Source organism: Erythrobacter ramosus (genome assembly GCF_009828055.1).
Lineage (GTDB): Bacteria > Pseudomonadota > Alphaproteobacteria > Sphingomonadales > Sphingomonadaceae > Erythrobacter > Erythrobacter ramosus.
Map to the genome: position 1 here is coordinate 588,589 of NZ_WTYB01000001.1, position 220,687 is coordinate 809,275.

The window sequence follows — 220,687 nt, forward strand, 5'->3', positions numbered from 1 at the left end:
CAATCAGACCCATGACGGGCACCGGGTTGAAGAAGTGCAACCCGATGAAGCGCGCCGGATCGGGCGAGTGGTTGGCCATGCGGGTGATCGGGATTGACGAGGTGTTCGACGCCATGATCGCGCCCGCCGCCAGCACCTTGCCGGCGTTTGCGAAGATTGCGTTCTTGATCTCCTCACGCTCGGTCGCGGCTTCGATGATGAGGTCGGCCTCTGCGAAAGGGGCGTAATCGGCGACGGGGGTGATGCGGGCGAGCAGGCTTTCGGCCTCCGCTGCCTCGATCTTGCCGCGGCCCATTAGCTTGACCAGCGCCTTTTCGACATTGGCCTTGCCGGCCTCGGCGCGGGCGAGGTCAACATCGGTCAGCATCACGTTCATGCCGTTGGCGGCAATCGTCTGGGCGATGCCGGTGCCCATTTGTCCGGCCCCGATGACGGCGATGGTGCGCATGATGTGTCCTTCGCAAGTGCAGCAATTGGCCGCGCTGTTAGCGACGGCCTCAGGCAAAAGCTAGCGATTAGCGCCGGGGACCCACTTCACGTCGCGCTTGCCGTTATCGTTCACCACACGGGCGAGCACGAACAGATAATCCGACAGCCGGTTGATATAGGCCAGCGCCGCCGGGTTAACGGGCAATTCAGCGGCTAGCATCACCATTGCCCGCTCTGCCGCGCGGGTGGTGGCGCGGGCGACGTGCAGACGTGCGGCAAGTTCGGTTCCGCCGGGCAGGATAAAGCTCGTCAGCGGCTGAAGCTTTTCGTTCAAGGCATCGATCCGCGCTTCGAGCCATTCGGCCTGCGACGGCACCATGCGCAGCACCATCTCCGACGGAGCGAAATCATCGCCCGGCGTCGCCAGATCGGCGCCCAGATCGAACATGTCGTTCTGGATACGGGTGATGTCAGCGCCCGGAGCTCCGGACATCAGCACTGCCGCCAGCCCGATGGCACTGTTCGCCTCGTCCACCAGCCCCATCGCATTGATGCGCGCGGAGTGCTTCGGGCAACGCGAGCCATCAACAAGGCCCGTGGTGCCATCATCCCCGGTGCGGGTGTAAATGCGGTTCAGCTTGACCATGGCGCGAAGGGCTTAGCGCGATGCTGCCATGATGATCGCCACCACCACGATCGCCAGCGCCTGATATTTGATCCGGGCGAACATCGCCTTGTTCTGGGCGAGCTGCATATCGGTCGCGGTCGAGCCCTCGCCGGTTTCAAGGTCGATCTTGGTCGTCTTGAGGAAGGCGACGATCCCCTTGATCAGCGAAAAGGCCACCAGTCCCATGAGGACGAGCAATACGGGCACGAGGACATAGTTCATGCGTGTCTAAATGGACGCTTGGGCGCTAGGTTCCAAGTGACAAATGTTGCAACCTGAGTTGCTCGGCAAGCATCCGCCCATCCTCGCCCGCCGCGCGCCGCTCGGCCAAGGCCGGTGACCCCCGGCGCTTGGCGAGTTTTTCGCCATCTGCGCCGAGCAATAACGGGTGGTGATGCCAGCGCGGCACCGGGAGCCCGAGCAGGGCTTGCAGCGTGCGGTGCACGTGGCTCGCTGCAAACAGATCGGCCCCGCGTGTGACCAACGTCACCCCATCCGCCGCGTCGTCGAGCGTCACGGCGAGGTGGTAGCTGGCGGGCAAATCCTTGCGCACCAGCACGACATCGCCAAGGCCGGAGAAGTCGACCACTTGCGGCCCCGCGAGCGCGTCGTCCCAGGTCAGCGGGCCGGTCTCCGCCATCGCCTTGGCCGCGTCGAGCCGCCAAGCTGCTGGGCATGAAGAGTCAGGTGGTTGGCGCTTGCAGGTGCCGGTGTAGATGAGGCCATCCGAGCCTTCCATCGCCCCGGCTTCCTGGATTTCCTTGCGGGTGCAGGTGCAGGGATAGATGAGCCCCCGCGCTTTCAGCGCCTCGGCGGCGGCGGCATAGCTGGCGAGCCGCGTCGATTGTGCGGGCACTTCGTCCCATGCCAGCCCGAGCCATTCCAGATCGCGGCGGAATTCATCGGCCAGTTCGGGGCGAGAGCGCGGGCCGTCGATATCTTCGATCCGCAGCAGAAACCGCCCGCCGCTTTCTCCCGCCAGATCATGCGCGATAATGGCGCTCAAGGCATGGCCGAGATGCAGCCGCCCGTTGGGGCTGGGCGCAAAACGGGTCACATGCGGCACACGGTCGGGCATCGCCGCCCCATGCCACAGGACATATTCTTTCGCTATCCACAGGTCGTCCACAGGGTCCGAAACGCTCGGCCCTGTGGATACCCACCCTGTAACGGGTTTGACTCTTTGCCATGCCACGTCAGGATGCACGTCAATCAGGGAGGAACGCAAACCGTGTTCAATGCCGAACTGATCGAAAGAGTTGCCCGGTTCCGCGGGGTTGATGAAGACCCGACGCGTAACCTGTCTGCGTGCCCGGCGCTGGTGCTCAACGCCGATTACACCCCTTTGTCCTATTACCCGCTGAGCCTGTGGCCGTGGCAGACCGCGATCAAGGCGGTGTTCCTCGACCGGGTGGACATCGTCGCCAGCTATGACCGCGAGGTGCACTCGCCCAACTTCGACATGAAAATCCCGAGCGTGATCGCGCTCAGGCAATATGTGAAGCACTCCGAATTTCCGGCCTTCACCCGCTTCAACGTGTTCCTGCGCGACCGCTTCCAGTGCCAGTATTGCGGCAGCACCGAGCATCTGACCTTCGACCACGTGACCCCGCGCCGACTCGGGGGACGCACCACGTGGGAGAACATCATCACCGCCTGCGCACCGTGCAACATGAAGAAGGGCGGGCGGACGCCCAAGCAGGCCGCGATGCCCGTTCACCAGACGCCGATTCGCCCGACCAGCTGGCAATTGCAGCAGCACGGCAAGCTGTTCCCGCCCAATTTCCTCCACGAAACCTGGCGCGACTGGCTGTATTGGGACGTCGAGCTCGAGGCTTAATCGCGCTGACGCGGGCCTGTTTCAACGCGCCCAGAGCGCCTCGCGCCGGCTGCGACTGATACGCAGCGTGGCGCGGTTGTCGCCGAGCCGACGCTCATAGGTGAAGCCGTCAGTGGCCGGATCGTCCCACAGGGCAGGCGTCATCGGCTCGCCTTCGGATGACAGCCACGCGCCACCCTCGGCAAAGCCAGTATAGGCAGCGAGGTGACGCGTGCGCTGGGCGGCCAGCGCGGCGACATGATCCTCAAGCGCAACGTCGCGCCGTTCCCACACCACCGGCATATCCTGACAATAGGCGTTGTTGTTGCCGTGCTGGGTGCGGCCGAATTCATCGCCCGCGGTGAGCATGATCGTGCCGGTCGAGGCAAACAATGTGCCGAGCAGCGCGCGCAGATCGGCGGCGCGGCGGGCAAGCACTTGCGGGTCGTCAGTCGGCCCTTCGATACCGCAATTCCACGAGTGGTTCTCCCCATGACCGTCGCGATTATCCTCGCCATTGGCGTGGTTATGGCGCTGTTCGTAGGCGACCGTGTCAGCAAGGGTGAAACCGTCATGCGCGGCGAGGAAATTGATGCTGCGGCAGTCGGCACCGAACAGATCGGACGAACCCGCTATGCGGGTGGCGAGCGCCCCCACTCCCCCGGTCCCGCGCCAGAACCGGCGGACATCGTCGCGGAAGGTGTCGTTCCATTCGAACCAGTTGGCCGGGAAGCGCCCTAGCTGGTAGCCGCCGGGGCCGATGTCCCACGGCTCGGCGATCATCACCCGGTCGGCGAGGCGCGGGTGGGCGGCGAGCTCGGCGAAGATCGGGGCGTGGGGGTCGAACCCCGGCCCGCGGGCGATCACGGGGGCGAGGTCGAAGCGGAAGCCATCGATGCCGCAGTGACGCACGAAATGGTCGAGCGTGTCGATCATCAGCCGCCGGACCGCCGGGTTCGCAAAATCGAGCGTGTTGCCGCATCCGGTGTCATTGATCAGCGTGCCATCCGCGTTGCGGGCATAGGCGGCGGGGTCCAGCCCGCGCAGGGACAGCGTGCCGCCGTGAATGTCGCTCTCGCCCGAATGGTTGAACACGAGGTCGAGGATCACGCCGATCCCGGCTTGGTGCAGCGCCGCTACCGTGTCGCGTAGCTCAGCCACCCCGCCCGGACACAGTCCCGGATCGAGCGCCATCATCGCGACCGGGTTGTAGCCCCAGTGGTTCGTCAGGCCGAGTGGCGGCAGGTGACGCTCGTCGATCCAGGCGATGATCGGCATCAGCTCGATGGCACTGACATGGAGCTTTTTGAGGTGCGCAACAACCGCCGGATGGGCGAGTGCGGCGATGGTGCCGCGCTGCGCCTCGGGCACATCGGGATGGAGCGCCGTGAACCCCGCGACATTCAATTCGTAGATCAGCCCGCCGCGCTGGAACCGGGGAGGAGCCAGCGGCACCTCCGGCAGCGGCCCTGTCACGATGGCGCGCGGGACGATGTTGGCGGTGTCTTCGCCAAATTGCGCGAGGCGGGGGTGCTGAGTGAAGCGGCGGTCGAGTTCCAGCGCATAGGGATCGACCAGCAGCTTGGCCGGATCAAACCACAGATTGTGGTGCGGCTCATAGGCTCCGTGTGCGCGGTAGCCATAACGGGTGCCGGTCAGGTCGCCGGGCAGTTCAAGGGTCCACGCCTCATGCGCGCGGGTCATCGGGTGGCGGGTCTCAGCCTCGCCATCGAACAGGCACAGGTCAACGGCTTCGGCGAGCGGTGCGCGCACGGTAAAGCGGGTCACGCCGCCCGCGATATGCGCGCCCAGTGCCTGGGTCACGTCACCACATCAGGCGCGGTGCGGCCGGTGTGCGCCGCGATCCCGGCAATCGCCTCTGCCGCGGCGATCAGATCGGCGAGCATCGCGGGGGTTTCCTCGGCCAGCCTTCCGTCGGGCGCCTCATAGCGTTCGAGATAGACCCGCAAGGTCGCGCCTTCCGTCCCCGTTCCCGACAAGCGGAATACGATCCGCGATCCGCAGGCGAACATCACCCGCACGCCCTGATTGCGGCTTTCCGAGCCATCGACCGGATCGACATAGGCGAATTGATCGGCGGCAGCGACGGTCAGCGATCCGAAGCTCTGCCCCGGTAGGCCCGGCAGTGAAGCCTCCAGCGCCGCCATCAGCACGTTGGCCTTGGCCGTGTCGATCGCCTCGTAATCGTGGCGGGCATAGTAATTGCGCCCGAACCGCGCCCAGTGCTCGGTGGCGATCTGCATCACCGGCTTGCCCGTTACCGCGAGGATATTGAGCCACAGCAGCACCGCCCACAGCCCGTCTTTCTCGCGCACATGATCGCTGCCGGTCCCAGCGCTTTCCTCGCCGCAGATCGTGGCCTTGCCAGCGTCGAGCAGCGTGCCGAAGAACTTCCACCCCGTTGGCGTCTCCCACGCCGGAATGCCCAGCGCCTCGGCCACCTTGTCCGCCGCCGTGCTGGTCGGCATTGAGCGGGCAATGCCCTTCAGCCCGCCCGCATAGGCCGGCGCGAGGTGTGCGTTCGCCGCCAGCATCGCCAGCGAGTCCGAAGGCGTGATGAAAACGCCCCTGCCGATGATGAGGTTGCGATCCCCGTCCCCGTCCGACGCCGCGCCTATGGTCGGGGCGGCGGGGGACATCATCAGGCCATAAAGCTCAGCCGCGTGGACAAGGTTCGGGTCGGGGTGATGCCCGCCGAAATCCTCCAGCGGGACGCCATTGCGGACAGTGCCTGCGGGGAAGCCCAAGCGACCTTCGAGAATCTCCCTCGCATAGGGCCCGGTCACCGCATGCATCGCATCGAAGGCCATGGTCAGCGCGCCGCTGGCCACGGCGGCGCGGATCGCGGGGAAATCGAACAGCTCTTCCATCAGCGCGGCATAATCGGCCACCGCGTCGATCACCTCGACAACCATCCCGCCGACATGGCTGGTGCCGATGCGATCGAGATCGACCGCGTCGCCGCCTTCGACCATCAGCCAACGGTCGATGGTCTGGGTCCGGGCGTAGATCGCCTCGGTCACGGCCTCGGGCGCGGGGCCGCCGTTGGCGATGTTGTACTTGATGCCGAAATCCTCGTCCGGCCCGCCGGGGTTGTGGCTGGCCGAGAGGATCAGCCCGCCGCTCGCGCCATATTTGCGGATCACGTGGCTTGCCGCAGGGGTCGAGAGGATGCCGCCCTGCCCCACCAAGACGCGGGCATAGCCGTTGGCCGCCGCCATTTGGATCGCGCGCGCAATCACCGTGCGGTTGTAGAACCGCCCGTCGCCGCCGATCACCAGCGTGGAGCCTGCCGGTCGTTCCGCCACATCGAACACAGACTGGATGAAGTTTTCGGCATAATCCGGCTGCTGAAATACCCGCACCTTCTTGCGCAGGCCCGATGTGCCGGGCATCTGGCCGTCGAACGGCGTGGTCGCGACGGTGGTGGTCATCCCTGTTCCTCAAGCAACTGGCGGTAGAGCCCGGCATAGGCAGCGCCGCTCGCTCCCCACGAAAAGTCCGCCCGCATCCCGTTTTTCTGGAGCCGCTTCCACTGCGCTGGTTGCGCGTAAAGTGCGACCGCACGGCTCACCGCCATGGCGAGCGCGCCGTGGCTGACTGTGTTCATCTGGATGCCGGTCGCTACCCCTGCGGCCAGCGCGGCGGGGTTGGCGTCAATCACCGTATCGGCGAGGCCCCCGGTGCGCGAGACGACCGGCACACAGCCATAGGCGAGGCCGTAAAGCTGGGTCAGCCCGCAGGGTTCGAACCGGCTCGGGATCAGGATCGCATCCCCGCCGCCCTGCAAGCGGTGCGAGAGGCCCTCGTCATAGCCGAGCTTCACGCCGATCCGCCCCGGATGGCGCGCGGCGGCGGCGAGGAAGGCATCGGCAATCTCCGCATCGCCCGAACCGAGCAGCGCCAGCCGCCCGCCGATCCCGACGAGGTGGTCGAGCACGGTTTCGAGCACATCCATACCCTTCTGCCAGGTGAGCCGGCTGACCACCACGAACAGCGGACCATCGTCCCGGTCGAGCCCGAATTCCTGCTCCACAGCGCGCTTGTTCTTCGCCCGCGCGGCCAGCTTTACGGCGGTGTAATTGGACGCAAGATGCGGATCGCTCGCCGGGTTCCATTCCGCCGTGTCGATGCCGTTCAATATGCCGTGAACGCGGTTCGAGCGCGCCAGCACCAGCCCCTCCAGCCCCATCCCGAATTCGACCGAGCGGATCTCGCCCGCATAGGTCGGGCTGACAGTGGTGATCGCATCGGCGAGCTGCATCCCGGCCTTGAGGAACCCGACCCCGCCATAGCTTTCGACGCCGTCAACCGTCCATGCCTCGGCCGGCAGGGCGAGCTGCGGGAAAATGTCGGCGGGGTAGTAGCCCTGAAACGCCATGTTGTGGATGGTGATGACGCTCGGCACCGCCCGCCCGCCCTTCAGCGGCGCGAGGCGCAGATAGGCGGGCACCAGCCCGGTCTGCCAGTCATGCGCATGGACAAGATCGAAGCTGCGGCCCTTCACCGCCCCGCCCGCAATATCGGCGGCGGCGCGGGCGAAGGCGGCGAAGCGGCGCCAGTTGTCGTCCCAATCCCGGCCCGCAGCGTCCGAATATGGCCCGCCCTCGCGCGCGAACAGCGCAGGCGCATCGAGCACCAGCAGCGGATAGCCGCCGATTTTGCCCACCAGCAGCCGCGCTTTCTCGCCCAGCAGCGCGTCCCACGTATGCACCGCTTTCGCCTTGCCGAGCGCCTTCAGCACGGCGGGATAACCGGGGATGAAAGTCGTCACCTCCACGCCTTGCGCCGCCAAGGCGGCTGGCAGCGCGCCCGCCACGTCGGCAAGCCCGCCGGTCTTGACCAGCGGCACCGCCTCAGACGCGACCGACAGGACTTTCATCGCCATGCTTACCGCCCCCTGTTGCTACAGCTTTGCCATCATGTCGCGTGTGACGAGCACCACGCCTTTCTCCGACACGCGGAAACGCTGCGCATCCAGCACCGGGTCTTCGCCGATCACCATGCCTTCGGGGATGCGAACGCCGGAATCGATGATCACCTTGCTGAGTTTCGCCCCGCGCCCAATGTTGCAATAGGGCAGGATCACCGCTTCGCTCACGTTGGAAAAGCTGCCGATCTTGACCCCGGTGAACAACAGGCTGCGGCGCACTTCCGAGCCGGAAATGATGCAATCGCCCGACACCAGCGAGGATACGGCAAAGCCGCGCCGTCCGTCCTCGTCATGCACGAACTTGGCAGGCGCGGCCACGACCGCATCGGTCCAGATCGGCCAGTCGCGGTCATAGAGGTTCAATTTGGGCACGGTGTCGGTGAGGTCGAGGTTCGCCTCGAAATAGGCATCCAGCGTGCCGACATCGCGCCAATATTCCTCAATCTCCTCAGCCGCACGGATGCAGCTGTTGGTGAAGCGGTGGGCGACCGCTTTGCCGTGCTTGACGATGTAGGGAATGATGTCCCCGCCAAAGTCGCGGCTGGAGGCCGGATCGTCGGCATCGCGGCGAAGCTGCTCAAACAGGAACTCGGTGTTGAAGACGTAAATCCCCATCGAAGCGAGCGCCATGCCCTCGTCCCCCGGAATGCCCGGCGGGTCTTTGGGCTTTTCGATGAAGGCGGTGATGTTGTCCGCGCCGTCGACGTGCATCACGCCGAAGCCGGTCGCCTCCATGCGCGGCACCACCAGACAGCCGACCGTGACATTCGCGCCCGAATTGACGTGCTGTTGCAGCATCAATTCGTAGTCCATCTTGTAGATGTGATCGCCCGCGAGGATCACCATGTACTTGGGCGCGTGGGCGGCGATGATGTCGATGTTCTGGTACACGGCATCGGCGGTGCCTTCGTACCACTGGTTTTCCGACACGCGCTGACTGGCGGGGAGGATGTCGAAGCTTTCGTTGCGTTCGGGCCGCATGAAGTTCCAGCCGCGTTGCATATGGCGGATCAGCGAGTGCGCTTTGTACTGGGTTGCGACCCCGATGCGGCGGATGCCCGAGTTGATCGCGTTCGACAGCGCAAAGTCGATGATCCGCGACTTGCCGCCAAAATAGACCGCCGGCTTGGCGCGCCGGTCGGTCAGCTCCATCAACCGGCTGCCGCGTCCGCCTGCCAGCACATAGGCCATCGCATCACGCGCAAGCGGTCTGCCCGAAGTCCTCTCAATCATCTTTTTCTCTCCCCGTGGATCTGGCTTTTGCGCCTTCTTATCCTGTGAATTGCAGCATTATCGTGGCGAGCGGCGGCAGCACGATATGTGCCGCGCCGTCTGCGGCTGTTACTTGCCCCATGTTGCCCTTGCCGCTGCCGCCGTAGATTTCGGCATCGCTGTTGAGCACTTCGGCCCAGGTGCCGTCATGTGGCAGCGGCAGGCGGTAAGCCGTGTGGAGCGCGGGCGTCATATTGGCGATCACCGCCACCGGCGCCTCGCCCGGAGCCATCCGCAGCCATGCGAAGACCGAATTGTCGGCATCGTCTGAGATCAGCCATTGGAACCCCTCACCCTCGCAATCGCGGGCGTGGAGCGCGGGGGTGGTGCGGTAGAGGCGGTTGAGGTCGCAGATCAGGTCCGAAACCCCGCGATGTGCAGGCGCGTCCAGCAGCTCCCAGTCAAGGCTGCGCTCCTCGCTCCATTCGCGGCGCTGGGCGAATTCCTGCCCCATGAACAACAGCTTCTTGCCGGGATAGCCCCACATCATCGCATAGTAAGCGCGCAGGTTGGCGAATTGCTGCCAGTCATCGCCGCTCATCTTGCCGAGGATCGTGCCCTTGCCGTGCACCACCTCGTCATGGCTGAGCGGCAGGACGAAGTTCTCGGAGAAGGCATAGACCAGCCCGAAGGTGATCTCGTGATGGTGGTATTTGCGGTGGATCGGATCACGCGCCATATATTGCAGCGTGTCGTGCATGAAGCCCATGTTCCACTTGAACCCGAAGCCCAATGCGGTGCGCGGGCCTTCGTCGAAGGCAGGGTGGGAGACGCCGGGCCATGAGGTCGATTCCTCGGCAATGGTCATTACGCCTGCGTGGGAGCCATAAAGCGCGCGGTTGGTGGCGCGCATGAAGTCCACCGCCTCCCAATTCTCCCGCCCGCCTTCGGCATTGGGGATCCATTCGTCCGCTTTGCGCGAGTAATCGCGGTACAGCATCGAGGCGACCGCATCCACGCGCAGCCCGTCGACATGATATTGCTCGGCCCAGAACAGCGCATTGTTGACGAGAAACGACCGCACTTCCTTGCGCCCGAAATTGTAAATCGCGGTGTTCCAGTCGGGGTGGAACCCAAGGCGCGGGTCTTCGTGTTCGTAGAGAGCCGTGCCGTCGAACCGGGCGAGGCCGTGTTCGTCGACCGGGAAGTGCGCTGGCACCCAGTCGATCAGCACGCCCACCCCTGCGCGGTGCGCGCCATCCACAAAGCGTGCGAAGCCTTCCACATCCCCGAACCGGGCCGAAGGGGCATAGAGCCCGGTGGTCTGGTAGCCCCAGCTCGGATCATAGGGATGCTCGGAGACCGGCAGAAACTCAATATGGGTGAAGCCCATTGCGGTCACGTAAGGGATCAGGCGCGCGGCCATCTCATCCCAGGTCAGGAACCAGCCATTATCGTCGCGCTGCCACGAACCGGGGTGGACTTCGTAGATCGATATGGCCTCGCGCCGGGGATCGACGCTGGCCCAGTGCGCGCGGTGGGCATCGTCCCCCCACTCGCGCTTGCCGGGGGTGGCGACGATGCTGGCAGTCTTGGGGCGCAACTCGCTGGCGAAGGCGAAGGGATCGGCCTTCAAGGGCTGCACGGTGCCATCCGGGCCCGTGATGCGATATTTGTAGGCGGTGCCTGCGCCGATGTCGGGGATGAAGATCTCCCACACGCCGATATCGACGCGGCGGCGCATCATGTGCGCCGCGCCGTTCCAGCCGTTGAAATCGCCGACGAGGTTCACGCAGCGCGCGTTGGGCGCCCAGACCGCGAAGTGGACGCCGTCTGCGCCCTGATGGTGGATCACATGCGCGCCGAGCTTGTCGAACAAGCGCAGGTGCGTGCCCTCGGCAATCAGGAAGTCATCCATCGGGCCGAGCACCGGGCCGAAGCTGTAGGGGTCCGTCACCCACCATTCGTTGCCATACCCCCGGCAGCGATAGCGGATTGGCTTGGGCTTGCCGCGCACCTTGCCTTCGAACACCGCGCTCTCCACGCGGGTCATTGTGCCGAGCTTGCCGCCCTTGAGCGAATACGCCTCGGCTTCTTCCGCCCCGTGCAGGATCGCGCGGGCGAAGGTGCCTTCCGGCCCTTCGTGCGGGCCAAGCAGCGCAAACGGGTCGGCATGAGTGCCGTCCAGCAGCGCAGCAATGGCCTCTGGCGGGGGCTTCACAGCACGCCCCAGATCTCGCGCGCATATTCGCCAATCGTGCGATCGGACGAGAACCAGCCGACATTGGCGATGTTCATGATCGCCGACTTGCGCCACGCCGCCCGGTCACGCCACCGGCCATCGACCTCGCGCTGTGCGGCGGCATAGGCATCGAAATCGGCCGCGACCATGAACCAGTCGGAGCTGTAATGCGCGTCCATCAGCCCCTTGTAGCGGTCTGGCTCGTCCGGGCTGAACACGCCATTGGCGATGGAGTTGACCGCCTGCGCCAATTCGCGCGAGCCTTCGATCACGGCGCGCGGGTTGTAGCCATCGGCCCGCTGAGCGGCGACTTCCTCCGCCGTCATCCCGAAGATAACGATGTTCTCGCGGCCGACCCGATCCATGATCTCGATATTCGCGCCATCCAGCGTGCCGATGGTGAGCGCGCCGTTGAAGGCAAACTTCATGTTGCCGGTGCCCGACGCTTCCATCCCGGCGGTCGAGATTTGTTCGGAAAGGTCTGCCGCCGGAATGATCCGTTCGGCCAGACTGACGTTGTAATTGGGGACGAACACCACCTTCAGCAATTCACCCACGCTGGGGTCGCAATTGATCCGCTTGGCGATGTCATTGGCGAGTTTGATGATCAGCTTGGCGTTGTGATAGGTCGGCGCGGCCTTCCCGCCGAAGATCTTCACCCGCGGTACCCAGTCACGTTCGGGATGGCTGCGGATCTGGTCATAGAGCGCGACCGTTTCGATCAGATTGAGCAGCTGGCGCTTGTATTCGTGGATGCGCTTGATCTGCACATCGAACAGCGCGTCTGGATCGAGCCGGATACCGGTCAGTTCGCGCAGGTGGTTCGACAGATCGACCTTGTTGGCGCGCTTGATCTCGTCAACCCGCTCCCCAAAAGCGGCATCGCCCGCAAATTTCGACAGGCTGGCAAGCTGCTCGGCCTCGGCCATGAAGCCACTGCCGATGCCTTCGCGGATCAGGCTGGTGAGGCGCGGGTTCGACTGGTGCAGCCAGCGGCGCGGGGTCACCCCGTTGGTCTTGTTGTTGATCCGGTCGGGGTAGAGCTGGTGGAGATTGGCGAACACCGTCTGCTTCATCAGATCGGTGTGCAGCGCGGCGACCCCATTGACCGAATGCGCGCCAACAAAGGCGAGGTTCGCCATCCGCACGCGCCGCTCACCATGTTCGTCGATCAGCGATATCGCGGAGATGGCCGCATCATCGAGCCCAGCCTTGCGCGCCTCGCGCAGCACCTTGGCGTTGATCGCATAGACGATCTGCATGTGGCGCGGCAGCAGCCGTTCGAACAGGGGCAGCGGCCAGCTTTCCAGCGCTTCGGGCAGCAGGGTATGGTTGGTGTAGCCGATCGTGGCGCGGGTGATGTCCCATGCTTCGTCGAAGTCCAGCCCATGCTCGTCCTTCAGCAGCCGCATCAGCTCGGCCACCGCGACGGAGGGGTGCGTGTCGTTCAGCTGGATCGCCGCCTTGTCGGGCAGGGTGCGGATGTCGCCGTAATATTGCACGTGGCGGCGGACGATGTCCTGAATGCTGGCCGACGAGAAGAAGAACTCCTGCCGCAGCCGCAATTCCTGCCCCGCCGGGGTCGAATCCGCCGGGTAGAGCACCCGCACCAGACTATCGGCGCGCACCTGCCCGGCGAGCGCTCCGGCGTGGTCGCCCGCATTGAAAGCGTCGAGCTGGATCGGGTCCATCGCATTGGCGGTCCACAGCCGCAGCGTGTTGACCCGCTTGCCCTGCCAGCCGACCACCGGGGTATCGACCGCGGTCGCTTCGATCTTTTCGCCCGGGGTCCAGCGGATCTTGCCCGCATCGCTCGTCACCTCGCCGCCAAAGCCGACGAGGTAGGAGCTTTCGCGCCGCTCGAACTCCCACGGATTGCCATGGGCGAGCCAGGTTTCGGGCAGTTCGACCTGCCAGCCTTCGTCGATCCGCTGGCGGAACATGCCGTTGATGTAGCGGATGCCGTAGCCGAAGGCAGGGATGTCGAGACTGGCGAGGCTTTCCATGAAGCACGCCGCCAGCCGCCCCAGTCCGCCATTGCCGAGCGCGGCGTCAGGCTCCAGCTCCTCGAGCGCCGCCAAGTCGAGGCCATGTTCGCGCAGCGCCTGCTCCATCTCGCGCGTCACACCGAGGTTCGACAGCGCATCGCGCAACAGCCGCCCGATCAGGAATTCGAGGCTGAGATAATAGACCCGCTTGGCCCCTGCTTCATGCGCGCGGGAGGTGGAGGCGAACCAATTGTCGATGATGTCATCACGCAAGGCGAGCACGGCGGCATTGTACCAGTCATGCGGCTTGGCCGCGCGTTCGTTCTTGCCGACGCGGTGGCGCAGGGCGCCGACGATGCGGGCTTCGAGTTCCTGAACCTTGCCGTTCGGGCCAATTGTCACGCGGCGCATACTCCTTATGGTGCCCACAGGGGCTGGGGTTGGCGGTGTGCCTGCACGATGACGCCAGCACTTAGACGGTTGCCCGCTTGCCCCCCGGCTGTGGGTACCACACTAATCAGGTGCGCCGGTGTGCAGCAATCGCAGAAGTGACGCCACAATCGTATTCATGCGCATGAGATGGCCGCGTCCGGCTTGCCAAACGGCCGATGCGGCCCGATGCGAGGGCTAAGCACAGACCCAATCGGACGGAGGCGGCGATGGAGCAATTGCACGCGCTGGCACAAGCCGCAGGTGTGGCGCGCGAATGGACCGACGTCGATGGCCGCCAGCAGCTCGTCGCCGATGACGCGCTGGCGGCGGTGCTGGCGGCGCTGGGCCATGCGGCGGGCAGCGAGCGCCAGATCGCCCGCAGCCTCGCCGCAGTCGAGGAACGCCGCGCTGCACTCCCGCCAATGCTGGTCGCTGATTGCGGGGCGAGTATACCCCTGCCCTTCGCCGCCTCACGCGCCGAGGCAACCGGTGAGGACGGCATCACCCGCCCGCTGGCCGTGGACGGTGACAGGCTGACGGTCCCTGACGCGCCGGGCTATTACGACCTCGTGCTGGATGGTCGGGCGCTGAAGCTGGCGGTCGCTCCGGCCAAATGTCCTTTGCCGAACGCAGCAGGTCGCCGACCGTGGGGCGTGTCACTGCAAATCCCCGCATTGCGAGGCGCGCAACCTTCGCCCTTCGGCACCTTCGGCGAGTTGGCCGAGGCCGCGCGGCAGTTCGGCGCGGCGGGGGCGGACGCGCTGGCGATCAATCCGGTGCACGCGCTGTTTCCGGGGCACGGGGTGGGATACAGCCCCTATTCGCCCTCCAGCCGCCTGTTCCTCAACGGCGCGATGGGCGATCCCGCGCTGGTGGGCCTGCCACCGTTGGTGCCTTCGACCGAGGCCGGACCGCTGATCGACTGGGCGGGCGCATTGCCGCTCCGCTTGGCCGAATTGCGCAAGGTCTTCGCCGCGCTCACCCCGGCACAGCGTGCGGGAATCACTTCCCCCGAAGATGCGATGCTGCACCGCCATGCTCTGTTCGATGCGCTTGATTGCCATTTCCGCCCCCTCGGTGCGCATGGCTGGCGCGATTGGCCTGCCGCGTTCCACGATCCTGAAGGCGCAGCCGCGACGCACTTTGCCGCCGAGCACCCGGACGAGATCGGCTTCCACCTGTTCGTGCAATGGCTCGCGCGGCAGGGGCTTGAGGCAGCGCAGACTGCGGCCAAAGGCGCGGGCATGGGCGTCGGCCTGATCGCCGACCTTGCCGTGGGCGTCGATCCTTCCGGCAGTGATGCGTGGTCGCTGCGCCATACGATGCTGGACGGGCTGACCATCGGCGCGCCGCCTGATCCGCTCGGGCCGCTGGGGCAGAACTGGTCAATCACCGGCTTCTCGCCCGAGGGCTTGCGCGCCTCGGCCTATGAGCCATGGATCGCGATGATCCGCGCAGGCCTCGCCGCAGACGGGGGGCTAAGGATCGACCATGCTTTCGGCCTCGCACGGCTCTGGGTCATCCCCGAAGGCGGCGCGACGCGGGACGGCGCTTATCTCAGCTACCCCTTCGACGATCTCATCCGCCTCGCCACCTTGGAAGCGCACCGCGCCAATGCCTTTATCATCGCCGAAGATCTCGGCACCGCACCTTACGGCTTCACCCAGGCCGTGACCGAGCGCCAGATGCTGGGGATGCGCGTGCTGTGGTTCGAACGCGCCGCCGATAACGGCTTCATCGGTGCCGCCGACTACGAACCCCTCAGCGCCGCGATGAGCGGGACGCATGATACTGTCACTGTCGCGGGATGGTGGCGCGGGCGCGATCTGGACTGGGCGGAAAAACTCGGCCGTCTGCCCGAAGGCACCTCCCGCGCCGAGGCCGAGGCGATCCGCGACTGGGACCGCGGGCTCTTATGGTCGACCCTCGACCACACCGCCTGCCGCCCCGCACCCGACAACCCCGCGCCGGTGGTCGATGCCGCCATGGCGCACATCGCCCGCACGCCTGCGGCCATCGCGCTCGTCTCGCTGGAGGATCTGCTGGGACTGGAGGAGCAGCCGAACCTGCCCGGCACCATAACCGAGCATCCCAACTGGCGCCGTCGGCTCGATGCGCCGACCGGGGATCTGATCGCCGACGCGCATGTCCGGCAGCGATGCGCGATTCTTGGCGGGCCAGACGCAGGATAATCGCAGCTTTCGGGCCACCCCAACAAAATTGACGATACGCCCCGTCCCTTAGCTCGGCTATCCCCTTGGGCCACAACCGCGACCAGGGAGAGGTGCGCTATGGATCTGGGACTCAAGGGCAAGAAAGTCATCATGAACGGCGGGGCGCATGGCCTCGGCCTGCAGGCGCTCAAGCTGTTCGCGGCCGAAGGCGCGGATGTCGCGTTCTTTTCGCGCAAGGAAGACAAGATCGCCGCTGCTGTCGCCGAAATCGACGCGGCAGGGCCGGGCAAGGTGTTTGCCGAAGTGTTCGACATGGCGACCGGCACCGACGCCTATCAGGCGTGGCTGGAAAAGGCCGCGCAGGAACTCGGCGGCTGCGATATCTTCGTCCATACCGCGAGCGCCTCGGGCACCGGCGGGGCTGGCGACTGGCAGGCTTGCCTCGACATGGACATCAAGGGCGCGGCCTATGCGGTCGAGACTTTGACGCCCTATCTCGAAGCCTCGGGCACCGGGTCGATCGTAATGCTGTCGAGCACCGCTGCGCTCGAAACCTTCATCGCGCCGAACCCGTTCAACGCGCTGAAGGCAGCGCTGATCACCTATGCCTCGCAGCTTAGCCAGGCCTATGCGTCCAAGGGTATCCGTGTGAACACCGTCAGCCCCGGCGCGGTCTATTACAAGGGCGGCAATTGGGAGGTCATCGAAGAGCACATGAAGCCGCTTTATGATGCGACTCTCGCCAAGATGCCCACGGGCCGCTTTGGTGAGCCGGTGGAAGTGGCGAAAGCGATCGTCTTCGTCGCCAGCCCGGCGGTGCCTTACATGACCGGCGCGAACATCGTGGTAGACGGCGGGTTCACCCAGCGGGTCCAGTTCTGATTTGAATATCCCCCTCCGTTCGCCCTGAGCCTGTCGAAGGGCTGCACTTTCTTCATTCCCCACGCGGGCCGCAAGAAGGACAGTGCTTCGACAAGCTCAGCACGAACGGGAATTATGAGGTAGAGAATATGGCGCAGATCGACCGCGACAAGCTGCTCGACATCTACACCCGCACGATGAAGGTGAACCGCACCGACGAGAAGTTCCGCGAGCTGCTGATGGGCGGCAAGGTCGCGGTGATGTATTACTGCGTGCGCGGGCAGGAGCTGGTCTCGGCCGCGGCAATGGCGGCTCTGGAGAAGGAAGACTACGTCGTCTGCACCTATCGCGGGCAAGGCGAGCAGACCGCCAAGGGCATCCCGATGGAGAAGTGGTGGGGCGAATGCCTCGGCAAGGCGACCGGCACCTGCAAGGGCAAAGGCGGCACCATGCACATCACCGATCCCGAGACGGGGATCATGGTGACAACCGGGGTGGTCGGCTCGGGCCTCCCCATCGCCAACGGCCTTGCGATGGCGAGCCAGAACAACGGCGATGGGCGCGTGACGTTGGTCAGCTTCGGTGACGGCGCGGCCAATATCGGCGGTTTCCACGAAGCGATGAACATGGCCCAGCTCTACAAGCTGCCGGTCATCTTCCTGTGCCAGAACAACCGCTATGGCGAACACACGTCTTACGCCGACCACACTGACAGCCCGAACATCGCCAGCCGCGCTGCTGGTTACGGGATGAAGGGCGTGACGGTTGACGGCAATGACGTCCACCAGATCTACCCCGCGATGCAGGAAGCCGTCGCCCGCGCCCGTGCTGGTGAAGGACCGACGCTGGTCGAGGCGATGTGCTACCGCATGATGGGCCACTTCTTCGGCTCGGACTTCAGCTATATGCCGCCTGAGCATATCGCCGAGATGAAGGCCGAAGACCCGCTGCCCAAGCTGCGGCAGGTGATGCTCGACTACCAGTTCACCGAAGAGGAGCTGGACGCCATCGTCGCCGATATCAACGCGCAGATCGACGCAGCCGTGCAGCACGCGCTCGATGCGCCGCTGCCCGATACCGACGAAATCTACAAAGACGTGCTGGAGGAGACCGCCTGATGGCCCAGATCACCATGACCCAGGCGCTGAACCTCGCCATCGACGAGGCGATGGCCGACGATCCGGGCGTGTTCTGCCTTGGCGAGGACGTGTCCGCCAAGCAGGGCGGCGGGGTGTTCAAGGTCACCTCGGGCCTCACCGAAAAGTATGGCGAACACCGCATCCGCGCGACGCCGATTTCGGAAACCGCGATCATCGGGGCGGCCGTCGGTGCGGCTCTGGCAGGCCAGCGCCCGATTGCCGAGATCATGCTAATGAATTTCGTCGGCGTGTGCATGGATCAGATCGTCAACCACGCGGCCAAGCTGCGCTTCATGTCGGGCGGGCAGACGCCGTGTCCGATCGTGATCCGCACCACCACTGGCGTGGGCGTCGGCTTCGGCGGGCAGCACTCGGACATGCTCGAAGCGTGGTTCGCCCACGTTGCGGGTATTCATGTGGTGACTCCCAGCAACCCCGCCGATGCGCGCGGGCTGATGCGCGCTTCGATTGACGCGAATGACCCGGTGATCTTCATCGAGAACATCCTGTGCTACGGCCTCAAGGCGGAAGATCCCGGTCCGGGCTACCGCGTTCCGCTCGGCAAGGCAGCGATTGCGCGCGAGGGCACCGATATCAGCCTCATCACCTATGGCCGCACGGTTCTGGATGCGCTGGCGGTGGCGGATGATCTCGCCAAGGAAGGCATCTCGGTCGAGGTGATCGACCTCAGAACCATCGCCCCCTATGACGAGGCCACAGTGCTCGCATCGGTGCGCAAGACCGGCCGCGCGATCACCCTGCACGAAGCCGTGCGCCCGTTCGGCACCGGCGCGGAAATTGCCGCCAACATTCAGGAAAAGTGCTGGGACAGCCTCAAGGGCCCGGTGCGGCGCATCGGCGGAACCTTCTCTGCGGTGCCCTTCGCCAGTCACCTCGAACAGGCATGGATTCCGCAGAAGTCGGACCTCATCGCACAAATCAAAGCAAGTGTGGGCAAACTCTAAATGGCATCAGAAATCCGCATCCCCAAGCTCGGCATGAGCGCTGTTGAGATGACCCTCGTCGAATGGATGTTCGGCGATGGCGAGCGCGTCGAGAAGGGCGACATCATCTACACCGTCGAGACCGACAAGAGCACGACCGAGATCGAAGCCCAGGCCAGCGGGGTGATCCACCCCACCGGTGAGGAAGGCGCGGTCTACAAGGTCGGCGACTTGATTGGCACCATCGAAGAGTGAGCACGCCAAGGGAGATGTTAGCGGCGGTCTATGCCACCGCTGGCACGCGCGACTGGGATGCGGTCGGGCGTCTCATCCACCCCGATTTCGTGCTCTACGAGGCCAATTCGCTCCCCTTCGCAGGCGAGTGGCGTGGCAAGGACGCGCTGCAACGCTGTGCGGCAGCGATGTATGGCACCTGGGCCGATACCAAGCTGGAAATGCTCGATTGCACCGGGGGTGACACCTGGGCGGTGATGGTGATCCGCCTCACCATGCACCCGAAGGACGGCAGCGAACCCTTCACCCAGACGATCTGCGAGGCCGGGTGCTTCGAGAACGGGCTGCTGCGCGAATTGCGAATCCACTACTTCGACTCTGCCGAAGTCGCCGCGCGGGCGTGAGGGGGCTTCTGCTAATACTTCAGCCGTCGCCCCGTGCCTGACACGGGGTTTGGCTTTTCTTCTTCAGCCGCCGTGCCAAGTTAGCCAAGCCCCGTGTCAGGCACGGGGCGACGAGATATCAAGGTCTCGAACGGGTTCGCTTGCCGAACATCTCTGTCCCCCTCGACCCCTTACGCAGAATGGCGTATTCTCCCCGCCCGGGGCGTCGCCATAGAGCGGCGATGATCAACATGGGGCCGATCCGGTGAAACAGTCGCTTATCAACCTGCTTCCGCCCGCCACCGTCGCGGCGATCTGGGCTTTCTGGGGCGTGGCGCCCGCCGCATGGACCCAAGGGCCGTGGGCAATCATCGCGGTGGGCCTTGGCACCCTCGCCTTCGTCCAGCTGCTCGAGCTGGTGTTCGAACGGCACGAAGGCTGGCGCATCAATGGGCGCGAGCTTTTGACCGACGTCTTCTATGTCGCCTTCGGCTACGGCGTGATCGGGTTCCTCAGCGATACGCTGGTCAACGGGCCGCTGGGCGAATTGAAAGAGGCTTGGGGCATCGGAACCCCGTGGCTCGCAGCCAGCCCGTTTCTGGTGCAGGTGCTGGTGGTGATGTTCGTGTTCGAATTCGGGCAGTACTGGATGCACCGCGCGATGCACAACTGGACGCCCCTGTGGCTGACCCACGCGCCGCATCATCACATCACGCAATTGAATGCGATGAAGGGCTTCATCGGCAATCCGATCGAACTGTTCCTGATCAGCCTCGGCATAACGGCGCTGCTGGATGTGAACCTCAACGCCCTGTTCGCCGCCATCACCGCAGGCGGCGCGATCGCGACCTACGCCCACGCCAATGTCCGCGCCGATCCGCCGATCTGGTACGGGTACTTCTTCACCACGATCCGCAATCACAGCCTGCACCACACGGCGCTGAGCTACGAGGACACCCGCTGCAACTACGGCAATTCGGTGATCTTCTGGGACCGCGTGTTCGGCACCTACAAGGAAGGCGAGAGCGAGGTGGTCGGGCAGGATGATCGCAAGCGGCTGTCAATCAAGGAACAATGGCTGTTCCCGCTGCGCCCGTGGCTGGAGAAGCGCAAGACCGCGGCCTGACTTCAACCGGTCGCATAGCGACCGCAAGCGCAACCGCCCTCAAGTAGCGCAGCGATAGGACGCACAAATACGCGCGCCCGCAGGTGCCCGGAACGTACCCCGGACTTGATCCGGGGGAAGTGGAGGAATAGCACCGAGGACGTCGGCCCGGATGGGCCGGCGAAACGCCAAGGGCTCATTTCCGCCCCGCATGGGCGGAAATGGTGCTGCTGGGGAGGATTGAACTCCCGACCTCACCCTTACCAAGGGTGCGCTCTACCACTGAGCTACAGCAGCGCCGGTATGGGCGGGCGCTATTGTCGCGCGGCCTCGTATTGTCAACGCCCTTATTGCGCTAAGCTCGACTAGCCGTGCGCAGGCTTGAAGCTGCGAGGCACTAAGGCCAAAGGGTTTCGCATGGGTGAAGAGTCCCGCAAGAATATGTCGCGCGAGGAACGGCTCGCGGCCAAGCTGCGCGAGAACCTGCGGCGCAGGAAGGCGCAGGCGCGTGCCGCTGGCAGCCTTGCGCGCGATTCGGATGCGGCAAATGCAACGGAATCGCTTCCCAATCCCGTCCGCGAAAGCTAACCCCGCGCGCTCTGATGTATTGAGAGGACCGGGCCGCCCGCGGCGCGGTGACACGGAGTAAGAATGCCCAAGCTCATCCTCGTCCGCCACGGCCAGAGCCAGTGGAACCTCGAAAACCGCTTCACCGGCTGGTGGGATGTCGATTTGACGCCGCAGGGCGTGGCCGAGGCAACCGCGGCGGGCGCGCTGCTGCGCGAGAAGGGCGTGCTACCGAGCTACGCCTTCACCTCGCTTCAGACCCGCGCGATCAAGACGCTGCATCTGGCGCTGGAAGCGGCCGGACGCTTGTGGATTCCCGAAACAAAGGACTGGCGCCTCAACGAGCGCCACTATGGCGGGATGACCGGCCTCGACAAGCAGGAAACCCGCGACAAGCACGGTGACGAACAGGTGCTGATCTGGCGCCGCAGCTTTGACGTGCCGCCGCCCGTGCTGGAAGCGGACAGCGCTTACGATCTCGCCAGCGACCCGCGCTATGCCGGGATCGCCATTCCGAACACCGAAAGCCTCAAGCTGACCATCGAGCGTGTGCTGCCCTATTGGGAGGAAGCGATCCTGCCGGTGCTGGCGCGCGGTGAGACGGTGATCATTGCGGCGCACGGCAACAGCTTGCGCGCGCTGGTCAAGCACCTCTCGGGCATTTCCGATGCGGACATCACCGATCTCGAGATTCCCACCGGCCAGCCGATCATCTACGACTTTGACGCCGATATGGTGCCCGGCGCGCGGTACTATCTGAAGGACGCATGATGGAAGCCACCGGGGGGAAGGTCGCGATCGTGATGGGGAGCCAGTCCGACTGGCCGACCATGAAAGCCGCCGCCGACGTGCTGAGCGAGCTGGAAGTGGCTTACGAGGCGCGAATCACCTCAGCCCACCGCACGCCGGACCGAATGGTCGCCTTTGCCAAGGGCGCGGAGGGCGAAGGCTTCAGCGTCATTATCGCAGGCGCAGGCGGCGCAGCGCATTTGCCGGGCATGATCGCCAGCATGACGCATCTGCCGGTGCTGGGCGTGCCGGTGCAGTCGAAAGCCTTGAGCGGCATGGATAGCCTGCTCTCGATCGTGCAGATGCCGGGAGGCATCCCGGTCGGCACGCTGGCGATTGGTGAGGCAGGCGCGAAGAACGCCGGGCTCCTCGCCGCCGCGATCCTCGCGCTGAACGACGAAGACCTGTCCGAACGCCTACAAGACTGGCGCGCCGCCAAAAGCGCTGGCGTCGCCGAGGTGCCGGAGGACTAATGCTTCCCCCCGGTTCCACCATCGGCATTCTGGGCGGCGGGCAGCTGGGCCGGATGATGGCCGTCGCCGCCTTGCAGCTCGGCTACAAGGTGATCGGCTTCGCGCCTGAAGGTGACAATGTCGCGGCCGATGCCTCGTCCGATTTCATCACCGCCGATTGGGACGACGCCGCAGCGCTCGCCGAATTCACAGGGCGCTGCGATGTCGTGACCTGGGAGTTCGAGAACGTGCCGCTCAGCACGGTCGCAGCCATCCCCCAGCACCTGCTCGCCTGCCCTGCGCGCGCTTTGGAGGTGGCTCAGGACCGGCTGAGCGAGAAGGCGTTTGCCGCCAGCCTCGGCGGCACGCCAGCGCCCTACGCACGGGTCGAGACCGAGGATGACTTCGCCGCCGCGCTGGTCCGGGTTGGCACCCCGGGCATCCTCAAGACCGCGCGCGATGGTTATGACGGCAAGGGCCAATGGCGCGTGCGATCAGCGCTGGAAGCCAGCGGCGTGCGCTTTCCGGGCGTGACCTGCATCTACGAAGTCTTCGTGATCTACGAGACCGAGTTTTCGGTGATCCTCGTGCGGGGCAAGGATGGCAGCGTGAAGTTCTGGGATTCGACGGCCAACCTGCATGATGGCGGGATGCTGGCGCAGTCGATCCTGCCCGCGGGCGCGCTGGTCGAAGCGCAGGTGCCCGCCGCGCGCCAGCTTGCCGCCAAGGTCGCCGATGCGTTGGGCTATGTCGGGGTGCTGACGCTGGAGTTCTTTGCCACCCGGGAAGGCCCGATGTTCAACGAGATGGCGCCCCGCGTGCACAATTCCGGCCACTGGACCATCGAAGGCGCGGCCACCAGCCAGTTCGAAAACCACATCCGCGCGATCTGCGGCTTGCCGCTGGGCGTGACCAAGACCCGCTTCGAAGCCATCGAAATGCGCAACATCGTCGGCGATGACGCCCTGCGCGCTCACGCCATCCTGGCCGAACCGGGCGAGCCGCATCTCCACCTCTATGGCAAGCGCGAAGTGCGCGAGGGCCGCAAGATGGGCCACGTCACGCGCGTGGGACATGCGATCAGATGAGCTTGGGCCGATGACTCCCGAAATCGTGCTGATTTACGCCCGTGCCGCCAATGGCGCGATCGGCAATGAAGGCGATCTGCCGTGGCGGCTGCCCGCTGACCTCAAGCGCTTCAAGGCGCTGACGATGGGCAAACCCATGATCATGGGCCGCAAGACCTTCGAGAGCCTGCCCGGCCTGCTCCCCGGTCGCCGCCACATCGTGCTCTCTCGGCGGGACAGCTTCGCTGCTGAGGGCGTTCAGATGGCCGGATCGGTCACAGAGGCGCTGGCGCTGGCGGAGCATGGCAACGAGGCCGGCGAAGTCGCGATCATCGGCGGGGCGGCGATCTATGATGTGTTCCTGCCGCTCGCCCACCGGATCGAGCTGACCCAGATCCACGCGAGCTACCCCGGCGACACCTTCATGGCCGAACCGGGGCGCGACTGGGTGCTGACGGGGCGTGAGGATCACGCCGCGAACGATCCGCACCCGGCGTTCTCGTTTCTGACCTTCCGGCGTGCGGGCACGGTTTGATGCGCTGGCTCGATCACCGCGATTCCATGCCCGAGGCCCTGCGTGGTGCGGTCATTGCGCTCGGCAATTTCGACGGGTTTCACTCGGGCCATCAGGCGGTGGCGGGCGAGGCGATCCGCTGGGCGCAGGCGGAAGGCCGCCCCTCGATCATCGCCACCTTCGATCCGCACCCGGTGCGCTTCTTCAAGCCTGATGTGCCGCCGTTCCGGCTGACGACCTTGGAGCAACGGCAGGAATTGTATCTGGCCGCTGGCGCGACCGCGATGCTGGTGTTCCACTTCGATGCCGAGCTGGCGGGGACGAGCGCGGAGGATTTCATCCGCGCCATCCTGCTGGAACGCTTCGGAGCGCATGGGGTGGTTACCGGCGGCGATTTCACCTTCGGCAAGGGCGCCAAGGGCAATGTCGAGCTGCTGCGCACCCTTGGCAGCGAATTGGGCCTGCAATCGCGCGTGGTTGAAGCGGTGAGCGAGGGAGACGAGGTCGTCTCCTCCAGCCGCATCCGCACCGCCTTACGCGACGGCGACCCACAGCTGGCCGCGCGCCTGCTCACCCGGCCGTTCGCGATCCGGGGCATCGTCGAGCACGGCGACAAGCGCGGGCGCACCATCGGCTACCCCACCGCCAACGTGACGATCGACAACTACCTGCGCCCCAAATACGGCATCTATGCCGTGACGGGCCGCTTGCTCGCCACCGGACAGGTGCTCCACGGCGCGGCCAATATCGGCATCCGCCCGCAGTTCGAACCGCCCAAGGAGCTGCTGGAGCCCTACTTCTTCGACTTCTCCGGCGATCTGTATGGGCAGGAAATCGAGGTGGCCTTCCACCACTTCCTGCGCGGCGAGGCGAAGTTTGACAGCCTCGAGGCGCTGATCGAACAGATGGACAAGGATTGCGCCGAGGCGCGGCGGTTGCTCGGGTAATTGGTTCACGCAGAGACGCAGAGAAGAAGTGGAGACGCAGAGAGGAACCTTCCCGGCGCAGCCGGTATCCGATCCATGCGAGGAGGCGAAAGGCCTGCGGCGCATTGCAACACCTCTGCGTCTCCCTGATCTTCTCCGCGGCTCTGCGTGAACTCCCTTCTTCCAAGACAAATTGCGCAATCCCTGCCCGCCCGCTAAGGCCCCGCCCACCATGACCGACGACAGTGCAAAGCGCGATTACCGGGACACCGTCTTCCTGCCGAAGACCGATTTCCCCATGAAGGCCGGCCTCCCCCAGAAGGAGCCAGGCATTGCCGCGCGCTGGGAGCAGATCGGGCTCTACAACGCCTTGCGTGATGCGCGCCGGGGCCGCGAGAAGTTCATCCTTCACGATGGCCCGCCCTATGCCAATGGCGACATGCATATCGGCCATGCGCTCAACCATATCCTGAAAGACATGGTCTGCCGCACCCAGAACCTCTTGGGCCGCGATGCGCCTTATGTACCGGGCTGGGACTGCCACGGCCTCCCCATCGAATGGAAGGTCGAGGAAGCCTACCGCAAGGCCAAGAAGAACAAGGACGAGGTTCCCCCGAAGGAATTCCGCGCCGAATGCCGCGCCTACGCCCAGAACTGGGTGAACGTGCAGCGCGAGCAGCTGAAGCGGCTCGGCATCATGGGCGATTGGGATCATCCCTATCTCACCATGGATTTCCAGGCCGAAGCGACGATTGTCGCCGAGCTGATGAAGTTCGCCGAGGCCGGAAACGTCTATCGCGGGGCCAAGCCGGTGATGTGGTCGCCGGTCGAAAAGACCGCGCTGGCCGAGGCGGAGGTCGAATACGAGGACATCACCTCGACCCAGATCGATGTGGCCTTCGAGATTGTTGAGTGCCCAAATGAGCCGAGCCTTGTCGGCGCATTCGTGATCATCTGGACGACGACGCCTTGGACGATCCCGGTCAATCAAGCGATCTCATACGGGCCAGAGATCGAATACGTCGCTTCTGAGATCAATGGTCGCCGGTATGTTTACGCGCTTCAGCGCGAGAGCGATTTGCTTTCACGCCTCGGTATTCCGACCGTAGACAAAGGTCTTGGTGTCCTAAAGCCTGGCGCCCTCGATTCTGCTAAAGCCCGCCACCCGATGCACGCATTGGGCGGGTTCTACGCGACCCCGCGCCCGCTGCTCCCCGGCGACTTCGTCACCACCGACTCTGGCACCGGCCTCGTCCACATGGCGCCCGATCACGGCGAGGACGATTTTGACCTCTGCAAAGCGAACGGCATCAACCCCGTCTTCGCGGTGATGGACGACGGGCGTTACCGCGATGACTGGCAATGGCTGGGTGCTCACGACGAACGCCGCATGAGCGTCATCAACCCCAAGTTCAACGCGCCTGATGGCCCGATCTGTTCGGACCTGCGCGAAACCGGCGCGCTGCTCGCCGCGAGCGCGGATTACGCGCACTCCTACCCGCATTCGTGGCGCTCCAAGGCCAAGGTGATCTTCCGCTGCACCCCGCAATGGTTCGTGCCGATGGACAAGGTCCTAGGCGAAGGCGGGACGTTGCGCGAACGCGCCGTGGCCGAAATCGCCCGCGTGGAATTCATTCCCGAAAAGGGCCGCAACCGCATCGGCGCGATGGTGGAAGGACGGCCCGACTGGGTACTCTCCCGCCAGCGCGCATGGGGCGTGCCGATCACGTTGTTCGTGCGGCCCGATGGCACCTACCTGCAAGACCCCGAAGTCAACGCCCGCATCGTTGCCGCCGTGCGCGAGGAAGGCGTCGATGCGTGGGAGGAAGCACGCAAGGCGGAATATCTCGGCGCGGGCTACAACCCAGACGACTTCGAGATGGTCACCGACATTCTCGACGTCTGGTTCGATTCGGGCTGCACCCACGCCTTCGTGCTCGAGAGCGGGCGCTGGCCGGACCTGCAATGGCCCGCCAACCTCTACCTCGAGGGCTCGGACCAGCATCGCGGCTGGTTCCAGTCGTCCCTGCTGCAATCCTGCGCCACGCGGGGCCGCGCGCCTTACGACCAAGTGCTGACCCACGGCTTCACGATGGACGCCAAGGGCCGCAAGATGTCCAAGAGCGAAGGCAACACCATCAGCCCGATCAAGGTGATGGAGGAATATGGCGCCGACATCATCCGGTTGTGGGCGCTCTCGGTCGATTTCACCGAGGATCACCGCATCGGCGATGAAATCCTGAAAGGTGTCGGCGACCAGTACCGCAAGCTGCGCAACACCTTCCGTTACCTGCTCGGCGCGCTCGACGGGTTTGTCGGCGACATGAGCGACGGCGGGACCCTGCCGGAGCTTGAGGTCTATGTCCTCGCGCTGCTTTCGGAGCTGGACGGCAAGCTGAAAGCGGCGGCGGAAGCCTACGACTTCAACCTCTACACCCGCCTTTTGGTCGATTTCTGCAACGAGGATCTGTCCGCGTTCTACTTCGATATCCGCAAGGACTCGCTGTACTGCGACGGGCCGGACAGCGTCACGCGCAATGCCTATCGCACTGTGCTCGACCTGCTGTTCCACGCGCTGATCCGCTATGCCGCGCCGGTGCTGGTGTTCACGGCAGAAGAGGTATGGCTGAGCCGCTATCCCGAAGACGGCGAGGAAGACGACAACGGCCAGCGCGGGTCTGTCCACCTGCTCGAATGGCCCGCCGTGCCGGGCGTCGTGGTCGACAATGCCCGCTGGGCCATGCTGCGCGCGCTGCGGGATCAGGTCAACGAAGCGATTGAGCCGCTGCGGCGCGACAAGACGATTCGTTCCAGCCTCGAAGCCGAGGTGGTCGTCCCCGACAGCGCGGTGCCCGAAGGCGTTTCGGATGAACAACTCGCCGAGCTGTTCATCACCGCGACAGTCGCCCGCGGGCAGGGCGAAACCGTGACCGTCACCAAGACCGCCCACCACAAGTGTTCGCGCTGCTGGCGCCTGCTGCCCGACGTGGCGGAAGACGGCGCTCTGTGCGGACGCTGCGATGATGTGGTGAGCCATATGGACGCGGCAGCATGAACGGGTTGTTCACCCGCAACCGGCTGATCGGCCTCGCGCTCGCGGCGCTGGTCGCCATCATCGATCAGGTGGTGAAGTGGTACGTGATCGGCCCGCTAAAGCTGCGTCAGGTGCTGCATATCGACCTGCTGCCGTTCTTCGACCTCACCTATACCGAGAACAAGGGCATCTCGCTCGGGATGTTCCAGGCCAATGACATGGAAACCCGCTGGCTGCTGGTGCTGCTCACCGGGGTGATCGCGCTGGTGGTGCTGGTGTGGATGCTGCGCGAGCGCAAGCTGGGCGAGATTCTCGGCCTGTCGCTGATCCTTGGTGGAGCGCTGGGGAATATCCGCGATCGCTATGAACTGGGCTATGTCATCGACTATGCCGATTTCCACATCGGGACCTTCCGCCCGTTCCTGATCTTCAACATTGCCGACGCCGCCATCACCATCGGCGTCGTCATAATCCTTGCCCGCAGCCTGCTGGTGCGCGACAAGGACGACACCGAAATCGGGGAAGCGCCCCGTGGAGAGACCCAAGATGCGTAAGTTTGCACCCCTGATCCTGCTGACCGGCGCTTCGGCGATGCTGGCGGCCTGTGGCGGCGGCGGCGGGGTGTTCAACCGCGAACGGCCCGACGAATTCGCTGTGCAGCGTCAGGCGCCGCTGGTAGTTCCGCCCGATTTCACGCTCACTCCCCCCGCCCCCGGCGCACCGCGTCCGTCCGAAGGCACCGCGTCCGAGCAGGCTCTGGAAGCGCTGTTCGGCGGGCCTGCGCCGCGCAGCCGCGTGGAAGCGAGCGTGATCGACCGCGCCGGCGCCGCCGCGCCGAGCATCCGCAGCCAAGTGGGCGATACCGAAACCAACACGGTCGCCAAGGGCCGCGTGACCCGCGACATCATCGCCGCGCCCGAAGGTGACGGGCAGGCAGCGACGACGGTGATCCCGAGCGCCTGACGCCGCGCCGCGCGCGGGTGTGATGGGCACAGGAACGGCGCGAGCGCTGGTTTCCTACAGCGGCGCAGCGCGGTACCATCGCCGCCGCTCTTTCCTATCGTCAGCCCTGTGGCGCAGGCTCGCCCCTGTCTGCGCTCAGCAACCGGACCGGGCACCGGGGGGGGCGGAACCGGCGAAGTGTCAACTTTGTATTTCAGGTTTAACAACCTGAAATTATTGAAAATTTAGCGCGAACAGCCGCTTGACACCCTGTCAACTTTGTCACCTTCGCAAGATTGTTGCGCGGCGCTCAAAAGCTAGAAAAAGCAAGGCTTTGGAGCACGCCCACGGCCTCTCCCCCGATACGTCTCAGTCGGCAGAGATAACCCGGCTCACCAGCAGCTTGTCGATCCGGCGACCATCCATGTCGACCACTTCGAAGCGCCAGCCCTGATCGGTGAAATGCTCACCTTCGCCCGGCAGCTTTTTCATCACGGACAGCGCATAGCCTGCCGCCGTGCCGAATTCCCGGTCCTCGCCATATTCGATGCCCAGCCGGTCCGCCAGCGCATCGGCCGATAGCGAGCCCGAGACCAGCAGCGACCCATCCTCACGCTCCACCACCGAAGGCAGATCGCCATCATCGCTGTCGCTGGCGAAATTGCCGACAATCGCGGTGAGCAGGTCGACCGGCGTGACGATCCCTTCGAAATGCCCGTATTCGTCGTGCACCACCGCCATCGCCACTTCGGCCGATTGCAGCACGCGCAGCGCGTCCATCGCGTCGAGCTGATCAGGCACGACCTCGACCTTGCGCATCATCGCGCGGATCGAGACCGTCTCGCCGCTGACCATCGCCGCCAGCACATCGCGCACCTTGACCACGCCGAGGATCGTGTCGGGCGAGCCTTCGGCGACCGGCAGCAGCGAGTGCGAGCTTTCCTCGATCGTCTCGCGGATTTCGGCGACATCGGCATCGGCCTCGATCCAGTCGATATCCGTGCGCGGCGTCATCATCTCGCGCACCGGCCGCTCAGCCAGACGGACCACGCCGGTGAGGATCTGGCGCTGTTCGGCCTCGATCACGCCCGAGCGGGTCGCCTCGGCAAAGATCATCCGCAATTCCTCGGCGGTTACCGTGGCCTCGTCGGTGCGGCGCAGCCCGAACAGGTTGAAGATGACGGCCGAACTCGAATCGAGCAGCCACACCAGCGGCGCGCCGATCCGTGAGAGCATCGCCATCGGCAAAGCCATCACCAAGGCCAGCGGCACCGCGCTGCGCAGCGCCAACTGCTTGGGCACCAGCTCACCCACGACGACGCTGAGATAGGTGGTCAGCGCGATCACGACGGCAAACCCGGCCTCGTCGGCATATTCGGGCGGCAGGCCCAGCGCTTCCATCCGCTCACCCACCGGCCCGCCAAGGCTCGCCCCGGAATAAGCGCCCGCGACAATCCCGATCAGCGTGATACCGATTTGCACGGTCGAGAGGAACTTGCCCGGATGCGCGGCCAGCGCAATCGCCGTTCGTGCCGCTTTGGACCCGGCTTCGGCCTTGGCTTCGAGCGTGCTGGTCTTGGCCGACACAATCGCCAGCTCGGACATCGCAAACACGCCGTTGATCACAACGAGCACCACGATGGTGGCAAGATCGGTCCAGGGAAACGGGGTCACGCCGTCTGCGCTAGCACAAACGGGCGATGTTGCCAGCCTTGCAACATCATCGCTTGGCGGCATTCTGTTCAACATGGGTCAATGCGCGAGGGGTCAAGGGCCCTATTGTCTCAGTGGGCTGAACCCTTGCTGCCGTTCCGGTTGCATGGCACGTTTGGCGTCACACAAGAGGGAGGAATTTCTTATGACTATCTCGCGTATCCTGCTGTCGGGCACAGCTGCACTTGCCTTGCTGGGCACCAGCGCCTGCGTCACCGACCCCAACACCGGTGAAAAGAAGATCTCGCGCACGGCGATCGGCACCGGCCTTGGCGGCACGCTCGGCTACTTGCTCGGTGGCGCCATCGGCGGCGATACGGGCCGCATCATCGGCGCAGGCATCGGCGGCTCGGCCGGCGCAGTGCTCGGCAAGCAGTACGATGACCAGATCAAGGAATTGAAGGAACAGACCGCTGGCAGCGGTGTGGACGTGGAAGAAGTCGGCAATCAGGACGCGATTCTCGTGCGTCTGCCTGACGGCGTGACCTTCGCCACCGGTTCGGCGGCGATCAATCCGGGCTTCCTCGATACGCTCAACAGCGTCGCTGAAACGCTGATCAAGTATCCGAACAGCCTGATCGACGTCTACGGCTTCACCGACACGACCGGGTCGCCCGCCACCAATCAGCGCCTGTCCGAACAGCGCGCGCAGGCGGTTGCCGATTACCTCGCCGCGCGCGGCGTGGCACGTTCGCGGATGGCGACGCAGGGCTTTGGCGAGCAGTATGACTATCTGCGCGTCAAGACCGGCGACAACATCAGCGAAGCGCTCAACCGTCGGGTCGAAATCAAGATCATCCCGGTCAGTCAGGCCGACGTGAGCGCCGCTCGCGGGAATTGATGGTCTAACACAGGCATAGCGGCGGGCCGTCCCTCGGGGCGGCCCGCTCGCGTTTCAGCGCAGCGCTGCAGCCCGCTTCGCCAACCGCTCGACTGCCGCGGCGTGAATGGCCGGGGAGCACACCAGCACCCCGAAATCGCGTGGATCGTGCTTGTTATAGGCGAGCGGACCGCCGAAAGCGTCCGTCACCTCCGCCCCCGCTTCGCGCGCTATGAGGGTGGCAGCCGCGATGTCCCACTCGTAACCCCAGCGCAATGTCGCCACCAGATCGGCCTGATCGGCGGCAACCATGGCAATCCTGAGCGCAATCGAATTAGGCTGATCGACCATCACCAGATCGCTGTCGTCCTTGGGCAGGCTGACAGTCGGCACGCGCGCGCCGGAGAATTCGGTGCGCTGGCTCGCCCGGATCGTGACGCCGTTCAATGTCGCGCCCTGTCCCGCGACCGCCACCCATTCCTCGCGTCTTGCGGGAGCAGCCAGCATCCCGATCAGCGGGCGGCCCGAACTCACCAGCGCCACTGAAACTGCCCAGCCCGGCCGCCCGCCCACGAAATCGCGCGTGCCGTCAATCGGATCGACCAGCCAGATGAGCCCGCTCTGCGTGCGCGCCTTGTCATCGGCGGTTTCCTCAGACAGCCACGCCGCCGATGGCAGCAAGCGGTGCAGTTCGCGCTTGAGGAAGCGGTCGACTTCAAGGTCAGCCTCGCTCACCGGGTTGCCGGGGGTCTTGTCCCAGCTGTGCAGGTCATGCCCCGCCCCCGGCCAACGCGAGTGGGCGATGCGGCCCGCCTCGCGGACGATGGCCAGAAGGTGATCCCTGTCAATCATGAGAGGCATCCGTGTTGGCCGTGCCGCAAGCACTTTTCAAGAGGGTCGATCCGTGCTTAGGCCCCCGCCAGACGACCTCTCGTCAGGATACGCCCAGAATACGCATTAAAGGGATCGATACGCCATGAACGTCCATGAATATCAGGCCAAGGAACTGCTCGCCCAGCACGGGCTTGCCATCCCGGCCGGCCACGCCGCGCTCACCGTCGAAGAAGCGGTGGAAGCTGCCAAGAAGCTGCCCGGGCCGCTTTATGTCGTGAAGGCGCAGATCCATGCGGGCGGCCGCGGCAAGGGCAAGTTCAAGGAACTCGGCCCCGATGCCAAGGGCGGCGTGCGCCTCGCCAAGAGCCTTGAGGAAGTGGAAGCCCACGCCAAGGAAATGCTCGGCAACACGCTGGTCACCATCCAGACGGGGGATGCGGGCAAGCAGGTGAACCGCCTCTACATCACCGACGGCGTCGACATCGCCAAGGAATACTACCTCTCGTTGCTGGTCGACCGCGCGACGGGCCGCGTTGCCTTCGTCGTTTCGACGGAAGGGGGCATGGACATCGAGACCGTGGCGCATGACACGCCCGAGCTGATCACAACCTTCAGCGTTGACCCGGCGCAGGGCTTCCAGCCGCACCACGGCCGCGCCGTGGCCTTCGCGCTGAAGCTGACTGGTGATCTCAACAAGCAGGCGCAGAAGCTGGCCAAGCAGCTGTACGACGCCTTCCTCGCCACCGATTGCGAGATGCTGGAAATCAACCCGCTGGTCGAAAGCGAAGACGGCAAGCTGCTGGTGCTAGACGCCAAGATGAGCTTCGACGGCAACGCGCTCTACCGCCACCCCGACATCGAAGCCCTGCGCGACGAGACCGAGGAAGACCCGGCCGAAGTCGAAGCCAGCGAATATGATCTCGCCTACATCAAGCTAGACGGCAACATCGGCTGCATGGTCAACGGCGCAGGCCTCGCCATGGCAACGATGGACATCATCAAGCTGAACGGCGCCTTCCCGGCCAACTTCCTCGACGTGGGCGGCGGCGCCACCACCGAGAAGGTGACGGCGGCCTTCAAGATCATCCTCAAGGACCCGGCGGTGGAAGGCATCCTCGTCAACATCTTCGGCGGGATCATGAAGTGCGACGTGATCGCCAACGGGATCGTGCAGGCAGCCAAGGACGTGAACCTCCAGGTTCCGCTCGTGGTGCGCCTCGAAGGCACCAATGTGGCCGAAGGCAAGGCGATCCTCGAGAACTCGGGCCTCGCCATCGTTAGCGCCGACAATCTGGGCGATGCCGCGCAGAAGATCGTCGCTGAGGTGAAGAAGGCCGCCTAAGCCTCCGCTCCGATAGGGATCAGCAGCCCCCGCCGGTTCGCGCTGGCGGGGGCTTTGCTTTGTGGCTCAGCGCGACGGGCCGGGTTCCGGCAGCATCGGCGGCGTGGTGTCGGCATAGGTCAGCCAATTCTGCCAGATCGTGCGGGTGCGCTCATCGACCAGCGCGATTGCGCAGCCAAGGTAGACGTAGTTGCGAATGGTGCCCTCCTTGTTGTCCTCATAAAGTGCATAACATTCCTGCTTTCGGTACGCTTCGGAAGCGGCATCACTTTGCCGGATCATCTTCGCTACATCCGGACTGTCATCATGCCGGGCGAGTGCAGCGGCAAGGTATTGATCCTTGCGCTCGGTCGAGCGGGCCAGAATCTCGCTCATGCATTCGTTCATCTCGATTGTGGTGCCGTCGCAACCAAAGACACTCTGGGGCCGCGCCGCCCGGTTGAAGCGGAACAACAGTTCCTTGGGTTCGGCAGCGTCGCTCTTCATCCGCACCCCCACGACCAGCTTGTCATTGCCGTCGCAGCGAATGGTGAGGCCGCTGAAATAGGCCGCGCAGAAATCGAGGCTGAGCAGCTGGAAGGTGACCATGCCCGCCTTGTCTTCCCAGCCGGTGAGATCGGCGTTGAAGTGCTTGAGCTTGAGGACCAGGCTGCCATCCTCCTCCACCAGATACATGTGCTCCGAGAACAGAATGTCGCCTTCGGGGGTCTGCTGCACGAAGGTGCCGACCATGGTGTGGCCCGTCGAAGGGAGCCAGCTTTCGGTCGCAGGCGCCCCATCGATCCCCTCGCCCTGCCACAAGCCTTCGAGCCACCACATCTGATAAATGGTAGCGGGCGGCGATACGAACCCCTCTGCCCCGACCCGGGTTTCCTGCGCTGCGAGCGTGCTGCCCCATGCTGCAATGATTGCACCGGCCATTGCCCAAAATGCGCGCATTCCGCTCTCCTTTGCCCGCTGAAGCGTAGCGCCGGACATCAAAATTACCTAGCGACTCTGGCGCAGACGCAGGCTAGCGCTTTCGCGTGAATCCCGGCCCCGACCGCACTTGACGTTTACGTAAACGCAATCTAGGCGGGCGCCCAGTGTATCGTTCAAGATTCTGTGAGAGGAAGGAACACCCATGAAAATCCTCGTCCCCGTCAAGCGGGTGATCGATTACAACGTCAAGCCGCGGGTCAAGGCCGATGGCACGGGCGTTGACCTTGCCAACGTCAAGATGAGCATGAACCCGTTCGACGAGATCGCGGTCGAGGAAGCCATCCGCCTCAAGGAAAAGGGCGCGGCCACCGAGATCGTCGCTGTCAGCGTCGGCCCGGCCAAGGCGCAGGAAACGCTCCGCACCGCGCTCGCGATGGGCGCCGACCGTGCGATCCTGATCGAGACCGATGAAGAGGTCGAGCCCTTGGCTGTCGCCAAGATCCTCAAGGCGATTGCCGATGAAGAGGCCCCTGGCCTTGTCATCCTCGGCAAGCAGTCGATTTCGGACGATTCGAACCAGACCGGCCAGATGCTGGCAGCCCTGATGGGCCGTCCGCAGGGCACCTTCGCCAACACCGTCGAGGTGGATGGTGACAGCGTGATCGTGAAGCGCGAAGTCGATGGCGGCCTTCAGACCGTGAAGCTCGCCATGCCCGCGATCGTCACCACCGATCTTCGCCTGAACGAGCCGCGCTATGCCTCGCTGCCGAACATCATGAAGGCCAAGCAGAAGCCGCTCGCGGTCAAGACTGCGGCCGATTACGGCGTCGATCTGACCCCGCGCCTCAAGACCCTCAAGGTCGCTGAGCCGCCGGTGCGTCAGGCGGGCGAAAAGGTCGCCGACGTCGCCGCGCTGGTCGAAAAGGTCAAGGCGCTCGGCATCGCGTAAGCGCGCCAGCCCTCAGAATAAGGAATATTCGAGATGAAGACTCTGGTTCTCGTCGAACATGACAACACCAAGGTGCACGATGCGACCCTCGCGGTCGTCACCGCTGCATCCAAGCTGGGCGAAGTGCACCTGCTGGTCGCCGGTCACAACTGCGGTTCGGTGGCCGAAGCTGCGGCCAAGATCGCCGGCGTGGGCAAGGTCCACGTCGCCGATGACGCCGCCTATGCCAATGGCCTGGCCGAAAACGTCGCTCCGCTGGCCGCGGCGCTGATGGGCCACCATGACGCGTTCCTCGCCGCTGCCACCACACAGGGCAAGAACGTGGCGCCGCGCGTCGCGGCGCATCTCGATGTGATGCAGGTCAGCGAGATCCTGTCAGTTGAAGGCCCCAAGACCTTCACCCGTCCGATCTACGCGGGCAACGCCATCGCCACCGTCGAATCGACCGATGCCAAGCTGGTCATCACCGTACGCGGTACCGCGTTCGAAAAGGCCGCGACCGAGGGCGGTTCGGGCACCATCGAAGCCGTCGGCGGCGCAGGCGATGCAGGTGTCTCCACCTTCATCAGCTCGGAAATCGCCAAGAGTGAACGTCCGGAACTGACCAGCGCTAAGATCATCGTGTCCGGCGGCCGCGCGCTGAAGGACGCCGAAACCTTTGAAGCGACCATCACCCCGCTCGCCGACAAGCTCGGCGCGGCCATCGGCGCGAGCCGTGCGGCGGTCGACGCGGGCTATGTCCCCAACGACTATCAGGTCGGCCAGACCGGCAAGATCGTCGCCCCGGAATTCTACTTCGCCATCGGCATTTCCGGCGCGATCCAGCACCTTGCCGGCATGAAGGATTCGAAGGTGATCATCGCCATCAACAAGGACGACGACGCGCCGATCTTCCAGGTCGCCGACATCGGGCTGGTTGCTGATCTGTTTACGGCAGTGCCGGAGCTGACTGGGGCGCTGTAAGGCACTCGCGAAAAAAGACTTTATCCTGTTACGAACCTCCGGCAGCTTACGCGTCTGCCGGAGGTTTTTTCATGCGTCGCACAGCTCTTGCCTTCGCCGCGCTTGCGGTAGCCCTCCAGCCTTCGCCAGCCATGGCCGAACCGGTCGTGGTTGAGCCCGGTAGCCAGTGGAGTGTCGATTTCGACAAGAACAAGTGCCGCATGATCCGCCTGTTCGGGCCGGAAAGCGATCGCAATGTGCTGATCCTCGAGCAATATACTCCGGGAGCGACTTTCAGCATGACAGTCGGCGGGTCGGCCGTCGGGTCGATCACAGCGGATAGGGCAAGCACCATCCGCTTTTGGCCCGATGCGGCCCCGGCAAAGCACGAGCCGCTGGTCGGCCCGTTGGAGGGTTATGGCCGCTCGCTGTTCTTCCTGAGCGTCGGGCTGATCGCCCCTGACAAGGCCAAGCCGGACCCCAAGGCACCCGCCCCCTCTGCGCCGATGCTCGATGCATCACTGGCCGCGCACGTGCGCTTCGTCGAAATCGGCGATGCCGACGGGCAGGTGCGCCTGATGACAGGCCCGCTTGATCGCCCGGTCAGGGTCATGAACGAATGTCTGCTTGATCTGATCGGTTCGTGGGGCCTCGATCCCGAACAGCACCGCACTGCAACCCGCAATGCGCGCCTGCTCAATGAACAAGCGGCGATGCAGAAGCTCTACAGCTATCTTCCGTGGAGCCGGATCGGCAAGAATAACGAGATGGCTGTGATGCGCATCCGCCTGATCACCAGCGCGGATGGCAAGGTGGAGAGCTGCGCGCTGGTCGAGAACACCGACCCCAAGCTGGAAGCCGCTACCTGTAAAGGGCTGAAACAGGCGCGGCTGGAGCCTGCACTTGACGCTGCGGGCGAGCCGATGCGGTCCCATCTGGCGATCACCATGTATTTCGGGCCGGTGGTGACGGTGATGCAGTCAATCCCGGGCTAAAGCACCGTCGTAATGAAGTGCAGCGTCATCCCCACCAGCCCGCCGACTAGCGTGCCGTTGATGCGGATGAACTGGAGGTCGCGGCCGACGGCGCCTTCGACGCGGTCTGTGATGGTCGTCGCGTCCCAGCGCTTGACCGTTTCTGACACCAACCGGACGATCTGGTCGCCATAGCGGGTGGCGACGCCGACCATCGTGCGGCGGGCAAAGCGGTTGATCTGGAGTTGCAACCGCTCGTCCTTTTGCAACGCCGTGCCCAGTTCGGCGAGCATGTTGCGCATTTCCTCGCCCATCCCGCTTTCGGGATCGCGCGCGCGGGTGATGAGCGAGCGGCGGATGCGTTCCCACACGCCCGTCCACCACACCGCGACGGCAGGATTGGCGATCAGATCGCGCTTCATCTCTTCAACCTTGGCGCGGGTTTCGGGATCGTGCTGCAAATCCTGCCCCAGCTTGGCGAGGCCTTCCTCGATCTTGCCGCGCAGGGGGTGGTCGGGGTTCACCAGCACCTCGGCCAGCAGCTTGTACAGCCCGTCGAGCACGCTGGAGGAGATGGTCTTGTCGATCCCCGCCCAGCGCAGCACGCCCGCCACCCGCTGGTGGATGATGTCGCGCAAGGTCTCCTCATTGTCCTCGATGGTGAGGCCCGCCCAGCGCACGAAGCCGTCGATCAGCGGCTGGTGACGCTTGTCGGCCATCGTCGTCTCGATCATGCGGCCCGCAAGCGGGGCAATGTCGAGCTTTGCCAGCTGGCCCGCGAGGCCCGATCGCACCTGATTGCCGAGCCGGTCAGGATCGAGGCTTTCCAGCACCTCGGCCAGCAATTCCGCCGCGCCCGAGGTGATCCGCGAGCGTTCGTCCACCATCTCGCCTTTGGGGCCCCGTTCGGGCGAGGCCGCAAGGAACTCGCCCGCTGCCTTGGCGACGTTCATCCCCGCCATCCGCCGCGCGACCACGGCGGGGGTGAGGAAGTTCTCCCGCAGGAACTGCGCCATGGTGTCGGCGATGCGGTCCTTGTTTTCGGGAATGATCGCGGTGTGCGGGATCGGCAGGCCAAGCGGGTGGCGGAACAGTGCCGTCACCGCGAACCAGTCCGCCAGCCCGCCCACCATCGCCGCTTCGGCAAAGGCGTTGAGATAGGCCCAGGCGGGGTGGCCGGTCGCAGCCAGGCCGTGGGTGGCGATGAAGATCAGCGCCATCGCCGCCAACATGCCGGTCGCCGTCCAGCGCATCCGTCGGGCACGATCGACCGTGAGCGGTTGGCCGCCGAGCGTCAGAGGCCTCAGAGAACGCGTTGCCATTCTGTGGCCTTAGCCCGCTTCGGGGTCGTTCGTCACGCCCTTACGATCACTCGGCCGGTTCACCGCCCGGTGGCGTCAGCTTGGCGAGGCCGGGGAACGGCCGATCCGGCATTGTCGGGGCCACAGCGTTTTCGTCGCCCGGCTTATAGGTCAGCATCCGTGCGCGCAGCACCGGGCCAACGCGCTTTTCGAAACTGTCCGCCAGACTAAAGCCCGCCGGCACGATCAGAAGGGTCAGCAGCGTCGAGAGCACCAGCCCGCCGATCACCACGATGCCCATCGGCTGGCGCCACGCCCCGTCGCCAGACAGCGACAGTGCCACCGGCACCATACCCGCCGTCATCGCGACGGTGGTCATCACGATCGGCTGCGCGCGCTTGTGCCCGGCGTCCATGATCGCATCGATCTGGCCGACGCCCTTGTTCATCTCCTCGATCGCGAAGTCGATCAGCAGGATCGAGTTCTTCGAAACGATGCCGAGCAGCAGCAGAATGCCGATATAGACCGGCATGGACTGCGGCTGACCCAAGAGCCAGATCAGCAAGATGCCGCCGAGCGGCGCCAATGCGAGCGAAGTCATGTTCACCAGCGGGCTCATGAGCCGCTTGTAGAGCAGCACCAGCACCGCAAACACCAGCATGACGCCCGCGATGATCGCGATGATGAGGTTAGTGACCAGTTCGGCCTGCCATTCCTCTTCGCCCACCACGTCGCGAATCACGCCGACTGGCAGCTCCTGCAACACCGGCAACGCATCGATCTGCGCCTGCGCTTCGCCCTTCAGCACGCCTGCGGCCAAGTCGGCTCCCACCAGCACGCGGCGGTTCTGGTTGTAGCGCTGGATCGCGGTCGGGCCGGAACCGAAGGTGATGTCGGCGACGCGGCTCAGCGGCACGGAACCGCCATTGGAAAGCGGCACAGGCAGGTTCTCGATTGTGCGGAAATCGGCGCGTGCGGCTTCCGACAGGCGCACCACGATCGGGATCTGGCGATCCGAGAGCGAGAAGCGCGCGGCGTTCTGTTCGATCTCACCCAGCGTCGCGATGCGGATCGTCTGCGACAGGGCCACCGTGGTGATGCCGAGCTCAGCTGCGATCTTGTCACGCGGGGTGATGATGATTTCAGGACGGTTGAGGTCAGCACTGATGCGCGGGGCGACCAGCGACTTGAGCCCGCGCATCTCCTCCACCAGCTGCGCGGCGGTCTGATCGAGCAGCACCGGATCGGAACCCGCCAGCATCACGGTCATATCACGGCCCGAGCCGAACCCACCGGACTGTGACTGGAACCGCACGCGGGCATCGGGGAACTTGGCGAGATCGGGCGCAAGCTCACGCTCGAACTCGACCGAGGTGCGCTGGCGATCTTCCTTCAATTTGACGAAGATCGACGAGCTGTCACCCAGCCGGATGCGTTCCAGCAGGCGTTCGACTTCCGGCTCCTTGCGCAGGCGATCGGCGACGGTGTTCACCACCCGCTTGGTTTCGGCGAGCGTGGTGCCGGGCACCATCTCGATTTCAACGCGGCTGTTTTCGTCATCGATGGTGGGCTGGAACTGGCCGGGGATCTGGCCGAACAGCAGGATCGTCACCAGCAGCGAGAACCAGCCGATGCCGAGCATCCAAATGCGGTGATCGTAAAACCGCGCCGTCATCCAGCGCGTGCCGCGGGCAAATTTGCTGTCGCCGCCCGCCGGAGCCTCGATCGCCTTGAACGCGGCGAAGGCGGCAAAGAAGGACAGCAGCGAGACCAGCAGCACGATCACCACTTCGAACACCTTGGCGACAATTGTGTGCGCGGTGGTGTTGGGATCGGCTGAGACGACCGTGGCGATCTGCTTATGCACGTCGAGCCCGATCAGGCCCTTCCACGGCGGCGCGGCGCCCATGCCTTCTGCAACCATGGCCGAGATCGAACCGCTTGCCAGTTCGAACATCGCCAGCGCCGGGACGATCAGCAGCACGATCACCGCCAACAGCAGCGTCAGCACATAGACCGCGCGGTGGCGCGGGCCGTCGAGCCCGGCGCGGCGCGCGGCCATGCGGCCGGTGTCGAGCGTCCAGGCCAGCACCCGCATATAGGCGTCGATCATCGGCCCCTCGCCATGTTCGGCGTGGCCCTTGGACTTCAGGAAATAGGCCGCCATCAGCGGCGTGACCATCCGCGCGACGGCCAGCGACATGAGCACCGCGATCACCACGGTGATGCCGAAGTTCTGGAAAAACTGGCCCGACACGCCCGGCATCAGGCCCACGGGCAGGAACACTGCGACGATGCAGAAGCTGGTGGCAACCACCGGCAGGCCGATTTCGTCAGCCGCGTCGATACTCGCCTGATAGGCCGATTTGCCCATGCGCATATGGCGCACGATATTCTCGATCTCCACGATCGCATCGTCGACCAGCACCCCTGCCACCAGCGCCAGCGCCAGCAGCGACAGGAAGTTGAGGTTGAAGCCCAGCAGATCCATGAACCAGAAGGTCGGGATCGCCGACAGCGGGATTGCGACCGCCGAGATAAAGGTTGCGCGCCAATCACGCAGGAACAGGAACACCACGACCACCGCGAGCACCGCGCCTTCAACCAGCGCCCACATTGAGGACTTGTACTGGCCGCGCGTATAAGTCGTGCTGGTCGACAGCTTGATGAACTTCACGCCTTCGTTCTCGGCCTCGATCTTGTCCATCTCGGCCAACGCAGCGTCATAGACCGCAAGGTCCGATGCGCCGCGCGCGCGGTTCATCATGAAGTTCACGACTTCCTTGCTGTTGACCTCGGAAATCGAGGTGCGTTCGGAAAAACCGTCCCGCACCTTGGCGATATCGGCGAGCCGCACGGTGCGCCCGCCGCCAAGCTGGATCTGGGTCTGCGACAGGGCGAACGCCGTGTCCGAGTTGCCGAGCACGCGGAGCGACTGGCGGGTGCCGCCAATCTCAGCAAGGCCGCCTGCGGCATCGAGATTGCCCTGACGCAGCGCCGCATTGATCTGCGAGGCGGTGACGCCGAAAGATTGCATCCGCGCTGGATCGAGGATCACTTCGATCTGCCGGTCGACCCCGCCGAAGCGCTGGACTTCGGCCATGCCTTCGATCTTCAACAGCCGTTTGGCGACGGTATCGTCGATGAACCAGCTCAGCTGTTCCAGCGTCATGTCATTGGCTTCGACCGCGACATAGCCGATCGGCTCGCCCACCACGTCGACCTTTGAGACCTGTGGTTCCAGAATGCCGTCGGGCAAGCTGCCGCGCACCGAATCGATCGCGGTTTCGACCTCGTTCACCGCTTCGATCAGGTTGGTGCCGATCTCGAATTCAACGAAGGTTTGCGACGAGCCCTCGCGCGCGGTCGACTGGATCGAATTGACCCCGCTGATCGAACGCAGCGCGCTTTCCACGCGCTGGGTGATCTGGTTCTCGATCTCGGTCGGGGACGCGCCCGGCTGGGAGATGTTGACCCGCACCGCCGGGAAATCGACATCCGGATTGTTGGTCACGTCCATTTGCAGGAAGCTGACGATCCCCGCAAACAGCAGGCCGGTGAAGAACACCAGAGGGATCACCGGATTGCGGATCGACCAGGCCGAGATGTCGCGTAGAGCCATGATATTCCTGCCTGTGTTTCGCCGGTGCTGCGCCCGCTCCCCGTCAGTTACGCGGAAAACCGCCGCGGGGATGGACGCGATTACTTCTTGAGGGGCTGGGGGTTGACGGTTTCGCCGGGGTTGAGGAACCCGCCGGCGCGCAGCACCACCTGCTCATTGCCGGTGAGGCCTTCGGTGATGGCGAGGCCGTTGGCCGTCACCGCACCGGTCTTGACCGGGCGGCGCACCGCTTTCTTGTCCTTGCCGATGACATAGACAAAGCTGCCTTGGCTATCGGCGAGCACGGCGCTTTCGGGAAGAACCGTTGCGCTGAAGCTGCCCGAATTGATCCGCGCCGTGGCAAAGCCGCCGGGCCGCAGTTCGGGCGCAAAGGGCAGCGCGATCCGCGCCGTGCCCTGCCGGGTCGTCGCATCGATGACCGGGGCAACCTGCCAGATCTGGCCCGAGAAGCTCTTTTCCGATCCGGTTGGGGTGATGGTCGCCATCGTGCCGACCGAAAGCTTCGCCAGCTGTTCTTCGGAAAGCTGGGCGAGCATTTCCATCTCGCCGCCGCTGGCGATGGTGAACAGCGCCGGAGAGCCTGCACCGACCGTCTGACCGGGCTCGACATTGCGGGCGAGAACATAGCCAGTGGCGGGCGCATAGATATTGAGCCGCTCGTTCCGCGCGCGCTGTTCGCCGAACTGCGCCTGCGCGACCTTCACGCGGGCAACGGCGGAATCGCGCACGGCGGTCAGCCGGTCAATATCGGCCTTGGAAACAAACCCGCGCGCCACCAGCTGGGCGGCGCGATCAAGGTTGGCCTGGGCCAGATTGGCGTCAGCCTTGGCGACATCGATCTGCGCGGATTGTGCGGCGGCCTGCTGGACCTGCACCGAACGGTCGATCACTGCCAGCACCTGACCCTGCTGCACCCAATCGCCCGCATCGACAGTGACGCGCAGCACTTGCCCGCCTTCGCCCACAACGCCAACCGGCATCGGGCGGCGTGCCGCCAGAGTGCCGGGCGCCTCAATCTCGCCTGCGACCGTCGTCATACCGGGCGTGACAACGGTAACCGAAGGGGCCTGCGAATTGTCATCATCAACCGCCACCGGCTCGCCGCCGGCCAGCGCAAACCACGCCGCGACCGCCAACAGCAGCCCGAACACGCCAAGCCCGCCGACAATCAGCCAACGCGGGAGCGCGGGCGCGGCAAGCGTGCGCGCACCGGAAAACTCGGTGGTCACCCCGTCGGCGGCCTCGGCCCTGATCGTCGTCTCGTAATTCATCGCCATTCCCTCACTCGGACCGGTCCCGCGCAGCGGACACTCCGGCCACGAAGTGTATTACTCGCATAAGTCACCAACTGCAACGCCTCATAGATTGTCGGGCGTTGGGCCGCAATGACTGCATCGACCGATGACTTTCAGCCTAGACGAAAGGCACGCGTCAGCGGTTCGGGGTGAGGAAAGGGCTATCGCATCAGCGCACTCGGCCGCGCTGGATCAGATTGACGATCCCGAGCAACACCACCGCGCCGATGACGGCAACGATCAGTCCGCGGATCGAGAATTCCTGCACGCTGCCACTGATGCCGAGCAAGGGGCCGGCAATCAAATTGCCAATCACCGAGCCGACGCAGCCGACGACGATGTTGAGGACGACGCCCATCGATGCATCGCGATTCATCAGAAGGCTGGCCAGCCAGCCCGCCAAACCGCCAACAATCAACGCGATAATCCATCCCATAAAGTGTCTCCCATGCCGGCAGCTGGTGCGCGAGATGTGCGCGCTGCCGTGCAAGGGGAGTGCCGCCAAACGACGACAGCCCGCAACGCCTTACGGGCAGAGCGGGCTTCCGGCGGGACGAATCGAAGCTGGAGTCAGTACTTGAGCTGGCGCTCGTAGAGGTCGCGGTAGTGCTGAATCTTCGTGACACGCAGCCCGTGCATCCCCGAACGATCGACCGCACGCTGCCACGAAGCGAACTCCTCCAGCGTCAGGCCATAGCGCGCGAGCGCTTCGTCAAGCGTCAGCAGCCCGCCATTGACGGCAGCCACCACCTCGGCCTTGCGCCGCACCACCCAACGCTTGGTCTGGGGAGAAGGCAGGTCGGCAAGCGTCAGCGGCTCGCCAAGCGGGCCGATAACCTGTGCGGGGCGGATGTCCTGGTTCTCAATCATTGCTTGTCTCTCGCATCGCCGCAGGGTGCGTCGGAGGGTAATCCTTTCGCGTCGCCCGGGCGGTTGGCTTCGTTGAAGCCAACCTTTGCACCCAAGGCTTTAGATTGCCCTAAAGTATCAAGGTTAACACCCGGTTCGCTATCGTCGAGAAGCGCAAAGTAACTTGCAGCCGCATCGCCGAAGCTGGCTGCTGTCTGCTCGATCGGGGCGTGCGATTCGGTCCGCAGCAGCAGCCGCAGGTCGCGCGCCGCGTTGAGCCGCGCGGTTAGCTCACTCCATTCGAGCGCGCGCAGAGCTTCCCCCGCGCGCCGTGCCGGACGCAGTGCGAATCGCTCCTCACCGCCACTGGAGGACGTGGTTCGCACGCGGGTGCGCTCCTCGGCGGGACGACCACCGGAAAGCGCGCCGCTGTGCGCATTGAAAGGCTTGGCTTTCTCAAACATCATCGCCCTTCCTAACCCGAGTACGTCAAAATCCGGTAAAACCGGTGTTTACCTGAGCTTAGGAATAGCGCGGGCGGACCGGGCAAGATTATCTTGCTGAAATCGCGCACCGAATTGGTGCCACTGGCGAAGCGGGCAAAGGCTCGCTATATCGCGGCCCGCTCATGGAAACCCCTGCCCTTCTCGACACCGGCCTAATGGCCAAAAGCGAGGCCGCCGCGCTGTTCGATCTGCCGCGCGCCGCCGCCGATTGCCGGATCGTCGTGGCGATGAGCGGCGGAGTCGATTCCTCGGTGGTCGCCGCACTTGCCCATGCCAGCGGCGCGGAAGTGATCGGCATCACACTCCAGCTTTACGATTATGGCGCTGCGACGGGCCGCAAGGGTGCGTGCTGCGCGGGCGACGACATTCGCGATGCGCGCGCCGTGGCTGACCGGCTCGGCATCGCGCATTATGTCTTCGACCATGAAAGCGCCTTCCGCGAAGAGGTGGTCGAACAGTTCGCGGACGAATACCTCGCGGGGCGCACCCCGGTGCCCTGCATTCGCTGCAATATGGGCCCGAAGTTCACCGATCTGTTCCGCATGGCGCGCGAATTGGGCGCGGACTGTCTGGCGACCGGGCATTATGTCCGGCGGGTGATGACGGAGGGCGGCCCGCAATTGCACCGCGCCTTCGATCCGGCGCGCGATCAGTCCTACTTTCTTTACGGCACCACCGAAGCGCAGCTCGCTTACCTGCGCTTTCCGCTGGGCGGGATGCCCAAGCCGCAGGTGCGCGAGCTGGCCGAAGCGGCGGGCCTGCGCAACGCGGCCAAGCCGGATTCGCAGGACATCTGCTTCGTGCCCGATGGCAATTACGCCAAGATCGTCACCAAGGTGCGCCCCGAAGGCGCGGCCCCTGGCGCGATCGTCCACGCTGCCACCGGCGAGACGCTTGGGACACACAAGGGCATCGTCCATTTCACCGTGGGCCAGCGCAAGGGTCTGGAGATCGGCGGCCAGCCTGAGCCGCTCTACGTGATCGGTCTCGATGCGGCATCGCGCGAAGTCCGGGTCGGGCCAAAGCGGATGCTGGCGGTGAACGCCGCGCGCGTGACCGAAACCAACCGCATCGGGCCGATGGGTGACGAACCGCTGACGGCCAAGGTCCGCAGCCTCGCCAAGCCCGTGCCGGTGACGCTCGAAGGCGCAATCGGCGGGGGCTCTGCGGTCACGATCCGCTTTGCCACGCCAGAATTCGGCGTCGCACCCGGGCAGGCAGCAGTGATCTATGCGGGCGAACGCGTAATCGGCGGCGGGTGGATCGATTCGACCGAAAAGGTCGAGGCCTGAACCTTTTTCCCGTTCGTCCTGAGCTTGTCGAAGGACTGCACTTCTTTGCTGCCTGGGCCTCGGTCCGCGAAGGAAAGACAACCCTTCGACAAGCTCAGGGTGAACGGGAGCGGGCGTTTCACCCCTCCCACGTCTCCAGCACGCAGCCATAGCCTTCGCGATAGGTCGCGGTTGCTTCGGCCACCAGCGGGAAGCGGGCGGTGACGCTCTTCGCCTCGGGATTGTCGCGCAGGGTCACGGCTTCCATCCCGGCGAGCTTGTCCTTGCGGCAGTCTTCAAGACTGCGGCCCGCGACAAAGCGGCACGAACAGGCGACCCGCGCCGAATAGGCCGACGCGATGCTGCCATAGCCATTGATCGGCTCGCGAAACGCCCAGGCAGCTCCGCCCACGCCCAGCGCGATGATCGCCAGCAGCCACAGCCCGTAGCGCGGACGGCGGATCGCTGTGCGGGGGGGTGATTTCGCCATTGCCAAGCCTTCGCGCATCGGGAATTGGGGCCGCATGACCCTTGGATCGCCTGCCCATAATCGCGCGGCCCTGCTAGCGCCAGCCCTGCTGATGCTCGCTGCCTGCGGATCGACGCCGCCGGGGCAAGCCCCCCTCTCCGAAGCCGCGCTCGCCGCGGTGACCGCGGATGGCGGGGCGCCGAAGGACCAGCTTGCCCGGTCGATCGACGATCTGTTTGCGATGCCGGGCCTCGGCGAAACCCGCGCCGTGGTGGTGATGGCAAACGGGAAACTCGCCGCTGAACGCTATGGCCCCGGCTACAGCAAGGACACGCGCTTCGTCAGCTGGTCGATGGCCAAGACGGTCACCGGCGTGTTGATCGGGATGCTGGTCGCTGACGGCAAGCTCAGCCTCGATGCCCCCGCCCCCGTCCCGCTATGGCAGCGCCCCGGCGATCCGCGCGCCGAGATCACCTTGCGCCAGCTGCTTCAGATGCGCAGCGGGCTGCGCCACACCGAAGCGGGCGATCCGCCCTACGAATCGAGCGAGGTCAGAATGCTGTTCCTCGATGGGCGCGACAATATGGCGAAGTGGGCGGAGGAGCAGCCGCTCGAAGCTGAGCCGGGTAAGCAGTTCGAATATTCTTCGAACACCAGCGTGATCCTCGCCGATATCGCCGCGCGCGCGCTGACGGCCAGCACCTCGCCCGATGCGAGGCGCAAGGCAGTGGCGGGATATTTGCAGGAACGGTTGTTCGGCCCGCTCGGCATGACGTCGATGGTACCCGAGTTCGATGCGAGCGGCACGCTGATCGGTGGCAGCCTGATGCACGCCAGTGCGCGCGACTGGGCGAAACTGGGCGAATTCCTGCGGCTGAAAGGCCGCGCGCCCGGCGGCGAGCAATTGGTGCCGCAGCGCTGGGTCGAGGCGATGGTCACCCCCTCGCCCCGCAGCCCGCATTACGGGTTCCAGACCTGGCTCAACCGCCCGATCCCCGGCACACCGGCGAGCGAACACCCGCTATTCCCCGACCGCGCGCCGCAAAGCCTGTTCTCGCTGATCGGGCATATGGGGCAGTATGTGCTGGTCTCGCCCAGTCAGCGCGTGACGCTGGTGCGGCTCGGCCATTCGGACAGCACCCAGCGCCCGCCGATGTTGCAGCAGGCGGCGGATATTCTCGAACTGTATCCGGTGCGTTAGTTTTCCGCACGCCATCCGGCGTACGGTCCTCGCTAGACGCGCAGCAAGCTGCGCCCGACTAGAGGTAGAAGCTACCCTCGACGACAGTGACGCACGGCCCGCCGAGCCATGCCTTATCGCCGTCAAGCCGCAGCGTCAGATCGCCGCCGCGTGTGCTCGCCTGATGGGCGGTGAAGCTGTCACGTCCCAGCCGCTTGGCCCAATAGGGCGTCAGAACAGCGTGGGCCGAGCCGGTGACGCTGTCCTCGTCCACCCCGCCGCCGGGGACGAACACCCGGCTGACGATGTCGGTGCGCTCTCCCGGCGCGGTGCATATGAACTGGTCAATGCCCAAAGCACCCAGCCCGCGAATATCGGGATCGAGCGCACGGATCGCCGCTTCGTCTTCGAACAGGAAGATGTTGTAGCGGGTGTCGTTGCGCCAGACCTCGATCGGCTCGGCGCCGAGCAGCGCCATAGCCTCGGGATAGGCGCGCGGCGCGGTAGGAATCGCGGGCAGCGCCAATTCATACCCTGCGCCGTCATGCCGCACTTCAAGAATGCCCGATTTGCGCGTGCGGAACGTGACGCGATCTAGCGCCTGACCTTCGGCATCGCGGGTCAGCAGCACATGCCCGCTCGCCAGCGTCGCATGGCCGCACAGCGCGATTTCATAGGTCGGCGTGCACCAGCGCAGCTCCCAATCGGCCTCGCCCGTGGCGTCACGCACCACGAAGGCGGTCTCGGCGAAGAGATTCTCGCCCCCGATCTTCACCAACACATCATCGGGTAGCCACTCATCGAGCACCATCACCGCCGCTTGGTTCCCGCCAAACGGCCGCGCGGCGAAGGCATCGACGTGCCAATAGGGGATTTTCTGCGTCATCAGGACAATCCTTAGGGGTAAAGCAGCGTGTCGGACCACGGCGCATCAGCGGCATCGCGGATGAATTCGCGCCGGTCATGCAGCCGGTTGTCGCGGTCGATCCAGAACTCGATCCGGCGCGGGCTCAGGGTGAAGCCCGTCCAATGCGCAGGGCGCGGCACCTTGCCTTCGGCTTCGTGCGCAGCCCACAGCTCCTGCGCCCGGTCGAGATAGGTTTGGCGCTCGGGCAACGGACGCGACTGGTCACTCGCTGCGCTGCCAACCTGGCTCTTGTAGGGGCGCGAGTGGAAATAGGCGTCGGCGCGGGCAGGCGAGACCTCGATTAGCGGGCCTTCAATGCGGATCTGGCGGCGCAGGCTTTTCCAATGGAATAGCAACGCGGCCTGCATATTGGCGCGGATCTGCCCGCCCTTGCGGCTTTCGGCATTGGTGAAGAAGGTGAAGCCTCCGCCGCCCATGCCTTCGGGGTTCTCGTCCTTGCCGTGGCCCTTCAGCAGCACCATCCGCACCGACGGCGCCGCATCAGCGGTCGCGGTGGCCAGTGCCATGGCGTTGGGATCGTTGATCTCTCCCACTTGCGCGGCGGCAAACCACTCCTCGAACAGATCAAATGGATCGCCGCCCGCTGGCAGCACGCTATCCGCCAATTGGGCATCGTCGAGAGGGGTTGCATCGGACATGGGCGCTGAGTTCCTTGGTGGCTGGGGCAGCACATAGTTACGCGCGCGCAGCGGGAAAAGGCGCGTATCGTAAATTTCCCGTTGCCTCGGCATCACCCGCAAGCTTGCACACCGCGACTGTCTCACCTAGCTAATACGCCATGCGCGACCCCTACAGCACTCTTGGCATTGCCCGCACGGCGTCCGAGGCGGACATCAAGAGCGCCTATCGCAAGCTCGCCAAGGAGCTGCACCCCGACCGGAACAAGGACAATCCCCAGGCGTCGGAGAAGTTTTCCGATGCCACCCGCGCCTATGATCTGCTGTCGGACAAGGCGAAGCGCGCGCAATATGACCGCGGCGAGATCGACGGTGAGGGCAATCCCGCCAATCCCTTTGCCGGGATGGGCGCGCGGCCGGGCTATGGCCGGGGCGGCACCTATGGCGCCGGTGGGCCAGGAGCAGCCGACTTTGCGGGTTTCGGTGCGGATGATGTCGATCTCGGCGACCTGTTCGAAGGCCTGTTCGGCGGACGCGCTCGCCAGCAGCAGCCTCCGCCCAAGCGCGGCTTTGGCCGCCAGCCCCCGCCCCCCCCGCCCAAGCGCGGCGCGGACATCCATTACCGGCTCGCCGTTCCGTTCATCGAAGCCGCCGCCGGACGCGACCAGCGCATCACGCTGGCCGATGGCAAGGCGATCAACCTGAAGCTGCCCGCCGGCGTCGAAGACGGCACGATGATGCGTCTCAAGGACAAGGGCCAACCCGGCACCGGCGGCCATGGCGACGGGATCGTCATGGTCGAAGTCGGCAGCCACCCGTTCTTCCGGCGCGAAGGCGACAATATCCGCATGGACCTGCCGATCACCCTCGATGAAGCGGTGCGCGGGGCCAAGGTCAAATGCCCCACAGTCGATGGCGCGGTGATGCTGACGGTCAAGCCGGGCTCTTCGTCCGGAACCGTGCTGCGGCTGGCCGGCAAGGGCTGGACGCGGAAGAACGGCAAGACGGTCGACGGCAAGCCCGAACGCGGCGACCAGTTGGTGACGATTGAGATCCAGTTGCCCGCCGATCTGGAGGCACTGGAACAACGGCTTGATGGCTGGGTAGACACGGCCCGCCCGCGCGAGAAGTTCGGCCTGTAGGCCGGGCGCGCAAGGAGCCCGATATGAGCGCAGACCACCGCGCTGAGCCCAAAGATCAAGAAGTGCGTTCGCTTTCCCCCGAAGCGCGCAAACAGCGCGCCCGCCATGGCGAACATGAAGCGCGCAGCGGGGTGATGGCGCAGCTCAGACGAATACTCGGCCCGGGGAGCCGGGTGTTTGAAGTGGCAGGCCGCGTGCTCGCCGGCACCTATAACGAAGGCTTCATCCACGCCGGAAACCTCGCCTATCTGTCGATGGTGGCGATCTTCCCGTTCTTTGTGCTGGGCGCGGCACTGTTTGAACTGATCGGCGGGCGCGAGAGCGCGCAGGGCATGATCGCAGCAATCGGCCTCGCCTTGCCGCCCACCGTTGCCGAGGTCATCGCCCCGGTCGCCGAAACCGTGATGGGCGCGCGGTCGGGCTGGCTGCTGGGCCTCGGCGCATTGGTCGCGCTGTGGACGGTATCGAGCCTGATCGAGACGATCCGCGACATCCTGCGCCGCGCCTATGGCACCAAGGCGCGGCTGGCGTTCTGGCGGTATCGCCTGCTGTCGGCAGGCCTGATCCTGGGCGCGGTGGTGCTGTTGATGATCTCGCTGTTTTCGCAGGTGGTGATCGGCGCAGCCCAGCAGGTGATTGAAGCGCGCCTGCCGCAACTGGGCGAGCTGATCGCGTGGCTGCGGGTGTCGCGGATCGTGCCCGCGTTAGGCCTTGGCGGGTCGCTATGGGTGCTGTTCGTGACGCTGACCCCCCGTTCCTATCGCGGCAAGGCCTTTCCGAAATGGCCCGGCGCGCTGTTCACGACGGCGTGGTGGGTTTCGGTCACTGCCGCGCTGCCGGTCGTGCTGCGCGATGTTTTCAGCTATGACGTTACTTATGGAAGCCTGGCTGGCACGATGGTGACGCTGTTCTTTTTCTGGCTCGTCGGCCTTGGCCTCGTTATCGGAGCGCAATTGAACGCGGCGCTAGCCGAGCCTGAAAAGCTGGCGGCCAGGCCCGCAGAGGAGACAACAGGATGAATGGTAACGCTGGATCCGGGCTGATGGCGGGCAAGCGCGGGCTGATCATGGGGCTGGCCAATGACAAGTCGCTGGCGTGGGGCATCGCCAAGAAGCTGGCCGAGCACGGCGCGGAACTGGCGTTCTCCTATCAGGGCGATGCGCTGGCCAAGCGGGTGAAGCCGCTCGCCGCCGAGCTGGGCAGCGATTTCACCTTTGAATGCGATGTGTCAAAGATGGAGTCATTGGACGCCGCCTTCGCAACCCTGAAGGAGCGCTGGGACAGCCTCGACTTCGTGGTTCACGCGATCGGCTATTCCGACAAGAACGAGCTGCGCGGCCACTATGTCGATACCAGCCTCGACAATTTCCTGATGACCATGAACATCTCGGCCTATTCGCTGGTCGCCATCACGCAGCGCGCCGCCGCGATCATGCCCGAAACCGGCGGCGCGATCCTGACGCTGAGCTATTACGGCGCAGAAAAGGTCGTGCCGCATTACAACGTCATGGGCGTGGCCAAGGCGGCGCTGGAGACCAGCGTCAAGTATCTCGCCAACGACCTCGGCCCGCGCAATATCCGCGTCAACGCGATCAGCGCCGGGCCGATTAAGACCCTCGCTGCGAGCGGGATCGGCGATTTCCGCTACATCCTCAAGTGGAACGAGTTGAACGCGCCGCTGCGCCGCAATGTCACCATCGACGATGTCGGCGGGGCGGGTCTGTATCTATTGTCTGACCTGTCCTCGGGCGTCACGGGCGAGACGCATCACGTCGATGCAGGCTACCACGTGGTCGGCATGAAGCAGGAAGACGCGCCGGATATCGCCCTTTCTTAAGGGCTTCGGCGTAAGGCGCCCTCATGCGCACCGTTCTTGTCACTGGCTCTGCCGGGTTCATCGGTTTCCACCTCTCGCAATTGCTGCTGGAGGAGGGTTTCCGCGTCGTCGGCTTTGACGGGATGACCGACTACTACGATGTGCGCATTAAGCAGCGGCGGCACCAGATGTTGCTGCAACATCCGCATTTCTCCTGCCTTGAGGGGATGCTGGAGGATTTCGAGACGCTCCACGCGCTCGCTCTGGCGGAAAAGCCCGATGTGATCGTGCACCTCGCCGCGCAAGCCGGGGTGCGGTATTCGCTCGAAAACCCGCGCGCCTATATCGACGCGAACCTCATCGGCACCTTTAACGTGATGGAATGCGCCCGAGAGCTGGGCGTGGATCATCTGCTGATGGCGTCCACCTCATCGGTCTATGGCGCGAATACCGAGATGCCCTTCGGTGAAGACCAGAAGTGCGACACCCCCCTCACCCTCTACGCCGCGACCAAGAAGGCGAACGAGGCGATGGCGCATTCCTATGCCCATCTGTGGAACCTGCCGACCACCATGTTCCGGTTCTTCACGGTCTACGGCCCGTGGGGGCGGCCCGACATGGCGCTGTTCAAGTTCACCCGCGGGATCCTCGAAGGCACCCCGATCGACATCTACAATGATGGCGAGATGTACCGCGACTTCACTTACGTCGCCGATCTGGTGCGCGGCATCCGCCTGCTGATCGACGCGGCACCGGTACGGCCCGACACGCCTGAGGACATCGCGGAAGGCGACAGCCTCTCCCCCGTTGCACCGTTCCGCGTGGTCAACATCGGCAATGGCGGCAAGGTGCGGCTGATGGATTTCATCACCGCGATCGAAGCGGAATGCGGGCGCGAGGCGGTGAAGAATTTCATGCCGATGCAGCAGGGCGATGTGCCGGCCACCTGGGCGGATGCGTCCTTGCTCAAATCCCTGACAGGCTACGCCCCGCAAACCTCGTTCCGCGAAGGCGTGGCTCGGTTTGTGGCGTGGTACCGGGATTACTACCGGGTTTAGCGTTTACTTGGGCGGCGGAGGTGGCGCATTTTCGCCCGGCAAATCGCCCTGCCGTTCGCGTTCGAGCCGCTGCATATATTCGCGCTCGATCATTTCGACCCGCTCCTGCTCGGCAGCGGCATCGGCGTCGATGGTGGAGAGACGCTCGGCCCTCGCTTCCTCGATCAGCCTGCCGAAGCGGACGCCATCCTCCTCGGCCTTGTCCTTGTAGGCGGCTTCGATGAACTTCTGGGTGCAGCCGGTGAACCCGCCCGCGCCGGCCGGGCTACAGCTCATCGCGCCGAAATCGCCGACATACTTGATCTGGTCGACCTGCCGCGCGAGCGACTGATTGGCGGGATTGTCGCTGTAGCGCAGGTTGGAGGGGATACGGTACCGCTCCTCCTCGACCAGAATCTCGCACACCACCACTTCGCCGGGCTGCGCGACCGGGCATTCGGCCTCGCTATAGGCGATCACCATGTTGATCTTCTCATCCGCGCTCTGGGCAGCGGCGGGGGCCGATGCGGCGGCGAAGGCGGCGAGAACGGCGGCGGGGGCGAGCAGATGCTTCATGGCGCGTGATCCTTTGTCGGTGCGCGGGGTATCGAAGGCTAGCAATGCCCGCGACCGGGCCTGCTTGTCTAGTCCGGCGGGACTGAACGCGCGGTGAAGCCGCAAGGCCTGCGTGGTTAGCGAAAAATTGAAATCTCTCGCGCTATGCGGGCGTATGGACGGGAAAATCGCAGTCGTGGGCTTGGGCTATGTCGGCCTGCCAGTCGCCGTGGCGCTGGCCGAGCGGCTCGGCGCGCGCGGCGTTGAGGTCACCGGCTTCGACATCGCCGCCCAGCGCATCGCCCAATTGCGCGCGGGGCATGATGCAACCCGCGAGATTGACGACGCACGGCTGGCGTCATGCGGCCTTGCCGTCAGCGATGACCCGGCGGTGCTGGAAGGCGCGAGCCTGATCATCGTCACCGTGCCGACCCCCATTACCGAAGAACGCCGCCCCGACCTCACCCCTTTGGAGCGTGCCTGCGAAACGATCGGCCCGCGTCTCCAGAAGGGCGCGCTGGTGGTGTTCGAATCGACGGTGTTCCCAGGCGTGACCGAAGATATCTGCGGCCCCTGGCTGGCCGCGCATTCGGGCCTCGAGCAGGGCGAGGACTTCGCGCTCGGGTACAGCCCTGAACGGATCAACCCCGGCGATACCGTGCACCGGCTTGAAACCATCACCAAGATCATCGCCGCCGACAGCCCCGAGGCGCTCGCGCGGATGCGGGCGGTTTACGGCGCGGTGGTCGATGCGGGCCTGCACGAAGCGCCCTCGATCAAGGTGGCCGAGGCCGCCAAGGTGATTGAGAACACACAGCGCGACCTCAACATTGCGCTGATGAACGAAATTGCGCTGATCTTCGACCGCATGGGCCTTGCCACGCGCGATGTGCTGGCGGCGGCGGGGACCAAGTGGAACTTCCTGCCCTTCACCCCCGGCCTGGTCGGCGGGCACTGCATCGGGGTCGATCCCTTCTACCTCACGGCAGCGGCGGAAAAGCTCGGCTACCGGCCCGAGGTGATTCTGGCCGGGCGGCGGATAAATGATGCGATGGGGCAGGCGATCGCGCAGAAGGTCGTGAAGCTGCTGATCGCGGGAGGTGTCTCCCCCTGCCGCGCGCGGGTGGGCGTCATGGGGCTGACCTTCAAGCAGGACGTGCCCGATATCCGCAATTCCAAGGTGCCCGATATCCTCGCCGAACTGCGCGAATATGGGATCGAAGCGCTGGTGAGCGATCCGCTGGCGGACCCGGCGGCGGCGGCGCGGGAATATGGCATCACGCTCAGCCCGGCGGACGACATGGTGCAGCTGGACGCGCTGGTGCTGGCGGTGAACCACGCCGACTACATCGCCAACCCGGCAGACCTGATCGCCCGCGTGCGTAGCGGCGGCGTGCTGGTGGATGTGAAGAGCGCGTTGGACCGTGAAGGGCTGCCAAACCAATTGGTTTATTGGAGTCTTTGATTATGCACCCGCCTCCGCGGGTGCGTCCTCGGCGCTAATCCTTCGCTTCGCTGCGGGCGCCTGCGGGCGGGCGGTCGCCCTTGCGGTCGCTGCGCGACCGTTACAGCGCTCCCCCTCTACCGCTCACCTAGATCCTCTCACTCACCTTGATCGCAAACCGGCATCCGAGCCGGATCGCCCCCGCTAGCAACGGATAGGCGGGTGCACGCTCTGCGCCGTTGGCCATGGCCGCGTCGAGGTGATCGCGTTCGTCGGCGCGGAAGGCTTCGATCATTTCGGCAAGTTCCGGGTCAGCCCCGGAGGCTTCGAGTTTTTCGAGCTGTTCGGTGTAATGCTTGTCGATCTCGGTCTCGACCGCCGCCGTGCAGGCCATCGCCGCTTCCGGGCCGAGCAGCGCGGTGAACGCACCCAGCCCGTATCCCGCCGCCGACCAGAACGGATGCAGCATCGTCGGACGCACGCCGCGCCGGGTCAGCAGCGCGTCAAACTTGGCGCGGTGCTCGGCCTCCTGCGCGGCCATGTGGCGGATTTCGGCCGAATGCGGCCCGCGATCGCCCATCACGGCAAGCTGACCTTCATAGATGCGGGTCGCGCCGAATTCGCCGGCCTGATCGACCCGGATCATGCGGTGGAGTTCATCGCCCTGCATTGTCGGCTCCTTCGTTTGCATTCCTACTTCCTATACGCCGCGAGCGCCACAATGGCCGCACCGCTGACGCTGGAAATCAGGAAATTGAACCCGGCGAGCGAGATGCCCCCCAGGGTCCACGGGGCCACATCGCAGCGGATCAATGGTGCGGCATTGAAGTCCAGCACGTCGGCCCCCGCCATCGGCGCGGTGCAGGCGGTGATCCCCTCCCACCAGCCATATTCGACCCCGGCATGAAAGCCGCCGATCAGCCCGGAGGTCAGGATCGCGAGGCCCGCCAGCGCGGTCCACACCTGCGGCGGCTTCATCAGGTAAGCGAGGAGCCCAATGCCGACTGCGGCAAAATGGGGATAGCGCTGCCACCAGCACATCTCGCACGGCGGCAGGCTGAAACCATATTGCGACACATAGGCCCCGCCCAGCAATGCCGCCGGGACCAGCACGGCAAGCGCGCGGGCCTTACCCAGATTGTCCATCACGCGTCGCCCTTACGGTTTGGCCGGTCGGGGCGCCGGACGAAGCGCGACAGTGCTCTTGGTGGTGCGGCGCAGGGTTTCCATCGCATAATGCAGCTGGAAGTCCTTCACGCCCTGCTGTTCAAGCTGTGCGGCGGTGAGCTGGAAGCGCGGATCGGCGATCTTGTCCGCCTCCATCTCCTCGTCCTTGACCGCGAGTTCGTTGATCAGATGGCCGCGCAAATCGCTCTCGCGGGTCTGGTACTTCATCCGCAGCACGTAATCCGGGTCAGAGATCTGAGGCACGGCGATGTCGGGGCGGATACCGCCCTCCTGCACCGATTTGCCCGCCGGGGTGAAGTACCGCGCCGTGGTGAGCTTGAGCGCGGCATCGGGGCCGAGCGGGAGGAGCGATTGCACGCTCCCCTTGCCGAAACTGCGCTCACCCATGACAAGCGCCCGGCGGTGATCCTGCAACGCCCCCGCAACGATCTCGCTCGCCGAAGCAGAACCGGCGTTGATCAGCACGATCATCGGCACGCCTTCGGCCATGTCGCCGCGATAGACGGTTTCGGCATCGTAGAGCATCGTTTCGCCCCGCGCCCGGCCGCGCTGGCTGACGATGCGGCCATCGCTGAGGAACAGGTCCGACAGCGCCACCGACTCATCCAGGCTCCCGCCCGGATTGTTGCGCAGGTCGAGCACCAGCCCGCTGACGCGCCCGCCCGGCGCCTTCTTCTTGATGTCCTGCCATGCGGCATAGACGTCGGCGCCGACATTGGCGGAGAATTCGTTGACCGTGATGATGCCGATATTACCAGCCGCGACTTCGTGCGTGACCGGCTCAAGCTCGATCACACCGCGGGTCACATTGACTTCGAGCGGTTCTTCGCGGCCCGGACGGAAAATCGTCAGCTGGATCGAAGTCCCCTTCGGCCCGCGCATCTGCGCGACCGCATCGTCAAGCTTGGTGTCGACGATCAGCTTGCCGTTCAGGTGCGTGATGAAATCGCCTGCCTTGACCCCGGCGGTTTCGGCCGGGCTGCCGCGGAACGGCGAGACGACCTTCACCGCGCCATCCTCCATCACCACCGATAGGCCGAGGCCCGAATACTGCCCGTCGATCATCGTCTCCAGTCGTTGGAGATCGCCGCCATCGAGATAGGCCGAATGCGGATCGAGCGCCGCCAGCATCCCATCAATCGCGCCGCGGATCAGCACGTCATCCTCGACCGGCTCGACATAGCTGGACTTCACCCGCTGGAACACCGCGAACAGCTTGGCGAATTCGGGGCCGGCGCGGCCATCGACCTGGGCCATGGTGGCGGTGGTGGCGGGGATCAGCGCGACAGCGGTGACAAGCGCGGCGCTGCGCAGGAGAGCGGCGATTTTCATGGACGTGGCAAGGCTCCTTTGAAGTGGCAAGGTATAGGATTGCCGGTGTGAACGCCAGATGAGAGCGATTGCAGTGCGTCGAGCGTGCCCACGCGGGACAGGGCCAAGCGTTGCCTGTGCGAGATTTCGGCAATTATCTTAAATATTGCAGAGGGTTGACCGGCTTACCCTCGCGCCGCAATTCAATCGTCACCGGCTCCGCCCCACCGCTCGCCCGGCCCATCGGGCTGCCGCCGATCACCAGATCACCTACCGCGACCTCGACCTGCTCAAGCCCGGTGACGAGGCTGGTCCAACCGCCGTCATGTTCGATGATGACGATTCGTCCGAACCCGCGATAGGCCCCGGCAAAGGCAATCCGCCCGCGGGCAGGGGCCACCACCTGTGCATCCTTGGCCGGGGCCAGGCTCAATCCGGTGCTGGCGATGCCGCTGGCGCGTTTGGCTCCGAAGCCTGTCAGCGTGCGGCCCTGCACGGGAAGCTGGAAATCTCGCGGCGGCGGGGTGCTTGCACTCGGCGCGGGCGCGGGTGCAGCGGGGAGCGCAGCGGCCAGATCGGGAGGGCGCAGCACCGGGCCGGGCAGCGCGGCGAGTTCCTGACGGAGCGCCGCCACTTCGCCCAATTTGTCCACCAAACCATCGAGATCGCGCGCTTCCTCGGCCAGAGCGAGTGCGCGCTCGCCTTCACGCTGGGCTGCCCCGCGCGCATTGCGGGAGGCGAGGCGCTGCTGGTTTTCGAGCGTGGCGAGTTCAATACGGCGCTGGCGCAGGGCGCTTTCGCCGCTGCGCATCTGATCAAGCGCACGTGCCGCCTGGGCTTCGAGCGCGCGGCCGCGGTCAAGCTCGCTGCGCAGCGCGGTGGTGCGGGCGCGGATTTGCGGCACGGCACTGTCCAGCACGGCGCGGACATGAACCACGTCCTTGAGCGAGCCCGGTTGCAACGCGGCGAGCGCCAGCGGGCGGCGGGCAGCGGTCTGGAGCGCGGCGGCGAGGCGGGCAGTCGGCTCCTGCTTCTTGGACAGCCGGGCGGTCAACGTGGCGCGGGCTTGCCGCGCGATGGTGAGCCGCGCGCGGGCGACTTCGATGTCAGCTTCCGCCTGCTGGATGCGGGCGGCGAGTGCGGCAGCCTCACTCGCGGTGCGGGTGGCGGCTTCGGTCGCGGCCTCGGCCTCGCGGGTCAGGCGTGCCGCGCGCCCCTCGGCCAAGCGGCTTTCACGGGTGGCACGGGCGAGCGCGGCTTCGGCCTCGTCTGGCGCGAGTAGGGCGATCGACGGAGCGGCCTGTGTTTCAGGCAAAGCCAGCGCCAGCGCTCCGCCGAAGCCAAACATGGCAAGCAAGGTGAGGATGATCGGCCGCGACATGGCGGTGTCATGCCCGATGATAGGGATGCCCTGCAAGGATCGTGGTGGCGCGGTAGAGCTGTTCGATCAGCATCGCCCGGGCGAGCATATGCGGCCAGGTTGCCGGGCCAAAGGCGAGCAGCAGATCCGCTGAGGCACGCTCGGCGTCAGAATGCCCATCAGCCGCGCCTAGCATGAAACGCGTCTCGCGCACGCCCTCGTCCCGCCAGCGGCCGAGAAGATGGGCGAAATCCTCCGACGTCATCGCCTTCCCGCGCTCATCAAGCAGCACCGTGCGGCATGGGGTGAGCGCATCAGCCACCTTGCCCGCGCCGGTATCGGGCCACTCGGTGAGCTTGAACGGCCAGGTCATGCGCTTGGCATAGCGATCCACCAGCTCACCTTCGGGCGAGCGCCCAATCTTCCCACGCGCGATGATGTGAAGCAGGATGGAACGAACCCCTGAGTGCCAGAGACAAACGGTCGCGAAGCGACCGCAAGGGCGACCGCCCGCCCGCAGGTGCTCAAGCCCGCAGGGCTTGAAACAGCACCGAGGACGTGCCCGCGGAGGCGGGCACGCTCACAAAAAGCCTACGCTCTTCCCTGCGTCGGCTCACCACCCTCGAATGACCACATGCGTTCAAGGTTGTAGAAGGTGCGCACTTCGGGGCGGAACAGGTGGACGACCACATCGCCCGCGTCGATCAGCACCCAGTCGGCAGCCGGCAGGCCTTCGATGCGCGCATGGCCGAAGCCGGCTTTCTTGATCTCTTCGGCCAGCTTTTGCGCCATTGATGCCACCTGACGGGTCGAGCGGCCGCTGGCGATCACCATGTGATCGGCAATCGAGCTTTTGCCCTCAAGCGGGATGGTGACAATCTCCTGCGCCTGATCATCATCAAGCTGCGCGAGCACCAGCTGGTGCAGGGCATCGGTAGCCATCTCAGGCTTGCCCAGCGACGTGGCTGTGGTGGCGGCGGCTTGCACCGCGCCAAGCGGAAGGGAAGCGACAAAGGCCTCGGTCATCGGCAATCGGGTATCTCCAGAGTTTGAGGTCAATGCAGGCCACATGACGCAAGCGGGCAGAACACTGGGCCGAAACGCTGACGCGCCTCATGCCTTGTCCTCTTGCCTGAGCTTACGGAATGTCAGCCGGTCACGCACCTTTGCCCCTCGTTCCTGACTATCCAATCCCTTGCCAAGCAAAGCATCGGCCCACCCGGCATGGGCACGGCGAATGGCCGTGGCCGAGCGGTAGTCCGGATCGAAACGCAATAACACCAGGGCTGGTGCGCTCCATTGCCCCCGTTTCCGAATGCTGGCGGCGGGCACACGATAGCGCCTGAGCCAGGCCATGGCGGGGCTCGTCATGGCATCTGCATCATAGCCCGGACGGGCGATCACCGCAATCGGCATTGTCCGGGCGATCCGGCGCCAGTCTTTCCAGCGGTGCAACTGGGCGAGATTATCGCTCCCCATCAGCCAGATGAAGCGCCGTTTGGGGTAACGCCGGGTGAGCTTGGCGAGCGTATCGACCGTGTAGCGCGTGCCGAGTCTTTGCTCGATCGCGGTCGGCACAATGGGCGCGCGCCGCGCCTGATTCCGCGCCGATTTCAGCCGCGCAGCCAGCGGCGCCATGCCCGCCTGCGGTTTCAGCGGGTTGCCGGGGGAGACAAGCCACCAGGTCTCGTCCAGCCCCAGCGCGTCCATTGCGAACAGCGTGATCCGCCGATGCCCGCCATGCGCGGGATTGAAGCTGCCACCGAGCAGTCCAGTGAGTTGAGGGCGCGAACGCAAGGGGTGTCAGGCCTTGATTCTCACGGACGCGTTTGCCCGCTCCCGCGCACTTGCCACTTGTAGGTCGTCAGCCCCTCCAGCGCGACCGGGCCGCGCGCGTGCAGGCGTCCGGTGGCAATCCCGATTTCAGCGCCCAGTCCGAACTCACCCCCGTCAGCATATTGCGAGGAGGCATTGTGCATCACGATGGCGCTGTCGACTTCGGCGAGAAAGCGTTCCGCCGCCGCCTCGTCCGCCGTCACGATCACATCGGTGTGGGCCGACGAATGGCGGGCGATATGGGCGAGCGCATCCTCCAGCCCGTCAACCACCGCGACTGACGCAATGGCGTCGAGATATTCGGTGTCCCAGTCATTCGCGCTGGCCGGGATCACCCGGCGGTCGAGCGCCTGCGCCCGCCCGTCACCGCGCACTTCGCACCCCGCGTCAATCAACGCAGCGACCAGCGCAGCGGCTTTGGGATAGGCCGAATCGATCAGCAGCGTCTCCATCGACCCGCAGATACCGGTGCGGCGCAGCTTGGCGTTCACGGCGATGGCTTCGGCCATGGCCGGGTCGGCGGCGTGGTGGATATAGGTGTGGTTGATACCATCAAGATGCGCGAGCACCGGCACCCTCGCATCGGCCTGCACGCGCGCCACAAGGCTCTTGCCCCCGCGCGGCACGATCATGTCGATCAGCCCGCTCGCGGTCAGCATCGCACCCACACAGGCGCGGTCCTGCGAGGGGATAAGCGGCACGGCTTCGGCGGGCACCCCACCTTGGATCAGCCCTTCCACCAGTGCGGCATGGATCGCGCGGTTGGAATGCACCGCCTCGCTCCCCCCGCGCAGCAGCGCCGCATTGCCCGCCCGCACGCACAGCGCGGTAGCATCGGCGGTGACGTTGGGACGGCTTTCGTAGATGATCCCGATCACCCCGATCGGCACGCGGATACGCTGGAATTTCAGGCCGTTGGGCTGCTCGGACTGGTCGATGACCTGCCCCACCGGATCGGGCAGATCGGCGACGGCTGCGACCGCGTCGGCAATTCCGGCAATGCGCGCGTCATCCAGCGCCAGCCGGTCGAGCATCGCGCCTGACAAACCATTGGCCTTGCCCGCTGCAAGGTCCTTGGCGTTTGCTTCCAGAACCGCCGGAGTGGCCGCCCGCAGCGCATCTGCCGCAAGGTGCAGCGCGGCTGCGCGCGCAGCGCTCGGCATCGCCGCAAGCGTGCGCTGCGCAAGGCGCGCGGCCTCAGCGAGGCGCGTCACCAGCGCGGCGGGATCGGCGGCTTCAGCGCCCGGCGAGATTGCGGTCATACGATTCATGGGGTGCGGTCTAGCACTGCGGAGCCCACCTGTCAGGCCCATCGCCAGAGGGGCGAATCGCCTAACGCTCAGATGATTCGCGGATGCCAGGACACGGTATTAACGCCGCGAAACTATGGCGCGTTCACTTCGTCGTGATTCCCGTTCGATTCATCTGGGAGCGCCACATAGGATTCGACCACAGGTTAACGCGCTGATAGCGGCGAAATCGTGGGGCATAGATAACAAAATCGGGGCCGCAGTTTGTCAGACAGAATTGCCGCGAAATCGTGGGGGAAACGGCTGCGCCAGTGGTTCCCTGATCGCGAATTCTTCATGCGCGCCGACGGGCAAGTGCGCTTCATCAAACTTTCATCGAAACTCCAGATTCGCGTCGCCGCTGGCGTTGTCGCGATGGCGCTGCTGTGGCTGGTCGCTCTCGCCGTCATGGCTTGGGGCCAATACCGTGCCGAAGCTGATCTCGCCTCGTTCGCCGAGGAAAAGGCGCGTGTCGCCACCACGGATGAGCGGATCAAGGCCTATGGCGGCAATCTCGACAAGGTGGTCGATGATCTCAAGCAGCGGCAGGAATTCCTCGACGAGATGGCGCGGATGCTGCCAGAGGATATCGTAGCCGAAGGTGCAGCAAGCGGCACTGTCTCAGATTCGTCGACCGAGGCGGCCAAGACCGTGCAAAAGGTCGGCGCGATGATCCCGCAGGCGCGCGGCCTGGCCGAAATCGAAGCCCGCCAGCTTGCCTTCGTGGAACGCCTGACCCGCTTCGCCGATGCCCGCGCCCGCCGCGCCGAGAGCGCGATGCGCAAACTGGACCTCGATCCCAAAGCCATGAGCCGCGACACGCAGCAGGCGATGGGTGGTCCCTTCGAAGCGATCACCAGCGGAGACGATATCGACCCGCGGTTCGAACGCCTGGGCCTCAGCCTCGCGCGCATGGCGGTGCTTGAACGCGCGCTCGACGGCATCCCGCAGGTCGTCCCCGCCAGTGTCGAGAATATCACCTCGGGCTTCGGCTACCGCCGCGACCCCTTCAACGGCCACGGCGCCATGCACGCCGGGATCGACTTCAAGGGCGCGATGGGTTCGCCGATCTTTGCCGCTGCTGAAGGCCGCGTGACCTTTGCCGGATGGAAATCGGGCTATGGTCAGGCAATCGAGATTACCCATGGTAACGGGATGTTGACCCGCTATGCCCACTTGTCGCGGATCGACGTGACTGTCGGCCAGGCGGTCGCCGCCGGGGCCACCATCGGCGGGCTCGGCAGCACCGGGCGCTCGACGGGGCCGCACCTGCATTTCGAAGTCCGCATCAATGACCGCGCGGTCAATCCGCGCCCGTTTCTGGAGGCTGCCCCCGATGTTCTCAAGGAAGTCCGCAGCGGCCGACCTGACCGCCCCGCCGCCCCCGCGGCCCGCAAATAGGAGCAGCAGCATGGCCTCGGGTTCGACCTTTTCCGTGATCGGCGCGGATGTGACCATCACCGGCAATATCAGCGCCTCGGCCGATCTGCATATCGACGGCACGGTCGAAGGCGACATCACCTGCGCCAGCCTCGTGCAGGGCGAAAAGAGCAGCATCCACGGCGCCGTCGTTGCCGAAAGCGCGCGGCTGGCGGGCAAGGTGTCAGGCTCGATCACCGCGCGCGAGCTGGTGATTCTCAAGACCGCCCATATCGAGGGCGACGTGCATTACGACGCGCTGACGATCGAGCAGGGCGCGCAGGTGGACGGGCGGTTTGCACCCAACGCACGGACGGCAGTGAAGGCCGTGCCCAGCAGCGTCGAGGCTGCGGAATAGGGCTTACAGCACCTCGGCCCGCAGCGTCTTGCGGTCCAGCTTGCCGATGATCGTCTTGGGCAGACTTTCACGCACCACCACCTGATCGACGCGTTCATGCTTGCCGATCTTGGCATTGAGCCAGCCCGCCAGCTCCTCGCCGGTGGCTGCAACGCCTTCGTTCAGTGTCACATAAGCGCGTGGCACTTCGCCGCGATATTCCTCGGGAACACCGATCACCAACGCCTCTTTGACCGCCGGGTGTTCGAGAATCACGTCCTCGACCACGCTGGGGAATACCTTGAAGCCGCCCACCGCGATCATGTCCTTGATGCGGTCGACGATCTCGAGGAACCCATCCTCGTCGATCCGCGCGACATCGCCGGTGCGCAGGTACCGCTTGCCGTCCCGCTCCACGAAAGTTTCAGCGTCGGTTTCGGGCCGGTTCCAGTAACCGCGCATCACCTGCGGGCCGTGGACGGCGAGTTCGCCCGGCTCGCCTTCGGGAGCGAGGTTTTCGGGGTGCTCCTTGTCGAGCAGGATTACTTCCGTCCCCGGCACCAGCTGGCCGATGGTGCCGCGCTTGCGGGTGCCATCATAGGGATTGGCTGAGACGACGCCCGCGCTTTCGGTAAGGCCGTAGCCTTCAACCAGCCGCACGCCGGTCGCTTCCTCGAAGCGCACATGCACCGGACCGGGCATAGGCGCGCCGCCCGAAATGCAGATCTTCAGGCTGGAGAGGTCGGTCTTGGCCAAATCTGGGTGATCGAGCATCGCCTGAAACATCGTCGGCACGCCGGGAAAACCGGTGCAACGATATTTCTGGATCGTCTGTAAAACCTGCTTGGTCTCAAACCGCGGTACCATCGCAATCGAGGCACCGGTGACGCAGGCGTGATTGAGCAGCGCGGTGTTGGCGAAGACGTGGAAGAACGGCAGCGCCCCCATGAACACCTCGTCCCGCGCATTGCCGAAGGGATTGATCGCGGCGACCTGCTGGGCGTTCACGCTCAGCTGGTCATGCCCCAGCATCGCCCCCTTGGGCCGTCCGGTGGTGCCGCCGGTGTATTGCAACAAGGCAAGGTCTTGCGCGGTGACTTCGACGGGAGGGGGCGGGCCGTTCGGCGTCATATCCGTCCAGCGACGCACCTTCGGGCCATAGGCGACATCCGCGATCTGGCTGCGCTTGAGCAGCTTCAGCGCCAGCCCCTTGTACCACGGCAGCATTGCGGAGAGTGAGCCCACCACCAGCGTCTCCAGCGCTGTTCCGTCGAGCACCTTCTTGGCCGTTTTGTAGAGTTCCGGCACGTCCAGCGTCACCAGCACCCGCGTGCCGCTGTCGCCGACCTGCCAGCTCAATTCCTCAACCGAATAGAGCGGCGAGAAGTTCACCACCACGGCGCCCGCCATCATCGCCCCGTAATAGGCGGCGGCATAGATCGGGACATTGGGCAGGAACAGGCCGACACGGTCGCCCTTGGCGATCCCCATTTCGGTCAGCCCCAACGCAAAGGCCTGCGCCTGCGCGAAGATCTCCTGGTAGCTGTAGGTCCGCCCCAGGAAATGCAGAAACGGCGCGTCCGGATTGGCGCGAACGCTGCGTTCCAGCATCGCGGGCAAGCTCACCGGCTCGAACCGGGTGTTGAGGGGAGTGGGGTGGTGATAGGCAGCGTTACTGACAGGCATGTCAGTAATATTGGCTGACAATCACATGGCGCACAAGCGAAACTCGCGGGCGCTATGCCGCTTTTTGGCAAGCGGCGTGGAGGGGTTGCCGGGGCGGCTCAAACGCGCCCCGGCACCATATCTCAGTTGGAGATAAACCCGCTTTCCGGGTCGATCTTCTGTTCGGCGGCTTCGGCAGCGCGGCGCGCGGCGAGCCAGGCTTCGGCCTCGGCTTCCTGCGCGGCTTGCCCGGCGGCCTTGACGTTGGCGTCGCGTTCGGCGCGCAGTTCCGCGATCAGGTTCTCGCGATCATTGCGATCGGACTTGACCGGGGCATCGACGTCTTCGGTGATTCCGGCGCGCTTGGCAGCCTTGGCGACCATCGCGTCAAGCTCACGCTGCGAACACAGGCCCAACGTCACCGGATCCTTCGGCGTGATGTTCTGGATGTTCCAGTGCGTCCGGTCGCGCAGAGCGCCGATAGTGTTGCGGGTCGTGCCAATCAGCTTGCCGATCTGCGCGTCCGACACTTCGGGATGATTACGCAGGATCCAGGCGATGCCATCCGGCTTGTCCTGACGCTTCGACACAGGGGTGTAACGCGGCCCCTTGGTGCGAGTCACTTCGACCGGGGCCTTGTGCATCCGCAGCGAATAGGTCGCGTCGGCCTGTCCCTTCTCGATCTCGCCCTGCGTCAGCTCGCCCGAGTGGACCGGATCGCGCCCGGTGTACTTGCTGCCTGCAAGGTCATCGGCCATTGCCTGCACTTCGAGGATATGAAGTCCGCAGAACTCGGCAATCTGCTCGAACGAGAGCGCGGTGTTGTCCACTAGCCAGGTCGCGGTGGCATGCGGCATCAGCGGCTTGGGCTGATCCTTGATCGCCATGGTGGGAATCTCCGTTGAAAATGAAAGGGCCGCCCCTTTCGGAGCGGCCGCCTTGGATTCCTAAATAGGCGAATGCCGCGAAAACGGCAAGGAATGGATTCAGAAAGCGGGCATCGCTTGCAGCGAAACCGCTTCCTCCTCTTCCAGCGCGACCAGACCGGCGAGGAACTGGCGTGTGGCCGCTTCCCACGAATAGCTGGCGGCATAGGCGGCGCAGGCTGCGCGGTCGCAATAGCGAGCGGCGTCGATCGCGCGGGTGAGGTCTTCGGACATGGCACCCACCGCATCGGTGACGATATCGAGCGGGCCTGCCACGGGGAAAGCGGCAACGGGCGTCCCGCAGGCGAGCGCTTCGATCATGACGAGGCCGAAGGTGTCGGTGCGACTGGGGAAGACGAACACATCCGCCCCAGCATAGCAGCCCGCCAGCTCAACCCCCGACCGCTTGCCGAGGAACAACGCTTGCGGAAACTTCGCCGCCAGCGCCGCGCGGGCCGGGCCATCGCCCACCACCACCTTGGTGCCGGGATAGGGGCAGGCGAGGAAGGCTTCGATGTTCTTCTCGACCGCGACCCGACCGACATAGAGCAGGATTGGTCCCGCGATCTCGGCATATTCGGGCGGCGGCGGGGCTTTGGGCGAAAAGCAGACGAGATCGACCCCGCGGCTCCAATGGGTGAGCTGGGTCAGGCCCTGTTCGCGCAAGCACGCGCGGATCGTCTCGGTTGCGACCATGATGCGCTGCGCCGGGCGGTGGAACCAGCGGATATAGGGCCAGAAGGTGCTAGCCGGCAGGCCGGTGCGCCGCGCGAAATAATCGGGGAACTGGGTGTGGTAGGCGGTGGTGAAAGGCACCTTGCGCCTCAGGCAATAGCGCCGCGCCGCCAGCCCAAGCGGGCCTTCGGTGGCGATGTGCACCGCGTCAGGCGCGATTCGCGCCAATTGGCGCCCGACCGCGCCGGGGGCCGTCAGCGCTAGTCGGATTTCGGGATAGGTCGGCGCCGGGATTGAGGGATAACCCTCGGGCGAAATCACCGTGACCTGATGACCCCAGCCGCGCAGCACCTCGCAAGTGGTCGAAAGCGTGCGCACCACGCCATTGGTTTGCGGATGCCAGGCATCGGTAATGATGGCGATCGAAGCTGGCGTCACGCCGCCACACGCTCGGGGGTATCGGCGGGGGTATCCATCGGCGCATCGGCACGCTCCCGCCGCTTCATCTCTTCGGGCCAGTGGAGAATCTCCATCCGCCCGTCGTGATGTTCGACCAGCGCGTTGCAGCCCTCGACCCAATCGCCGTCGTTCCAGTATTCGACCGGCTTGCCGTGGTGCTCGAACATCCGGAATTCGGCGGTGTGGATGTGCCCGCACACCACGCCGTCAACCCCGCGCTCGCCAGCCGCGCGGGCGACGACCTCTTCATACTTGCCGATGAATTCGACCGCGTTCTTGACCTTGTGCTTGGCCGCCTTGGACAACGACCAATAGGGCTTGCCCAGCCAGCGCCTCACGGTGTTCACCGCGATGTTGCACTTCATCATCAGATGATAGGCATGGTCACCCACGAAGGCGAGCCAGCGGTGCGAGAGCATCACGGCATCGAATTCGTCGCCATGCAGCACCATCAACCGGCGGCCATCGGCAGTGTCATGGAAGGCTGCGCGGCGGATTTCGATGCCGCCGAAGTTCAATCCGGTGAATTGGCGGAACATCTCGTCATGGTTGCCCGGGATATAGACGATCCGGGTGCCGCGATGCGCGCGCTTCAGGATGCGCCAGACGATGTCGTTATGCGCGGCGGGCCAGTAGAACTTTTTCTTCAACCGCCAGCCATCGATGATGTCGCCGACCAGGTACATCGTCTCGCTGTCAGTATGGTCGAGGAAGTCGATCAACAGCTCGGCATTGCAGCCCTTGGTACCGAGGTGGACATCGCTGATCCAGATCGTGCGATAGGAGCGACGTTCCGTCCCCACAGGCTCGGGGATGCGGGGTGGGTTGAGCGGCAGGCTCGTGATGTTGTCGGTGATGATGTCGGTCAGGTCGGCAGCCGTCATGGGAAATCCCCGGATGTCATGTCGCTGGCCCACCCTGTGGCAGCGAAATGTTACAGGGGACTCACAGCCAAGTGACGGTTCCGGGTCAGTTTTCGGTCAGGGCCGGGTCAATCCCCCGGATCAGTCCATCGCGATGAACCCGGGGAGAGCCTGCACCCGCGCGATCCAGCTGAGGATGTGCGGGTAATCGCGCAGGCCGAAGCCGCCCTCCTCCGCTACGTGCGTGTACGGGAACAAGGCAATGTCCGCGAGCGTCACGGCCTCGCCACAGAAAAATGCGTGGTTCGCCAGATGCTTGTTCATTAAATCGAGCGCCGCGCAGCCCGCCATGCGTTTAGCCATGATCTGCGCGCGCTGCTGCTCCGAAAGGTTCGCCTCGCCCACGAAGTGCAGCCAGAAGCGGAGCGTGGCGATATTGGGTTCGTGGTTGTATTGTTCGAAGAACATCCAGCGCAGCATGTCGGCCTGCGCGAAGCGGTCCGCCGAGATCAGCGTAGAACCATGGGCAAGATACCAGCAGGCCGCATTGCTTTCGGGCAGGAAGCGCGCAGCAGCCCCTTCTCCGATCTGAAGCACGGGGATGCGGCCATTGGCATTCACGCACGCGAGAAACTCCGGCGTCCGGGTCTCGCCCTTCATGATGTCATAGGCGCGGGTCGCCAGCGGCAACCCGAGCAGCGCGGCGGTCAGCTTGATCTTGTAGCAATTGCCGCTGCGGGGATCCTCGTGGAGAGTCAGCGCGTCAGCCACCGGCCACTTCCAGCACGATCTTGCCGATGTGATCGCCCGCTTCCATGCGTTCATGAGCGGCGGCGGCTTCGGCGAGGGGGAAGGTCATATCCATCACCGGCGACAGCTCGCCATCGGCGAACAACGGCCAGGCGTTGTCCGCGATCTCGTCAGCGAGCGCGGATTTGAAGCTGTCGGAGCGCGGGCGCAGGGTCGATCCGGTCAGGGTCAGGCGGCGCATCATCACCACCGCCATATTGATGTCGGCCTTCGCACCGCCCAGCACCGCGATGGTGACGTGGCGGCCATCTTCGGCCAGACACTTGAGGTTGCGCGCGACATAGTCGCCCGAGACCATGTCGAGCACCACGTGCACGCCCTTGCCCTCGGTATGAGCCATGACCGCCTCGACATAGTCGGTCTCGCGGTAATTGATCGCGAGATCTGCGCCGATCCGGGTCGCGGCGGCGCATTTGGCGGTGTCGCCGCAGGTCACGATCGCCTCAAGCCCGAAAGCTTTGGCGAGCATGATCGCCATTGTGCCGATGCCGGACGTGCCGCCGTGGATCAGCACCCGCTCGCCATCACGGGCTAGGCCGCGCTCGAACAGGTTGTGCCACACGGTGAACAAGGTTTCGGGCAGTGCGGCGGCTTCGGCCAGCAGCATTCCTTCAGGCACCGGCAGGCAGTGCTGCCAGTGCGCAGCGCAATATTCGGCGTAGCCGCCGCCCGGCGTGAGGGCTGCGACATATTGCCCGATCATCTCGCGCGGGACTTCGGTACCGACCGCGACAATCTCGCCCGACACTTCCAGACCCAGCAAAGGCGAGGCCCCCGGCGGCGGCGGGTAGGCGCCCGCGCGTTGCAGGCAATCAGGGCGGTTGACCCCGGCATAGGCGACACGGATCAACACATCGTCAGGCCGCAGGCGCGGAAGCGGGCTGGTCTGGAGCTGCAGCACGTCCGGCACGCCCGGCGCGTCGAAGCCAATCGATTGCATGGTCTCCGGCAAGTCGACCCCGCTGCTTGAAACCATTATAATCTGCCCCCAATCCACCGCAGTTAACTATGTCTCATGTGCGAATAACCGTCTCGCCGATTGACAGCAAGCCGCTTGGGCCTGATGCTGCGGCGGAATGGAAGAACCCGATCGCCCACGGCCCAGCGGAGACGCGGCAAGTCGCCTCGGACACGAGGACCTCGCCCCCTATTCGCAGGCCGAACTGGACGAACGGATCGCCCTGCTCGAAAACGAGATTGCCCGGGTGACGGCCCACCGCGACAAGGCGGCCGCCCACCGCACAGCTGCCGATGCGCTGTTTGGGAAGGGCGGCGGATGATCCGCGCGGTATTGTTCAGCGTATCACCCTTAGGGGATTCGCAATTTGCGCAGCCCATCCCATATTGTCGGAAACTGGCTTCCCCCGCTCCTTCGCCACGAGCATCCTCCCGCAGATAGAGGCCTCTCCCATGCCCAGCTTCGCCCAGAACCTCGAACGCACGCTGCACAACGCACTCGGCAATGCGTCCGAGCGGCGGCATGAATATGCCACGCTCGAACACCTGCTCTTGGCGCTGATCGACGATGAGGACGCCGCCGCTGTCATGGCAGCCTGCGGTGTCGATCTGGCTGAGCTTGGCGAGGTCGTGAAGCAGTATCTCGATCAGGAATACCAATCCCTCAAGACCGAAGACGGCGCCGATCCGCAGCCGACCGCTGGTTTCCAGCGGGTGATCCAGCGCGCGATCCTGCACGTCCAATCCTCGGGCAAGGACACCGTCACAGGCGCCAATGTGCTGGTCGCGCTGTTCTCGGAACGCGATAGCTACGCGGTCTATTTCCTCCAGCAGCAGGACATGAGCCGGCTCGATGCGGTGAGCTTTATCAGCCACGGCATCGGCAAGGGTGGCCGCCAGATGGAGCCCAAGACTCCGCAGGGCACCGACAAGGCGGATGAGCCTGCGCAGACCAAGGAAGCGGGCGGCGGCAACAAGAAGGAAACGGCGCTCGACCAGTTCACCGTCAACCTCAACGCCAAGGCCGAAAGCGGCAAGATCGATCCGCTGATCGGGCGCGGGCCGGAGGTTGACCGGACGATCCAGATCCTCTGCCGCCGTTCCAAGAACAACCCGCTTTACGTCGGCGATCCCGGCGTCGGGAAAACCGCGATTGCCGAAGGTCTGGCGCGCAAGATCATCGAAGGCGATGTGCCCGAAGTGCTGCTGCCCGCGGTGATCTACTCGCTCGACATGGGCGCGCTACTCGCGGGCACGCGCTATCGCGGCGACTTTGAAGAGCGCTTGAAGCAGGTCGTGACTGAGCTTGAAGCCATGCCCAATGCGGTGCTGTTCATCGACGAGATTCACACTGTCATCGGCGCTGGCGCGACCAGCGGCGGGGCGATGGATGCGTCGAATCTGCTCAAGCCCGCCCTTTCGAGCGGCGCGATCCGTTGCATCGGATCGACCACCTACAAGGAATTCCGCAACCACTTCGAAAAGGACCGCGCCCTGCTGCGCCGGTTCCAGAAGATCGATGTGAACGAGCCGACCATCGAAGACACGATCAAGATCCTCAAGGGTCTGCGTTCGGCCTTCGAAGAACACCACAAGGTCAAGTACACGCCCGATGCGATCAAGACCGCGGTGGAGCTGTCGGCACGTTACATCAATGACCGCAAGCTGCCCGACAAGGCGATCGACGTGATCGACGAAGTCGGCGCGATGCAGATGCTCGTCCCGCCAAGCCGGCGCAAAAAGACCATCACCGCGCGTGAGATCGAATTGGTCATCGCGACGATGGCGCGTATCCCGCCCAAATCGGTAAGCAAAGACGACAAGAAAGCGCTCGAAAACCTCGAACGCGATCTGAAGCACGTGGTGTTCGGGCAAGACGAGGCGATCACCCGCCTTGCCACCGCCATGAAGCTGAGCCGCGCAGGCCTGCGCGATCCGGACAAGCCGATCGGCTCGTTCCTGTTCAGCGGCCCCACCGGCGTCGGCAAGACCGAAGTCGCGCGCCAGCTCGCCACGATCATGGGGATCGAACTGAAGCGCTTCGACATGTCGGAATATATGGAGCGCCACTCGGTCTCCCGCCTGATCGGCGCGCCTCCGGGCTATGTCGGTTATGATCAGGGCGGCCTCCTCACCGATGCCGTCGATCAGAACCCGCATTGCGTGCTGCTGCTTGACGAGATCGAGAAGGCCCACCCTGACCTGTTCAACATCCTGTTGCAGGTGATGGATAATGGCCGCCTGACCGATCACCACGGCAAGACGGTCGATTTCCGCAATGTCGTGCTGATCATGACTACCAACGCCGGTGCGTCCGACATGGCGCGAAGCGGGATCGGGTTTGGCGATGTGTCGAAGGCCGACGCCGGGACTGAGGCGGTGAACAAGATGTTCACCCCCGAATTCCGCAACCGGTTGGATGCGATCGTGCCCTTCGCCTATCTCGGCAAGAGCATCGTTGCCCGCGTGGTCGACAAGTTCATTCTCCAGCTGGAATTGCAGCTGGCCGAACAGAACGTCCACATCCAGTTCGACAGCGACGCGCGCACGTGGCTGGGGGACAAGGGTTACGACAAGCTCTACGGCGCCCGCCCGATGTCTCGCCTGATCCAGGACAAGATCAAGCAGCCGCTCGCCGAGGAACTGTTGTTCGGCAAGCTGGCCGATGGCGGCGAGGTGCATGTCAGCATCAAGGACAACAAGCCGTCCTTCGAAATGACCCCGGCCCCGCCCAAGGTGAAGCCGGTGAAGAAGGTCTCGACGAAGAAGAAGGCGCCCGCAAAGAAGCCCGCGACCGAGACGGACGAGGGATGAGGCCAACCAAAACGCAAAACGGGGCGCGAGAGAGGAACATCTCTCGCGCCCTTTTTGTTTAGTGCACAATGACCGCCCCATTCTCCTGGATCCGGCCTGAGCCGCACGGCATCCATGTCGTCCCGGCCGACATCTGGGTCGATCCCTCGCGCGCGGTGCCGCGGGCGTTGGTGACGCATGGCCATGCCGACCATGCGCGTGGCGGGCATGGGGAAACCATCGCGACCCCGGCAACGCTGGCGATCATGAAGTTGCGCTACGCAACTTCGGACGGCGCGGTGCGGGTGGAGTATGGTGAGAGCATCAGCCTCGGCAGCGGTGTATCGGCGACCTTCCTGCCCGCAGGCCATGTGCTCGGCTCGGCGCAAATCCTGCTGGAACACGCGGGCGAGCGGGTGATCATCACCGGTGACTACAAGCGCGCGCCCGATCCGACCTGCGCACCTTTCGAAGTCACCCCCTGCGATATCTTCATCACCGAGGCGACCTTCGGCCTACCGGTCTTCACCCACCCGCCCATCACCGAGGAAATCGGCAAGCTGCTCGACGCGCGGACGGAAAACCCCGACGCCTGCATCCTCGTCGGCGCCTATGCGCTGGGCAAGGCGCAGCGGGTGATCGCGGAATTGCGCGCGGCGGGCCACACGGACACGATCTGGCTCCACGGCGCGATGGAAGCGATGTGTCGGCTGTACGAAGAACATGGCGTGATGCTGGGCGATCTGCGCCTCGTCAGCGATGCGACCAAGGATCAGATGCGCGGCGCGATCGTGGTCGCCCCGCCCTCAGCGTTGAACGACCGCTGGAGCCGCCGCCTGCCCGATCCCATCACTGCGATGGCGAGCGGCTGGATGCGGGTCCGCGCCCGTGCCCGGCAGCGGGGGGTCGAATTGCCGCTGGTGATCTCCGACCATGCCGACTGGAACGAGCTCACCCGCACCATCACGGAGGTGAACCCACAGGAAACCTGGATCACCCACGGCCGCGAGGAAGCGCTGCTGCGCTGGTGCGAACTCAGCCAACGCCGCGCGCGGGCGCTGGCGCTGGTGGGTTACGAGGACGAGGATGACTGAACTCCCCGTCCCCGTTTTTTCAGGCTTACTTGATCTCGGCCAGATCGGCGCTGATCTTGGTCAGCATGTCTTCGGTAATCATCCCCTGCGAGAAGGGCGCGACCGACTTGAGGCTCAGCGACTTGAACTGTTCGTAGGCCGGGTGCTGCGTCAGGTCCATCCCGTTGAAATGCTTGGCGACGATGGCCTTGGCGCGCTCGTCTGCCATCAGCGCTTCGATCGGCGTATCAATGGTGAAGGCCGCTGCGGTCGCGGCAGTGGGCGCGCTGTCGTCAGCGAAAGCCGGGGTCGTGAGGGCAGCGACGGCAAGGCCCAGAGCAGCAAGCGGAGCAAACTTCATAGCGGCAAATCCTTGTTTAAGACGCGCACCCATGCGGCGTCGGCGACGCCCTTTAGCCGATCCATATGGCGCTGCAATGAACGGATCGATGAACGGTTGGATCAGGGCTGATGGAGGAATTCGCCGCCCTTCTCGACGCGCTAGTCTACACCACAAGCCGCAACCGCAAACTGGCGCTGATCGCGGCCTATCTGCGCAGCGCGCCTGATCCCGATCGCGGCTGGGCGTTGGCGGGCTTGACCGACGGGTTGGATTTTCCGGCGGTCAAATCCTCGACCGTCCGCAATCTGATGATGGAGCGGGTCGATCCGGTCCTGTGGGCGCTGAGCCGCGATTTCGTCGGCGATACGGCCGAGACCGCGAGCCTGCTGTGGCCCGAACCCGAGGATGCCGCGCCGCAAGCTCCTCTCACCCTCGCCGAGGTGGTGGAGCGGCTATCCGCCCTCACCCGCGCGACGGCCCCGAAGAAACTGCCGCTGCTGTTCGACCGGATGGACGCCAAGGGCCGCTATGCCCTGATCAAGCTCGCCACCGGCGGGATGCGCGTCGGGGTCTCGGCCCGCCTGGCCAAGACCGCCTTTGCTCTGGCCTTCGGTGTCGCGGTGGAAGAGGTCGAGGAATACTGGCACGCGCTGACCCCGCCTTACACCGAACTCTTTGCCTGGGGCGCAGATGGCGGGCCTGCGCCCGATCTTCCCGGGGTGCCACGCTTCCGCCCCTTCATGCTCGCACATCCGCTGGAGGATGGCGAGGTGGATCTGAAAGACTACGCCGCCGAGTGGAAATGGGACGGCATCCGGGTGCAATTGGTCAGGGCAGGCGGGGAAACGCGAGTCTACTCCCGCTCCGGCGACGATATTTCGGCGAGCTTCCCCGAGATGCTCACGGTGTTACCGATGGACGCGGTGCTCGATGGCGAGCTGCTGGTGCGCGGGTCGACCCAAGGCGGCGAGGCCGGCGGTGCGGCGAGTTTCAATGCGCTTCAGCAACGGCTCGGGCGCAAGACCGTCTCGGGCAAGATGTTGAAGGAGGCCCCCGCCTTCGTGCGGCTCTACGATGTGCTGCTGCTGGACGGCACCGATTGGCGCGAACACCCGTGGAAGTCGCGCCGCGCGACTCTCGAAGCGCTGATGGGGCGCCTGCCCGCGTCGCACTTCGACCTGTCCGCGCTGGTCGAGGCCCAGGATTTCTCGGCGCTGGCCGCCATCCGCGACACCGCGCGCGACGAGGCGATTGAGGGCCTGATGCTCAAGCATCGCGACAGCCCTTACGTCGCGGGCCGCAAGGTCGCGCTGTGGTACAAGTGGAAGCGCGATCCGCTGCTGATCGATTGCGTGGTGATGTATGCTCAGCGCGGCAGCGGCAAGCGGTCGAGCTTTCATTCGGACTTCACCTTCGGCTGCTGGGACGGCGATCCCGATGCCGGCGCCGAGTTGCTCCCCGTCGGCAAGGCCTATACCGGCTTCACTGATGCTGAGCTGAAACAGCTCGACAAATTCGTGCGGCAGAACACCCTGAACCGCTTCGGCCCGGTGCGCGAGGTGAAGCGCGAACTGGTGTTCGAGGTGGCGTTCGACAGCGTCCACACCAGCAAACGCCACAAGAGCGGCCTCGCCATGCGCTTCCCCCGCATCCACCGCATCCGCTGGGACAAGCCCGCGCACGAGGCGGACCGGATCGAAGCGTTGCGGGCGTTGATAAAGGACTGAGCCGAGCCTACCTCACCCGCACACCATCGGGAGAGAAGTCATGTCCTACGCCACCGCTGCTTTGGCGACCTACACCAACATGCTCGGCACGCTCGACAATCTCGTCGCCAAGGCCAGCGCGCATCCGAAGGGCGAGGCGCTGCTGCAAGCGCGGCTCGCTGAGGATATGTTCCCGCTTCACACCCAGATCCGCTTTACCCTCGATCAGGTGACCACCGCGCTCAACAGGCTCGGCAATCTCGAGCTGGCCTCGGACGAGAGCGACATCACCAGCTTTGCCGATGCCCGCGCGCGGATTGCCAAGGCGAAAGACATGGTCGCCGCGACCGATCCCGCCACCTGGCCGAGCGCGAACGACATGGTGGAGTTCGACCTCCCCAACGGCATGGGCTTCGTGATGCAGGCGCATGAATATTGCCGCGATTGGGCGACGCCGCAGTTCTATTTCCACCTGATGGCGGCCTATGCGATCCTGCGCGCCGAGGGTCTGGCGATCGGCAAGATCGACTATGTCGGCTACATGATGAAATATCTGAAGCAACCGGCCTGAGATGCACCGCTACGACCCCGCCCGCCAACGCCTTGCCCTCGGCCTTGCCGGATTGGCGGGGCTGGTGGATGCGACGGGGTTTGTGGTGGCGGGGGGCTACTTCACCTCCTTCATGTCGGGCAATACCACCCGCATGGGGGTGGAGCTGGTGGAGCGGCCCGCACTGGCGCTCGCGCCGCTGGGGTTGATCGCCTGCTTTCTCGTGGGCGTGATCGGCGGTGCGGTGATCGGGCGACGGGTGGGTGGGCACCGCAAACGCGTGCTGCTTGGGCTGGTCGCGGCGTTGCTGGGTGCCGGTGCGGGGCTTTTGGCAGCGGGGCTGCCCATCCTCTTCCTCGGCGCGTCGGCGATGGCGATGGGCCTCGCCAATAATGTCTTCGTGCGCGATGGCGAGGTGACCGTGGGCGTGACCTACATGACTGGCGCGCTGGTGCGCTTCGGCCAGGGGTTGGCGGCGCGGATCGATCGCCAGCCGCTCACGTCGACGCGCGGCTATGGGTTTTTGTGGAGCGCGCTGGCGCTCGGCGCGGTCATTGGCGGAGGACTGTGTCTGACGGCTCCCCTTGCTGCGGCGGGAGCGGCGTTCGGCTTTGCGCTGCTGCTGTGGGGCGCGGCCTTGCGGATCGAACGCGCGGCTTAATCCTGCACCCAGAACAGCTTCTGCCGCGATGTCGCGCCGCGCAGCAAGGTCAGGCGCGAAGGTGGGCAATCAAGCGCCTCGGCCAGCAATTCGATCACCGCGTCATTTGCAGCGCCCTTGTCCGCCGGCGCGCGGACTTTGACCTGCACCGCGCCCTCCGCAATCACGATCGATTGATCGCGCGCGCCGGGTGTGACGCGCACCGCCAGCCGCCCAGCGGGATCGATGCAGGCGCGCAGGGCCTCGGCGCCGGGGAGGTCCCGCTTGGGCCGCGCCATTATCCCCCTGCTTGGCCGAGCGCCGTGCGAACCGCCTCGGCATGGTGCTTGGCATTCTCGGCATAGTGCATCGTGCCGATCCGCATCCCGGCAATCGCCGCGTCATCGAGATCGCGCATCTTCCTCGCCGGACGCCCGCCCCACAGCTCGCGCGGTTCGATCACCTTGCGCTCGGTCAGCATCGCGCCTGCACCCAGCATCGCGTCACTCCCGATCACCGCCTTGTTCATCACGATCGCGCCGAGGCCCACGAACCCGCGATCGTGGATCGTACAGCCGTGGACCACCGCCATATGGCCGATCAGCACATCATCGCCGATGATCAGCGGGCAGCCATCGGGATCGCCCGGGCGCGGCGGGTCGCAGTGGAGCACGCTCCCGTCCTGCACATTGGTCCGCTCACCGATGCGGATGCTGAACACGTCGGCGCGCAGCACGCAATTGTACCAGATCGAGGAGCCTGCGCCGATCTCGACATCGCCGATGATCGTGCAGCCGGGGGCGATGAAAGCGGTTTCGTGAATCCGTGGCGTGTTGCCGTGGATCGGGATGATGTTGACGCCCGGTCGGTGTGTCATTGCTGGCTTTTCCATTCTTCGCGGGTGATGGCATATTGGATCAACGGACGTTCATGCGGGTCCAGCGCCGGATCGTCAAAATCAAGCGCGGGCCGCCGCGTCATGCCGAGTTTTTCCATCAGCCGCCAACTGCCGATATTGGCCTCGCAGGTCACAGCGACCAGGTGCGGCACGGCGTGCACCGCGAAGCCCCAGTCGACCACCTCCCGCATCGCTTCATGCGCATAGCCCATGCGCCAGCGATCCTCGCGCACCAGCCAGCCGATTTCGTGATCGGTCGGATTGGGGGCGAGCGGATGGGCGATGCGGCGCAGCCCGCAATGGGCGACGATTTCGCCGGTGTCGCGTTCCTCGGCGAGCATGAAGCCGAAGCCCTCGGCGGCAAAGCTGGCGCGGGAAGCGGCGTGTTTGGCAGCAATCACCGCGCGCGGCTGGACCCCGCCGAGATGCCGCATCACGGCAGGCGTGTTGAGCAGTACCATGTGCGCATCCAGATCACCCTCGCCGATCTGGCGCAGCACCAGCCGCTCTGTCGTAAGCACGGGCGCCGTCATGCCGCCGCGCGCCATTGGTCGAGGGTAATGCCATAGGCGATGATGCGCGGATCTTCGGAGCCGAAGTCGGTGCTGTCGAAATCGAGATCAGCGCGCCGCTCCATCCCGAGCCGGAGCATCAGTCCCCAGCTGCCAGTATTGCCCTGCACCGTCAGCGCAATCACCTCATCCGCGCCGAAACGGTCGAAGGCGAGATCGAGCGAAGCGGTGGCGGCCTCTTTCGCGTATCCCTGCCCCCAAGCATCCTCGCGCAGCCGCCAGCCGACTTCCATCATGCCCTGCGGTCCGCCAGGCTGGTTGGAGCGCTTCAACCCGCAAAAGCCGAGCAGCGCGCTGTCTTCCTTGCGTTCAACTACCCAGAAGGTGTGGCCGTGATCGCGCCCATAGCCCTCGATCCGCGTCTCCCCCGCCGCGCGCGCCACATCATCCTGCACGCCGCCAAGCCAGCGCATCACGGCAGGCGTGTTGGTCGCCTCCCAGAACACGGGCCAATCCTCCGCGCGCCAATCGCGCAAGATCAGGCGGGCGGTTTCGTGGCGGAATTCGGTCATGCGGGTGCATCCATCGACCATACGGTGGTGGGGTTGTCTTCGGGCGGGTAGTCAGGATCGTGGTAGCCCAGCTCGGGCCGCGCGGTGAAGCCAAGCCGCTGCATCATCCGGGTCGAGGCCGCATTGGAATCGCTGGTCTGCGAATAGAGCACCGGCAAGGCGAGCTCATCGAAGGCATAGGCGATAACGGCGCGCGCCGCCTCGGTCGCATAGCCGTGGCCCCAATGCGGCTCTGCGAAAGTCCAGCCGTTCTCGCGCTGACCTTGAAGCGCTTTGGGGGCCGCGGGGGAGCGGACATGGAACAGCCCGCAGCGACCCACCCGCGTCTCACCGTCACGCAGCCACACTGTCCAGCGCTGATGCCCGCCGCTGTGGAAGGCGGCGATATCGTCGGCGAGGCTCTCGGCCATCATCTCAGGCGCGCGCACCCCGGCGAGATGGCGCATCACGCTGTCGGTGTTCATGTGTTCGAGCACCCACGGCAAATCCTCTGCCACGGGCGGGCGCAGGATCAGCCGTTCGGTCGCCAGTGGGTCGTCAGCCATTCAGCAGGCGGGCAACATGCGCGGCGTGATAGGTCAGCACCCCGTTGCACCCGGCGCGCTTGAAGGCGATCAGCTTTTCCAAGACCAGCGCATCACGATCGCCGATCCCGGCAGCCTGCGCGGCCTCGATCATCGCATATTCGCCGCTCACCTGATAGGCGAAGACGGGCACGTCGAAGCGCTGCTTCACCCGGTAGATGATGTCGAGATAGGCGAGACCCGGCTTCACCATCACCGAATCCGCACCTTCGGCAATGTCCATCGCCACTTCGCGCAGCGCTTCGTCAGCGTTCGCGGGGTCCATCTGGTAGGCTTTCTTGTCGCCCTTCAGCAGCCCGCCGCTGCCCACCGCATCGCGGAACGGGCCGTAGAAGGCGCTCGCATACTTCGCCGCATAGGACATGATCTGGACATTGGGGTGCCCGTTCATCTCCAGCGCGCGGCGGATCGCGCCGATGCGGCCATCCATCATGTCCGACGGGGCGATGATATCCGCGCCGGCATTCGCCTGATTGACCGCCTGATCAACCAGCATCGCCACGGTCTCGTCATTTACGACATAGCCCGCGTCATTCACCAGCCCGTCCTGCCCGTGGGAGGTATAGGGATCGAGCGCCACGTCGGTCAGCACGCCGATGCTGTCCCCGCAGGCGTCCTTGATCGCCTTGATAGCCTGGCACATCAGGTTGTCGGGATTATGCGCCTCGGCCCCGTCATCGCTACGCAATTCGCGCGGGGTGTTGGGGAACAGCGCGATCACCGGAATGCCGAGGTCCACCGCTTCCTTGGCGCGTGCCACGATCCCGTCGACCGACCAGCGCGAGACGCCCGGCAGCGTGGCGATAGGCTCCTCGACGTCCGTCCCCGAAGTGACAAACAGCGGCCAAATGAGGTCAGATGGGGTAAGCACCGTCTCGCGGTGGAGCGCGCGGCTCCAGCCGGTGGCACGGGTGCGACGCAGGCGAGTGTTGGGGTAATGTCCGGTCATGCGGGCAGGCTTACGCCCAATCGCGCACGCTCGACAAGTGCTCGTTACAGCGGGGTGGCAGGCTTGGCCGAGCGCGCGGTTTCGGCCTTCTCAATCTCGCGCACCGGCTCCTTCACCTCGTTTGGCAGCGGAGCGAGATCCTTGAGCGCCTCGCCCACGCTGATCTCCTTCAGGCGGTTCAGCTGGCGGCGGAAATCGACCAGTTCGGTGCCCGAAAGCTCGGCGCGGCTGACGAATTGCACGCTCGCCGGGTTGATCGCCCGCCCGCCGCGATACATTTCGTAATGGAGGTGCGCGCCGGTCGACAGGCCGGTCGAGCCGACATAGCCGATCACTTGCCCGCGCCGCACCTGCTGGCCGGAACGAACCGCCATCTGGCTCATGTGGCAATAGCGGGTTGCAAGGCCGCCGCCATGCTCCAGCCGTACCGCGATGCCGCAACCGCCCGCACGCCCTGCGGCGCTGACACGGCCATCCGAAACCGCCACAATCGGCGTGCCGTAACGCGCCTTGAAATCGATCCCGGCGTGCATCCGGTTGTAGCCGAGGATCGGGTGACGGCGCATCCCGAAGTTCGAGGTTACCGCCCCCGGCACCGGCGCCAGCAGCCCGCGCCGCTGCTCACCCACGCCCGAGGCTTCGTAGAACCGCCCTTCGCTCCCCCAGCGCATCAACTGGGTGCGCGGTCGGCCGCTGCGGTCGATCCCGGCATAGAGCAATTGCCCCGCCTGCCGTTCGCCGGTGGCGGCCCGGCGATAGGCGATGATGATGTCGAATTCGTCAGCTGAGCTGACCTCGCGGTCCATGTCGATCTGCGCGTCGAGCGCTTTGAGATATTCCTGCACCGCGCTTGCCGGGACACCGGCCTGACGCATCGAGCGGTAGTGGCTGCTGCCGACCACGCCGCGCACCCGCAGCGGAGTTTCATCGACGCGGATGATGTTGCGCTTCAGAGCGAGCGGGCCGGAGGGAACGACCGGCGTGCCATCCTCCGCAATCGTGCCAGCGCCCGGACGGGTGAGTTCAAGCTCAAGATCGAAGCGGGCGCGGAAAGCCAAGCTGTCGAGCGGGCGCGGCGCACCCGGAGCCGGGCGGCGGCCGAGCAGTAGGTCCATCTGCGTGCCAGCGGCAATATCGCCCACGGCCACGGCTTGCCCCACCAGCGCTGCCGCACGATCGATATCGCCCGCGGCCACACCGGCGCGGCGCAGCATCGAAGCGAAACTGTCACCCGGGGCCAGCGTCACCATCAGCTGAATCTGTGGGCGCTCGGGTGCGCTCTTGAGCGGGATCACCGCTGCGGTCGGCCCCATCCGGCGGCCACTATCGGCGCCCAGCGCCAGCGGCAGGATCATCTGGCTGCGCATTTCGCTCGCCACATCCGCGCCTTGGGGCATGGCGGGGCGAGCTTCGAGCGGCGTGAAATCGGGCCAGAACGCCAGCGCCACGGCGCCAAGGCCGACCATCGTTCCCAGCCCGCGCAGCCATCGGCGGCTGCCGATATCCTCCGCCAGATCGGGGGCTAAGTCGAGCCGGGCGAACCAACCTGAGGCGGCAAGACGCCATGCATCATACCGCTCGGCAAACGTGCCAAGGTGCGCAGCAGCCTGACGCTTGGCCTTCTGCGCCTTGGTCGGCGGGGCGAGATTCGCTGAGTTGCGCGGATGAGGCAGCAATTCGGCTGCGGTTGGCGCGTCGATCCGTTTGCGCGGCACCTGGGCAAACACACGCGCATCGCCCACGCTGTCAGGCGCGTCATGGGCCTCGGGCCCATCAATCAATTTACGCGCATGATCCAACATCTATGCCCCGAAGGCTGCACCCGTAAGGACGTTCCGTCCCACGGCCGCGCGTGCCATGTCGCATTTCTCTGCCCGATCATAGTAAATGCACGGTTAACCAGCGGCCAATTGCATCGCCAGCACGGTCAGACGTTTCCCTTATGCGCAACCCCGGTGGACTGGCGGCCTTGCCCCCATGGTGCAAGCCTGACAGAACCCCTGACATCGTGCCAGCTCCCCCGTCTGCCCGCCAGCTCGCCAGCCTCGGCTCCCCGCGTGAAAACGCCGCTGACGCTCGTGTCCGCGCGGTGCTGGGGCCGACCAACACCGGCAAGACGCACTTGGCGATCGAGCGGATGTGCGGCCATTCCTCCGGCATGATGGGCTTCCCGCTGCGCCTGCTGGCGCGCGAGGTCTATGACCGGGTGCGTGCCATCAAGGGTGACAAGCAGGTCGCGCTGATCACCGGTGAGGAGCGGATCGAACCGCCAGACGCCCGATATTTCCTCTGCACTGCCGAAGCCATGCCACGCACCAGCGGCCAGCACGCCTTCGTGGCGCTGGACGAAGCGCAATTGGGCGCAGACCCCGAACGCGGGCACATTTTCACTGACCGGCTGCTGCACGCGCGGGGCCGGGAAGAAACGATGATCCTCGGCAGCGCCACGCTGGAACCGATGGTCAAGGCGCTGATCCCCAAGGCGGAGATTACCAGCCGCCCGCGCTTTTCCACGCTGTCCCACGCGGGCATCTGCAAACTCTCACGGCTGCCCAAACGCTCTGCCGTGGTCGCCTTCAGCGTCGAGCAGGTTTACGCCATGGCCGAGGCGCTGCGGCGGTTCCGCGGCGGAGCGGCGGTGGTGATGGGCGCGCTCTCGCCCGAAACCCGTAACAAGCAGGTCGCGATGTTCCAGTCGGGCGAGGTCGATTACATCGTCGCCACCGATGCCATCGGCATGGGGCTGAACCTCGATCTGGATCATGTGGCTTTCGCGGCTTTGAGCAAGTTCGACGGGCGCAGGAAGCGGCGGCTCACCCCGTCGGAAATGGCGCAGATCGCAGGGCGCGCCGGGCGGCACCAGCGCGATGGCACCTTTGGGACGCTGTCCGGCACCGGGAAAGGCGACGGAGAGCCGCTCGCCTTTACCGATGAGGAAGTCTACGCGATTGAAGAGCACAAATTCGCCCCGCTCACCCACCTGTTCTGGCGCGATGCCGATCCGCGGTTTGACACGCTGAACGCGCTGATCGCCGATCTGGAAGCGCGGCCCAGCCATGCCATACTGAAGGCCGCGCCCGAAGCGATCGACATGGCGGTGCTACGCCGTCTGGCCGAGGATGACATCGGCCGTTCTGTGCGCGGCGCAGGCGCGGTGCGGCGATTCTGGGAGGCGTGCTCGCTCCCCGATTTCCGCTCGCTGGGCGTCGAACAGCACGCCCGCTTCGTCGCGCGGCTGTGGAACGACCTGCGCGAAGGGTATCTCGGCGCGGATTTCGTCGCTGCCCGCATCGCCGAGCTTGACCGGATGCAGGGCGACATCGACACGCTGCAAGGCCGGATTGCGGCGATTCGCAGCTGGGCTTACATCTGCCAGCGACCCGATTGGGTGCTGGCACGCGACGAAATGGCTGCGCGCGCGCGCGCGGTCGAGGCGAAGCTCTCGGATGCGCTGCACGCGCGGCTGACCGAGCGATTCGTGAACCGAAGGACGACTCTCTTGATGAAATCGCTGGGGCAGGACGCGAGCGCGCTGCCCGTTACGCTCGAACCCGATGGCCACCTGACCGTGGAGGGGATGAGCATCGGGCGGCTTGAAGGCTTCCGCTTCCATGTCGATCCGAGCGCGGGCGTCGCTGACCGGCGGATGCTGCTGGCGGCGGGCGAGAAGGCTTTGCCCGCGCTGCTGGCGGACCGGGCCGACTGGCTGCTGACGCAGGGCCTGGGCGAGCTGGTCATCTCCGGCGGGGCGATCCGCTGGCAAGAACGTGCGCTCGCCGACATCACCTTCCCCGGTCAGCCTGGCGCGGGCAATTTCGGCACGCCCAAGCTGGCGCTGACCCGAGATCTGGTGCTGGTGCCCGAAGGGGCACGGGCCAAGCTGGAAGCGGGGCTAGTCCAATGGCTCGACAAGCAGCTCGAACCGCTTGAGCCCTTGCGCAAACTGGCCGAAGCGGCGCGCGATCCCGAGGCTGGATCACAGGCGCGCGCGCTGGTTATCACCCTCATCGAAGCGCGCGGCGTGATCAGCCGCGAGGATGCCGGGCTGGAACACCTCCCCAAGGAAATGCGGCCCTATCTGCGCAAGCTGGGCGTGACCTTCGGCGCGCTCGACATTTTTGCTGCACCGCTGCTCAAGCCCGCGCCGCGCCGTTTGCTCCACGCACTGGGGCTGGACTTGCGCCCGGTGCAGGAGGCGATGTTGCCGGTGCTGGCCGAAGGTGGCTGGGCCAAGGGGCGGCTGCCTGCGGGCTATCGCTATGCCGGCACGCAGGCGATTCGGGTCGATCTGGCCGAGAAGATCCTGCGCGCCGCGTTTGACGGACGTGCGGTGGCCACTGCGGCCCACCCCAAGGAACGCAACCGCGCCTTCCGGCTCGACATGGCGCTGGCGGTGTCGGTCGGACTGGAAGCAGAGAACGCGCGCCGCCTGCTCGGCAGCGCCGGTTTCCGCTGCGACCGTGCGCGGCCCTTGGCGGAAGGCGCCTTCGGCCCGCCCGCACCGGATCGCTGGCACTGGCGCCCGCGCCGACCGGGAGAGAAGGACGAACGGCGTCCTGACCGCCGCCCCGAACGTGACCATCAGCGCAAGGATCAGCGCCCTCCGCGCGGCAAGGGCAAGCCTGCCGACGCTCGGCCCAATCGCGATGGCGCTCAGCCCCCGCGTGACGGCGGCAAGCGGCCCCCTCGTCCGGCGCAGCCCCCGGCAAGGCCCCCGGTCGACACCGGCCCCGCCCGCGCTGGCGGTGCCTTCGACAAGCTGGCGGACCTGCTCAAGGGATGAAAGGTGGCGGGGTGGGAGAGTCGATCCGGATCGACCGCCTGCTGGTCTATCTCCGCTTCGCCCGCACCCGTTCTGCCGCGCAAAGCCTGATCGATACCCACGCTTTGCGCCGCAACAGAAAGCATGTGCTGCGCTGTGCCGAACAGGCACGTATCGGGGATGTGCTGACGCTGGCGGTGGGGGGCAACGTGCGGGTGATCGAGCTGCTCGCCCTCCCCGAACGGCGCGGTTCTCCCGCGCAAGCGGCTTCGCATTATCGGGAGGTTGATTCTGACGGGCTTGACCGTAAAGGGCAAATGACAATAGCAGCGTCAACTCTCACGGCGGATGCCCCGCCGGAAAATTCCGAAGACTTCCATTGAAAGAGCCGCAATGACTTACGTCGTCACTGAAGACTGCATCAAGTGCAAGTATACCGACTGCGTGGAAGTGTGCCCGGTCGACTGCTTCTATGAAGGCGAGAACATGCTGGTGATCAATCCCAGCGAATGCATCGATTGCGGTGTGTGCGAACCGGAATGCCCGGCCGAAGCGATTCTCCCCGATACCGAAGACGGGCTGGAAAAGTGGCTTGAGCTGAACACGCAGTACTCGGCCCAATGGCCGAACATCACCAGCCAGAAGGCGCCGCCCGAAGATGCCGACGCGCACAAGGGCGAAAAGGGCAAGTTCGAGAAGTATTTCAGCGCCGATCCTGGCGATGGTGACTGATTTTCGGCAGCTTTTCGCGCGGTTTGCATAGTTCGGCACGCTCTCGCAAACGCCGACTCGCAATTTTGTTGCAGACCTGCTATATAATACCCTGACCGCGCAGGGCTGTGCCCGCGCAGGCGTGAAAACCAGGAAGGCCCGACACCAGCAACCCCCCAACCGGATGATTACCACCCGGCGCTCGCTTTGTCTGAGGCACTCTTCAGCCAAGCCCCCGCGTCGCTGGGCCGATTGTCCGCTCTCTCGTTGCCAGGACGGCCGATTGAAAGGAACTTGCATGGCAAGCACCGCGAACGCATTCACCGTCGGCGATTATGTCGTCTATCCCAAGCACGGCGTTGGCCGCGTGATCGAGCTCCAGCGCGAGGAAATCGCCGGAATGCAGCTCGAACTCTACGTCCTTCGGTTTGAAAAAGAGCGCATGACCCTGCGCGTGCCGGTGGGCAAGGTCGAAGCGATCGGGATGCGTAAGCTGTCGTCGGACAAGACGCTGAGGCAGGCGATGGAAACCCTGAAGGGCAAGCCCAAGGTCAAGCGCACCATGTGGTCGCGCCGCGCGCAGGAATATGAAGCGAAGATCAACTCGGGCGACCTCGTGTCGATCGCCGAAGTGACCCGCGATCTGTTCCGCCCCGAAGACCAGCCCGAGCAGAGCTATTCGGAACGCCAGATCTTCGAAGCGGCCTCCAGCCGCCTCGCCCGCGAATTGGCGGCGATGGAAGAGACCGACGAGCCCACCGCGCTCGGCAAGATTCTCGACGTGCTGCGCGAACACGCGCCGCAATATTACGACACCGCCGAAGAAGCCTGAGGCTTTTTTCGCCGTGTGCGACATCAAGGGCTGCCCTGCGGGGCGGCCCTTTTTGTTTGTGCGGGGCGCAGGCTTGTGCCACGCGCCGGGGTGTATTATATCAGCAATACGCTAGCGCACTTCGGGAGAGACACGCCATGACCCAATTCACCGGCCGCCGCATCGCCGCCGCCGCCTTGCTCACCGCCGCGACCTCGCTGGCCGGGTGCGAAGGGGCGGAGATGGAAATCAACGGTCAGAAGGGCGTGCCGCTCGCCGATGTCGTACTCACCGGCGCGCCGCCGTCCGAAGTGGTGCTGGCCTCGGGCGATACGGTGATCCTCACCGAAGGCGATAGTTTCACGATCAAGGTCGAAGGCGGCAACACCGAAAGCCTGCGCTTCGTCCGCGACGAACGGACCATTGGCATCACCCGCGAAGAAGGCTGGAGCGGTGACACCAACGCCATCATCCGCATCACCATGCCCGCCCCTGAAGAGGTCGTGATCGCTGGCAGCGGCACGATCAAGGCCCCCACGCTCGCCAGCGACGCCGAGGTCACAATCGGCGGTTCGGGCCTCGTCGAATTCGGCACGGTCGCAGCCGAGAAGCTCGGGATCAACATCGGCGGCTCGGGCACAATCCGGGGGGCGGGCACGGTCAAAAGCCTCACCATCAATATCGGCGGCAGCGGCGAAGTTGAACTGGCAGGATTGAAGGCCGACACAGCAGAAGTCTCGATCGGCGGCGCGGGCGATGTCGCCTTTGCCTCTGACGGGGAAGTGACCGCCAACATCGCAGGCGCGGGTGACGTCACCGTTACCGGCAAGGCCAAGTGCACCGTCAATGAATTCGGCTCGGGCACGCTGAACTGCGCCGAGGCTACCGGGGCGTCAGCCGCGCTGCCTCCGGCAGCTCCTCAGGCCCCGACCGCTCCGGTCGCTCCGGTCGCCGCAAAACCCGCAGAATAACAATTGCCTTATGGCGAGGGGCGCGCGACATAATGCGGCCATGCGCGCACTCAGACTTGCGGCCCTTGGCCTAGCTTCGCTCGCCTTGCAGGGCTGTCTTGCCCGTGCGGCGGTGAATGTCGTCACGCTGCCGGTCAGAGCGGTGAGCAAGGGTGTCGATCTGGCGACGACGAGCCAGTCGGAAGCCGACGAGAATCGCGGCAGGGAGATTCGCAAGCGCGAGGAACGGCTTGGCGAGCTGGAACGCGATCTCGAAAAGCAGATGGACCGCTGTGCTGACGGGAATGACGAAGCCTGCGAGAAGGCTCAGGCGATCCGGGCGGAGATGAAGGCGCTAATGCCGGGCATTCCGGTGGAGCCTGAGCGCGGCGACTAAGCCGCCGCCCGCTTGAGCCGATCATTGATCGCGCGGCCCACGCCGTCCTCCGGCACCGGAGCGACCGCGATGCGTGGCTTCGGCGCGCGGGCGGCTTCGTGAAGGCAGGCATAGAGGCGAGCTGCGGCCTCGGTCACATCACCGCTGGCCGACAGCGTGCAGTCACCGCCAACGGTGCCGAAGCCAATCAGGAATTCGTCTGCCTCGGCCCTGTCCGCATTCAATCGCACCGGCTTCCCTGGCGCATAGTGGCTGGCAAGTTGCCCCGGGGCTTCGATCTGCTTCGCGTTGCCCCGCGTGCCAATCTGGAGCGGGCCAGGGCGTAGCTCCTCGATGCTGCCATCGGCGCGAACGGCGACAATGGTCGACTCCACCCCTGCTGTGGTGATCCCGCCGTCGAGCACGAGGTCGATCCTCCCATCCAGCGAGGCGAGGACGTGAGCGGCGCTGGTGGGGCTGATGAAGCCGCTACGGTTGGCGGATGGCGCGGCAAGCGGGAAATCCACAGCCGCCAGCAGCGCCCGCATGACCGGGTGAGCTGGCGCGCGCAGAGCGATCGTGGGCAGGCCAGCGGTCACCGCCTGCGCCAGCCCCGCCTCGGCACGGCGCGGGACAACCAGCGTCAGCGGGCCGGGCCAATGCGCCTCGGCCAAAGCAATCGCCTCTGGCGAGAAGTCGGCATAGCGTTTGGCCTGCACCGCATCCCGCACATGCACGATCAGCGGGTTGAAGTCCGGCCGGCCCTTCGCGGCATAAATCTTCGCCACCGCCTCGGCAGAATCCGCCCGCGCCGCCAACCCGTAAACGGTCTCGGTCGGCACCGCGACCAGCCCGCCCGATTCGAGGATTCGCGCCGCCCGCGCTATCCCTGCGGCGTCTGCCAGCACCATGTCTGTAACGTTCTTGCCGCTCATGCCCCGGCGCTATATTCAAACCCCCGCCCTGCCAAGTGCGCAGCCCATCAGACACGCAAGGACGCCCCCGAAGTGACCCCCTTTACCCCGCCGACCGCCGACCAGCTGCTTGCCATCCGCACCAATGCCGGGATCGACGAACTCGCCCAGTCCGAACGCTTTGCCCATGCCGAGCCCGATCTGGTCGAAGCTATCGTCGAAGGCGTCGGGCAGTTTGCGGCTGGCGAATTCGCCCCGCTGAATCGCAAGGGCGATCTGGAAGGGGCAAAGCTCGAGAATGGCGTGGTGCGCCTGCCAGACGGTTTCGACGCGGCGTACAAAGCCTATGTCGAGCAGGGCTGGAACGCGATTGCCTCTCCCGTGGAGCATGGCGGTCAGGGCATGCCCTTCACGCTGGCCTGCAACGTGCTCGAAAACCTCGGCGCGGCCAACATGGCCTTCACCTTGCTCCCGATGCTGAGCGTCGGCGCGATCGAGGCGCTGGAGCATCATGGCTCCAACGACCAGAAAGCGATGTACCTGCCTAATCTCGTCAGCGGCGCATGGTCGGGGACGATGAACCTGACCGAGCCCGCCGCCGGCAGCGATGTCGGGGCGCTGCGTTCGGTTGCCGAACCGATCGTCAACGGCCCCCATGCGGGCAAGTATCGGATCACCGGCCAGAAGATCTACATCACCTGGGGCGAGCATGATCTGGCCGAGAACATCATCCATCTGGTGCTGGCGAGGCTCCCCGGCGCGCCCGAGGGTTCGCGCGGCATCTCGCTGTTCGTGGTGCCGAAGTACCATGTGAACGAGGACGGGTCGCTCGGCCCGCATAATGATCTTCGTTGCGTCAGCCTCGAACACAAGCTCGGCATCAACGCCTCGCCCACCTGCGTGATGAGCTATGGCGATAATGGCGAGTGTATCGGTGAGCTGGTGGGGCACGAAAACAAGGGCCTCGCGGCAATGTTCACGATGATGAACAACGCGCGGATCAATGTCGGTAACCAGGGCGTGCAGATCGGCGAACGGGCGACGCAGCAGGCGCTCGCCTATGCGCGCGACCGGGTGCAATCGGCGCGCGCCGGTTCGCCCGACAAGGCCCCGGTGGCCATCATAGAACATCCCGATGTGCGCCGCATGATCCTGCGCATGAAGGCGCTGACCGAGGGCGCGCGCGCGCTGCTCTACTACTGCGCCGGGCAGGTCGATCGCGGCAATCTGGGTGACGAAGCTGCCAAGGCCCGCTCTGAAATCGTCGTGCCGCTGATCAAGGCGTGGGGCACCGATATCGGCGTGGAAGTCGCCGGGCTCGGCATCCAGATCCACGGCGGCATGGGCTTTGTCGAGGAAACCGGCGCCGCCCAGCACTGGCGCGATTCGCGGATCGCCCCGATCTATGAAGGCACCAACGGCATTCAGGCGGCGGACCTCGTCACCCGCAAGCTCGGCCTCGATGGCGGGGAGGCGATGGTGACTTTGTTCGAGACCATCGCTCGCGAAGCCGCTTCAGAATATGCTCTCGCCGCCTTGGCGATGGACTGCGCCCATGTCGCGCGCTGGATGCGGGACGAGGCCAGCCTTGATGATCGCCTCGCTGGCAGCGTGCCATTTTGCACCATGGCCGCCATCACGGTCGCCGGTTGGCAGTTGATGAAGCAGGCTGAGGCGGTCGCGGCGGGGGCTGCGCCCGAACTCGCGGCGACCAAGCCGGTGACGGTGCGGTTCTTCCTCGACCGGATCGTGCCGGAAGGTGCTGGCCTCAAGGCAGGCGCGGTCGCCGGTGCCGAGTTGCTCTACGCCCTGCCCGCCGCAGCACTGGTTGGCTGAGATGGAGCGCGGCGAAGCTCTGGAACGGATCGCCGCCGCGCTCGAACGGCTCGCGCCCCCGCCCCCGCCGCCGACCGATTGGTGCGCCGCGCCCGCCTATGTGTGGGACGGCGAGACGGCTCGGGCGGTGCCAGTGCTGGACGCGGTGCCACTCGCCCAGCTGCATGGGATCGCCGCGCAGAAGACCGCGCTGCGAGGCAATTGCGAGCGGCTCGCCCAAGGTGCAGCGGCGCATGATGTGCTGCTGTGGGGCGCGCGCGGGATGGGCAAATCGGCGCTGGTGCGTGCTGCCGTGGCCGATGTGCAGGCCAGCAACCCACAAGCCTTGGCGCTGGTGCAGATCGCGCCGGGTGCCCTGCCCACCTTCCCCGCACTGGTCGCCGAACTGGCGCAGCAATCCTGCGCCTTTTTGCTGTTCATCGACGATCTCGGCTTTGGCGCGGATGGGCGCGCAGAGATGCTCGCGCTGCGCAGCCTGCTCGACGGCGGGGTCGCCCCGCGTCCGTCCCACATTCGCTTGGCTGTCACCGCCAACCGCCGTTCCATCGTCGAGCGGGAGGATACCTCGGGGGCGATCCACGAACGCGATGAACGCGACGATGCGCTGGCGCTGGCTGACCGCTTCGGGCTCACGCTGGGCTTCCACCCGGCGGACAAGGACACTTACCTCGCGATCCTCGCAGGCTACACCGCGCCGCTTGGCCTCAGCTTCGATGCGGAGGAAGCGATGGCCTTCGCGATCCAGCGCGGCAACCGCTCAGGCCGCACCGCGCTGCAATTCGCGACCGAACTGGCCGGGCGCGCCGGGTTGACGCTCAGTTGACCTTCTGCCCCGCCTGCTTGCGCAGGTAATCCGCCTCGAACGCCGCCTGCGGGTCTTTCAGCGCGCTCGGGGGGAGCGGATCGTCCTTCAACCGCGTGATGGCCGGAGCCGGAGTGGCCGAGGGTGAACGCACGCGCCAAATGATCCCGGCGGTATCGTCCGACACCAGCAGCGAGCCATCTCCCGCCCATTCGACCCACGTCGGCCGGCCGCGGGTCGTGCCGTCACCCGTCAGGAAGCCAGTCAGCACCGGCACCGGTTTGCCCACCGGATTGCCGAGCGCGTCAAAGTCCACGAACACCACGTCATAGCCCGAAGGCGGCTTGCGGTTCCACGAGCCATGCCGCGCGATGAACGCCCCGCTGGCGAAGCTCTCGCCCATGCGGTCACCCTCCTTGGAGAACACCAGCCCCAGCGCCGCGACGTGCGGGCCGAGCGCGAATTCCGGCTTGCGGACATATTCCATCAGGAAGCGCGGCATCGGCGCTTCGACCCGGCGGTCAATATTGGTGCGGTAATAGACCCAGGGCCAGCCATACTGCGCCCCGATCGGCACGTTGGTGAGGTAATCGGGCACAAGGTCCGATCCAAGCATGTCACGCTCGTTCACGGTGGTCCACAGCTCACCGGTCCAGGGGCTGAAATCGAGGCCATTGGGGTTGCGCAGCCCCGCTCCGAACTGGCGCGCGCGGCCCGCGACGAGATCATATTCCCAGATCATCGCCCGGCCTTCTTCGACCTTCATCCCGGCCTCGCCGATATTGCTGACCGATCCGACCGCGACGTACAGCAGCTGCCCATCGGGCGAGAGTTCGAGATTGCGCATCCAGTGTCCACCGCCCGCCGGCAGGTCCATCAGCTTGCGCGGCGCTCCGGTGACCTTGTCGCTACCCAGTTGGTAGGGGAAAGCGAGCACCGCATTGTGGTTGGCGACGTAAAGCGTGCCATCCTTCCACGCCATGCCCGAGGGCGATTCGAGGCCTTCAGACAGGATCACCTGCTTCACCTCGGCGCTGCCATTGCCGTCGGCATCGCGCAGCAGCACGACCTGATTCGGGGATTCGCCCGCCGAACCGGCCTTCGAGAACAGCACGCCTTCAACCCAGCCACGGATCGTGCCCATGATCCCGTCATCGCCGTCCTTCGTCGCGGGCGCACGGGTCAGCGTCACCAGCATATCGCCATTGGGGAGCGCAAACAGCGTGCGCGGGTGATCGAGCCCTTCGGCAAAGCGGACGACTTCCAGTCCCTTGGCAGGCGTCGGCGCTTCGCCCGCCTTCCAGCCCACCGGCTCGGCAATCTGGACGGTGGGGAAGTTCTGCGGATCACCCTCCTGCAGCACCGGTTCGGTGCCAGCGACCTCTTCGACCGAGAGATCGGCGGTGTCTCCGCGCGACAGGAAGAACAGGGCGACGCCCGCCACTACGATTGCGATGACAAGAGCGATTGCGATTTTGCGAAAAAGAGCCATGTGACGCGGGATAAAGCCCAGCCGCCGACGCGGCAACCGATAAGCGCCGGGGCGATGCGACGAAAGGCCACTGACCGCGATGTATGATTTCAAACCCGCCGCACCGCTCGCCTCGGATGAGCTTTACCGCGAGCTGCTGGGCGCGGCCGACGCGTTGACCGCGGGCGAGCCGGATGCGGTCGCCAACATGGCCAATGTCGCGGCACTCTTGTCGGAGTTTCTGCCTGATCTCAACTGGGCGGGCTTCTACCGGGTGGCTCCAGCCAAGACCGGCGGCGTGGACGAGCTGGTGCTCGGGCCCTTCGCGGGTCGCCCCGCCTGTATCCGCATTCCGTTCGGCATTGGCGTATGCGGCGCAGCGGCGCAAAGTCGCGCCACGCAACTTGTCGCCGATGTCCACGCCTTCCCGGGCCATATCGCCTGCGATGCGGCGAGCGCGAGCGAGCTGGTGGTGCCGGTGCTGCGCAATGGCGCGGTCATCGCGGTGATCGACCTCGACAGCCCCTCCCCGGCGCGCTTTACCGCCGCCGATGCCGCTGGAATCGAGGCGCTGGCGGGCCTGCTCGCTGACCGGATCTGAGCGTTTCCCCCGGCGACCTTCCCGAAACGGGACAGCGCTGACAGCACCGCTTGGGCACGCGGCGGACTCGGTGGTAAGCTTTCGCTAACCATCAGCCCAATCCGGCTGATTCAGGGGGAAATTGCCCATGTTCAAGCTTTCGTCGACTGTTTCGCTCGCCGCTCTGGCCCTCGCTATCCCGGGGGCGGTGCAGGCGCAGAATTATGCCGATCTTCCGCCGCTTTCGCCGATGAGCGAAGCTGAAATGCGCTCGATCCCGAGCGAATACCGCACCGCGCCGGTGGTGATGCAGGCTGAAGAGACCGTGACGAACGTCAACGGGGTCGAGACGATCACCCGCACCCGTCGGATCGACGGGCCGCCGCCGCGCCCCGCCGCGCCGCATCACGGTCACGCGCCCGCGCCCGCACAGCACCACGGCTATGCGCCGCAGATGGGCTACGCCCCGGCCTATGCGCCTGCTCCGGTGGTGTTCGAGCGCCAGCAGTGGATCGACGAATGCCGCCGCCGCACCAAAGATCAGGGCAAGGATGACACCGGCCTGATCATCGGCGGCCTGCTTGGCGCGATTGCTGGCGGCTTTGCCGGTTATGAGATCGCCGGCGCAGGCGACCGCGTGCTTGGCACCGTCCTCGGCGTTGGCGGTGGCGGATTGATCGGCGGATTGCTGGGCAGCATCTTCGACGGGGATGATGACGAGGACCGCTACGATTGTGAAGCCGCGCTCGACAGCTACCTGTCGCACTACGGCGCGCCCGGCCCTCGCATCGCGAGCCGCGAGATCGCCTACCCGGCGCAGGGCTATTCCTATGGCTACGGTTACCCGGCCAGCTATTCTTACGGCTACACCTACGCCCCGCCGCCGCAGATGGTGATGGTGCCGGTGCGAACCGAGGTACAGCAGCAGGTGGTGGTGCGCGAGACTGAGCGTTACGAGACCTACACCGTCCCGGGCGCCGCGCGCGTGATTGATCCGGCCCCGCGTCCGTCGCCCAAGATGATCAAGAACCGCTGATTTGCGTTTGCCCCCTCGGGGGACAATAGAAAAGCCCCGCAAGATCAGGCGACCTTGCGGGGCTTTTGCTATATGGTGGTAAGCCGCGCGGCGATCAGAACTCGCCGCCGGTCAGCCGCTGGCAAACCAGATCAAGTTGATCTAGGGTCGTGTAGCGGATCGTGATCGTGCCCTTGCGCGGATCAACCTCTGACTTGATCTTGACGCTTAGCCCGAGAAACTCCTCGAGATGTTGCTGAACGGCCAGAATATCAGCATTTTCAGTCGGTTGATACGGCGCAGGTGCAGGCCCATCGGCCCGCTTTGCCGGCTTGCGGGTCAGCGTTTCGACATCGCGCACCGATAGCCCCTCGGACACCGCGATCTCTGCGATCAGCACCGCATCATCCCTCCCGATCAGTGCGCGGGCGTGACCCATCGACAGCTGGCCCTGCTCGATCAAGCCGAGCACCGGCTCGGGCAGCGACATCAGCCGCATCATGTTGGCGACGTGGCTGCGCGATTTCTCGACCATCTTGGCGATGTCGACCTGGATCATGCCCTCGTCTTCGGACAGGCGGTGATAGGCGCGCGCTTCCTCGACCGGGTTCAGATCCTCGCGTTGAAGGTTCTCGATCAGCGCGAGCGCCATCACCTCGCGTTCGGAGAGGTTGCGCACCAGGGCCGGGATCTCATGCAGCCGCGCCTTCTGTGCCGCGCGCCAGCGGCGCTCACCCGCGACGAGCTGATAACCCTCACCATTGGGGTGCGGGCGGACAATAATCGGCTGAATCACGCCCCGCGTGGCGATCGACGCGGCGAGTTCGTCCAGCGCGGCTTCATCGAAATACTTGCGCGGGTTGCCCGGCAGCGGCTTAATCGAGGCCAGCGCGAGATTGCGGAGCGGCGAGCCGACCACTTGCGGCGCATCCGCCGAAGCATCATCGCGCCGCACCAGCGGTTCCTCCCGCCGGGTTTCGCCGAGCAAGGCGCCCAGCCCCCGGCCCAGCCGCCGCGGCTTGTCATCGCTGCGCGAAGTCACAGGCGAATCAGCAGGTTGCGTCACGTTCTCACTCATGCGGCTTGTCTTTCTGCGGGAAATCGCCCGATCAATTCGCGCGCCAACGCCATATAGGCGCGGCTACCGGTGCAATGCTGGTCATAGATCAGCGCGGGAAGCCCGTGGCTCGGCGCTTCGGAGAGGCGCACATTGCGCGGGATCACGGTTTCGAACACCAACTTGCCCAGGCAATCGCGCACATCGTCGGATACCTGATCGGTCAGGCGATTGCGCCGGTCATACATCGTCAACGCCACGCCGATAATGCCAAGATCGGGATTGAAGCGCTGCTGGATCTGATCGACGGTCTGGAGCAGCTGACTGAGCCCCTCCAGCGCAAAAAACTCGCATTGCAGCGGCACCAGCAGCGTATCGGCCGCGCATAATGCGTTGAGCGTCAACAGGCCGAGCGACGGCGGGCAATCTATGAAGCAGATGTCGTGTCCGGCATGATTCGCCAGCGCCTTGTCGAGACGGTGCGTTCGCCCCTCAACCGCGACGAGCTCAATCTCCGCACCCGACAGGTCAACCGTCGCCGGGATGAGATCGAGGCGCGGAATGCTGGTGGGGACGATCGCGCTGGCAAGCGGCACTTCGTCCACCAGCAGATCATAGCTCGAAACCCTGCGCGATTCGGCCCGAACGCCTAATCCGGTCGAGGCGTTGCCCTGGGGATCGAGGTCGATCAGCAGCGTCCGCCACCCGGTCGCCGCCATCGCCGTAGCGATATTGATCGCGGTGGTGGTCTTGCCCACTCCGCCCTTCTGATTGGCAATCGCGATTACGAACATGGTTGTTCCCGTCCTTCCGCGCGCCGATTCACGCTGAATCCGCACAGTTTCGCGTGTCAGGCCTTCACAATGATTCCCGCGTCGGGATCGGTCAAGGAATGTTTCACGTGAAACATTGCTCGAATCGAAGGCTTGAGCGTTTCCAACTCCTGCGCCGCCGAGCGCCCCTTGGGCAAGACATAGGCGGTGGCCCTTGTGGAGAAGGGTGCGGATAGCTCAAGAAGTTTGGGCAGCGGCGCGAAAGCCCGTGCCGAAATGGCGCGAGCCGGGAATGGCGTAACCCGTTCCAACCGCTGACCTTCGACGCGGCATTTGGGCAGGCTCAGCGCCGCAATCACCGTTTCGAGGAATTCAACCCGGCGCGCGCGGGATTCGACCAGCACCACCGGCATGTTGGGGCATAAAGCGGCGATCACGATGCCGGGGAAGCCGGGTCCGCTGCCGAGATCGAGCCACGGCCCCTGCGCATTTGGTCCCAATGTTTCACGTGAAACATTTTCGATGAGCTGGGCCGAGTCGGCAATGTGCCGTTGCCACAGGTGCGCCTCGGTCGCTTTGGCGATCAGGTTCTGGCGCTGATTCTCCTCCAACACCAGCGCGGCGAAGGCGTCGATCCGCGCCATGCCCTCGGCATCGGTCAATCCAGCGACATAGGCGCGGGCTTCGGTCTCATTGGTAATCATGCCGCGCGCTGCCCGTTGGCGAGGCGGCGGGCATGGACCAGCAGCGCAGAGAGCGCGGCAGGGGTCACTCCCGGTACGCGTCCCGCAGCCGCCAGTGTCCCCGGAGCGGCTTTGGCCAGGCGCTCGACCATCTCATTGGAAAGGCCGGGTACTTCGCCGTAGGGGAAATCAGACGCGAGCGGCAGCGCCTCGCTTGCGCGCAAATCGCGCAATTCGGCGTCCTGCCGGGCGAGGTAGGGCGCGTAAGCGGCGTCTTCGGCCATCTCATCGGCCAGCAGCGGATCAAGCGTCGTCACCTCACCCAGCCACGGTGCCAGCGCTTGGGGCGTTACGCCGTCATAGCGGAGCCATTCGGCGAGCGACCTTTCACCCTGATCACGGCGTACCGAAAGGCCGAGATCGGCGAGTTCGCGGGCGTGGACCTTCTGCGAATGTTTCACGTGAAACATTTCGCGGGTCGCTTCGCGGCGTTCCCACCACTGGCGGCGCTCTTTGCCGATGCAGCCCGCCTCGACGCCCATCCCGGTGAGACGGGTCGCGGCGTTATTGGCGCGCAGGCGCAGGCGGTATTCGGCGCGGGCGGTTAGCATGCGGTAAGGCTCCGACACGCCCTGCAAGGTCAGATCGTCGACCATCACGGCAATATAGGAATTGGCGCGATCAAGCCGGGGTGCCTGCTTGCCGAGCGCCGCTGCTGCTGCCTCAAGCCCTGCGACAAGCCCCTGCGCCGCGGCTTCCTCGTACCCCGTGGTACCGTTGATCTGCCCAGCGCAGTAAAGCCCGGGGATCGCCCGCAACTGCAAATCCGGCGTCAGAGCTCGGGGATCAATGTGGTCATATTCCACCGCATAACCCGGCTGCACGATCACTACCCGCTCGCAGCCCGGCATTGTGCGCACCACGGTCTCCTGCACATCGGTCGGGAGCGAAGTGCTGATGCCGTTGGGATAGACCATGTGGGTGTCCAGCCCCTCGGGCTCAAGGAACACCTGATGCCCCTCACGATCACCGAAGCGGTGGATCTTGTCCTCGATCGAAGGGCAGTAACGCGGCCCCGCCGCCGCAATCGCGCCGGAGAACAGCGGCGAGCGGTGGAGGTTGGCGCGGATCGCATCATGGCCCGCCTGCGTGGTGCGGGTGATTGCGCAGAACACTTCGGGATTGACCCGGCGCGGAGTGAGTGCAGACATCGTCCAGGCCTCACCGTCCGAAGGTTGCTCTTCCAGCACTGCCCAGTTGATGGTGCGGCCATCCAGGCGGGGCGGTGTGCCGGTCTTTAGCCGTGCCATCGGCAGCTCGGCGGCGCGCAATTGTGCGGCGAGGCGCTTGGCCGCGTTCTCACCGATGCGGCCACCTTCATAGCGCTCCTCACCGCGGAACAGGACCCCACCGAGGAAGGTGCCCGTGCACAACACCACGCGCGCGGCAGTGAGGATCGTGCCGTCGGCGAGTTCCAGCCCGGCGACTGTGCCGCCTTCCAGCACCAAGGCAGCGGCCTCGCCCTGCACCAATGTCAGGTTCGCCTGCGCGCCGACAATCGCCTGCACCGCCGCCTTGAACCGCACCCGGTCAGCCTGCACGCGCGGGCCCCAAACGGCACTGCCTTTGGAGCGGTTGAGCATCCGGTAATGGATCGCCCCAGCATCCGCCGCGCGGCCGATCACCCCGTCAAGCGCGTCAACCTCGCGCACCAGATGGCCCTTGCCCAGCCCGCCAATCGCCGGATTGCAGCTCATCGCGCCGATGGCATTCAGGTCGAAGCTGACCAAAGCGGTGCGCGCACCCATGCGGGCCGCCGCGCAGGCAGCCTCAACCCCGGCGTGACCGCCGCCGATGACGAGGACATCGAAGGAATGCATGGGGGCGCAGATAGGCTGCGGTGGGCGGATCGTCAAAGATGATTCGGCCCGGCCAATGTTTCACGTGAAACATTTTGGGGGCGCCGAGCTCACTTGCCGATGCAGAAGCGCCCGAACAGGGTGTCGAGCATATCCTCTGTGGTTGCCCGTCCGATCAACCGGTCAAACGCCACGCGGGCCCGGCGCAGTTCTTCCGCGACCAGTAGCGGGTCGGTGAGTGTCTTTGCTGCCGCCAGCGCTTCCCCCGCCTCACTCAGCCGCGCGTGCTGCCGTGCGTTGAGCGCCGCTTCGCCCGGCTTGGGCAAAGCGTCTCGCGCTGAAGCCACAAGAGCAGTCTTGAGACCCAACAGCCCCTCCCCAGTCGCTGCCGACACTGTAAGGCGCGCTGTCGTCTTAGCGACAAAGTCCGCGCGATCAGCCTGGGCCGCGATCTCCCAAGCACCCTCGGGTCCCTCGCCTTCAGCCCCGAGCCACAGCACCACATCGGCACGCAGCAACTCGGCCATGGCGCGGTCGATGCCGATAGCCTCGATCTGGTCAGCCTCGGCGCCCATCGCGACCTCACGCAGGCCCGCGGTGTCGACGAAAGTGAGCGGCACGCCCGCAATCGCGACCGAGCGTTCGATCACATCTCGGGTCGTTCCCGCAATGGGCGAGGTAATCGCCGCCTCGCTTTCCACCAAGGCGTTGAATAACGTCGATTTCCCGGCGTTGGGCGGCCCCGCGAGCACCACGCGGAACCCCTCCCCCAATCGTTCGGAGCGTGGGCGAGCGAGCCATTCGCCAATCTCGCTCGCCAGCGCATCAATGTTCCACGTGAAACATTCCGGCAGATCGGCGGAGTCTTCCTCGTCCGAGAAATCCAGTACGCCTTCGACCTCGGCGGACAACACCAGCACCCGCTCCCGCCAGCTTTCCACCTGCCGGGACAAGGCCCCGCCGAGGTTCGCCAAAGCAGCGGCGCGTTGCAGTTCGGTCTCAGCGGTGAGGAGATCGCCCAGCCCTTCAGCCTCGGCGAGATCAATGCGGCCATTGGCGAAGGCGCGGCGGGTGAATTCACCCGGTTCGGCGCGGCGCAGCCCCGGGAGCGCCGCCAGCGCTGCCTCCACCGCAGCAATTACCGCGCGGCCGCCATGGCAGTGGAATTCGGCCAGATCTTCGCCAGTCGCGGTATTTGAGCCGGGAAACCACAGCACCAACGCCTCATCCAGCGAAGCGCCTGCACTATCCCGCAGCTTCGCGAGCGAGGCCCGCCGCTGCGCAGGCACCCTGCCCGCCAAGGCCTGCAAGGCCGCACCCGCTTGCGGCCCGGAGACGCGGATCACGCCCACACCCGCAGGCGGCGCGCCGCTCGACAGCGCAAAGATCGTCGGCCTGGAATTCATCGCAGACTTAATCGGAGCCTTTCGACCCGGCCGATCCGCCTTGCGCAGCCTTCATCCCGCTTTCGACGAAGCTCTGGAACAGCTTCAGCCCCACTTGCCCCATGGGCGCCAGGGCCGAGGCATATTGCTGCAACTGGTCAGGATTGGAGACACCCTGCATCGCCTTGGTGATGTTGTCGACATAGACGTTGTTCGCCGCTGACACGTCAGGCAGGCCCATAAAGCTGCGCGCTTCTTCGGGGGTGCAATCGACTTCGATGGTGATCTTCATGGCGCCGCTCTCCTTGTCCCTCATTTGCGCTTGGCAGCGCGGCAAGGCAAGAGATAGACGATAGGCCAAAACCCCCCGAGCTACGAGAGAGAGACCCCATGAGCCTCAACGCAACCATCCCCACGCTGGAAGCCGATGCCAGCTTCGGCGCCTATGTCGCCCGCCCCGAAGGCACACCGCGGGCTGCGATCATCGTCATTCAGGAGATCTTCGGGGTGAACCCCGGCATCCGCCAGAAGTGCGACAAGCTGGCTGCCGAAGGCTATCTCGCGGTCGCGCCGGACCTGTTCTGGCGGTTGGAGCCGGGCGTCGAGACGGATCCCGATGTCGAGGCGGAATTCCAGCGCGCCATCGGCATGATGGGCCAGTTCGATCAGGACGCCGGCATCCGCGATATCGAGGCGACGATCCACCACATCCGCCGCACGCTCGGCGTCAGCAAGGTTGGCTGCGTTGGATACTGCCTCGGCGGGCGACTAGCGTTCATGGCAGCGGCGCGCACGGATATTGACGCCAGCGTGGGCTATTATGGAGTCGGCATCGACGGGTTGCTTGGAGAGAAGCACGCCATCGCCCACCCGGTGATGCTGCACATCCCCACCAATGACGGCTTTGTTCCACGTGAAACACAGGCCGCGATGCACGCCGGGCTGGACGATCACCCCAAGGTGACGCTGCACGATTATGAGGGGCTGGACCACGGCTTCGCGACCGAAACCGGCCAGCGCCGTGACGAGGCTGCCGCGACTCTCGCAGACAGCCACACCGCAGCCTTCTTCGCCGAGCATCTGGGATGAGCGGTCACGCAGGCCTCGCCCGGTGGCACGACTACATGATGGGCGGCAGCGATCCTGCCGACCTGTCTGCCCTGCTGGCGGACGACGCGGTGTTCCACTCCCCCGTGGTGCACACGCCGCAGGCCGGCAAGGCGGTGGTGATGGCCTATCTGGTCGCCGCCTCGCACGTGCTGGGGAACGATAGCTTCCACTATATCCGCGAGCTGGTGGACGGAGACGAGATGATGTTGGAATTCGTCACCGAACTGGACGGGATCGCGATCAACGGCGTCGATATCATCCGCTTCAACGATGAAGGCCAGATCATCGACTTCAAGGTGATGGTCCGCCCCTTGAAAGCGATCAACAAGGTCTGGGAAATGATGGGCGCGCAGTTGGCGGCGGCGAAGGGTTAATTCAGCACCGCGAAGTTGACGATCATCTTGCGCACTTCGGGGTCCAATCCCTCGGGCAGATCCCGCTCGAGCATGTCCCGGCGGCTTTCGATGCTTTCCGCGATCATTACCCGCTTCATCGCCCAGTCAGGGCAGGTCCGGGTATCGATCCCGCGGCGATCGAGCACCGAGACGCCGCTGTGGCGCGGGTCGGCGGTGATTGTGTCCATCAGACCCGCCACCGCACTCTCCTCGCCTTCCAGCAGCTGGAGGAAGTTGCGGCCGTTGAACAGCAGCAGCCCGGTGATCCCGCGCTCCGGATTGTTGCGCGCGCTGGCGGCGAGGATCGCGTCGACTTCCTCGCGCGGCAGGGTCGGCGCGGTGCTGATATAGAGATATTGGCTAAGCACGAATTCCCGTCCTTTTGACCTCTTCACCGGGCCGACCCCATGGCCCGGATTGGCAATTAACCTACTGATTCATCGTGGCGAAGAAGTCCTCGTTGGTCTTGGAATCCTTCATCTTATCGAGCAGGAATTCCATCGCATCTACGGTGCCCATCTGCATCAGGATGCGGCGCAGCACCCACATCTTGCTGAGGTTGTCCTTCTGGACCAGCAGTTCTTCCTTGCGGGTGCCGGACTTGCCGACATCGAGCGCCGGGAAGATGCGCTTGTCGGAGACCTTGCGGTCGAGGACGATTTCCGAGTTGCCGGTGCCCTTGAACTCTTCGAAGATCACTTCGTCCATACGGCTGCCGGTATCGATCAGCGCGGTGGCGATAATCGAAAGGCTGCCGCCTTCCTCGATGTTACGTGCGGCACCGAAGAAGCGCTTGGGACGCTGGAGGGCGTTGGCGTCCACACCGCCGGTCAGCACCTTGCCCGAGCTGGGCACCACGGTGTTGTAAGCGCGGCCGAGGCGGGTGATCGAATCGAGCAGTATCACCACGTCATGCTTGTGTTCGACCAGGCGCTTGGCCTTTTCGATCACCATTTCAGCGACCTGCACGTGGCGGTTGGCAGGCTCGTCGAAGGTCGAGGAGATCACCTCGCCCTTCACAGAACGCTGCATATCGGTGACTTCCTCGGGGCGTTCGTCGACCAGCAGGACGATCAGGAACACTTCGGGGTGGTTGTCGGTGATCGCCTTGGCGATGTTCTGGAGTAGCACGGTCTTACCCGTGCGCGGCGGTGCGACGATCAGCGCGCGCTGGCCCTTACCCTGCGGGGCGATGATATCGATCACCCGCGCGCTTTTGTCCTTCACGGTCGGATCAAGCGTATCGAGGTTGAGCTTCTGATCCGGATACAGCGGCGTCAGGTTGTCGAAATTGGTGCGCAGACGGACCGCATCAGGATCGTCGAAATTGACCTTGGCGAGTGTCGTCAGCGCGAAATAGCGCTCGCCTTCGCGCGGCGCGCGGATTTCGCCTTCGACGGTATCACCGGTGCGCAGGCCCCAGCGGCGGACCTGGTTAGGCGAGACGTAGATATCGTCTGGCCCCGCAAGGTAATTCGCCTCGGGCGAGCGCAGGAAGCCGAAACCGTCCTGCAGCACCTCGATGGTGCCGATGCCCATGATCTTTTCTTCATATTCCTCATCCTCGGCCAGTTCGCGCAGGATGCTGAACAGCAGATCCTGGCGGCGCATGGTCGAAGCGCCTTCGACGCCGAGTTCTTCCGCCATCGCGACCAACTCGGCCGGGGTCTTTCGCTTGAGGTCTTTAAGATGCATTTTTGTTGTGTTCCGAAAGTCTTAGTGTGGCCGGATGGTCAGTGCCTCTGCGTGGCAGAGGTGCCCCGATTGCGACGGGGCTGGGCTTGGAGAAAGCAGACCTGTGGGAGCGCGATTGACGCTCCGATACCGGATAGGTGTTCGCGAAATAGGAGCGCGCAGGCCCAAGGTCAATCAGCGATTGTGCGAGGCGCGCGCCCGATCAGAACGGCTTGAGGTAGACCAGCACCACGATCAGAACCAGCAGCAACCCCGGCACTTCGCCGATCATGCGCAGGGTCTTTTCCGAGAGCGGACGCTCCCCGCGGGCCATCTTCTTGGTCTGACCCACCAGCCAGCCGTGATAGCCGGTCAGGATCAGCACCAGCGTCAGCTTGGCATGGAGCCAGCCCGAGCTGAACCAGCCGCCACCATAGGCCATGGTCAGCCCCAGGACCCAGACGATGATCAGGCTGGGGGTGAGGATGATCGCGCGCAACTTGCCCATCCGGGTCGCCCACTTGGCCTCGCCTACGGAACCCGGTTCGTGATCGAGCATGTAGATGCACTGGCGCGGCAGCATGAACAGCCCCGCGAGCCAGAACACCATGAAGATCACATGCCCCGATTTGAGGAACAGGTAGATCGAGGAAATAAGCTCCTGCATCGGTTCAGCCCCTCAGCGCTGCGAGAAGTTCCTCGACATGCGAAATCGGGGTGAACTGCCCGATCCCGTGGCCAAGGTTGAAGACATGCGGACGGTCTTCGAAGGCGGCGATGATCGTCTTGACCCGCGCGGCGACCGCCGGGCCGCCGGCTTCGAGCAGCAGCGGATCGAAGTTGCCCTGCACCGGCATGCCTTCCGGCAGGCTAGCGTGGGCCCAGGCGGGATCGAGCGTCTCGTCGAGGCCCACCGCATCCACACCTGTCTCACGCGCATAGGCAGGCAGCTTCGCGCCCGAGCCCTTGGGGAAACCGATCACTGGGGTATCGGGGTGGGTTTGCTTGAGCTTCGCCGTGATCGCGGCATTGGGCGCAATCACCCACTTTTCGAACTGGTCAGGCGCAAGGCTCCCCGCCCAGCTATCGAACAACTGCACCGCTTCCGCACCCGCATCGATCTGGCCGCGCAGGTAGGTGACGGAAACATCAATGATCGCATCGATGATCGCCTGCATGTGCTCAGGATCACGGTAAGCGAGCAGCCGCGCCGGGCCTTGGTCCTTGGAGCCTTCGCCCGCGATCATGTAGGTAGCGACCGTCCAGGGGCTCCCCGCAAAGCCGAGCATGGTCACTTCGGGGCCGATCATGGCGCGGGTGCGGCGGACGGTTTCGTACACCGGCTCGAACCGCTCGAACGCGGGAGTGAACGCGTCGAGTCCGACCTCCAGCAGTGTCGGCGCCAGATGCGGGCCTTCACCGGCAGCAAAGGTCAGCCCCTGCCCCATCGCGTGCGGCACGATCAGGATGTCGGAGAACAGGATCGCGCCATCAAACCCGAAGCGCCGGATCGGCTGCACGGTGATCTCGGCCGCAGCCTCGCTGTCGTAAACCAGCTCGAGGAACCCGCCCTTTTCGGCGCGAAGTTCCCGATATTCAGGGAGATAGCGCCCAGCTTGGCGCATCAGCCAGACGGGGGCAACGTCCTGACGGACACCTTTGAGCGTATCGAGAAGCGGACCGGGCATAGGGTTCCTATAAACAAATCAAAACAAATTATAAAAGGACTGATGGAGTCTGTTGGCCCTGTGGATAGCGGGAATTACCGGGCCCTGCCGGACTGTCCCCTGTTTCCTGTTGGCCCCAAGCCCCCACCGAATCCGCATGGATTGGACGTCAAGCTGGCTTTATCCCCACTCTTCACAGACTGTCGACAAAACTTGTCCCGTGTGCGCAAATAGCCCGAGGAAAAGGCTAGGAGCGGGCATGAAAAATGCTCCCCAGCTTGTCCACTGCACCCTGCCGTGGTTTATGCGCCCATCTGTCCACAGGCACTCGTGATGAACCGACTCAACCTCCATCTTGTATCGGATTCGACCGGTGAGACGCTGGAAATGATCGCCAAGGCGGCGCTTGCCCAGTTCGATAACCCGAGCGTGAACCGCCACTTCTGGCCGATGGTGCGGTCGTTGCAGCATCTCGACCGGATTGTGCCCGATCTCGCTGCGCATCCGGGGCTGGTGCTCTACACGCTGGTGAACCCCGAAACGAGGAAGCGGCTTGAGGAGCATTGCCGCCATCTGGGCCTGCCCGCCGTGCCGGTGCTCGATCAGGTGACGGCGGCGCTGGAGGCGCAGCTCGGGCAGGAGGCGCATGGCCGCCCCGGCCGTCAGCACATGATGGACGAAAGCTATTTCAAGCGCGTCGATGCGATCCAATACACCATCGCCCATGATGACGGACTGGCGCATGAGGATTGGGAGGAGGCGGATATCCTGCTGGTTGGGGTGTCGCGCTCGTCGAAAACGCCGACCTCGATTTATCTGGCGAACCGCGGTTACAAGGTGGCGAATATCCCGCTGGTGGTCGAAAGCCCCCCGCCCAAGGCTCTGTTCGGCCTCAGGCACCCGTTGGTGGTGGGACTGACGACGTCCCCCGAACGGCTGGTACAAATCCGTCGCAACCGATTGTTATCGCTCAACGAAGCGACCGAGACCGCCTATGTCGATAATGACCGCGTGAAGGCCGAGCTGCAATATGCCCGGCGGATGTTCGGCGATAATGGCTGGCCAGTGATCGACGTCACCCGCCGCTCGATCGAAGAGACGGCGGCGGCCATCATCCGGCTGGCGCAGGAGCGCGAGCGTAAGCCTGCGAGCGAAGGCGGTGTGGGGAAGCCGATATGAGCAAGCATCTGATTCTCGCCAGCAAATCCGCCTCGCGCCGGGCGATGCTCGATGCGGCCGGGGTGGCCTATGACAGCATCCCCGCTGATATTGACGAACGCGCAGTCGAGGCGGGGCTGGAAGGTACCGCGCCTGCCGAAGTGGCTGAAGCACTGGCGGTCGCCAAGGCGGCGGCGGTCGCCGCGCAGCATCCGGGGGCGCTGGTGTTGGGGTCGGACTCGCTGGTGGTCGCGGAGGGTCGCCGGTTCGATAAGCCGCGCTCGGCCGAGGAAGCGGCGGAGCATCTGCGCTTCTTCTCGGGCAAGGTGATGGAGCTTCACAGCGCTGCTGCGTTGGTCCGCGATGGGGGCTGCGAATGGAGCCATGTCAGCATTGCACGCCTACATGTCCGCGAGCTGTCGGAAGAATTTATCGCGCATTATCTGAAGCTTGAATGGCCCGCCATCGGTCACACCGTCGGCGCCTTCCGGATCGAAGGTCCTGGCGTGCAACTGTTCGACGGGATCGAGGGTGACCAGTTCACGGTGCTCGGCATGCCGCTCATCCCGCTGCTGGCGGCATTGCGCGAGGAAGGAGTGCTGATCGCATGAGCCGCGCCTATGCCGAGGTGATCGGCGATCCGATTGCCCAGTCCAAATCGCCAGCAATCCACGGTTTCTGGCTCGCCAAGCTGGGGATCCAAGCGGACTATCGTGCGTGCCATGTCACGCCTGAAGGCCTCGCCGAATATCTCGCAAGCCGCCGCGGCGATCCCCTGTGGCGCGGGTGCAATGTCACCATGCCGCACAAGCAGGCGGTCATGGAGCTGGTGGGTCGGATCGCGCCGCCTGCGGCTTCGATCGGGGCGGTCAATACGGTGCTACCGAATGACGGTGGCGCCTTGACTGGCACCAACACCGACGCCAGCGGGTTTCTGGAGCCGCTTAAGGCTGATCTGGCGGAGACCCACTACTATCGCATGGCCCGCATCATGGGCACCGGCGGCGCGGCGCGCGCGATCATCACTGCGTTGGCGGGTCACGGGTTCACGCTGGTGGTGGCCGGGCGAGATCCGGGCAAGGCGCGGGCTCTGCTCGCTGAGCTGGCCCCCAAGGGCGAGCATCACGCGATCCCCCTCTCGCACTTCGCCGATCCGACCGACTTTGCCTTCGATGACCGGGAAGGGTGCCTCGATCTGGTGATCAATGCCTCCTCGCTGGGGATGACCGGCCAGCCCCCGCTCCCCTTTGACTGGAGCCATGCCCCGCCCGGCAGCATCGCCTATGACATCGTCACCGCCCCGCTCGATACGCCGTTCCTGCAAGGCGCGCGCGCCAAGGGTCACCGCACCATCGACGGGCTCTCCATGCTGATCGGTCAGGCGGCGGCCGCCTTCGAGCATTTCTTCGGCGCCGCCCCGCCCCGCGAACATGACGCTGAATTGCGCGCGCTGCTAACCCAATGACCCGCCCAAAGATCATCGGCCTCACCGGCAGCATCGGCATGGGCAAATCGACCGTCGCGGCGATGTTCGCCGAGGCAGGGATCCCGGTGTTCGACGCCGATGCCGAGGTCCGCGCGATGCAGGGGCCGGGCGGGGAGCTGGTCTCGGCGATTGAGGCCGCCTTCCCCGGATCGACCGGACCGGAGGGCGTTGACCGTGACCGACTCGGCCATCAGGTCTTCGCCGACAAAGCGGCGCTCGCGCGGTTGGAGGCCATCGTCCACCCCGCTGTCGCCGCCAAGCGTGCTGCCTTTCTTGAACAGCACCATGACAAACGTGCCGTCGTATTCGACATCCCGTTGCTGTTCGAACGCGGCGGGCACGAAGCGGTCGACACCATCGTCGTCGTCTCCGCGCCTGAAGCTGTCCAGCGCGCCCGCGTCCTCGCCCGACCGGGCATGACGCCAGAGAAATTCGCGCACATCTTCGGCCTGCAACTGCACGACACCCACAAACGCGACCGCGCGCATCATGTCATCGACACCGGCACCAGCCTTGATGACACCCGCGCGCAGGTCGCCGCGCTGATTGCCGCGCTCTGATTGCTGCAATTTGATTGCAAGCACCCCTTGCAAGTGCCCGAACATGGGAGGATAGTCCGCCCAATGCGCGAGATTATCTTCGACACCGAAACCACCGGACTCGATCCCAAGACAGGGGACCGCATGGTGGAAATCGGCTGCATCGAGATGATCGGCCGGGTCGAAACGGGCCGCACATTTCACGCCTATTTCAACCCTGATCGCGATATGCCGCCCGAGGCTGAGCGCGTCCACGGCCTCAGCGCCGCATTCCTCGCCACCAAGCCGCGTTTTGCCGAAACGGCGGACGCCTTGCTCGAATTTCTCGGCGATTCCGATCTGGTCGCGCACAATGCCGGGTTCGATTTCGGCTTCCTCAACAACGAGCTGGAATTGCTGGGCCGCGCCCCGATCAGCCTTGACCGAATGGTCGATACCGTCGCCCTCGCGCGCAAGAAGCACCCCGGCGCCAAACTCAGTCTGGATGCGCTGTGCACCCGTTACGGGATCGACCGGAGCCACCGGGTCAAGCACGGCGCGCTGCTTGATGCCGAATTGCTCGCGCAGGTCTATGTCGAACTCACCGGCGGGCGGCAGATCGGGCTTGGCCTCGCGCCGGCCGATTCTGGCGCAGGCCTTGCGGCCCAACCCACCACCAATGCGCCTTGGCACCGGCCTTCTGCCGACAAGCCCCGGCGCGAACCACGCCTTCATGTTGCCAGCCCGGAGGAGCTGGAACGTCATCGCGCCTTCATCGCCGGAATCGCCGAGGCGATCTGGACACGGTGAAGCCTAAGCGCGACTCATCGCCTTACATTGGGCTCCTCAACCTGGACGGGAGGACTATACTTCATGGATATTCGGATTTCGGGCCACCAGATGGACACCGGCGCAGCCTTGCAGGAACATGCGGCTGACCGCCTCGGCGCAGTCGTCGACAAGTATTTCGACCGTGCGATCTCCAGCCACGTGACCTTTGGCAAAGCCCCCGCGGGCGCTTTCAGCTGCGACATCGTCACCCACGTGATGCAGGGCCTGATCCTGAAAGCACAAGGCTCGGCCTACGACGCCCATGTCGCCTTCGACGATGCGATGGCCAAGATCGAAAAGCAGCTGCGCCGCTACAAGCGCCGGTTGACCGACCGCCATGAACAGGCCGATCACGCGCGCGGCGAGGAAGAAGCCGCCTACACAATCTTCGCCGTCGAGGAAGACGAGGAAGAGGAAGTGGTAGCCGACGCTCCGCTGGTCATCGCCGAAACCCGTGTCGACATCCCCACCGCCAGCGTTGCGGACGCGGTGATGATGCTCGACCTCAGGAACACCGGCGCGCTGTTCTTCAAAAATGCTGGCACCGGACGGCATAATATGGTTTACCGGCGCGCCGATGGCTCTATCGGATGGGTGGAGCCGAAATAGGGCCTGAATCAGCGGTGGCCGTAAGGGCGAAGGCCGCACTTCAAAGGCTCAGGCGGCGGAAGCAGGAGGGGTTTCGCCCCGTTCCGGCGGTGCCTTGAAAAGCATAGCCGGCCCGGATTTTCGCCACCCACGCGCGCTCGCAATCGGGATTTGCACAAGCATGGACGTCAACCTGGCTCTCTCACCGCAGGCGATTGCCTTCGCCCGGCTCGATACCAAGCCCAAGGTGCTGGCCCGAATGGCCCAGCTTCTCAGCTCGGCTTACGGGCTGGATGAAGGCGAGGTGCTGGAAAGTCTCGAAGCGCGTGAAGCCTTGGGCAGTACCGGGTTTGGGCGCGGCGTGGCGATCCCGCATTGCCGCTCCAAGGATATCCGCCGCCCGTCGCTCGCAGTGATCCGGCTCGACACGCCGATCGACTTTGCGGCGGCTGACGCGCGCCCGGTGTCATTGGTGTGCGGATTGGTCTCGCCCGAGAATGCCGGGGCGACGCATCTCCACGCGCTGGCCGCGATTTCGCGCCTGACGCGGGATGAGACGATGCTCCAGATGCTCGCCGATGCGCCTGACACCGATGCGGCCTATGCGCTGCTGACCAACCAATTCCTGCGCACCGCGGCCTGATCCGCGCCGATTTTCCATGCCCGGGAGTGACGGATTTCCTTCGGCGAGTGGGGCCCAGCAGCACTACCGGGCGCTGGAGCGGCTCTATGCCTCGGCCCCGGTCAACGCCAAGTTCGCCAGCAGCCTGAACATCACGGGTGAGGGGCAGTCGCGGTTGCGCTTCACTGTCACGCCTGAGGATTACCACGCGGCGGGCGCGGCGCATGGGACGATCTATTTCAAGATGCTCGACGATGCGGCCTTCTACGCCGCCAATTCGCTGGTGACCGACCGCTTCTTGCTCACCACCAGCTTCAATCTGTTCTTTTCAAAGCCAGTGCGCGCCGGGATTGTCACCGCCGAGGGTCGCTGGGTCAGCGGCCGCCGCCGTGTCTTCGTTGCCGAGGCACGGCTGGTGGCCGAGGAGGGTGACGAGATCGGGCGCGGTACCGGCACCTTCATGCGCAGCCGCATCGCGCTGTCCAGCCTGCCGGGTTACGCCGCTGACGGCCCGTCCGGGTTGTGATGTGAACGACCGGCTCCCCGCGCATCTCGAAGCCAGCGCGATCCTGCGCCTGGCCGAGTCGCAAGGCGGCTATGCCACGGTGCTTGCCAAGGGGGAGCGGGACGCAGGGACGATCCTCTTGGTAATGCTGTGTCGCGGAGAGGCCGGTGTGCTTTACGAAAGGATGCCCCAACTGGACGGTTCGCGCCTTTTTATTGCCGCAAAGCGGGAAAACCCTGATAATACTCAGGAATTCTCCGAATATCTGGCCCGAAGGCGGATCCAGGACCAAGATATGTGGCTAATCGAGGTAGACATCGCGGATCCTGAACGGTTCGTCGCTCAGTTGAACGATTCGCGTTGACGTAAACGGCAAGGTGGCTATCGGCCCCGCTCAATTCCTCGCGCAGGCTGGCAGGGCGGCAATTCGGTCGTAACCTACAGCACGCAGACGGGGAGCGGCCGGCAGGCTTCTTTGAACCCCCACATCCCGATTTCATCCGGATAAGGTTCCCGCCTGCGACTGTGCGCGCTCACCGCCTAATTTGTAGATTGAATGCGCCGTAAGACTGCCACGATTGTCGCGATTGCCGGGCTGGCTTTCGCAACCACAATGTTTCCGAGCGGCCGCGATGCCGCCGCGCTGGCGCAAGCCGCCACGGATCAGCCCACTCTCCCCGCTTTGGCCGAACAGGTCGAGCTCGTCCCTGAAGCGATCAGCTTCGTCTCCGAGCCGGTGGTGCAACCCCTCCCCGCCGAGACGCAATCGCCGACGCTGACGGAAGCCGGATCGCTCACTGAGCTGGTCGGCATGGTCGATACCGACGCTCCGATGAACGAACAGCTGCGCTGCCTTGCTGGCGCGGTCTATTTCGAAGCCCGCGGTGAGCCGCTGGCAGGCCAGCTGGCCGTTGCGCAGGTGATCATCAACCGCACCGAAGACGGCCGCTTCCCGCGTTCCTATTGCGGCGTTGTCGCCCAGCCGGGTCAATTCTCCTTCATGCGCGGAAGCCGGATGCCCTCCTTCCCCACCGGCACCGCCGCGTGGGATCGCGCCGTCGCTGTCGCACAAATCGCGCATCAGGGCCTGTGGGAATCGGAAGCGGGCAATGCCGTGTTCTTCCACGCCCGCTACGTCCGTCCGACCTGGAGCCGCACCAAGACGCGGCTGGCGCAGATAGACACGCATATTTTCTATCGGTGATCCTCGCGGCGTCCTTGTTGCCCTATCGCTTCGCTACTTGAGGGCATTCGCCCTTGCGGCGCTGCGCACCGATTGCGGTGACGAGTTCGGCGTTCTGCTCTGATCGGCCCATAGGGCCGCAAGGGCGACCGCCCGCCCGCAGCCGCTCGCGCGTAGCGCGAAACGCGGCGAGGATTACAAAGAAAGCTGTAACCAAACAGGCGCGTGGTCGCTCGCTTTCTCCCGCCCGCGATGCACCTTGTCGACGCCGCAGGCTTCCAGCCGGTCGGCGCATTCGGGTGACAGCAGGATGTGGTCGATCCGGAAGCCGTGGTCACGCTGCCAGGCGCCCGCCTGATAGTCCCAATAGGTCCACACACCCCCGCGCGGGTTGTGGGTGCGCAGCGCGTCTGTCCACCCGTCAGCGAGGAAGCGGGCATAGGCGGCGCGGCTTTCGGGCTGCATCAGCGCGTCGCTCGCCATCGCCTTCACCGACCAGACGTCGTCATCTTCGGGGATCACATTGAAATCGCCGAGAACCACGGTGGGCACTTCCTCAGCCCAGATTTCGGCCATCCGCGCGCGCAGCTTTTCCATCCACGCCAGCTTGTAGGTGAATTTCGGCCCCGGATGCGGGTTGCCGTTGGGCAGGTACAGGCAGGCGACGCGCACGCCGCTAACGTCCGCTTCAAGATAGCGCGCCTGTTCCTCGTCGCCCTCATTCGGGCCAGGGATGCCGAGACCGCGCTGCACTTCGGTAAGGGTGTAGCCCGCAGCCGTATCGACCAGAATGGCGACCCCGTTGAAGCTCTTCTGCCCGTGCCAGATCGCGGAGTAACCCAGCGCCTCGATCTCAGCGGCAGGGAAGCCTTCGTCCTGCGACTTGATCTCCTGCAAGCAGGCGACCGCCGGGCGGGTTTCTTCCAGCCATTCGAGCAGACGCGGCAGGCGCGCCTTGATACCGTTAATGTTGAAGGTGGCGATTTTCATGGCCGCTCTGATGCCTCAAAGCGCCGCGCGGGTCTAACCTAAATCCCGAAACTCGCCCCGCAACCGCAGCCAGCGGCGGCTTGCGGGTTTTCGACCTTGAAGGCCGCGCCGCCCAGTGATTCGACGAAATCGACCGTGCTGCCCGCGATCAGATCCAGGCTGACGGAATCGACCACCAGCTTCACGCCATCGGTTTCCGAGATCGAGTCATCCGCCTCGGGCCCGTCGGCCAAGTCGAACTTGTACTGGAAGCCCGAACAGCCCCCGCCTTCCACAGCCAGCCGCAGGATCGCGGGGCGCGATTGCTTGCTGGCGATCAGCGCGACGCGCTTGGCGGCGGACGGGGTGAGGATCAGGGGCTCGGCGGTCATAGCTCTCATTTAGGGCGCGCAGACGCGTTCCTCAAGCGGTCACACTGCCTGAATGTAATTGCGCAGCGCTTCGGCCTCGTGCTGCACCTCGTCCATCTTGTGCTTCACGAGGTCGCCGATCGAGATGAAGGCGATCAATTGTCCCCCCTCGACCACCGGAAAGTGGCGGAAGCGGCGGCGGGTCATCAGGCTCAGCGCATCGTCGATCGTCGTGGCCGGCTCTACGGTAATCGCCGGCGATGTCATGATTTGCTCGACCGGCAAATCGAGGCACGCCCCACCATGGTCGGCAAGCCGATAGATCACATCGCGTTCCGACACGATGCCAACCACCTTGCCATCACGCAGGACCGGCAGCGCACCGATGCGCCGGGTGGCCAGAATGGCAACCGCATGGCTCACCGGGGTGGTGACGTCGCAGGCGATGATGTCAGATGAGCCGCGATGGGCGATGATTCGAGCAATGGTCATAACGACTCCCTCTCTCTCAGACCGGGAAGGTGCCATGATCGCAGCCAAAAAGCGAATCCGCGTGAGCACTCGTCTTGCACCGCACGTATCAGGCCTTGCAGCTTTCGCGCGTTGCCAAGCGGGCAGCGGCACGCCATGTCGGGCGCATGACGCGCAAATCCCCGCTCGACGATCCTGTGAACGCCGCCCACGCCTGGGCGCGGTATCGGCAGATCATGAAGGTTCTCCTGGCCGCGACCATCCTGACCGTGGCCATCGCGATGGGCCTGCTATTTGCCTATAATGGCATGATTTCGGTGCATTTCTACATCGCTGTGGCGCTGGGGATAAGCCTCACCATGCTGCTTGGCGGCGGGCTGATGGGGCTGGTGTTCCTCAGCAACGGCACGGGGCACGACGAATCGGTCGACAATCAGCTTCCGGGCAAGGACGAGTTCTGGTCGCCGAAGGATGATTAGGAGGGCGGGTTGAGGCGGAAGTCCTCGACCGGCACTCCGCCCACCAGATGCTCCTGAATGATCCGTTCGAGCACCTTGGGGCTGCACGAATGGTACCACACCCCGTCCGGCCACACGACCGCGACCGGCCCTGCCGCACAGATTTGCAGGCAATCGGCCTTGGAGCGCTGCACGCCCCCACCTTCGCCGCGCTTGCTTTCGTCGGTGCGCTGCGGGCCGACTAGCCCCAGCTCCTTCAGGCGTGACTTCAGAAAACCCCACGCTTCCTCGCCGTCCTTGCGCGAACAGCACTTCTGCTTGTCCGATACCGAACACAGCATGATGTGGCGGGTGATCTGCGTGCCCTTGGCCGGATCGCCATAATGCTTGGCGAGCGCGGTTTGCGCCGAGAGCAGTTCCTGGCGGCTCACTTCGCCGCCTCAGCCTTCAACCAGCGATCCAGCCACGCGAACACGGTGTTGTGCCATTGCAGCGAGTTCTTCGCGCCCAGCACCCAGTGGTTTTCATCCGGGAAGACCAGCAATTGCGACGGGATGCCGCGTTCCTGCAAGGCGGTGAAGCTCATCAGGCCTTGGCTGTAGGAAACGCGGAAGTCCTTTTCGCCGGTGACGACCAACATCGGGGTTTTCCACTTGGCGACGTGGTTTGCAGGGTTCCACTTTTCGTAGGTGTCCCGCGCTTCATCATAAGATCCGCCGAAGTCCCAGCGGGGGAACCACAATTCCTCGGTCGAATAATACATGCTGCGCATATCGAACAGGCCGTCGTGCTGGACGATGCACTTGAAGCGATCGGGCCATTGTCCGGCGATCCAGTTGACCATGTAACCGCCGTAGCTCGCCCCCATCGCGCAGGCCCGGTCCCCGTCGATCTGGGAGTCGAGCTTGAGCGCGGCATCGAGGCCCTTCTGCAAGTCCTCCAGCGGCCCCCCGCCCCAATCCTTGTTGATCGCATCGGTGAAGGTCTGCCCGTATCCGGTGCTCCCGTGGAAATCGACCGAGATAACGGCGTAGCCTTGCGAGGCGGTAACGCGCGGGTTCCAGCGGTTCGACCAGGCATCGTTGAAGCTACCCTGCGGTCCGCCGTGGATATAGAGCAGCGCCGGGATCGGCCCGGTCTGATCCGCAAGCCGCGTGATCTGGCCCCACACCGTGTCGCCATTGGCACCTTTGAAGCTGAAGCGGCGGGTGACGATGCTGGCAAGGCCGCCCATGCGGGTGGTCGCCACATCGGTCAGCGGGCGAGCCTGACCCATGCCGTCCGACAGATAAAGCTCAGCCGGCTGCCCGAGCGAATCGCGGGTGAACAGCGCCCGGCCCCCCGGCAGCGGCACGAGATTTGCGATATGCGCCTCGTTCCCGGCCATCAGATTGAGTTCGGTGACCTTGCCGGTCTTGGGATCGATGTTGAAGGCCGGGGTGTCGAGCACCTTTTGCGCGGTGGCGATCAGGTGCTTGCCGTCTGCGCTCCAGGCGAGGCTGGCGAAGCTGAGGTCGGTGTCCTTGGTCAGATTGCGGCTCTCACCAGTGGAGAGATCGAGCAACTGTACCGCCAGCTTGTCCGCCTCGTAAGTCGGGCGCTCCATCGCCAGCCATGCGAGATAGCGACCATCGGGCGAGACGACGGGGGTGGTATCGGTCGCCTTGTTGCTGGCGGTCAGCAGCTTGGGGGCAGCACCTGACAGGACAGAAGCGTAGATATCGAGATTGGTCGAAGTGGGCTCCGCCGCGTTGGAAAGGCGCGCAGTGAAATAGAGCGCGCTGCCATCGGGGGTGAAGGCGATTTCCTCTGCCCCGCCAAACGGCATGGTGGGGGTGTCGGCGGTGATGCCAGTGGCGGGATCGGTGCCGTCGACCGGAACACCCTCGCCCTGCGCGACGCCATTCTTCAGCGGGAAGGTGAAGATGCGGTTGGGTGTGCCAGGCGTCGCCCAGCGGTCCCAGTGGCGCACGAAGCCATCCTTGGCGTCATACAGCCTGCCGGTGCCGGGGCCGGGGAGGTGCTGCGGCTTGGCATCCGCGCAGCCGAAGGTCGGGCAATCCCGCGCGACTTCGCCCCACAGGGCGATGGCGGTGCCATTGGGGGCGAGCTTGAACCCGGCGATCGCGGCATGGGGTGCGTCCTCGACCATCTGCTGGGTGCCAACCGTCCCATCCTTCGCCAGCGTCACCCGCCACACGCGGCTGCGCTGCGGCGCGCCTGCATCGGGATGCGCGCTGCTGAGGAAATAGAGCTGGCCGTCAGCGCCGAAAGCGAGATCGCTGCCCTTGAGCGGGAGCGTCAGCGCGGTCGGCGCGGCGCCCGGCGTGCTCAGATCGAGCAGATAGTGGGCGGCGCTGCGCGACAGGCTCTCGGGATCGGTGATGGTGACACTGTAGACCGCCAGCGTGCCTGCGGCATTGACCACCGGCGCACCCAGACGCGGCAGGGTGACCAGATCCGCAGCGCTCATCGGCGGCGCGGTAACGCCCGGGATGGTGGAGGTGTCCTGCGCGGCAAGCGGCGCGGCGATAAGGGCGGCGGCGATGACAGCGCCGAAAGCAGTGAGGTTACGCATGGCGGCGGGATTAGCCCGCCTTTGCCGATCCGGCTAGCCTTTGGGCACCAGTATCAGCGGCGCTTGCCGACGATCCGGGCGATTTCCGCCTGCACGAGGCTTTCGACCATGGTGGGCAAGTTGGCTTCGAGCCACTCGGCCAGCATCGGGCGCAGCAATTCGCGGGTCAGGCCTTCGAGCGAGGTTTCGCCCGAACGCACGATCTGCGGCCTCGCGCCGGGCTCCGCCAGCATCGCCAGCGCAGCAAGGTTTTCCTGCATCGCATCGCGCACCGTCTCGGCAATCAGCGGGGTTTCGTCCGTTTGATCGAGCGGGAGCGCCGAAGGCTCGGCCTGGTATTCCATTTCGGACAGGTCGAGCACTTCGTCCGTAGCATCAGCGGCATCGCGGACCTGATGAGTGCGGGCGAGCGGGGCGGGCTCAGCCTCGGACTCTTCGGACACCAGCATCCGCCGACGCCGGGCTTCCAGCGCACCGACGCGGTTATCGCGCGCGATCACTTTCTTGATCGATTCAAGGATTTCTTCGACCGAAGCTTCGTTATCCTGCGCCATTTATCGCCCCGTCGTCATACCGCCCAGCCCTTCCCGAATCGCACTCACTCACCGGGCAGCAATTGCGGGCCGATTGTTGCGTTGGCGGGGGGAATGTCAACGGTTCTGGTCGATTTCGGCTCAGCCTTGGGGTCGCGGTCCCAGTCCCACATCTTGCTGCTGACCCGGTCCGCGTTGATCTGCGGATCGTAGAGCACACCGGCATCAAGGTTGAGATCGCGCGCTTCGGCCCGGCCCATCAGCGCCAGCAGGTTGAAGCCCGCGACATAGGCATTGCGCCGCGCCGTCACCAACTGCGCGCGGGCGTTGACCAGTTCCTGTTCGGCATTGAGCACGTCGAGGATTTGGCGGTTGCCGATCGAGTTCTCCGCGCGCACGCCTTCAAGGCTGAGTTCGGCAGCTTCGACCGCGGACTGCGCGCTCTTGATGATGGCGCCCGCAGCCAGCCAATTGGAATAGGTCGCGCGGGTTTCAGCGATGATCTGACGCTCGGCCGCGATTACATCCTCAAGCGCGGCGGATTCGCGCGCGCCGGCCTGGCGCTTTTGTGCGGCGGGCAGGCCGCCTTGGAACAGCGGGATCGTCACCCGCACTCCGGCATTGGCGGTCTTTTCGCTCTGTGCGAAGTTAGCCGAAACCGGGCCGCCCAGCGTTCCGAAGAAGTCGCTGTAATCGCCGTTCACGAATACGTTGACCGACGGCAACCGGCCACTGCCTGCCGCCTTGGTGTCGAACCCGGCGGCCTGCGCGCGCTGCTTGGCCGCATCGAGGTTGGGGTTGTTTTCCAGCGCCGCGACAATGGCATCGCCGACGGTGTCGGGGAGGCCGGGCAGCGGCGGCGGGGCTTCGAGTTCGCCGGGCTCGTTGCCGACCAGCCGGATATAGGTTTCCCGCGCGGCGATCAGATTGGCTTCGGCCCCTTGCAGATCGCCTTCCGCCACCGCGAGGCGCGAGCGTGACTGGGCCACGTCGGTGATGGTGAGATCGCCGATCTGGAACCGGTCACTGGTCGCTTCCAGATTGGTCCGCAGCACGGCGACATTGTTGCGCGCCAGCGCCACCAGCGCCTCAGTCCGCAGCACGTCCATGTAAGATGCGACGACCTGGCTGAAAATCGTGCTTTCGGTGTTGCGCAGATCGGCCTGCCCCGCCTCGACCCGCTCCTTGGCGGCGGCGATTCCGTTGCGCACCGCTCCGCCCGAATAGACCGGCACCAACAGCTGCGCATTTACGCCCAAGTTGCGTTCCGGCGCGGTGAACGAGTTTGCCGATTGCTGGATGAACTCAATATGCGTCGCCGTGACCGCGACCGAGGGCAGACCCTGCGCGCGGTTGATCGGCACGCCTTCGTCGATCGCGCGCTGGGTGGCGCGGGCGGATTCGAGCGTCGGGTTGGTGGTGTAAGCCGCCGCCAGCGCATCACGCAGGTTATCGGCCTGCGCGGGCGCTGCCATGCTGGCGAGCACCAGCAGGCTGGCCGAACCGGCCCAGATCAGCGAGGCGGGCTTGCGGTTCACGCGAAGGTCCAGGTCTTGGGCGCGTCGAAGGCGTGGAGCACGGGGATGCCGAGATCCTCGACCGGTTGGAGGTTGACCTTGCCTGCCACCTTGCGGCCCGTGGCCAGCCGCGTGACCTGCCGCAGCACGAGGCCGGTGACGATCCGGCCTTCATCAGTCAGCTGGGCGGCGAGGGTATCGGGCAGCTGCTCGATCGCGCCATCGATCACGATAAGCGAATAGGCGCCGGTGCCGCTTGCGTTCACCGCCTCTGCTGCGGTGATCTGGTGGAGTTCAGCCACCAGCGGGCGCAGCAGCACGGCGAGGTAATCGGTGCCGCCGCCGACCACCAGCACGCGGTCATCCGGCATCGGTGCGGCTTCGAGCAGCAGCTTGCCATAGAACAGGGGTGCCGCGAGGTGGCCCGCCCCCTCTCCCTTGGCGCCCAGCATCACCGCACGGTCGATATAGGCCTGCGCAGCCTTGTCCGTGGGGAGGAAATCCTCACGCGGGACAGCGATCATGCGCGCCAGCACATATTCCTCGTTCACCCCGCTGGTGCGCAGCTGGCTGTCGATCATGGCGCGGCGCGCAAGATGAGTATCGGGCAAAGTGGTGGTCATGGTGTTCATCGTCTCTCGGGCTAACTGTATTAGTGACACAATACAGTCCGTCAACCCTCTCCTTAAACGCGCGCGGCCCCGGTTCCAAGGCCTTTGACCTTGCTTGCGCAGAGTGCTTAGGGGAGCGCCGGACCCTTCGGGATTGTATTCGACTTAATGAGGGATGGCTTCGATGAGTGACATGACGGCAGCTGGGCAGGACGTGCGGATCGAGACGGATTCGCTGGGCGAAGTGGCGGTTCCGGCGCATGTCCATTGGGGCGCACAGACGCAGCGCTCGATCGTCAACTTCCCGATCGGCGGCGAGAAGATGCCGCCGGCGCTGGTGCGGGCGCTGGGAATTCAGAAGCTTGCGGCGGCCAAGGCCAACATGAAGCTCGGCGTGCTCGATACCAAGCTGGGCGAGGCGATTGTCGCTGCCGCGCGTGAAGTGATCGACGGAACGCTGGCCGACCAGTTCCCGCTGGTGGTGTGGCAAACGGGGAGCGGCACACAGTCGAACATGAACGCCAACGAGGTGATCGCCAGCCGCGCAAACGAGATGCTCACCGGCAACAAGGGCGGCAAGTCCCCGGTTCACCCCAATGATCACTGCAATATGGGCCAGTCGTCCAACGACACCTTCCCCACCGCGATGCACATCGCTGCGGCAAGCGAAGCGCTCGATCACCTGATTCCGGCCTTGCAGAAGCTCCACGGCGCGCTCGACGCCAAGGCGCAGGAATTCGCCGACATCGTCAAGATCGGCCGCACCCACTTGCAGGACGCCACCCCGATGACGCTGGGGCAGGAATTCTCGGGCTACGCCAAGCAGGTCGAATACGGCATCACCCGCGTGCGTGCGGCGCTGCCGCGGGTGCTGGAGCTGGCGCAGGGCGGCACGGCGGTCGGCACCGGGATCAACGCCAAGGTCGGGTTCGATGTCGCCTTCGCTGCCGAGGCTGCTGCCGAAACCGGCCACGCCTTCGTGACCGCGCCCAACAAGTTTGAAGCATTGGCCGCGCATGATGCGATGGTCGAGATTTCGGGCGCTTTGAACGTGCTCGCCGTCAGTCTGATGAAAATTGCCAACGACATCCGCCTGCTCGGCTCCGGCCCGCGTTCGGGCCTTGGCGAACTCTCCCTGCCCGCTAACGAGCCGGGTTCGTCAATCATGCCGGGCAAGGTCAACCCGACCCAGTGCGAAGCGATGACGATGGTTGCCGCCCAGGTGATGGGCAATCACATGACCGTGACCGTCGCCGGATCTCACGGGCATCTCGAACTCAACGTGTTCAAGCCGGTGATCATCTACAACGTGCTGCAATCGATGAAGCTGCTGGGCGATGCCAGCCATGCCTTCACCGACAATTGCGTGGTCGGAATCGAGGCGAACATGGACCGCATCACCCAGCTGCTCAACGAAAGCCTGATGCTGGTGACCGCCCTGAACCCGCATATCGGATACGACAACGCCGCCAAGATCGCGAAGAAGGCGCACGCCGAAGGGACGACCTTGAAGGCAGCGGCGCTGGCATTGGGCCTGCTCACCGAGGAGCAGTTTGCCGAGTGGGTGGTGCCGGCAGACATGATTCGTCCCCGGGATTGAGCATGGCAAGTCGTTCGGCGTGTCTGAACAGCCGTTCATAATTCGACCAAGACCTGACCCCGCCCGACAATAGGCGCCAGTGCCAGTGGCGCTGAGCGGGCGGGGGCGTTATCGCTGGCCGTCACAATGGCAACGAACCCGACCAGCGACGCAGCTCTTGATCCACCCACCCCCACCGTGTCTTTCCGCACGGTGCTGTTTTCGATGGTGGTGCTGTGGGCAACCTACTTCGCGCTCACCACGGTCCGCGCGCTGGTGATGGATTTCGGTCTCCAGTTCGAACTCGGCTGGCGGCGGCTTTTGGTCACGGGGGTTGGCGTTCTGCTGACGCTGGTGCTGTGGCTGCTGCTGCGCCTGTTCGATAACCGCCCCTTGTGGCTCAAGATCTCGGGCGCGATTGTGCTGGCTATGCCGGTGGCCTTGGCGATCGGGCAGGTGAATTACGTTGTCTTCAAGGACATGGAATTCGCCCAGCGGCAGGCCTATGCTGAGCGGTACAACCTCAATCTGCGACGCGACGAATCCGGCAATCTGCTGATCGACGTGCCGGTGCGCCGCGCCGATCCTGCTGCGGGCGGAACTGATGATCAGTCCGCTGATTCGCAGAGCGTGCTGATCGAGGAAGCGGAAACCTATGCGGATTTCTGGCGCAAGCTGCTCGACGTCGCACTGGGGCGGTACTTCCTGTTGCTAGCTTGGGCATCGACCTATTTTGCCTTGCTCGCCGGCGTCCAGGCGCGTGCGGCGCAGCAGCGCGAGAACAAGTTCCGCTCTGCCGCCAAGGCCGCCGAATTGCTGTCCTTGCGCTATCAAGTGAACCCGCATTTCCTGTTCAACACGCTGAATTCGCTGTCCGCGCTGGTGATGACCGGCAAGGCCGACCGGGCCGAGCGGATGATCCAGACGATCAGTCGTTTCTATCGCCACTCGCTGGCGACTGAGCCAACCGCCGATGTCGCCCTGCGCGATGAATTCGACCTGCAAAAGCTCTACCTCGATATCGAAGCGGTGCGCTTCCCGACGCGGCTGGTGTGCGTGTTCGATCTTCCGCTGGAGCTTGAGGAAGCCCGTGTGCCGGGGATGATCCTGCAACCGCTGGTCGAAAACTCGGTCAAATACGCCGTCTCGCCGGTGTCGCGCCCGGTGACAATCACCCTCGCCGCGCGCGAGGAGTTTGATCGGTTGGTGATCACCGTCAGCGATGACGGCCCGGGCGTACCGCCGGGGACGCCGCACGGGTTCGGCATCGGCCTTGCCAATGTGCGCGACCGGTTGGAGGCCCGCTTCGGCCCCGACATCGGCTTTTCCTCCGCCCCTGTGCCGGGCGGCTACCGCACCGAAATCCGCATCCCCCTGACCAGAATGACAGCCCGCCATGCCTGAGACCGACACTGAAACCACTGCGCTGCGCACCCTGATCGTCGATGACGAGCCGCTCGCGGTTGAGCGGGTGCAGGTCATCTGCGCCGAAATCCCCGCCGTCCGCGTGGTCGGCACCGCCAGCGATGGCGCCGCGGCGCTGCGCCTTGCCGAGAAGCTCGAACCTGATCTGGTGCTGCTCGACATGACCATGCCCGAATTGGACGGGCTGGGCGTTGCGCGCCATTTCGCCAATCAGCCGCAATCGCCGGTGGTGATCTTCGTGACCGCGCATGATCATTTTGCGGTTGAGGCATTCGATCTGGAAGCGGTCGATTACGTGCTGAAGCCGGTCTCGGCCGATCGGCTGGAACGCGCGATCGAGCGTGCCATCGCCCGCCGCGGCCAGCGCCGCCAGAAGGCGAGCCGCTATCTCGACGAATTGTGGGTGCCGCACCGGTCCGAGCTGCTGCGCATCGCGGTGAGCGAAGTCCACCAGATCGATGCCGAGCGTGACTATGTCCGCTTGCACGTTGGCGGACCGGAAGCGGGGCGCTCCTACCTGCTGCTCCAAACCATTGCCGGGCTGGAAGAACGGCTCGATCCCGAACAGTTCATCCGCATCCACCGTTCCACCATCCTGCGCCGCGATCATATTCGCGGACTGCGGCACGATGGCCTCGGCGTGTGGTCGGCGGAGCTCGTCAACGGCGAGGCGCTGCGCATCGGCCGGACCTATCTCGCGCGCGTCAAGGCTATGGCGGGAAGATAAAAAAACGGCCCGAACCCCAGGGACTGGAAGGGTTCGGGCCGTATCGACTGCGCTTTGAGGTAAGGCGCAGGATTGCAGCTGCGGTTAGCCGCCGCGCTGCTGTTCGAGTGTCCGGGCGGCGACCTGTTGTTTGGCATCGCTGCGCGCCTTGGCGAGGCAGGCGAGGGCGTCCTGGCTCATCATCCGCGAACCGGTGGTCAGGCTGGTGGTGCGGCACACTTGGCGCACGGCTTTTTCGACGCGCTTGTCGAGGATCTTCTGACCCTTCGCCGTGCCCAGATCGATGTCCGCGGTGCTGACCCGGATTGTCGTCTTCTGGGTGTCACCGGCCAGCGCCGGGCTCATCGCCGCGCCGGCAAGGCCAAGCGCCGCAAGGGCATGTGTGAGTGTTTTCGCAAGGGGTTTCATGTTCCATCTCCTCCATCTCGCAGGGGCCTAAGATCGGGCGGGGGTCCGATCCGGCGGGGTGCCAAGCGCCCTGCTGAAACCCTTGATACGCCCCCTTCCTGTCGCCCGCATTCGGCCTTCGATCAACCCGTGTACCGCCGTCGACAGACGCGGCAGCCCGATGACCAATGGTGCTGATGGCGGGACAAATGGCGGTTCCCAATCGACCAGCGCAGCGCCATAGTGGCGCCATGGGTTGGTCCACCGTCATCATCTTTCTGCTGGGAATCGGAAACTTCGCGATCAACCGCGCTGTGTTCAAAAGCGGTCACCCGCTGTTCGCGCGCCTGCCGCAGGTCAGCCAGACGCTGGGCAGCCGCGCTGCATTGGTGAGCGAGTTTGCGGTGCTGTTCTTCGCGCTGCTGCTCTCGGTCGAAGGCTGGCCGGGCTATGCCTGGGCCTATGCCGCCTACACTGTCTTCAATGCCGGTGCCGCTTGGTTGATCCTGAGCGGGCGGGTATAGCGTCCAAACCGGGGGCGCCGGAGCACAAACGACAATGGATTCGCACACCCCCTGCTGGCTCGTGGTCAACCCTGCAAGCGGGAGCAATGACCAGACCTCCGCCGAAACGCTGACCGCCGCATTGACGGCGCGCGGTTGGCCGGTCGAGCGGGTGGTGGCCTTTCCCGACGATCCCCTGCCCGATGCCGGAGCGCTGGATGCGGCCGGGATCGCGCATGTGGTGATCTACACCGGCGACGGCACCATGAACACGCTGATCAATCAACTGTCAGGATGGGGCGGCACGGTGCTGGCGCTGCCGGGCGGAACGATGAATCTGCTGCCGCTGCGGCTTCACCGGACGACGGACCTCGACACGATTCTCGACATCGTTGCTGGCGGCGGTGCGCGGGCGCGGCGGTTGGACTGTGTGCGCTGCGAGGCCGGGCTGGCACTGGCGGGGTTGCTGGTCGGTCCGGGCACCGCGTGGAGCCGTGTGCGCGAATCGATGCGCAAGGTCGACATTGCGAGCATGGCGAAGGAAACGGTCGAGGCGCTGCGCCACACCACCACCGGGGCAGGCGTCATGCTAGCCGACAGGCGGCTATCGCGCGACGGCGGCTATCCGCTGGTCGAACTGACCCCCGGCGAGCACGGTGTGCAGATCGACGGATACTTCGCCGATGCCGCGCTCGACTATGCCGGGCAGGCTTGGGCCCTGCTGCGCCGCCGCTTCCGCGAAGGGCCGCACGACCGGCTCGGGATTGCCGACAGCATCACGCTTGTCAGCGCCGATGGCAGCCCGCTGGCCTGCCTGATCGACGGTGAGCCGGGCGAATGCCCCTCCGGTTCGCGCTTCTCGGTCGAACCATGCGGGGTGGATCTGCTGGCGACGTCGCATGAGCTCTGACCGGCTGCGCCTGTTCCACCTGTCCGACATCCACTTCGGGCTGGAGGACCGCGATGCGCTGGCATGGGTGCGCGACGAGATCGCTGCAAAGCGCCCCGCTGCGGTGATCATTACGGGCGATCACACGATGCGCGCGCGCCATCACGAATTCGCCGCCGCGACCCGCTGGATCACCGCGCTCGACGTTCCGGTGACGATCAGCATCGGCAATCACGACATGCCCTATTTCAACCTGATCGAGCGCTTTTTTGATCCCTATAAGCGGTTCGAGGGGATGAAGTCGCTGGTTGAGCGCGAAATCGACCTACCAGGGCTGGCGATCGTGCCGCTCAAGACCGTGCGGCGCTGGCAGCCGCGCATGAACTGGTCGAAAGGCTGGGTGACCGCCCCGGCGCTGGCCGATTGCCTTGATGCGCTCGACCGGCTGCCTGCCGGAACGCGGGCGCTGGTGGCGGTGCACCACCCGCTGCGCGAGGCCGGAACGCACGGCACGGCGCTGACCCGCGGGGGCGAGAATGCCCTGCGCGAACTGGCGCGGCGCGGGGTGCTCGGGGTGCTGTCGGGCCATGTCCATGACGCTTTCGACATCGCTGAGCCGACCAGCGAAGGCCCTGTCCGCATGATTGGCGCGGGCACCCTGTCCGAACGCACCCGCTCAACCCCGCCCAGCTTCAACGAGTTGACGTGGGACGGCGTGCAGCTGGAGGTGGCGGTGCGCAATCTCGAAGGTGTGCCGACGCCCGACATGCTGATCGAGGATGTCCCCGAGGATGCCACCCCGCCGCGCACGCCGGGCGAACCGGTCGCTCCGGTCGATCGTGTCCCCCCCGTCGATCCGCCGGTGCATTGATCGGCGTGCATCGGTAACATTTCGGGGCTGCGCCTTAACCTTTTCCCTAGGATTGGCCTTAAGGTTTTGTTGGTCAAATCGCGGATGCAGGCTGGGATGGCATGCACGCGCTGGCCCTTTCCTGCCTGCCCTGTTCAACCGACGGTCGCTTGGGGCAAGTCTCCCCCCAGTGCGGCTGGTGCGAAGAAGGGAATGGCGATGGATTTGATCAAGGCGATGACCTTCGGCGCGATCCTGTCTGCGACGATTGCGCTGGTGGTCGGCTCACAAGGATCGAGCGCCGGTCCTCTGGCGATTCATGCGGTGCACTTCGCAGATGCCAAAATGTACTGGTCGTGGCCGATCTTCCTTTCGGCGAGCGGGTTGGCTTTCGGGATCTCACTGCTGCAACGTTGAGTGCCCGAGTCTCCCGGGCGGCAAAAGAAAAGGGCGGCTCCCTTCCGGGGCCGCCCTTTTCTGTATCCCTTGCGGGAAGAGCTTAACGCTTCGAGAACTGGAAGCTGCGGCGAGCCTTGGCCTTGCCGTACTTCTTACGCTCGACCACGCGGCTGTCGCGGGTGAGGAAGCCTTCCGCCTTCACTGCGCTGCGCAGTTCCGGTTCGTACTTGCTCAGCGCCTGAGCGATGCCATGCTTCACAGCGCCGGCCTGACCCGACAACCCGCCACCGCGCACGGTGCAGATCACATCGTACTGGCCGGTGCGGTCCGTGATGGTGAAGGGCTGGTTGATCACCAGACGCAGGGTCGGACGCGCGAAATAGGTTTCCTGATCGCGGCCGTTGATGGTGATCTTGCCGGTGCCCGGCTTGACCCACACGCGGGCAACCGCATCCTTGCGGCGACCGGTGGCATAGGACCGGCCCTGCGCGTCGATTTCACGGTCACGCAGCGGCATGGCAACGCGGGCGATTTCAGCAGCGTCGCCCTGCGGCACGCCAGCGGCGATGTCCTTCAGATCGGCGAGATCCGAGACGGTGGTGGTTTCATCGGACATTATGCGGCCACCTTGTTCTTGCGGTTCATGGAAGCGACGTCGAGCACCTGCGGCTTCTGGCCGTCATGCGGGTGTTCGGTGCCGACATAGAGGTGCAGCGCACGCATCTGATCACGGCCGAGCGGGCCGCGCGGGATCATCCGCTCGATCGCCTTTTCAAGCACACGCTCGGGGAAACGACCGCCGAGCACCTTGGCCGGGGTGGTTTCCTTGATGCCGCCGGGGTGACCGGTGTGCTTGTAATAGATCTTGTTGCCCATCTTGTTGCCGGTGAACTTCACCTTCTCAACGTTGATGATGATTACGTGATCGCCGCAATCGACGTGCGGGGTGTAGGTCGGCTTGGTCTTGCCGCGCAGGATGTTGGCGACGATCGCGGCGAGGCGACCGACGACGAGACCGTCGGCGTCGATGATGTGCCAGTTCTTTTCGACCTCGGCCGGTTTGATCGACCGGGTCTGCTTGCTGAGCGCCTTCATGGCATGTGTCCTTGGTTCGAAACTGTTCTGCCGGCAAATGTCCGGGAGAATCGCCCCCACGCGGCACACGGCCGAGCGGAGAAGTGGGGCGCAGATGTCGCCGACACCCGTAAAAGTCAAGCAAAAGCGCCATTTCGCGATGCGGTAAAATAATACCGCTAGTTGGAAACGGCTCCGGCCAGCCATGTGAGCGTTGCCGGATGGGCCTCATCGACGCGCCAACCGAGAATGGCGGGCGTATCGTAGGGATGCAGCTCACCGACCCGCTCGACCACGTCATCCAGCCGCTCGGCGATGGTTTTGAACAGCACGGCGGTCTCGGTGCCCGAAGCGCGGGTCCCCTCCCACACGAAGCGGGATTCGATAGTGCCTAGGATATTGGCGCAGGCGATAAGCCCTTCATCGAGCAGCGTGTCGGCAGCGGCGCGGGCGCTTTCAACGTCGGGGAAGGGGCACCACACAAGCGCGGCGGCCATCAGGCGGTCACTCCGCCTTGCCGTGCGACTCCGTTGCTATGCATTGCCCAGACCGTCGCTGCCACCGTCAGCGCGCCGACCAGTTGGTGCGCGGCGGCGATCCACAGGGAGACCCCGCTCATCACGGTCGCAATCCCCAGCAGCACCATCGTCCCGAAGGCGGTGTGCACCGCAATGCTCGCGAACCGATCCGTCTTGCGCACCGCCCGTCCCAGCCACACCAGCGCCGCGACGGCCACCCACGCCCACCAGCGGTGGAGGAAATGGAGCAGGAAGGGATCATGCGTCACCGTCCACAGCGCGCCTTGCGACCAGTCCACCTCGGGCAGCAGCCGCCCGTTCATCAGCGGCCAGTCATTGGCGGCAAGACCCGCATTGAGCCCAGCCACCCACGCGCCGAGCAGCAGCTGGACAAATAATACGCCCGCTACCAGCGCCGCCCCCGCCGTCAGCGGTGCCGATCGCGCAGCAGGATCGCGGGCGAGCAGGCGCAAATCGCGCGACGTCCACACCAGCCCTGCCAGCAGGAACAGCGCCGTCAGCAAATGCGCTGAGAGGCGGAAATGGCTCACATCCGTCAGGTTGGTATTCCCGACGCCCGAGGACACCATGTACCAGCCCAGCGCCCCCTGCCCGAGGATCAGCGTGAACATCGCCGCCAGCCGCCAGCCATAACCCGCCGGGATCGCCCGCCGCGCCGCAAACACGATCAGCGGCAGCAGATAAGCGAGCCCGATCACCCGTCCGAGGATGCGGTGAAACCATTCCCAGAAGAAGATGAACTTGAATGCGGCCAGATCCATGCCGGCCGGGCCGCTTTCCATCCGGAACTCGGCGGTGAGCCGGTATTTGGCGAATTCGGTCTGCCATGCCGCCTCATTCAAGGGCGGGAGGATGCCGCTGACCACGTTCCATTCAGTGATCGAAAGGCCGCTCTCCGTCAGCCGGGTAATCCCGCCGACGACCACGATGCCCACCACCAGCAGCGCAACCAGCTCCAGCCAGCGCGCAATCGCCAGGGGCCGGGCGCGGGTTTGCGGGGCGGGCTTGAACAGGTTCGACACGGAGGCGGAGGTGGCCATAGTGGCTCGCTCTTTGTGCCGCGCGCCGCGCCAGTGCAAGCCTGTTCGGCGCAAATGCAAATGCTCTGCGCGCAAGTCCGCCTTGCACAATGTAACAACATTACATATGTGCGGCTGAGATCATGCCCCACAATGCGCTTCCCCCTGCGAGTCGGACCTCGCTCCGTCGCCGACTCGATCAGCTGGGAATCGGGCTGGCGGGCCTGTGCGCGGTGCATTGTCTGGCCACGCTGTTTCTGGTTTCGGCGCTGGGGCTGGGCGGGCATTTCCTGCTGGAAGAAAACATCCACCGTATCGGCCTGCTGCTGGCGCTGATCGTGGCAGCGGTTGCGATCGGCTGGGGTCTGCTGCGCCACGGGCGGATGCTGCCGTTCCTGGTCGCAGTGGTCGGTCTGGTGCTGATGGCAGCCGCGCTGGTGGTGCCGCATGGGACCAACGAATTCCTGCTGACGCTGGTGGGCGTGGCGCTGGTCTCGGTCGGCCATGTGCTGAACCTGCGCGCCGCACGCTGACGCGCTCATCCAAACGCAGCCTCTCAAAACACTTGGGTTGCAGCCTTGGCCTGAGCGCCTATGTCCCGTGCCATGACGAAGAGCCTTACCCTGAACGGCGCGCCGCACCGTTCCGCCGCCGCCACCATCGCCGATCTGGTCCGCGAACTCGACCTTGCGCCCGAGAAAGTCGCGGTGGAACGCAACGGCGAAATCGTCCCGCGCTCGACGCTGAGTGACGCGCCACTGGCGGATGGCGACAGGCTGGAAATCGTGCACTTCGTCGGCGGGGGCGATCACGCCGCGGATACCTGGACCGTAGCGGGTCGCACCTTCACCTCGCGGCTGATCGTCGGCACCGGCAAGTACAAGAGCTTCGAACAGAACGCGGCAGCCGTTGAGGCTTCGGGCGCAGAGATCGTCACCGTCGCGGTGCGGCGCGTGAACGTCTCCGATCCCAAAGCGCCGATGCTGACCGATTTCATCGATCCCAAGAAAATCACCTACCTCCCCAACACCGCCGGCTGCTTCACCGGCGAGGATGCGGTGCGCACCTTGCGGTTGGCGCGTGAGGCTGGGGGCTGGGATCTGGTCAAGCTTGAGGTTTTGGGCGAAGCGCGGACGCTTTATCCCGATATGCGCGAGACGCTGAAGGCGACAGAAGTACTGGCCAAGGAGGGCTTCTTGCCCATGGTCTATTGCGCCGATGATCCGATTGCGGCGAAGCAGTTAGAAGACGCGGGCGCGGTGGCGATCATGCCGCTCGGCGCGCCAATCGGTTCGGGTCTCGGCATCCAGAACCGGGTGATGATCCGCCTGATCGTCGAGGGCGCGAAGGTGCCGGTACTGGTCGATGCGGGCGTCGGCACGGCGTCCGACGCAGCGGTCGGCATGGAGCTCGGCTGCGACGGGATCCTGATGAACACCGCCATCGCCGAGGCGAAAGACCCGATCCGCATGGCCCGCGCCATGAAACTCGCGGTCGAGGCCGGGCGCGAGGCCTATCTGGCGGGCCGTATGGCGCGGCGGATGTATGCGGACCCCTCCTCCCCGCTCGCGGGATTGATCTAAAGGGGTTCGCGCCAAGTCGCCAAGGGGCCAAGATGGGTCACTTGCGGCGAAGCCGCATTTCTCATTGACTATGGCGCAAGTTGAAAGACTGCGCCTGCGGCGCGGGCTGCCCTCTTGGCCCCTTGGCGACTTGGCGCGAACCCACCTGACTACCTAACCTTAAATTAACCATGCTCTGCGACAGTTCTCCCTGTCTGAAGGAGACATGCGCCATGATGATGCCGATTGCCGAAATGCGGGAATTTGCCGGGTTCGCCCCGGCCGAACAGCGTTACATCAAGCGCAGCCTCGACATCGGCCTCGCCCGCACCGACGCGTTCCGCCGCTGGGGCCGCAGCGAGAGCGAGAATACCGCGATCCGCCGCCAATATGTCGCCTATCAGGATCTGAAGTCCCTGCGCGCGCTGATCCCGCACGAAGGCACCCCGCAGGAGGTCGAACGCTTCCTCGGCAAGCTGGTGCGGGTTGCTGCCTTCGATCTGGAGCAGGAGCGGCTGGGGTGCTTTTCGGCTTTCCGGTTCCTCTATGAACGCCTGCTCGGTGCCCGCGCGCGGCCCTATCTGCCCGCCGCCTTCTGCGCTGCCGCCGCACTGCCCTCGATCCGCCCGGAACGCCGCAAGCTGCTGCTACAAAGCTTGAGCGAAGCCGCAGCCACCGCGCCCGGCTGGTCGACACGCGAGCCGGGGTTCCTTCCCGAATATGTGGACGACTTCGAAGCGGCATAAGTGTAGATGGGGGCAAGCATGGACTCCCCCTATCACCCCCCGGTCAAACGCTCGCTGAGTATTGCGGGCCACCAGACCTCGATCAGCCTTGAACCGCTGTTCTGGGACATGCTGAAGAGCGCAGCCGCACGCGAGGGGCTGGCGATTGCCGCCTTGGTTGCCCGCATAGATGCCGAGCGGATCAAGTCACCCACGCCTCCGGGTCTGGCCAGTGCGATCCGGGTGTGGCTGGTGGTGAAAAGCCCCCTCCCTTGAGGGAGGGGAGTAAAGGCTCAATCATCCACCCGTTCGATATCCGCTCCCACCAGCTGCAACTTCTCTTCCAGCCGCTCATACCCGCGATCAAGGTGATAGAGCCGCCGCACGGTCGTCTCCCCCTCGGCAGCGAGTGCAGCGATGACTAGGCTCATCGAGGCGCGCAGATCGGTCGCCATGACTTCCGCGCCGGTCAGGCGATCGACACCCTTGACGATCGCGGTGCGGCCTTCGGTGGTGATGTCCGCGCCCATGCGTGCCAGTTCCGGCACGTGCATGAAGCGGTTTTCGAAGATCGTTTCCTTCAGCACGCTTGCGCCTTCGGCCTTGCACAATAGCGCCATCAGCTGCGCCTGCATATCGGTGGCAAGGCCGGGGTAGGGCGCGGTGGTGAGGTTGGTCGCTTTCAGCGCGCCGTTCGCGCCCACGGTGATGCTCTTGGCGTCCCACGTCACGTCGCAGCCAATGGCCTGCAAAGCGTGGATCGTCGCCATCATGTCGTCAGCCTTGGCGCCTTCCAAGCGCACTTCGCCCCCCGTGATCGCGGCAGCGCAGGCGTAGGAGCCGGCCTCGATCCGGTCAGGCATGACGCGGTAGGTCGCGCCGTGCAGCCGCTTCACGCCGTGGATAGTGAGGTTGGAGGTGCCGATCCCTTCGATCTCTGCGCCCATCGCGACGAGCATGTTGCAGAGGTCGACGATCTCCGGCTCACGCGCGGCGTTGAACAAGCGGCTGGTGCCGTTCGCCAGCACCGCGGCCATCAGCGCATTTTCGGTCGCGCCGACGCTCACCACCGGGAAGTCGAAGTCCCCGCCCGGCATCCCGCCATCGGGCTGGATCGCGCGGACGTAACCGGCCGCCAGCTCGATCTTGGCCCCGAAGGCTTCCAACGCCTTGAGGTGCAAATCGATCGGGCGGTTCCCGATCGCGCAGCCGCCGGGCATTGAGACAGTCGCCTCGCCGCTGCGGGCGAGCATCGGGCCGAGCACCAGGATCGACGCGCGCATCTTGCGCACCAGATCATAGGGGGCAACGTTCGAAGTGATCCGCGTCGCCTCAAGGCTCATCACCCGGCCGAAATCCTCCGGGCGCGTGCCCTGGATCACCGTCGTGACGCCAAACTGATTCATCAGGTGCTGGAACCCGTCGATATCCGCCAGCCGCGGCAGGTTGCGCAGCGTCAGCGGTTCCTCGGTCAGCAGCGCGCATGGAATGAGCGTCAACGCCGCATTCTTCGCGCCGGAGATCGGGATGGTGCCGGAAAGGCGGTTGCCGCCGCGGATGATGAGTTTGTCCATGATTCCGCCTTAGCGAAAAGTGCCTTTCGTGCAACTCGCCGGGGCCGGTTTCCGATCAATCATTGACCTCGGTTATGGCGCAAGGCACGAGGCGCGGGACACAAGGCAACCAGAAGCAAGCAACGAGGGCAGTGCATGTCTCCCAAGCCGATCCGGAAAGCCGTTTTCCCCGTAGCCGGTCTTGGCACCCGCTTCCTGCCCGCCACCAAGGTGGTGCCCAAGGAGCTGCTTCCTGTCGTTGATCGTCCGCTGATCCAGTATGCGGTGGACGAAGCGCGCGAGGCGGGGATCGAACAGATGATCTTCGTCACCGGGCGCGGGAAGACCGGGATTGTCGAACACTTCGACATCGCGTTTGAACTCGAACAGACGTTGAGCGAGCGCGGCAAGGACCTGTCGGTGCTCGATTGCACCCGCGCCACGCCCGGCGATATCATCGCGGTGCGCCAGCAGGTGCCGCTGGGCTTGGGCCACGCGATCTGGTGCGCCCGTGCGATTGTCGGGGACGAGCCGTTTGCGATCTTCCTCCCTGACGAGCTGATGGTCGCCCGCGAAGGCGGCACCGGATGCATGAAGCAGATGGTCGAGGCATATGAGCAGGTTGGCGGAAACCTCATCTCCGTGCTCGAAGTGCCGATGGCGCAGGTCTCGTCTTATGGCGTGATCGACCCCGGCGCTGCGAATGGCGCGCTGACCGAGGTGCGCGGGCTGGTGGAGAAGCCGCGCCAAGCCGACGCGCCATCCAACAAGATCGTCTCGGGCCGCTACATCCTCCAGCCCGAGGTGATGCGGGTGCTGGAGAACCAGGGCAAGGGCGCGGGCGGCGAGATCCAGCTGACCGACGCGATGGCCAAGATGATCGGCACCCAGCCGTTTCATGCCGTGACCTTCGACGGCGCCCGGTACGACTGCGGCAGCAAGGTCGGGTTCGTCGAAGCGACCCTCGCCATCGCGCTCGCACGCCCCGACATGGGCGCGGAGGTGCGGGCGATTGCGCTGGACTTGCTGAAGTAGCCCTGCCCGCCCGCCATTCCGTTCAGGTTCGCAGGCTCTTGAGACACATGAGACACTGTCCAGAACAGGAAAACCCCCCGCCCGCACGCGGCTGCGGGGCGGCGAACAAGCGGTAGTTCAAGGCAGCGAGCGGGGACCATCGCCCGCGATCCTGCCACCGGCACGCCGAGTAGGAAAGCGCGCCGCCTGTCTCTTCGCCCTATCCCTTCGCCTTACGGGCCACGCGCCTGTTGGTCTGGCGGTTCCGGGCCGCGCCGAGCCGCTCCAGCGGGTTCACAAGCGCTTCGTAGCGCCCGAACAGGTGTTCCACCCGGTCGCGGTCGCTGGCGAAGGGGGCGGGGCGGTAGAGGCGATCCACGGCGGTATCGAGCGCGGTGTGCGCCTTGCGCAAGTTCGCGGGCATGGTGTCGGGATCATAGAGATCGGCCAGACTCGACGTGGGATGCGCGGCGCGGGCATCAAGCACGGCTTGCGCCAACGCTCCGACCTTCTCGCGCTGCGCTGGTGAAGTGTCTGGCCACGGGAAGGTGTTGTAGACCAACCCAATCGAATAGCGGTAATCGCTCTTGAGCCTTCCGCCCATGTGTCCGAGCCATGCCATGTGGGCGCGGCTGGTCAGGATGGCGAAGTCGAAAAAAGAGGCATGGGGCATGAACAGGCAACTGTCATGCGCGACGCTCTCCGCAGGGCAAAAGCCAAAGGGGATGAAGTCCCTTCGCTCGGATGAATGTCGGGGAATCAGAACGTAGGGCTGTTCCGTGTGCCTTATTTCTCCAAACAAGCCGGGGTATTCTGCTAACTGTTGGGTCGCCCGCCTGCTACTTGCTGCCCGATATTCTCTGTTCCTTTTGAGCCGCTCCATGATCGGGGGGATGGACTTGATGGTCGCCGGGGCGGCATCCCGGAGCCAAAGGCAAAACCGATAGTTTCCATCAATGAAGTCTTTCGCCCCGAACAACGGCCTGACCAGATTGGCCGCCTCTGGATATGCTGCCAACAGTTCCGAGCGCTCTTGAGCCGAGAGAATGAGATTGCCGTCATCGTTCGGCATGTTTCCGAAAACGATTGCGGGACGTGGGGAAAGCGGGCGTGTCGTTTCAACGACTACAAGATGCCTGTTCGCCACTCCGCGCGCATCGAACAGATATGCCGTCAGCGCGCCGTGCTGACTTTCCACCGGATCGCCCTTGATGTCGGGATAGGAAAACAGCCGTTTCTCCGCTGGTTCATTGTCGCGGTGCGCCAACCCCACGATAACCACATGGACATGGGCCTTGCCGCGCGCCTCGCTGCCCCAGCTGAAGGTGCGGTGGGCAAAGGCAATCTCCAGCCCGAAGCGGTCGAACAGGATCGGCCAAAGCTGCGCGACCTGTTCGCCCTGACAGATCGAGTTGGTCGAAACGAAGGCGATCCGGATGCGGCGGTTGCCGGGGCGAGCCGAGCCACCACCACTGCTCCTGTTTTCGTCATGCTGAACTTGTTTCAGCATCCATTCGTCGGCTGGATCCGGTGCCGGAGGCGGGATGGACCCTGAAACACGTTCAGGGTGACGGGGGTTGGTGAAAGGCGAGGAAGTGCCATGCAGATATTGCCCGGCCTTGATAAACCACGCCGCGACATAATCGAGCGTGCCGCCGCTACCCCCAAGGCCTGCAATCTTGCGCACCTGTTCGCGCTGAAGCTGGCTCTGGAATTTCGCGCCGACGAAAGGCGGGTTGCCCATAATGTAGCTGCACTGCTCTGGCGCAAGCAGCGCGCTCCAATCCGTTTCCAGCGCGTCGGCATGGAGAATGTGGGCGGAATCCCTGAGCGGGATGCGGGCGTAATTGAGCCGGAACGCCTCGTTGATCGCATTGTTGGCGATATGGTCCATCATCCACATGGCCACCTCGGCAATGCGCGCCGGGAATTCCTCGTATTCGATGCCGTAGAACTGATCGACTGTGACACGGGATAACAGCGCCGCGTCAATCTGCTGGTCGCCATATTGGGCCTTCAAAGCCTCCAGCTCCAGCCGCCGGATTTCGCGGTAGGCAATGACAAGAAAATTGCCGCAGCCGCAGGCGGGATCGAAGAATGTGAGGCGCGCGAGCTTGTGCTGGAATTCGCTCAAAGCCTTGTCGCGGCCGGTGCGCCGGGCGATGATGCTGGCTAGCTCCGCCTTCAGATCATCGAGAAACAGCGGACCGATCACCTTCAGGATATTGGCCTCGGTCGTGTAGTGCGCCCCCTTGGCCCGGCGTTCCTTGGCATCCATGACCGACTGGAACAGCGAGCCGAAAATGGCGGGTGAAACCCCGGACCAATCATGGCGGCACGCGTCCAGCAGGTGCTCGCGCATTGTCGCATCGAATTTCGGGATGCGCAGCCGATCTTTGAAGAGTGCGCCATTCACATAAGGAAAGGCGTCGAGCTCTGCCGCCGTGCCTGCCAGTCGCTGGCCTTCTGGCGTGTCGAGAATGTCGAACAATTCAGCGAGCACACTGCCGGTGTCGCTGCCATCGGACCGTGTGTCGTTTTCCAGTAGTTGGAGGAAAATGTCTTTCGGCTGGAAAATCCCGGTATCGTCCGCAAACAAGCAGAACAGCAGCCGGACAAGCAGTTGCTCCAGATCGTGGCCAGTGTAGCCCGATGCCTCCAACGCATCATGGAGCTTGCCCATAAGCTCCGCCGCCTTGATGGTGACGCCCGCCTGCGTTTCGAAGCTGACTTTGCGGCCCAGCATGAAATCGAAGGCGGTGATGTGCTTGTGCAGGTCTTTCAGGTGGAACTGGAGTTCGGCGCCCGTCTCCAGATCGAGCAGCCGCCAGCGTTGGAAATCGCAGGTGAGCACCCAGCGCGGCTGGTCTGTGGAATGGATGCCTTGGACGTAGTCGAGCGCTTGGCCTTGCGCCTTGTCGAGATCGAGATTGCTGCTTTTCTGTTCGACCAGCAGCGTGCCGGGCCAGAACAGGTCAATGAAGCCGTGCTTTTGCTTCAGCAGCTTCACCCGCTGTTCGTAGATCGCCACCTGCTTGCGCTTGATACCGAAGATTTCGAAGAATTCGTTGTAGAAGGTTTGCGTCTCGCCCTTCTCGTAATGGGCGTGCTGCCATTCCTCGCTAAACGCCTTGGCGCGCCGTTTGATTTCGTCCCAGCCGAGCCTCATCCGGCGAGAGCTAAGCCAAACCGCTTTGCGATAACAGGGAAATCATCAACGGGTCATGCCGCCGTCACCCGCAGCGGCAAAGTCTTCAGCCCGCCCACAAAGGTGCTGCTGGCGCGCTTGGCCTCGCCCGCTGGTTCCACGCTCGCGACCCGGTCGAGCAGGGCTTCGAACAGGATGCGCATCTCCAGCCGCGCCAGATGCAGGCCGAGGCACTGGTGCGCGCCTGCGCCGAACGCGAGGTGCCGGTTGGGGGAGCGCGCCGCGTCAAACCGGCGCGGGTCGGGGAATTGCGCGGGGTCATGGTTGGCGGCGACGTAGTTGATCATCAGCCAGTCGCCCTGCTTCACCTGCTGCCCGCCGAGCTCCACATCCTCGGCGGCGGTGCGCATGAAGTGCTGGACGGGGGAGGTCCAGCGGATCGCTTCCTCAACGATGCCGGGCAGGAGCGAGCGGTCGGCCTTGACCCGCGCCCATTGCTCCGGGTCATTCGCCAAGGCCTGCATCGCGCCCGCTGTGCTGGCGCTGGTGGTGTCGTGCCCGGCGGTGGCGACGATGATGTAGTAACCCGCCATGTCGCGCGGCGGCAGCGGCTGGCCGTCCACCAGCGCATTGGCGATGACGCTTGCGACATCCTCGGTCGGGTGCTTGCGGCGATCCTCGGCGATGCCGGCGAAGTAATCCTCGAAAGTTTTCACCGCGCCCGCGACGATCTGCACCACCTGCTCAGGCGTCATCTTGTCCATGCCGGAGCCCGACAGATCCTTGTCCTGCCCGCCGAACAATTGCTGGGTAAGCATCTGCATCCGGAACTCGTCCTCCGGCGGGACGCCGAGGATCTGCATGACGACGCGCAAGGGGTAGGGGCCGGAGACTTCCTTCACGAAGTCGACCTCGCCGGAGCCGTTTTCGAGCATCCGGTCCACCGTCCGCGCCGCCAACGCGCGCAACTCGTCCTCCAGCCGCGCGAGGTTCCTCGGCATGAACCATTCCTGGGTCAGCTTGCGATACTTGGGATGGATCGGCGCGTCGAACACCACCAGCGAATCGACCAGCATGTTCGAGCCGGTGGCGGCGCGGCTGAATTCGATGGCCTGATTGAAGCTGAAGACGACCGGGCGCGGGTTGTTGAGGAAGGCGGCATTGTCCTTCGATATGCGCATCACATCGTCATAGCTGGTGACGAGCCAGAAGGGATCGAACAGCCCCGGCGTGTCGGGCTGCACCTTGGCCACCGGGGTGGCGGCGCGGATGTGATCGAAGGTGTCGAGCAGCCCGTCCCATTCGGCGTAGGCGTGGGGGTCGATGACCTTGCGGGCGATGTCGCCGGGGAGGATCGCCTCGCCGCTCATGCTGCGGTTTCTTTCGCCTTGGCCGCGTATTCATCGCGCAACTCGCGCTTGTAGAGCTTGCCGTTGGCTTCGCGCGGCAGTTCGGGGCGGAAGTCGAACAGCTTGGGCATCTTGATCTTGGAGAGGCTGGCGCTGAGGAAATCCCTGAGTTCCGCCTCCAGCCCCGGCCCGGCGTCGGCCATATCCTTGGGCTGCACCACCGCCACCACCTTCTCGCCCAGGTCAGGGCAAGGCGCGCCGATCACGGCGGCGTCCATCACCTTGGGGTGGGTGACGAGCAGGTTCTCGATCTCCTGCGGGTAGATGTTCACCCCGCCGGAGATGATCATGTGGCTCTTGCGGTCGGTCAGGAACAGGAAGCCGTCGCTGTCGAGATGGCCGATATCGCCGAGCGTCATCCACCCGCTGGGATGCATCGCCTCGGCGGTCTTAGCCGGGTCATTGTGGTAGGTGGGCAGGTTGACGTTCTCGAAGAAGATCAGCCCGTCCTGCCCCGCAGGAAGCTCCTCGCCCTCGGGCCCGCAGACGTGGACCTTGCCGTGCACCGCGATGCCGACCGTGCCGGGCTTGGCGAGCCAATGTTCGGACTTCACCAGCGTCATCCCGATCATCTCGGAGCCGGCGTAGTATTCGTTCACAATCGGGCCCCACCATTCGATCATCTCGCGCTTGATCGGCACCGGGCAAGGCGCGGCGGCGTGGAGCGCGCGCATGTGGCTGGAGAGGTCGTAACGGGTGCGCACCGCCGGATCGAGCTTGAGGAAGCGCACGAAATGGGTCGGCACCCATTGGCTGTCGGTCACCTTGTAGCGCTCGATCGCCTTCAGCGCCTCTTCGGGGTCGAACTTCTCCATCATGACCACGGTGCCGCCGAGCCGGTGGACGATCGAGCACCAGCCGATGGGGGCGGCGTGGTAGAGCGGGGCGGGCGACAGATAGACCATCGTGCCATCCGCCGGCATGCCTGCGCCCATGGTGGCGAGGCCGAGCAGCGGGACGGGCGCCATCGGATCGGGATCTTCGGGCGGAGCGGGGCGGATGCCCTTGGGGCGGCCGGTGGTGCCCGAGGAATAGAGCATCACCATCCCGGCGCGCTGATCGGGGATCGGGGTGGTCGGCTGCGCGGCCAGTGCCGCGGCGAAATCTTCCGCGTCGCCTGAATCCATCATCAGCACTTCCAGGCCCGGACACTCCTTGCGGATATCGCCGAGAATCTCGGTGAAATAGCCGCTGGTGATCAGCAGCGACGCCTGCGCATCGCGGATGATATAGGCAGCCTCAGGCGCGGTCAGGCGCGAGGAGATTGGCACCAGCATCGTGCCCGCGCGCTGCGAGCCCCAGATGATCGTGAAATACTCGATCCGGTTTTCCAGCAGCACCGCAAAGGCATCGCCCTGCTTGATCCCCCGGGCGCGCAGCAGGTGGGCAAAGCGGTTCGATTCCGCTTCCATTTCGCCATAGGTGATCTGCTGGCCCGACCCGGTCATGATGACAGCGGGATGATCGGGACGGGTCGCGGCGTGCGCGATCGGATGCATCGACATGTGTTCTCTCTCCCTTGCCATTTGCATGGCTTGGTGAGGAAATTACGCGAGGCGCGCTGCCCCGCAAGCAAAAACGGTATGGAAAATGCTACTCATCGCGCGACGTGTCGCCTGCGAAGCGTGCACGGACGGAAGGCACAAAAAAAGGCGGCGGGTAAACCCGCCGCCAATGATCGGACACCCTCTCCAATGTCCGGCCCACTTACAGCGGGCAATCTCGTGAAGCTTACTCGCCGGAGCCTATAGTGAGGGTCGCTTATTCGCCACCCTGGCCGGTCAGACGCGCATCGCGGGCATAAGCCAACTGTGCTTCGCTCTCTACCATATACGGAATCGGATTGACTGCAAGACCCTCGACGCGGACTTCGTAATGCAGGTGCGGACCGGTCGAACGGCCGGTCGAACCGACGTAGCCGATAAGGTCGCCCTTCTTCACATTGTCGCCCGCAGCCACTGCGAGACGCGAGAGGTGGGCGTAGCGCGTTTCCATCGCAGCGCCGTGATTGATGCTGATGTAGAGGCCATAGCTCGAATACCAGTCCGCGCGGCCGATCACGCCGTCAGCAGTGGCATAGACCGGGGTGCCGGTCGGCGCAGCGAGATCGATCCCGGCGTGGGCGCGGCGTCCGCCGAGCACCGGGTGGGTGCGCATTCCAAAGCCGCTGGTCAGCGATGCGCCTTCAAGCGGCATACGCGACGGCACCGAAACGGCACGCTGCGGAATCGGGGAGGAATAGGCGGTCACCTCTTCGCCGGAGCCGAACGTGGGGCTGGTCCGCTCCATCGCGGTCCAGCTGGAGAAGATCGACTTGAAGCGGGCATCGCCCGTGTCGACCACTTCGGGCTGACCTTCGCGGAGCGGCTGGGTCACGTCAGCGCTGGCAGTAGTGGTGGCGGAATTGGCGGTGTTGGCGAGCGCCGGAGCGGCAGCGGAAACCAGAATGGCTGAAGCAGCTGACACAGCAAGCTTCAACATGTGGCGCACGGCAAATTTCATACTGACCCGGTTCCCGATAGCGGCTTTCGCCGTTGGATGCCCCAGCACGTCTGTTGCGCGCCTTTGTTGAAGCGTTGTTATCCGGGTGAGTCGTTAATGCGCAATCTCTGCATAGAAACCACGCGACAAACCGGCTGCAAGACGCGCTGAGTCGTTGAACGGCGGCTTAACGTGACCTTTGAAGTGCCGCTTTACGAGGTTTTGCCAAAGGGATTCGGGCTCGGACTGCGTTAGTTGGGCGCATCGCAAAAAGTGTTTGGTGCCTGCCGCGACATGGCGGATTTCGTCGTCAAGTATCCGCGTGAGGATTTTGGCGCCGCCTTCATCGCCGCTCGCACGGACCCGGTCGAGGGTCGCGGGCGTTACATCCAGCCCCCGCGCTTCGAGCACCATCGGCACCACGGCGAGCCGCGCGGCGACATCATCGCGGGTGGCATGGGCCGCTTCCCACAGCCCGGCATGGGCGGGAAGCGCGCCGTAATGGCTGCCGAGCTGTTCGAGTTTCCGCGCCAAGAGGGCGAAATGCATCGCCTCATCCGCTGCCACATCCATGAAATCGCTGACGAATTCGCGCCCCATTTCGGCCCCGAACCGCCCCGCCATATCGAGCGCCAGATCAATCGCGACGAATTCGATATGGGCAAGGCTGTGCCACAGCGCGATTCGCCCACGTTCGCTGCCGCCCTTGCGCCGCTTGGGCATCTGGCCGGGCGCCAGCAATTCGGGCGCGTCGGGCCAGGCGGGCTGGTCCGGCATCGCCACGTCGAACTCCCACGTCAGCGCGCCTTTGCGCCAGTCCCGCGCCACCTGCCGGGTGGCGAAGCACTTGGCACGCGGGTCGGCGGTCAGCAGGGCTGAACGGATGGCGCGGGCAATCGTTGTCATGATGGTGCGTTAGAGCGCTTTAGCTACCGCCAGAACCTCTTCGGCGTGACCAGCGACCTTCACCTTGTCCCAGATGCGCGCGATTTTCCCGTCCGCGCCCACCAGATAGGTCGAGCGGACCATGCCCATATAGGTCTTGCCGTACATCTGCTTTTCCGCCCACACGCCGAGCGCATCGGACAGCCCGCCTTCTTCTGCATCACTCGCCAGCGGGGCGGTGAGGCCGTGCTTGGCGATGAACTTGGCGTGCTTCTTGGCCGGGTCTTTGCTGACGCCGAGCAGCTTCGTGCCTGCCGCTTCGAACTCAGCCTTCAGCGCGGAGAAATCCTTGTTCTCGGTAGTGCAGCCGGGGGTGTCGTCCTTGGGGTAGAAGAAGATCACCAGCTTCGATCCGGCGAAGTCGGAGGGCTTCACGTGGCCGCCCTCGGGGGTTTCCATGGCGATATCGGGGATGGCGTCACCGACGCCGGGGAAATTGCTCATGCGGGATTCTCCTGTTTGGTAGCGAGAATGTCTGTGCCCAAGATTTGTTTCCACGCCTGCGCGACCTCTTGGCGCGCGGCGGCGAAGGCTTCCAGCAAGCCCTCGTAGCTTTCACACCCGCACGCCCGCGCCAGCGCACGCGCGCCGCTCGGCGGAGGTTCGCGGCCATCGGGGGCAAGCAGGCGTCCGGCGACCAGCATCCGGCTCATCAGCGCGTGCGGCGCGGCAAGATCGGCGGGGAGCAGGCCGGCCGCAATCAGCCCCTCAAGCGCCGTGGCAAGATCGGGATCGAGCGCGCGGCGCGCGGTCTCGGCCAGCGGGGTGCCGTCTGCTGCTTCGCCTTTCAATTGCAGATAGTGGACGAGGAATTCGATATCGACGAGGCCGCCGCGTGCCAGCTTGGCATCGATCGGACCGCTGGCGGGTTTGTGCTTCGCCATCTCGGCGCGCATCTCGAGCACGGCATCGCGCAGGGCTGCCCGGTCACGCGGCGCGTGCAAGACTTCGGCGAGCACGTCCTCCAGCTCGGCGCGCGCTTGCGGCGAACCATAGAGCACCCGCGCACGGGCGAGCGCCATATGCTCCCACGTCCACGCCGCTTCGCGTTGGTACTTGCCGAACGCCGCGCAGCTGACCGCCAGTGGCCCCTGGTTGCCCTGCGGCCTGAGCCGCGTATCGACCTCGTACAGCGCTCCTTGCGCGGTCGGCACCGAAAGCGCGGCGCTGACCCGGCTGGCGAGACGGTTGTAATAGACCGTCGCTCCCAGCGGCCGCGCACCGTCCGATTGCGCGGCGAAATCGCCGGTGAACAGATAGACAATATCGAGATCGGAGGCATGGGTCAGCGCCCCGCCGCCCAGCCGCCCGAGGCCGAGGATCAGTAACTCGCTATCCGGCACTCGCCCATGCTTGGCCGCGAATTCCTGCACCGTCGCCTGCGCCGCGAGTTGCATCGCGGCTTCGGCGGTGCGCGACAGGGCGCGGGCGATGTCGAGCGGGTCGGCCAGCCCTTCGATCAGCTGGATGCCCAGCGCAAAGCGGATCTCCCCGGTGATGATCCGGATGGCATCGAGCAGCGCTTCGTAATCCGCCCGGATCGCCGCCCCGCGCATCCGCGCCATGATCTGCGGCACGTCTCCCGGCAGGTCGAGCGCGTCGCGATCGATCAGCGTGTCGAGCAGTTCGGGCTTGCGCGCCAATTCGTCCGACAGCACCGGGGCAAGGGTCAGCGCCGCCACCAACCGCCGGGTGAGATCGGGCCGCGCGTCGAGCAGGCGGAAGGTCGTGATCGCCGATGGCACGCTTTCGATGATGCGCTCCCACCGGTTGATTGCGCGCATCGGATCGTCGCTGGCTGCCATCGCTTGGAGCAGCGCGGGAGCGAGCCGGTCCCATGCCGCCACGGCCTGCGGGCTGCGGATCGCCGCGTGGCGCCCGTCGCGCCAAGTCTCGATCCGTTCGGCGAGGGTATCAGGCTCGGGATAGCCCCATTGCCCGAGCTGATGGGTCAGCGCGCTTACCGGCATGGCAACCGGCACCGCCACGGCTTCGGGCTGGCCGATCAGTTCTTCGTAAATGCGCGCGGTGCGGGCAGTGATTGCGGTCAATTCCGCCACCAGCGCCGCGCCGTCCGCCAGCCCATCAAGCTGCGCGACATTGTCGAGCGCCGCGCAGTCGGGCAGCGCGTGGGTCTGGCGGTCATTGACCATCTGCAGGCGGTGTTCGACCTGCCGCAGCCGGTCATAGGCCGCGCCTAAGGTGGCGGCGTTTTCGGATGTGATCCACCCGGCGCTCGCCAACGCATCAAGCGCGGCGCGGGTGCCGCGCACCCTGAGCGATGTGTCGCGGCCGCCGTGGATCAGCTGGTGGGTCTGGGCGTAGAACTCGATCTCGCGAATGCCGCCGCGCCCGCGCTTCACGTCGAAGCCGGGGCCGGGGGCCGGCGGGCCCTCGTGGCTGTCACGGATGCGCTGGGTGAGCGCGCGAATCTCCTCGATCGCACCGAAATCAAGCTGGGCGCGCCATACGAAGGGGCGGATCTGGCTGAGGAAATCCTCGCCCGCCGCGATGTCCCCCGCCGCCGCACGGGCGCGGGTGAAGGCCGCCCGCTCCCACGCGAGTGCGTGCCCCTGATAATGGGTCATGGCCGAACCGACGGGGACGCACAGCGGGCTGACCTCGCTATTGGGCCGCAGCCGCAGATCGACCCGCAGCGCGTAGCCATCGGCGGTGCTGGACGAGAGCAGTGCCACGATTCGGCGCGCGTAACGCTGCGCCGCTTCGCCGGGATCATCGGAGGCGCGGCGGGCGAGACGCTCGCGGTCGAACAGCAGGATCGGGTCAATGTCGGAGGAATAGTTGAGCTCGCCTGCACCCTGCTTGCCGAGGGCCAATGCAATGAAGCCATCGGCCGTGTCGGAATCGGTGCGTTCGGCAATCGCGGTGCGGATCGCACAGTCCAGTGCGCGGTCGGCGAAAGCCGTGAGTTCGCTTACCACCTGCGCCAGGGGGAAGGCTCCGGCGAGATCGCCGACCGCCAGCGCCGCCGCCAGCGCCAGCCGCTCACGCCGGGGCGCGACTTCGGCGTCACCCCCATCGCCCTGTGCCTGCGCCCATGCCAGCGCCGCCTCGCCATTACCGGCGGCGAGCAGCGCGGCCAGTTCCGGCTGGCGGTCCAGCGCCCGCGCCAGAAACGGCGCGTGATTGCGGGCGCGGTGGAGCGCGTGCTCCCAGTCCAGGTTTCGGTTCTCTCCCATCGCCTGCCTCTCTGGCCCCGCTGCGCTTGCGTGTCCACCGAGGCTCTGCGATGGGGCGCGGCATGACCATGATCATGCCCCCCGAATGGGCCCCGCAGGACTGGCTATGGATCGGCTTCCCGCATCTCGCCGAGGAATGGCCCGGTTGGTTCGAACCCGCACAGGTGCAGATGGCGGCCTTCGCCAGTGCTGTGGCGGAGAGCGGACAAGAAGTGCGACTGCTGGTGCGCGACGAGGCCAACGAAACCCGCGCCCGCTCGCTGGTCAGCAGCAAGGTGTCGCTCGAACGCCGCGTCTATGGCGATGTCTGGCTGCGCGACACCGGCCCGCTGGTGGTGTCGGACAGGGCCGAGCGCACCGCGCGCCGGTTCGGCTTCAACGGCTGGGGCGGCAAGTATCTCATGCCGGGTGATCAGGAGATCGGCGCGGAATTGGCGCGGGATGCAGGGCTAGCGCTCACCCACACGCCGATGATCCTCGAAGGCGGCGCGGTGGATGGCGACGGCACCGGGCTGGTCGCGACGACCGAGCAATGCCTGCTCAACCCCAACCGCAATCCGCAAATGACGCGCGCCGAGATCGAGGCGGAACTTAGCCAGCAGCTCGGGTTCACCCGCGTGCTGTGGCTGGGCGATGGTCTGATCAACGACCACACCGATGGCCATGTCGATAACCTCGCGCGGTTCGTCGGCCCGAACCGGCTGGTGGTGCCGGAGGCGACCGGCGCAGACGATCCCAATGCCGCGATCTACGCCGACGCCGCTGCCCGCGCCCAAGCTGCTGGGGTGGAGGTGGTGCGCATCCCCTCTCCGGGCCTGCTGACCCGCGACGGAGTGATCGAGCCCGCCAGTTATGTGAACTTCGCGATCACCAGTCACCTCGTGGTGGTGCCGACCTTCGGCTCGCCCCATGATGCGGAGGGAGTCGCCGCCATCGCTGCGCTGTTCCCCGACCGTGACACCATCGGCCTGCCGGGCGAGGCAGTGCTGGCGGGCGGGGGCGGATTCCACTGCGCCAGCCAGCAGATGCCCTCGCTGGCGGAGTCAAGTTAACGGTTCGTTAGCACATTGGGGCGAAGGTGCAGGTCATGACCCGCGCACTCGCCCTTGCTTTGCCGCTCGCCGCTGCGACCCGCATCGATTCGATCGATCTGGCGCGGCGGGTGATCGTGCTGGGCTGCGCTGCGGCTCTCATCCTTGCAGGGCAGGCGCTGCCGTTCTGAAATCCCGCGCGTAACCGGATCACGGTTTGACGCGAACCCATCCTCGCAACGTGACGAGGATGACCCCATGACCCGCCAACACACCCTTACCGCTGCGCTGGGCTGTCTTGCCATGCTCGGCGCGGCTGCGCTTGTGTGGCCGCAGAGCGCGCCCGCTGTGGCCGGGGCCAAGGCTGATGCGCCCACTATCGCTGCTGCGGGCGAGCCGGTGCTGCTCGAGCTATTCACCAGTCAGGGCTGTTCGTCCTGCCCCCCGGCGGACCGGTTAGCGGAGAAGCTGGCGACCCATCCCAATCTGGTCGTGATCGCCCGGCCGGTGACCTATTGGGACCGGCTCGGCTGGAAGGACACCTTGGCGCGCGAGGATAACACGACGCTGCAACAGGATTACGCCCGCCGCGGGCTGGCCGGGCGCAACGGGGTCTATACCCCGCAGCTGGTGGTGGACGGCAGCTTCGGCGCGGTCGGATCGCGGTCCGAAGATATCGCCGCCGGGATCAAGCGCTACGGCAGCGCAGGCGATGCCGCGATCCGGGTCGCGAAGCGCGACGCGGGCGGCTTCGCGGTCAGCCTCTCCGGCACGGGGGAGGGTAAAGGCGAGCTGGTGCTGGTCGCCGTGACCCGCAAGGTGACGGTCGGGATCGGCAGCGGCGAGAATGGCGGGCGCAAGGTCGGCTACACCAACGTCCTGCGCGCCGAACGCAAGATCGCCAATTGGCAGGGCGGCACAGCGAGTGTCGCGATTCGTGCCGATCAGCTCAAGGTGGCGGGGGCCGATGCCTATGCGCTGGTGCTGCGCGCACCGGGCGGCGGCAATGTGTTCGCGGCGCGCTGGCTACCCTAAATCAGGCGCACAAATGCCGCCGCCGCTGCCCCGCCGAGGATCAGGCCCACTGTCACTCGCCACAGCGAATCGCTGATCCGCCCAGATACCCGCGCGCCCAGCCGATTGCCCAGAATGATCATGGGTAGCATCAGCAGCGCGAACAGCAGCAATTCCGGTCGCAGGATGCCGAGCCAGGTTGCGCTGGCCAGACCCGCGCAGGCCGCGATGGTGAAGATCAGCTGCATCGATGCCTTGATGGTCGGACGCGGCAGGTCTCGCCCGGCATAGTAAGGCACCACCGGCGGCCCGGGCATCCCGGCATAGCCTGTCATCAGCCCGCTCAGCACGCCGACGCCGCCCGTCACCAGGCGCCCCGGCACGGCCGCACCGCGCTTCGGCAGCAGGATCGCGACAAAGGCGCTGAGAGCGATCAGCGCGATGGCCAGCCGCGCGACATCCTTGCCGGTCAACGACAGGGCATACAGCCCGAGCGGCGTGGTCAGCACCACGATGCCGCCGATCGCCCACGCGGTCGGCTCGGCATCGCGGACAAGGCTGCGGATCTCGGTCGCGCCGATCATCAACGACAGCGCGTTGGCGAGCACCACCGCCTCGACCGGAGGGAGCGCCAACGCCAGCACCGGCACCAGCAGGATCGCCATGCCGAACCCGGTGAGGCCGCGCACGAAGGCAGACCCCAGCGCCGCTGCCAGCGCAACGGCGATTTGCAGCGCGGTAAAGCCCCCGAAAATCTCCACGCGGCTACTGGACGCCGCGCGCCTTGAGCCACGCCTGCATCTCGGCAATCTCGGCCTTCTGCGCGGCGATCACCCGGGCGGCGAGATCGCGGGCCTGTTCGTCCTTGGCGTATTTCAGCGCCACTTCCGACATCTCGACCGCGCCCTGATGGTGGGCCAGCATCCCCTGCATGAAAGCGACATCCGCATCCGTCGGAATGTCGGCCATCCCGGCGTGCATCCTGTCGTTGACCGCCTTGTAAGCGGCCTGCGCCTCGGTCAGTTCCGACTTAGTCTCGCCGCCCATGTCGTGGCCCGAATGGTCCATCGCCGAATGGTCGACGGCAGCGGGCTTGGCGGTGGCGTCGGTGTCCGCGCCGCAAGCGGCTAGCAGGACAAGCGCCGCGGGCGCGAGGATGACAATCGCTTTCATAGTCAATTCTCCGACTTGAGATCCGGCGGTGTGCCTTCGCCCTTCAGCATCGCGATCGCTTCGGCGAGGCTCATCACCTTCTGGTGCTCCGCTCCCAACGTGCGGACGGCGACGGTGCCTTCCTCAGCCTCGCGCTTGCCGACCACCAGGAGGTGCGGGACCTTCGCCAGCGAGTGTTCGCGCACCTTGTAGTTGATCTTCTCGTTGCGGGTGTCGGTTTCGACCCGGATGCCCGCCGCTTTCAGCTGCGCCTCGACTTCGTGGGCATAGCCATCCGCGTCCGAAACGATGGTCGCGACCACTGCCTGCACCGGCGCGAGCCATGCAGGCAGACGTCCTGCGAAATGCTCGATCAGGATGCCGATGAAGCGCTCATACGAACCGAAGATCGCGCGGTGGAGCATCACCGGGCGGTGCTTTTCGCCGTCCTCGCCGATGTAGTTGGCGTCCAAGCGTTCAGGCAGCACGCGGTCCGACTGGATCGTGCCGACCTGCCAGGTCCGCCCGATCGCGTCGGTCAGGTGCCATTCGAGCTTGGGAGCATAGAACGCGCCTTCGCCGGGAAGTTCCTCCCATTCAAGGCCGTTGGCGGTGAGCGCATCGCGCAATTCCTGCTCGGCCTTGTCCCAATCCGCCTCGCTGCCGAAGCGCTTTTCGGGGCGTAGCGCGAGCTTGATGTCATAGGTGAAACCGAAGTCGCGATAGACCGAATCGGCCAGCGCGAGGAAGCTCTGCACTTCGGCCACGACCTGCGCCTCGGTGCAGAAGATATGCGCATCATCCTGCGTGAACTGGCGCACGCGCATCAGCCCGTGCAGCGCGCCGTGGGGTTCGTTGCGGTGGCAGCAGCCCATCTCGCCCAGCCGGATCGGCAGATCGCGGTACGAGGTGATGCCCTGCTTGAACACCATCACGTGTGCGGGGCAGTTCATCGGCTTGATCGCGAGCCATTCGGCATCGTCCGCAACCTTGGGCGAGGCAGCACCGCTGTCCTCGTCCACTTCGGGCACCATGTCGGGCACCGCGAACATGTTCTGCGCGTACTTCCCCCAGTGGCCCGACTGGGTCCATTGGCGCACGTCCATCAGCTGCGGGGTCTTGATCTCGCGGTAGCCAGAACCGTCCATCTTGCGACGCATATAGGCTTCAAGTTCGCGCCAGATGCGGTAGCCCTTGGGGTGCCAGAAGACGCTTCCGTGCGCTTCTTCCTGCAAGTGGAACAGGTCCATCTCGCGCCCCAGCTTGCGGTGGTCGCGCTTGGCGGCTTCTTCGAGGCGCGTGAGGTGGGCGTTCAGCTGCTTCTTGTTGAGCCAGCCGGTGCCGTAGATGCGGGTGAGCTGCGCATTGTTCTGATCGCCGCGCCAGTAAGCGCCCGCAACGCGCATCAGCTTGAAGGCATCGGGATCGAGCTTGCCGGTGGAGGGGAGGTGCGGCCCGCGGCACATGTCGAGCCAGTCGGAGCCTGACCAATAGACCGTCAGCTCCTCGCCCTCGGGCAGTTCCTTGGCCCATTCCGCCTTGAAGGTTTCGCCCTCGCCGGCCCACTTGGCGATGAGGTCCTCGCGGCTCCACACCTCGCGGCGCAACGGCTTGTCGGCGCGGATGATGCGGCGCATTTCCTCCTCGATGGCGGGAAGATCGTCCATGCTGAACGGCTCGCGGCTCTCCGGCGCCTTCACGTCGTAATAGAAGCCATCGTCCGTCGAAGGGCCGAAGGTGATCTGCGTGCCGGGGAACAGCGCCTGCACCGCCTCGGCCAGCACGTGGGCATAATCGTGGCGGGCGAGTTCGAGCGCATCGGCCTCGTCCCGCGCGGTGACCAGCGCCAGCTCGGCGTCGCCATCGAAGGGGCGGGTGAGATCGCGCAACTCGCCATCGACACGCGCCGCCAGCGCCGCCTTGGCAAGGCCGGGGCCGATGGCTGCGGCGATATCGGCAGGGGTCGATCCCGCAGGCACTTCGCGCACCGATCCATCGGGCAGGCTGATCTTGAGCAGTTCGGTCATCGTCGCAGTTCCGTCTCGTTTGGGCGCGCCTTAGGGCAAAGGCAGGCGCACCGGAAGAGCGGTGTTGAGCGATTACCGGTCAGGGAAGGACACCGCGCCGCCCCCAAACCGGGCGGCGGGCTGCCGGACTTAAGCCGCGCGCCGCCGCCCCCGGATGGTAGTCCGGGTCGTCGTGGTGCGGGTTGTGGTCAACAGCATGGCCATGGCGGCAAGATTAGCCTCCAACAGCGAAAAGTCACGCGCAAGTTGATGAAGCACACCTTGGAGCGGGCTTTCGGACCCGGGAATGGAAAGCTTCCTTGACAGGAGCGGCGACTCAAATGTAAAGTCGCCTTGTCATTATGCAAAAGGAGCTTTCCATGACCCGCATCAACGAGGCACTGCTGCTCGGCTTTGTGCTGATCGGTATCGCGCTGCTCGCAGTAGTCGATGTGATCCCCGAACAGGTCGCGCAGTATGCCCCGCTGGCGATGGTGCCGTGGATCATCCGTCGCGGTTCAGGCTGCACGCTTCGGAAGGCCTGAGGCATGGCGCGCAATCCCGCCACCATTCGTTACAACCGGCGCATGGCCGCTATCATGGCGGTCTATATTGCCGGGATCATGCTCGCGAGCCTTGTGATCGACCGCGCCGCGCCGCTCGGACCCATAACGATCGGGCTCACCCTGCTCCCCGGCCTCGCCATTGTTGCCGCAATCGGTGCCATTGGCCGCTTCCTCACCGAACTCGCCGACGAATATCTGCGGATGTTGGAAGTGCGCAAGGTGATCATCGCTACCGGCGTTACCCTCGCGATCACCAGCGTATGGGGGTTGCTCGAGCTCTATTCCGCCAGCCTGCCGCGTCTGCCTGTCTTCTACGTGTTCCCGATCTGGTGCGGCGGGCTGTTCGTCGGTCAGATCGTCAACCGCTTCTGGCTCGGCGACGATGACGACGTGGGCGGCTGCGCGTGAACAACCGCCTGAAGGTGCTGCGCGCCGAGCGGGACTGGAGCCAGCAGGATCTGGCCGACCGGCTGGGCGTGTCGCGGCAAAGCGTCAATGCCATCGAGAAGGGCCGTTACGACCCCTCGCTCCCGCTCGCCTTCACCATTGCCGATGTGTTCGGCCTGCCGATCGAAGCCATTTTCCTCAGAGACGGAGATTCCGAATGACCCGTGCCATGTTCGCTGCGCTTGCCGCCCTGTGCCTCCCCGCCGCTGCTTTCGCCGAGGAGGCCTGCCCGCCGTTCGAGGTGACCGGCTCCGGACCCGATCTGGTGCTGGTGCCCGGCCTTGGTTCGTCGCCCGCCGTGTGGGACGGTGTGAAGGACAGTCTCGCCAAGGATTACCGCGTGCATCTCGTCCACGTCGCAGGCTTTGCCGGACGCGCGCCCGAGGGCGACCCGGCCACGCTGGTTGCCCGCACCGAGGCGGAGGTGATCCGCCATCTCGATTGCCAGAAGGTCGCCCGCGCCGCTTATGCCGGCCATTCGCTCGGCGGGTTCCTTGGCCTGATGCTGGCCGCTGACCACCCCGACCGGATTTCCCGCGTCGTCGTGGTCGATTCGCTGCCGTTCTATCCGCTGATTTTCGATGCCAGGCTCACGCCCGAGCGCACCGCCGCGCAAGCGGGCGTCATCCGCGATTCGATGCTGGCGATGGACGAGGTGACCTTTGCCGCCAGCCAGCGCACAGGCGTGCAGTCGCTGGTGCGCGAGACGAGCTTTCACGAGCAGGTGGTCGGGTGGTCGCTAACCAGCGACCGCGCGAGCTTTGCAGGCGCATTTCACACCTTGATGACCACCGACATGCGCCCGCGCCTCGGCGAGATCACCGTGCCCGTCACCGTGCTCGCCGCCGCCAACGCCTACGCCCCGCGCGACCGGGTCGAGGCGCTTTTCGCCCCGGCCTATGCCGGGCTGCCGGGCGTGAAGCTGACCTATATCGAGGACAGCTTCCACTTCATAATGTTCGATCAGCCCGCGGCGTTCGAAAAGGCGCTGCGGGCGGGATTGGGGGATTAAACTGCCAGCGTGCCTGAGCCCTTGTCGGTTGCGATCCGCTTCGTGCCTGCGAGCGTTGTCGAACGCTGCTTCACGCCGGTGCTGAAGCGGTATTCGGTTGTCGCGCGGGCGGTGGTCAGTTCGACCACCATGTAACCGCGCTGCGCGGTGTCGGCCCATTTGAGCTGTTCGTTCTCCGCCACCAGCGCGGCGGCCAGCACATCGGGCTTGATGGTGCTGAGGTAACTTTCGAAACCAGGCGAACTGACCGAGCAGACGCCCAGCTCCACGCCGACCTTCGCGCCGTCCTGCGTCAGGTCGAAGGCCCAGCCGTTGTGGGTGTCGCCGGCCAGCACGATCAGGTTCGCATCCGCCGCCAGCGCCGCCTTGAACACCCGCTCGCGCGCGGCGGGATAGCCGTCCCACGCGTCCATGTTGAGCGGCAGGCCCGCCTTGCTCGCCATGGCGGAGGCGGTGAGACGCTGGCGGACATAATCGGGCAAGCCGTCGCCGATCTGGGCGTAAAGCGATTGCGGGCTTTTCAGATTGCCGATCAGCACTTGCTGCACCAGCACCTGCCAAGCGGTGCCTTTGGCGGTGGAGGCGGCGAGGCCTTCTGCAAGCCACGCATCCTGTGCCTGTCCGAGCAGCTGGCGTTCGGGATTGGCCCACTCGCCCGTCCGGAACGCGTCGAGGGCGGCGATGTCGGCTTGCGGATCGGTTTTGCCTGCCAGCACGGTTTCAAGGCTGAACTGTTTCTCGCGCCCCTCCAGCCGGGTATCGAGCCGGAACAGCGTCGCCAGATCGCCGACCTGATAGGCGGCATAGGGCGCATCCGACACCGGCATCCATTCGCGGTAGGCCTGCTTGGCGGCGGCCTTGCGCGCGGCCCAGTCACCCTCGGTCTCGCTCTGATGGTTCTGCGCGCCGTCCTTGTAGCTGTCGTTCGCGCTTTCGTGATCGTCCCACACGGCGATCATCGGCAGCACCTGATGCAACCGCTGGCAATCGGGATCGGCGCGGTAGGTGGCGTAGCGCAGGCGGTAATCGGTGAGCGCGACGATCTCGGTCGTCGGTGCCAACACGCGCTCGGGGTTGGCCGCACCGGTATCGGGATAGGTGCCCGCGGCATATTCGTAGATGTAATCGCCCAGGTGCACCGCGAGGTCGGCGTCATTCGCTTCGGCGACGTGGCCGTAGGCGTTGAACCAGCCAAACCCGAAGTTGGAGCAGGAGAACACCGCGAGGCGGAACGTCGCGGACGGCCCTTCAGGCAGAGTGCGGGTGCGGCCTACGGGCGAAGCGGCGCCACCGGGCGCGAGGAAGCGGTAGAAATACCAGCGATCCGGCGACAGGCCTGTCACCACGCCCTTGGCGCACCAGTCGCGCGCCGGGGAAGCAGCAACGCTGCCCTCGGCAATCGGCTTGGCGAAGTCCTCGGTCTCGCTCACCTGCCATGTCAGGGCGGTTTCCGCTTCGGCGACGTAGCGGGTCCACAGCAGCACGCTGGTGGCCTAAGGCTCCCCGCTGGCGACATTGTGCGTGAAGCCGGTGCCGAAGCTGCGCGCGGCGAGTGGGGTCGCTGCCAAGGCGGCGGAAGCCCCCGCAAGCGTGAACAGGTTGCGGCGCGTCAGAGCGCCTGAGGACATGGGGGGCGAGGGGGCCGGCTGGGCGGCAGAATCGGTTTTGAACATGGCGTGTCGCGTAATCCTCTCCCGTTGCGCTGCTGTGACAGTCGCACGCCGACAATGGTTGCCTTTGCGCCTCCGGGCAAGGCATGGTTGTGCGCATGACCGATCATCTGCACCACACCCTCTATGATGGCCGCCGCGTGGCCTTCCGCTACACGCATGGCGCCCAAGACTCCGGGGGCCCGTGCCTCGTATTCCTGCCCGGCTACATGTCCGACATGAGCGGCAGCAAGGCGACCGCGCTGTTTGCCGAAGCGCAGGAAAAGGGTCGGGCCTGCCTGCTGCTCGACTATTCGGGCTGCGGGTTGAGCGACGGCGATTTTGCCGAAGGGATGCTGAGCGGCTGGCGGGACGAGGTGCTGGCGCTGGTCGCAAGCTACACGCGCGGACCGCTGCTGCTGGTCGGATCGTCGATGGGCGGATGGCTGATGCTGCTGGTGGCCGAGCATCTGAAGCATCGCCTCGCCGGGTTGATCGGTATCGCCCCCGCGCCTGATTTCACCCGCTGGGGTTATACCGAGGAACAGCGCGCGGCGCTGGCAGCGGGCGAGACGATCTTCGAGCCCAACCCCTACGGCCCCGAACCCACGCCGACTTACGCCAAGTTCTTCGCCGATGCCGAATGCCACCTGCGGCTTGAGAGCGGCATCGCCATCACCTGCCCGGTGCGGCTGCTGCACGGCAAGGCGGACGCCGACGTGCCGTGGGAGGTCAGCCTCAAGCTGAAAGCGGCGCTGCGGTCGGACGATGTTCAGGTGACTCTGATAGAAGACGGCGACCACCGCCTGTCGCGCCCCGCCGACATTGCCGCCCTCAAGGCCATCGTGGCCGAATTTTACGGATAGATCATTTGTCCCTGCTCCTCGCACTGCTGCTTCAGGTTGGCCCCAATCCTATGGCCGGAGGGATGGCGGGTGACGACTTGATGCGCGACCGTCCGCCCCGTGCCGATGGGGTGAAGGGCGATATCAATGCCACCAGCGCTTGGCTCCAGACCTGCCTTGATCAGCTGGCTGAAGACCCGGCGCGCGCGCACACTATGGCGCAGATCCGCCGGAGCGAGACCAAGGGCGCGGACCGCGTGCTCGCCAATCACTGCCTCGGCACCGCTGCGAGCGAGCTGGGGCTGTGGCAGGATGCGCGCACCGCTTTCCTCGCCGCGCGCGATGGAACGCCTTCGGATGAAGCCCGCACCCGCGCGCGCTTTGCCGCGCTCGCCGGGAATGCCGCACTGGCGGGCGGGGATGCCGAAGGCGCGCTCACCCTTTTGACCGAAGCCGAGGCTGATGCGCGCGCTGCCGGTTTCGCCCCACTTGAAGCCATCGCCGCAACCGACCGTGCCCGCGCGCTGGTGGCCTTGTCGCGCGGCGAGGACGCGCTGGGCGCATTGGAAGCGGCGACCACGCTTGCGCCGGAACGGCCCGAGGGCTGGCTGCTGAAAGCCACCCTGATGCGGCGGCTCGATCGGCTGCCCGAGGCGCAGACTGCGATTGAACGCGCCGCCCTGCTCACTCCGGGTGATCCGGATATCGGGCTTGAAGCCGGAGTGATCGCGATCCTCGCCGGGCGTGATGATGCCGCACGGGCAAGCTGGCAATCCGTGCTCGCTCTCGCGCCCGAAAGTCGTGCCGCCGTGACAGCCAAGGATTACCTTGCGCAGCTTGGTCCGGCAGGCGAGACTGCGCCCGAGGAGGTTCCGCAATCATGACCCGATTTTCCGTGCTCGATCTCGTACCGGTGCGCGAAGGCGGCACGCTCTCAGAAGCCTTCGCCGACACCACTGCGCTTGCCCGCGCTGCCGAGGCGCTGGGGTGTGACCGCTTCTGGGTTGCCGAACATCACGCGATGGACGGGATCGCGGGCGGGGCGACCTCGGTCGTGCTCGCCCATATCGGCAATGCCACCAGCCGCATCCGCATAGGATCGGGCGGGATCATGCTGCCCAACCACACGCCGTTCCAGATCGCCGAGCAGTTCGGCACGCTGGACGCGCTGTTCCCTGGCCGGATCGACCTCGGCCTCGGCCGCGCGCCGGGGGCTGGGCCGGAATTGCAGCGGGCTTTGCGTAAGAACCTCCATCAGGCCGCCGAATACTTCCCGCAGGACGTGGTCGAATTGCGCGCGCTGCTGACCGGGGACTACGACCTGCCGATCCACGCCACGCCGGGCCTTGGCGCGCAGGTTGAACTGTGGATGCTGGGATCGAGCCTGTTCGGCGCGCAGCTCGCCGCGAAGCTGGGCCTGCCCTATGCCTTCGCCGCCCACTTCGCGCCCGATCATCTGGACGCCGCGCTCGCCGTCTACCGCCGCGATTTCCAGCCGTCAGAAGCGCTGGCCAAGCCGCATGTGATGGTGGCGATGAACGTGTTCGCCGCCGAGACCGAAGCCGAAGCGCGCCTGCTCGCATCGAGCCAGCAGCAGAGCTTCGTGCGACTGCGCAGCGGCTCGCCCGGCAAACTGCCGCCGCCGATTGAAGGCTATACCGACACACTGCCCGTGCAGGCACAGGCGATGCTCGCCCATCTGGGGCAGGCCGCAGCCGTTGGCACGCCAGCGCAGGTGCGTGAACAGGTCGCCGCCTTCGTCGCCCGCACCGGCGCTGACGAGATCTTGCTGTGCGGGGCGACCTATGACGCAGCGGCGCGTATCCGCAGCCTCGAACTCACTCTGGAAGCCTGCGAAACCGTCCTCGCGGCGTAACACTGCGCAATCATCATCACGCTTGCGCTAGACGCACGAAAGCGGGTATCGCCCAAGACACGATAACAACAATCCGGAACAACAATATTGCGCGTGAAGCGCGGCCGGAGCGCAGGATGAGCAGGAGCCAAAAATGGGGTCCAAGACCGTTGCCGCCGCGGCGCCCAAATCCACGGGCCGCGCGTTGATCAAGGCCTTGCGCCTACAGCTTGAGGCCTCGCTGCTTCCCGGTGACGCCCCGGTCGAGAAGGCCGCGCTGGAAGAGGCCGCCGCTTGGTTGCTCGCCGCTGCCGCCACCCGCGCGCCCGGCCAATCGCTGGTCCAGATCGAATCCGCGACCGGCGACCGGCGCCACCTGCGGATCGCCATCATCAATGACGACATGCCGTTTCTGGTCGATTCGATTGCGGCGGCGATTGCGGCGCAGGGGCTGGCGATTGACCGGCTGCTGCACCCCGTCATCCCGGTCGAGCGCGATGGCGCAGGTGGGATCACCGGGCTGGGCAAGGACGGCATCCGCGAATCGCTGATCTATATCGAAACCCCGCGTGTCGATGCCCGTCAGCGGCGCGACCTGCTCGAAGCGCTGCAATCCACGCTCGCCGATGTCCATGCCGCGGTGAGCGATTGGCCCGCGATGCAGACCGCGATCAACGCCGATGCGGCGCTGGCCGGGGCGATTGATCCCGAAGCGGGCGCGCTGCTCGGCTGGTTGGGCGGTGGGATGCTGACCCAGCTCGGCCACATCACCCGCCACCGTGACGGGACGACCGCCGAGCAGCTCGGCATCTGCCGCGCTTCGGCGGGCGAGCTGCTCGCCGAAGTCAGCTACACCCGCGCGTTCGAGTGGTTCGACCGGCACGAAGCCGCTGGCACGCCCAAAGCGCTACTGGCGATCAAGTCCAATGTGCAGGCGCGCGTGCACCGGAAAAGCCCGCTCGATCTGTTCATCGTACCCGTGCGCGAAGGCGGCGCGATTACCGCGCTGTCGATCCATGCCGGGCTGTGGACCAGCGCGGCGCTGAACGCGCGGCCGAGCGAAGTGCCGGTGCTGCGCGCGATGGTGGCGGGCATGACCCAGCGGCTCGGCTTCGATCCCGCGGGGCATAATGGCAAGGCGCTGGTGCATGCCTTCACCTCGCTGCCCAATGACCTTTTGACCGCCTTCGAACCTGCGCGCGTCGCCGATCTGGTGACCGCCAAGATGGCGCTGATCGACCGTCCGCGCCCGCGCCTCATCATGGTGCGCGCCACGCTCGAGCGGCACGTGTTCGCCTTCGTATGGCTGCCGCGCGATCAGCTGTCGACCGATGTGCGCTTGCAGATTCAGGCGATGCTGCTCGGCACCCCCGGCGCGGCGCTGCTTGACTGGAGCCTTGAGGTCGAAAGCTCCTCGCTCGCGTTGCTGCGTTTCCTCGTCGATGTGCGCGCTTGCGCCGATCTGCCCGATGATGCCGCGATCGAAGCGCAACTGGTTGATCTGCTGCGCGGCTGGAACGAGGCTGTCGCAGGCCATCTTACCGCCAGCGAGGAAGAAGGCCGCGCCGCTGCGCTCGCCGCGCGTTATGCGCCTGCCTTCCCGACCGGATACCGCCTGACCTACGGCCCGCAGGAAGCCGCGCGTGACATCGCCAAGCTACGCACGCTCGCGGTGGCCGAAGGCGAAGTGACCCGTGCCACCCGCACCGTGCGGCTCTACCGGCTGGATGGTGACGGGGCCGATACGTTGCGGCTGAAGGTCTATGTGATGACCGGCACGCTGGCGCTGTCTGATGCGGTCCCGGCGCTGGAGAACTTCGGCTTCCGGGTCGCTGCCGAAGTGCCGACCTTCCTGACCGATGCCAGCCTCGGCTCAATCCACGATTTCATCCTCACCGTGCCCGCCGGACGCGATGCGGGCGCGCTGCTAGACCGTGCAGGCCTGATCGAAGGCGCGCTGGCCGAGGTGCTGAATGGCGCAGGCGAGGACGATCCGTTCAACCGCCTGATCCCCGCCGCTGGCCTCGCCCCGCGCAGCGCTAACTGGCTGCGCGCGGTCTATCGCTATCTGCGCCAGACCGGGGTGAGCTACACGATCTACACCGTGGTCGACGCGCTGGTCGCCGCGCCGCAGGTGACGCGGGCGATGATCGACCTGTTCGCCGCACGTCACGATCCGACCTTCGCCGGTGATCGGAACGAGGCGATTGCCGCCGCGCAAAGCGCCTTCACGCGCGGCCTCGCCAAGGTCACCGCGATCAATGACGACCGCCTGCTCAGGCTCTACCGCGCGGTGATCGACGCGGTGCTGCGCACCAATGCCTTCGCGCCTGCTGCAATCGAGGCGCTGGCGTTCAAGATCGATTCCGCGCTGGTCCCCGGCCTGCCCAAGCCCGTGCCGTGGCGCGAAATCTTCGTCTATTCGCGGCGGGTCGAGGGTATTCACCTGCGCTCGGGCGCGGTGGCGCGCGGGGGGCTGCGCTGGTCAGACCGGCGCGACGACTTCCGCACCGAAATCCTCGGCCTGATGAAAGCCCAGCGCGTGAAGAACGCCGTGATCGTGCCGACCGGCGCGAAGGGCGGGTTCTATCCCAAGCAGCTCCCGTCCCCCGCGATCGACCGCGAAGGTTGGGCGGCTGAGGGCCGCGCCGCTTATGAAATCTTCATCCGCACGCTGCTGTCGGTCACCGACAACATCGTTGGCGGGACAGTTGTTCACCCCGACTGCGTGCAGGTGCTCGACGGTGAAGACCCCTATTTTGTCGTCGCCGCCGACAAGGGCACCGCAACCTTCTCCGACATCGCCAACGGGATCGCGCAAAGCCGTGATTTCTGGCTGGACGACGCCTTCGCCAGCGGCGGGTCGAACGGATACGACCACAAGGCGATGGGCATCACCGCGCGCGGCGCATGGGTTTCGGTCCAGCGCCACTTCCGCGAGATGGGCATCGACGTGCAGATCCAGAGCGTCACCGTGGCCGGCTGCGGCGATATGTCGGGCGATGTGTTCGGCAACGGGATGCTGCTGTCCAAGGCGCTGAAGCTGGTCGCCGCCTTCGATCACCGCCACATCTTCATCGACCCCTCGCCCGATCCGCTCGCCAGCTGGAAAGAGCGCAAACGGATGTTCGAACTCCCGCGGTCGAGCTGGGACGATTACGATACGTCGCTGATCTCCAAGGGCGGGGGCGTGTTCCCGCGCTCGGCCAAGGTGATCAAGCTGCCCAAGCAGGCGCGTGAAGTGCTGGGGATCGAGGCGAAGGAGATCGAGCCTGAAGCCCTGATCAGCGCGATCCTGCGCGCTCCGGTCGACCTGATGTGGTTCGGCGGGATCGGCACCTATGTGAAGGCGCCGCAGGAGAACAACATCGCGGTCGGTGATCCGGCCAATGATGGCTTGCGTGTCGATGCCACCGAAGTGCGCGCCCGCGTGATCGGTGAGGGCGCAAACCTCGGCGTGACGCAGGCCGGACGCATCGCGTTCTCGCTGGCGGGAGGCCGTATCAACACCGACTTCATCGACAATTCGGCCGGCGTCGATTGCTCGGACAACGAGGTCAATATCAAGATCGCGCTGGCGGCGGCAACCGCTTCGGGCAAGCTCGCCCCCAAGAAGCGTAACACCTTGCTCGCCGCGATGACGGATGAAGTCGCCGCGCTGGTGCTCGAAGACAACCGCTTGCAGGCGCTCGCGCTGTCGGTTGCGTCGAGCGGCGGGGCGGGCGCCACGGCGTCTTACATCCGCCTGATCGAGCGGCTGGAAGAAGTCAGCGATTTCGACCGCCGCACCGAAGGCCTTGCCGATGGCGAGACTCTGAGCCGCCGCGCGGCGGACGGGCAGGGGCTGACCCGCCCCGAACTCGCGGTGCTGCTATCCTCGGCCAAGCTGGCGCTGCAATCGGCGATCGAGGCGAGCACGCTGCCCGATGATCCGGTGCTTGAGCCTGTGCTGCTGGCGCGTTTCCCCTCTGCCATGCGCAAGGCCTATGCCGCCGAGATTCGCGGCCACCGGCTGCGGTCCGAGATGATTTCGACCAGCTTGTCGAACCGCATCGTCAACCGGCTCGGCATGGTCCATCCCTTCGAGCTGGCTGAGGAAGAAGGCGTGGGCCTCGCCGAAGTTGCCGCCGCTTTCGTGGTGGCCGAGCGATTGTTCGGGCTCGACCCGCTGTGGCGCGAGCTTGATGCCGCCGACATCCCCGAAGCGGCCCGCCTGGTGCTATTCGACCGGCTGGCGGCGGCGGTCGGCAACCTGATGTCCGACGTGCTGCGCACCGCTTCGGGCAAGGTTGCCGCGGGCGCAATGATCGGCGAATTGCAGGATGGCGTGGCGGCGCTGGTTTCGGGCCGTGACGAATTGCTCACCGACGAACCGCGTGCGCGTTCATGGGCGCTGCGTGACCGCTTCGTCGCCGCCGGAGCGCCCGAGGCGCTGGCCGCCAAGGTCGCCAACCTGTTCGATTTCGACGGGGCGGTGGGTCTGGCGCAAGGCGCGCTCGTCGCCGGGATCGAGACCAAGCTGCTGACCCATGCCTTCACCGATATCGGCACCCGATTGGGGCTCGACTGGGCGCAGGGGACGGCGGCCTATATGTCACCGTCCGATGTATGGGAGCGGCTGCTGGTGTCCGGCCTCGCGCGCGATTTCCAGCAGATGCGGATCGAGTTTCTGCGGCGGCTGATGCAGGCCAAGTCGGGTACGGACGATCCGCGCGGTGCGGTGGCCGAATGGGCCGAGCGCAATGCGCAAGGCGTCGCTCAGTTCCGTGCGATGATTGCTCGCGCTCAGGCACGCCCGCCGGTGGGCGCGGCAATGCTGGCGCAAATCGCCAGCCAGGCGCGCAATCTGCTCGAACGGTAGCACTCGTCGTTATGGCGGGTTGACCCTCCGGCTGTTTGCGCCACATCAAGGGCCGCAAGACGCCGGAGGGGCATAGCAAGCACATGAGTTCCACCAATCAGCACGCAGATGTGGTTATCGTCGGCACCGGCCACGGCGGGGCGCAGGCGGCGATTGCCTTGCGCCAGCACGGCCACGAAGGCTCGATCCTGATGATCGGCCGCGATGACGCACCGCCCTATGAACGCCCGCCGCTGTCGAAGGAGTATCTCGCCGGGGACAAGGGGTTCGAGCGGATCATGATCCGGCCCGAGAAGTTCTGGGCGGAGAAAAACATCACCCTGCGCCTCGGCGCGGCGGTGACGGGGATCGATCCAGCCAAGCACACGCTCACTCTCAGCGACGGTGCGCAGGTGACCTACCGCAAGCTGATCTGGTCAGGTGGCGGCGATCCGCGGCGCTTGCCGGTGCCGGGTGCGGTGTTGCCGGGCGTGTTCTACGTGCGCGACAAATCCGATGCCGATGCGATGATGCAGTCCCTCGCCGACGGGGCGAAGCGTGCGGTGGTGATCGGCGGCGGCTATATCGGGCTGGAGGCAGCCGCCGTGCTGCGCAAGCTCGGCTGCGAGGTGGTGCTGGTCGAAATGCTCCCCCGCCTGCTCGCGCGCGTGGCGGGGGAGGAATTGTCGACCTTCTATGCCGAGGAACACCGCCGTCAGGGCGTCGATGTGCGGCTGAGCACCGGCGTCCATGCGGTGCTGGGCGAGGAAGCGGGCCGGGTGACAGGCGTGCGGCTCGACAATGGCGAGGAGGTCGCCTGCGACATGGTGATCGTCGGCATCGGGGTAGTGCCTGCTGTGGCGCCGCTGATCGCGGCGGGCGCGGCGGGAAGCAACGGGGTCGATGTCGACTTCTGCTGCCGCACCACGCTCGATGACATCTACGCCATCGGGGACTGCGCCGCTCACGCCAACGACTTTGCAGATGGCGCGGTGATCCGCCTGGAATCGGTCCAGAACGCGCATGACATGGCGAACACTGTGGCCAAGGCGATCATGGGCGAGAAGGAGCCTTACCACGCGCTGCCGTGGTTCTGGTCGAACCAGTATGATCTCAAGCTGCAAACCGCAGGGCTGAGCCTCGGCTTTGATGCGACTGTGCTGCGCGGCGATCCCGAGACTCGCAAGTTTACGGTGGTGTACCTCAAGGATAGCAAGCCGATCGCCTTCGACTGCGTGGGGACGATGAAGGACTATGTCCAGGCGCGGAAGCTGCTGGAAAGCGGGGCGGGCCGGATCGATCCGGCGCTGCTGGCTGACCCGGACGTGGCGATCAAGGATCTGATGTAAGCATCGCCAAAGCCCACTCGGCCGCCTCTGCCACCACCGGATCGGGGTCACCGGTTAACGCGCTGACCTGCGCGGTTAGCGCCCGATTGCCGCTATTTCCCGCTGCATAAAGGCAGTTGCGGATGAACCGGTCGCGCCCGATGCGCTTGATCGGCGAGCCGGAAAACAGCGACCGGAAGCCCGCATCATCCAGCGCCAGCAACTCGCCCAAGCGCGGGGCGACCAGTTCGGCGCGGGGGAGGAATTCGCGGATCGCCTGAGCTTGGCTCGCGAACTTGTTCCACGGGCAGACCGCAAGGCAATCGTCGCAGCCATAGATGCGGTTGCCGAGGCCCTCGCGGAATTCCTCCGCAATCGGGCCTTTGTGTTCGATGGTAAGGTAGGAAATGCAGCGCCGCGCGTCCAAGCGGTAAGGCGCGGGGAAGGCGTCGGTCGGGCAGGCGTCGAGGCACGCGCGGCAGCTGCCGCATTGGTCGCGGTGCGGCTCGGCGGGGGCCAGGTCCAATGTCGTATAGATCGCCCCGAGGAACAGCCAGCTGCCATGCGTCGGGCTGACGAGGTTGGTGTGCTTGCCCTGCCACCCGATCCCTGCCGCCTCGCCCAGCGGCTTTTCCATCACCGGGGCGGTGTCGACGAAGACTTTGACCTGTGCTTTCGGCACCTCGGCAACCAGCCAGCGGGCGAGGGCTTTCAGGCGCTTCTTGACCACATCGTGGTAGTCCTTGCCCTGCGCGTAAACCGAAATCCGCGCGTGCGTATCCGACCCCTCCAGCGCCAGCGGATCATGGGCCGGGGCGTAGCTCATCCCCAGCGCGATCACGCTGCGCGCCTCAGGCCACAGCCCCTGCGGCGAGCGGCGGTGGTCCAGCCGCGCGGCCATCCACTCCATCGAACCGTGCTGCCCTTCTCCCAGCCATTGCTCCAGTCGGGCAGACCGCAGTGGGTCTTCGCCTGCGCTGGCAAAGCCGCACACGGCGAAGCCCAAGGCGGTTGCCTCCCCCGCAATCCGGGCTGCAAGGTCAGATGCTACCGGAGCATTAACCATATTCGGAGAGGCTCCCGTTTAATCCTGACCGCTAACCGCGTAGGCTATGGATATGGCGGTAAGCGATCACAACAAGGTGGGCAATCACGCGGAGGGCTTCAGCGCCATCCCGGCCGATGCACGCCCCCTCGCAATCGAAGCCCGCGGGCTGGTCAAAAGCTTTGACGGCACGCGCGCGGTTGATGGGGTGGACATTTTCGTCCCCGAAGGCGCGATTTACGGGATTCTCGGGCCCAACGGCGCGGGCAAGACCACGACGCTGCGGATGCTGCTCGGCATCATCGATCCCGACGAAGGCGTGCGCCGCGTGTTCGGGCATGACCGGCCGCATGATATCGGCCGGCTGATCGGCTATCTGCCGGAAGAGCGCGGGCTCTATCCAGCGATGAAGTGCATCGAGGCGATTGCCTTCATGGGCGCGCTGCGTGGGCTTCCGCTCAAAGAGGGCCGTAAACGCGCGGCCGAACTGCTCGAGCGCCACGAGCTTGGCTATGCCGCGGACCGCCAGATCCGTCAGCTGTCGAAGGGCATGGCGCAGACCGTCCAGCTGCTCGGCACGCTGGTGCACCGTCCGCGATTGGTCGTGCTGGACGAGCCGTTCTCCGGCCTCGACGCGATCAATCAGGGCAAGCTGGAACTGATGATCCGCGCATTGGCCGAGGATGGCGTGACCGTGATCTTCTCGACCCATGTGATCCACCATGCCGAACGCCTGTGCGAAGGCGTGGCGATCATTGCCGGGGGCAAGGTGCCTTACGCAGGGTCTGTCGAGGCCGCGCGCGACCGTATCCCGGCGCAGGTGCGGCTGGAGACGCGGGCGCGCGAGGGCGCATGGCTTTCGGCCTTGCCCGCTGACACCCGCCGCAATGGCGATTTCTTCCAGTTCCCGCTGCCCGAAAGCGGGATCGAACCGCTGCTGCGCCAGCTGATCGAAGGCGAGGCGGGCATCCTGTCGCTCTCGATTGAGCGCGCTGGTCTGCACGATGCCTTCGTCGCCATTGCGGGTGAGGCCGCAGCGCGCCAGCTCGAAGCTGATAATCAGGGGAACCGCGCATGAGCGATACCGAAATGCTTCGCCCGCGCCTCACCACGCTGGAAGCCGCCTGGGTCATCGCCCGGCGCGATTTCGTCGCGGTGCTGTTCAGCCGCGCGTTCCTGTTCTTCCTGCTCGGCCCGCTTTTCCCGGTGCTGATCGGGGGATTGGCGGGCAGTATCGGCGGGCAGGTGCAGCGCAATGCTGTCAGCATCGAGGTCGGGCTGGCGCTTTCGCCTGAGGACAACGCGGCGATGATCGCCGCAGCCGATGTCCTGCGCCCGCAACTGGCAGGGCAAGTGCCCGAATTGCGGGTGATCGAAGAAGCCGCGCAGGACAGCACCTTCGATGCGCGCGCCTTTCTGGATCAACGCCGCGGCAATTACGCCGCGATCCTGACCGGATCGCTGGCCGCGCCGCAACTGGTCGGCACGCAGGGTCAGATCGATCGCTGGTCGGGACCGATCGAATTGATTGCGGCGACAGCGAGCGGCGCTTCGCCCTCGCAGTTCCCCACGGCCACCAGCGAAGTGGTCGCCACTAGCGCTGCCTCTGAACGCACCAACCGGGTGCGCACCGCTCAGGCAGCGCAGATGGTATTGTTCCTGCTGACGATGCTGCTGGGCGGCATGGTGCTGTCCAACCTCGCCGAGGAAAAGGGCAACAAGATCATCGAAATCCTCGCCGCCGCCTTGCCGATGGATGCTGTGTTCATGGGCAAGCTGTTCGCGATGCTCGGCGTGTCCTTCGTCGGGATTGCGGTGTGGGGCACGGTCGGCTGGGCGTTCTGGGCGATTGCCGAAGACGCGATTGTCACCGTCACCCAGACCAATTTCCGCGAACTGCCCGGCCCGGCGGTCGGCTGGCCGATGTTCATGGTGCTGGGGCTGATCTACTTCACGATGGCCTATCTGCTGCTCGGCTCGTTGTTCCTGACGATTGGGGCGATGGCGGCTTCGGTGCGCGAGGTGCAGACCCTGTCGATGCCGGTGACGATGCTGCAACTGATGGTGTTCTTTCTGTCGGCGGCCAATATCGGCCAGACCGGTACTCCGCTGGAGCTGGGGGCGATTGCCTTCCCCCTGTCCTCGCCTTTCGCCATGCTGGCCCGCGCCGCGCTCGAGGAGACCCTGTGGCCCCATGCGCTGGCGGTCTTGTGGCAGGGCGTTGCGGTGATCCTGCTCGTCAAGGGAGGATCACTGCTGTTCCGCAAGCGGGTGATGAAGTCGGGTGGGGCCGGGCGTGCCAAGAAGAGCTGGTTCGCCCGGCGCGCGCCTGCCCCGTCTCAGCCTTCCTCTGGACCTGCCGAATAAGTCTCCATTCGCAACTCACTATTGACATTGCTGTCAGTTAGTCTGAGGATGCGACTCGGATCGGAGCGGCCCATGCACGAGGCTGCCTGACGGGAGACAGACATGGCCACCATCGCCCCCACTCCGCCCGCCGTTCAGCGCCCGCAAGTGCGCCGCGAGCCGAGTTCTTACGATGCGCTCAAAGCGCACTTCGCCGCCCATCCCGAAGAACGTCTCCGACACTCGCACCCGTGGGATGTGAGCCGCTCGGAAATCTATGCCGAGGATACGTGGCAGCCCGTTTTCGCCGAGATGCGCGCGGCGGGCCAGTTGCACTGGATCCCCGAAAGCCCGTTCGGCCCCTACTGGGCGGTGGTCGGCCACAAGGCGATCCAGCATATCGAGGCGCTGCCCGAAACCTTCTCGTCGAGCTGGGAGCATGGCGGGATCACCATCCTCGAACGGCCTGATGATGCGCAGCTGGCCGAAATGGGCGTTGAGCGCCGCGAGCTGCCGATGTTCATTGCGATGGACCGCCCGCAGCACACCGGGCAGCGCCGCACCGTTGCGCCCAAGTTCACCCCCACCGCCATCACCGAGATGGAAGCGGAAATCCGCCAACGCACCGGCGAAGTGCTCGACCGCCTGCCGCGCGGCGAAGTGTTCGATTGGGTCGACACCGTCTCGATCGAACTCACCACCGGGATGCTCGCCATCCTGTTTGGCTTCCCGTGGGAAGACCGCCGCTTGCTGACCTTCTGGTCGGACTGGGCGGGCGATACTGAGCTTGGCGCGGTGCGGGCCCTGGATGAGACCCGCTGGGGCATCCTTCAGGAAATGGCGGCCTATTTCCAGACGCTCTGGATCGAGCGGACAATGGACAAGGAGCCGGGCAATGATCTCATCTCGATGATGATCCACTCGCCCGCGATGAACCAGATGAGCCCGGAGGAATTCATGGGCAATCTGGTGCTGCTGATCGTGGGCGGGAACGATACCACCCGCAACACCATGAGCGGCATCATCCACGCGCTCGACAAGTTCCCGGACCAGCGCAAGCTCTATGAAGAACGGCCGGAGCTGATCCCCAATGCCGTGCAGGAAATCCTGCGGATGCAGGTGCCGCTGGCCCATATGCGACGCACCTGCACCGAGGACACCGAGGTGTTCGGCCAGACCATCAAGGCGGGCGACAAGGTGGTGCTGTGGTACATCAGCGCCAATCGCGATGGGGAAGTGTTCGACAACCCTGACAAGCTCGACATCACCCGCGAGAACGCCCGCCGCCACCTCGCCTTCGGCTACGGTATCCACCGCTGTGTCGGTGCGCGGCTGGCCGAACTGCAATTGCGGGTGCTGCTGGAAGAAATGCACAAGCGCCGCATGCGGGTGCATGTTGCCGGCGATGTCGAGCGGGTGCGCGCCAACTTCGTCCACGGCTTCCGCAAGCTCGAGGTTGAGATCACAACTTTCTGATCACCGGACGGGCAGGTGAAACTTCGGGCGTGTTCCGGGCGTATTAAGGACAGAACCTTCAAGACCCCCAGATGGAACATGCCCCGATGCGCCTGCCTGTGATTGATCGCCGCCGCCTGCTCGCCATTGGCGCTGCGCTGCCGTTTATCAGCGCCTGCTCCGCCGCGCCCGCCGAAGCCAAGAACTACCCCAAGGGCAGAACCGAGGCCGAATGGCGCAAGGCGCTGACCAAGGACCAGTTCTATGTGCTGAGGCAGGCAGGGACGGAACGCGCGTTCACCTCGCCGCTCGACAAGGAAAAGCGCAAGGGCACCTTCGTGTGCGCAGGCTGCGCCAACCCGCTCTATGCCTCGGCGCACAAGTTCGACAGCCGCACCGGCTGGCCGAGTTTCTGGCAGGCGATCGACAAGGGCGCAGTCGGAACCTCGACCGATTACCTGATCGGCTACCCCCGCACCGAAGTGCACTGCGCCGATTGCGGCGGGCATCTGGGGCACATCTTCGATGATGGCCCCAAGCCCACCGGCAAGCGCCACTGCATCAACGGGGTCGCGATGAAGTTTGTGCCTGCCTGATTTCTGGCAAGCTATTCGCCGAGTAGTGCCGGGGCCTGAAGCTGGGCAGCCAACCGCGCGAATTCACCGAGTGTGAAGGTGTCGTCGAACACCACCCCGTATTGGCGTTCACGCCGCCAGCGCACCTTGGCGCGGACTTCACGGGTCTTGTCCGTCAGGCCCGGCGCAGCGATCCGCACATTCTGGTCGATCGCCAGCAGCTGGTCGCAGGTGATCCGCGCACCCTGCTGCGAGAGGTTTTCGACCACCGCATCGAAACTGCCTGACAAGGTGTGGACCATCACCGGGAAGCACAGGCCGAGCCTGAGCCCGCGCTTGGGATAATCGCTCGCTTCGTTGACCAGTTGGCCGACTTGAACGCTTTGCGCAAAGGTGAAGCCGGCTTCGTTCTCTCGCTGCCACACGCAGCTGACTTCGTAGGTCGCGCCTGCGGGCATGTGCAGCGCGTAATCCTTGCAGCTGGGCAGGGCATGGAACAGGCGAACGCTCACCCCGGTTTCCGAAACGTCACGGATCACGCACACGAACTCACCCTGCGCCGAGACCAGTTTGGCCGCACGGATCAATAATGTGAAACGCGGCGCAGCGCGCTGGTCAGCGCCGGGCGTATCGGATGCCTCTTCGAGACGTACGGTATTCGTCGCTATGTCCATGCCCTGTTGTCCCAACCCGACAGCCCCTGGTCCTGGCACTGGCGAGACATGTAGATGGGACGCGCCTGTCCCATGTTCTAAGAACTGACATAGGTAGAAGGCGTTAAGGGGGAGATAATGAGCGCCAAGGCATCAACGTGCGTTGCTTACGCTGAATGACGTATCTGGTACGGGCGGCGGGACTCGAACCCGCACGAGCAAAGCTCAGGGGATTTTAAGTCCCCGGCGTCTACCATTCCGCCACGCCCGCATCACAGCGCCCTTGCCACAGATTGCGGTTCCAATGCCAGAGCTTGCCCGAAAGCTTGCCAGTCGGCGTATCATCGCCCATTTCGGCCAGGATATTCACACAACAAGGGCGCAGCATGGCGGGCGAAGCATCTGACGCGCATTCGGTGGTGGCGACCATCCAGCCGGCGATCTCGCTGCTGGGCCTCGGCATCGGCGCGGCGCTGGCGAGCCGGGCACTGCGGCTCAACCCAATTGTCGGCTATCTCGGTCTGGGCCTGGGGCTAGCGAGCCTTGGCATGGCGCCTGATTTTCGCGGGCCGGTGGTCGCCGCGATGGCCGAGGCAGGGGTGATGTTCCTGCTGTTCAATCTCGGCCTGCACTTCTCGCTGGGGCGAATCCGGGCGGAGGCGGGCAATATCTTCGGCTTCGGCAGCTTGCAGATGGTGGTGGCGGGCGGGGCCTTTGCGGCGCTGTTCATCGCGTTCGGCTTGCCGCTGGCCTTCGCAATCATCGCGGGCTTCGGCATGGGCCTGTCTTCCACCGCCGTCGTGATCGGGCTGGTGCGTGAGCGTGGGCAAGAGGATTGCCCCGTCGGCCGCGCGGCGCAATCGATCCTGATCTTTCAGGATATTGCCGCGATCCTGCTACTGGTGACCGCAGGCGCGCTGGCGAGCGGCGGGGCGTTAGCGCCTGCGTTAGGGCTGGCGGGGGCAAAGGCGCTCGCCGCATTCGGGATCGCGGTGCTGTTCGCCCGCTACCTGACCGAGCCGCTGTTCAGCCTGATCGCCCGCGCCGGAACGACCGAGGTCTACACCGCCACAGCGCTGTTCATCGCGCTCGCCGCCGGGTGGGCGACGGGGATGGCGGGGCTATCGCTGACGCTGGGCGCGTTCCTCGGCGGGATGGCCGTGGCGGATTCGCGCTATCGGATTCTGGTGCAGACGGAGATCGACGCGTTTCGCGGGCTGTTCCTGAGCTTCTTCTTCATCTCGGTCGGGCTCAGCATCGATCCGGCCTTACTGGTGGCGGACTGGATGCTGGTGGTGGGCGTGACGCTCGGCATGATCGTGCTCAAATGCGCCTTCAACGTAGTGGCCGCGCTGCTCAACCGCTGGTCGGTGCCGGGGTCGATCCAGCTCGGGTTCCTGCTCGGGCAGGGGAGCGAGTTCACGCTGGTGCTGTTGGCGCTGCCCGCGGTGGCTGGCCTTGCCGAGCCGCGGCTTGTGTCCGCGATGGTCACTGCGATCGCGATCAGCCTAGCGGTTACGCCGCTGGTGTCGAACATCGGGCGCAAGCTGGCCGGACGCCTACGCGCAGGGCCGCCGGACATGAAGCTGGCGGGTGATGACGCGCCGGTGCTGATCATCGGCATGACGTCGGCGGGTCGTACGCTGGCCGATGCGCTGGCATACAATGAGATTGGCTACCTCGCGCTTGAGGCGGATCATGATCGCTTCCAGATGGCACTGGCCGATGGCTACCACGTCCACCGCGCCAACCCGGCCGACCCGCGCAGCTGGGACGCGATTGGGATCGACCGGCGGCAAGTGCTGGTGGTTGCGACGGGCGATACCTCAGTCTCGCGTGAGGTCACGCCCTTGGCGCAGCAGCGAATGCCGGGGCTCGCGCGGATCATCGCGGTGCCGGGGCCGGACGAGATCGACGAGATCGCCGCGCTTGGTATGCTGCCGGTCGACATGAGCCTGAGCGGCGGGGGTGAGCGGCTGATCGAACTGGTCTTCGCCGCCTTGGGCGAACAACGCGCTCTGCCGGTGCCGAGCCTTGCCCATGACGAAGTGCGGCCGCTCAAGGTAGCGTGATTTGTGTCGCGCACCCGCCTCCGCGGGTGCGTCCTCGGCGCTGTTTCAAGCCCCGCAGGCTTGCGCGCCTGCGGCTCGGGCGCGTGCCCTCGCGGCCCTTTGGGCCGGTTTGGCGGTGCTGGGAGCTATCAGTGCGGTTGCAATCGGCGGACACACGGGTCCTTACGGCCGTGTAGGCCGATCATCGCAACGGCGGCAGTGCGGCTGTTCCTTGCGCTTCGTCACGAGGCGGTCCCGATAACCGCTCTTGGCGAAGCGCAGGGCCGCTTACTTGTTCAGCCGCTCGCGGATTTCCTTGCCGGCCTTGAAATAGGGCACGCGCTTGGAAGGCACGTCCACTGTTTCGCCGGTGCGCGGATTGCGCCCGCTGCGCGCTTCACGCTCTCGCGTAGAAAAGGCGCCAAAGCCGCGCAGTTCGACCCGGCCCCCCTCGGCCAGCCGTTGCGCGATTTCATCGAAGAAGATGTCAACCACCTGCTCGATTTCGTCCGCGCGAAGCTCTGGATTATCCTTGTGCAATTCCTGCAGCAATTCGGATCTGATCATGGCGATCTCCCGACGCCCATGGACGGTCTCGCCGCCATATCACGCCGTAAATGCGGGTTACCCCGTCGTTTCGTTTACGCGCCCCCGACCCGTGGGGCGGCCCCCTTTACTCTCAGCGCTGCAGTATATGCAACCCGTCGCTGAAGAGTGTGAACAAACTGTCAGAATTCGGGAAAGTCCGCAACCTGCATTAATGTCAGTAAGCTAAAACCTTACAAAACGACCGCAAGATCGGCTGGATCAAGTCCGAGGCGTTGCATCCGGCTGCGGATTTCGGGCCATTCTTCGCGCAGGAACGTCTCGCGTTCGGCGGCGCGCAGCCGCTCGGCCGCGCCGCGCACGACATACATGCCGACGCCGCGCTGAACTTCGACGAGGCCGTCGTTCTGGAATTGCTGATAGGCCTTGGCCACAGTGAGCGGGTTCGCCCCCTGCTCAGCCGCCAACGCCCGCACTGAAGGCAGCATCGCGCCTTCCGGATAGGCGCCGTCAATGATGGCCGCGGCGATTTGATCGCGCAGCTTGAGGTAGACAGGCCGGTTGGAGCTTGGGCGGTTGGGGTTCATGGCAGCGGTGTCCCTTGCGAGGTGCATCAGTGCCATAATACAGCCATGCGGTCAATTTGATTCAGGGCCACCTATTGGTGGCGCAGACCCCCCGCCCCGCCCCGCCCCGCCCCACCTCCCCACCCGACCACCATAGCCTAACGGTATAATTGGTGGCCGGGTGGGGAGGCGGGGCGGGGGGTCTGCATCGTGCGACCGCACGATTACCAACAAGCGCGCAACAAAAGCTTCACATGACCGATTGAGGCGCTAGGTTGCGCCCCCATTGTGGCGGTGTGGTGAGGCATCGCTTAACCATTCGATGGGGATCGAATTCATGAAAGATATGTCGCTGTGGGCGGAGGCCGATTGGATTGCGGCCATCGCCGTGGTTGTGCTGATCGTGTTTCTTGCGATTGGCAGCAAGATCGCGGTGCAGAAGGAGCCTGAGTTCGCCGGGCACCCCAAGGGCCTCTACATGCTGTTCTTCGCCGAGATGTGGGAGCGCTTCTCCTACTACGGCATGCGTGCGATCCTGGTGTTCTATCTGGCCCAGCATTGGGACTTCACCGAGGGCAAGTCGAACCTGATCCTCGGCGCATATGCCAGCCTCGTCTATATCACTCCGGTGCTGGGCGGCTGGCTGGCTGACCGCTATCTCGGCCAGCGCAAGGCGGTCCTGTTTGGCGGCTTGCTGCTGGCGGTGGGCCACTCGCTGATGGCGGTGGAAGGCACTGGCGGGCAGGACGATCCCACGATCAACATATTCTGGGCGGCACTGGCCTTCATCATCGTCGGCTCGGGCTTCCTGAAGGCCAACATCTCGGTGATGGTCGGCCAGCTGTACCCGATGACCGATATCCGCCGCGACGGCGCCTATACGATCTTCTATATGGGCATCAACGTCGGCGCGGCGATCGGGACGATCCTGGTTGCCTATCTCGGCCAGACGGTTGGCTGGGGCTTTGGCTTCGGTCTTGCCGGGATCGGGATGCTGCTGGGCCTCGTTGTCTTCGTCCTCGGCAAGTCAACGCTGGGCGGCGCGGGCGAGGCTCCCCGGCCACTCGCCAAGGGGAAGGAATACAGCCTCTATGGTATCGGCGTCGCTGCGGTCGCCGTGATCTGGGCGCTGGTGCAGTATCAGGACGTGATCCAGACGCTGCTGATCATCTCGGGCGTGTCGCTGCTCGGCTATGTGCTGTTCGAAAGCTTCAAGCTCGAAAAAGAACCGCGTGAGCGGATGTTCGCGATCCTGTTCCTGATCAGCCTCAACCCGCTGTTCTGGGGCCTGTTTGAACAGGCGGGCGGGTCAATGAACCAGTTCACCGACAAGTTCGTCGATCGCAGCGGGGTGCCTGCGGGGATCTTCCAGTCGATCAACCCGATTTACATCATCCTGCTCGCCCCGCTGTTTGCCGGGCTGTGGCAGTGGTTGGGGCGCAAGGGCAAAGAACCTTCAGCTCCCGCCAAGTTCGGGCTGGCGCTGGCGCAGATGGGCCTTGCCAATCTGGTGCTGGTGTGGGGGGCGGAAGCCTATGGCATCGCCGCGATGACCCCGGTCCTTCTGGTCTTCGCCTATTACTTCTTCGCCACCACGGCCGAACTGTGCCTTTCGCCTGTCGGCTTGTCGGCCATGAACCGGCTCGCGCCCAAGCACCTCGCCAGCCTCATCATGGGCGCGTGGTTCTATATGACAGCGGTCGGCAACTTCGTCGCCGGCAAGATCGGAGAAGCGACCGGCGGGCATGACGGCGTGATGTCCAAGCAGGGCCTGCTCGACATTTACGAAGTGTTCGGCTGGATCGCAATCGGTGCGGCTGTGGCCGTGCTGCTGGTCAGCCCGATCGTGAAAAGGTGGATGCACCTCGACACGCTGGCGGACGACAAGCCTGCCCCCACGCTTGAAGGCGCGGACGAGGCCTACCCCGCCGCCCGCCCGGCCGAGTAACCTTGGCCTGACACATTAATCGTTAGGTCGCATAGACAACCTGCCCGTTTCCCGTCACACAATGTGACTGGGAAACGGGAAAGGTTTTCGATGCTTTCACACTTCAAATTGCGAGCGCGCATGGGCGCGCTGGCCACTTTGGTAAGCGCGTTGGCGCTGTCTGCCTGCGCGACCACCGGCGGCAGCGGCGAAGCCGCCAGCGCCTCGGACAAGGCCAAGGACGATGCCTTTGCCGCCACCCCGGCAGGCGATCCGGTGTTCGCTTCGACCTACAAACCCTACCCCAACATCGCTACCGCGATCCGCGGCGCGACGATCTATGATGGCAAGGGCGGCAAGATCGAGAACGGCGTGGTGTTCATGTCCGGCGGTAAGATCACTGCGGTTGGCGGCCCCGCCACCCCGATCCCGGCCGACATCGCGGTGTTCGACGGCACCGGCAAGTTCGTCACTCCCGGCATCATCGACATCCACTCGCACCTCGGCGACTATCCCTCGCCCGGCGTCGAAGCCCATTCCGATGGTAACGAAGCCACCGCGCCGACCACGCCCGAAGTCTGGGCCGAACACTCCGTCTGGCCGCAGGACCCGGGCTTTAGCCGCGCGCTGGCGAATGGCGGGATCACGGCGCTCCAGATCCTCCCCGGCTCAGCCAACCTGATGGGCGGGCGTTCGGTGACGCTCAAGAACGTTCCCGCGCGCACCATGCAGGGAATGAAGTTCCCCGGCGCGCCCTATTCAATGAAGATGGCCTGCGGGGAAAACCCCAAGCGCGTCTATGGCAGCCGTGGACGGATGCCCTCGACCCGGATGGGCAACCTTGCGGTCAACCGCGAAACCTGGCTCGGCGCGATCGATTACGCCAACGACCCGAAAGCCAAGCGCGATCTCGGCAAGGAGACGCTGGTAGGCGTTCTCAAGGGCGAAATCCTGATCCAGAACCACTGTTACCGCGCCGATGAAATGGCGCTGGTGCTCGATATGGCAAAGGAGATGGGCTACAAAGTTGCGGCCTTCCATCACGCGGTCGAAGCTTACAAGATCGGCGATCTGCTGCGCGAAAATGACGTGTGCAGCGCGATCTGGGCCGACTGGTACGGCTTCAAGATGGAAAGCTACGACGGCATTCTGGAAAACGCGGCGTTCCTGCAACGTGAAGGCGCCTGCGTGGTGATCCACTCGGATGACCAGAACGATATCCAGCGCCTCAATCAGGAAGCCGCCAAGGCGCAGGCCGCCGGTGCGCGGGTCGGGATCGACATCCCCGATGCGACTGTGATCCAATGGCTCACCTACAACGCGGCCAAGGCGATGGGGATTGCGGACATGACCGGCAGTCTCGAGACCGGCAAGATGGCCGATGTGGTGCTGTGGAATGGCGATCCGCTGAGCGTCTATTCGCGGCCAGAGAAGGTCTGGATCGATGGTGCGCTGATGTTCGATGCGATGAACCCCAAGACACGGCCCGTCAGCGATTTCGAGCTTGGCCAGCCCGGTGAAGGAGATGTGAAGTGAAGCGGCTCCTCATCACAGCGGCCAGCGTTCTGGCCCTCACCGCATCGCCTGCCTTCGCGCAGGACATGGTCGTCACGAACGCCAAACTGGTGATCGGTGACGGCGGTGCCCCGATCGAAGGCGGCGTCGTGATCGTGGACGATGGCAAAGTGGTGTTCGCGGGGGTGCCCACCCCCGGCCAGACTTTCTCGACCGACGTGTTGATTGACGCGGGCGGAGCGTGGGTCACCCCCGGCCTGTTCGCCACAGTGACAACACTCGGCCTGGCCGACGTGTCGGCGGTTGATGAAAGCAACGACATCACCGCGCGCGAAACGCCGTTCAGCGCGGCGCTGGATGCGGCGACTGCGATCAATCCCACCTCGCAGCACATCCTCGTCCACAAGGCCGCCGGGATCACCCGCGCGGCAACGTCGATGATGCCGTCCGGTTCGATCTTTGCGGGACAAGGCGCGATCATCGACCTTGATGGCGATGCAAAGCCGGTGATGCAGGCGCGCGCCTTCCAGATGATCAATCTGGGCGAGGGCGGTGCGGACCGCGCGGGCGGCAGCCGCGCCGCAGCCCATGCGCTGCTGCGTTCGGCGCTGCGTGAGGCGCAGGCGCTGGTCGGCAAGTCCGGCATCCCCGAGACAACCGAAATCGGCAAGGATGACGAGGTGTTCCTCAGCCGCTTCGATGCCGAGGCGCTGGTGCCGGTGGTGACGGGCAAGCAGAAGCTTTACGTCGCCGTCGAACGGATGGCCGATATCCGCGCCGTGCTGGCGCTGAAGGCGGAATATCCCAAGCTTGATCTGGTGCTGGTCGGCGTGACCGAAGGCTGGCTGGTGGCAAACGAAATCGCTGCCGCCGGGGTTCCGGTGATTGCCAACGGGTTGAACGATCTGCCCGAGACCTTCGAGCAACTGGGTGCGACCCAGTCCAATGCCGGGCGGATGGCGAAAGCGGGCGTGACAGTCGCGATCAATGCTGAAAGCCTCCAGAACCCGCGCCGGTTGCAGCAGGTGGCGGGTAACCTCGTCGCGTTGACCCGGATCCCTGGGGCGAGCGGGATGGATTGGGGCAAGGCGTTTGCCGCAATCAGCTCCGTCCCCGCCGAAATCAGCGGCATGGGCGGCAAGGCGGGCGTGCTCAAACCCGGCGCGCTGGGCGATGTGGTGATGTGGTCCGGCGATCCGCTCGAAGTCGGCTCGGTGCCGACCAAGGTGTTCATCGCCGGGGTCGAGCAGGACCTCAGCAACCATCAGACCCGGCTGCGCGACCGCTATATCGACCTCGATGAAAGCGACCGGCCCAAGGCCTACGACTGGTAATGGCGTTGATGTCCAAACAGACGGCCGCCGCCTTGGCGGCCTCGCTCCTGCTCGCCCTGCAACCTGTGCACGCGCAGGAGGGGGCGGGCGAGGCCGTCGCCGATCCTAGGGCGCAAGACTCTGCGTGGCATTCTGCGCAGCAGATCTATCTGCTGGGTCTCACGCCCGAAGATGGCTGGCATTTTGTCGATGGCGGGGTGCGCTGGCGCTGGGTCAAGTACCTCGCGTCAGACCGCAAGCCGACCGTCGCTGACCGGATCACCGTCCATTACGAGGGGCGGTTGCTCGACGGGACCCTGTTCGACAGTTCCTATGCCCGCGGGGACCCAGCAACCTTCCCGCTGGGCCGGCTGGTCAAGGGTTGGCAGCTTGCGGTGCCGCAGATGGGCGTGGGCGAGGTGATCGAAATCGCGATTCCCGCAGACCTCGCATATGGCCCCGTCGGGCGGGGGCCGATTCCAGGCAATGCGACTTTGGTGTTCAAGGTCGAGCTGATCGCGATCGCAGGCCAGACCTAGCCGGCGCGCGGGGGCCATTGCGGCACCGGCTCGCCTTGTGCGAACAGGTGCGCGGCGCTCCATCCAGCCATCTGTTCTAACATCGGCGCCAACGCGTGCCCCTTGTCCGTCAGGATATAGCGCGCGCGCTTGCCGTCGGGCGGGTCGCGCAGCATCAGCCCAGCCTCTTGCAGGATCGCCAGCCGCGAGGTCAGGGCGGCGCGGTTGATGCCGAGGCGATCCACGAACTCCTCGAACCGCTCCGCCCCAAGGAACGCATCGCGCAGGATCAACAGCACCCAGCGGTCGCCGAGCAGGCGGGCGGCGCGGCCGATCGGGCAGGGCGCGCGTGAGGGGGTGTAGGTTTTCATCGTCTGATTATCAGACTTGCGCGCGGACAAGGCAAGCGGCATAACATCTGCATAACAGACTTAAAGGAAGCCCGCCCATGACCGCATCTCGCTTCGCGTCCCCTGAAGATTCCATCGCTTATATGAAGAAAGTCGCCGTCGCGCGCTCGGGCTTCTCGGCATGGCTTGATATCGAGCCGGTGAAGGTGTGGGAGGGGGAGAGCGAATTGCTGCTGGTGATGCGGCCCGAAATGACCCAGCACCACGGCTATGCCCATGGCGCGATTGTCGGGCTGATGGCCGACAATGCCTGCGCTTGGGCTGGGGCATCGGTCGCAGGAGATGTGGTGACGGGGGGCTACACCATCGACTTTCTGCGCCCGGCCAAGGGAGAGCGGCTGCGTGCGCGTGGCACAGTCGTCAAGGCAGGCAAGCGGCAGGTGGTGGTGCGCGCAGATGTGTGGGCCGAAAGCGGCGGCGAGGCGCCGGTCCATGTCGCGGTGGCGCAGGCGACGATCGTGCCGACCGAGATCGCAGCCTGATCCAAGCCCGCTAGGCGCGCCTCCTCACCCATGTTAGGCTAGCAGCCATGGACGGGGCAATCATCACACTCATCGCGGCCAATGTGGCATTCGTCGGCACGCATTTCGCCATGTCGCACCCTCTGCGCAGCGGCATGGTCAAGGCCTTGGGGGCGGGCGGGTTTCAGGGGGCCTATACCGTCGTCAGCTTTGCCACGCTGGCGTGGGTCTATTTCGCCTTTACCGCCGCGCCGCCGGCTGACCTGCCGGGATCGGGCGATGTCGGCTGGATCGCAGCGACGATCATCACCCTGCCTGCGATGATCCTGCTTGCAGGCTCGTTTATGGGCAATCCCGCGCTGCCGACCCCGATGGCCGAAGCGCAGGCGCGCGCCGAGCCCAAGGGCGTGTTCCGCGTTACCCGCCACCCGATGATGTGGGCGATCGGCCTGTGGGCGGCTTCGCACCTCATCCTGTTCTGGAGCACCCGAACAATGGTCACCGCGCTCGCCATGGGCGTGCTGGCACTGGTCGGCGCGAAGTTTCAGGACGCCAAGAAGGAAGTTCTGATGGGCGAGAGCTGGGCCGAGTGGGAGAGCAAGACCAGCTATTGGCCGCGCTGGGGGGCGCTCTTCAGCGTCGGCGCGGTGCCGCTGATTGCGGGGACAGTGTTGTGGCTGGCGGGCAGCTATATCCACCTGTGGCGCGCTGGCATCCCGGCGGGGGTGTTCAAGTGGTTGGCCTAAACCCCTGCACTACTCGCCCGTAAACACCGCGCCCCGCTTCTCGATCAGCGCGGCGACGCCCTCGGCGTGGTCGGCAGTGGTGTGCATCATCGCTTGCGTGTTCGCGGCGAGTTCCAGCGCTGTGTCGTAACTCGTCTGCTGGCCCTGCCGCAGCAGGTTTTTGGTATGGCGCAGCGAGTGCGGCGGGAGCAACGCAATCCGGCCCGCCAGTGCGCGCGCCTCGTCCATCAGCGCCTCTGGGGCGACCACCCGGCTGACAAGGCCCCAGTCCTTCGCCGTCGCAGCGTCGATCACATCGCCGGTGTAGAACAGCTCCGCCGCGCGGCTCATCCCGATCACGCGGGGCAGGATCCAGGTGCCGCCATCGCCGGGGATGATCCCCAGTTTGAGGAAGGTCACGCCGAACTTCGCGCTCTCGCTGGCAATGCGGATATCGGCGAGGCAGGCGACATCGCAGCCCAGCCCGATCGCCGGGCCATTGACCGCCGCGATCACCGGCACGCGCAGGCCATAGAGCGCGCGCAGCATCAGATGGATATTGTCGCGGTAGCCGTCCGAAATCGCCGGAGTGGTTCCGCCAAACGTGCCGGTCTTGTCCCGCATCGCCTTTACATCGCCGCCCGCGCTGAAGGCCCGCCCGGCGCCTGTCAGGATCACCACCCGGCATTCCATGTCGCGGTTGATCGCATTAGCGACCCGGACAAACTCATCCCCGTCGCCCGGCGCGCCCAGCGGGTTCATGGACTCCGCCCGATCGAGCGTGAGAATGGTGACAGGGCCTTCTTTGGCAATCTGGATCAGTGACATCAGCAACCTTGCACGTTTGCGACAGATAATTCACCTTGCGTATAGGCGGGGGATGGCAAGGGCAAGGCTGGCGCCCCGCGGCCCGTGCTAATGATAGGGGTCGAAGCGGAGAACTTGATTGCCCAGCCTGACCTTGCTTGCGACCCCGCCCCAGCTGCTGAGCGCCGCGCTCGCGCTGGCCGCGCCGCAGCCTCAGGCACCCCCGCCGCCACCGCAGGTCGTTCCGCTCGAATGGAACCTGGCCGCGGTGCAGGACAGCGCGCTGCCTGCGACAGATGGCCCGCCCGATGACGCCGCACCCCCGCCGCCCGAAGGCGAGACGGCGGATGGTGAGCCGGCCAACGAAATCGTAGTCGAGGGCGAATATGGCCCACCCAAAAGCGATCCGCTCGAACGCGTCAATGAAGAGAGCTATCGCCTGACCCAGGCGGTCGATCAAACGCTGGTCGAGCCGATGGCCAATGCCTATCGCGATGGCCTGCCCGAACCGATCCGCGACGGGCTGGGCAATGTCGTGCGCAATCTGGCCGAGCCGACCAATGCGCTGAATTTCCTGCTACAAGGCAAGGTCGGCAAGGCGTTTGAGACGTTGGGGCGGCTGGCGATCAATTCCACCATTGGTGTGGGCGGCCTGTTCGACGTGGCGGGCAAGAAGGCAGATATTCCCTATCGCCGCAACGGCTTTGGCAACACGATGGGCTATTACGGCATCGGGCCGGGGCCGTATATGTTTGTGCCAGTGACCGGGCCAACAAGCGTGCGCGATTTTATCGGACTTACGCTGGATCAGGCGCTGCTGCCCTTCGCGTTCGGCAAGCCGTTCAACAAGCCGACCTATACGGTTCCGTATTTCGTGGTGAACTCGCTCGACCAGCGGCTGGAGTTCGACGCGGAGATTGCCGCTATCCGCAACTCGGACGATCCCTACCTGATGCGGCGCGAAACATATCTCGCCAAGCGCCGCCGCGATATCGCGCTGTTGAAGGGCGAACCGATTTCGGAACTGGACCAGATGCGGCTGGAGGAACTGGAGGGGACGCCTTCTTTTGACACTGCCGCGCCGCCTCCGGTTGCGAATGTTGCGCCTGTCGAACCGCCTGCCAACCCCGAGGCTCTGCTGATCACTCAGCCGCGCTAGGTCGCGCCAAATCCAGCCAGCGCGCGAAGTTGCGCACGGTCAGCGGCCAGTCCTTCGGCCAATCGGGCAGGCCGCTTTCGGAGAGGCCCCGCTGATCCGCCCAGACCTGCGGCCATTCCATCGTGACATCGCCATCGTCGATGCACAGGTCGTTGAGCAAGAGATCATCGGGGTGCGGTGTCAGCCGCGGTTCGACATAAAACAGCGCCTGTTCCCACATGAAGCGGGCGGCCTCGGGCGAGCAATCCTGCGCCATCATTGCGAGGAACTCTGCCTCAGTGGGGTTGGGGCGGCGAGCGGCGACCCGGCGATGCGCGTACCGCACCATCACGAAGCCGAGCGCCAACCAGACCACGAGGGCCGCAACGACGAACCCTGTCACCGCCAGCCATTCGGGGATGCCGAGCAATTCGCCCATCGGCGCGCAGCTGTTACGCCCGCGCCTCTTCGCCCGTGATCCCCGTGCTGTTGTGCTTCAACGCCTTGAGCACCGTATCGACGATCTGCGGTGCGTTGAGGCCAGCCTCATCATACTGCTTTATCGGATCGTCGTGATCGATGAAGGTATCGGGCAGGCGCAGCGTGCGCACCTTCAAACCATTATCCGTCAGGCCGGTATCGCTGGCGAAGGTCAGCACGTGCGCGCCGAGGCCGCCGATCGAGCCTTCCTCGACCGTGACGATCACCTCATGGGTGCGCATCAGCTTGGCAATCAGGTCTTCGTCCAGCGGCTTGGCAAAGCGCAGGTCAGCGACGGTGGTGGAAAGCCCCTTGGCCTCCAGCGTGTCGGCGGCCTTGAGCGCTTCCGTCAGGCGCGAACCGAGCGAAAGGATCGCCACCTTGGTGCCTTCACGCACCAACCGGCCCTTGCCGATTTCGAGCTTCACCGGAACCTCTGGCAGCGGAACCCCGGTGCCATTGCCGCGCGGATAGCGGAAGGCGATCGGCCCTGCGTCATACTCGGCGGCGGTGTAGGTCATGTGGACCAACTCGGCTTCGTCAGCCGCAGCCATCACCACCATGTTCGGCAAGGTGGCGAGATAGGTGATGTCGAAGCTGCCTGCGTGCGTCGCCCCGTCGGCGCCGACCAGACCGGCGCGGTCAATGGCGAAGCGCACCGGCAGGTTCTGGATGCACACATCGTGCACCACCTGATCGTAGGCGCGCTGGAGGAAGGTGGAGTAGATCGCCGCAAACGGACGCATCCCTTCGGCAGCGAGGCCTGCTGCGAAGGTGACCGCGTGCTGCTCGGCAATGCCGACGTCGAAGGTGCGAGTGGGGTGCGCCTTCGCAAACTTGTCCACGCCCGTGCCGCTCGGCATTGCGGCGGTGATTGCGCAGATGCGGTCGTCCGTGTCGGCCAGCTTCGCCAGCGTCAGGCCGAACACGTCCTGATAGGCAGGCGCGCTGGGGGCGCTTTTGGCCTTTTCGCCGGTGATGACGTTGAACTTGGGCACGCCGTGATACTTGTCGGCAGAGTTCTCCGCCGGGGCATAGCCCTTGCCCTTCTCGGTCACGACATGGATCAGCACCGGGCCTTCCGAGGTATCGCGCACATTCTCCAGCACCGGCAGCAGGTGATCGAGATTATGCCCGTCAATCGGGCCGACATAGTAGAAGCCCAGCTCCTCGAACAAGGTTCCGCCGGTTACCATGCCGCGGGTGAATTCCTCGGCCTTGCCGATGGTGTCGTGCATCCGGCGGCTCATCTTCTGGATGACGCGCGATGCGAGGCTGCGGATGCCGAGATATTCGCTCGATGACACCATCCGCGCGAGATAGGCGGACAGGCCCCCCACCGGCGGTGCGATCGACATGTCGTTATCGTTGAGGATCACGATCAAGCGATTGCCGGCCTGTGCGGCGTTGTTCATCGCCTCATAGGCCATGCCCGCGCTCATCGAGCCGTCGCCGATCACCGCGATGCCGCGTCCCGCCTTGCCCTGCATCTTGTTAGCCATGGCAAAGCCCAGCGCTGCCGAGATCGAGGTCGACGAGTGCGCCGCCCCAAAGGGATCGTATTCGCTCTCCGACCGCTTGGTGAAGCCCGACAGCCCGCCGCCCTGGCGCAGCGTGCGGATCCGGTCCCGCCGACCGGTGATGATCTTGTGCGGGTAACACTGGTGGCCCACGTCCCACACCAGCTTGTCGGTGGGTGTGTTGAACACGTAGTGGATCGCCACGGTCAGTTCGACCACGCCCAGACCCGATCCCAGATGCCCACCCGAAGTGCTGACCGCATCGATCATCTCGGTGCGCAGTTCGTCGGCGAGTTGGCGGAGCTGTTCGGGCTTGAGGCGGCGCAGGTCGTCAGGGGTGTCAACCTGATCGAGCAACGGTGTGTAAGGCGATTGTGTCATAGCGCCCAGCTTTACACAGGGAAAACCGGCCTGTCGATGCAGGGTTGATCGAGATCAAGCCTGGCGCGCCCGTCACCCGTCGCAGGCTTTGGCCCCGGCCTGTTGGAGACACATGAGACACGGTCCATAAACGAAAAGCCTGTCGTCGCACAGTGCGGCAGCGCAGCACAGGCGGAAAGGCGAGAGAGTTCGGTCATCCGGCGCTTATGCCCGTGGCGTCAGCAGTAGGAAACAGCTGGCAGCGTCAGGTGCAGGCCTTGCACAGCCCGCGGATCTCGAGCACCGGGCGTTCCGCCTTGAAGCTGCGGGCGGCGGCGATGGCGCGGACGGCGCGGCTCACATCCTCATCGTCGACATGGGCCGCCTCGCCGCATTCGTCGCAGACGAGGAAGATGCAATCATGCGCGCAACCCGGATGGGTGTTGGCGAGATAGGCGTTGGCGCTTTCGACCCGCAAGGCGAGGTTGTTGGCCACGAACACATCGAGGATGCGATAAACACTGTTCGGCGCCACCCGCTTGCCACGCGCCGCCGAGAGATTGTCGGCAATGTCATAGGCCGAGACCGGGCGCTCATGCCGGGCGAGTTCGGCAAACACCGCCTCACGCATGGTGGTCCACTGCTCGCCCGCAGTCACCAGCGCACGCGCGGCTTCGGCGACAAGATCCTGTCCGGTGTGTTCCTGATGGCTGTGCGCGTGCTGTCCCATGTCTGCTGATATAATGAGACAGACGGGTAAGCGCCAGTGGGGAGAGGCCACGGTAACTTGGCCCCCACCCTTCTTCGCAACCGCTGGGATGACGCTTGGGTCGAAGGAATTCTCAGCCAGCATCCCTGAGGAAACTGGCCCGGTAGATGTTCGGGAACATGGTCTTGAGCGCCGTCACCTTGGGCGCGTCCCAGCGCACGATGTAGCGGCTGGTCGGATTGATCGCCATGTAGTCCTGATGATAGGCCTCAGCCGGATAGAATGCCTTGTAGGCTTCGATCCGGGTGACGATCGGGTTCTTCCAGATCCCCGCCTTGCCGAGCTGGGCGATATAGGCCTTGGCGACGGCGGCCTGTTCGGCGTTCAAAGGCACGATCGCGCTGCGATAATGCGCGCCGGTGTCCGGGCCCTGACGGTTCTTCAGCGTCGGATCGGCGACCACCGAGAAGAAGATCCGCAGCAATTGGTCATAGCGCACCACCGCCGGGTCATAGGTGATCCGCACGGCTTCGGCATGATTGGTCACGCCGCTGGAGACGAGGTCGTATTTGGCGCTCGCTGCGTTGCCGCCATGATAGCCCGATACGGCGGAAGTCACACCCTTCACATGGCTGAAAACGCCTTCCACACCCCAGAAACAGCCACCAGCGAAAACGGCGGTTTTTAGGCCTTTCGCTTCTTTGGCAGTGCGGGTCGCGGCGGGGGCGTTGACGGCTTCTTCGGCAACCGCGGGTTCCGCGCAGGCGCTCAGGGCCAGCGACGTGGCGGCGAGCAGGGCAGCAATCTTGTGCATGGGGTCAGCGTCCTTCGGGCGCGATCACGAACTCCGCCGATGGGCCGGGTGTCTCATGCCGTTCGGCAGCCTGCGCGGCCGGAGCCAGCTCGCCCACCCAGCTCTCCGCCTTGGCGCCCGCGATCAGCAGGGCTCCGAAGACGAAGCCGATGCCGAAATTGCGGAACAGGTCAGGAGAGAACAGACGCATGGGGAACTCGTGATTCGTGTGGTTGCCGCCAATGCCTCTGCCCGATGCCGAATTGCAGCGGGATGAACATGGCGGTCAGGCCCGATTAGGTCGCGGCCCTAACTTAGTTACGGAACGGCTGAGAAAAAGTTGAGATGAAGTGTGGTTCGTGCCGAGCCGTGCGCGCGGTGCGACGAATGCAGGGGAATGCGTAAGGCGGTACGCGCCCTCGCCCCTCCACCACCCTGCGGGTGGTCCCCCTCCCCGAGCAAGCTCGAGGAGGATTAACGGGCCGCAGGCCCGCGAGCGCACGCGCGTGAGCCGCAGGTGCCCCGTAGCGAAGCGGAGGGAATAGCACCGAGGACGAAGGCGCGGAGGCGCCTTCGAAACCAAACCGGCCTAAAGGGCCGCAAGGCCGACTGGCCGCCCGCAGGCGCTTGATCCCGTAGGGATCGAAACAGCGCAGAGGACGAAGGCGCGGAGGCGCCTTCGAAACACAAGTCAGTGCCGGAAATGCCGCATCCCGGTGAACACCATCGCGAGGCCCGCCGCATCCGCCGCCGCGATTACCTCGTCGTCACGGATCGAGCCGCCCGGCTGGATCACGGCGGTCGCGCCTGCCTCGGCAGCCGAGATCAGCCCGTCCGCGAAGGGGAAGAATGCGTCCGAAGCAACCGCGCTGCCAACCGTGCGCGGCGCAGACCAGCCGTGGGTTTCGGCGGCTTCCTTCGCCTTGATCGCAGCGATGCGCGCAGAATCACGGCGGTTCATCTGGCCTGCGCCGATCCCGGCGGTCGCGCCGTCCTTCGCATAGACGATGGCGTTGGACTTGACGTGGCGGGCGACGGTCCAGGCGAACAGGCAGTCCTTGAGCTCCTGATCCGTCGGCGCGCGCTTGGTGACGACCTTGAGGTCATCAAGGCTCACCGCCCCTGCATCGCGCGACTGGATCAGCATCCCGCCCGCGATCGTCTTCATCGCAAACCCACCCCGGCGCGGGTTCGGCAGCGCCCCGCATTCCAGCAGACGCAGGTTCTTCTTCTTCGCAAAGATTTCGCGCGCCTCGGCGCTGACGCTGGGAGCGATGACGACTTCGGTGAAGATCGCAGAGATCGCCTCGGCCGTTGCGGCATCAAGCTCGGTGTTCACCGCCACGATCCCGCCAAAGGCCGAGACCGAATCGCAGGCCAGCGCCGCTTCCCACGCTTCCAGCAGCGAGCCCGATTGTGCGACGCCGCAAGGGTTGGCGTGCTTGACGATCACGACCGCAGGCGACTGTCCGGCAAACTCGGCCGCCAGTTCCAGCGCGGCATCGGCGTCATTGAGGTTGTTGTAGCTCAGTTCCTTGCCCTGCAACTGCACCGCCTGCGGCACCCCGCGCGCGCCGACGATCTGCGGGACATAGATCGCTGCGGCCTGATGCGGGTTTTCGCCATAGCGCAGCGTGTCGGCGCGCTTGAGGGCGATGGGGAGGGTATCGGGGAACATTGTCGGCTCGGCACTCGCAGCGGGCGAGAACGCGAACCAGCTGGCGATCGCGCTGTCATAGGCGGCGGTGCGGGCATAGGCCTTGCCGGCCATCCGCGTGCGGAACGCGTGGCTTGTCGCGCCGCCATTGGCGTCCATCTCTTCGACCAGCGTGGCGTAGTCCGCCGGGTCGGTGAGGATCGTCACGAAACCGTGGTTCTTCGCCGCAGACCGCACCATCGAAGGCCCGCCGATGTCGATATTCTCGATCACGTCCGCGCGGGCGGCGCCCTTCGCCACGGTCGCCTCAAACGGGTAGAGGTTCACCACGACGAGATCGATCGCGCCGATCCCGTGTGCCTCCATCGCGGCGACGTGTTCGGGGTTGTCGCGCAGGGCGAGCAGACCGCCGTGGACTGTGGGGTGGAGGGTCTTCACCCGTCCGTCCATCATCTCGGGAAAGCCGGTGAGTTCGGACACGTCCTTCACCGCAAGCCCCGCATCGCGCAGCGCCTTGGCGGTGCCGCCAGTGCTGACCAGTTCGACGCCGCGAGCGGCCAGCGCCGCGCCCAGTTCAGCCAAACCCGCCTTGTCGGACACTGACAGCAGCGCCCGCGTAATCGCCTTCTCGCTCATGGTGGAAATCTACCCTGTTTTCCTAAACAGCCAGGAGAATTGCCCCCCGCTGCGCAATGCCAGTCCTTCGATCACCAGCTGCTCGGTGGCATGGGGCCGGCCGTCACCGTCGACCCACAAGCTGTCCTCGGCAGTGAGGGTGATTGCGTCGGCGCCGGCCCTATCGCCGCCTAGCCGGAATTGCCAGAGCCGACCGTCGGGGAGCAGCAGGCTCGCGCCGCGCTTGTCGCCCGAAAGCTGCACCTCGACCCCGCGCCCGAGATGGAAGCGCAGTGCAAAGGCGATCTTGCCGCGCTTTCCGTTCTTGGCAGTCGGGATCAGGAGGTCTTCACCCGCCAATTCGGTGCCATCGCCCGACAGGGTCAGGATGCGCTGGTGGGTGAGGCCGAAGCGGCTGGCATAGCCATCATGCGCGGCATCGATCCGGGTCGCCTCACGCCCGCGTGACGGCACGGTGCGGCGGTCGAAATTGACCGTCTCGACCCCCTTGCCGAGCTGGCCATTGAGCAGCACCGCGGTGGAATTGGCGTTATCGAGCACCAGCGTCGAGAACGCGGCAGTGGCGCGCAGGCCTTGCCCGATGCGCGCGGGGACCTGTCCGCCTGCGAGCGCCGCGCCGCCGCAATTGACGATGACCCGCTGCGGCCCATCGGACAATTCGAACGCCAGAGTCGAAGCGCAGCCGGTCCGAGCGTGCTTGGCGCGGGGCGGCGGGGCGGTGTCGAATTGCAGCAGGGTCTCGCCCGCCTTGGCCCGTTGATAGCCCCAGCCCTGCACCACTGACAGCGGCCGGGTGCGCACGCCGCTCGCTTCGATCACGGCGTTGATCCGGTCCGCAGAAATCGCGCCCTGTCCCTGCCAGCTGCCCAGCATCCCGTCGCCGTGCCGCAGCGCCAGCAAGGGCGGCACCAGCAGCTCGCGCATCACTTCGAGCGCGGCGGGCGGGGTGACTTCGGCGGCTTCGTAACAGGCGATGAGATCGGTCAGCAGGCGGATCGCATCCAATTGCGCGGCGGGACAGCGCGACAGCAGGCCGCCATCCTCGCCCACCATGTCGCCCAGCGCTTTGACGAGGCCTGCCTCGCCGAACAACCGGCGCGGCTTGCCGTGGGGGAGCAGCAGGCCTGCCGCCACCACGCCCGCCCATGCAGTGACCTGCCCGAACCCTGCGGCTTCCCGCGGCGCGTGCTTGTCGAGCCAGCCTGCGGTTTCCGCGATGGCAGCAAGCAAGCGCGACTTCAGTTGCTTGTCCTGCCCGCCCAGCACCAGCGGGGCATGGACCAGCCACGCCATCAGCCTGAGACCGGCGTGCTCCGGTTCCCACGCCGGACCCTTGCCCAGTTCGCGGTGCGCATGGAGCCATTGCGTCGCGATCCGCTCAGCCACTGCGGCGCCATCGGCGCGCGGCGCACTGGCGGCGAGATCGGCGAGCCAGCTGAAGGAATGCAGCACCCGCTCGACGCCCGGTGCATGGCGCGCGGCGGCGGAGAAATCGAAGCTCGCGATCGGCAGGCGCGCGCCGTGGATCAGGAAGTGTCCGGCGCGCAGCGCGGTCCCGGCGGCCCGGTCCCCGCGATTGGGGCTTTCAACCGTCGCCAGCACCCGCAGCGGCTGCGGTCGGCGGAACGGCGCCGCAAGCGCATGACCCGGAACGCCCAAGCGATAGGCCAACCGCATCAGCGCTTCACCGGGGCCAGCCTTGACCGCGATCACGTCGGATAGTGCCAGTGCCCGCGAGGGTTCGGTCAGTTGCGGCTGTTCGGGGGAAGGGGCAGGGGTTGCGCCCAGTTCGGCCCCGGTGGCCAGCGCCAGCACCGGATTATCGGCAACCCGCTCCACCAGCGCATCGGCACGGATGGAGGCCGGGGTGCGCAGCAGCGTCGCCATCAGCGCGCGCCTTTCAGGCCTGCAATATTGGCAGCATAGGCATCCGGCCCGCCCTTGAACGTCGCCGAGCCTGCCACGAGCACATCGGCCCCGGCCTCCACGCACATCCGCGCGGTTTCAGCGTTGACCCCGCCATCAACCTCAAGATGGATCGCCCTGCCCGAGCGCGTGATCATCGAACGGATGCGCGCGATCTTGCCCAGCTGCGAGGCGATGAAGCTCTGCCCGCCGAAGCCGGGGTTGACGCTCATCACGAGGATCAGGTCGGCAAGGTCCATCAGATTGTCGAGGACTTCGACCGGGGTGCCCGGATTGATCACCACGCCCGCCTTCTTGCCGAGCGCCTTGATCGCTTGCAGCGTGCGGTGGATGTGCGGCCCCGCTTCGGGATGGACGGTGATGATATCGGCCCCGGCATCGGCAAAGGCCTGAAGGTAAGGGTCAACCGGAGCGATCATTAGATGCACGTCGAACGGCTTCTTGGTGTGCGGTCGCAGCGCTTTCACCACATCCGGGCCGATGGTGATATTGGGCACGAAGTGCCCGTCCATCACGTCGATGTGAATCCAATCTGCCCCGGCCGCATCAATGGCGCGCACTTCCTCGCCCAGCCGAGCGAAATCGGCAGACAAGATCGAGGGAGAAATCAAAGGTGATGGCATGGCGCGGGCTTAAGGCCTTTCTGGGACGCTGCACCAACCATACGAGTGCCGCGAATCGCGCCACAAGGCGTTCAGCAGACCTTTTCCACCGTCAACATCCCTGTTGGGGGCAATTAAGCCGTAATTCAGGCACGGATCGTCATAAGCTCTTTATGCCACGATGGCTTTGACGACGTGTCCTTGCTTGCGCGCACGCCCCTCTCCCCTTAACCATGAGATGTCCATGACAGGTTTTTTGCCCTCTGCCCGCTTGCCTGAACGCAAGTCGCCTGCGCTTTTGCCGGTGGTGGTGACGGGTCTGGCTCTCGCCGGACTGGTCGCTGCGCCGCTCGCTGCGCAGCCCTTTACCTATGCCCGAACCGCCCCGAACGACATGAGCCAATGTGCGCCGGGCAAGGGTCCGGCGGTGCGCGTCGTGGTGAGCGGGCTGAAATCATCCGCAGGCAACCTGTTCGTGCGCGCCTATCCCGCCAACAGCCGCGATTGGCTGGAGAGCAAGCGCTATATCATGCGGGTCGATGTCAAGCCGCAAGCTGGCAGCGTGACCGTGTGCGTGCCGCTGCCTGCGACGGGCGATTTTGCGATCGCCGTCCATCATGACGTGAACGGCAACCGCAAGTCCGATCTGTCTGATGGGGCGGGGATGTCGAACAATCCTGGGATCAAAAAAATTCTCGGCCTCGTCCCGCGTCCGCCTTCAGTCGACAAGGTGCGCTTCAACGCCGGTTCGGGTGTCACCCGGATGGCGATTTCGATGCAGTATATGTGAGGCTGGTTATCCCGCCCGCTGCCGGCGACGGTGGCGGCGCAGGTCCAGCAGCACTTGCGGCGCGGCCAGCAAGGGGAAGCGTTCGCGGAACGGCGTGACGGCGACGGGCATGCCCGTGTGCCGCTCGATCTTCCACGCGGCATAACGCGCCGCGCCTTCGAAGGTGGTGCTGGCCTTGACCAGCCGCAGCAGATTGAGCGGCTTGCCCATGCGGCGGCGGCGTTTCCACCAGCCAAGGATGCGCGCACGCTCGGCAGGAGCAAGCTGCGGCGTGAGGGTGGAGCCATTATGGCCGGACGGGATGCCGCCTGCCTCCAGCGCCAGCGGCAGTAACCCGGCGAAATGCTCAGCATTGACGCTCAAGATGTCGTTCTCGCGGCCTGATTTCTCGACCCGGAATTCCGCGCTGTATGTGGCGCGGAACAGCGCGCGCCAGTAATCCTCCGCCGTGCCGCTGGCGGGGCCAAGCGTTGCCGCCAGCCGCGCTGCGGTCTTGGCGGCTGAGGCGATGGCAGCGATCACTTCGCCGCGCGCTGTATCATCCACCGCCCAGATCAGCGCGCTTGGCTGGACGAACCGCGCCCAGATGGTGGTGTCAGTCAGATCACCACTTGCGGCGCGCGCGAAGGTGGCCAGCCGCATGGTCGCTACCTTGGCGCGCAGGGTCACGCCTTGATGGTCGCGCTCATGGTAAGAGACTGTCGGCCAGATTGCGCTTTCAGTGGTGCCCGGCAGCAGGATGTAGAAATCGAGCACGCCATCGAGCGATCCGGTGCGCAGGTTCGATCCGTAGAACAGCACGGCCCGCGCGCCTGCCGCATCGCCCAGCGCGCGCGCGAATTCTGCCACAGCAGGATCAATCGGTACGGCAAGCCGCGCGGCGATCCGTTCGACGAGTGCCGAAGGCCCCACGCTCATTGTGTACCGCTCATGGCGCGATGAAGGCGAGCTCCGGCCCCTGCTCGATCAGGTAATCGCCTGCCGGGAACGCCTCGCCATCAAGGATGAACTGATCGTCGATCGACAGGCTGAACTGGGTCGCGGCGAGCTGGTGGATGCCGCGCTCACGCAGGGAGCCACGCAGCTTGCCCAGCAACGCCAGCGGCACCAGCGCGGTGGTGCGGCGCGAAATCTGATCGACCGCGACGAGCTTCAGCCCGCTCTTGAGCGCGCCGAAGGGCTTGATCCCGGCAGGCAGGCGCTCCAGCGTCGAGGCGAACAGCAACTGCCGCATGTCGGGATCGCCGTGGCCGCTATGCTCCATCGGTGCATCCGCGGTGCCGAGCCCAATCTGCATCCGCGCGCCTTTGCGCCACGGATTGCTCCGCCCGGCGAACAGCGATTGCAGCAGCCCCCAAAGGCCGGTGACCGCCACGACCATGCTGTCGAACGCGCCGAGCTTGTGCGCGCTTTGCCCGGCTTGGGTCGCCTTGCTGAAAGCTCCTGCGCCAAGGATGAAGCCAGCGACACGCGAACCGGGCTCATCCATCCGCGACACTGCCATCGGGCGGCGCCACACGCGGGTGCCATGATCCAGCGCGTCAATTGCGTCTTGCAGCGTCCAATCGTCCGGCACGCCGAGATCGACGGTGAGCGCGTTGGTCTTGCCCTTGGGGAGCACGGCAATCGCCGGCCATTCATCGCCAAAAATGGTCTGCCCACAGGTCAGCACGTCGCGCACGGTGCCATCGCCGCCATTGATGACCAGCAGATCAATGCCCTTGGCGGCGAATTCCGCCAGCGCCAGTGGCAACTGCCCCCGCTCGCGCGGCTGGGCGATGTGGACATGCGGACACACGCCGCAATCGAAATCGGCGCCAAGATTGCGGTGGCTGCGCGGATTGTAGATCACGCCGACCGTAGGCGCCTGACCCACGTCACGCACCCGCCGCGCGCGGCCGCGCGGTTTGTCCGCAGGGTCAACCCGCGGGATTTGCGCAAATTCGTAGATCGGCGTCGCCATGCTCGTCCTATAGTTGTCGGAAAACTAACTTTCTACCGCAATCTTGACCCGGAACTGTCACAACGGTCTTGTGAGATCGGCGATCTGCCCTGAAAAACAAGGGGGCCGGCGACGGAAGCCAAGCGGTTTGCGACGGGTGTCTTGCGGGCGATGGCTGCGCCGGAGGGCCGGGGCCGTCCAAGCAGCGCGGCCTAATCGCCGCCTTCCAATGTACGAATGGTGAACTGGCTCACCAGCCGTTGCACGCCCGGCAGCGCGGACAGAATCTCGCGGTGGATGCGTTCATAGCTGTCCTGTTCGCGCACCAGCACCTTGATCAGATAGTCGGATTGCCCGCTCATCAAATAGGCCTCGACGATCTGCGGGGTACTCGCCATCGCGCGCTCGAAAGCGAGCATGGTCGCCTGCCGCTGATCGGTGAGGGTGACCTGCACAAACACGGTCGAAGGGTTCCCGCGCGCCGCTGCCGAGAGCCGCGCCCGATAGCCGATGATCGCGCCGCTTTCCTCAAGCGCCTTCACCCGCCGATGCGCGGCAGACGGCGAGAGGCCGACCCGCTCGCCCAGTTGCTCGCCGGTGAGGCGCGAATCTTCGGCCAACAGATCAAGAATTTTCCGGTCGATGCGGTCCATGCGCAGAATTTCTGCGCCAATTGGGAGAAGTGTGCAAGATTTTCCCGTCTACCCGCCTCGCCATGCCGATCATTGCGAAGAACGCGCAACGCCCTTCTGCTAAAGGCGCCGCAGAGAGATACAGCAGGAGAGATATCATGCGCGTCGGCGTTCCCACCGAGATCAAGAACAACGAATACCGCGTCGGCCTGACCCCGGCAGCGGTCGCTGAACTGACGCGCGCAGGCCATGAGGTCGTGGTGCAGAGCGGCGCGGGCCTCGGCGTGGACTTCACTGACAGCGCCTATGTGGCGGCAGGCGCGGCGATCCTCCCCGATGCGGCGGCGGTGTTTGAAGCGGCCGAGATGATCGTCAAGGTGAAGGAACCGCAGGCCGTCGAAGTGGCGATGCTGCGCCCCGACCATGTGTTGTTCACCTACCTCCATCTCGCCGCAGACAAGCCGCAGACCGAGGGCCTGATGGCGAGCGGTGCGACCTGTATCGCCTACGAGACCGTGACAGCGCCCGACGGCACCTTGCCGCTCCTGAAGCCGATGTCCGAAGTCGCCGGGCGGATGAGCGTCCAGTGCGGCGCGCATTACCTTGAGAAGCATCAGGGCGGCCGCGGGGTACTGCTTGGCGGCGTGCCGGGAGTGGAGCCGGGCAAGGTCGTGATCCTCGGCGGCGGGGTGGCGGGCGTGAACGCGGCGCAGATGGCGGTCGGCTTGCGCGCCGATGTGACGATCTTCGATATCTCCAACCGCCGCCTCGCGGAACTCGACATGGTGTTCGGCAACCAGATCCGCACCGCCTTCGCCTCCACCGCCGCAATTGCCGAAGCGGTGGCGGGGGCCGACCTCGTGATCGGTGCGGTGCTGGTGCCCGGAGCCGCCGCGCCCAAGCTGGTGACGAGGGAAATGATCGCTTCGATGCGCCCCGGCACGGTGGTGGTCGATATTGCGATCGATCAGGGTGGTTGCTTCGAAACCAGCCATGCCACGACCCACGAAGACCCGGTGTTCGTGGTCGACAGCGTCATCCATTACTGCGTCGCCAACATGCCCGGCGCAGTGGCACGCACCTCGACCATGGCGCTGGGCAATGCGACGCTGCCGTTCGTGCTGAAGCTGGCGAACATGGGCGCCGAGGCGGCGATGGCGGCTGACCCGCATCTGGCGGCCGGGCTTAACGTGTCGGGCGGCAAGCTGCACATTCCCGCCGTGGCCGAAGCGTTGGGCCTGCCGCTGGGCTGAGCGGTTGAGGCCGGGGCGTCAGCTGTCGGTCAACAGCGATCGCTCATAAGGCAGCCAGAGCGTAGTCACGGCTCCGGCGTCGCGGCAAGACCGCAGCCATTGTCGCCGACATAGGCCGCAATACCCGCCACGCCTGCTCCACGACCTGCTCCGGCCGCGCTGCCTGGCTTGCGGCGAGTTCCGCGCGCGCCGCCCATGAAAAGTCGCAGGGAGTTCACGGGCCCCGACATTAAATCCGCGTGAAAACGGTGCGCCGTTTCCTCACCGCGCAAGTGCTCCTGCTGTTGCAATCCCGCCCTGAAAGGCGGACACTCGCGACCAAGAACCGGGGAGCAAACCCGGTGGAGCCACAGAACGATGACAACCGCCAGCGCCCACCCCGACGATCCGCACTATGTCCACCGCACCGGCTGGCTGCGGGCATCCGTGCTGGGGGCGAATGACGGGATCATCTCGGTGTCTTCGCTGATCATCGGCGTGGCGGCGGCGACGCCTGAACCGGGCGCGATCATGGTTGCCGGGGTGGCGGCGCTGATGGCCGGTGCCATGTCGATGGCGGCGGGCGAGTACATCTCGGTCTCCAGCCAAGCCGATTCCGAACAGGCCGACATCCGCCGTGAGGCCGAGGCGCTGGCCGCCACGCCAGCGGACGAAGAGGCGGAGCTTGCCGCGATCTACCGCGCGCGCGGCCTCAGTGAACAGACCGCCGCTGCCGTTGCACGCGAGCTGACCACGCTCGATCCGCTGGCAGCGCATGTGCGCGACGAGCTCGGCCTGTCGGACCAGCTTTCGGCCCGCCCGTTGCAGGCGGCACTGGCGTCGGGGCTAACCTTCAGCGCAGCGGCGGCCGTGCCCTTGGCGGCGGCATGGCTTGCACCGGCCGATGCGATCACCTTCACTGTGGTGGCGGTATCGATCCTTGCGCTGGCCATCCTCGGCGCGCTCGGCGCCAAAGCCGGTGCCGCACCGCTTGTCCCCGCCATGCTAAGGGTAGTGGGCTGGGGCGCGTTCGCGATGGCGACCACGGCTCTGGTGGGACGCTTGTTCGGGGTCAGTGTCTGAGGCGCTGGCCATAAGCACCTGCTTAGGCAGGGCCGGATAAGCAGATCGCCAATCGCGCGGCGGCACAGGCCAGCACATATGACGCGGGTCAGCGGCTTGCTTTGTCCCCCCCAATATCCAGGGCAGTCGCTGGCACCCTTCGCAAAGGATGCGCCATGACCGCTACAACAACACCCGCCCGCCGCCGCTGGGATCCAATCGTTCGGATCACGCACTGGTCGATCGCCTTGGCCGTGCTCGCCAATGCCCTCGTCACCGAAGAAGGCTCAGGTCCCCACATTTGGGTCGGCTACGGGCTCGCCGCAATCCTCGGACTGCGCCTGTTGTGGGGGCTGGTCGGACCGGCCGAGGCGCGTTTTGCCGCCTTCTGGCCGAGCCCGCGCAAGGCGCTCGCCCATCTGCGCGACATCCGGGCTGGCACCGTCACCCCGCACGCCTCGCACAATCCGCTGGGCGCGCTGATGGTCTATGCCATCTGGGGCTGTCTGCTGACGATCATCGCCACCGGGATCACGATGGCCGGACCGCCTCCATGGGACGGCGCGGAGCGGGAAGAGGAACATCGCAGCATTGCAGTCTCGGGGGAAAGCCATGACGAAGAAGGCGAAGAAGAAGGCGAAGAAGGCCTGCTCGGCGAAATCCACGAAACGGCCGCCAACTTGCTCTACCTGCTGATTTTGCTTCACCTTGCCGGGGTAATCTTCGAGACCCGGCGCAGCGGCAAGCAGGTTCTGGTGGCGATGGCCCCGTTCGGGCGATAGGCACGTGTCATGAATGCAAGAACGCGCAGCATTGAACGCAAGGCCGCCGGGATCAGCATCCTGGTGGCCTTGCAAGCCTTGGCCTGCGCGTTCTTTCTGGCCGATTTGGTCGGCGATGTTGTGGCAGACGGAATCGGCCTGCATTTGGTCATCGAAGGCATGGCCGCTATCGCCCTGCTGGTCGCGGTGGTGCTGGGAAGTTTCCAGGTGCGCAGCCTGATCGCCGCTGCCCGGCGCGACGAGGCCGCGGTTGCCGCGGCGCAAGGTGCGATGTCTGACCTGATCGCTCTGCGCTTCGCGGAATGGCAGCTCACCGCGGCCGAGGCTGACGTGGCTTTGTTCGCTCTGAAAGGCTGCGATATCGCCGAGATCGCAGCCTTGCGCGGCTCGGCGGCAGGCACCGTTCGCGCGCAGCTCACCCGGGTCTATGCTAAGGCCGGTGTCGATTCCCAGTCAGGCCTGATCGCGCTGTTCCTCGAAGAGCTCATCGCGCTGCCCGATCGCGGGCCTTCGGCGCCGCTCGGCTGATTTCTCGGCACTGGCGCCGCCGCGCCCATTTGGTATGGTTGTCCCGGGGAATGCACGAGAGTGCACATTTGCGAGTCTACTGGCGAGGGAAGCCGGGCAGGCCGCGAGAGGGGGGAATTACGATGCGTTCGATTATCACCACGATCCTGTTGTTATCGGCCTCACCGCTGGCGGCTCAGATTGCCACGCCCGAGCGGCCGGTCACTGATCCCACGACCATCGAATCCCCGGTAAACCCGGAGGCGAGAGCGGTGCCGCTTGAGGATATCGGCAATTCGCGCGGATTCGCAGGCGTCACCTGGAGCGCAGACGGCAAACACGTGTTCATTTCGACCAACCTCACCGGGCGGTACAACATCTGGCGGGTCGATGCCGAAGGCAGCTGGCCGCTGCAAATGACGCAATCGGACGACGCGCAAAGCGGCCTTGCCGCTTCGCGCGATGGCAAGTGGCTCTATTTCACCCAGGATAACGGCGGGGATGAATATTACGATCTCTACCGCGTCCCAACCAGCGGCGGCGCGGTCGAGCGGGTGACCGCAACCCCGGACCTCAGCGAGCGGTCGATGGTACCGGGCGGCGCGGACGGGCGGATTGCGCTGTCGGTCAAGAAGAAGAGCGAGGCGCAGTCCAATCTCGCGGTGCTGAGCCCCGATGGCACGGTACGCGTGCTCACCGCAGAGGCCGATCCCGACTTCGAATGGTCGCCCCGACTCTGGGCGGATGGCGGCCAGACGATTTTCGTCAACCGCGACAAGATCGATTCGACCATGACCGAAATCTGGCGCGTCGATGTCGCGAGCGGCAAGGCGATCAAGGTGCTCGGGCAGGATGGCACGATCTTCCGGGTGATGGACGTGAGCGCTGATGGTGAATGGCTCGCCGTCACCACCGATGTCGAGATTGGCCGCCCCCGCGCCGGGCTGTACAACCTCAAGACCAGCCAGTGGAAATGGCTGAAGCCAATCGTCTGGGACCAGTCGGCGCTGCGCTTCACGCGCGACGGCAAGGCCCTGCTGGTCGAAAGCTCTGACGACCTGCGCAGCACCTTGGTCAGGTACGATCTGGCGACCGGCGCGGAAACCGCGCTGAAACTGCCCACCGGCATCAATTACACGACCGGCAGTGATCCGCGCTCGCCCGATGGAAAGTCGCTGCTGGTGGTGAACATGGCCGCGAACGTCGCGGGCGAGCTCAACCGCTATGATCTGGCCGATAACACCGTGACGCCGATCACGCAGCTGGCCCTCGCCAGCCTGCGGCCCGAAGCGCTCGCCGGCTCGCAGATGGTGACCTACACCAGCTTCGACGGCACCCGCATCAGCGCGCTGGTGACGATGCCGGCGAACCTCAAGCGTGACGGCAGCAACCCCGCAATCGTCTTCCCCCACGGCGGGCCGACCGGCAAGACTGACGACTATTTCGACGATATCGCCGCCGCGCTCGCCAGTCGCGGGTTCATCATCATCGCGCCCAATTTCCGCGGCTCGACCGGCTACGGCAAGGCATTTCAGGCTGCCAACTACGACGATATGGGCGGCGGCGACCTTAAGGACGTGATCGCGGCCAAACAGTTCCTCGTCCAAAGTGGCTATGTCGATCCCAAGCGCGTCGGCATCTTCGGCGGTTCTTACGGCGGGTTCATGACGCTGATGGCGATCGGCAAGGCGCCTGACGAATTCGCCGCCGCAGTGCAGTTTTTCGGCATCATCAACTGGCGCACCATGTACCGCGACATGGACGAGGTGCTGAAGGCCTATCTGCGCAGCCTTATGGGCACGCCCGAGGAAAATCCCGAAGGCTATGACCGCGCCTCACCCCTCACCTACGTCGCCAATGCCAAGGCCCCGCTGCTGACGATCCAGGGTGACAACGACATCCGTGTGCCGCGCGGACAGGCACAGGAGGTGGATGACATCCTCAAAGCCAAGGGCAACACGGTTGAGACGGTGTTCTACCCCGCCGAAGGTCACGGCTTCAGAAAGCGCGAAAACCAGCTCGATTCGCTCAAGCGCACAGTGGATTGGTTCGAACGTTACCTCAAACCGGCCGCGGCGAAATAGAAAGCGGCAGCGGGCAGCGCCGCCTGCTGATCCGATTGGTAGTTGTTCGGAGGTGGCGCACCCGACAGGATTCGAACCTGTGACCTCTGCCTTCGGAGGGCAGCACTCTATCCAGCTGAGCTACGGGTGCATGGTGCCATGCGGTGCGCGCTATTCTTGCGCGCGGCGCGGCGCTTAGCAAGAGGTGGGGCGTGATGCCACACAATTGTTCCTGAGCCCGGGCAGGTGCGGATGGCCGCGCAATCGCCAGGATCGGGCTTAACCAATCGGCAAGGACGCCCGCCTAGGCTCCTGCCATGGCCACGCTTCCGCCCGAGATGATTCCCCCGCAGGCCGCGATCCTGCCTGCGGACAGCGCCGCACCCGAGGCGTTGGCCGAAGCATTGGTGGCGCTCCACGGTCAGGCGGCCGGATTGGCGCTGCTCGCCCGGTTGGCACCTGAGCCGGTGGAGATCGGCGGCGAGCTTGCTGCGGTGATTGCCCGGGCTGCGCCGTGGCAGCGGGCGCTGGTCTCCCAGACTGTCGCCGATTGCGCTGCGATGCTCGACAGCGGGCTGGCTGCGCTTGGCACGTTGGCGCGCCGGGGGCAGGACCCGGCGGCTCCGGCGCTGGCGCTGTGGCGCGAGTTTCATGCTGCCCGCGCCGCAATGGTGAGCGTGCTCGCGAACCCGCGACCCGACTAAAGGCGCTTGCCTGATAGCATTCGAACGCGGCTTGACTGCGTTCCGCTTTCGTTCCAACTCTGCCATATGGACGGCAGGCCGATTTCCTCCCCTGATTCCCCCATGCCGCTGGCCGCACCTTTGGCGCTCGCCGCTGGCGATGTCGCGCGCGGGATCGGGCGGTTGTTCGCGCGCAACGATATCTGGTGCCTACCTGAAGTGCCGCTGAGGAACGGTCGCCGCGCCGATCTGATGGGGATCGATGCCAAGGGGCTGGTCGTGATCGTGGAGATCAAGGTCGCCCGCGCCGATCTGCTCGGCGATGCCAAGTGGCCCGATTATCTCGATTATTGCGACCGATTCTTTTGGGGTCTGCCGCCGGGGCTCGACCGTACACCGTTGGAAAGTGAGGCCTACAGGCCCGGCACCTGCGGGGTGATCGTCGCCGATGGCTATGATGCCGAAATCCTGCGCCCCGCGGCGCTCGAACCGCTGGCGGCAGCGCGGCGCAAGACGCAGGTCGAACACCTCGCGCGGATCGCCATGCGGCGGCACATGGCGCTGCTCGACCCGCTGGCAACAGCGCTCGATTCGCACGGATGAGTTTGGCCCCCTGACTTAGCCCCCCTGACTTAATCCTGTCGCGCCGTTCGGATTTGCGGCATATCATTGGGCGATGCTCCCCGCTGACACGCCCGTTCCGATTGCGCTGCTGATCGTCAGTCTCGCCGTCACGCTGATCGTGGCGCTGCGCTATCTGCTGACCAGCGGGCTGTTCGCCTATGCCACGGCGAAAATGCGACCCGGACTGTATGACGGCAAGCGCGCACAGATCGCGCGCGAGGTGCGCTGGTCGCTGCTGTCCGCGGCGATTTATGGCGCACCGGCGGGGATCGTGCTGTGGGGCTGGCGGCATCATGGCTGGACCCAGATGGCCGCCGACTGGACGAGCCTGCCCTTGTGGTATCACCCGCTTTCGGTGCTGATCTACCTCTTCGTGCAGGACACCTGTTTCTACTGGAGCCACCGCTGGATGCACCGGCCCAAGTGGTTCCGCCTCGCCCATGCCGTCCACCACGACAGCCGCCCGCCGACGGCGTGGACCGCGATGAGCTTTCACCCGATCGAGGCGGTAACGGGCGCGATTGTGGTGCCAGTGCTGGTGTTTGTCGTGCCGATCCACGTCGCCATGCTCGGCCTCGTGTTGACCGTGGCGACGGTGATGGGCGTCACCAATCACATGGGCTGGGAGATGTTCCCGCGCTGGCTCGTTCACTCGCCGTTGGGGAACTGGCTGATAACCGCCAGCCATCACGAGCGTCATCACGAGGAATACAGATGCAACTTCGGGCTATATTTCCGCGTGTGGGACAGGCTGTGCGGGACCGACAAGGGCTTGTCGCGGCGGATCGTGACCGAGGCGGGGCACGGCGCGCAGGCCCTCACGCCGTGAAAGCGGGCGCGCTGGTGCTGGCAGGGCTTGGCGCGAGCTTTGGCGCTGTGCTGGCGGCGGCTCCGGCGCAGACCGGCGAGGTGGTCATCACCGTCACTGACATCCGCTCCGCCAAGGGCGTCGTGCGCGCCTGCATGACGACGCGCGCGGATATCTTCCCCAAATGCATCAAGGATCCGGCCGCGCATCGCACCGTGGTGCCTGCCAGCGGCAAGGTTGAAATCCGCTTCACCGGGGTCAAGCCCGGCCAATATGCCATCGCGCTGCTGCATGACGAGAACAATAACGGCAAGGCCGACCGGGCGATGGGGATGATGCCCAAAGAAGGCTATGGCTTCTCGCGCGATGCGCCGGTCCGCATGGCGCCGCCCAAGTTCACGGACGCTGTTTTCGCGCTGGGTGCGGGCACCAGCCGCGTGACCATCAAGATGCGGTATTTCCTGTAGTCTGATCGACCTACGGCTGAAAGGAATCGCTGCAAGATCAAAACATCCCGCATCGGTTTAACGGGATGTTTACCACGCTGCGCCAGAACCCTGCGTGACTAGGTTCACCAAGGGGCGGATTACAGCCATGGACACTCTGCGCGGCACCTTTGATTCCGACGCGAATGCGGATCGGGGCTGGGATGCATCCGACGACGACGGCCCCGAGTCGTCCCAGCGCCGCGACCTGCCGCCGCATGCGATCGGCCAGGACGAGCGCCGAATGCAGGTGCGTGCCTACAACCACTGGGCAAGCCTACTGGGCGAGCGCATGTTTCCCAATATCGAAGATCTCGATCCGGCCGCCCTCCCCGATTTCGGCCCGCATTCAGTGCTGCTCGATTTTTCGGGCGGGATCGACAATCCCGCCGTCTGCTTCCTCGGTGCCAAGCTGGGGCAGGAATGCGGCGCCACTGGCGTCATCACCCGGCTTTCGGATGTGCCGCCGCGCTCGTTGCTGAGCCGCATCACCGATCACTACATGCAGATTCTCGCCAATCAGGCGCCGATCGGGTTCGAGGCGGAGTTCGTCAACTACGCTGGCGTCGCCCTTCTATATCGCGGGATCCTGCTGCCCTATTCCAGCGACGATTCCACGATCGACTTCATTTATGGCGTGATCAACTGGAAGGAAATGGCCGACCAGCTGACCGCGGATGAGCTGCTGCTTGAAATCGATCAAGCGCTCGAACTGGGTTCCGAACTTGAACTTCAGGCAGAGCCTACTCTGCGCCCCGCCGACCCGGTGACCGACTGGGCCGATTCGCCCGCGCATGAAAGCGCGGATGACGGCACCGGAGCCGAGCAAGGCTTCAACGATTTCGCTGGGGAGTTCTCCGATACCTATGGCGATGATTTTGCCAGCCTCACCGCGCTTGATAGCGGGGCCGAGAAAGGCACTCGGATGCCCGACTTCAGCCAGTTCGGCCTCGGCGATGACGACGAGGAATATGACGAGGACGAAGGCGAGGGCGAGCTTGCCGGATACAACTTCGCCAGCCTCGCCGATTACATCGAAGCGCCGACCAAGAAGGCGATCGACCTCACTGGCCTCGAACCGCTGCCGGAAACCGAGCACGTGGAGGAGCCTGATTACGGCGCCGCCGATTTCGGCCCGGAGCCTGTGGCGGAAGCAGAGCCCGAGCCCGCAATCGAAGCTGCGCCCTCCTTCGAGCCCGTGGCGCCCGTCGCCGAACTGGTGGCCGAAGACGACGACTTCGTCGACGATCTGCCCGATGATGCCGGGCTCCATGATTGCCTTGCCGCCGCGCGTGAACTGGCGCGTGCCGCTGACAGCACGGAAGATCGCAGCCGCAACGCGCTCTATGCCGCAGTCAGCCGCGCCTATGACTTCAGCCTCGCGGCACAAGCTGCGCCCGATGACTATGCGGAACTGATCGCGGAAAGCGGCCTCACCGTGCAGGACCGCGCGCCGATGACCCCGGTGGTCAAGCTCGTGTTCGGGCATGACTACGACAAGACGCGCCTCACCGAATATGCCGCCGTGCTGACCCACGCCCACCGCTTGCAGCTTGAGCGCGGGAGCCTTTCGCGCTTCCTCGGAGAAGTCGAAGGCGGGGTGAAAGCCGTGGTCAAGGCCGAGCGCCGTCTGCGCCGCGAAGAGCAGGGCAAGCCGGTCGAAGATGCCGCCGCCGTGCGCGAGGCGCTGGCGCAGCAATTGCGCGCGCTCGATGCGATCTCGCTCGAACATCTCGACGGGGCCGGGCCGGAATTCGCGCTGGTGCTGATCCGCCGCGATGAAATCGGCTGCGCGGAAATCCTCGCCGAAGTGCCCGAAGACCTCGCCCAGATCGAACGCGCGGCACGCAAGCTGTTCGGCTGAGGCCGCGCGCTTCAGTTTGAGTTCAGGCTGAAACGCAGTAGGGTCGGCGTAATGCGTCGCCCCCAACCTCTCGCCGTCCTGCTTGCCCTGCTGGCGAGCGCGATTGTTGCTGTCCAGCCGGTCGCCGCGCAGTCGATCCTGCGCGATGCCGAGACCGAGGAACTCCTGAAGGACATGGTCGCCCCGCTGGTCGAGGCGAGCGAGCTTGAACCCGGCAATGTTGAGCTGGTCCTGATCAATGACGGGTCGATCAACGCTTTCGTGGCGGGCGGGCAGGCGATCTACGTCCACTCGGGCCTGATCAACGAGGCCGAAACCGCCAACGAAGTGCAAGGCGTGCTCGCGCACGAGCTGGGGCACATTACGGCCGGTCATGTGGTCCGGTTTGATGAGCGCACCAAGCGGGCGACCAATATCTCGATCCTGTCGCTGCTGCTTGGCGTCGGCGCGGCGCTGGCCGGGGCTGGCGAAGGCGCGATGGGCATCATCGCCGCTGGGCAACAGGCCGCAATGGGGAGCTTCCTTTCCTTTAACCGCGATCAGGAAGCTTCGACCGATCTGGCCGGCGCGCGTTACCTTTCGGGCGCGGGCATCACCGGCAAGGGGATGATCAAGTTCTTCGAGCGGCTGCGCGGCAATGAAATTCGCGCTGGCTACAGTCAGGCAGACGAAGCCGCCTATGCCCGCACCCACCCGCTCTCGGGCGACCGTATCCAGGTGCTGCGCGGGTTGCTGGAAAAGGACCCGGCGTGGGATGCGCCGCCCGATCTGGCGCTGCAAGAACGCTTCGTGCGGGCCAAGGCCAAGCTGTTCGGCTACCTTGCAGAACCGCAGCGCACGCTCAACGCCTATCCCCCGCGCGATACCAGCATCCCGGCGCGCTATGCCCGCGCCTATGCCTATCACAAGGAAGCGCGGGTCGACATGGCGCTGGCCGAGGCTGACGCGCTGCTGGCGGTAGAACCCGACAATCCGTGGTTCCTTGAGTTGAAAGGGCAGGTTCTGCTCGAATCCGGGCGGCCGATGGACGCCTTGGCTCCCCTGCGCCGCGCGACCGAGCTGACCCGCTCGCACCCGCTGATCGCCGGGATGCTCGGCCACGCCCTGATCGCGACCGAGAACAAGGCCAATTTCCCCGAGGCCGAACAGGTGCTGCGCGCTTCGGTGCAGAAGGATCGCTACAATCCCTTCGCATGGTATCAGCTGGGCGTGGTCTATGAAGCGCGCGGCGATATTCCGCGCGCACGGCTGGCAAGCGCGGAGCAGCAGGTGATGAACCGGCTCTACCCGCAGGCTTTGATGAACGCCCAAGCCGCTGAGGCGAGCCTGCCCTATGGCTCGCCCGACTGGATCCGCGCACAGGATGTTGCCCTGGAAGCGCGCGCTGAACTGGAACGGCTGCGCGACCGGCGCTAGGCTGACGCGCATTCACCCGCTGACCGACGGAACCCTCGCGAATGTCCTCCCAACCGCCTGCCTCCACCCCCGCAGACGCGCCCCGCACGCTGACCGCGACCTTGCTGACCGCGTTGCTGGCGCTGGTCTTCGGCTTTCTGGGCGCGGCGGCGTGGTCTTATTCCGGGCTTGCGGACAACCGCACCCGCACCTTCCTGCTCACCAACCCTGACCTGCTGCCGCAGATGGCGCAGGCTTACGAGGAGCAGGAAGCGGCCAAGCGGCTGGCGCAGATGGGCGGCGAAGTGCGCGAGCCCTTCCCGGGCGTGGTGCTCGGCAATCCCAACGGCAAGACCGTGCTGGTCGAGTTCACCGATTATAACTGCCCCTATTGCGAGGCCAGCCTCAAGGACGTGAACCGGCTGATTGCCGAAGACCCGAACCTGAAGGTCGTGATCCGCGAATGGCCGATCTTCGAAGGCAGCGATGTCGCCTCGCGCATGGCGCTGGCGGCCGGATTGCAGGGCAAGTACCGCGCGTTCCACGATGCCATGTTCGCGACCGGCGATGTCACGGCTGCGGCAAAGGCAGCCGGGCTCGACATAACGCGGGCCGAGCGTGATGCGGCGTCCGATGCCGTCTCGACCGAGATCGCCCGCAACCTCGATTTCGCCCGCTCGCTGGGCTTCACCGGCACGCCGGCATGGATCGCGGGCAAGACCCCGTTTGGCGGGGCGGTCGGCTACGAAAAGCTCAAGGCCGCGCTCGCCGCTTCGACCGAGGCGCGTTGATGCGCGCCATTGCGCTCGCCGCACTGATTCTGGCCGCCCCGCTGGCGTCGCAGCCGCAGGAGGCGCCGCCGGTGATCGACTACGCGGCCGAACGGGCGGCGATTGGGCGCTATCAGGACGCCGACCAGCGCTTGCAGGATGTGGGCTGGCACCTCGCCCGCACGAATGCCGCGTTTTGCCCGCGTGTCGTGCCGAGCATCGGTCTGCAATTGCAGGATATGGCGAGCTACGGCGTGCCTGCTATCGCCCGCGCCGCGCTGGGGCTGGAACGCGACTTCGCGGTGCAGACCGCCGCGCGCGGATCGCCCGCCGCGCTGTCGGGGGCGTTCACCCGTAACCGTGAGGTCATCGCGCTCGAGCGGTTCGACCCCAACGCGTGGCCTGCCGGCGCGGCGATGGAATGGCAGCGGTTGGTGCGCGCGCATGAACACATCGAAGCGATGCTGACCGAACACGGCGGCATCGCGATTGCCTTTGCGGATGGTGCGGAGGCGCCGGTCCAGCCGGTCGAGGTCTGCGCCACTCGGTTCGAACTGATGGGCGATGGCAAGCGGGCGGTCGCCGATGGCGCGCGGGTTGTGATCGGGATCGGTTTTCCCGCCTTCAGCTATGCGGAAGAGCCGCTATTCGCCGCGCTGGTCGCGCATGAGCTGGCGCATAATGTGCTCGGCCATAATGCCTGGCTTGAGCGCAACGGACGCAAGGCCAAGCACGTGCGCCGGGTCGAGCGGGAAGCCGACCGGCTGGTGCCGTGGCTGCTGGCCAATGCGGGCTATGATCCGCAGGCCGCGGTCACCTTCATGACCCGCTGGGGTTCGACCCATGACGCGGGGCTCAGGATGCGGCGCCATCACGAAGGCTGGGACGAACGGGCCGAAGCCATGGCCGCTGAAGTTCCACTGGTGCAGTCCCTGATGGCGGGTCAAGGCAAGGCCGACTGGGCCACCCATTTCCGCCGCGAGATCGACCCGGCAGGCGGGCTCATCTCCCGCCCGAAGCGGTAATCCTTGCGCCGAGCCGTGGCGGCCCCGCGATGATGCGACCGATTAGCCGTGTGGTTTGCGACGAAATGAGTTAGGACTGCCTGTCTATGGCAGTGCTCCAGATCCAGGCGGCGCCGTTCTTCGCCAGCAAGAACCGGGCGTTCTGGAACCTCCAGTTGGCAGGCTGGGGCGCGGCTTTCCTGTTGCGCGCAGTCTCGGCCCTCGCGAACGAGCAGCCGCTCGATTTGCTGGCGCTGATCCTTGTTACCACCATCACCGGCTTTTCGATCAGCCTGATCCTGTCGGTGATCTACCGCAAGTTGATCCACCAGACCCCGCTCGTGACCTGGGGGCTGACCGCCGTGGTGCTGTTCTTTGCGGTGGTGCTGCACGCTTCGATCGATGCCTGGGTGCAGGGGGTCTATTACGCCGCCAGCCGCGAGACGACCTTTGCCCAGCGGTTGATCGGGCTGCTCTATCTGCCGCTGACCCTGCTCGGTGGGTGGAGCGCGCTCTATTACGCGATCAACTTCTTCCTGACGGTGGAACAGCAGGCCGACCGGCTGGAGCGGCTGGAAGCGCAGGCGACCGCGGCGCAGCTGGCCATGCTGCGTTATCAGCTGAACCCGCATTTCCTGTTCAACACGCTGAATTCGATCAGCACGCTGGTGCTGCTGAAGCAGACCGAGCCCGCCAATGCGATGCTCACCCGCCTGTCAGGCTTCCTGCGCCACACGCTGATTGCCGAGCCCGGAAGTCAGGTGACGCTGGCGCAGGAGGTCGAGACCTTGCAGCTCTATCTCGATATTGAGCGGATGCGGTTCGAAGAACGCCTGCGCACCCATTTCGAGATCGAGGATGCCGCGCTCGCTGCGCAACTGCCGGCGATGCTGCTGCAACCCTTGGTCGAAAACGCGATCAAATATGCCGTTAGCCCGCAGGAGGAAGGTGCGCGCATCTCGCTCACCGCGCGGGTGATCGGCGATCGGCTGCGCCTCACCGTCGAGGATACCGGGCCGGGTATCGAAGACATGCAGCGCTTCATGGCGGGCGATCCGTCCGGGACGCCTGTGCCGGGCCGTCCGGTTTCCACCGGGGTCGGCCTTGCCAATATCCGCAATCGGCTGGCCCAGGCCTATGGCGACACACACCTGTTTGAAACCCGTTCGGAAGCTGGGGGCGGCTTTACCGTGCTGATCGAAATCCCTTTCACCCGGGCTGATGTCCCCGAACCCGTTCCGGCAGCCCCCTCTGCCGTGGCCGGGGGAGACAACATCATCCCCCTCAATCCCCCCCAACGAACTATCGGAACCCCCGCATGACCATCAGAACCATCCTCGTCGATGACGAAAAGCTCGCGATCCAGGGCCTCCAGCTGCGCCTTGCGCCGTTCGAGGATGTTGAGATCATCGACACCTGCGCCAACGGGCGCGAAGCGATCCGCAAGATCAAGACCGAGAAGCCCGATCTGGTCTTCCTCGACATCCAGATGCCTGGCTTTGACGGCTTTTCCGTCGTGAAGGGCGTGATGGAGATCGAACCCCCCCTGTTCGTCTTCGTCACCGCCTATGAAGAACACGCGATCCGCGCGTTCGAGGCCAACGCCGTCAACTACCTGATGAAGCCGGTCGACGAACAGAAGCTCGCCGACACCATCGAACGCGTGCGCCAGCGCCTGGCTGAGAAGAAGTCGGCTGAGGATGCCGGCAATCTGCTCGACGTGCTGGCGGAAATCGCGCCGGACCGCGCGGCGGACTTCGTCGAGACCACTGCCCCGGCGGCCGAAAGCGCCGACCGCTTCGAAAAGCTGATCAACGTCAAGGACCGCGGCCAGATCTTCCGCGTCGAAGTCGATACCATCGAGCATGTCGAGGCTGCGGGCGATTACATGATCATCTCGACCGGCGACAATTCGCTGGTGCTGCGCGAGACGATGAAGGATTTGGAGCGCCGCCTTGATCCGCGCAAATTCCAGCGCGTGCATCGTTCGACCATCGTCAACCTCGATCTGGTGCGGCAGGTAAAGCCCCACACCAACGGCGAATGCTTCCTGGTGCTGGAAAGCGGCGCGGAGGTGAAGGTGAGCCGCAGCTATCGCGATGTGGTGGCAAGGTTCGTCCACTAATCTCCACCCCGCCCCGGGCTTGACCCGGGGCCCCGCTGCCTTCTCCCCTCGCCAGATAGCTGGGCCCCGGGTCAAGCCCGGGGCGGGGGGTAAGGCTATCGACTTGGCGCGGGCCAAACGGTTAAAGGGAAGGCATGACCACCTTCACCCTCCCCGGCTTCGACCTCGCCAAGTTCATCCGCGAAACGCTGGCGGAGGACTTGGGTGAAGGCCTCCCCGGCGGCGGGCGCGATGTGACCTCCGAAAATGTGATCCCGGCCGAGGCGCGCTTCACCGGGGTGATGGACAGCCGCGATGCCATTGTCGTCGCAGGCCTGCCGCTGGCCGAGGCGTTCTTCCGGCAGCTTGATCCCGAATGCACCATCGAAGCCTTGGCGCATGATGGCGACAAGGTGCCCGCCGGCACCGATCTCATGCGGATCGAAGGCAAAGCCCGCGCGCTGCTGACGGCAGAGCGCAGCGCCTTGAACATCGTCCAGCACCTCTCCGGCATCGCCACGCTGACGCAGGCCTATGTAACCGCGATGCGCGGCCCGGGAGGCAACCCCGCCTGCACGCTGCTCGATACGCGCAAGACCATCCCCGGTCTGCGCTTCCTCGAAAAATACGCCACCCGCCAGGGCGGCGCGCAGAACCACCGGATGGGGCTGTGGGACGCGGCGATGATCAAGGACAACCACGTCGCGGTCGCAGGCAGCGTCGGCGAAGCGGTGCGGCGCGCGCGGGACGCCGGGGTCGTCAAGATCATCTGCGAGGTGGACAATCTCGACCAGATCGAACCCGCGTTGGCCGCAGGCGCGAGCCATCTGCTGCTCGACAATATGGACCCCGCCACCCTCGCGGAAGCTGTGGCGATGGTCGCAGGCCGGGTGCCGACTGAGGCGAGCGGCGGCGTGAACCTCGATACCATCGCGGCCAAGGCGGCGAGCGGGGTCGATTACATCTCGGTCGGGCGCCTCACGCAAAGCGCGCCAGCGGCTGATATCGGGCTGGATTTCAATCCGCTATGATTGCGCTCTCACGGCGCCGTCCGCGCAGCATCACGCTGTTCGCGGTCCTGTTTTTCGCTGCTGCGGTGGTGTCATGCATTGACGGGCTGTCGCGGATAGAATTCCAGTTGGCGACCTATCAAAGGGCCGTTCCCGAGATCGGCTGGTCGCGCGACCTGCTGATCGTCTGGCACAGCGCGTGGCTCACGATCGCGCTGATCCCGATTGCGATGGTTTGGCTTTCGGCGGTGCGTTTCGCCCGCTGGATGGTGGCGATCATGGCGCTCGCGAAACTGGCGGGTCTGCTGATGTCCCTACCGATGCTGGCGATGGTCGCGCGGCTGCAACCGTTGTGGTTGGTGTCGCTCCTGCTCGCGCTGACGGCCATCGCGATGCTTTTCACCTCCGGCAGCAACCGCTGGTTTGCGGACAAGGGAGGGGTCGACCCTGCGGTGTTCGAATAGCCTCCTCGCCGCACTCGCGCTGGCTCTCCCCGCCGCCGCGAGTGCGCAGGCCTATCAGTGCCGTGCGCCGCAGGTCACCAGCGTCCCCAAAGTCACGCCCGATGGCCCGCGCCGCGTGATGCCGATCACCGGCTACACCATGGCATTGAGCTGGAGCCCGGAGTTCTGCAAGCCCCGCGCCGATGATCGCAGCCATGCCGTGCAATGCGCGGGCACCAACGGGCGCTTCGGTCTGGTGGTGCACGGGCTGTGGCCGGAAGGCGGACAAAGCTGGCCGCAATGGTGCGAGGCCAAAAACGCGCTCACCCCCGCTGAGGTGCGCGGCAATATGTGCCTGATGCCATCCGAACGCCTGATCGCGCGCCAATGGGCCAAGCACGGCGCCTGCATGGTCAAGCGTCCGGCCAATTACCTCAAGATCATCCGCGTCCTGCGCTCGGGCCTGCGCCTGCCCGATTACGACCGCATTAGCCGCGAGGACGGGCTGACGGCAGGCCGCATCCGCGCTGCCTTTGCCGATGCCAATCCCGGCTGGCGCGAAGAGGCGATCGGGGTGAAACTGAACGAGCGCGGTTGGCTTGAGGAAATCAGGCTGTGCTATTCCAAGACCTTCCGCCCCGCGCGCTGCACGCCGTCACGCTGGGGCGCCAAGGACGCCGCACCCGCCAAGATCTGGCGGGGGCTGTAGTCACCCGAGCCTATTCCGCGTCCTTCCAGCCCCAGGCGAGGCGGCAGGGGAGGATGTTGAGCAGCTCGAACCCACTATCGACCCGGTCGAAATGCTGGGCGGTGAGGTTATGCGCCGCCTTGCTGAACTGGTAGGTGAGGAATGCGCCGCCCGGACGGATCGCGCGCTCGGTGGCGGCAGCGATGCGCGGGCCGAGGCCTTCGGGCAAGGTGGAGAACGGCAGGCCCGATAGGATGTAATCCGCGTGCTCATGACCATGCGCACGGATGATCGCTTCCACATCTTCGGCCGAGCCATGCACCGCGATGAAGCGGCTGTCGGTGATGGTGCGGTTGAGATAGTCGATGAACAGCTTGTTGGTGTCGATCACCAGCAGCGTGCCATCGCGGCGCAACTGATCCAGCACCGGGCGGCAGAAGGTGCCGACGCCGGGGCCATATTCCACGAACAATTGGCAGCGCTCCCAATCGACGGGCGCAAGCATCTTCCGGATCGTGTAGCCTGAGGACGGGATGATCGAGCCGACCATCACCGGGTGTTCGATAAAGCCTTGAAAGAACACCCCCCATGGCCCCAGAAAACTGCGAAACTTCTGCTTCCAGCGGGTCAGCCTGCGGGTCTGCGTAACTTCGTAACCGGCCATTATCGATCAGTATCCCTTGCCTCGCCCCCGGGCATGAGGACCATCCTGAACCCCACTGCCCGTCGCAAATTCGTCGCAAGTTTGCAAGGAATTGGCTTATGACCCGCTGATGGTCGGCCAACCCGTGGCGCGTTTGCGACGAAATTCGCACGCAAAACTGGCGCCTCAGCGCCGCTTTTTGAAAAACTCCCGGAGGATGTCCGCCGCCTCAGCCTCGCCGATGCCGCTATAGACTTCGGGGCGGTGCAAGCATTGCTCCTGTTCGAACACCCGCGCACCATGTTCGACCGCGCCGCCTTTGGGATCGCTTGCCGCGTAATAGAGCCGCTGGATACGCGCATGGGCAATCGCGCCGGCGCACATCGCGCAGGGTTCCAGCGTGACCCACAACTCGCAGCCGGTCAGCCGTTCATCGCCCAGCGCCTGCGCGGCGCGGCGGATGGCGAGGATTTCGGCGTGGGCTGTGGGATCGTGGTCGGTTCGGGGGCTGTTATGCGCCTCGGCGATCACTTCACCGTCCTTCACGATCACCGCGCCGATCGGCACTTCGCCCATGTCCGCCGCAGCGCGGGCAAGCGCAAGGGCGCGAGGCATGAAGCTGCGGAACCCCGCATCGCTCACGCCCCGCGCCCCTGCCGGATGGGGTTACTCGTCGCCGGTAGCCGGCGTGCCCTTGGCGTCGGGCATGGTGATCTTGACATCCGGAACCTCGACCGTCGTTTCCTTGGTGCCGACTTCGACATCGGCAGTTTCGACGTCATATTCCGGCAACTGGCCTTCCTTGACTTCGACCTCGGGCATTTCGCCTTCCTTGGTCTGGTCGACATCGCACGCGGCGAGCCCGATTGCCAAGGGGGTGAAGAGGCTTGCGATGAGGATACGTTTCATGCTGGTGTTCTCCTGTCAGCCTGAAACGGCGGGCGGTGCCCGGTTCAGGTCTGGCGCATCAGCACGCCGGACGGGCCGATCCGGCCATCACATGCGTTAGACTTGTGCGAATAGGCGGCGGGAATGCGACGAGCTGTTTGTGACTGGCCCGACGCGCGCAACTTGCTTGACGATTCGCCCCTCGCCCGTTATGCGCGCCGCTTTCCTTAGATAGGCCCGTGCTTAGGCCCGATTTTTACGAGAAGAGACACATCATGGCTCGCATCTGCGAACTGACCGGCAAGGGCCGCATGACTGGCAACAATGTCAGCCACGCCAACAACAAGACCAAGCGCGTGTTTCTGCCCAACCTGCAGAACGTGACGCTGATGAGCGAAAAGCTCGACCGGAGCTTCAAGTTCCGCGTGTCGACCCACGGTCTGCGCTCGGTGGAGCACAATGGCGGGCTCGATAACTGGCTGCTCAAGACCAGCGACGAAAAGCTTTCGACCAGCGCGCTGAAGGTGAAGCGTGAGCTGGTGAAGGCTCAGGCCGCCGCCTAAGACGGCGCTGTCCTTCGGGATAGCAGCTAATCGATCAAGCGCTCGGGGTTCCGGGCGCTTTTTCGTTGTCTGCGGCTGACGCGTCCCACTCAAATCTCACCAATATGTTGCGCTGGAAGACTGAGAAATTGTCGTCGGCCATCAGCCACAGGCTGCCCCGCGCCGGATCAGATGCAGACGGGACATAGGCCAGGCCTTCGAAATTGTCGGCGAAGACGCCGCCCGTCAGCCGCTGGATGATTCGCGCCTTCCACGGCTCACCGGCGCGGATTGTCCGCGGATCGGCGATGGCGATGGCGGTATCGAAGCGCGCGGGCAGGGCATAGGCGACACGCCGCAGCAAAATCAGCATCCGCCCATCGGGCAGTTGGGTCGCATCGACCGGGTCATAATCGCGCGGCGCCGCAAAGTGGAACGCGGTCGGCTTGCCCGTCGCAATCGGATCGGCCGGATAGAGCAGCGCCTTGTGCAGCGTGTCGCTGCCGCGCTCCGGCCCTTCGGCGATGATCAGAAACCGCCCATCGGCGAGCCGCTCCATCGTTTCGGGGCCGCTGTTCTGGCTCCACCGCGCCATTTCACGCGGGGCGCGGGTCTCGCTTGTGCCATCGGCGGCGAGGCGCATGATGAGATTGTCGTTTTCGAACCCCGCCCACAGCGTTTGCGTGGCAGGATCAAGGGCGAGCGATTCGAGATCGACGACCTCTTTGCGCCCGCCGTCGTTTATCCCGACAAAGCGGAAGCTGCCCGACACCGCGTGCGGCGAATCGCCTGACAGATCGAGGTCGAGCAGGAAGCCCCGGTCGGTCCCCGCAATCAGCCCGCGCTTGCCATCGGCGACCAGCGCCGAAAAGCCGCCGAACCAGCCATGCCCGGCGGTCAGCTCCCACGCCCCGGTCAGAGTGAGATCGCCTGAAACACCCGCGCGCGCATCCAGCGGAGTGACGGTGATGTCGGCGGCATCGCTGCGCTGACCGATCGTGGTCTGCACGATGGTGCCGGGGACCAACCCGATCGCGACCAGTGCCAGCAGCGCAAGCCGCCCCGCCCGCGTGCGCGCTCTGGGCTTCGCGTGAGCCCGGTCAACTACAGAGGGAGTGTAAGTCAGGCGCGGGCCTTGGGGTAGTGGGTTGTCCGGTGCGCGAAGATCACTCGACGCCGAGCAGCCGGCGCGTGGCGATTTCGCAGGACGCATAGGCCTCCTGCCGCTCGGCGCTCCAATAGCGCAGCTCGGGCAGGGGGATAGCTTCACCGGTGACGGCGCAGAGCACATGGCTCCCCGGGCGCAGCACGCGGAAACTGGAAGGGCCGTAATAGAGTTTGGCGGCCTTGTCGGACGGGGTCATCAGCATGGCGCCAACCATAGCACCGCGCGGCTAACTGAACAAATCATCTTGGGTGGCCGAGCTTGGCGCAGCGCGTTTGCGCGGCGGGACAGCGGGGGGCGGGGGTGCAGCGGGTGCGTGTCCGGCGGGCAATGCCGCCAGGGTCCCATCGCGAAATTGCAGCGTCAGCGCAGCCTCGCCCGCAGCCTCGGCGCGGGAGGTGAGCGCCTTGCCGCCAGCATCTCGGACGATCGCATAGCCGCGTTCCAGCGGCTTTTCGGGGTGGAGCTGGCTCATCACGCGGGTGAGCGCGGCGAGCCGGTCGGTGCCTTGGCGCAAGGGCCGCTCGATCAGGGAGGGGCTGAGACGCGCGCGGTCAAGCCGGCGCTGCGCCTCGGCAGCGGAACGGGACAGCAGGCTGGGTGACAGCCGCGCCGCCACGCCTGCCAGCCGCTCACGCCCGCGCGCCGAACGGTCGCCCAAGGCGCGCCGCAGCCGTTCGGCCAGGTCGTCGAGCCGCTGGGCTTGCGGTTGCAGCAGGTTCTCGGGCCGCGGCATCATCCGCACCCGCGCCGCGAGCCGCTCGCGCCCCAGCTCCACCGGGCGATACACCGCGCGCCGCTGCCGGGCGGCGAAATCGGCGAGGGTCAGGGCGAGGTCAGCGCGCACCGGCACCGCCATTTCGGCAGCCGCCGTGGGCGTGGGCGCGCGGCGGTCGGCGGCGTAATCGGCGAGCGTGGTGTCGGTCTCATGCCCCACCGCCGAGATCACCGGGATAGAGCATTCGGCGATGGCGCGGACCACCACTTCCTCGTTGAAGCTCCACAAGTCCTCGATCGACCCGCCCCCGCGGGCCACGATCACCACATCGGGGCGTGGCACCGGGCCGCCGGGCTGGAGCGCCGAGAACCCACGTACAGCGGCAGCCACCTGGTCCGCCGCGCCCTGCCCCTGCACCAGCACCGGCCAGACGAGGACATGCGAAGGAAAGCGATCCGCCAAGCGGTGGAGAATATCGCGAATCACCGCGCCAGTGGGCGAGGTCACCACACCGATCACCTGCGGCAAATAGGGCAAGGCGCGCTTGCGGCCCGTGTCGAACAAGCCTTCCGCGGCCAGCCGAGCGCGTGTCTTCTCCAGCAGTGCCAGCAGCGCGCCCTCACCCGCCAGCTCCAGCGAATCGATCACGATCTGGTACTTGGAGCGCCCCGGATAGGTGGTGAGCTTGCCGGTCGCGATCACCTCCAGCCCATCTTCGGCGCGGAAGTTCATGCGCGCGGCATTGCCCTTCCACATCACCCCGTCGATCACCGCGCCTTCATCCTTCAGCGCGCAGTAGAAGTGCCCCGACGCCGCGCGCTTCACCCCCGACAATTCCCCGCGCAGCCGCACAAAGCCGAAGCGATCCTCGACCGTGCGCTTCAGCAGCGCGGATATTTCGCTGATGGTAAGAGGCTGCGCATTGTCCCCCTCCGGCGCGCGCGCTACCAGCCCGGCATCATCACTTGTCGGCGGAGGGGCCATGAATATCCTGCTTCTGGGTTCGGGAGGCCGCGAACATGCGCTGGCATGGAAGCTGGCGCAATCCCCGAGCCTCACAAAGCTCTACGCCGCCCCCGGAAATCCGGGCATTGCCGAGGAGGCGGAATGCGTCGCCCTGGACGTGACGGACCACGCTGCGGTGATCGCGTTTTGCGCTGACAAGGCCATCGACCTCGTGGTCGTCGGCCCCGAGGCGCCGCTGGTGGACGGGCTATCGGATTCGCTGCGGGCGGCAGGCGTGCCGGTGTTCGGCCCCTCGCAGGCGGCGGCACAATTGGAAGGCTCCAAGGGCTTCACCAAGGACCTGTGCGCCCGCGCGGGCATCCCCACCGCCGGTTACGTGCGCACCGCCAGCCTTGCCGATGCCCGCGCCGCGCTCGCCCGGTTCCAGCCGCCCTATGTGCTCAAGGCCGATGGGCTGGCCGCGGGCAAGGGCGTGGTGATCGCCGAGACCCTGCCCGAGGCCGAAGCGGCGCTCGCCGACATGTTCGGCGGCGGGTTCGGTGCGGCAGGCGCGGAAGTCGTGATCGAGGAGTTCATGCACGGCGAGGAAGCCAGCTTCTTCGCGCTCACAGATGGCACGGCGATTGTCCCCTTCGGCTCTGCGCAGGACCACAAGCGCGTGGGCGATGGCGATGTGGGGCCGAACACCGGCGGCATGGGTGCCTATTCCCCCGCCCCGGTGCTGACGCCGGAATTGCAGGCCCGCGTCATGGCCGAGATCATCGAGCCGACCGTGCGCACCATGCGCGCAGACGGGAACCCCTATTCCGGCGTGCTGTTCGCGGGCCTGATGCTGACCGCCGAGGGGCCGAAGCTGATCGAATACAACGCCCGCTTCGGCGACCCTGAATGCCAAGTGCTGATGATGCGTCTGGAAAGCGATCTGGCGGAAATCATGCTCGCCTGCGCCAAGGGCGAGTTGGGCGGAGTGGAGGTGCAGCTGCGCCCCGAAACCGCCCTAACCGTGGTGATGGCGGCCAAAGGCTATCCCGGCACGCCGGAAAAAGGCGGTCGGATTGATCTTTCGGGCGTGGAGCCTGGCGGAGCAAAGGTGTTCCACGCAGGCACCGCGCTGAAGGACGGCGCGCTGGTGGCAAGCGGCGGGCGCGTGCTCAACGTCACCGCCATGGCGCTGAGCGTGACCGAGGCGCAGGCCCGCGCCTACGCCGCAGTCGACCAGATCGACTTCCCCACCGGCTTCTGCCGCCGTGATATTGGCTGGCGGGAGGTCGCGCGGGAAGCCGCAGGCGAGCGCGCGCACCAGAATTGAGCGTCATCAGAGCCAGACAGAAAACGACGGCCGCTGTGCCGCGTGTTCGAAAGTAAGCTGCCATTCGGGAAGCGACCCCAGAGTCGCCATCTCCGCAACCGCTGGGATGATGGAAAGGGCAAAAATCCGCCCACTTCCAGTCATTCGCACGCCAGGACGGATGCCCGAACGCCGCCGCTAGCCCTGCCCTCTTCCCCGTTCCTGCACGGCGGCGCGGCGGGCTTCGACTTCTTCGGGGGCGACGGCTGAGTTGGCGGCGCTGGACCGTTCCGCCTCCAGCGCCAGCCCTTCGCCAAAGCTGTGCGCATAGCCATCGTCGATCAGCCGCTTGTAGTTGGCGAGGAACCCCGGATCGATCCCGGCCATATCGCCCGCCAGCTTGCGCGCCAGCGGGAGCAGCGCGTCAGGTTCGACCACATGGTTCACCAGCCCCCATGCCTGCGCCGTCGCGGCGTCGAGGAAGTTGCCGGTGAAGGCCAATTCCTTGGCGCGGCTGATGCCGATCATGCGCGAGAGTTTCTGCGATAGCCCCCAGCCCGGCACGATCCCGACCCGCGCGTGGGTATCGGCGAAGCGGGCGTTGGTGCTCGCGACCAGCACATCGCAGGCGAGCGCGACTTCGAAGCCGCCGGTGATCGCCACCCCATTGATCGCGCCGATCACGGGCTTGCGGCAAAGCTCAATCGCCTTGACCGGATTGTCGGCCGGATCGGTCGCATTGGCACTGCCGAGCGCGCCGGCCTCGCTGCCAAGTTCCTTGAGATCGAGCCCCGCTGTGAACGCCCGCTCCCCCGCACCGGTCAGGATCACCGCGCGGACATTGTCATCCGCATCAACCGCGCGCATCACTTCGGCCAACCGCGCCCGCAGCACGCGGTTCAGCGCGTTCATCGCTTGCGGGCGGTTGAGGGTCACGGTGGCGACGCCATCGACCACGTCGAGCAGGATCACATCGTCAGCCATCAAATCCTCCAATCAATCGTCCCGCGCCCGTGTTCTTCCAGAAACGCATTGGTCTTGCTGAAGGGCCGCGAGCCGAAGAAGCCGTTATGCGCCGATAGCGGGCTGGGGTGGGCTGAGGCGACTATCAGATGATGGGAGGCGCGCGCCAGTGCCGGCACCCGGCTCGCCTTCTTCTTCGCATGGCTGCCCCACAGGATGAAGACCACCGGCTCCTCTCGCTCCGCCACCGCCGCCACGCAGGCATCCGTCACCGCATCCCACCCGCGCCCCGCATGGCTGCCCGCCAGCCCGGCCTCGACCGTCAGGGTGTTGTTGAGCAGCAGCACGCCCTGCCGCGCCCACGGTGTCAGATCGCCGTTCTGCGCGCGGGGCAGGCCGAGGTCCGCCTCCAACTCCTTGTAAATGTTCACCAGCGACGGCGGCACGCGGACGCCCGCCTGCACCGAGAACGCCAGCCCATGCGCCTGCCCCAGCCCGTGATAGGGATCCTGCCCCAGGATCACGCAGCGCACCTTGGGCAGCGGGGTCAGCGCCAGCGCCGCGAGCCGGGTGCCGCGCGGCGGATAGACCTGCTTGCCTGCGGCTTCCTCCGCCTTCAGCCACCCGCCCAGCTTGCGCGCCTCGGGAGTGCTCAGCACCGGCTCCAGCGCCGGGCGCCACGTTTCGGGGATGGTTTCTGTCGCCATAGCAGGCAAACCTACACGCCCCATCGCCGCGCGCCACTCGCCCCTTCCCCTCTTTCCCCAATCGGCGTAGGGCGAGCGGCATGGCAGTGCATTTTCATGAAGAAGACCTCCCCGCTGGCGTGCTGACCGGCACCACCGATCTTGCGGTCGATACCGAGACGATGGGCCTCATCACCCCGCGTGATCGGCTGTGCGTGGTGCAGATTTCCGACGGCACGGGGAACGAGCATCTCGTACGCTTCAATCCCGGCAGCCGCTATGACGCGCCGAACCTGAAGGCCGTGCTGGGCGATCCGTCGCGGGTGAAGATCTACCACTTCGGCCGCTTCGATCTCGCCGCCGTGCACCATTATCTCGGCGTGATGGCCGGGCCGGTGTTCTGCACCAAGATCGCCAGCAAACTGGTGCGCACCTACACCGATCGCCACGGCCTCAAGAACCTGGTCGAAGAACTGCTGGGCGAGAATATCTCCAAGCAGCAGCAAAGCTCCGACTGGGGCGGGCCGGTACTGTCCGATGCGCAGCGCGATTACGCCGCGTCGGACGTGCGCTATCTCCACCGGCTGCGTGATGAGCTCACCGTGCGGCTCGAACGCGAGGGGCGCACCGCGATTGCGCAGGCCTGCTTCGATTTCCTGCCGACGCGGGCGCTGCTCGATATCGCCGGCTGGGCCGAAAGCGACATCTTCAGCCACATGTAAGGACGCCCGAGGCACACCCCCGTCATGGCCCCCGCCGAAACCAGCATCGAAACATCCGCAGCGCGCGCGCTCCGCAGCCGGCGGCAGACGTTCGCTGCGCCCGGCGGCTCGCATGACCGGCTGGTGCGGTTCCTCGCACGGGCGCTGCCGATGGGCGTGGGCGTGGTCGCGGCGCTGATGATCATCACGCCCCTATCCCCGCGCGGCGAGGTCAGCTTCCTGCTCGATCGCAACAAGGTCGCTCAGATTGACGAGCGGTTGAGCGTCGACAATGCGATGTATCGCGGGCGCGACAATCAGGGCCGCCCGTTCTCGCTGTTGGCGGGTGAGGCGGTGCAGCGCTCCAGTGTCGAAGGATTGGTGCGGATGCGCGATCTGGTGGCGCAGTTGCTGCTGACCGAAGGGCCTGCACGCCTGAGCGCAGACGGCGGCGTCTATGACCTGGAGGCCGAGACCGTGACGGTCGACGGCCCGGTCCGCCTGACCGCGTCGGATGGCTATGCCATGATCGCGCGCGGCGTTTCGGTCGATCTCAAGGCACGCACCATGCAGGGCGATGCCGGCGTTTCGGGCGAGGTTCCGGCCGGGACCTTCTCCGCCGATACGATGCGCGCCGATCTGCCCTCGCGCACGATCACGCTCGAAGGCAATGCGCGCCTGACGATGATACCCGGCCAGCTGAGGATGCCGTGATGGACCAGAATGCTCCCGCTTCCCGCACCCCGCTTGCCCGCCTCGCCCTGATCTGGGGGATCGGCGGCTTTGCGCTGACCGCCGCGCTGATGGGCGGGATGAGCCTTTCCGCACAGAGCATCGCCAGCCACGATTCCAAGGCGCCCGTCACCTATGATGCGGGCAAGTTCGTGCTGGATGACCGCGCCAATCAGGTGATCTTCAGCGGCGGGGTGATCGTCAATCAGGCGGACCTGCGTATCCAGTCCGACCGGATGCTGGTGAACTTCACC

229 protein-coding genes and 3 tRNA genes (2 of these 232 running past the window's edge) are annotated in these 220,687 nt (G+C 65.2%); 120 read left to right on the forward strand and 112 right to left on the reverse strand.

Features of this window, described 5'->3' with window-relative positions; translation table 11 throughout:
• The 4 genes in view from GRI59_RS03010 to gluQRS are tightly spaced (at most 60 nt apart) and all read right to left on the reverse strand, a layout consistent with a single transcriptional unit that may run on beyond the window.
• Positions 1–448 carry the 5' portion of a 3-hydroxyacyl-CoA dehydrogenase NAD-binding domain-containing protein gene (locus tag GRI59_RS03010; RefSeq protein ID WP_160759708.1) on the reverse strand. It extends 422 nt beyond the left edge of the window, so the window shows 448 of its 870 coding nt (coding positions 1–448); its start codon is at positions 446–448; the stop codon falls past the left edge of the window.
• A gap of 60 nt (positions 449–508) precedes the next feature.
• Entirely contained in the window at positions 509–1,075 is a 567-nt protein-coding gene (locus GRI59_RS03015; protein ID WP_160759709.1) for a cob(I)yrinic acid a,c-diamide adenosyltransferase, read from the reverse strand.
• 12 nt (positions 1,076–1,087) lie between these two features.
• Positions 1,088–1,318, reverse strand: coding sequence for a hypothetical protein (locus GRI59_RS03020; RefSeq protein WP_160759710.1), 231 nt, complete (start codon positions 1,316–1,318; stop codon positions 1,088–1,090).
• A gap of 25 nt (positions 1,319–1,343) precedes the next feature.
• Entirely contained in the window at positions 1,344–2,174 is an 831-nt protein-coding gene (gene gluQRS / locus GRI59_RS03025; protein WP_160759711.1) for a tRNA glutamyl-Q(34) synthetase GluQRS, read from the reverse strand.
• Between the two features lie 153 nt (positions 2,175–2,327).
• Here gluQRS and GRI59_RS03030 point away from each other — a divergent pair, with 153 nt between their 5' ends.
• Positions 2,328–2,936 carry an HNH endonuclease gene (locus tag GRI59_RS03030; protein ID WP_160759712.1) on the forward strand — a complete coding sequence of 203 codons (609 nt, stop codon included), beginning with the start codon at positions 2,328–2,330 and terminating at the stop codon, positions 2,934–2,936.
• 21 nt (positions 2,937–2,957) lie between these two features.
• On the opposite strand, the gene glgX is transcribed toward GRI59_RS03030, so the two are convergent.
• Genes glgX through GRI59_RS03060 form a run of 6 tightly spaced genes read right to left on the reverse strand, consistent with a single transcriptional unit; the run spans position 2,958 to position 13,713 of the window.
• A complete protein-coding gene (gene glgX / locus GRI59_RS03035) occupies positions 2,958–4,739 on the reverse strand; it encodes a glycogen debranching protein GlgX (RefSeq protein ID WP_160759713.1) in 1,782 nt (593 codons plus the stop codon).
• Positions 4,736–6,370 (reverse strand): alpha-D-glucose phosphate-specific phosphoglucomutase, encoded by a 1,635-nt coding sequence (locus GRI59_RS03040; RefSeq protein ID WP_160759714.1) that lies wholly within the window; start codon positions 6,368–6,370, stop codon positions 4,736–4,738. Before GRI59_RS03040 ends, glgX begins: the two co-directional genes overlap by 4 nt.
• Entirely contained in the window at positions 6,367–7,824 is a 1,458-nt protein-coding gene (gene glgA / locus GRI59_RS03045) for a glycogen synthase GlgA (RefSeq protein WP_160759715.1), read from the reverse strand. The genes GRI59_RS03040 and glgA overlap by 4 nt, the downstream gene beginning before the upstream one ends.
• Before the next feature lie 18 nt (positions 7,825–7,842).
• The gene (gene glgC, locus GRI59_RS03050; protein WP_160759716.1) at positions 7,843–9,102 is read right to left on the reverse strand and encodes a glucose-1-phosphate adenylyltransferase; all 1,260 of its coding nucleotides are present in this window, start codon (positions 9,100–9,102) and stop codon (positions 7,843–7,845) included.
• Between the two features lie 37 nt (positions 9,103–9,139).
• A complete protein-coding gene (glgB, locus tag GRI59_RS03055) occupies positions 9,140–11,302 on the reverse strand; it encodes a 1,4-alpha-glucan branching protein GlgB (protein ID WP_160759717.1) in 2,163 nt (720 codons plus the stop codon).
• Complete coding sequence (locus GRI59_RS03060; RefSeq protein WP_337190221.1) at positions 11,299–13,713, reverse strand: glycogen/starch/alpha-glucan phosphorylase; 2,415 nt, start codon at positions 13,711–13,713, stop codon at positions 11,299–11,301. Before GRI59_RS03060 ends, glgB begins: the two co-directional genes overlap by 4 nt.
• Positions 13,714–13,970: 257 nt before the next feature.
• On the opposite strand from GRI59_RS03060, the gene malQ reads away from it, so the two are divergent.
• The 7 genes from malQ to GRI59_RS03095 all read left to right on the forward strand — a co-directional run bounded on the left by malQ (position 13,971) and on the right by GRI59_RS03095 (position 20,604).
• Positions 13,971–15,935 carry a 4-alpha-glucanotransferase gene (gene malQ / locus GRI59_RS03065; protein ID WP_160759719.1) on the forward strand — a complete coding sequence of 655 codons (1,965 nt, stop codon included), beginning with the start codon at positions 13,971–13,973 and terminating at the stop codon, positions 15,933–15,935.
• Between the two features lie 99 nt (positions 15,936–16,034).
• The gene (locus GRI59_RS03070; RefSeq protein ID WP_160759720.1) at positions 16,035–16,799 is read left to right on the forward strand and encodes an SDR family NAD(P)-dependent oxidoreductase; all 765 of its coding nucleotides are present in this window, start codon (positions 16,035–16,037) and stop codon (positions 16,797–16,799) included.
• Positions 16,800–16,927: 128 nt separating this feature from the next.
• Positions 16,928–17,896, forward strand: coding sequence for a thiamine pyrophosphate-dependent dehydrogenase E1 component subunit alpha (locus tag GRI59_RS03075; RefSeq protein WP_160759721.1), 969 nt, complete (start codon positions 16,928–16,930; stop codon positions 17,894–17,896).
• Positions 17,896–18,882, forward strand: coding sequence for an alpha-ketoacid dehydrogenase subunit beta (locus tag GRI59_RS03080; RefSeq protein WP_160759722.1), 987 nt, complete (start codon positions 17,896–17,898; stop codon positions 18,880–18,882). Before GRI59_RS03075 ends, GRI59_RS03080 begins: the two co-directional genes overlap by 1 nt.
• Positions 18,883–19,116 carry a biotin/lipoyl-containing protein gene (locus GRI59_RS03085; protein ID WP_160759723.1) on the forward strand — a complete coding sequence of 78 codons (234 nt, stop codon included), beginning with the start codon at positions 18,883–18,885 and terminating at the stop codon, positions 19,114–19,116.
• Between the two features lie 14 nt (positions 19,117–19,130).
• Positions 19,131–19,499, forward strand: coding sequence for a nuclear transport factor 2 family protein (locus GRI59_RS03090; protein WP_237440652.1), 369 nt, complete (start codon positions 19,131–19,133; stop codon positions 19,497–19,499).
• 244 nt (positions 19,500–19,743) lie between these two features.
• Complete coding sequence (locus GRI59_RS03095; protein ID WP_160759725.1) at positions 19,744–20,604, forward strand: sterol desaturase family protein; 861 nt, start codon at positions 19,744–19,746, stop codon at positions 20,602–20,604.
• Between the two features lie 201 nt (positions 20,605–20,805).
• On the opposite strand, the gene GRI59_RS03100 is transcribed toward GRI59_RS03095, so the two are convergent.
• Positions 20,806–20,880, reverse strand: a tRNA-Thr gene (locus GRI59_RS03100).
• Positions 20,881–21,000: 120 nt separating this feature from the next.
• On the opposite strand from GRI59_RS03100, the gene GRI59_RS15600 reads away from it, so the two are divergent.
• From GRI59_RS15600 to GRI59_RS03140, 9 genes are all read left to right on the forward strand, one after another.
• Positions 21,001–21,171: a hypothetical protein gene (locus GRI59_RS15600; RefSeq protein ID WP_183363528.1), complete on the forward strand. Its 171-nt coding sequence runs from the start codon at positions 21,001–21,003 to the stop codon at positions 21,169–21,171.
• 63 nt (positions 21,172–21,234) lie between these two features.
• Positions 21,235–21,921, forward strand: coding sequence for a 2,3-diphosphoglycerate-dependent phosphoglycerate mutase (gene gpmA, locus GRI59_RS03105; protein WP_160759726.1), 687 nt, complete (start codon positions 21,235–21,237; stop codon positions 21,919–21,921).
• Positions 21,921–22,412, forward strand: coding sequence for a 5-(carboxyamino)imidazole ribonucleotide mutase (gene purE / locus GRI59_RS03110; protein ID WP_160760395.1), 492 nt, complete (start codon positions 21,921–21,923; stop codon positions 22,410–22,412). The genes gpmA and purE overlap by 1 nt, the downstream gene beginning before the upstream one ends.
• Complete coding sequence (locus tag GRI59_RS03115; RefSeq protein WP_160759727.1) at positions 22,412–23,479, forward strand: 5-(carboxyamino)imidazole ribonucleotide synthase; 1,068 nt, start codon at positions 22,412–22,414, stop codon at positions 23,477–23,479. Before purE ends, GRI59_RS03115 begins: the two co-directional genes overlap by 1 nt.
• Before the next feature lie 10 nt (positions 23,480–23,489).
• Positions 23,490–23,993: a dihydrofolate reductase gene (locus GRI59_RS03120; RefSeq protein WP_160759728.1), complete on the forward strand. Its 504-nt coding sequence runs from the start codon at positions 23,490–23,492 to the stop codon at positions 23,991–23,993.
• Positions 23,993–24,919, forward strand: coding sequence for a bifunctional riboflavin kinase/FAD synthetase (locus tag GRI59_RS03125; protein WP_160759729.1), 927 nt, complete (start codon positions 23,993–23,995; stop codon positions 24,917–24,919). The genes GRI59_RS03120 and GRI59_RS03125 overlap by 1 nt, the downstream gene beginning before the upstream one ends.
• Positions 24,920–25,130: 211 nt before the next feature.
• Complete coding sequence (ileS, locus tag GRI59_RS03130) at positions 25,131–27,953, forward strand: isoleucine--tRNA ligase (RefSeq protein ID WP_160759730.1); 2,823 nt, start codon at positions 25,131–25,133, stop codon at positions 27,951–27,953.
• Positions 27,950–28,486 carry a signal peptidase II gene (gene lspA, locus GRI59_RS03135; RefSeq protein WP_160759731.1) on the forward strand — a complete coding sequence of 179 codons (537 nt, stop codon included), beginning with the start codon at positions 27,950–27,952 and terminating at the stop codon, positions 28,484–28,486. The genes ileS and lspA overlap by 4 nt, the downstream gene beginning before the upstream one ends.
• Positions 28,479–28,895, forward strand: coding sequence for a DUF3035 domain-containing protein (locus GRI59_RS03140; RefSeq protein ID WP_160759732.1), 417 nt, complete (start codon positions 28,479–28,481; stop codon positions 28,893–28,895). Before lspA ends, GRI59_RS03140 begins: the two co-directional genes overlap by 8 nt.
• Positions 28,896–29,243: 348 nt before the next feature.
• Here the strand turns inward: GRI59_RS03140 and GRI59_RS03145 are convergent, their stop codons facing one another.
• A complete protein-coding gene (locus GRI59_RS03145; RefSeq protein WP_160759733.1) occupies positions 29,244–30,548 on the reverse strand; it encodes a CNNM domain-containing protein in 1,305 nt (434 codons plus the stop codon).
• Positions 30,549–30,732: 184 nt separating this feature from the next.
• On the opposite strand from GRI59_RS03145, the gene GRI59_RS03150 reads away from it, so the two are divergent.
• The gene (locus tag GRI59_RS03150) at positions 30,733–31,428 is read left to right on the forward strand and encodes a YiaD family glycine zipper/OmpA-like lipoprotein (protein WP_160759734.1); all 696 of its coding nucleotides are present in this window, start codon (positions 30,733–30,735) and stop codon (positions 31,426–31,428) included.
• Positions 31,429–31,482: 54 nt separating this feature from the next.
• Here the strand turns inward: GRI59_RS03150 and GRI59_RS03155 are convergent, their stop codons facing one another.
• Complete coding sequence (locus tag GRI59_RS03155; RefSeq protein WP_160759735.1) at positions 31,483–32,259, reverse strand: 3'(2'),5'-bisphosphate nucleotidase CysQ; 777 nt, start codon at positions 32,257–32,259, stop codon at positions 31,483–31,485.
• Between the two features lie 124 nt (positions 32,260–32,383).
• Between GRI59_RS03155 and sucC the strand changes: the two genes are divergently transcribed.
• Complete coding sequence (gene sucC / locus GRI59_RS03160; protein ID WP_160759736.1) at positions 32,384–33,583, forward strand: ADP-forming succinate--CoA ligase subunit beta; 1,200 nt, start codon at positions 32,384–32,386, stop codon at positions 33,581–33,583.
• Between the two features lie 66 nt (positions 33,584–33,649).
• Here the strand turns inward: sucC and GRI59_RS03165 are convergent, their stop codons facing one another.
• Positions 33,650–34,522, reverse strand: a complete 873-nt coding sequence (locus GRI59_RS03165; protein WP_160759737.1) for a DUF6265 family protein — start codon at positions 34,520–34,522, stop codon at positions 33,650–33,652.
• 184 nt (positions 34,523–34,706) lie between these two features.
• Between GRI59_RS03165 and GRI59_RS03170 the strand changes: the two genes are divergently transcribed.
• The 3 genes from GRI59_RS03170 to GRI59_RS03180 all read left to right on the forward strand — a co-directional run bounded on the left by GRI59_RS03170 (position 34,707) and on the right by GRI59_RS03180 (position 37,390).
• Complete coding sequence (locus GRI59_RS03170; RefSeq protein WP_160759738.1) at positions 34,707–35,453, forward strand: electron transfer flavoprotein subunit beta/FixA family protein; 747 nt, start codon at positions 34,707–34,709, stop codon at positions 35,451–35,453.
• A gap of 33 nt (positions 35,454–35,486) precedes the next feature.
• Entirely contained in the window at positions 35,487–36,416 is a 930-nt protein-coding gene (locus GRI59_RS03175) for an electron transfer flavoprotein subunit alpha/FixB family protein (protein WP_160759739.1), read from the forward strand.
• A gap of 131 nt (positions 36,417–36,547) precedes the next feature.
• A complete protein-coding gene (locus tag GRI59_RS03180) occupies positions 36,548–37,390 on the forward strand; it encodes a hypothetical protein (protein ID WP_160759740.1) in 843 nt (280 codons plus the stop codon).
• Here the strand turns inward: GRI59_RS03180 and GRI59_RS03185 are convergent.
• From GRI59_RS03185 to GRI59_RS03210, 6 genes are all read right to left on the reverse strand, one after another.
• A complete protein-coding gene (locus tag GRI59_RS03185) occupies positions 37,387–38,691 on the reverse strand; it encodes a DUF445 domain-containing protein (protein WP_160759741.1) in 1,305 nt (434 codons plus the stop codon). The two genes, GRI59_RS03180 and GRI59_RS03185, sit on opposite strands and share 4 nt — an antisense overlap.
• 46 nt (positions 38,692–38,737) lie before the next feature.
• Entirely contained in the window at positions 38,738–42,292 is a 3,555-nt protein-coding gene (locus tag GRI59_RS03190) for an efflux RND transporter permease subunit (RefSeq protein WP_160759742.1), read from the reverse strand.
• Positions 42,293–42,372: 80 nt separating this feature from the next.
• Positions 42,373–43,563, reverse strand: coding sequence for an efflux RND transporter periplasmic adaptor subunit (locus GRI59_RS03195; protein WP_183363524.1), 1,191 nt, complete (start codon positions 43,561–43,563; stop codon positions 42,373–42,375).
• 193 nt (positions 43,564–43,756) lie between these two features.
• Entirely contained in the window at positions 43,757–44,023 is a 267-nt protein-coding gene (locus tag GRI59_RS03200) for a GlsB/YeaQ/YmgE family stress response membrane protein (RefSeq protein ID WP_160759744.1), read from the reverse strand.
• Between the two features lie 134 nt (positions 44,024–44,157).
• Positions 44,158–44,457, reverse strand: coding sequence for a CtrA inhibitor SciP (sciP, locus tag GRI59_RS03205; RefSeq protein WP_068350083.1), 300 nt, complete (start codon positions 44,455–44,457; stop codon positions 44,158–44,160).
• Positions 44,454–44,903 (reverse strand): hypothetical protein, encoded by a 450-nt coding sequence (locus GRI59_RS03210; RefSeq protein ID WP_160759745.1) that lies wholly within the window; start codon positions 44,901–44,903, stop codon positions 44,454–44,456. Before GRI59_RS03210 ends, sciP begins: the two co-directional genes overlap by 4 nt.
• Before the next feature lie 194 nt (positions 44,904–45,097).
• Here GRI59_RS03210 and mnmA point away from each other — a divergent pair, with 194 nt between their 5' ends.
• Complete coding sequence (gene mnmA / locus GRI59_RS03215; protein WP_419866791.1) at positions 45,098–46,234, forward strand: tRNA 2-thiouridine(34) synthase MnmA; 1,137 nt, start codon at positions 45,098–45,100, stop codon at positions 46,232–46,234.
• A 118-nt stretch (positions 46,235–46,352) separates the two neighbouring features.
• Here mnmA and GRI59_RS03220 read toward each other — a convergent pair whose 3' ends face one another.
• Complete coding sequence (locus GRI59_RS03220; RefSeq protein WP_160759747.1) at positions 46,353–46,703, reverse strand: hypothetical protein; 351 nt, start codon at positions 46,701–46,703, stop codon at positions 46,353–46,355.
• 34 nt (positions 46,704–46,737) lie between these two features.
• Between GRI59_RS03220 and GRI59_RS03225 the strand changes: the two genes are divergently transcribed.
• Entirely contained in the window at positions 46,738–47,883 is a 1,146-nt protein-coding gene (locus GRI59_RS03225) for a serine hydrolase domain-containing protein (protein WP_160759748.1), read from the forward strand.
• A 58-nt stretch (positions 47,884–47,941) separates the two neighbouring features.
• Here GRI59_RS03225 and GRI59_RS03230 read toward each other — a convergent pair whose 3' ends face one another.
• The gene (locus tag GRI59_RS03230; RefSeq protein ID WP_160759749.1) at positions 47,942–48,748 is read right to left on the reverse strand and encodes a PhzF family phenazine biosynthesis protein; all 807 of its coding nucleotides are present in this window, start codon (positions 48,746–48,748) and stop codon (positions 47,942–47,944) included.
• An 11-nt stretch (positions 48,749–48,759) separates the two neighbouring features.
• On the reverse strand, positions 48,760–49,428 hold the full coding sequence (gene pdxH / locus GRI59_RS03235) for a pyridoxamine 5'-phosphate oxidase (protein ID WP_160759750.1): 669 nt from the start codon (positions 49,426–49,428) through the stop codon (positions 48,760–48,762).
• Positions 49,429–49,568: 140 nt separating this feature from the next.
• On the opposite strand from pdxH, the gene GRI59_RS03240 reads away from it, so the two are divergent.
• Genes GRI59_RS03240 through GRI59_RS03255 form a run of 4 tightly spaced genes read left to right on the forward strand, consistent with a single transcriptional unit; the run spans position 49,569 to position 53,423 of the window.
• Entirely contained in the window at positions 49,569–50,549 is a 981-nt protein-coding gene (locus tag GRI59_RS03240; RefSeq protein ID WP_160759751.1) for a DnaJ C-terminal domain-containing protein, read from the forward strand.
• A gap of 23 nt (positions 50,550–50,572) precedes the next feature.
• Positions 50,573–51,568, forward strand: a complete 996-nt coding sequence (locus GRI59_RS03245; protein ID WP_160759752.1) for a YihY/virulence factor BrkB family protein — start codon at positions 50,573–50,575, stop codon at positions 51,566–51,568.
• Positions 51,569–51,591: 23 nt separating this feature from the next.
• A complete protein-coding gene (gene fabI / locus GRI59_RS03250; protein ID WP_183363579.1) occupies positions 51,592–52,386 on the forward strand; it encodes an enoyl-ACP reductase FabI in 795 nt (264 codons plus the stop codon).
• A 23-nt stretch (positions 52,387–52,409) separates the two neighbouring features.
• On the forward strand, positions 52,410–53,423 hold the full coding sequence (locus tag GRI59_RS03255; protein ID WP_160759754.1) for an NAD-dependent epimerase/dehydratase family protein: 1,014 nt from the start codon (positions 52,410–52,412) through the stop codon (positions 53,421–53,423).
• A 3-nt stretch (positions 53,424–53,426) separates the two neighbouring features.
• Here the strand turns inward: GRI59_RS03255 and GRI59_RS03260 are convergent, their stop codons facing one another.
• Positions 53,427–53,978, reverse strand: a complete 552-nt coding sequence (locus GRI59_RS03260; RefSeq protein WP_160759755.1) for a hypothetical protein — start codon at positions 53,976–53,978, stop codon at positions 53,427–53,429.
• Between the two features lie 154 nt (positions 53,979–54,132).
• Here GRI59_RS03260 and GRI59_RS03265 point away from each other — a divergent pair, with 154 nt between their 5' ends.
• A complete protein-coding gene (locus GRI59_RS03265) occupies positions 54,133–55,422 on the forward strand; it encodes a nucleotide sugar dehydrogenase (RefSeq protein WP_160759756.1) in 1,290 nt (429 codons plus the stop codon).
• Positions 55,423–55,549: 127 nt separating this feature from the next.
• On the opposite strand, the gene GRI59_RS03270 is transcribed toward GRI59_RS03265, so the two are convergent.
• The 8 genes from GRI59_RS03270 to GRI59_RS03305 form a co-directional block, all read right to left on the reverse strand.
• On the reverse strand, positions 55,550–56,071 hold the full coding sequence (locus tag GRI59_RS03270) for a demethoxyubiquinone hydroxylase family protein (RefSeq protein ID WP_160759757.1): 522 nt from the start codon (positions 56,069–56,071) through the stop codon (positions 55,550–55,552).
• Between the two features lie 23 nt (positions 56,072–56,094).
• Positions 56,095–56,547: a disulfide bond formation protein B gene (locus tag GRI59_RS03275; RefSeq protein WP_160759758.1), complete on the reverse strand. Its 453-nt coding sequence runs from the start codon at positions 56,545–56,547 to the stop codon at positions 56,095–56,097.
• A 12-nt stretch (positions 56,548–56,559) separates the two neighbouring features.
• Entirely contained in the window at positions 56,560–57,921 is a 1,362-nt protein-coding gene (locus GRI59_RS03280) for a S41 family peptidase (RefSeq protein ID WP_160759759.1), read from the reverse strand.
• Positions 57,922–58,054: 133 nt separating this feature from the next.
• Positions 58,055–59,281, reverse strand: a complete 1,227-nt coding sequence (locus tag GRI59_RS03285) for a murein hydrolase activator EnvC family protein (protein WP_160759760.1) — start codon at positions 59,279–59,281, stop codon at positions 58,055–58,057.
• A gap of 7 nt (positions 59,282–59,288) precedes the next feature.
• On the reverse strand, positions 59,289–59,711 hold the full coding sequence (locus GRI59_RS03290; protein ID WP_160760396.1) for a 23S rRNA (pseudouridine(1915)-N(3))-methyltransferase RlmH: 423 nt from the start codon (positions 59,709–59,711) through the stop codon (positions 59,289–59,291).
• Between the two features lie 140 nt (positions 59,712–59,851).
• On the reverse strand, positions 59,852–60,286 hold the full coding sequence (gene rsfS / locus GRI59_RS03295; protein WP_419866784.1) for a ribosome silencing factor: 435 nt from the start codon (positions 60,284–60,286) through the stop codon (positions 59,852–59,854).
• A gap of 87 nt (positions 60,287–60,373) precedes the next feature.
• Positions 60,374–61,057: a nicotinate-nucleotide adenylyltransferase gene (locus tag GRI59_RS03300; RefSeq protein WP_160759761.1), complete on the reverse strand. Its 684-nt coding sequence runs from the start codon at positions 61,055–61,057 to the stop codon at positions 60,374–60,376.
• Positions 61,058–61,077: 20 nt separating this feature from the next.
• Entirely contained in the window at positions 61,078–62,367 is a 1,290-nt protein-coding gene (locus GRI59_RS03305; RefSeq protein WP_160759762.1) for a glutamate-5-semialdehyde dehydrogenase, read from the reverse strand.
• A gap of 243 nt (positions 62,368–62,610) precedes the next feature.
• On the opposite strand from GRI59_RS03305, the gene GRI59_RS03310 reads away from it, so the two are divergent.
• Complete coding sequence (locus GRI59_RS03310) at positions 62,611–63,786, forward strand: M23 family metallopeptidase (RefSeq protein ID WP_337190222.1); 1,176 nt, start codon at positions 62,611–62,613, stop codon at positions 63,784–63,786.
• Between the two features lie 10 nt (positions 63,787–63,796).
• A complete protein-coding gene (locus GRI59_RS03315; RefSeq protein WP_160759763.1) occupies positions 63,797–64,162 on the forward strand; it encodes a bactofilin family protein in 366 nt (121 codons plus the stop codon).
• A 3-nt stretch (positions 64,163–64,165) separates the two neighbouring features.
• Here GRI59_RS03315 and GRI59_RS03320 read toward each other — a convergent pair whose 3' ends face one another.
• The 6 genes from GRI59_RS03320 to GRI59_RS03345 form a co-directional block, all read right to left on the reverse strand.
• Positions 64,166–65,827 (reverse strand): long-chain-fatty-acid--CoA ligase, encoded by a 1,662-nt coding sequence (locus GRI59_RS03320; protein WP_160759764.1) that lies wholly within the window; start codon positions 65,825–65,827, stop codon positions 64,166–64,168.
• Positions 65,828–65,949: 122 nt separating this feature from the next.
• On the reverse strand, positions 65,950–66,693 hold the full coding sequence (locus GRI59_RS03325) for a DUF1013 domain-containing protein (RefSeq protein ID WP_160759765.1): 744 nt from the start codon (positions 66,691–66,693) through the stop codon (positions 65,950–65,952).
• Between the two features lie 99 nt (positions 66,694–66,792).
• Positions 66,793–67,845 (reverse strand): glycosyltransferase, encoded by a 1,053-nt coding sequence (locus tag GRI59_RS03330; protein ID WP_160759766.1) that lies wholly within the window; start codon positions 67,843–67,845, stop codon positions 66,793–66,795.
• Positions 67,842–68,750, reverse strand: a complete 909-nt coding sequence (locus GRI59_RS03335) for a UDP-2,3-diacylglucosamine diphosphatase (RefSeq protein WP_160759767.1) — start codon at positions 68,748–68,750, stop codon at positions 67,842–67,844. Before GRI59_RS03335 ends, GRI59_RS03330 begins: the two co-directional genes overlap by 4 nt.
• Positions 68,751–68,870: 120 nt before the next feature.
• Positions 68,871–69,500, reverse strand: coding sequence for a glutathione binding-like protein (locus tag GRI59_RS03340; protein ID WP_160759768.1), 630 nt, complete (start codon positions 69,498–69,500; stop codon positions 68,871–68,873).
• Complete coding sequence (locus GRI59_RS03345) at positions 69,493–70,515, reverse strand: NAD(P)H-quinone oxidoreductase (protein ID WP_237440653.1); 1,023 nt, start codon at positions 70,513–70,515, stop codon at positions 69,493–69,495. Before GRI59_RS03345 ends, GRI59_RS03340 begins: the two co-directional genes overlap by 8 nt.
• 100 nt (positions 70,516–70,615) lie before the next feature.
• On the opposite strand from GRI59_RS03345, the gene GRI59_RS03350 reads away from it, so the two are divergent.
• From GRI59_RS03350 to GRI59_RS03360, 3 genes are all read left to right on the forward strand, one after another.
• Positions 70,616–70,819: a DUF1192 domain-containing protein gene (locus tag GRI59_RS03350; RefSeq protein WP_160759769.1), complete on the forward strand. Its 204-nt coding sequence runs from the start codon at positions 70,616–70,618 to the stop codon at positions 70,817–70,819.
• Between the two features lie 130 nt (positions 70,820–70,949).
• Positions 70,950–73,310: an ATP-dependent Clp protease ATP-binding subunit ClpA gene (clpA, locus tag GRI59_RS03355; protein ID WP_160759770.1), complete on the forward strand. Its 2,361-nt coding sequence runs from the start codon at positions 70,950–70,952 to the stop codon at positions 73,308–73,310.
• Positions 73,311–73,378: 68 nt separating this feature from the next.
• Positions 73,379–74,383 carry a ligase-associated DNA damage response exonuclease gene (locus GRI59_RS03360; protein ID WP_160759771.1) on the forward strand — a complete coding sequence of 335 codons (1,005 nt, stop codon included), beginning with the start codon at positions 73,379–73,381 and terminating at the stop codon, positions 74,381–74,383.
• Between the two features lie 25 nt (positions 74,384–74,408).
• Here GRI59_RS03360 and GRI59_RS03365 read toward each other — a convergent pair whose 3' ends face one another.
• Positions 74,409–74,723, reverse strand: coding sequence for a hypothetical protein (locus GRI59_RS03365; protein WP_160759772.1), 315 nt, complete (start codon positions 74,721–74,723; stop codon positions 74,409–74,411).
• 110 nt (positions 74,724–74,833) lie between these two features.
• On the opposite strand from GRI59_RS03365, the gene GRI59_RS03370 reads away from it, so the two are divergent.
• The 3 genes from GRI59_RS03370 to GRI59_RS03380 are packed head-to-tail and all read left to right on the forward strand — an operon-like array spanning position 74,834 to position 77,622.
• Positions 74,834–76,432, forward strand: a complete 1,599-nt coding sequence (locus GRI59_RS03370; protein WP_160759773.1) for a cisplatin damage response ATP-dependent DNA ligase — start codon at positions 74,834–74,836, stop codon at positions 76,430–76,432.
• A 40-nt stretch (positions 76,433–76,472) separates the two neighbouring features.
• Positions 76,473–76,982, forward strand: coding sequence for a DUF1993 domain-containing protein (locus tag GRI59_RS03375; protein WP_160759774.1), 510 nt, complete (start codon positions 76,473–76,475; stop codon positions 76,980–76,982).
• Position 76,983: 1 nt separating this feature from the next.
• Positions 76,984–77,622 carry a YoaK family protein gene (locus tag GRI59_RS03380; RefSeq protein WP_160759775.1) on the forward strand — a complete coding sequence of 213 codons (639 nt, stop codon included), beginning with the start codon at positions 76,984–76,986 and terminating at the stop codon, positions 77,620–77,622.
• Here GRI59_RS03380 and GRI59_RS03385 read toward each other — a convergent pair.
• From GRI59_RS03385 to GRI59_RS03415, 7 genes are read right to left on the reverse strand one after another with little or no spacing between them, the layout of a single operon-like run.
• The gene (locus tag GRI59_RS03385) at positions 77,619–77,900 is read right to left on the reverse strand and encodes a DUF167 domain-containing protein (protein ID WP_160759776.1); all 282 of its coding nucleotides are present in this window, start codon (positions 77,898–77,900) and stop codon (positions 77,619–77,621) included. The two genes, GRI59_RS03380 and GRI59_RS03385, sit on opposite strands and share 4 nt — an antisense overlap.
• Positions 77,900–78,478 carry a gamma carbonic anhydrase family protein gene (locus GRI59_RS03390; RefSeq protein ID WP_160759777.1) on the reverse strand — a complete coding sequence of 193 codons (579 nt, stop codon included), beginning with the start codon at positions 78,476–78,478 and terminating at the stop codon, positions 77,900–77,902. The genes GRI59_RS03385 and GRI59_RS03390 overlap by 1 nt, the downstream gene beginning before the upstream one ends.
• Positions 78,475–79,032 (reverse strand): GNAT family N-acetyltransferase, encoded by a 558-nt coding sequence (locus tag GRI59_RS03395; protein WP_160759778.1) that lies wholly within the window; start codon positions 79,030–79,032, stop codon positions 78,475–78,477. The genes GRI59_RS03390 and GRI59_RS03395 overlap by 4 nt, the downstream gene beginning before the upstream one ends.
• On the reverse strand, positions 79,029–79,583 hold the full coding sequence (locus tag GRI59_RS03400; protein WP_160759779.1) for a GNAT family N-acetyltransferase: 555 nt from the start codon (positions 79,581–79,583) through the stop codon (positions 79,029–79,031). Before GRI59_RS03400 ends, GRI59_RS03395 begins: the two co-directional genes overlap by 4 nt.
• Positions 79,580–80,128, reverse strand: a complete 549-nt coding sequence (locus tag GRI59_RS03405) for a GNAT family N-acetyltransferase (RefSeq protein WP_160759780.1) — start codon at positions 80,126–80,128, stop codon at positions 79,580–79,582. The genes GRI59_RS03400 and GRI59_RS03405 overlap by 4 nt, the downstream gene beginning before the upstream one ends.
• A complete protein-coding gene (gene hemB, locus GRI59_RS03410; RefSeq protein ID WP_160759781.1) occupies positions 80,121–81,116 on the reverse strand; it encodes a porphobilinogen synthase in 996 nt (331 codons plus the stop codon). The genes GRI59_RS03405 and hemB overlap by 8 nt, the downstream gene beginning before the upstream one ends.
• A gap of 44 nt (positions 81,117–81,160) precedes the next feature.
• Entirely contained in the window at positions 81,161–82,858 is a 1,698-nt protein-coding gene (locus GRI59_RS03415; RefSeq protein ID WP_337190223.1) for a peptidoglycan DD-metalloendopeptidase family protein, read from the reverse strand.
• A gap of 200 nt (positions 82,859–83,058) precedes the next feature.
• Between GRI59_RS03415 and GRI59_RS03420 the strand changes: the two genes are divergently transcribed.
• From GRI59_RS03420 to GRI59_RS03445, 6 genes are all read left to right on the forward strand, one after another.
• Positions 83,059–85,899 (forward strand): helicase-related protein, encoded by a 2,841-nt coding sequence (locus GRI59_RS03420; RefSeq protein WP_160759783.1) that lies wholly within the window; start codon positions 83,059–83,061, stop codon positions 85,897–85,899.
• An 11-nt stretch (positions 85,900–85,910) separates the two neighbouring features.
• Positions 85,911–86,261, forward strand: coding sequence for an RNA-binding S4 domain-containing protein (locus GRI59_RS03425; RefSeq protein ID WP_183363522.1), 351 nt, complete (start codon positions 85,911–85,913; stop codon positions 86,259–86,261).
• 10 nt (positions 86,262–86,271) lie between these two features.
• Positions 86,272–86,610 (forward strand): ferredoxin FdxA, encoded by a 339-nt coding sequence (gene fdxA, locus GRI59_RS03430; RefSeq protein WP_160759784.1) that lies wholly within the window; start codon positions 86,272–86,274, stop codon positions 86,608–86,610.
• Positions 86,611–86,887: 277 nt separating this feature from the next.
• The gene (locus GRI59_RS03435; RefSeq protein ID WP_160759785.1) at positions 86,888–87,421 is read left to right on the forward strand and encodes a CarD family transcriptional regulator; all 534 of its coding nucleotides are present in this window, start codon (positions 86,888–86,890) and stop codon (positions 87,419–87,421) included.
• Positions 87,422–87,558: 137 nt separating this feature from the next.
• Positions 87,559–88,371 carry a head GIN domain-containing protein gene (locus GRI59_RS03440; protein WP_160759786.1) on the forward strand — a complete coding sequence of 271 codons (813 nt, stop codon included), beginning with the start codon at positions 87,559–87,561 and terminating at the stop codon, positions 88,369–88,371.
• 40 nt (positions 88,372–88,411) lie between these two features.
• On the forward strand, positions 88,412–88,747 hold the full coding sequence (locus GRI59_RS03445) for a hypothetical protein (RefSeq protein ID WP_160759787.1): 336 nt from the start codon (positions 88,412–88,414) through the stop codon (positions 88,745–88,747).
• Here the strand turns inward: GRI59_RS03445 and GRI59_RS03450 are convergent.
• On the reverse strand, positions 88,744–89,661 hold the full coding sequence (locus GRI59_RS03450; protein ID WP_160759788.1) for an L-threonylcarbamoyladenylate synthase: 918 nt from the start codon (positions 89,659–89,661) through the stop codon (positions 88,744–88,746). The two genes, GRI59_RS03445 and GRI59_RS03450, sit on opposite strands and share 4 nt — an antisense overlap.
• Positions 89,662–89,733: 72 nt before the next feature.
• On the opposite strand from GRI59_RS03450, the gene GRI59_RS03455 reads away from it, so the two are divergent.
• Positions 89,734–91,476 (forward strand): acyl-CoA dehydrogenase family protein, encoded by a 1,743-nt coding sequence (locus tag GRI59_RS03455; protein WP_160759789.1) that lies wholly within the window; start codon positions 89,734–89,736, stop codon positions 91,474–91,476.
• A 1-nt stretch (position 91,477) separates the two neighbouring features.
• The gene (locus GRI59_RS03460) at positions 91,478–92,299 is read left to right on the forward strand and encodes a DUF815 domain-containing protein (protein WP_160759790.1); all 822 of its coding nucleotides are present in this window, start codon (positions 91,478–91,480) and stop codon (positions 92,297–92,299) included.
• Here the strand turns inward: GRI59_RS03460 and GRI59_RS03465 are convergent.
• Positions 92,292–93,770 carry a PQQ-dependent sugar dehydrogenase gene (locus GRI59_RS03465; RefSeq protein ID WP_160759791.1) on the reverse strand — a complete coding sequence of 493 codons (1,479 nt, stop codon included), beginning with the start codon at positions 93,768–93,770 and terminating at the stop codon, positions 92,292–92,294. The two genes, GRI59_RS03460 and GRI59_RS03465, sit on opposite strands and share 8 nt — an antisense overlap.
• Before the next feature lie 79 nt (positions 93,771–93,849).
• Here GRI59_RS03465 and GRI59_RS03470 point away from each other — a divergent pair, with 79 nt between their 5' ends.
• Both GRI59_RS03470 and GRI59_RS15605 read left to right on the forward strand, forming a co-directional pair.
• Positions 93,850–94,350 (forward strand): GAF domain-containing protein, encoded by a 501-nt coding sequence (locus tag GRI59_RS03470; RefSeq protein ID WP_160759792.1) that lies wholly within the window; start codon positions 93,850–93,852, stop codon positions 94,348–94,350.
• A 127-nt stretch (positions 94,351–94,477) separates the two neighbouring features.
• Positions 94,478–95,365 (forward strand): hypothetical protein, encoded by an 888-nt coding sequence (locus tag GRI59_RS15605; RefSeq protein ID WP_183363520.1) that lies wholly within the window; start codon positions 94,478–94,480, stop codon positions 95,363–95,365.
• A gap of 94 nt (positions 95,366–95,459) precedes the next feature.
• On the opposite strand, the gene GRI59_RS03475 is transcribed toward GRI59_RS15605, so the two are convergent.
• The 6 genes from GRI59_RS03475 to GRI59_RS03500 all read right to left on the reverse strand — a co-directional run bounded on the left by GRI59_RS03475 (position 95,460) and on the right by GRI59_RS03500 (position 101,393).
• Positions 95,460–96,422 (reverse strand): ParB/RepB/Spo0J family partition protein, encoded by a 963-nt coding sequence (locus GRI59_RS03475; RefSeq protein ID WP_160759793.1) that lies wholly within the window; start codon positions 96,420–96,422, stop codon positions 95,460–95,462.
• Entirely contained in the window at positions 96,419–97,195 is a 777-nt protein-coding gene (locus tag GRI59_RS03480) for a ParA family protein (RefSeq protein ID WP_160759794.1), read from the reverse strand. The genes GRI59_RS03475 and GRI59_RS03480 overlap by 4 nt, the downstream gene beginning before the upstream one ends.
• Positions 97,196–97,251: 56 nt before the next feature.
• Positions 97,252–97,878, reverse strand: a complete 627-nt coding sequence (rsmG, locus tag GRI59_RS03485) for a 16S rRNA (guanine(527)-N(7))-methyltransferase RsmG (RefSeq protein WP_160759795.1) — start codon at positions 97,876–97,878, stop codon at positions 97,252–97,254.
• Positions 97,875–99,737, reverse strand: coding sequence for a tRNA uridine-5-carboxymethylaminomethyl(34) synthesis enzyme MnmG (mnmG, locus tag GRI59_RS03490; RefSeq protein WP_160759796.1), 1,863 nt, complete (start codon positions 99,735–99,737; stop codon positions 97,875–97,877). The genes rsmG and mnmG overlap by 4 nt, the downstream gene beginning before the upstream one ends.
• 89 nt (positions 99,738–99,826) lie before the next feature.
• Positions 99,827–101,122, reverse strand: a complete 1,296-nt coding sequence (gene mnmE, locus GRI59_RS03495) for a tRNA uridine-5-carboxymethylaminomethyl(34) synthesis GTPase MnmE (protein WP_160759797.1) — start codon at positions 101,120–101,122, stop codon at positions 99,827–99,829.
• Between the two features lie 7 nt (positions 101,123–101,129).
• A complete protein-coding gene (locus tag GRI59_RS03500) occupies positions 101,130–101,393 on the reverse strand; it encodes a DUF6489 family protein (RefSeq protein ID WP_160759798.1) in 264 nt (87 codons plus the stop codon).
• A 98-nt stretch (positions 101,394–101,491) separates the two neighbouring features.
• On the opposite strand from GRI59_RS03500, the gene GRI59_RS03505 reads away from it, so the two are divergent.
• Positions 101,492–102,190, forward strand: a complete 699-nt coding sequence (locus GRI59_RS03505) for a dienelactone hydrolase family protein (protein WP_160759799.1) — start codon at positions 101,492–101,494, stop codon at positions 102,188–102,190.
• A complete protein-coding gene (locus tag GRI59_RS03510) occupies positions 102,187–102,585 on the forward strand; it encodes a nuclear transport factor 2 family protein (RefSeq protein WP_160759800.1) in 399 nt (132 codons plus the stop codon). Before GRI59_RS03505 ends, GRI59_RS03510 begins: the two co-directional genes overlap by 4 nt.
• Here GRI59_RS03510 and GRI59_RS03515 read toward each other — a convergent pair.
• The 4 genes from GRI59_RS03515 to hemE all read right to left on the reverse strand — a co-directional run bounded on the left by GRI59_RS03515 (position 102,582) and on the right by hemE (position 105,968).
• A complete protein-coding gene (locus GRI59_RS03515; protein ID WP_160759801.1) occupies positions 102,582–102,974 on the reverse strand; it encodes a BLUF domain-containing protein in 393 nt (130 codons plus the stop codon). The genes GRI59_RS03510 and GRI59_RS03515 overlap by 4 nt on opposite strands.
• 61 nt (positions 102,975–103,035) lie before the next feature.
• On the reverse strand, positions 103,036–104,301 hold the full coding sequence (gene rho, locus GRI59_RS03520; protein ID WP_160759802.1) for a transcription termination factor Rho: 1,266 nt from the start codon (positions 104,299–104,301) through the stop codon (positions 103,036–103,038).
• Positions 104,302–104,503: 202 nt separating this feature from the next.
• Complete coding sequence (locus tag GRI59_RS03525; protein ID WP_160759803.1) at positions 104,504–104,947, reverse strand: CopD family protein; 444 nt, start codon at positions 104,945–104,947, stop codon at positions 104,504–104,506.
• Between the two features lie 4 nt (positions 104,948–104,951).
• Positions 104,952–105,968: a uroporphyrinogen decarboxylase gene (gene hemE, locus GRI59_RS03530; RefSeq protein ID WP_160759804.1), complete on the reverse strand. Its 1,017-nt coding sequence runs from the start codon at positions 105,966–105,968 to the stop codon at positions 104,952–104,954.
• A 312-nt stretch (positions 105,969–106,280) separates the two neighbouring features.
• On the opposite strand from hemE, the gene GRI59_RS03535 reads away from it, so the two are divergent.
• From GRI59_RS03535 to GRI59_RS03580, 10 genes are all read left to right on the forward strand, one after another.
• Positions 106,281–107,126, forward strand: coding sequence for a pyruvate, water dikinase regulatory protein (locus GRI59_RS03535; protein WP_160759805.1), 846 nt, complete (start codon positions 106,281–106,283; stop codon positions 107,124–107,126).
• A complete protein-coding gene (locus tag GRI59_RS03540) occupies positions 107,123–107,716 on the forward strand; it encodes a Maf family nucleotide pyrophosphatase (protein WP_160759806.1) in 594 nt (197 codons plus the stop codon). The genes GRI59_RS03535 and GRI59_RS03540 overlap by 4 nt, the downstream gene beginning before the upstream one ends.
• Positions 107,713–108,570, forward strand: coding sequence for a shikimate dehydrogenase (aroE, locus tag GRI59_RS03545; RefSeq protein ID WP_160759807.1), 858 nt, complete (start codon positions 107,713–107,715; stop codon positions 108,568–108,570). The genes GRI59_RS03540 and aroE overlap by 4 nt, the downstream gene beginning before the upstream one ends.
• Positions 108,567–109,151, forward strand: a complete 585-nt coding sequence (coaE, locus tag GRI59_RS03550; RefSeq protein WP_160759808.1) for a dephospho-CoA kinase — start codon at positions 108,567–108,569, stop codon at positions 109,149–109,151. The genes aroE and coaE overlap by 4 nt, the downstream gene beginning before the upstream one ends.
• A gap of 63 nt (positions 109,152–109,214) precedes the next feature.
• Positions 109,215–109,919: a DNA polymerase III subunit epsilon gene (gene dnaQ / locus GRI59_RS03555; protein WP_160759809.1), complete on the forward strand. Its 705-nt coding sequence runs from the start codon at positions 109,215–109,217 to the stop codon at positions 109,917–109,919.
• Between the two features lie 63 nt (positions 109,920–109,982).
• Positions 109,983–110,549: a ribosome hibernation-promoting factor, HPF/YfiA family gene (hpf, locus tag GRI59_RS03560; protein WP_160759810.1), complete on the forward strand. Its 567-nt coding sequence runs from the start codon at positions 109,983–109,985 to the stop codon at positions 110,547–110,549.
• A 160-nt stretch (positions 110,550–110,709) separates the two neighbouring features.
• Positions 110,710–111,171 (forward strand): PTS sugar transporter subunit IIA, encoded by a 462-nt coding sequence (locus GRI59_RS03565; protein ID WP_160759811.1) that lies wholly within the window; start codon positions 110,710–110,712, stop codon positions 111,169–111,171.
• A 16-nt stretch (positions 111,172–111,187) separates the two neighbouring features.
• Positions 111,188–111,676 carry a PaaI family thioesterase gene (locus tag GRI59_RS03570; RefSeq protein ID WP_160759812.1) on the forward strand — a complete coding sequence of 163 codons (489 nt, stop codon included), beginning with the start codon at positions 111,188–111,190 and terminating at the stop codon, positions 111,674–111,676.
• A gap of 1 nt (position 111,677) precedes the next feature.
• On the forward strand, positions 111,678–112,019 hold the full coding sequence (locus tag GRI59_RS03575) for a DUF1491 family protein (RefSeq protein WP_160759813.1): 342 nt from the start codon (positions 111,678–111,680) through the stop codon (positions 112,017–112,019).
• Between the two features lie 192 nt (positions 112,020–112,211).
• Positions 112,212–112,859 carry a cell wall hydrolase gene (locus GRI59_RS03580; RefSeq protein WP_160759814.1) on the forward strand — a complete coding sequence of 216 codons (648 nt, stop codon included), beginning with the start codon at positions 112,212–112,214 and terminating at the stop codon, positions 112,857–112,859.
• Positions 112,860–113,033: 174 nt separating this feature from the next.
• Here GRI59_RS03580 and xth read toward each other — a convergent pair whose 3' ends face one another.
• The 3 genes from xth to GRI59_RS03595 are packed head-to-tail and all read right to left on the reverse strand — an operon-like array spanning position 113,034 to position 114,670.
• The gene (xth, locus tag GRI59_RS03585; protein ID WP_160759815.1) at positions 113,034–113,828 is read right to left on the reverse strand and encodes an exodeoxyribonuclease III; all 795 of its coding nucleotides are present in this window, start codon (positions 113,826–113,828) and stop codon (positions 113,034–113,036) included.
• Between the two features lie 38 nt (positions 113,829–113,866).
• Complete coding sequence (locus GRI59_RS03590; RefSeq protein WP_160759816.1) at positions 113,867–114,199, reverse strand: HesB/IscA family protein; 333 nt, start codon at positions 114,197–114,199, stop codon at positions 113,867–113,869.
• A gap of 39 nt (positions 114,200–114,238) precedes the next feature.
• Positions 114,239–114,670, reverse strand: a complete 432-nt coding sequence (locus GRI59_RS03595; protein WP_160759817.1) for a CBS domain-containing protein — start codon at positions 114,668–114,670, stop codon at positions 114,239–114,241.
• Between the two features lie 146 nt (positions 114,671–114,816).
• On the opposite strand from GRI59_RS03595, the gene GRI59_RS03600 reads away from it, so the two are divergent.
• A complete protein-coding gene (locus GRI59_RS03600; RefSeq protein WP_160759818.1) occupies positions 114,817–115,128 on the forward strand; it encodes a hypothetical protein in 312 nt (103 codons plus the stop codon).
• Here GRI59_RS03600 and GRI59_RS03605 read toward each other — a convergent pair.
• The 5 genes from GRI59_RS03605 to GRI59_RS03625 are packed head-to-tail and all read right to left on the reverse strand — an operon-like array spanning position 115,125 to position 120,367.
• Positions 115,125–115,538 (reverse strand): (2Fe-2S) ferredoxin domain-containing protein, encoded by a 414-nt coding sequence (locus GRI59_RS03605; RefSeq protein WP_160759819.1) that lies wholly within the window; start codon positions 115,536–115,538, stop codon positions 115,125–115,127. The genes GRI59_RS03600 and GRI59_RS03605 overlap by 4 nt on opposite strands.
• The gene (locus tag GRI59_RS03610; RefSeq protein WP_160759820.1) at positions 115,535–117,685 is read right to left on the reverse strand and encodes an alpha/beta hydrolase family protein; all 2,151 of its coding nucleotides are present in this window, start codon (positions 117,683–117,685) and stop codon (positions 115,535–115,537) included. The genes GRI59_RS03605 and GRI59_RS03610 overlap by 4 nt, the downstream gene beginning before the upstream one ends.
• A gap of 53 nt (positions 117,686–117,738) precedes the next feature.
• The gene (locus GRI59_RS03615; RefSeq protein WP_160759821.1) at positions 117,739–118,239 is read right to left on the reverse strand and encodes a DUF2497 domain-containing protein; all 501 of its coding nucleotides are present in this window, start codon (positions 118,237–118,239) and stop codon (positions 117,739–117,741) included.
• A 44-nt stretch (positions 118,240–118,283) separates the two neighbouring features.
• On the reverse strand, positions 118,284–119,693 hold the full coding sequence (locus tag GRI59_RS03620) for a TolC family outer membrane protein (protein ID WP_183363578.1): 1,410 nt from the start codon (positions 119,691–119,693) through the stop codon (positions 118,284–118,286).
• Positions 119,694–119,752: 59 nt separating this feature from the next.
• Entirely contained in the window at positions 119,753–120,367 is a 615-nt protein-coding gene (locus tag GRI59_RS03625; RefSeq protein ID WP_237440654.1) for a protein-L-isoaspartate O-methyltransferase family protein, read from the reverse strand.
• Positions 120,368–120,539: 172 nt separating this feature from the next.
• On the opposite strand from GRI59_RS03625, the gene fumC reads away from it, so the two are divergent.
• From fumC to GRI59_RS03640, 3 genes are all read left to right on the forward strand, one after another.
• On the forward strand, positions 120,540–121,946 hold the full coding sequence (fumC, locus tag GRI59_RS03630) for a class II fumarate hydratase (RefSeq protein ID WP_160760401.1): 1,407 nt from the start codon (positions 120,540–120,542) through the stop codon (positions 121,944–121,946).
• Positions 121,947–122,072: 126 nt separating this feature from the next.
• Positions 122,073–123,329 (forward strand): sensor histidine kinase, encoded by a 1,257-nt coding sequence (locus GRI59_RS03635; RefSeq protein WP_160759823.1) that lies wholly within the window; start codon positions 122,073–122,075, stop codon positions 123,327–123,329.
• Complete coding sequence (locus GRI59_RS03640; RefSeq protein ID WP_160759824.1) at positions 123,322–124,077, forward strand: LytR/AlgR family response regulator transcription factor; 756 nt, start codon at positions 123,322–123,324, stop codon at positions 124,075–124,077. Before GRI59_RS03635 ends, GRI59_RS03640 begins: the two co-directional genes overlap by 8 nt.
• Positions 124,078–124,161: 84 nt before the next feature.
• Here GRI59_RS03640 and GRI59_RS03645 read toward each other — a convergent pair whose 3' ends face one another.
• A complete protein-coding gene (locus tag GRI59_RS03645) occupies positions 124,162–124,485 on the reverse strand; it encodes a UrcA family protein (RefSeq protein ID WP_160759825.1) in 324 nt (107 codons plus the stop codon).
• 230 nt (positions 124,486–124,715) lie between these two features.
• On the opposite strand from GRI59_RS03645, the gene GRI59_RS03650 reads away from it, so the two are divergent.
• From GRI59_RS03650 to GRI59_RS03665, 4 genes are all read left to right on the forward strand, one after another.
• The gene (locus GRI59_RS03650) at positions 124,716–124,988 is read left to right on the forward strand and encodes a hypothetical protein (protein WP_160759826.1); all 273 of its coding nucleotides are present in this window, start codon (positions 124,716–124,718) and stop codon (positions 124,986–124,988) included.
• Positions 124,989–125,022: 34 nt separating this feature from the next.
• The gene (locus GRI59_RS03655) at positions 125,023–125,877 is read left to right on the forward strand and encodes a diacylglycerol/lipid kinase family protein (protein ID WP_160759827.1); all 855 of its coding nucleotides are present in this window, start codon (positions 125,023–125,025) and stop codon (positions 125,875–125,877) included.
• Positions 125,867–126,727, forward strand: coding sequence for a metallophosphoesterase family protein (locus GRI59_RS03660; protein WP_160759828.1), 861 nt, complete (start codon positions 125,867–125,869; stop codon positions 126,725–126,727). The genes GRI59_RS03655 and GRI59_RS03660 overlap by 11 nt, the downstream gene beginning before the upstream one ends.
• Positions 126,728–126,925: 198 nt before the next feature.
• Positions 126,926–127,123, forward strand: a complete 198-nt coding sequence (locus GRI59_RS03665) for a hypothetical protein (RefSeq protein ID WP_183363518.1) — start codon at positions 126,926–126,928, stop codon at positions 127,121–127,123.
• Between the two features lie 82 nt (positions 127,124–127,205).
• Here GRI59_RS03665 and rpsI read toward each other — a convergent pair whose 3' ends face one another.
• The 4 genes from rpsI to GRI59_RS03685 all read right to left on the reverse strand — a co-directional run bounded on the left by rpsI (position 127,206) and on the right by GRI59_RS03685 (position 129,758).
• Entirely contained in the window at positions 127,206–127,721 is a 516-nt protein-coding gene (gene rpsI / locus GRI59_RS03670) for a 30S ribosomal protein S9 (protein WP_160759829.1), read from the reverse strand.
• Complete coding sequence (rplM, locus tag GRI59_RS03675) at positions 127,721–128,200, reverse strand: 50S ribosomal protein L13 (RefSeq protein ID WP_160759830.1); 480 nt, start codon at positions 128,198–128,200, stop codon at positions 127,721–127,723. The genes rpsI and rplM overlap by 1 nt, the downstream gene beginning before the upstream one ends.
• A 158-nt stretch (positions 128,201–128,358) precedes the next feature.
• Positions 128,359–128,676 (reverse strand): divalent-cation tolerance protein CutA, encoded by a 318-nt coding sequence (cutA, locus tag GRI59_RS03680; protein WP_160759831.1) that lies wholly within the window; start codon positions 128,674–128,676, stop codon positions 128,359–128,361.
• Positions 128,676–129,758 carry a COX15/CtaA family protein gene (locus tag GRI59_RS03685; protein WP_160759832.1) on the reverse strand — a complete coding sequence of 361 codons (1,083 nt, stop codon included), beginning with the start codon at positions 129,756–129,758 and terminating at the stop codon, positions 128,676–128,678. The genes cutA and GRI59_RS03685 overlap by 1 nt, the downstream gene beginning before the upstream one ends.
• Before the next feature lie 122 nt (positions 129,759–129,880).
• Here GRI59_RS03685 and GRI59_RS03690 point away from each other — a divergent pair, with 122 nt between their 5' ends.
• The 4 genes from GRI59_RS03690 to GRI59_RS03705 all read left to right on the forward strand — a co-directional run bounded on the left by GRI59_RS03690 (position 129,881) and on the right by GRI59_RS03705 (position 132,300).
• Positions 129,881–130,270, forward strand: a complete 390-nt coding sequence (locus GRI59_RS03690; RefSeq protein ID WP_160759833.1) for a MerC domain-containing protein — start codon at positions 129,881–129,883, stop codon at positions 130,268–130,270.
• Positions 130,271–130,342: 72 nt separating this feature from the next.
• A complete protein-coding gene (gene thiS, locus GRI59_RS03695; protein ID WP_160759834.1) occupies positions 130,343–131,320 on the forward strand; it encodes a sulfur carrier protein ThiS in 978 nt (325 codons plus the stop codon).
• A 212-nt stretch (positions 131,321–131,532) separates the two neighbouring features.
• Positions 131,533–132,045 carry a hypothetical protein gene (locus GRI59_RS03700; protein ID WP_160759835.1) on the forward strand — a complete coding sequence of 171 codons (513 nt, stop codon included), beginning with the start codon at positions 131,533–131,535 and terminating at the stop codon, positions 132,043–132,045.
• Positions 132,046–132,063: 18 nt separating this feature from the next.
• Positions 132,064–132,300: a ribbon-helix-helix domain-containing protein gene (locus GRI59_RS03705; protein WP_160759836.1), complete on the forward strand. Its 237-nt coding sequence runs from the start codon at positions 132,064–132,066 to the stop codon at positions 132,298–132,300.
• A 17-nt stretch (positions 132,301–132,317) separates the two neighbouring features.
• Here the strand turns inward: GRI59_RS03705 and murA are convergent, their stop codons facing one another.
• Positions 132,318–133,598, reverse strand: a complete 1,281-nt coding sequence (murA, locus tag GRI59_RS03710; protein WP_160759837.1) for a UDP-N-acetylglucosamine 1-carboxyvinyltransferase — start codon at positions 133,596–133,598, stop codon at positions 132,318–132,320.
• Positions 133,599–133,733: 135 nt separating this feature from the next.
• Between murA and GRI59_RS03715 the strand changes: the two genes are divergently transcribed.
• Complete coding sequence (locus GRI59_RS03715; protein WP_160759838.1) at positions 133,734–134,612, forward strand: UTP--glucose-1-phosphate uridylyltransferase; 879 nt, start codon at positions 133,734–133,736, stop codon at positions 134,610–134,612.
• A gap of 199 nt (positions 134,613–134,811) precedes the next feature.
• On the opposite strand, the gene GRI59_RS15785 is transcribed toward GRI59_RS03715, so the two are convergent.
• The 7 genes from GRI59_RS15785 to glnE form a co-directional block, all read right to left on the reverse strand.
• Positions 134,812–137,760: a DNA methyltransferase gene (locus GRI59_RS15785; RefSeq protein ID WP_237440655.1), complete on the reverse strand. Its 2,949-nt coding sequence runs from the start codon at positions 137,758–137,760 to the stop codon at positions 134,812–134,814.
• Between the two features lie 53 nt (positions 137,761–137,813).
• The gene (locus tag GRI59_RS03725) at positions 137,814–139,109 is read right to left on the reverse strand and encodes a cytochrome P450 (protein WP_160759839.1); all 1,296 of its coding nucleotides are present in this window, start codon (positions 139,107–139,109) and stop codon (positions 137,814–137,816) included.
• Complete coding sequence (locus GRI59_RS03730) at positions 139,106–140,647, reverse strand: acyl-CoA synthetase (protein WP_183363577.1); 1,542 nt, start codon at positions 140,645–140,647, stop codon at positions 139,106–139,108. Before GRI59_RS03730 ends, GRI59_RS03725 begins: the two co-directional genes overlap by 4 nt.
• 262 nt (positions 140,648–140,909) lie before the next feature.
• Complete coding sequence (locus GRI59_RS03735) at positions 140,910–141,614, reverse strand: M23 family metallopeptidase (protein ID WP_337190224.1); 705 nt, start codon at positions 141,612–141,614, stop codon at positions 140,910–140,912.
• A 129-nt stretch (positions 141,615–141,743) separates the two neighbouring features.
• Positions 141,744–142,535 carry a ferritin-like domain-containing protein gene (locus GRI59_RS03740; RefSeq protein WP_183363516.1) on the reverse strand — a complete coding sequence of 264 codons (792 nt, stop codon included), beginning with the start codon at positions 142,533–142,535 and terminating at the stop codon, positions 141,744–141,746.
• Positions 142,536–142,544: 9 nt separating this feature from the next.
• Positions 142,545–143,018, reverse strand: coding sequence for a peroxiredoxin (locus tag GRI59_RS03745; protein ID WP_160759842.1), 474 nt, complete (start codon positions 143,016–143,018; stop codon positions 142,545–142,547).
• Complete coding sequence (gene glnE / locus GRI59_RS03750; protein ID WP_160759843.1) at positions 143,015–145,774, reverse strand: bifunctional [glutamate--ammonia ligase]-adenylyl-L-tyrosine phosphorylase/[glutamate--ammonia-ligase] adenylyltransferase; 2,760 nt, start codon at positions 145,772–145,774, stop codon at positions 143,015–143,017. Before glnE ends, GRI59_RS03745 begins: the two co-directional genes overlap by 4 nt.
• A gap of 62 nt (positions 145,775–145,836) precedes the next feature.
• Between glnE and GRI59_RS03755 the strand changes: the two genes are divergently transcribed.
• The 3 genes from GRI59_RS03755 to GRI59_RS03760 all read left to right on the forward strand — a co-directional run bounded on the left by GRI59_RS03755 (position 145,837) and on the right by GRI59_RS03760 (position 147,840).
• Complete coding sequence (locus GRI59_RS03755; protein ID WP_160759844.1) at positions 145,837–146,826, forward strand: agmatine deiminase family protein; 990 nt, start codon at positions 145,837–145,839, stop codon at positions 146,824–146,826.
• Positions 146,827–146,861: 35 nt separating this feature from the next.
• Positions 146,862–146,996, forward strand: a complete 135-nt coding sequence (locus GRI59_RS15905) for a hypothetical protein (RefSeq protein ID WP_272916982.1) — start codon at positions 146,862–146,864, stop codon at positions 146,994–146,996.
• Between the two features lie 67 nt (positions 146,997–147,063).
• Positions 147,064–147,840, forward strand: coding sequence for a DUF1223 domain-containing protein (locus GRI59_RS03760; protein WP_160759845.1), 777 nt, complete (start codon positions 147,064–147,066; stop codon positions 147,838–147,840).
• Here GRI59_RS03760 and GRI59_RS03765 read toward each other — a convergent pair.
• Genes GRI59_RS03765 through thrS form a run of 3 tightly spaced genes read right to left on the reverse strand, consistent with a single transcriptional unit; the run spans position 147,837 to position 150,998 of the window.
• On the reverse strand, positions 147,837–148,580 hold the full coding sequence (locus tag GRI59_RS03765) for a TSUP family transporter (RefSeq protein ID WP_160759846.1): 744 nt from the start codon (positions 148,578–148,580) through the stop codon (positions 147,837–147,839). The two genes, GRI59_RS03760 and GRI59_RS03765, sit on opposite strands and share 4 nt — an antisense overlap.
• A gap of 4 nt (positions 148,581–148,584) precedes the next feature.
• The gene (gene copM, locus GRI59_RS03770; protein ID WP_160759847.1) at positions 148,585–148,992 is read right to left on the reverse strand and encodes a CopM family metallochaperone; all 408 of its coding nucleotides are present in this window, start codon (positions 148,990–148,992) and stop codon (positions 148,585–148,587) included.
• A gap of 2 nt (positions 148,993–148,994) precedes the next feature.
• Complete coding sequence (gene thrS / locus GRI59_RS03775) at positions 148,995–150,998, reverse strand: threonine--tRNA ligase (RefSeq protein WP_160759848.1); 2,004 nt, start codon at positions 150,996–150,998, stop codon at positions 148,995–148,997.
• A 359-nt stretch (positions 150,999–151,357) separates the two neighbouring features.
• Here thrS and GRI59_RS03780 point away from each other — a divergent pair, with 359 nt between their 5' ends.
• The 4 genes from GRI59_RS03780 to GRI59_RS03795 are packed head-to-tail and all read left to right on the forward strand — an operon-like array spanning position 151,358 to position 153,002.
• Positions 151,358–151,522 carry a hypothetical protein gene (locus GRI59_RS03780; protein ID WP_160759849.1) on the forward strand — a complete coding sequence of 55 codons (165 nt, stop codon included), beginning with the start codon at positions 151,358–151,360 and terminating at the stop codon, positions 151,520–151,522.
• 3 nt (positions 151,523–151,525) lie between these two features.
• On the forward strand, positions 151,526–151,951 hold the full coding sequence (locus GRI59_RS03785; RefSeq protein WP_160759850.1) for a hypothetical protein: 426 nt from the start codon (positions 151,526–151,528) through the stop codon (positions 151,949–151,951).
• On the forward strand, positions 151,948–152,151 hold the full coding sequence (locus tag GRI59_RS03790; RefSeq protein ID WP_160759851.1) for a helix-turn-helix domain-containing protein: 204 nt from the start codon (positions 151,948–151,950) through the stop codon (positions 152,149–152,151). Before GRI59_RS03785 ends, GRI59_RS03790 begins: the two co-directional genes overlap by 4 nt.
• The gene (locus GRI59_RS03795; RefSeq protein ID WP_160759852.1) at positions 152,148–153,002 is read left to right on the forward strand and encodes an alpha/beta fold hydrolase; all 855 of its coding nucleotides are present in this window, start codon (positions 152,148–152,150) and stop codon (positions 153,000–153,002) included. The genes GRI59_RS03790 and GRI59_RS03795 overlap by 4 nt, the downstream gene beginning before the upstream one ends.
• On the opposite strand, the gene GRI59_RS03800 is transcribed toward GRI59_RS03795, so the two are convergent.
• Together GRI59_RS03800 and GRI59_RS15910 are read right to left on the reverse strand one after the other, a co-directional pair.
• Positions 152,999–154,486: an alkaline phosphatase D family protein gene (locus GRI59_RS03800; protein ID WP_337190225.1), complete on the reverse strand. Its 1,488-nt coding sequence runs from the start codon at positions 154,484–154,486 to the stop codon at positions 152,999–153,001. The two genes, GRI59_RS03795 and GRI59_RS03800, sit on opposite strands and share 4 nt — an antisense overlap.
• 9 nt (positions 154,487–154,495) lie before the next feature.
• The gene (locus GRI59_RS15910; RefSeq protein ID WP_272916983.1) at positions 154,496–154,630 is read right to left on the reverse strand and encodes a hypothetical protein; all 135 of its coding nucleotides are present in this window, start codon (positions 154,628–154,630) and stop codon (positions 154,496–154,498) included.
• A 140-nt stretch (positions 154,631–154,770) separates the two neighbouring features.
• Here GRI59_RS15910 and GRI59_RS03805 point away from each other — a divergent pair, with 140 nt between their 5' ends.
• The 5 genes from GRI59_RS03805 to GRI59_RS03825 all read left to right on the forward strand — a co-directional run bounded on the left by GRI59_RS03805 (position 154,771) and on the right by GRI59_RS03825 (position 163,540).
• Positions 154,771–155,517: an alpha/beta hydrolase gene (locus GRI59_RS03805; RefSeq protein WP_183363515.1), complete on the forward strand. Its 747-nt coding sequence runs from the start codon at positions 154,771–154,773 to the stop codon at positions 155,515–155,517.
• 5 nt (positions 155,518–155,522) lie between these two features.
• Entirely contained in the window at positions 155,523–156,380 is an 858-nt protein-coding gene (locus tag GRI59_RS03810) for a tetratricopeptide repeat protein (protein ID WP_237440656.1), read from the forward strand.
• Positions 156,377–157,372, forward strand: coding sequence for an LLM class flavin-dependent oxidoreductase (locus tag GRI59_RS03815; RefSeq protein WP_160759854.1), 996 nt, complete (start codon positions 156,377–156,379; stop codon positions 157,370–157,372). Before GRI59_RS03810 ends, GRI59_RS03815 begins: the two co-directional genes overlap by 4 nt.
• A gap of 133 nt (positions 157,373–157,505) precedes the next feature.
• Entirely contained in the window at positions 157,506–162,212 is a 4,707-nt protein-coding gene (locus tag GRI59_RS03820) for an NAD-glutamate dehydrogenase domain-containing protein (RefSeq protein WP_160759855.1), read from the forward strand.
• Positions 162,213–162,295: 83 nt separating this feature from the next.
• A complete protein-coding gene (locus tag GRI59_RS03825; RefSeq protein WP_160759856.1) occupies positions 162,296–163,540 on the forward strand; it encodes an NAD(P)/FAD-dependent oxidoreductase in 1,245 nt (414 codons plus the stop codon).
• On the opposite strand, the gene queG is transcribed toward GRI59_RS03825, so the two are convergent.
• Positions 163,524–164,585: a tRNA epoxyqueuosine(34) reductase QueG gene (gene queG, locus GRI59_RS03830; protein ID WP_160759857.1), complete on the reverse strand. Its 1,062-nt coding sequence runs from the start codon at positions 164,583–164,585 to the stop codon at positions 163,524–163,526. The genes GRI59_RS03825 and queG overlap by 17 nt on opposite strands.
• Before the next feature lie 46 nt (positions 164,586–164,631).
• Between queG and GRI59_RS03835 the strand changes: the two genes are divergently transcribed.
• From GRI59_RS03835 to msrB, 4 genes are all read left to right on the forward strand, one after another.
• Positions 164,632–165,642: an ABC transporter ATP-binding protein gene (locus GRI59_RS03835; RefSeq protein WP_160759858.1), complete on the forward strand. Its 1,011-nt coding sequence runs from the start codon at positions 164,632–164,634 to the stop codon at positions 165,640–165,642.
• Positions 165,639–166,931, forward strand: a complete 1,293-nt coding sequence (locus tag GRI59_RS03840; protein ID WP_183363514.1) for an ABC transporter permease — start codon at positions 165,639–165,641, stop codon at positions 166,929–166,931. The genes GRI59_RS03835 and GRI59_RS03840 overlap by 4 nt, the downstream gene beginning before the upstream one ends.
• A 102-nt stretch (positions 166,932–167,033) precedes the next feature.
• Complete coding sequence (locus GRI59_RS03845) at positions 167,034–168,386, forward strand: cytochrome P450 (protein WP_160759859.1); 1,353 nt, start codon at positions 167,034–167,036, stop codon at positions 168,384–168,386.
• Between the two features lie 86 nt (positions 168,387–168,472).
• Entirely contained in the window at positions 168,473–168,961 is a 489-nt protein-coding gene (gene msrB / locus GRI59_RS03850; protein WP_160760406.1) for a peptide-methionine (R)-S-oxide reductase MsrB, read from the forward strand.
• A gap of 11 nt (positions 168,962–168,972) precedes the next feature.
• Here msrB and GRI59_RS03855 read toward each other — a convergent pair whose 3' ends face one another.
• Positions 168,973–169,614 carry a PilZ domain-containing protein gene (locus tag GRI59_RS03855; protein ID WP_160759860.1) on the reverse strand — a complete coding sequence of 214 codons (642 nt, stop codon included), beginning with the start codon at positions 169,612–169,614 and terminating at the stop codon, positions 168,973–168,975.
• Positions 169,615–169,779: 165 nt separating this feature from the next.
• Positions 169,780–169,864: transfer RNA gene (locus GRI59_RS03860), tRNA-Leu, on the reverse strand.
• Positions 169,865–169,979: 115 nt separating this feature from the next.
• Here GRI59_RS03860 and GRI59_RS03865 point away from each other — a divergent pair.
• Positions 169,980–171,665, forward strand: coding sequence for a cation:proton antiporter domain-containing protein (locus GRI59_RS03865; RefSeq protein WP_160759861.1), 1,686 nt, complete (start codon positions 169,980–169,982; stop codon positions 171,663–171,665).
• Between the two features lie 267 nt (positions 171,666–171,932).
• Here GRI59_RS03865 and GRI59_RS03870 read toward each other — a convergent pair whose 3' ends face one another.
• Together GRI59_RS03870 and GRI59_RS03875 are read right to left on the reverse strand one after the other, a co-directional pair.
• A complete protein-coding gene (locus tag GRI59_RS03870) occupies positions 171,933–172,211 on the reverse strand; it encodes an integration host factor subunit beta (protein ID WP_160759862.1) in 279 nt (92 codons plus the stop codon).
• 212 nt (positions 172,212–172,423) lie between these two features.
• Positions 172,424–172,777: a GntR family transcriptional regulator gene (locus GRI59_RS03875; RefSeq protein ID WP_160759863.1), complete on the reverse strand. Its 354-nt coding sequence runs from the start codon at positions 172,775–172,777 to the stop codon at positions 172,424–172,426.
• 316 nt (positions 172,778–173,093) lie between these two features.
• Here GRI59_RS03875 and GRI59_RS03880 point away from each other — a divergent pair, with 316 nt between their 5' ends.
• The 4 genes from GRI59_RS03880 (at position 173,094) to GRI59_RS03895 (ending at position 178,050) form a co-directional block, all read left to right on the forward strand.
• Positions 173,094–174,704, forward strand: a complete 1,611-nt coding sequence (locus GRI59_RS03880) for a peptide MFS transporter (RefSeq protein WP_160759864.1) — start codon at positions 173,094–173,096, stop codon at positions 174,702–174,704.
• 120 nt (positions 174,705–174,824) lie between these two features.
• On the forward strand, positions 174,825–176,219 hold the full coding sequence (locus tag GRI59_RS03885; protein WP_160759865.1) for an amidohydrolase: 1,395 nt from the start codon (positions 174,825–174,827) through the stop codon (positions 176,217–176,219).
• The gene (locus tag GRI59_RS03890; protein WP_160759866.1) at positions 176,216–177,532 is read left to right on the forward strand and encodes an amidohydrolase family protein; all 1,317 of its coding nucleotides are present in this window, start codon (positions 176,216–176,218) and stop codon (positions 177,530–177,532) included. The genes GRI59_RS03885 and GRI59_RS03890 overlap by 4 nt, the downstream gene beginning before the upstream one ends.
• Before the next feature lie 8 nt (positions 177,533–177,540).
• Complete coding sequence (locus GRI59_RS03895; RefSeq protein WP_160759867.1) at positions 177,541–178,050, forward strand: FKBP-type peptidyl-prolyl cis-trans isomerase; 510 nt, start codon at positions 177,541–177,543, stop codon at positions 178,048–178,050.
• Here the strand turns inward: GRI59_RS03895 and GRI59_RS03900 are convergent.
• A complete protein-coding gene (locus tag GRI59_RS03900; protein WP_160759868.1) occupies positions 178,047–178,400 on the reverse strand; it encodes a winged helix-turn-helix transcriptional regulator in 354 nt (117 codons plus the stop codon). The two genes, GRI59_RS03895 and GRI59_RS03900, sit on opposite strands and share 4 nt — an antisense overlap.
• Before the next feature lie 77 nt (positions 178,401–178,477).
• On the opposite strand from GRI59_RS03900, the gene GRI59_RS03905 reads away from it, so the two are divergent.
• Together GRI59_RS03905 and GRI59_RS03910 are read left to right on the forward strand one after the other, a co-directional pair.
• Positions 178,478–178,921: a PaaI family thioesterase gene (locus GRI59_RS03905; RefSeq protein WP_160759869.1), complete on the forward strand. Its 444-nt coding sequence runs from the start codon at positions 178,478–178,480 to the stop codon at positions 178,919–178,921.
• Positions 178,922–178,968: 47 nt separating this feature from the next.
• Positions 178,969–179,646: an NnrU family protein gene (locus GRI59_RS03910; protein ID WP_160759870.1), complete on the forward strand. Its 678-nt coding sequence runs from the start codon at positions 178,969–178,971 to the stop codon at positions 179,644–179,646.
• Between the two features lie 9 nt (positions 179,647–179,655).
• Here GRI59_RS03910 and GRI59_RS03915 read toward each other — a convergent pair whose 3' ends face one another.
• Positions 179,656–180,453 (reverse strand): crotonase/enoyl-CoA hydratase family protein, encoded by a 798-nt coding sequence (locus GRI59_RS03915; RefSeq protein WP_160759871.1) that lies wholly within the window; start codon positions 180,451–180,453, stop codon positions 179,656–179,658.
• 118 nt (positions 180,454–180,571) lie between these two features.
• On the opposite strand from GRI59_RS03915, the gene GRI59_RS03920 reads away from it, so the two are divergent.
• Positions 180,572–181,591 carry an MlaA family lipoprotein gene (locus GRI59_RS03920; protein WP_160759872.1) on the forward strand — a complete coding sequence of 340 codons (1,020 nt, stop codon included), beginning with the start codon at positions 180,572–180,574 and terminating at the stop codon, positions 181,589–181,591.
• Here the strand turns inward: GRI59_RS03920 and GRI59_RS03925 are convergent.
• From GRI59_RS03925 to rpe, 8 genes are all read right to left on the reverse strand, one after another.
• A complete protein-coding gene (locus tag GRI59_RS03925) occupies positions 181,575–182,009 on the reverse strand; it encodes a hypothetical protein (protein ID WP_160759873.1) in 435 nt (144 codons plus the stop codon). The two genes, GRI59_RS03920 and GRI59_RS03925, sit on opposite strands and share 17 nt — an antisense overlap.
• Positions 182,010–182,022: 13 nt before the next feature.
• Complete coding sequence (gene dxs / locus GRI59_RS03930) at positions 182,023–183,951, reverse strand: 1-deoxy-D-xylulose-5-phosphate synthase (RefSeq protein ID WP_160759874.1); 1,929 nt, start codon at positions 183,949–183,951, stop codon at positions 182,023–182,025.
• 244 nt (positions 183,952–184,195) lie between these two features.
• Positions 184,196–184,660, reverse strand: a complete 465-nt coding sequence (locus GRI59_RS03935; protein WP_160759875.1) for a Fur family transcriptional regulator — start codon at positions 184,658–184,660, stop codon at positions 184,196–184,198.
• Positions 184,661–184,772: 112 nt separating this feature from the next.
• Complete coding sequence (gene msrA / locus GRI59_RS03940; protein WP_160759876.1) at positions 184,773–185,453, reverse strand: peptide-methionine (S)-S-oxide reductase MsrA; 681 nt, start codon at positions 185,451–185,453, stop codon at positions 184,773–184,775.
• A 4-nt stretch (positions 185,454–185,457) separates the two neighbouring features.
• Positions 185,458–185,643 carry a hypothetical protein gene (locus tag GRI59_RS03945; RefSeq protein ID WP_160759877.1) on the reverse strand — a complete coding sequence of 62 codons (186 nt, stop codon included), beginning with the start codon at positions 185,641–185,643 and terminating at the stop codon, positions 185,458–185,460.
• A gap of 480 nt (positions 185,644–186,123) precedes the next feature.
• A complete protein-coding gene (gene purH / locus GRI59_RS03950; protein WP_160759878.1) occupies positions 186,124–187,725 on the reverse strand; it encodes a bifunctional phosphoribosylaminoimidazolecarboxamide formyltransferase/IMP cyclohydrolase in 1,602 nt (533 codons plus the stop codon).
• Positions 187,726–187,734: 9 nt separating this feature from the next.
• Complete coding sequence (locus GRI59_RS03955; protein ID WP_160759879.1) at positions 187,735–189,612, reverse strand: heparinase II/III family protein; 1,878 nt, start codon at positions 189,610–189,612, stop codon at positions 187,735–187,737.
• Positions 189,612–190,274 carry a ribulose-phosphate 3-epimerase gene (gene rpe, locus GRI59_RS03960; RefSeq protein WP_160759880.1) on the reverse strand — a complete coding sequence of 221 codons (663 nt, stop codon included), beginning with the start codon at positions 190,272–190,274 and terminating at the stop codon, positions 189,612–189,614. The genes GRI59_RS03955 and rpe overlap by 1 nt, the downstream gene beginning before the upstream one ends.
• 223 nt (positions 190,275–190,497) lie before the next feature.
• On the opposite strand from rpe, the gene GRI59_RS03965 reads away from it, so the two are divergent.
• Positions 190,498–191,043, forward strand: a complete 546-nt coding sequence (locus GRI59_RS03965) for a DUF2141 domain-containing protein (protein WP_160759881.1) — start codon at positions 190,498–190,500, stop codon at positions 191,041–191,043.
• 6 nt (positions 191,044–191,049) lie between these two features.
• On the opposite strand, the gene GRI59_RS03970 is transcribed toward GRI59_RS03965, so the two are convergent.
• The 3 genes from GRI59_RS03970 to GRI59_RS03980 all read right to left on the reverse strand — a co-directional run bounded on the left by GRI59_RS03970 (position 191,050) and on the right by GRI59_RS03980 (position 193,638).
• Positions 191,050–191,961 carry a hypothetical protein gene (locus GRI59_RS03970; RefSeq protein WP_160759882.1) on the reverse strand — a complete coding sequence of 304 codons (912 nt, stop codon included), beginning with the start codon at positions 191,959–191,961 and terminating at the stop codon, positions 191,050–191,052.
• A gap of 10 nt (positions 191,962–191,971) precedes the next feature.
• Positions 191,972–193,006 carry a diacylglycerol/lipid kinase family protein gene (locus GRI59_RS03975; protein WP_160759883.1) on the reverse strand — a complete coding sequence of 345 codons (1,035 nt, stop codon included), beginning with the start codon at positions 193,004–193,006 and terminating at the stop codon, positions 191,972–191,974.
• Positions 193,007–193,197: 191 nt separating this feature from the next.
• Positions 193,198–193,638: an Lrp/AsnC family transcriptional regulator gene (locus GRI59_RS03980; protein ID WP_160759884.1), complete on the reverse strand. Its 441-nt coding sequence runs from the start codon at positions 193,636–193,638 to the stop codon at positions 193,198–193,200.
• Between the two features lie 137 nt (positions 193,639–193,775).
• Here GRI59_RS03980 and ald point away from each other — a divergent pair, with 137 nt between their 5' ends.
• Complete coding sequence (gene ald, locus GRI59_RS03985; RefSeq protein ID WP_160759885.1) at positions 193,776–194,870, forward strand: alanine dehydrogenase; 1,095 nt, start codon at positions 193,776–193,778, stop codon at positions 194,868–194,870.
• A gap of 65 nt (positions 194,871–194,935) precedes the next feature.
• Here the strand turns inward: ald and GRI59_RS15915 are convergent, their stop codons facing one another.
• Positions 194,936–195,067, reverse strand: coding sequence for a hypothetical protein (locus GRI59_RS15915; protein ID WP_272916986.1), 132 nt, complete (start codon positions 195,065–195,067; stop codon positions 194,936–194,938).
• Positions 195,068–195,227: 160 nt separating this feature from the next.
• Between GRI59_RS15915 and GRI59_RS03990 the strand changes: the two genes are divergently transcribed.
• From GRI59_RS03990 to GRI59_RS04005, 4 genes are all read left to right on the forward strand, one after another.
• Entirely contained in the window at positions 195,228–195,932 is a 705-nt protein-coding gene (locus tag GRI59_RS03990; RefSeq protein ID WP_160759886.1) for a VIT1/CCC1 transporter family protein, read from the forward strand.
• A 155-nt stretch (positions 195,933–196,087) separates the two neighbouring features.
• Positions 196,088–196,693, forward strand: a complete 606-nt coding sequence (locus GRI59_RS03995; protein ID WP_160759887.1) for a cytochrome b/b6 domain-containing protein — start codon at positions 196,088–196,090, stop codon at positions 196,691–196,693.
• 9 nt (positions 196,694–196,702) lie between these two features.
• The gene (locus tag GRI59_RS04000) at positions 196,703–197,221 is read left to right on the forward strand and encodes a helix-turn-helix transcriptional regulator (protein WP_160759888.1); all 519 of its coding nucleotides are present in this window, start codon (positions 196,703–196,705) and stop codon (positions 197,219–197,221) included.
• A 122-nt stretch (positions 197,222–197,343) separates the two neighbouring features.
• Positions 197,344–199,284, forward strand: a complete 1,941-nt coding sequence (locus tag GRI59_RS04005; RefSeq protein ID WP_160759889.1) for a S9 family peptidase — start codon at positions 197,344–197,346, stop codon at positions 199,282–199,284.
• A gap of 53 nt (positions 199,285–199,337) precedes the next feature.
• On the opposite strand, the gene GRI59_RS04010 is transcribed toward GRI59_RS04005, so the two are convergent.
• Positions 199,338–199,414, reverse strand: a tRNA-Arg gene (locus GRI59_RS04010).
• A 166-nt stretch (positions 199,415–199,580) separates the two neighbouring features.
• On the opposite strand from GRI59_RS04010, the gene GRI59_RS04015 reads away from it, so the two are divergent.
• From GRI59_RS04015 to GRI59_RS04075, 13 genes are all read left to right on the forward strand, one after another.
• Positions 199,581–199,967: a hypothetical protein gene (locus GRI59_RS04015; protein ID WP_160759890.1), complete on the forward strand. Its 387-nt coding sequence runs from the start codon at positions 199,581–199,583 to the stop codon at positions 199,965–199,967.
• Positions 199,968–200,033: 66 nt separating this feature from the next.
• The gene (locus tag GRI59_RS04020; protein ID WP_160759891.1) at positions 200,034–200,549 is read left to right on the forward strand and encodes an MmcB family DNA repair protein; all 516 of its coding nucleotides are present in this window, start codon (positions 200,034–200,036) and stop codon (positions 200,547–200,549) included.
• Positions 200,550–200,622: 73 nt separating this feature from the next.
• Positions 200,623–201,399 (forward strand): sterol desaturase family protein, encoded by a 777-nt coding sequence (locus tag GRI59_RS04025; protein WP_160759892.1) that lies wholly within the window; start codon positions 200,623–200,625, stop codon positions 201,397–201,399.
• Entirely contained in the window at positions 201,396–201,845 is a 450-nt protein-coding gene (locus GRI59_RS04030; RefSeq protein ID WP_337190226.1) for a DUF2141 domain-containing protein, read from the forward strand. Before GRI59_RS04025 ends, GRI59_RS04030 begins: the two co-directional genes overlap by 4 nt.
• A gap of 127 nt (positions 201,846–201,972) precedes the next feature.
• Positions 201,973–203,727, forward strand: a complete 1,755-nt coding sequence (locus GRI59_RS04035) for a hypothetical protein (protein ID WP_160759894.1) — start codon at positions 201,973–201,975, stop codon at positions 203,725–203,727.
• Between the two features lie 51 nt (positions 203,728–203,778).
• On the forward strand, positions 203,779–205,143 hold the full coding sequence (locus GRI59_RS04040) for a M48 family metalloprotease (protein WP_160759895.1): 1,365 nt from the start codon (positions 203,779–203,781) through the stop codon (positions 205,141–205,143).
• A 41-nt stretch (positions 205,144–205,184) separates the two neighbouring features.
• Positions 205,185–205,913, forward strand: a complete 729-nt coding sequence (locus tag GRI59_RS04045; protein ID WP_160759896.1) for a DsbA family protein — start codon at positions 205,185–205,187, stop codon at positions 205,911–205,913.
• The gene (locus tag GRI59_RS04050) at positions 205,913–206,917 is read left to right on the forward strand and encodes a M48 family metalloprotease (RefSeq protein WP_160759897.1); all 1,005 of its coding nucleotides are present in this window, start codon (positions 205,913–205,915) and stop codon (positions 206,915–206,917) included. Before GRI59_RS04045 ends, GRI59_RS04050 begins: the two co-directional genes overlap by 1 nt.
• Before the next feature lie 86 nt (positions 206,918–207,003).
• Entirely contained in the window at positions 207,004–208,218 is a 1,215-nt protein-coding gene (locus GRI59_RS04055) for a sensor histidine kinase (protein ID WP_160759898.1), read from the forward strand.
• Complete coding sequence (locus tag GRI59_RS04060) at positions 208,215–209,021, forward strand: LytR/AlgR family response regulator transcription factor (RefSeq protein WP_160759899.1); 807 nt, start codon at positions 208,215–208,217, stop codon at positions 209,019–209,021. The genes GRI59_RS04055 and GRI59_RS04060 overlap by 4 nt, the downstream gene beginning before the upstream one ends.
• Before the next feature lie 134 nt (positions 209,022–209,155).
• Positions 209,156–210,031 (forward strand): carboxylating nicotinate-nucleotide diphosphorylase, encoded by an 876-nt coding sequence (gene nadC, locus GRI59_RS04065; protein WP_160759900.1) that lies wholly within the window; start codon positions 209,156–209,158, stop codon positions 210,029–210,031.
• The gene (locus GRI59_RS04070; protein WP_160759901.1) at positions 210,028–210,474 is read left to right on the forward strand and encodes a hypothetical protein; all 447 of its coding nucleotides are present in this window, start codon (positions 210,028–210,030) and stop codon (positions 210,472–210,474) included. The genes nadC and GRI59_RS04070 overlap by 4 nt, the downstream gene beginning before the upstream one ends.
• The gene (locus GRI59_RS04075) at positions 210,434–211,162 is read left to right on the forward strand and encodes a ribonuclease T2 family protein (protein ID WP_237440657.1); all 729 of its coding nucleotides are present in this window, start codon (positions 210,434–210,436) and stop codon (positions 211,160–211,162) included. Before GRI59_RS04070 ends, GRI59_RS04075 begins: the two co-directional genes overlap by 41 nt.
• A 10-nt stretch (positions 211,163–211,172) precedes the next feature.
• Here the strand turns inward: GRI59_RS04075 and GRI59_RS04080 are convergent, their stop codons facing one another.
• From GRI59_RS04080 to GRI59_RS04090, 3 genes are all read right to left on the reverse strand, one after another.
• The gene (locus tag GRI59_RS04080; RefSeq protein WP_160759902.1) at positions 211,173–211,805 is read right to left on the reverse strand and encodes a class I SAM-dependent methyltransferase; all 633 of its coding nucleotides are present in this window, start codon (positions 211,803–211,805) and stop codon (positions 211,173–211,175) included.
• A 165-nt stretch (positions 211,806–211,970) separates the two neighbouring features.
• Positions 211,971–212,399 (reverse strand): nucleoside deaminase, encoded by a 429-nt coding sequence (locus tag GRI59_RS04085; protein ID WP_160760408.1) that lies wholly within the window; start codon positions 212,397–212,399, stop codon positions 211,971–211,973.
• A 51-nt stretch (positions 212,400–212,450) separates the two neighbouring features.
• Positions 212,451–212,693, reverse strand: a complete 243-nt coding sequence (locus GRI59_RS04090; protein WP_160759903.1) for a hypothetical protein — start codon at positions 212,691–212,693, stop codon at positions 212,451–212,453.
• Positions 212,694–212,947: 254 nt separating this feature from the next.
• On the opposite strand from GRI59_RS04090, the gene rpmB reads away from it, so the two are divergent.
• Positions 212,948–213,235, forward strand: coding sequence for a 50S ribosomal protein L28 (gene rpmB / locus GRI59_RS04095; RefSeq protein ID WP_160759904.1), 288 nt, complete (start codon positions 212,948–212,950; stop codon positions 213,233–213,235).
• A 34-nt stretch (positions 213,236–213,269) separates the two neighbouring features.
• On the opposite strand, the gene GRI59_RS04100 is transcribed toward rpmB, so the two are convergent.
• The 3 genes from GRI59_RS04100 to xseA all read right to left on the reverse strand — a co-directional run bounded on the left by GRI59_RS04100 (position 213,270) and on the right by xseA (position 216,081).
• Positions 213,270–214,223, reverse strand: a complete 954-nt coding sequence (locus GRI59_RS04100) for an esterase-like activity of phytase family protein (RefSeq protein ID WP_160759905.1) — start codon at positions 214,221–214,223, stop codon at positions 213,270–213,272.
• A gap of 157 nt (positions 214,224–214,380) precedes the next feature.
• Positions 214,381–214,584, reverse strand: a complete 204-nt coding sequence (locus tag GRI59_RS04105) for a DUF2093 domain-containing protein (RefSeq protein ID WP_160759906.1) — start codon at positions 214,582–214,584, stop codon at positions 214,381–214,383.
• A 24-nt stretch (positions 214,585–214,608) separates the two neighbouring features.
• Complete coding sequence (gene xseA / locus GRI59_RS04110; protein WP_160759907.1) at positions 214,609–216,081, reverse strand: exodeoxyribonuclease VII large subunit; 1,473 nt, start codon at positions 216,079–216,081, stop codon at positions 214,609–214,611.
• On the opposite strand from xseA, the gene purD reads away from it, so the two are divergent.
• Positions 216,080–217,372, forward strand: a complete 1,293-nt coding sequence (gene purD / locus GRI59_RS04115) for a phosphoribosylamine--glycine ligase (RefSeq protein ID WP_160759908.1) — start codon at positions 216,080–216,082, stop codon at positions 217,370–217,372. The two genes, xseA and purD, sit on opposite strands and share 2 nt — an antisense overlap.
• A 177-nt stretch (positions 217,373–217,549) precedes the next feature.
• Here the strand turns inward: purD and GRI59_RS04120 are convergent, their stop codons facing one another.
• On the reverse strand, positions 217,550–218,335 hold the full coding sequence (locus GRI59_RS04120; RefSeq protein ID WP_160759909.1) for an enoyl-CoA hydratase: 786 nt from the start codon (positions 218,333–218,335) through the stop codon (positions 217,550–217,552).
• Positions 218,335–219,021, reverse strand: a complete 687-nt coding sequence (gene ung / locus GRI59_RS04125; RefSeq protein WP_160759910.1) for a uracil-DNA glycosylase — start codon at positions 219,019–219,021, stop codon at positions 218,335–218,337. The genes GRI59_RS04120 and ung overlap by 1 nt, the downstream gene beginning before the upstream one ends.
• An 80-nt stretch (positions 219,022–219,101) precedes the next feature.
• On the opposite strand from ung, the gene GRI59_RS04130 reads away from it, so the two are divergent.
• The 3 genes in view from GRI59_RS04130 to GRI59_RS04140 are tightly spaced (at most 24 nt apart) and all read left to right on the forward strand, a layout consistent with a single transcriptional unit that may run on beyond the window.
• On the forward strand, positions 219,102–219,722 hold the full coding sequence (locus GRI59_RS04130) for a ribonuclease D (protein ID WP_160759911.1): 621 nt from the start codon (positions 219,102–219,104) through the stop codon (positions 219,720–219,722).
• 24 nt (positions 219,723–219,746) lie between these two features.
• Positions 219,747–220,415: an LPS export ABC transporter periplasmic protein LptC gene (gene lptC, locus GRI59_RS04135; protein ID WP_160759912.1), complete on the forward strand. Its 669-nt coding sequence runs from the start codon at positions 219,747–219,749 to the stop codon at positions 220,413–220,415.
• On the forward strand, positions 220,415–220,687 hold the beginning of the coding sequence (locus tag GRI59_RS04140; RefSeq protein WP_160759913.1) for an LptA/OstA family protein. Its footprint extends 306 nt past the window's final position; only the first 273 of its 579 coding nucleotides appear in the window; it begins with the start codon at positions 220,415–220,417; its stop codon lies off the right edge, out of view. Before lptC ends, GRI59_RS04140 begins: the two co-directional genes overlap by 1 nt.

Bases quoted from the DNA above. Each gene is read 5' to 3' on its own strand.
- GRI59_RS03565 (WP_160759811.1), top strand. From the start codon at position 110,710: ATGGACGTCAACCTGGCTCTCTCACCGCAGGCGATTGCCTTCGCCCGG.
- glgA (WP_160759715.1), bottom strand. From the start codon at position 7,824: ATGGCGATGAAAGTCCTGTCGGTCGCGTCTGAGGCGGTGCCGCTGGTC.
- GRI59_RS03480 (WP_160759794.1), bottom strand. From the start codon at position 97,195: ATGTTCGTAATCGCGATTGCCAATCAGAAGGGCGGAGTGGGCAAGACC.
- GRI59_RS04060 (WP_160759899.1), top strand. From the start codon at position 208,215: ATGACCATCAGAACCATCCTCGTCGATGACGAAAAGCTCGCGATCCAG.
- GRI59_RS03620 (WP_183363578.1), bottom strand. From the start codon at position 119,693: ATGGCAGCGCCCGCGCAGGCCGATAACCTGCGTGATGCGCTGGCGGCG.
- GRI59_RS03910 (WP_160759870.1), top strand. From the start codon at position 178,969: ATGGACGGGGCAATCATCACACTCATCGCGGCCAATGTGGCATTCGTC.
- GRI59_RS03365 (WP_160759772.1), bottom strand. From the start codon at position 74,723: ATGAAGTTTGCTCCGCTTGCTGCTCTGGGCCTTGCCGTCGCTGCCCTC.
- GRI59_RS03280 (WP_160759759.1), bottom strand. From the start codon at position 57,921: ATGAAAATCGCCGCTCTCCTGCGCAGCGCCGCGCTTGTCACCGCTGTC.
- GRI59_RS03325 (WP_160759765.1), bottom strand. From the start codon at position 66,693: ATGGCGATCAAGGATCAGCCCAAGCCGCTGATGCCGCATGCCACCGCG.
- murA (WP_160759837.1), bottom strand. From the start codon at position 133,598: ATGGACAAACTCATCATCCGCGGCGGCAACCGCCTTTCCGGCACCATC.
- GRI59_RS03510 (WP_160759800.1), top strand. From the start codon at position 102,187: ATGAGCGGTCACGCAGGCCTCGCCCGGTGGCACGACTACATGATGGGC.
- GRI59_RS03905 (WP_160759869.1), top strand. From the start codon at position 178,478: ATGACCGCATCTCGCTTCGCGTCCCCTGAAGATTCCATCGCTTATATG.
- ung (WP_160759910.1), bottom strand. From the start codon at position 219,021: ATGGCGACAGAAACCATCCCCGAAACGTGGCGCCCGGCGCTGGAGCCG.
- nadC (WP_160759900.1), top strand. From the start codon at position 209,156: ATGACCACCTTCACCCTCCCCGGCTTCGACCTCGCCAAGTTCATCCGC.
- GRI59_RS03715 (WP_160759838.1), top strand. From the start codon at position 133,734: ATGTCTCCCAAGCCGATCCGGAAAGCCGTTTTCCCCGTAGCCGGTCTT.
- GRI59_RS03725 (WP_160759839.1), bottom strand. From the start codon at position 139,109: ATGAGCGGCGAGGCGATCCTCCCCGGCGACATCGCCCGCAAGGTCATC.
- GRI59_RS03140 (WP_160759732.1), top strand. From the start codon at position 28,479: ATGCGTAAGTTTGCACCCCTGATCCTGCTGACCGGCGCTTCGGCGATG.
- GRI59_RS03865 (WP_160759861.1), top strand. From the start codon at position 169,980: ATGGCGGGCGAAGCATCTGACGCGCATTCGGTGGTGGCGACCATCCAG.
- GRI59_RS04105 (WP_160759906.1), bottom strand. From the start codon at position 214,584: ATGCTGATGACCCCGTCCGACAAGGCCGCCAAACTCTATTACGGCCCT.
- GRI59_RS03815 (WP_160759854.1), top strand. From the start codon at position 156,377: ATGACCCGATTTTCCGTGCTCGATCTCGTACCGGTGCGCGAAGGCGGC.
- GRI59_RS03170 (WP_160759738.1), top strand. From the start codon at position 34,707: ATGAAAATCCTCGTCCCCGTCAAGCGGGTGATCGATTACAACGTCAAG.
- GRI59_RS03150 (WP_160759734.1), top strand. From the start codon at position 30,733: ATGACTATCTCGCGTATCCTGCTGTCGGGCACAGCTGCACTTGCCTTG.
- GRI59_RS03125 (WP_160759729.1), top strand. From the start codon at position 23,993: ATGCGCTGGCTCGATCACCGCGATTCCATGCCCGAGGCCCTGCGTGGT.
- GRI59_RS03375 (WP_160759774.1), top strand. From the start codon at position 76,473: ATGTCCTACGCCACCGCTGCTTTGGCGACCTACACCAACATGCTCGGC.
- GRI59_RS04005 (WP_160759889.1), top strand. From the start codon at position 197,344: ATGCGTTCGATTATCACCACGATCCTGTTGTTATCGGCCTCACCGCTG.
- GRI59_RS03395 (WP_160759778.1), bottom strand. From the start codon at position 79,032: ATGACGGCGCCCGTGCTTACGACAGAGCGGCTGGTGCTGCGCCAGATC.
- purD (WP_160759908.1), top strand. From the start codon at position 216,080: ATGAATATCCTGCTTCTGGGTTCGGGAGGCCGCGAACATGCGCTGGCA.
- GRI59_RS03180 (WP_160759740.1), top strand. From the start codon at position 36,548: ATGGCCGAACCGGTCGTGGTTGAGCCCGGTAGCCAGTGGAGTGTCGAT.
- GRI59_RS03265 (WP_160759756.1), top strand. From the start codon at position 54,133: ATGGACGGGAAAATCGCAGTCGTGGGCTTGGGCTATGTCGGCCTGCCA.
- mnmG (WP_160759796.1), bottom strand. From the start codon at position 99,737: ATGCATTCCTTCGATGTCCTCGTCATCGGCGGCGGTCACGCCGGGGTT.
- xth (WP_160759815.1), bottom strand. From the start codon at position 113,828: ATGAAAATCGCCACCTTCAACATTAACGGTATCAAGGCGCGCCTGCCG.
- GRI59_RS04000 (WP_160759888.1), top strand. From the start codon at position 196,703: ATGAATGCAAGAACGCGCAGCATTGAACGCAAGGCCGCCGGGATCAGC.
- GRI59_RS03360 (WP_160759771.1), top strand. From the start codon at position 73,379: ATGACCGCCCCATTCTCCTGGATCCGGCCTGAGCCGCACGGCATCCAT.
- hpf (WP_160759810.1), top strand. From the start codon at position 109,983: ATGGATATTCGGATTTCGGGCCACCAGATGGACACCGGCGCAGCCTTG.
- sciP (WP_068350083.1), bottom strand. From the start codon at position 44,457: ATGATTGAGAACCAGGACATCCGCCCCGCACAGGTTATCGGCCCGCTT.
- GRI59_RS03120 (WP_160759728.1), top strand. From the start codon at position 23,490: ATGACTCCCGAAATCGTGCTGATTTACGCCCGTGCCGCCAATGGCGCG.
- aroE (WP_160759807.1), top strand. From the start codon at position 107,713: ATGAGCCGCGCCTATGCCGAGGTGATCGGCGATCCGATTGCCCAGTCC.
- queG (WP_160759857.1), bottom strand. From the start codon at position 164,585: ATGGTTAATGCTCCGGTAGCATCTGACCTTGCAGCCCGGATTGCGGGG.
- GRI59_RS03470 (WP_160759792.1), top strand. From the start codon at position 93,850: ATGTATGATTTCAAACCCGCCGCACCGCTCGCCTCGGATGAGCTTTAC.
- pdxH (WP_160759750.1), bottom strand. From the start codon at position 49,428: ATGTCCGATGCAACCCCTCTCGACGATGCCCAATTGGCGGATAGCGTG.
- copM (WP_160759847.1), bottom strand. From the start codon at position 148,992: ATGAAAGCGATTGTCATCCTCGCGCCCGCGGCGCTTGTCCTGCTAGCC.
- GRI59_RS03615 (WP_160759821.1), bottom strand. From the start codon at position 118,239: ATGGCGCAGGATAACGAAGCTTCGGTCGAAGAAATCCTTGAATCGATC.
- GRI59_RS03685 (WP_160759832.1), bottom strand. From the start codon at position 129,758: ATGGCCACCTCCGCCTCCGTGTCGAACCTGTTCAAGCCCGCCCCGCAA.
- malQ (WP_160759719.1), top strand. From the start codon at position 13,971: ATGGAGCAATTGCACGCGCTGGCACAAGCCGCAGGTGTGGCGCGCGAA.
- GRI59_RS04085 (WP_160760408.1), bottom strand. From the start codon at position 212,399: ATGCCTCGCGCCCTTGCGCTTGCCCGCGCTGCGGCGGACATGGGCGAA.
- GRI59_RS03965 (WP_160759881.1), top strand. From the start codon at position 190,498: ATGACAGGTTTTTTGCCCTCTGCCCGCTTGCCTGAACGCAAGTCGCCT.
- GRI59_RS03610 (WP_160759820.1), bottom strand. From the start codon at position 117,685: ATGCGTAACCTCACTGCTTTCGGCGCTGTCATCGCCGCCGCCCTTATC.
- GRI59_RS03640 (WP_160759824.1), top strand. From the start codon at position 123,322: ATGCCTGAGACCGACACTGAAACCACTGCGCTGCGCACCCTGATCGTC.
- GRI59_RS03755 (WP_160759844.1), top strand. From the start codon at position 145,837: ATGACCATGATCATGCCCCCCGAATGGGCCCCGCAGGACTGGCTATGG.
- GRI59_RS03805 (WP_183363515.1), top strand. From the start codon at position 154,771: ATGACCGATCATCTGCACCACACCCTCTATGATGGCCGCCGCGTGGCC.
- GRI59_RS03255 (WP_160759754.1), top strand. From the start codon at position 52,410: ATGCGCACCGTTCTTGTCACTGGCTCTGCCGGGTTCATCGGTTTCCAC.
- GRI59_RS03185 (WP_160759741.1), bottom strand. From the start codon at position 38,691: ATGGCAACGCGTTCTCTGAGGCCTCTGACGCTCGGCGGCCAACCGCTC.
- GRI59_RS03660 (WP_160759828.1), top strand. From the start codon at position 125,867: ATGAGCTCTGACCGGCTGCGCCTGTTCCACCTGTCCGACATCCACTTC.
- GRI59_RS03740 (WP_183363516.1), bottom strand. From the start codon at position 142,535: ATGACAACGATTGCCCGCGCCATCCGTTCAGCCCTGCTGACCGCCGAC.
- GRI59_RS03165 (WP_160759737.1), bottom strand. From the start codon at position 34,522: ATGCGCGCATTTTGGGCAATGGCCGGTGCAATCATTGCAGCATGGGGC.
- GRI59_RS03820 (WP_160759855.1), top strand. From the start codon at position 157,506: ATGGGGTCCAAGACCGTTGCCGCCGCGGCGCCCAAATCCACGGGCCGC.
- GRI59_RS03200 (WP_160759744.1), bottom strand. From the start codon at position 44,023: ATGGGATGGATTATCGCGTTGATTGTTGGCGGTTTGGCGGGCTGGCTG.
- GRI59_RS03540 (WP_160759806.1), top strand. From the start codon at position 107,123: ATGAGCAAGCATCTGATTCTCGCCAGCAAATCCGCCTCGCGCCGGGCG.
- cutA (WP_160759831.1), bottom strand. From the start codon at position 128,676: ATGGCCGCCGCGCTTGTGTGGTGCCCCTTCCCCGACGTTGAAAGCGCC.
- GRI59_RS03900 (WP_160759868.1), bottom strand. From the start codon at position 178,400: ATGAAAACCTACACCCCCTCACGCGCGCCCTGCCCGATCGGCCGCGCC.
- GRI59_RS03320 (WP_160759764.1), bottom strand. From the start codon at position 65,827: ATGCCTGTCAGTAACGCTGCCTATCACCACCCCACTCCCCTCAACACC.
- GRI59_RS03225 (WP_160759748.1), top strand. From the start codon at position 46,738: ATGACCCTTGGATCGCCTGCCCATAATCGCGCGGCCCTGCTAGCGCCA.
- GRI59_RS03015 (WP_160759709.1), bottom strand. From the start codon at position 1,075: ATGGTCAAGCTGAACCGCATTTACACCCGCACCGGGGATGATGGCACC.
- GRI59_RS04120 (WP_160759909.1), bottom strand. From the start codon at position 218,335: ATGGCTGACGATGTGATCCTGCTCGACGTGGTCGATGGCGTCGCCACC.
- rsfS (WP_419866784.1), bottom strand. From the start codon at position 60,286: ATGACCGAGGCCTTTGTCGCTTCCCTTCCGCTTGGCGCGGTGCAAGCC.
- GRI59_RS03210 (WP_160759745.1), bottom strand. From the start codon at position 44,903: ATGATGTTTGAGAAAGCCAAGCCTTTCAATGCGCACAGCGGCGCGCTT.
- GRI59_RS15915 (WP_272916986.1), bottom strand. From the start codon at position 195,067: ATGGGCGGCGCGCGCGGAACTCGCCGCAAGCCAGGCAGCGCGGCCGGA.
- GRI59_RS03730 (WP_183363577.1), bottom strand. From the start codon at position 140,647: ATGCATCCGATCGCGCACGCCGCGACCCGTCCCGATCATCCCGCTGTC.
- GRI59_RS03625 (WP_237440654.1), bottom strand. From the start codon at position 120,367: ATGAACACCATGACCACCACTTTGCCCGATACTCATCTTGCGCGCCGC.
- ileS (WP_160759730.1), top strand. From the start codon at position 25,131: ATGACCGACGACAGTGCAAAGCGCGATTACCGGGACACCGTCTTCCTG.
- GRI59_RS03925 (WP_160759873.1), bottom strand. From the start codon at position 182,009: ATGGGCGAATTGCTCGGCATCCCCGAATGGCTGGCGGTGACAGGGTTC.
- GRI59_RS04090 (WP_160759903.1), bottom strand. From the start codon at position 212,693: ATGAAACGTATCCTCATCGCAAGCCTCTTCACCCCCTTGGCAATCGGG.
- rpsI (WP_160759829.1), bottom strand. From the start codon at position 127,721: ATGTCCGATGAAACCACCACCGTCTCGGATCTCGCCGATCTGAAGGAC.
- GRI59_RS03855 (WP_160759860.1), bottom strand. From the start codon at position 169,614: ATGGACATAGCGACGAATACCGTACGTCTCGAAGAGGCATCCGATACG.
- GRI59_RS03535 (WP_160759805.1), top strand. From the start codon at position 106,281: ATGAACCGACTCAACCTCCATCTTGTATCGGATTCGACCGGTGAGACG.
- GRI59_RS03875 (WP_160759863.1), bottom strand. From the start codon at position 172,777: ATGAACCCCAACCGCCCAAGCTCCAACCGGCCTGTCTACCTCAAGCTG.
- msrB (WP_160760406.1), top strand. From the start codon at position 168,473: ATGCGCCTGCCTGTGATTGATCGCCGCCGCCTGCTCGCCATTGGCGCT.
- GRI59_RS03345 (WP_237440653.1), bottom strand. From the start codon at position 70,515: ATGGTTTCAAGCAGCGGGGTCGACTTGCCGGAGACCATGCAATCGATT.
- GRI59_RS04055 (WP_160759898.1), top strand. From the start codon at position 207,004: ATGGCAGTGCTCCAGATCCAGGCGGCGCCGTTCTTCGCCAGCAAGAAC.
- GRI59_RS03195 (WP_183363524.1), bottom strand. From the start codon at position 43,563: ATGAATTACGAGACGACGATCAGGGCCGAGGCCGCCGACGGGGTGACC.
- GRI59_RS03285 (WP_160759760.1), bottom strand. From the start codon at position 59,281: ATGTCGCGGCCGATCATCCTCACCTTGCTTGCCATGTTTGGCTTCGGC.
- GRI59_RS03600 (WP_160759818.1), top strand. From the start codon at position 114,817: ATGACGCGCAAATCCCCGCTCGACGATCCTGTGAACGCCGCCCACGCC.
- GRI59_RS15600 (WP_183363528.1), top strand. From the start codon at position 21,001: ATGGGTGAAGAGTCCCGCAAGAATATGTCGCGCGAGGAACGGCTCGCG.
- GRI59_RS04015 (WP_160759890.1), top strand. From the start codon at position 199,581: ATGGCCACGCTTCCGCCCGAGATGATTCCCCCGCAGGCCGCGATCCTG.
- GRI59_RS03895 (WP_160759867.1), top strand. From the start codon at position 177,541: ATGTCCAAACAGACGGCCGCCGCCTTGGCGGCCTCGCTCCTGCTCGCC.
- GRI59_RS03370 (WP_160759773.1), top strand. From the start codon at position 74,834: ATGGAGGAATTCGCCGCCCTTCTCGACGCGCTAGTCTACACCACAAGC.
- GRI59_RS04040 (WP_160759895.1), top strand. From the start codon at position 203,779: ATGCGTCGCCCCCAACCTCTCGCCGTCCTGCTTGCCCTGCTGGCGAGC.
- GRI59_RS03385 (WP_160759776.1), bottom strand. From the start codon at position 77,900: ATGGCGCGGCCCAAGCGGGACCTCCCCGGCGCCGAGGCCCTGCGCGCC.
- GRI59_RS15785 (WP_237440655.1), bottom strand. From the start codon at position 137,760: ATGAGGCTCGGCTGGGACGAAATCAAACGGCGCGCCAAGGCGTTTAGC.
- GRI59_RS03275 (WP_160759758.1), bottom strand. From the start codon at position 56,547: ATGGACAATCTGGGTAAGGCCCGCGCGCTTGCCGTGCTGGTCCCGGCG.
- GRI59_RS03780 (WP_160759849.1), top strand. From the start codon at position 151,358: ATGACCCGCATCAACGAGGCACTGCTGCTCGGCTTTGTGCTGATCGGT.
- thrS (WP_160759848.1), bottom strand. From the start codon at position 150,998: ATGACCGAACTGCTCAAGATCAGCCTGCCCGATGGATCGGTGCGCGAA.
- GRI59_RS03955 (WP_160759879.1), bottom strand. From the start codon at position 189,612: ATGGCGACGCTGCTGCGCACCCCGGCCTCCATCCGTGCCGATGCGCTG.
- GRI59_RS03590 (WP_160759816.1), bottom strand. From the start codon at position 114,199: ATGACCGCCGAGCCCCTGATCCTCACCCCGTCCGCCGCCAAGCGCGTC.
- GRI59_RS03380 (WP_160759775.1), top strand. From the start codon at position 76,984: ATGCACCGCTACGACCCCGCCCGCCAACGCCTTGCCCTCGGCCTTGCC.
- GRI59_RS03270 (WP_160759757.1), bottom strand. From the start codon at position 56,071: ATGCAGGGCGATGAACTCCACCGCATGATCCGGGTCGATCAGGCCGGC.
- GRI59_RS03645 (WP_160759825.1), bottom strand. From the start codon at position 124,485: ATGAAACCCCTTGCGAAAACACTCACACATGCCCTTGCGGCGCTTGGC.
- glnE (WP_160759843.1), bottom strand. From the start codon at position 145,774: ATGGGAGAGAACCGAAACCTGGACTGGGAGCACGCGCTCCACCGCGCC.
- rpe (WP_160759880.1), bottom strand. From the start codon at position 190,274: ATGCCATCACCTTTGATTTCTCCCTCGATCTTGTCTGCCGATTTCGCT.
- GRI59_RS04035 (WP_160759894.1), top strand. From the start codon at position 201,973: ATGGACACTCTGCGCGGCACCTTTGATTCCGACGCGAATGCGGATCGG.
- xseA (WP_160759907.1), bottom strand. From the start codon at position 216,081: ATGGCCCCTCCGCCGACAAGTGATGATGCCGGGCTGGTAGCGCGCGCG.
- msrA (WP_160759876.1), bottom strand. From the start codon at position 185,453: ATGCACAAGATTGCTGCCCTGCTCGCCGCCACGTCGCTGGCCCTGAGC.
- GRI59_RS03445 (WP_160759787.1), top strand. From the start codon at position 88,412: ATGCGCGCACTCAGACTTGCGGCCCTTGGCCTAGCTTCGCTCGCCTTG.
- dxs (WP_160759874.1), bottom strand. From the start codon at position 183,951: ATGACACAATCGCCTTACACACCGTTGCTCGATCAGGTTGACACCCCT.
- clpA (WP_160759770.1), top strand. From the start codon at position 70,950: ATGCCCAGCTTCGCCCAGAACCTCGAACGCACGCTGCACAACGCACTC.
- GRI59_RS04020 (WP_160759891.1), top strand. From the start codon at position 200,034: ATGGACGGCAGGCCGATTTCCTCCCCTGATTCCCCCATGCCGCTGGCC.
- GRI59_RS03570 (WP_160759812.1), top strand. From the start codon at position 111,188: ATGCCCGGGAGTGACGGATTTCCTTCGGCGAGTGGGGCCCAGCAGCAC.
- GRI59_RS03420 (WP_160759783.1), top strand. From the start codon at position 83,059: ATGCGCAACCCCGGTGGACTGGCGGCCTTGCCCCCATGGTGCAAGCCT.
- lspA (WP_160759731.1), top strand. From the start codon at position 27,950: ATGAACGGGTTGTTCACCCGCAACCGGCTGATCGGCCTCGCGCTCGCG.
- mnmE (WP_160759797.1), bottom strand. From the start codon at position 101,122: ATGAATTCCAGGCCGACGATCTTTGCGCTGTCGAGCGGCGCGCCGCCT.
- GRI59_RS03705 (WP_160759836.1), top strand. From the start codon at position 132,064: ATGGACTCCCCCTATCACCCCCCGGTCAAACGCTCGCTGAGTATTGCG.
- GRI59_RS03040 (WP_160759714.1), bottom strand. From the start codon at position 6,370: ATGACCACCACCGTCGCGACCACGCCGTTCGACGGCCAGATGCCCGGC.
- GRI59_RS03825 (WP_160759856.1), top strand. From the start codon at position 162,296: ATGAGTTCCACCAATCAGCACGCAGATGTGGTTATCGTCGGCACCGGC.
- GRI59_RS03315 (WP_160759763.1), top strand. From the start codon at position 63,797: ATGGCCTCGGGTTCGACCTTTTCCGTGATCGGCGCGGATGTGACCATC.
- GRI59_RS03795 (WP_160759852.1), top strand. From the start codon at position 152,148: ATGACCCGTGCCATGTTCGCTGCGCTTGCCGCCCTGTGCCTCCCCGCC.
- fabI (WP_183363579.1), top strand. From the start codon at position 51,592: ATGGCGGGCAAGCGCGGGCTGATCATGGGGCTGGCCAATGACAAGTCG.
- GRI59_RS03230 (WP_160759749.1), bottom strand. From the start codon at position 48,748: ATGACGCAGAAAATCCCCTATTGGCACGTCGATGCCTTCGCCGCGCGG.
- GRI59_RS03690 (WP_160759833.1), top strand. From the start codon at position 129,881: ATGCCCCACAATGCGCTTCCCCCTGCGAGTCGGACCTCGCTCCGTCGC.
- hemB (WP_160759781.1), bottom strand. From the start codon at position 81,116: ATGACCGGACATTACCCCAACACTCGCCTGCGTCGCACCCGTGCCACC.
- GRI59_RS03700 (WP_160759835.1), top strand. From the start codon at position 131,533: ATGATGATGCCGATTGCCGAAATGCGGGAATTTGCCGGGTTCGCCCCG.
- sucC (WP_160759736.1), top strand. From the start codon at position 32,384: ATGAACGTCCATGAATATCAGGCCAAGGAACTGCTCGCCCAGCACGGG.
- GRI59_RS04050 (WP_160759897.1), top strand. From the start codon at position 205,913: ATGCGCGCCATTGCGCTCGCCGCACTGATTCTGGCCGCCCCGCTGGCG.
- GRI59_RS03980 (WP_160759884.1), bottom strand. From the start codon at position 193,638: ATGGACCGCATCGACCGGAAAATTCTTGATCTGTTGGCCGAAGATTCG.
- purH (WP_160759878.1), bottom strand. From the start codon at position 187,725: ATGAGCGAGAAGGCGATTACGCGGGCGCTGCTGTCAGTGTCCGACAAG.
- GRI59_RS03840 (WP_183363514.1), top strand. From the start codon at position 165,639: ATGAGCGATACCGAAATGCTTCGCCCGCGCCTCACCACGCTGGAAGCC.
- fdxA (WP_160759784.1), top strand. From the start codon at position 86,272: ATGACTTACGTCGTCACTGAAGACTGCATCAAGTGCAAGTATACCGAC.
- GRI59_RS03635 (WP_160759823.1), top strand. From the start codon at position 122,073: ATGGCAACGAACCCGACCAGCGACGCAGCTCTTGATCCACCCACCCCC.
- GRI59_RS03465 (WP_160759791.1), bottom strand. From the start codon at position 93,770: ATGGCTCTTTTTCGCAAAATCGCAATCGCTCTTGTCATCGCAATCGTA.
- gluQRS (WP_160759711.1), bottom strand. From the start codon at position 2,174: ATGCCCGACCGTGTGCCGCATGTGACCCGTTTTGCGCCCAGCCCCAAC.
- GRI59_RS03665 (WP_183363518.1), top strand. From the start codon at position 126,926: ATGGATTTGATCAAGGCGATGACCTTCGGCGCGATCCTGTCTGCGACG.
- GRI59_RS03945 (WP_160759877.1), bottom strand. From the start codon at position 185,643: ATGCGTCTGTTCTCTCCTGACCTGTTCCGCAATTTCGGCATCGGCTTC.
- GRI59_RS03090 (WP_237440652.1), top strand. From the start codon at position 19,131: ATGTTAGCGGCGGTCTATGCCACCGCTGGCACGCGCGACTGGGATGCG.
- thiS (WP_160759834.1), top strand. From the start codon at position 130,343: ATGACGAAGAGCCTTACCCTGAACGGCGCGCCGCACCGTTCCGCCGCC.
- GRI59_RS03075 (WP_160759721.1), top strand. From the start codon at position 16,928: ATGGCGCAGATCGACCGCGACAAGCTGCTCGACATCTACACCCGCACG.
- hemE (WP_160759804.1), bottom strand. From the start codon at position 105,968: ATGCCCGGTCCGCTTCTCGATACGCTCAAAGGTGTCCGTCAGGACGTT.
- GRI59_RS03880 (WP_160759864.1), top strand. From the start codon at position 173,094: ATGAAAGATATGTCGCTGTGGGCGGAGGCCGATTGGATTGCGGCCATC.
- GRI59_RS04070 (WP_160759901.1), top strand. From the start codon at position 210,028: ATGATTGCGCTCTCACGGCGCCGTCCGCGCAGCATCACGCTGTTCGCG.
- GRI59_RS03305 (WP_160759762.1), bottom strand. From the start codon at position 62,367: ATGAATCGTATGACCGCAATCTCGCCGGGCGCTGAAGCCGCCGATCCC.
- GRI59_RS03240 (WP_160759751.1), top strand. From the start codon at position 49,569: ATGCGCGACCCCTACAGCACTCTTGGCATTGCCCGCACGGCGTCCGAG.
- GRI59_RS03435 (WP_160759785.1), top strand. From the start codon at position 86,888: ATGGCAAGCACCGCGAACGCATTCACCGTCGGCGATTATGTCGTCTAT.
- GRI59_RS03975 (WP_160759883.1), bottom strand. From the start codon at position 193,006: ATGGCGACGCCGATCTACGAATTTGCGCAAATCCCGCGGGTTGACCCT.
- GRI59_RS03525 (WP_160759803.1), bottom strand. From the start codon at position 104,947: ATGCAGGAGCTTATTTCCTCGATCTACCTGTTCCTCAAATCGGGGCAT.
- GRI59_RS03405 (WP_160759780.1), bottom strand. From the start codon at position 80,128: ATGGCTGACGACCCACTGGCGACCGAACGGCTGATCCTGCGCCCGCCC.
- GRI59_RS04025 (WP_160759892.1), top strand. From the start codon at position 200,623: ATGCTCCCCGCTGACACGCCCGTTCCGATTGCGCTGCTGATCGTCAGT.
- GRI59_RS03175 (WP_160759739.1), top strand. From the start codon at position 35,487: ATGAAGACTCTGGTTCTCGTCGAACATGACAACACCAAGGTGCACGAT.
- GRI59_RS03155 (WP_160759735.1), bottom strand. From the start codon at position 32,259: ATGATTGACAGGGATCACCTTCTGGCCATCGTCCGCGAGGCGGGCCGC.
- GRI59_RS03475 (WP_160759793.1), bottom strand. From the start codon at position 96,422: ATGAGTGAGAACGTGACGCAACCTGCTGATTCGCCTGTGACTTCGCGC.
- GRI59_RS15905 (WP_272916982.1), top strand. From the start codon at position 146,862: ATGACCCGCGCACTCGCCCTTGCTTTGCCGCTCGCCGCTGCGACCCGC.
- dnaQ (WP_160759809.1), top strand. From the start codon at position 109,215: ATGCGCGAGATTATCTTCGACACCGAAACCACCGGACTCGATCCCAAG.
- GRI59_RS04080 (WP_160759902.1), bottom strand. From the start codon at position 211,805: ATGGCCGGTTACGAAGTTACGCAGACCCGCAGGCTGACCCGCTGGAAG.
- rpmB (WP_160759904.1), top strand. From the start codon at position 212,948: ATGGCTCGCATCTGCGAACTGACCGGCAAGGGCCGCATGACTGGCAAC.
- coaE (WP_160759808.1), top strand. From the start codon at position 108,567: ATGACCCGCCCAAAGATCATCGGCCTCACCGGCAGCATCGGCATGGGC.
- GRI59_RS03995 (WP_160759887.1), top strand. From the start codon at position 196,088: ATGACCGCTACAACAACACCCGCCCGCCGCCGCTGGGATCCAATCGTT.
- lptC (WP_160759912.1), top strand. From the start codon at position 219,747: ATGGCCCCCGCCGAAACCAGCATCGAAACATCCGCAGCGCGCGCGCTC.
- GRI59_RS03580 (WP_160759814.1), top strand. From the start codon at position 112,212: ATGCGCCGTAAGACTGCCACGATTGTCGCGATTGCCGGGCTGGCTTTC.
- GRI59_RS03785 (WP_160759850.1), top strand. From the start codon at position 151,526: ATGGCGCGCAATCCCGCCACCATTCGTTACAACCGGCGCATGGCCGCT.
- gpmA (WP_160759726.1), top strand. From the start codon at position 21,235: ATGCCCAAGCTCATCCTCGTCCGCCACGGCCAGAGCCAGTGGAACCTC.
- GRI59_RS03440 (WP_160759786.1), top strand. From the start codon at position 87,559: ATGACCCAATTCACCGGCCGCCGCATCGCCGCCGCCGCCTTGCTCACC.
- GRI59_RS03915 (WP_160759871.1), bottom strand. From the start codon at position 180,453: ATGTCACTGATCCAGATTGCCAAAGAAGGCCCTGTCACCATTCTCACG.
- GRI59_RS03760 (WP_160759845.1), top strand. From the start codon at position 147,064: ATGACCCGCCAACACACCCTTACCGCTGCGCTGGGCTGTCTTGCCATG.
- GRI59_RS03085 (WP_160759723.1), top strand. From the start codon at position 18,883: ATGGCATCAGAAATCCGCATCCCCAAGCTCGGCATGAGCGCTGTTGAG.
- GRI59_RS03885 (WP_160759865.1), top strand. From the start codon at position 174,825: ATGGGCGCGCTGGCCACTTTGGTAAGCGCGTTGGCGCTGTCTGCCTGC.
- GRI59_RS03595 (WP_160759817.1), bottom strand. From the start codon at position 114,670: ATGACCATTGCTCGAATCATCGCCCATCGCGGCTCATCTGACATCATC.
- GRI59_RS04045 (WP_160759896.1), top strand. From the start codon at position 205,185: ATGTCCTCCCAACCGCCTGCCTCCACCCCCGCAGACGCGCCCCGCACG.
- purE (WP_160760395.1), top strand. From the start codon at position 21,921: ATGGAAGCCACCGGGGGGAAGGTCGCGATCGTGATGGGGAGCCAGTCC.
- GRI59_RS03390 (WP_160759777.1), bottom strand. From the start codon at position 78,478: ATGACACACCGACCGGGCGTCAACATCATCCCGATCCACGGCAACACG.
- GRI59_RS03260 (WP_160759755.1), bottom strand. From the start codon at position 53,978: ATGAAGCATCTGCTCGCCCCCGCCGCCGTTCTCGCCGCCTTCGCCGCC.
- GRI59_RS03335 (WP_160759767.1), bottom strand. From the start codon at position 68,750: ATGACGGCTGCCGACCTGACCGACATCATCACCGACAACATCACGAGC.
- GRI59_RS03080 (WP_160759722.1), top strand. From the start codon at position 17,896: ATGGCCCAGATCACCATGACCCAGGCGCTGAACCTCGCCATCGACGAG.
- GRI59_RS15605 (WP_183363520.1), top strand. From the start codon at position 94,478: ATGTTCAAGCTTTCGTCGACTGTTTCGCTCGCCGCTCTGGCCCTCGCT.
- GRI59_RS03020 (WP_160759710.1), bottom strand. From the start codon at position 1,318: ATGAACTATGTCCTCGTGCCCGTATTGCTCGTCCTCATGGGACTGGTG.
- GRI59_RS03245 (WP_160759752.1), top strand. From the start codon at position 50,573: ATGAGCGCAGACCACCGCGCTGAGCCCAAAGATCAAGAAGTGCGTTCG.
- GRI59_RS03650 (WP_160759826.1), top strand. From the start codon at position 124,716: ATGGGTTGGTCCACCGTCATCATCTTTCTGCTGGGAATCGGAAACTTC.
- GRI59_RS03505 (WP_160759799.1), top strand. From the start codon at position 101,492: ATGAGCCTCAACGCAACCATCCCCACGCTGGAAGCCGATGCCAGCTTC.
- GRI59_RS04130 (WP_160759911.1), top strand. From the start codon at position 219,102: ATGGCAGTGCATTTTCATGAAGAAGACCTCCCCGCTGGCGTGCTGACC.
- GRI59_RS03400 (WP_160759779.1), bottom strand. From the start codon at position 79,583: ATGACCGAATTCCGCCACGAAACCGCCCGCCTGATCTTGCGCGATTGG.
- rho (WP_160759802.1), bottom strand. From the start codon at position 104,301: ATGCATCTTAAAGACCTCAAGCGAAAGACCCCGGCCGAGTTGGTCGCG.
- GRI59_RS03970 (WP_160759882.1), bottom strand. From the start codon at position 191,961: ATGAGCGTGGGGCCTTCGGCACTCGTCGAACGGATCGCCGCGCGGCTT.
- GRI59_RS03655 (WP_160759827.1), top strand. From the start codon at position 125,023: ATGGATTCGCACACCCCCTGCTGGCTCGTGGTCAACCCTGCAAGCGGG.
- GRI59_RS03070 (WP_160759720.1), top strand. From the start codon at position 16,035: ATGGATCTGGGACTCAAGGGCAAGAAAGTCATCATGAACGGCGGGGCG.
- GRI59_RS03350 (WP_160759769.1), top strand. From the start codon at position 70,616: ATGGAAGAACCCGATCGCCCACGGCCCAGCGGAGACGCGGCAAGTCGC.
- GRI59_RS03935 (WP_160759875.1), bottom strand. From the start codon at position 184,660: ATGGGACAGCACGCGCACAGCCATCAGGAACACACCGGACAGGATCTT.
- GRI59_RS15910 (WP_272916983.1), bottom strand. From the start codon at position 154,630: ATGTCCTCAGGCGCTCTGACGCGCCGCAACCTGTTCACGCTTGCGGGG.
- GRI59_RS03115 (WP_160759727.1), top strand. From the start codon at position 22,412: ATGCTTCCCCCCGGTTCCACCATCGGCATTCTGGGCGGCGGGCAGCTG.
- GRI59_RS03990 (WP_160759886.1), top strand. From the start codon at position 195,228: ATGACAACCGCCAGCGCCCACCCCGACGATCCGCACTATGTCCACCGC.
- GRI59_RS03870 (WP_160759862.1), bottom strand. From the start codon at position 172,211: ATGATCAGATCCGAATTGCTGCAGGAATTGCACAAGGATAATCCAGAG.
- GRI59_RS03220 (WP_160759747.1), bottom strand. From the start codon at position 46,703: ATGGCGAAATCACCCCCCCGCACAGCGATCCGCCGTCCGCGCTACGGG.
- GRI59_RS03460 (WP_160759790.1), top strand. From the start codon at position 91,478: ATGGAGCGCGGCGAAGCTCTGGAACGGATCGCCGCCGCGCTCGAACGG.
- GRI59_RS03835 (WP_160759858.1), top strand. From the start codon at position 164,632: ATGGATATGGCGGTAAGCGATCACAACAAGGTGGGCAATCACGCGGAG.
- GRI59_RS03500 (WP_160759798.1), bottom strand. From the start codon at position 101,393: ATGAAGATCACCATCGAAGTCGATTGCACCCCCGAAGAAGCGCGCAGC.
- GRI59_RS03450 (WP_160759788.1), bottom strand. From the start codon at position 89,661: ATGAGCGGCAAGAACGTTACAGACATGGTGCTGGCAGACGCCGCAGGG.
- fumC (WP_160760401.1), top strand. From the start codon at position 120,540: ATGACGGCAGCTGGGCAGGACGTGCGGATCGAGACGGATTCGCTGGGC.
- rsmG (WP_160759795.1), bottom strand. From the start codon at position 97,878: ATGATTACCAATGAGACCGAAGCCCGCGCCTATGTCGCTGGATTGACC.
- GRI59_RS03190 (WP_160759742.1), bottom strand. From the start codon at position 42,292: ATGGCTCTACGCGACATCTCGGCCTGGTCGATCCGCAATCCGGTGATC.
- GRI59_RS03845 (WP_160759859.1), top strand. From the start codon at position 167,034: ATGGCCACCATCGCCCCCACTCCGCCCGCCGTTCAGCGCCCGCAAGTG.
- glgC (WP_160759716.1), bottom strand. From the start codon at position 9,102: ATGATTGAGAGGACTTCGGGCAGACCGCTTGCGCGTGATGCGATGGCC.
- rplM (WP_160759830.1), bottom strand. From the start codon at position 128,200: ATGAAGGCGCTCAGCAAGCAGACCCGGTCGATCAAACCGGCCGAGGTC.
- mnmA (WP_419866791.1), top strand. From the start codon at position 45,098: ATGGCCAAAAGCGAGGCCGCCGCGCTGTTCGATCTGCCGCGCGCCGCC.
- ald (WP_160759885.1), top strand. From the start codon at position 193,776: ATGCGCGTCGGCGTTCCCACCGAGATCAAGAACAACGAATACCGCGTC.
- GRI59_RS03745 (WP_160759842.1), bottom strand. From the start codon at position 143,018: ATGAGCAATTTCCCCGGCGTCGGTGACGCCATCCCCGATATCGCCATG.